Origin of the sequence: Lacrimispora sp. (assembly GCF_031982545.1) — a bacterium.
GTDB lineage: Bacteria > Bacillota > Clostridia > Lachnospirales > Lachnospiraceae > Lacrimispora.
The window spans coordinates 1-230686 of the sequence record NZ_DALYXB010000006.1 but is presented as its reverse complement, the minus strand read 5'-3'; the positions used below and the strand labels follow the sequence as shown (position 1 = coordinate 230686).

The following is a 230686-nucleotide window of genomic DNA, read 5'->3' as shown; positions in this document are numbered from 1 at the left end:
TAATAAGAAGTTCGAAACTGTTTTGATAGGAATTAACGTTCTTTACCTGAAAACTATAGCGGTTTTTCACCACGAAGCCTGACAGCTTCTGTTCCAGACCGGTTAAATACACTCCGCTCTTCATCTGAATTCTGGCTAACATCTCTTTTGCCGGATAAAGAAGATTCGTCTGCCCTGGAAGGAGATAACCATTTTCCAGACGGTGAATCATGCTTTCCCTGAATTCCATCTCAACAGTTTCTCCCTTTTCCTTTAACCGCTCTGGTTCATCTAAGAAAAAGACTGTATTTTCAGGAGAAAAATAATCAAGGAAAGATACGCTTCCTTTACAGAAGTACTGAATATAGCCATCAAGTCCGTGCTGCTTCCAGCCTTCCTTTAAGCCTTCTATCAGTTCTGATACAATGGACCGGATTCTGGCGGCTTCCTGAATCTTTGACTGAGCCCGCAGATCCTTTTCATATTTTTTCAGCTCCTTTTGAAGCTCCTCTACTCCGTCATTAATCTGTTGGGATGTAAGAACCATCTCTGTGGCAGGATAGATACAGATTTCATCAAGCTGGTCTATGGACCTCTGGCTTTCTAAGTCAAAGGTTCGTATGGAGTCCACCTCATTGTCCCAAAGTTCAATACGGACAGGAAGTTCTTCTGTTAAGGGGAAAATATCGATGATGCCGCCACGGATGGAAAACTGCCCCATTCCATCTACCTGACCCATCCGTTCATATCCCAGCTGGGTAAGCTGCTTTTTCCACAATTCTACATCAATAATCTGACCGTTCTCAACGGAAAGTGCCTGTTTCTTTAAATCAGCTAGAGGCATAAGGTGGTCCATCAAACCATCAAAGGTCGTCACCACCCACCCGGAGGACTGTTCCATTAAATGACGGAAGACCTCCATTCGCTGCTTGGTCAGCAGATTTCCATGGATATCTGCATTGAAAAACAGCAAGTCCCTTGCCGGATAAAGCCACGTATCGGAATCAAAAAAGCGAAGGTCTTCATAGATCTCTCTTGCCCTGGTATCATCATAGGTGATTACCAGTTTAAGACCTGCCTGTTTTGCCGCTTCATACATCAGATGAACTTTCTGGGAATCCATGCAGCCGCTTGCCATGACTGGTCCGGCCTTCTTTTTCAGATCAGAGCAAAGACCTTCAAAATCCTTTAGTTCCCTTAATGGTTTCTCAAATAGATCGTTCATGAAATCTCCTTATTTCTTCCTGTTGAAATAATTCATCGCCTTTTCGGCTCCGTCTTCCACCATCATAATTGCTGCCTCTGCTGACGCCAGGTAAGCATCCGCCATAACAGACTCCAGCTCCTTTGGAAAACGTCCAAGGACATAGTCTGCCAGATCCATTTCTTTAGGCTTCTCACCCACTCCAACTCTGATTCTTGGGAATTCCTGGGTTCCTAAGTGCTGTATGATGTTTTTCAATCCATTATGTCCTCCGGCACTTCCTTTCAGACGAATCCGAAGCTGTCCCTCCACAAGGTTGATGTCATCGCAGATCACAATAACATTTTCCGGCTCTACCTTATAAAAGTCAGCCATGGAGCGGATGCTCTCTCCGCTTAAATTCATATAAGTCTGGGGTTTTGAAAGAATGACCTTCTGATATCCTGCCATTCCCATACCATAGATTGCTTTATGCTTCTTTTCCGTCACGCGGATTCCCAGTTTGTCCGCCAGAACATCAATAGCCTCAAAACCCACGTTGTGTCTTGTTTTATCATATTCTCTAGTTGGATTACCTAATCCTGCGATGATGTACATGATGATTCTCCTTATTATTGTCTATATTAACAGCAGTTGCATTTCATGACTGATCATGGAGTTTTATGAACGCCCGAAAAGCGTTAGATTTCCCATGTGGGGGCACCTAACGCGATTCCTCTAATTTTAACAGTTTAAAAGAAGGATGTAAAGGCAGAATCACAGAATAATTTTATTCCATTGAAATCAACCTGACAGAAAGTTATAATGTAGGTATTTAAGAAAGGAACCTGACATGGAACAAACAAATAATACTTACCGCATGATTCTTTTAAGCTCATTAACTAAAGTATTTACTGATGAAGAGCCCTTATTTTATCCGGAATGCTGCCGCCTTACCGGTCTTTATGGGGAAACGGTTTCTTTTCAGACTGCCTGCGCCTTTTCCGGTGAAGAGAAGGAAGTGCTCCAGGTTTCCATCGATTCCCCTCTGGAAAAATACATACAGATCAGACAGGTAATTTCAGTCCCCTCCGCTTACCCTGCCCATGAAAAGCGGGACAGTAATTATCTCCGACACAGTCCCGGCCTTTATCCGGATCTTCTTAGGAATCTGGATCATGACAGTCTCATTCTGGTACCCGGCAAATGGCAAAGCCTGTGGGTGGAGGTTTCTCTCACCAGCGAAATTAACCCAGGTATCTTTCCAATTACAGTTTCACTGATCAATTCGGAGAAGTCAATTGCTGCATCCGTTACAGCCACACTGGAAATCATACCAGCCTCATTGCCCAGTCAGGAACTGATTCACACCCAGTGGTTTCATGGAGACTGCCTGGCTGATTATTATCATGTCCCCGTTTTTTCTGAGGAACATTGGACTATTCTGGAACATTTTATTTCTCTTTATGCAAAAAGAGGAATGAATATGATACTCACACCAATCTTCACTCCACCCCTTGATACGGCAAGAGGCGGAGAGCGGACAACCATTCAGCTGGTGGATATCATGGAAGAGAACGGTACTTACCAGTTTGATTTCACCAGGTTGCGTAGATGGGTGTCAATTTGCAGAGCATCTGGAATCAGATATTTTGAAATGGCTCATCTTTTTACTCAATGGGGCGCAGAATCTGCACCTAAAATTTTGGTCAAAACCAACGGGGAGGAAATCAAACGGTTTGGCTGGCACACCCCTGCCTTAGGGGACTACACCCTTTTCCTTAATCAGTTTCTTCCTGCACTGAAAAAGGAATTAAAGCTTCTTGATATCTTAGATGATACCTGGTTTCATATATCCGATGAGCCAAAACCCGCCAATTTTAACTCCTATGCTGCGGCCAGAGAATCCGTTACGGAACACTTAAAGGGCTGTAAACTGATCGATGCACTATCTGATTATTCTTTTTATGAATCCGGCCTGGTAGAAAGGCCTGCTTGTGCTACCGACCACATAGAACCATTTTTAAACCACAGTGTCCCTCATTTATGGAGCTACTATTGCACTGCTCAGTGTGTTGATGTTGCCAACCGCTTTATGGCAATGCCTTCAGAAAGGAACCGCATCTATGGGATTCAGGTATATAAATTTGGAATGGAAGGTATCCTGCACTGGGGCTTTAACTTTTATAATTCCGAATATTCCCTGGAGCACATCAACCCTTACCTGGTTACAGACAGCGGGGGAAGCTTCCCGTCCGGAGATGCATTTTTAGTTTATCCGGGAGCGGACAGACAGCCGGAAGAGTCCTTACGGCTGATGGTTTTATATGAAGCCATACAGGATCACAGAGCATTAAAGCTGCTGGAACAGTACATTGGCAGAGAAGCCGTAATCGATCTTTTAGAAGAGGACTTATCAGAACCAATCACATTTAAGACGTATCCGAAATCAGCAACCTATCTAATCTCAGTCAGAAATAAAATAAACCGTATGTTAAAACAATTCATTTAAAAAAGATGCTGCAGGTCAGACATGTCTCCTGCAGCATCTTCTATTTATTTACTTTCTGAAATCAATCATAACTTTAAGCATATTTCCCGGATTATTGGCAAAATCCTCAAATGCTTTGGGAGCGTCTTCGAAGGAGTATGTATCAGTAATAATCTGATCAAGAAGAATTTCACCTGATTTTACCAGATCGATCAGTTCTATAAAGTCTTTCTTTAATGCATTTCTGGAACCAAACACATTTAACTCTTTTTTCTGAATCAGCGTAAAATTAAAATCCAGATTCTTCTTTCCTACTCCGATTACTACCACTCTTCCTCCAAAACAGGCTGCATCAATGCAGTTCTGGAAAGTAGACGGCAGACCCACTGCTTCGATTGTGACATCAAAACCATTTCCATTTGTTATCCGCTCCACCTCGTTAACAAAATGCATGGGGGATGAGTTTAAAATTGTTCCATCAACACCAAACGACTGGGCAAGTTTCAGTTTCCCTTCGGATACATCCGAAATATATACTACGGCTCCTTTTGCTTTTGCTGCAATTGCCGCAAGAATACCAATGGTTCCGGCGCCTACAACCAGTACCTTTTCCATTGGCCGCACATCTGCTCTGCTGACACCATGATAGCTGATACAAAAGGGCTCTATGGCAGCCAGAACTTTCGGATCCAGACCATTTCCCTCATAAATCCGTTCCACCGGCATGGTTATGTATTCTGAAAATGCACCGTCCATCTGGCAGCCCATGGTATGATTGTCCTGGCATGCATTTACAATCCCCTGAGAGCAGGAATAGCAGGTTCCGCAATTGAAATATGGATTACAGGTTACTATCATGCCAGGTTTCAGACCTTGAGAATTTTCATCTATTTCTACAATTTCAGCAGAAAACTCATGCCCTGGAATTCTGGGATAATCAAAGTACGCAAAGGTTCCCTTATAAGAGCCAAGATCACTGCCGCAAATACCGCCGTATAAGACCTTTAAAAGAGCTTCGCCGCTTTTACGTACAGGCATCTGAGTCTCTTTCACCACTACTTCACCAGGTGCGTTTATATAAATTGCCTTCATTCCTGCAGCCTCCTAATATTTTCCATTCCAGATTTTCACTCTGGGATAATTGGTTGGTTCAACCGGTTTATTCTTTAAAAGCTGGAGCCATTCCCCGAATGCCATCATCATAACTCCCACACCCTTCTGCTCATCAGCTACAACTTCCTCTTTTAAATAATACTCAACACTTCCATCACGGAAAAGATTTTCTGCCGGACCCAGCCCGGCTCCTTTGCAGATACCGGTCAGCTGAATTTTTCCTTCATACTGTTGAAACATCCGTGTTTCCACTCCAATCAGTATTTCTTCTCCTATGCCCCGGTACTTTGCCTCCTCTAAAACGCCAAGGCGTACACCCTTTAAAATTCCATAAGCAAACATAATTGAGGAAGAGGTTTCAAGGTAATTTCCTTTTACATCTTTTAAGGCGGTCAGCTGATAGAATAATCCACTCTCTTTATCCTGATAAAGAAGCAGTCCGTCTACCGCCTCCTTTAAAAGTTCTCCCAGCCTGTTCCGGTGCTTTGACTCCTCCTCTGGCAGTATTTCATAACAATCAATGAGTGCCATCAGATACCAGCCCAGAGCCCTGGACCAGAAATTTTTTGACAATCCTGTTTCTTTATCTGCCCAGAAAATTTCTTTTGCCTCATCCCAGCCGTGGTAATAAAGCTTTTTCCCATCATCAAATAACGTATTTCTTGCATTATTAAACTGCATCATTACATCGTCATAAGCTGCTCTCGTTCCAAACATTTTTTCGTAAGTAAGATAATACGGCATTCCCATATAAAGGCCATCCAGCCAGATCTGATTGGGATAAATTTTTTTATGCCAGAAGCTTCCGCTTTTCGTCCTTGGATGATGTTCCAGCTGTAGCCTCAGGGCTTCTATTGCTTTCCGGTATTTGATTTCCCCGCTTTTTTCATATAATAAGAACAAGACAAGACCCGACGGAATTCTGTCAATATTATATTCTTCTCTTTCATACCCCTTAATATTGCCATCTTCATCAACATAGCGATCTACATAGTTCCTGATACAGTCATAATAAAATGACTCACCGGTCGCATGAAATAATTTCTCAGCTCCAATTAAAATGCAGCCATCCTCGTAGTTCCAAACCTCCCGGTCAAGATCATTGAACTCTTTTATGTAATTCTTGATATAGCGCTCAAATACCATTGTTATAGTCTCCTGTAATTTCATTACTTGGCATTTTATTAATATGGGCTGTCCTTTTAGCGGACAGCCCAGCATTTATTTATTTTGACAGATACTCCTTCTGCATCTTGGTCAAATCATTTGCCCAGGCATTGCAAACGTCTGCAGCCTGTTTTTCACCATGTAAAACCGCCTGGAAATCAGCAGTAATATTAGTTTTGGCATATTCATTGTAGCCATCCAGCCAAAACGGAAATTCGGCAAATTTAACGCCCTGTTCTGCAAACGTTGCATAAACCTGATAGTAAGGATTTTCTTTGTACCAGTCCTGTTCATAAATACCTTTGTTGACCGGAACTCTTCCCTCTGTTATATCTGCATAGCCTGCACCAACTGCTGAAGCAAGATATTCCACAAACAAAGCGGCTTCTTCCGGATGCTTTGTTGCTTTAAATGCCGCAGCTCCCATAAAAGAAGGTGCTTTACAAACTGCAATTCCGTCCTTGCCTGCCAGCGGTTTCACAACCATTACATTTTCTGCCCCTAAGTTCTTTTCATTTTCTGCTACAGAAGAGGAATTGTGCATCATATACTGAGCTGTACCAGAACCAAATTCTGCCACCATTTCTTTAAATCCATTGGAAATTGCATCAACAGAAACAAGACCATCTTTGTAAAGGTTTGCATAAACATCAAGGCCTTCTGCAATCTTTGCATCACTTAAATTACAAGTTCCGTCTTCCTGAAATAAAGAGGTAACGCCTGCATAGGACATCAGGAACATAAATAAATTTTCCGCTGATCCCGCACCTCCGCGAAGAGTGAAATAATATTCCCCTTTGCTCTTATCCGCATATTTCTTACTATATTCCACCAGCTGATCTATGGTTTGCGCCGGCTCAATTCCGTGCTCATCATGCCATTTTTTGTTATACCAGGAAGTTTCCTGAGTCATGCCGTAACCCAGCATATATAACTTGCCATCTCCGGAAAGGAAACGGGCAGAATCAAGAATCTCCGGAAGCATCTGGTCTTTCTCTTCCCACTGGCCAAATGACTCTTCTAAATCCAACAGGGCATCCTGTGCCACCAGTGTGTTAAGGTCCTTATTGGAAATGGTACAAACGTCCGGTGTTTCTCCCGTTACAATGGCGGTGTTGTATTTCGTCATATAAGAATCTGCTGCAAGGCCCGTATACTCCACGGTAATCCAGGGATATTTTTCTTCAAAATCTTTAATAATTACATCAAACATCGGGTTTGAGGTTGTATTTCCATCCCGGTGCCAGAATGTCAGAGTAACAGGTGCCTGATTCCCGCCTGAACTTTTATTTGTTTCTGCTGCGGTGCTTTCCCCTTCTTTCTTTCCTGCTTCCCCGCTGCTCTCAGACTGTTCCTTAGCAGGTGCTGTCTCCTCCTTTTTACCTGCACATCCGGTAAGTCCCACAATCATACTTAGTGCTAAAATAGCTGCTACTGCCTTTCTCATAAGTTCCTCCTTAAAAATTTATATTAACCTTTAACGGCACCGGCTGATAAACCGGAAACCAGGTATTTCTGAATATAAGCAAACAGTAGAATTACAGGGATCAGAGCCATGACACAGCCCGCTGCCAGACTACCATAAGCCACTGAAAACTCACCCTTCATAAGCTTTAATCCAATGGGAAGTGTAAAATACCGTTCGCTGCTTAAAAAACAAAATGCATATACGTACTCATTCCAGGAGCTTACAAAGGCAAATGCGCCTGCTGCCACCAGTCCGGGAGCGATGGTTGGTACTACAATCTTCGTAATTGCCCCCAAAACAGAACATCCGTCGATCTGAGCTGCCTCTTCCAGAGCAGGGGATACACCGGCAACGAATCCGCTGATCATAATCATGCAAAACGGGATCCGGACTGTGGTATAGGTTAAAATAAGGGAATATGGTGAATTCACAATCCCCATATTTTTAAAGATTTCAAACAGTGGAATCATTAAGACCACACCGGGAAACATCTGTGAAACAAGTAATATCAGATAAGTAAGTTTCTTTCCTTTATATGGATATCTGGCAATGGCATAGCCTCCAAAGAGGGAAACCACCGTACACACCACGGTACTGATTACTGTTACCATTACACTGTTCCAGAAGTAAACATCAAATCCCATGTTATTCCAGATATATTTATAATTATCAAATGTAATTGGACTGGGCCAATACTTTAAAGGCAGCTTCATTATTTGATTCTCAGGCTTTAACGAAGTTACAATTGTCCAGTACAGCGGGAAAATGGTAATAATAAACAGGACAACCAACGGTATATTAACATTAAAAATCCGGATTAATCTTTTCTTTGTTTTATTGCTCATAATGATTATAAGTCTCCCTCCTTGCCAAATCCTCCCGCCGCTACGTAGATACCGGCAAATACTGCCAGAATCAGCGCCATCACTGCTGCCATAGTACTGGAATATCCGATATCCAGACCTTCATTAAACTTTGTCATAAGATAATGGGGCAGTGTCATGGTGGAATTGTTGGGTCCGCCATCTGTCATACCAGCAATGATATCAACAATATTAAAAGTCCAGATCGTACGGAGAAGCGTAGTCAAAATCAATGTATTTTTTATCAGGGGCAGTGTAATTCTCCAGAACTGATAAATCTTATTGGCACCGTCCACGTCTGCTGCTTCGTAATAATCCCCAGGTATGGATTGAAGCGCGGCCAGAAAGGATACTGCAAAAAACGGTATTCCTCTCCAGGTTGTTGTAAAAATCAGAGTCCCTCTTGCAAGGCTGCCTGTGGAAAACCAGGAGATCCGTTCATGAATCAGACCGGATTTCATCAGCAAATCGTTAATCACACCCGTTTGTCCGGTAAACATATAGCTGAATATTAATGCTACCAGCATTCCACCAAATGCCCATGGTGAAAAAACGATCATACGGTAAAACTTCCGTCCCTTGAATTCTGTATTCATAAGAAGTGCTACCCAAAGTCCCAGAATACACTGAAAAAATACGTTAAAAAAGGTCCAGATTATAGTATTGTTTAATGACTTATAAAACAGCGGATCAGAAAACAGCTTTACGTAATTATCCAGTCCTACGAAACCATAATCTTTTGGTCTGGTTAAAATATAATGATGAAAGCTGTTATAGAATGTTTTAAAAATAGGGTAAAACATAAAAATGACAATGACTGATATTGAGGGCAGTACCATCAGATACGGTATGGTACGTATATTAATAAACCTCTTTTCTTTTTTTTGCTGCATGTTCTCCTTCCCTTCCCCATCGTGCTTGTAAGATATGTAAATTATATAAACATAAAAAAGAACGCACCATTGCCATATTGACTAATAAATGCGTTCTTCTCTCATCTTAATGGACATACATTTCATTTTATTGCGATTTTATTTCTAATTTAATTCTTGTCTTTCAAGTATGTCTTTCATTTTGAAATCTTTTAGTCTGTTATTCCATATTTTTTCATTTTTCGCCATAACGTAGTCGGGCTGATTCCCAGCTCCTTTGCGGTTGCATTGCGGTTTCCGGAGTTTTTTAACAAGATATTTCTCAAAAGAATTTCATAGGCATCCATGGATTCTTCTTTGACTGCCAGGTTTCCCTCTTCAAAAACTTCATCCGGGTACATTTCCTGCAAGAGGTCTTCCACGATATGTTTTTTAATGGTACGCTTCTCAATCGTAAGCACCATCCGTTCAATAAATCGTTCAATCTGCAGCGCACTTCCGCACCAGTTATACGTTTTTAGATATTCCATTGCTTCATCGGTTAAAACCTGGTATCTGGAATACCTCTGGTTATACCGTTTTAAATACAGGTTTACAAAGTTCACCACATCCTCCCTTCTCTCGGAAAGGGGCGGCAGCCTTAAAACCAGTCCGGAAAAAATATAGTAGAAGGTAAATGTAACCGTATCGTTTTTTCTCATTTGTAAAAGGGATTCTGTAGAAGTAACAATTAACCTTACATCCAACAGCTTTATTTCTCCGTTCCCCAGCTGTACTCCTGTATTTTCCCTGATAAAACGGCACAGGGCTGACTGTGTGCTGGCTGCGGCAAATCCGATTCCTGTGATAACCAGGGTTCCTCCGTTGGCCTTTTCAAGCGCACCAATAACTCTCTGGCTGTTCCGTCTTTCGTCCCCGCTTCCAAATAACAGCTCCATCTGCCTTTCCTGAGAAAGCCCTACCATACTGACCATCACATAAGGACCATTCTTACGGAGACTGTAATTATGAATCCCCTGACAAAGACTTTCCCTGTCGTCTCCAGTCTGCCCTTCTATCATCAGAGGCGTATTGGACTGGGAATAGAGCTTTGCCTGCTCAATGAGCCGGGACATCTTCTCAGAGGTATAGCAGATGTCTCCGAAGTTTCGGTAAGCTACAAATCCGCCTCTGCGTTCCGCCTCCTGAATCGCATAATCAATTTCATCATTCCGGCTTATTTTCTTTAATGATAAATAGGCACCGGTAATCTGATCATCCACCATAATCGGGGATAAAATCATAACCATGGCTCTGCCATTTACGTTGAGAAACGAAGAAAAGCTTTCTCTTGGACTGTTGAGTACCTGATGAATCAGATCCGTATTAATGTCCTTAATAATATCTTTTACATTTTTACCAAGTACCTCTTCCTGGCCTTTATTTATTATTCCTTCCGTAATCCGGTTCATCATTACAATCGTCCCGGTACTGTCAATTTGAATCAGCCCATTAAACATGCTGTCCAAAAGAGAATTCACCTTAGATTCATTGCGGCGTTTTATCTCATTGTTAGAGAAAAGGGTCTCTGCCTGACTAATGGCAATCCTGACGGATTCCTCTGTGGATTCCACCGGCAGGACAGGAATATTCAAATATCCAAACTGCCTTAAGATATCCTGAGCACCGATCAGCATATCCGCCCCCCATGTCTCCACTTCTTTAAACATACTTTCTTTTTCCTCTATAGAGGTGTAATAAAAAGTTTTAATTTTTGCATGAAATAAAGTTTCAAAATGGACTGTATCGCAAAACATGCTCTTCAATCCGATAATTCCAATGACAGGGCATGTATCCTGTATCATTTCCTTGGCTTTTAAAATAGTAAGCCCAATCTCCTGTGCAGTCCAGACGATATCCACAACCGGAATATCCACTGTATAGCGGATTCTCTCAGCCTGAGTCCCCCTGGCGACAATCACACTGGCCCCCATTTTTACTGCTTCTTTCGCATCTGCCTCAACATTCTCGTTTAATGTCCTTTTACAGATAATCACGTTAGAATGATCTTTACAAATCTCACCTGCTATCTGTAAAAGTTCAATATTGGGCAATAACATCGCTATCCCCGGCATTTTGTCTCCTCTCCTGTGTTGTTCCCCCCAGAATTTCATAAGTATCATAACATGCCTTACAGCCGCAAACAAATAAAATAGCAGACTTTCCCGTTATTAAAATTTTATACTCATGTCCCTTGTCATACCTCCTCCCATTATGTTAAAATAAAACCGTTGCGCTTATATAAGTTCAAAATTGGTTGAACGTTTCTACCAACTACCTCAATAGTTGACTATAAGGGTTAGAAGGAAAAAGGAGTGATGTTCATGAAGAAAGCTTCAAAAAATTACGATGTGATCATCATTGGTGCAGGCCCTTCCGGTATTTTCTGCGCTTATGAACTGATCGATAAAAAGCCGGATTTAAAGATCCTGATGATTGAAAAGGGCCGTCCGATTGAAAAACGTACCTGCCCCAAACGTACAACCAAAGTATGCGTAGGCTGCAAACCTTGCTCCATCACCACTGGCTTTGCAGGTGCAGGAGCATTTTCAGACGGTAAATTATCCTTATCTCCTGATGTAGGAGGTAATCTTCCCGAAATACTGGGATATGATAAAACCGTGGAACTGTTAAAAGAATCTGATAATATTTATTTAAAATTTGGCGCAGATACCAATGTATATGGTGTTGATAAGCAAAAGGAGATCCAGGAGATCCGCCGCAAAGCCATAAACGCCAATTTAAAACTAATAGAATGCCCCATCCGCCATCTCGGTACGGAGGAAGGCTATAAAATCTACACTCGTCTTCAGGAGCATCTACTGGAGCAGGGTGTGGAGATGGAATTTAATACCATGGTGAAAGACATCATTATCGAGGATAATCAGGCAAAGGGAATTATCACAGATAAGGATGAGATCTATGAGGCTCCTGAGATCGTTTCTGCCATCGGCCGCGAGGGATCTGACTGGTTCAGCCATATCTGCGGGAATCATGGAATTGAGACAAAGGTGGGAACCGTTGATATCGGAGTTCGTGTTGAAGTCAGAGATGAAGTTATGGAATTTTTAAATAAGAATCTCTATGAGGCGAAGCTTGTTTATTACACTCCAACCTTTGATGATAAGGTACGTACCTTCTGTACCAATCCTTCCGGAGAGGTAGCTACGGAATATTACGAGAACGGGCTGGCAGTTGTCAATGGACACGCTTACAAGTCCCAGGAATACAAAACCAATAACACCAATTTTGCAATCCTGGTATCCAAAAACTTTACCAAACCATTTAAAACACCCATTGAATACGGGAAACATATTTCACAGTTAAGCAACATGCTGTGCGACGGCAGGATTCTGGTACAGACCTTTGGAGATTTCCAGAGAGGAAGACGTACCACAGAAGAGCGCTTATGCCGTAACAATATTATTCCAACCTTAAAGGATGCGGTTCCAGGCGATTTATCCCTGGTATTCCCTCACAGAATTATGGTTGATATTAAGGAAATGCTGCTTGCTCTTGATAAGGTAACACCTGGTATTGCAAGTGATGAGACGCTACTTTATGGTGTGGAGGTTAAATTCTATTCCAATAAGGTAGTTGTTAACAGTGATTTCGAAACCAGCGTTCTGGGACTGCGTGCCATCGGAGATGGTGCTTCTGTAACACGGGGACTTCAGCAGGCCTCTGCCAATGGTATCAGCGTTGCCAGAAGTATTTTAAGCAAATTAAATTAAACAGCAAAAAAAACATGGGATCGTTATCCAATCCCATGTTTTTTAATGATTAATTTAGACAAGCCCAAGCTTTTTCATCGCGTAAGCCACTCCGTCATCTTCCACATTCTTTGTATAGAAGGTGGCATACGGCTCCAGCTCCACGCTATGGTGTCCCATTAAGATACAGTTCTTTGCATATTCAAACATGGATAAATCATTGGTGCTGTCACCGAATACGTATGTATCGGAAAGATCCACTCCGTAATGCCTGATAACTTCCTCAATGGCAGTCGCCTTGGAGTGTCCTGCCGGAACACATTCGTAAAATCCGCCGCCCCGGTTAATAATATCAAAATCCAGTCCCAGTTCTCTGGCAAAGCCCTTCATATCACTTTGTTCATCTTCCATAACGCAGAATTTATCAAAGTCATAACAGTCTTCATCCCAGCTGAGCGGAGAACAGTTGCCCTCCGAAGCTACATGCTCCTTCATGATTCTGACCTTATCGATCCGTGATTCCTCTTTATTAAAATAGCAGCTTTCCGTTCCCTCTAAGATCCCGTCAAGACCGTATTTCACTATCATTTTCTTAATTTTAATGCCCGTTTCATGAGGAATTGAGGCGGAGTAAATTACGTCTTCCCCCGCCACAATCCGTGTCCCGCAGCCGCAGCAATAGCCGTCTACCTCCAGGAGAGACCGAATGGGCTCGGTGAGGCAGTAGGTGCGCCCGGAATTAATAAATACCAGATGCCCTGCCTCTCTCGCCCGCTCTATGGCCTGCTTTGCGCTTTCCGGCACATTCCGGTTGATTTCCGAAAACAGCGTGCCGTCAATATCAAAAAACAGGGCTTTTCTCTTTCCTGTCATCGGTCACCTCGAAAACAGATGGTACCGGTGGCTTCATCCATACTTTCTATAATCGCAAGAGATTCTACCCGGATTCCTTCTGAACGAAGGTGATCTCCCCCAGGCTGAAATCCCTTTTCAATAACAATTCCTGCGCCTACCAGTTCAGCACCGGAATCTCTTACAATTTCTGCAAGTCCCTCCAGTGCTTTGCCGTTGGCTAAGAAATCATCAATGAGCAGAACCTTGTCGCCTGCGCCTATGAACTCCCTGGATACCATCACATCATAGGTTCTTCCATGGGTGAAGGATTCTACCTGAGTGGTATAAACATCTCCGGCGATATTCTTCGTCTTGGATTTCTTGGCAAATACGACTGGAACATCAAAATACTGAGCTACAATACAGGCGATACCGATACCGGAGGCCTCAATGGTCAGGATCTTGTTAACTTCTTCATCTGCAAATCGTCTCTTAAACTCTTTTCCGATCTCCACGAACAGCTTAATATCCATCTGGTGATTTAAAAAGCTGTCTACTTTCAGTACGTCACCGGACTTAATCTTTCCGTCCTTCCGTATTCTATCCTTTAAAAGCTGCATAAAGGTTCCCCCTATGGTATGTGATTTATTGCGTAATCTTAGCGTTTTCTTTTAAGAAATCCAGTACTTTATTGCTGATGATATAATCATCTACTTCATACTGTCCTGCTGCCTGAATCATACTGTCTACACTTTCGTAGCCCATCTTCTGTGCTACATCCGTGCGGTCATCATCACTCACTGTGATTCCCTCTTTTTCAGCAATGGCATTTAATACCAGTCTCTGCTTTACAATTCCCTCAGCCTGGGTTTCCACTGTGTTTCTGAAGTCTTCTTCCTTCATACCGGTAAATGCAGTGATAAAGGATGCGAAATCCATGCCATAAGCGGCTGCCTGATTGGTATATCTGGCTACCACGTTCTCAACATTGGCATCAATGGCTTCCTGATTGGCCTCAACTGTAGAGTTTGCTAAAACTGCATCGTAAATTTCGCTTTTTACAGTCTGGTCAGCCTGATCATTCTTATTCTGGAGAAGAGTGGTTTTCTTATCTTCCTTATATTCGTCAACAGTTTTAAACTTCGTGTTCTCCTGAACAAATGCATCATTTAATTCAGGGGTCTGCTTTTCTTTAATTGTATTGACGGTTACTTCGAATACAACAGGTTTTCCTGCCAGATCCGCATTGTTATATTCCTGAGGGAAGGTGAGGTCTAAAGAGAGCTTGTCTCCCTTTTTAGCGCCGATGATACCTTCTTCAAATCCAGGAATAAACTGATTGGCTCCGATGGTTAAATCATAGCCCTGCGCAGTGCCGCCGTCAAATGCAGTACCATCTTTCTTTCCAACAAAATCGATGTTTACAACATCACCGGACTGTACAGCACGATCTACATCAACGTCTTTCTCATGAGCTGCCAGATCGCTCTGGATTGCCTGCTGTACTTCTTCATCCGTCACTTCTACAGTGTCTCTTTTAACTTCTATGCCTTTGTAATTTCCCAGTGTAATGGTTCCGTTATCCACTTTTGATAAATCTACAGAGGGAACAGTTTCCTGTGCTGAGGATTCGGTAGCTTCTGTTGTTTCGGGTGCTGCTGTTGTCGTCTCAGCTGCCGGTTTTTTAGAGCAGCCGGTCATAATTGCGGCGGCAACAAGACCGCACATACATACATTTAAAAATTTTCTCATAATACAATCCTTTTTCCTTCTAAAATTATATATCATATTCGTACCGCTTCCTGTCAGTTATACCATATCAGGCACAGTAAAAAAAGCACTTTCCGGAAATTAACAAAAATTTCAATATTCCGTTATTATTTGTAAAATGCCCTGAATGCCTTATATGTATTATAAACATCCAATTTGGAAGAAAGCTCAAATGGGGAATGCATGGAAAGAATTGGCACTCCTAAATCCACCACATCCACATCCATGGCAGCTACATACTTGGCTATGGTTCCGCCGCCGCCCTGGTCAACTGCTCCCAGTTCACCGATCTGCCAGTAAACGCCATCCTTCTCCATCATGGCAATCACCTTAGCCATAAGCTCTGCGCTGGCATCATTGGATCCTGCTTTTCCCCTGACACCGGTGTACTTTGTCAGAACACAGCCTTTATTTAAATAGCAGGCATTGCGCTCTTCGTAAACAGAAGCAAAGGTAGGATCATAAGCCGCATTCACGTCAGAAGATAAACACATGGAATTGCGAAGAACCGTTCTGACATTTGCATGAGCCACTTCAGCCAGATCCTCAATAAAATGTAGAACAAAATGGGAATTTAATCCGGTATTCCCGTCAGAACCCACCTCTTCTTTGTCAGCCAGTACGGTAAGTGTGGTGTATTCCGGCTTCACTGCATCGATCTCCGCCATAAGAGCTGTATAAGCGCATACTCTGTCATCCTGTCCATATGCACCGATGATGCTACGATCCAGACCTACATCGCTGGCTTTCTGAGCTGGTACCATCTCAATCTCAGCCCGTAAGAAATCTGCTTCCGTAATACCAAAACGGTCGTTTAAAAGTTTGAGAGCCATCAGTTTTACCGGCTCTTTTATTTCAGCATCGTCATTAAAGGGCAGGGATCCGATTACTACATTCAATTCTTCTCCCTTTAGTCCGTCTCTTAACTTTCTCTCATTCTGGTCTGCTGCCAGATGGGGAAGTAAATCTGTAATGCAAAATACTGGGTCGCCTTCTTTTTCACCGATGTTGACTTCAATGATTTCTCCGCTTTTCTTAATAATTACACCATGCATGGATAAGGGAGTGGTGGCCCACTGATATTTGCGGATTCCGCCGTAATAGTGAGTTTTAAAATAGGCGAGATCGTTTTTCTCGTAAACAGGATTAGGTTTTAAATCAAGTCTGGGGGAATCAATATGGGCACCGTTAATGCGGATTCCTTTCTCAAGCCCCTGTGTTCCAAAGGTGGTAGCAAGAATTGCCTTTCCCCGGTTCACCTGGTATACCTTGTCTCCCGGGCGGTAGCTCTTTGATGAATCGAAGGGTACATAGCCCTGCATCTCCAGCATGGCAACGGCTTCTCTTACACACTCACGCTCTGTCTTACCGTTATCAAGGAATCTTTTATATCCCTGGCAAAACAGCTCTGCCTCTTCTGTCTGTTCCGGTGCTTCTTTTCCAATATGGGGAAATTTAAATGTTAATTCATCCTGAAGCTTTTGTCCAATTGTTTTATCCATGGTAAATAAACCTCCGTTGTTATTAGGGCTTAGCCCTGTTATTAAGCCATTGACGGACAAATCGTCTCACTGTCCAATACCAGCGTAAACGGTCCGTCGTTTAATAATGATACCTTCATGTCTGCACCGAAGCTGCCGGTTTGCACTCTTCTTACCAATTTGGTAAAACGGGAAGCTGTGTATTCATAAAGATGGTTCGCCAGCTGGGGAGAGCCTGCTTTATCAAAGCTGGGCCGGTTTCCTTTTTTGCAGTCTGCGTAAAGTGTAAACTGACTCACTAGCAGAATCTCTCCATCCACCTGGGATAAGGATAGATTCGTCTTCCCGTTTTCATCGGCGAAAACTCTGAGTTTGCATATTTTGTCCACCATCTTATCCGCAATCTCTTCTGTATCGATATCCGAAACTCCCAACAGAAGAAGAAAGCCTTCCCCTATTGAGCCGGTCTCCTGTCCATCTACAGTGACTGCAGCATGGGCGACCCGCTGTAATACAATCCTCATATGTGCTCTCCTGTCTATTTTAATACCAGCTGCAGATATTCCAGAAGACTTTCAGTGGCAGCTTCCCGGTAAATGATCTCCCGGGCAAGAATAGGGTAATCTGTAATAATGTTATCCACTCCCAGCATCTTCATGCGTTCCATCTCGCTTTTCCCGTTTACGGTCCAAGCATGAACTGCCTTACCTTTTTCATGGGCGGCCTCCACCAGCCGTTCATTGATGAAGCTGGATCGAAGGCTGATAAAATCGATGGAATCACTGGAATAAAAATCCCCATACGCCGCAGAAATAATATATCCAGTCCGGATCTGGGGATCCGCCTTTTTGATTCTGACCAGATAGGAGAACCGGGTAGATGTGACCACGCACTGCTCTTCCATCTGATATTCTTCAATCAGCTGCATCACTTTATCGGGCAGGTTGCTGTCCTCCCCCATGTTTTTAATCTCAATATTTAAATTGATCTTCCCTTTGCAGTATTCCATGACTTCCTTTAAAGTTGGAATACGTTCTTCTTTATATTCATCGGAAAACCAGGAACCTACATCCAGTTTCATCAGATCTTCATAATCATAAGAGCCTATGACGCGGTTCACACCGGCTACCCGGTTCAGCGTATAATCATGCCCCAGCACCACGATCCCGTCCCTTGTCTCCTGGACATCTATCTCTGCATAATCGGCCAGATCATTCACTGCCTTATGGAGGGCTGCCATGGTATTCTCCGGCGCTTCGTTGGAACTGCCACGGTGAGCCGTAATCTGGATCTCACTGAGCATATCTCCGGTAATAACCGAACCGTTTCTCAATACATAAAAGAGAGACATCAGGCAAAGCGCCGATGCTGCTGCCATGATAATACCTGCAGTCTTCCGGTTTCCAAAGGGCTTGCCCTCATAACCGATAGCTGCTGCCTTTCTCGTAATTCTGCTGTTAAAGCGGAAATACTGAACACTGACAGCCCCGTATTTGCCCACAGCCAGAAGCATACTGGAAAAGAATATAAGCACCAGCTCGATCCAGTCACAGGCTGCCGGCAGTACAGCAAGCGCCAGACGGTTATCTGTAAATAAGGTGACTGCAATGGCGGTAATCAGCACACAGAATCCGTAAAGCATCCAGAGTGCAAGAATGGCAAGCCCGTAGTAACAGAACATCAGAGGCAGAACCTCAGATATTCTTCGTCTCAAAAGCCACCAGCTTTTTAAATAACCGTCCCGAAACCGCTTTTGTTCCACCATACAGGCATGAAACGTATAAAGTCCCGGAAGCACAATCAGTAAAAGCATCAGGATCACTGCTGCCAGAACCATACGCCCCAATGGCTGTCTTAAAATTTCAGTAGTAACAAAATTAATGGGTTTTACATGGGTAAACACCCGGTAAATCAGATACACATTGGTAATAAAGTAATCTGCCAGAACCAGAAGCCCCAGCTGCCAGTTTTTCCGGCGCATCTCATCCAGAAGTTTTGATAAGCCCCCTGCCAGAATCTGCCATAAATTCAGCTTTCTGAAATAAAAAGCCCCCTGATACAATGTAATCAGACAGCCCGCTTCCAAAAGCAGCACTATGATTCCGATAATCAGAAGAGCTGCAATGGTCACTGCTGTCCATGGCTTTATCAGAAATAAACCGATGTTTGACACAGTTAAATAGCTGTAATCTGCCATTTTAAGTGCAAACTTCAGACCTGCATTAAGAGCAAGCAGATACAGAGGAGTTGTGATCAGACGAAACAGCAGCGTGAAGATAAAACCATTCCTCTGATTATATTTGAGAATTTTAAATGTATCTTTTGTTAATGTGCCCATAGAACAACCTTCTTTTTATGAAGTTAAAAAACAGCCTTAAGCGAGTGGAATCGTCAAGGCTGCACCCTTTTTTCATCATTCTTCCTCTGCCTTGCTGTCCCCGCCGTCCGGTATGGGCTTTTGTGCTTCACTCAATTCCAGAATGGCCTGATTCAAAGAAAACATCTTCTTATCAAGCATATTCACCACATCTGCACATGCTTTTAATTCCTGCTGCAGATATGCCGGCGCATTGCCTTCAAACTTGTAGTAAATCTTATGCTCCAGACTTGCCCAGAAATCCATGGCAACCGTTCTGATCTGAACCTCCACCTTGGTGTCAACCGGACCGTCCGTGAGATAGATGGGAATGGTGACTACCATGTGGTAGCTCTTATATCCATTGGGTTTTGGATTCTCAATATAATCCTTTACATAAAGGACTGTTACATCACTTTGCTTTGTTATCATCTCCGCAATCTGATAAATATCTGAAGTAAACGAGCAGATAATCCGTATTCCTGCAATATCGTTTAACTTTTCCACCATATTATCGATGGTCACATCGTATCCGTACCGTTTTAATTTTTTAACAATACTGTCCGGTGTCTTAAGCCTTGACTTGATGTGCTCAATGGGGTTGTAATTATAGATATGCACAAACTCATTATTGAGTATCTCTATTTTTGTATTAATTTCTCTTAATGCTGAGTCATACAAAAATATGACGGATTTCCACTGGTCAACCTGATCAAATGATTTGGGAATATTCATTCCACATTCCCCCTCTCCCTGGTAACCTGTCTGGGTCAGTGAGACAGGGGCAGCCCAATAGACAGCCCCTGCTACTTCTTTTACAGTATACCATAGAAACCCGATATTTTATATTGTTTTTCCCCAGTTTCTAAAATTTTAATCCTTTTAAAAGACCGGAAAGTCCGGTAAAGGCACTTCCTTCTTCTTTGTAATCAAAAATCTCTTGTGCCTCTTCCTCATCAGCTTCCACCGCTTTCATGCTTAGGCTGATCTTATTATCTGCAGTTGAGATAATTTTAACCTTCACAGTCTGTCCTTCTTTTAAAACTGCTCCCGGATGTTTGATTCTCTGATTGCTGATCTGGGAAATGTGAAGAAGACCGGAAAGACCGTTTTCCAGATTGATAAATGCGCCGTAATCCTTTATGGTATCAACCGTTCCTTCCATCACCACTCCGGCCTGGCATTTGGCTATTTTCTTGCTGGTTTCTTCTTTTTGTTTTAACAATGCAGGTTCTTTTCCAGACAGAACCAGCTTGCGGTTTTCCTCATCAGCAGTAATGACGGTAACATCGATGGTCTTCCCGCTGAATTCTTCCAGATTTTCCACATACTCCGCAGCAAGCTTGGACGCCGGGATAAATCCGCGGATTCCTTCCAGTTGAACCACCACTCCGCCTTTTACAACCTCTGCAACCTTAACCTTTATGATGGTGCGTTCTTCCATCATGGTCTTTAACTTCTCCCATGCTGCCTGATCGTTCTGAAGCTTTCTGGAAAGGAGAATATTTCCTTCCCCATCATCGGTTTTAATCACAGTTGCGGTGAATTCATCTCCCATATGAATTTCAAGAAGTGGGTTGAATTCAGGATCACTGCTTAAATCTTCTTTGTTTATAATTCCTTCTGCATAATATTTTAAATCCAGAAAGACCTGGTCTTCAGTGACACGGATTACTGTTCCTGTAATTGTATCGCCTTCTCTGACGCGTTTAAAGGAAGCCTCCAGCTCTGCAGCGTAATCATCCATGGTCTCCACATGCTCGTCTAAAACGGCATCTGTCTTCATCTCTTCTTCCATAACAATTCCTCCATTCATAAAATACCTTATTTCAGGCATAATCTAAGTATATATTTAACACATCCCGCCCGATATTTCTATAGTTTTATCAGGAAAAATATGTTATATTTTAAGAAATATACATACCTGCCGGAATCAGATGATCCGGCTTTGTAATAGAAAGGACAAACATGATGAAAGACATAATGGACCTGCATACACATACCGTGGCCAGCGGACACGCATACAGCACCTTGTATGAAATGGTAAGATCGGCCTCTGATAAAGGGCTTGCTCTCATGGGTTCCACCGACCACGCACCAAAAATGCCAGGAACATGCAACGAATTTTATTTTATTAATTTTAAAGTGATCCCGCGAACACTCTTTGGAATTCATATTCTTATGGGAGCAGAGCTAAATATACTGGATTATAAAGGCCGGATTGATTTAAGAGAAGGTCTTCTGGAAAATCTGGACTACACCATAGCAAGCCTACACGAACCCTGCTACAAAAACGGATCAATTGCCCAGAATACAAGTGCCTGCGTAGGCGCTATAGAGAACCCGTATGTAAAAATTTTAGGACACCCGGATGATAGCCGTTTTCCCGTCGATTACGATACACTCGTTGCCGCTGCAGTAGAAAACCACACTCTTTTGGAAGTCAACTCCAGTTCTCTTCACCCATTAAGTGCAAGAAAGAATGCCAGAGAAAACTATAAGGTGATGCTGGATTTATGTATCCGCTACGGAGCATCCGTTATTATAAACAGTGATGCACACATTGAGGCTGACGTAGGAAACCACGCCCGCGCACTGGAACTTCTTGAGGAGCTTTCATTTCCGGAGGAGCTGGTAGTAAACAGTTCCATTGACCGTCTGCTCCCTTATATTCCCAAGCTGGAGGCTTATTTATGATTAACTTCCTCAACCTGGAATATTTTCTGGCTGTTGCGGAAGAATTAAATATTACAAGGGCCGCCAAGCGGCTTTATATCTCCCAGCAGTCTTTAAGTAACCACATTTCCAATATGGAGAAAGAATTTGATGTTCAGCTCTTTAACCGCACCATGCCCCTGACACTGACCTACGCAGGCCGCGCCTTAAAGATCCGTGCCAAAGAGCTCCTGGATTTAAAAGATGAAACATACCGGCAGTTGGCAGACATTAAGGATTTCACCATTGGTCAGCTCTCCATTGGTGTATCTCATACCAGAGGACGCTTTCTTCTCCCCGTTATTCTTCCCGCTTTTCAGGAGAAGTTTCCCAATATTGAACTTCATCTGGTAGAGGGAAATTCTTTTGAATTAAGCAATGCTCTGATACATGGAGAGATTGATCTTATGATTGACCTTCTTCCATTTAAAGCAGAGAATGTAGAAACAGTTCCCATCTGCGAGGAGGAAATTCTTCTTGTTGTTCCGGATCAGATTTTAGACCGCTTTTTCCCGGGCAGACAGGAAGCTGTCAAAAAGGAACTGGAATCCAATGCAGATGTTACCCTGTTAAAGGATTGTCCTTATCTGCTCATTAATAAGGGAAACCGGGTACGCACCATAGCTGATGAAATATTTGAGGAAGCACAGCTTACCCCCAGCATTCTTTTGGAGACAGAAAATATTGAAACCGTTCTTGCCCTTGCTTCCAAAGGAATGGGAATCACCTTTTATCCGAAGATGTTTATGTCTGGAAACCAGGATGGCTCCGGTTCTGTTATGAAAAAAACCGGATTAAATTACTTTTCATTAAATTACATGCGAAGCCATGGCATCCTCGCTTTTGGATGCCACAAGGGCAGATACCTGTCCCAGGCTACAGAAGAATTTATCCGCATAGCCAGGGAAAATATATAGATTTTAACTGCAGATTGACAAACGGGGGATAATCCTATATTATTAAATAGTAACGATTATTACTATAATTATTGTTTATAGAAAAGGAGCGGCCATGAAAACATTAAAGTACAGCCGTCAACGGGAATCTATTAAGACCTGCTTAATGGCGAGACACGATCACCCCACTGCCGACGCCTTATACACATCGATTCGTGAAGAATTCCCCAATATCAGTCTTGGTACCGTTTATCGGAATTTAAACCTTCTGGTGGAACTGGGAGAAATTCAGAAGCTGACCTGTGGAGACGGTGCCGACCACTTTGATGCGGATACATCACCGCATTATCATTTTGTATGCAGGAATTGCGGGCAGGTGTATGATCTGCCTATGGAACCCATGGACAGTATTAATCAACTGGCTCAAAAACATGCGGAGGGCCAGGTAGACAGTCACAAGATTTATTTTTATGGCACTTGTAATGATTGTTTGGAAAATAATTGAGAAATTCTCTTGACATAAGACAAAACATGTGATAACTTAATATCAGTAATCATTATTGTTATTGATTGCCAAAATATAACAAAATTAAAAATTAAAATAAAAGGAGACATGAGATCATGAAAAAATGGGTTTGTACAGTATGCGGTTATGTTCACGAAGGAGACACAGCTCCTGAATTCTGTCCAGTATGTAAGGCTGGTTCTGAGAAATTTAAGTTACAGGACGGAGATATGTCCTGGGCCTGCGAGCATGAGATTGGTGTAGCTCAGGGTTCTCCAGAAGATATCATGAAAGATTTAAGAGCAAACTTCGAAGGGGAATGTACTGAAGTAGGTATGTACCTTGCTATGTCCAGAGCTGCTCACAGAGAAGGCTATCCTGAAATCGGCTTATATTATGAAAAAGCTGCTTTTGAAGAGGCTGAGCATGCTTCCAAGTTTGCTGAATTATTAGGCGAGTGTGTAACCGCCAGCACAAAGAAAAACCTGGAATTAAGAGTAGCAGCTGAAAATGGTGCAACAGCAGGCAAATTTGATCTTGCAAAACGTGCAAAAGCATTAAACTTAGATGCAATCCATGATACCGTACATGAGATGGCAAAAGATGAAGCACGTCACGGAAAAGCATTCAAGGGCTTACTGGAAAGATACTTCGGCTAAATCCATTTTCAAAAGGAGGGTTATACGATGTCTAAATATGCGGGTACAAAAACAGAACAGAACTTAAAAGATGCATTTGCAGGCGAGTCCATGGCAAGAAACAAGTATACGTTCTACGCGTCTGCTGCAAAAAAAGCCGGTTATGAGCAGATGGCTGCTTTATATCTGGAAACTGCTGACCAGGAGAAAGAGCATGCCAAGATGTGGTTTAAAGAACTCCATGGCATTGGCACTCCGGCAGAGAACCTTGCAGACGCTGCAGAGGGTGAAAACTATGAGTGGACCGATATGTATAAAAGAATGGCGGAAGAAGCCAGAGCAGAAGGATTCACGGAGCTTGCACTGAAGTTTGAATTCGTGGCCAAGGTAGAGGCGGCTCACGAAAAAAGATATTTAAAACTGTTGGATAGCTTAAAGAATGATAAAACCTTTAAGGGAGATGCTCCCCTTGGCTGGAAGTGCCGCAACTGCGGTTATATCCATGAAGGTGTAGATGCTCCTGAGATTTGTCCGGTATGTGCTCATCCAAAGGCCTATTTTGAAAGAAAATCTGAAAATTACTAAAGCACTGCCATAAACTCTCCGTTATGGCGGGAACGGGGCAGAAGCCAAATGAATTTAATTCGTTTGACTTCTGCCCCGTCTTTTATTTCTTATCTTCTAAAGCTTTCTCGTCCACCGCTTTACTGGAAAGCTCTTTATAAAACTTTGCCTGGGTCATATCTCCGGCTTGTTCATAACATCTGGCTAGTTTAAGAAGAGGGAGTTCCCTGGAATACCTGATATTCAGCTCGCATTCTGTTTCATAAGCGGCATTATAAAACCAGATCACAGCCTCATTAAAATCCCCTGCCTCCATAAAATATTCCCCAACGTCATAGCAGACCTCTGAGCTTGCCTTCCCACAGGCAACATTTTTTAAGGCATTTTTTAAGATCTGGGTTCCATCCTTTTTAATCCGGCCGCATCTGGTCAGAACGCACTGAATGATTTTTAACTCTTCTTCTGTCCTGTCCTCTGAAAGCAAACCATTAAAGTAATCTTCCGCTTCCAGAAAATCCTGATCTTCTCCGGAAATAAACAGTTCTCTGGCATACATGGAACGAAGCTTTTTCGAAAGAGGCATCCCTTTTCTGATCAGCTTATTAAATATATCAAAATCGCGTTTGGAATGATTTCCTTCGGGCCTATGTATGATTTCAATTTCACTGTCAAAAATAACCGGTTCTAATCGTATGGTTTCATGAACGGGGTCCAGCCATTCAAACCTGCGGTTTCTTTTAAATAATTTTGGCCGATACTCACAGTCAAAGTTATAGGTTGTATTAAACTGAAGCTGATTGGTGTATTTCATCTGTACAATTTCTATTTCCGGCAGAATACACTGTTTTAAATCCATAAACCGTTTTCTGTTTTCTTCGTCAATTACCTCGTCAGCATCTGCGGTGTAGATATAGTCCATCCCGGCCTTTTCAAAGGAAAAATTTCTTGCGGCGGCAAAATCATCCACCCAGGTAAAATCAAAGATTTTGCATCCGAACTGTGCTCCGATCTCTTTTGTAGCATCTGTGGATCCGGTATCCACAAGAATTATCTCATCAGCCAGATCCTTCAGACTTGAAAGACAGCGTGCCAATACATTTTCTTCATTCTTTACAATCAGACATGCGCTGACAGTAATCATCGTCTTTGTACCTCATCTCTTTCTTTTTCTTAAAAGCAGGATAGTATCAGTTCAAATGTAACACGGTACCCTTCTTTCAGACTTGCGATTTCAACCCATTCCTGCCGGGTATGGGCTCCCCCTCCCCTGACTGCGCCAAAACAGACACTGGGAATTCCCTGTGACAGAGGAATGTTGCAATCTGTAGAGCCGCATTCGTTTTTGGGCTCAGTACCTGTATGCTTTTTCAATATTTCTGTGACCTTGCTGGTGATACAATCCTGTTTTACCGGATCAACGCCACTGCTGCAGGGTCGTTCCCCTACCAGAATTGTATTTACCTCCACCTGCTTTAACCGGTAACTTTCTGCCACTGCCCGAAAATGCAGATCCATAAATTCCAGATCTTCTCTGCTGTCGGATCGGAACTCATAAAGCATCTTGGCCTGCTGGGCTATGGTATTGACTGAGGTTCCGCCCTGAATGGTTCCTACATTATAGGTGGTCTTTGTTTTTGTTTGGGGTACTTTTAATGTATATAGAGTATCAATCATGGATGCCAGATAGGCGATGGCATTGCGGTTTCCAAAATCTGAAAAGGAATGACCGCCTTCTGTCAAAACCTCCACCTCATACCGCCTGGAACCCACCGCATCTGTTGTAATATGGTCCATATATCCGTCTATGGAATAGAACTCTCTGATTCGCCCTTCATATTCCTTAACAATCTGCCTGGAGCCTTTTAAATTGCCCAGTCCTTCCTCTCCTGCATTGGCTACAAGTAGTAATCCGCAGTCTGATGGAGTAATCTTTTTACCCGCAATGTATTTGGCACACATAAGAAGTGCGCACAGATTAGCCGTATCGTCTCCGATTCCGGGAGCTTTTATTCTACCGTCCTCCACTTCAACAGGAAGAGGTGTCGTATCGGGGAAAACCACATCTGTATGAGCCATAAATACGACTACAGGGTTATCCCTGGTACAGCCAATTGGATAAACCACATTCAGTGCGGAATCAATATAGACATTTTCTGCACCCTGACCCACCAGCCAGTCCCGGCAAAACTCTGCTCGTTTTTCTTCCTGATTGGAAGGTGCAGGTATCGTTCCAAGGTTCAGTAAAAGTTCATATGTCTCGCTGCTGTGTTCCTCAATATATTCCAGTATTTCCAATGATAAGTGATCCATTGTTCATCCCTCCGTTTTTATATATTCTATCACGTTTATCCTCTTTGTACAGCATGATTGGACTTTTGAACACAGAAAAAAAGTGCACAACTGCAGAGAACAATTGTACACTTTCCCAAAAAATTATTCAGTTATATTACACGGTTTTTAATGGAACCAATCTTTTCTATGATACATTCCACCTCATCACCTGCAGACAGAAATGACGGAGGATTAAAGCCCAGGCCCACCCCTTTTGGAGTTCCGGTGGATATAATGGTTCCGGCCTTTAAGGTCATGCCTTTTGATAATTCACTGATAATGTGATCAATCTGGAATATCATCAGACCTGTATTACTGTCCTGCCTCAGTTCTCCGTTTACCTTTGACTGAATGGAAAGCTCAGGCGGATAGGAAATGGAATTGGCTGTGAGGATACAGGGACCCATAGGAGTGAATCCGTCCAGGCTTTTTCCAAAATACCATTGCTTGTGGGCTGTCTGAACATTACGTGCACTCACATCGTTGATGATAGTATAACCAAATATATAATCTTCTGCCTTTTCTTTAGGCACATCTTTTGCATCTTTTCCAATGATAACAGCTAATTCAGCTTCATAATCCAGGCTGTCCACCATATCACTATGACTTAATATATCACCATAGGGACCAACTGCCTCATTCACTCTCTTTGAGAAATAGACTGCATAGTTTCTTTCCCCGTCAAACGCTTCTTTTTTATAGCGCGCTGACTCCTCGGCATGTTCCATGTAATTAAGACCCAGACAGATAATATCCTGATCTGGTGTCAGAATTGGGGCCAGGAGGGTAACCTCTTTCATCATAGCTGCTCCAACGATGTTGCTGCTTTCAGGATCCAGCCCAGATGCATGTTCAAGCAAGTCCCGTTCTGACTGGCTCAGTCCCTTTACAACTTCCAGCATCTCTCTGTATTCCATACCAAAAGCCTTAAGAGGGAAAACCCACATCTCATCCCTGCTCACGACTCCGATATCTCTTCTACGGTCAACCTCGTAAGTAACTAATTTCATAAAATCCTCCTTTTACATGAACCATAACTCTTCCCTGGTAGTAGAGATCGCATCTGCTCCTGCATTAAAAGCAGCCATAATATCCTTCTTGTCCGATATGAGTCCACCGGCAATGATGGGAATATTGGTGTATCTGCGGATCTCTTCCAGTGCTTTGGGCATTACTCCGGGCATGATCTCAACCATATCCGGATGGAAGGTGTCAATCTGCTTTTTTGTCGTACTCATGGCAAGGGAATCGATAATAAACGTTCTCTGAATCCCGAACAATCCAAGTTCCACCGCGCGCTTTACAAGAAGCGGCTTCGTGCTGATGATACCATCAGCTAACGTATTCTCCTTGATGAAATCCACCACGATCTCTTTTGAATTGAGACCATGGGTTAGATCTGCATGTACCATTGCGTACTTTCCATGTTCTTTTATCTGCCGTACTATCGTTCCGATGTTTAAAATACTTCCGTACAGAACAAAAACGACCTGGCACTCTGATTCAAAACACCGTTTCAGCCCGCCTTCATCCTTTACTGCCGCAATCACCGGAGACGTCTCCAGCAGTTCTATTGCTTTCATTATTATCCCTCCGCACCCAAAATAACTATGGATCTTGTTCTACTTTATCAATCCTTACCACCACCGTCAAGAAAATTCTTCCTCTTTCTTTATTTTCTTTCAAAAGTAAAGTCCCTTTTCAGTCTTTTTCTACCGCTTACTGATTAAAATAAACCTGCGGCATTAGGTGCGTATTCATAAGGATACTTTGGGAGCAATTAAATTATGGCGAATGTCCAAAAGGGAAATCACCGCCCGGCTCCATATCTGGAGCGCGGCAGTGATTTCCCTTTTTGTACGGTCAACAGGATTTTTACTGGTGTACATCCGTCCAACTCCTGACAGGCACGGCAATGCGCGCAGGTGCATCAGGCGTCAGACATTTGGCATCCAGTTTTTTCTGCTCATAGTGGTACATTAGTCTTCCAGCAATACCGATTCAATGAAATCCATTTGCTTCATGACGGAATAAATATCCTGGGGAAAGAAATAGGGGAAGCTTGACATATAAACGTGCCCCTGCTTTACGGCGGCAATACTTTCCCAAACAGGGTTGTCGGTCAGGCCGATCTCGTCCAGGGAAACCTGATCCGAGAAAAACACATAATCCCCCACATATGCAGGCAAAACCTCCAGTGACACCTTCAGCCATTGATTCAGCCATTTTCCTTCAGCTGACAACTCCTCCTCTACTTTTGGGGACATTTGAAAGCCCAACAGGTTATAAAGCGGAATGGATCCTCGGCCGCTTGTGGTAATCCATACTTCGCCGCTGCCTGCGCCTTCCATAATCGTAACGGTTTTATCCGCCAGGCCTGCTTCTTCGAGCTTTTGGCGCAGTTCGGATATCCGTTTATCTAACGCTGCGATCAGTTCTTCCGCCTTGTCCTGCTGATTGAGCAATTCACCGATCATCCGTGTGCGTTCGTAGATATCCATTCCGCTGGCGTCGATCAGCAGCGTGGGCGCGATTTTTGAGAACTTTTCATATAATTCCGGGCTGTAAGTAATAATAACATCAGGCTCGGCCGCCATAACCGCTTCAATGTCTTCGGCATCGATACTTGAAAGCCCTACCAACGACTCATGAAATGGAGTTTTTTCATATTCAATTCCGACATCCATAATGGCCGCCGGTTCTACGCCAAACGCAATCAGATCCCCTTCCATCAGCGTTGCCAGAATGCGTTTTGGATCTTGCGGAATCTCCACATCACCCATCGCGGTGCTAATCGTCCTTGTTCCTTCTTCCGCGGATACTGTCGTCTCCGTTTCTGCCGTCTGTGTAGTCGCCGCCGTTGTCGGCGTGGTATCCGCACCGCTGCTGCTTGCAGTCGTGGTGCCGCAAGCGCTCATCATCAACAGTAGGGACAGCGCAGCCGCGATCACCACTTTGCTTCGCATTTGATTCGTCATAAAAGTTACTCCTTTTCCTTTGAGTTCGCCAACGCTAACCTGGCTTTCCTCATTATAAGGAAAAGAGATTACCTTTTCTATTGTGGAATCTCTCATGAGCGACTGTGATACCTCTCTATATAAGCCAGGTGATTGCCCCTCATTTTTCGTAAACAGGCGATAGAAGCTGGATTCGTCAATAAAACCGCACCGCTCGGCGATTTCCCGTACGGACGCATTGCTGTTTTGAAGATATGCCCGAGCAGCCCTTAGCCTTCTATGAATTAAGTATTCCTGCGGCGTCTTTTCTGTTTTTCGCTTAAACAGACGGTGGAAATGGCTGTAACTAACGCCCAGCATAGCACACAGTTCCTGAATGGCAAAATCTTTTTGAAAATTGGCCTCCAGATACCGTACCGCCATAGAAACAACATCCGGCTCAAGAATACGAACATTGCCTCGCTCCAGCTCTTCATACACCGCATAGACAAACGGATAAAAGCCCGCTTTTCCATAGAACAGATTCAGGGCTGTGGGCTCCTTCCAGCATTCAAACATCTTTTTGAGCTGATCGGCAAAAAACAGTGGGTTTTGGGGTTTAAATCCGTACTGCTGCCGGAACGGATTGCATTGCTCCAATAGCTTTGCATACTCCCGCTTGTGAACGGGCGGCTCTTCGGTTTTGTACAGCACCATATAGTACTCGAACCAGTGTTGGCGGGGCCGGATGGACAATTGTGTCCCCTTGCCGCCGTGAAACAGGTCAAACCGATCTGCGTGATACACGGTATCGTCCAGGGCTATCTCCCCTCTCCCGCTCGTATACAGAAACGCACTGGCGGGAAGACGGTAATTGCAGATGGCTTCCTTGGGGGAAATCAAGTTATGTCGAATATCCAAAAGGGAAACAGCCGCCCGGTTCCATACCTGAATCCCGGCGACGATTTCCCTTTGTGTGAAATTTAATGGATTGTTGTGTGTATACATACTGCACCTCTATGGCAAGACAGTTAGTTAGAATAAGCTAACTGAAATTATACCATAGAAACTCCACGCTGTACATGTAGGAATAAAGAACATGGCAATTACTTCACAGAGACCTCTCCAGTTATGATCTTTTTACATTTCTTGCGGCAACGATGGATACTCCGGTACCTGCGCAGTTTTCAATGATTACATCTCCAATGGCAATCGGGGCATGAACGGAGGCTTTCTGAATCTCTTTCATACAATCAAATATCTTACCTTTTGGGATATCTGTTTTGGTTTTTACGGGAACCATGGCAAATTCACCGTCAATTACTTTTACCGTGGAGGTCACAACCCTGGTTGGGCTTAACACTTCTTTTTCCCCGTATTCTGCACCTCTCGCGCAGGAATTACCAGTAACGGTCACCGCACCGTTGTCGATACGTACGGTCATAGGGCAGCCCAGGGGACAGCAGATACAGATCAGTTCACGTTCTTCCATTTCAATCCTCCTCTGTGCAGATTACGATTTCTGCCAAATCCGGATATTTTTCCAGACTTTCTTTCTTAATTGCTACCTGCTCCATCTCCCCAGGTGCGAGAACCTTTTTCTTCTTATGATAAACCCGTTCATCTCCATAATAAATACTGATATAACGGTCCCGGTATACATCGGAAACACGGAAACGGATCTTCCACTGATCAGCCTCAGACTCCCGGTTAACAAACTGGGGAACTGTATAGCGGACACCGTTCACAGCCCGGATTCTGATATTGGAAGAAGAAGGTTCCTCTTTCTGGGACCCGGCATAGGCTGCAGCACTTCTTCCAGCAAGAGCAGCCTCTTCGGAAACGTAATCCACCAGATCATGAACATGAAGTACATTTCCACAGGCAAATACGCCGCTTATGCTGGTTTCCAGGCAGTCGTTCACAACAGGTCCGCCGGTTATCTGGTCAAGATCTACTCCTGCGCTTTTTGACAGCTCGTTTTCCGGAATCAGACCGACTGACAGAAGAAGGGTATCACAGGAGTAATATTCTTCCGTTCCCGCAACTGGTCTGCGTTTCTCATCCACTGCAGCCAGAGTAACCCCTGTTACCCGTTCTTTCCCGTGAATCTCTACTACAGTATGGCTTAATTTTAAGGGAATTCCGTAATCATCCAGACACTGTACAATATTTCTTTTTAATCCGCCGGAATAGGGCATAAGCTCTGCCACAACTTTAACTTTAGCACCCTCTAAAGTCATACGTCTTGCCATAATGAGACCGATGTCTCCTGAACCCAGTATCACCACTTCTTTTCCTACTTCATAGCCGTCTAAATTCATAAGACGCTGAGCAGTACCTGCTGAATAAATACCTGCCGGACGATAACCTGGTATGTTAAGAGCTCCCCTTGGACGCTCCCTGCATCCCATGGCCAGGATTACAGCACCTGCTTTTATCTGAATCAGGCCTTCTTCCCGGTTGATAACGGTCAACACTCTGTCACTGCTGATAGAAAGAACCATGGTATTAAGCTTATAAGGGATCTGCTCTTTTTCAATCATATCAATGTAACGGGACGCATATTCCGGTCCTGTCAGCTCTTCTTTAAATGTGTGAAGACCAAAGCCGTTATGAATGCACTGATTTAAAATACCGCCTAAGTGACCTTCCCGCTCCAGGATCAGTATATCTTCTGTTCCCGCTTTCTTTGCAGCCACAGCGGCAGCCAGACCAGCAGGGCCTCCCCCGATAATAACGATATCATGCTCTGTCATGTCACTCTCCTCCTTGTCTTTTCCCTGTCAGTAAATTAGAACCGGATCTGTTTTTGCAGATATCCTCCATGTTTCTTCCTGTTTCCCTTGCCAGAATTTCCATTGTTTTCGGGATACAAAAGCCTGACTGGCAGCGTCCCATTCCTGCACGCACCCGGCGCTTAACTCCGTCTACGGAAACTGCACCCAGGGTTCTGGTCACTGCATCTGCAATCTCACCCTCACTGATGCCTTCACAGCGGCAGATGATGGTTCCGTATCTGGGATCCTTTTTGATCAGTTCTCCCCTCTCTTCCAGGGAAAGCTTCTGAGGATTAATAATACCTTTTCTGGTTTCGATGAAGTTTTCCTTCTTTTTTGCATTGGCTTTCTGGGCTATCTGCTCTGCTAAGTAAACTCCCACTGCAGGAGCGCTTGAGAGTCCCGGAGATTCCATGCCTGCTGCATCGAAGAATCCGTCCGCATCCTTTACTTCTCCCACAACGAAATCATCTCCCTCTTCATGGGCACGAAGACCGGAGAAAGATGTAATAACCTGACGGAAGGGAATATTGTTCACTCCCCAGGCTGCTTTTTCCACAATATCGGCAAGCTCCTGCGCTGTTGTAGAGGTCTCCTCTTTGTCGGTTACATTAATTGCCGTAGGTCCTGTCAGCAGATTACCGTGAACTGTAGGTGTTACCAAAACACCTTTTCCCATCTTTCCTGGAAGCTGGAATATGGTATGGCTCACCAGATTTCCCGCTTCTTTATCTAACAGGCAGTAATCTCCCTTTCGTGGTATAATGTGAAGCTTTGACCCACTGACCATGTTGTGGATCTGGTCTGAGTAAACGCCGGCTGCATTGACCACGTAGGCGGCATGAATAATTTTATCACTGGAGATTAAATCATAACCGAAATCCGTTTTGTTAATTGTCTCAATTTCTGTCTCAAATAAGAAATCAGTTCCATTATCACAGGCATTCTCTGCCAGAGCGATGGTCAGTCCAAAGGGGCAGACGATTCCTCCGGTTGGCGCATATAATGCTGCCACCACTGTTTCAGAAACACCTGGTTCCATGGCACGGACTTCATCCCCGGTCAGTATGGATAATTGGGGAACACCGTTTTTTAATCCTTTTTCATACAGCGCATTGAGAGACGGTCTGTCGTCTTCAGAAAAACAGAGAACCAGTGAACCGTTTCGGACAAAGGAAAAATCAAGAGCTTCCGAAAGATCTCCCATCATACGGTTTCCTTCTGTATTAAATCTTGCCTTTAATGAGCCTGGTTCCGCATCGTATCCTGCATGCACAATGGCACTGTTGGATTTAGATGTACCGGAGCAGACATCTTCCTCCCGCTCAATGACGCAGATGTTCAGCTGATAACGGGACAGCTCTCTGGCTATGGCACAGCCGGTAACGCCGCCGCCGATAATCGCCGCATCGTAATTTAATTCCTTCATAATCAATCTCCTCCAAATCCGTGATAATTCCCGGTTCGCCGGGACTATAGAAAAAAAGAGTAAGGAAAATAAACGGATAGCTCCGTATCATAATCCTTACTCTTTCGTCTCAAAGGTTATTTATTCAATTGTATTAATGCTAACATAATTTCATTCTGATTGTCAAGTGATTTATAGCCTGGCTTAATCCTCATCCTGAGACCAGTAAAGAGCACATTTGACTGCACGCTTCCAGCCCTTAATCCTCTTTTTACGGCATTCTTCTTCCATCTGGTTGTCGAAGGTTCTGGAGGCTTCCCAGTTCTGTCTGATCTCTTCCCTGTCTTTCCAGTACCCTACAGCCAGACCTGCCAGATAGGCAGCACCAAGAGCAGTTGTCTCAATGCATTTTGGTCTGACAATCCGTGTATCCAATACATCTGCCTGGAACTGCAAAAGGAAATTGTTGGCACAGGCTCCGCCATCTACCCTTAATTCCTTTAAATGGATCTGAGAGTCCTGTTCCATGGCCTCAATCAGATCAGATACCTGATATGCCATGGATTCCAGGGTGGCGCGGATAAACTGCTCCTTGCTGGTTCCTCTTGTCACTCCTACAATGGTACCTCTGGCATACTGATCCCAATAGGGAGCACCAAGACCTGCAAATGCCGGTACCACGTAAACGCCTCCGGTATCTTCCACCGCCTGGGCATACTCCTCTGTCTGGGAAGCGGACCGCACCATACGCATGGCATCCCGCAGCCATTGAATGGCAGCACCTGCCACAAATACGCTTCCTTCCAGTGCATACTGAATCCGTTCCTGATCGCTGGCTGCTATGGTGGTAAGCAGACCGTGCTCTGATTTTACTGCTTTCTCTCCGGTGTTCATAAGGAGAAAGCAACCGGTTCCGTATGTATTTTTAACTTCACCGGCTTCAAAGCAGCACTGTCCGAATAAAGCTGCCTGCTGATCTCCTGCTGCCCCTGCAATGGGGATTTTTCCGCCCATTACGTCAGAAGAGGTATAACCGTATACACAGCTGGAGGGTTTTACATCCGGAAGCATTGCCTTTGGTATATTAAAATAGTTAAGAATGTCTTCGTCCCAGCACTTTTTATGAATATCAAATAGCATGGTTCGGGAAGCATTGGTATAATCCGTTACGTGAATACAGCCCTTGGTCAGATTCCAGATCAGCCAGCTGTCCACAGTTCCAAAAAGCAGTTCTCCACGTTCTGCCCTTTCTCTGGCTCCCTCTACGTGATCCAGGATCCATTCAATCTTACTTCCGGAAAAGTACGCGTCCGGAATCAGACCGGTCCGGTCTGTGATAAGCCCTTCCAGCCCATCTTCTTTCAGGCGCTCAATGCGGTCAGCGGTCCTTCTGCACTGCCATACAATGGCATTGTAAACAGGCTCCCCTGTCTCCTTATCCCACACAACTGTGGTTTCTCTCTGATTTGTAATTCCGATTGCAGCAATGTCGCTGTAATGCGCCCCAATTTTCCCCATAGCTTCCATGGTCACTGATAGCTGTGATGACCATATTTCCATGGGATCATGCTCCACCCAGCCTGGTTTTGGAAAAATCTGCCTGAACTCTTTTTGTGCCTCGCTGCAGATGCCCCCTTTCTCATCAAACAGTATGCACCGGGAACTGGTAGTTCCCTGATCCATAGCGATCACATATTTTCCCATGATTCCTTCCCCTTCCATCTTCTCTCATTCGTTAATTTTTTACCAAACAATAAAGAAAGAGCCTTGGAAATGAACGGTTCCCCGCACTCATCACCTGGCTCTGTCATCTCTTAGGCTTTTTATTAAATAACACAAATTTATACTACCACGCAGGCAAAAATATGTCAAGTTCTACAACAAATACAAATTTTACCTGCAAAAAACCTTAATGCATACTCTCCCGGATGGTTTTCAGCGCCTGAATCACCAGTGTAGGAAGAATAGCAAATATAAATATTGTTATAAATTGTCTTCCTGTTAAATCTGCCACATAAAAAAGATCGTGAAGTGCCGGAATAAAAAGGACTGCTCCCAGTAAAACCGCTCCCGCCTCAAACGCCATGATACTCCATAAATTGCTCATAAAACCAATTTTCAAAATGGAATGACTGCTGCGGCAGTTAAATCCATGAAACAATCTGGCAAGGGTCAGTGTAGAGAATGCCATCGTACTGGCTGCAGCTTCACTGCCGGTTAACAGCCCGGTACTGTAGGAGGCCATGGTGCATACTGCAATCAGTGCCCCCTGAAAGAGAATCACAAGGATGAACCTCTTTGTTAAAATGCCTTCCTTGGGATTTCTGGGCTTCTGGGACAACAGGTCTGCTTCTGCCTGCTCCATTCCGATTGCAATGGCAGGAAGGGAGTCTGTCAGCAGGTTAATAAACAGCAGATGAACCGGTGCAAAAGGCATGGGGAGTGCCATAAGAGAGGTATAAAGCACACATAAAATTCCTGCCATGTTTCCTGAAAGCAGGAACTTAATGGCATTTCTTATATTCCGGTATACGTTGCGTCCATTGGCAACCGCTTTAATAATTGTAGCAAAATTGTCATCGGTCAGAATCATGGAAGAGGCTTCTTTAGAGACCTCTGTTCCCATCTGTCCCATGGCGACTCCGATATCCGCCTGCTTTAATGCAGGAGCATCATTGACACCATCTCCTGTCATGGCTACAATGTGCCCCTTCTTCTGCCATGCACGGACAATTCTAATTTTGTGTTCCGGAGATACCCGGGCATATACACTGATGGATTCCAGCCGGTGCCCCAGTTCATCTTCGGTCATATCATCAAGCTCCGGACCGCTGATTGCCAGATCATCTTCCTCCAAAATGCCAATCCGTTCCGCAATAGCTGCTGCCGTAATTTTATGATCTCCCGTAATCATCACCGGGAAGATTCCGGCTCTTCTGGCATTGGAAACGGCATTCCTGGATTCCGGCCGGGGAGGATCCATCATGGATACCATGCCCAGAAATGTATATCCACTTTCTGAATTTTCAGAAAGCTTCTCCTGGCCCTCCATCTCCCTGCATACAAAGGTAAGAACCCGAAGCCCCTGGGCGGAAAACATCATGTTCTGCTCCATAAGCATCTGTTTATCACCGTCTCTGAACGGACGGATTCCTTCAGAAGACCAGATCTGGGTTATCCTTGGAAGAATGATATCCACTGCTCCTTTTGTGAATAGAATGTTTTTTCCTTCCAGATAATGAAGCGTACTCATAAGCTTTCTTCTGGAATCAAAGGGAACCTCTCCTAATCTTGGGTGATAGGATCTTACTGCCTCATCATCGACTCCGGCACGCTCCGCCATCTGGATTAACGCGGTTTCAGTAGGTTCACCGTTAAGAACTCCATTTACATGGCTGGAGTCATTGTTTAAAACAGCATCGTAAAGCAAATATTTATGTACGGGAATCTCAGGCTTTAACATTTCCGGAAGATAAAGCCTGTTATTAACAAAAACCTGCTGAACCGTCATTCGGTTCTGGGTGAGGGTTCCTGTTTTATCGGAGCAGATAACGGATACACACCCAAGGCTTTCTACCGCTTTTAAATCCTTTATAATTGCATTTTCTCCCGCCATCTTCTGGGTTCCCATCGCCTGTACGATGGTAACGATAGAACTGAGGGCCTCCGGTATGGCGGCGACGGCCAGTGCTACTGCAAACATCAGGGAGTCCAGAATTGGCATTTTTCTGTAAATACTTAATCCAAAAACAATCGCACAGATAAAGAGGATCGCTACCGCAAGCCTGCTTCCAAACTGGTCAAGGCTCACCTGAAGAGGCGTCTTCTTTTCGCCCGTATCATTCATTAAAGAGGCAATTCTTCCAATTTCTGTATTCATGCCTGTTCCGGTGACCACTGCAATGGCTCTTCCCGCTGCAACCTGAGAGCCGGAAAAAACCATATTGGACTGTTCCGCCAGCGGAACCTTTTCCATACGCAGTCTTCCTGTATGCTTTTCTACATTGACTGATTCTCCGGTCAGAGAGCTTTCATTGACCAGAAGAGAATAATTTTCCAGGATACGGCCGTCTGCCGCCACCATATCTCCTGCCTCTAATAAAAGTATATCTCCTGGTACGATTTCTTCCGACAGGACTTCTTTATTTTTCCCATCTCTTCTCACCCACGCCACTGGCGCAGATAATGACATCAGGCTGTCTAAGGATTTTTCTGCTTTCTGATGCTGCACAGTTCCAAGAATTGCGTTAAGCAACAATACTGCAAAAATTACTCCGGTACTTTCCACGTCACCAGATACCATGGAAATTACCGCTGCTATAATCAGAATGATGACTAATAAGTCTTTAAACTGATCCAGAAATACTTGAAAGGCACTTTTTCGTTTTGCTTTTTTCAGCAGATTGGGACCATGTACCTGCCTGCGCCTGAGAATTTCTTCGGAATTCAGTCCATTCCTGTCAGCATGAAGCTGTTTTAAGACTTCATCCTCTGATAAACGAAACCATTCTTCCATTAATGACGCTCCTTCCCATTTCTCCTACTATGGTATGAAACAGGACGGGAGTTTCATGAATGATTTTCCCTACAGCTTACGCGTGACTGGTTTCATTATGCAAGATACGGCTGCATGCAATTGTTCCTATTGCATACAGCCGTTTTTTTTATTATAATCTGACTGAAGACAGCCAATTTACCAACGGCTTAACCACCTTTCAGAAAGGACCTGATCAATATGGAAAAAATTACAAGCTTTACGATCAATCACTTAAAGCTTCTTCCGGGTATCTACGTCTCCCGCAAAGACAAAGTGAACGAAACAACAGTTACTACGTTCGATATCCGCATGACCAGACCGAATTTTGAACCGGTCATGAATACGGCAGAGATACACACCATGGAGCACTTAGGTGCCACATTCTTAAGAAATCACCAATCATTTGCTTCCAAAGTTTTATACTTTGGTCCTATGGGATGCCGCACCGGCTTCTACCTTCTTTTGGCTGGAGATTACAAATCCAGGGATATCGTACCGCTCATTACCGACATGTTTGAATTTATGCGTGATTTTGAGGGAGAAATCCCCGGTGCCGCAGCCAGAGACTGCGGAAACTATCTGGATATGAACCCCGGTATGGCGAAATTTCTTGCCAGAAAGTTTTTAGATACTGTTCTTTACGGTATTGATGACGAACACCTCATTTATCCGGCGAATTAGCGGTTATTTCCATTCGGCATACTGCCCCTGCCCCCTTTACGGTCCGCGTTTGAGGTGACAATTGACTCAAGCGTCAGTTCGGCTTGTTCCGAACCTGCCGTGAGGGTGTAGGTGCTGCCAGTCTGCAGCTTGGGGCTGCTGATGACAACGGAAGAATACTTTTTCTCAGGAGTAAAGCTGATGAGCTCATTTCCCTCCTTGTCCTTAAGAGTAATTACAGTCCCGGCTTCCTGCTGTGCGGTTAAATTATGTAAGACCGAGCATTGGGTAGAGGAATCACCAAATCCCTGTGCCATACCAGAGCTGCCAACCGCTATTACAGTTCCTCCTGTAATAATCCCATCTCCATTATAATCGATTGCCCCATCTCCGTCGCTTACCGGACCGGTTACGTAAACCGTACCTCCTGATATCAAAAGACTTCCGTTGGAATCCAGTCCGTCTCCGCCTGCGTCTACGTACAGAGTGCCTCCCGTTATCTTAATATAAGCATTGGTATCATTCTCCATACTTCCGCCCATTTGTCCGCCACCCATTACACCTTTGCCACCTGGACCCCCGCCTCTTCTTTGCTGGCCTTCTTTTGGCAGATTTTCATCTGATTGGGTCTCAGACTGGTTTTCCTCCGACCTGGAAGAATTCCCTTTCCCCTGGCCATCTGGCGGCATTTCCGGCTTCTCTTTCCCACTATCACCCTGGCTGGTATCATCGCCCTCAGCAGACGCAGATTTTGGCTGTGCCGCATTGATTCCGTCATCGGAAGCCTGAATTGAGATTTCCCCTCCATTCACCGTTACCCGATAAGCTTCCAGTCCTTCATAGCAGCTGGTGACCGTTATTGTGCCATTATTGACCACTACATCCTGGTCTGCATGGAACGCATCATCTCCACTTTCTACGGTAAAGGTGCCTCCGTCAATTACGATCGTTCCGCTGGCATGGAAGGAGTCGTCTTTAGAATTGACAGTAAAGGTTCCGCCTGCCACGTAGATGTTTCCAAGAGATGTATCATCCTCATTACTTGATTTCACCGCTTTACCTGAAGTTGTCAGCAGAAATGTTCCATCCAGGATCTTCACTTCATCCTTACCTGTCAGACACTGGGAGACTGCATTAACAGAGATATTTCCTCCTGTAATTGCCAACGTATCCTTTGAAACAATTCCGTGTTTATAGTTGGCATTTACCTCCAGACTTCCACTGCCGTTTACAGTCAGATCATCTTTCGAGAATATAACCCCATCTACGGTATTGTCATCTGTATCTATGTACTCCGTTCCACCTGACAGCTTATTTGTTGTTCCTTCTGCCAGAGTAACAAAAACCTTATCAGCGGATTTGACATAGATTGCCGCACTGGTTTCACAATTAATTCCGGCATTTGCCAAAACAATCTGAACCTTGTCTGTATCTGCTGCATCAACAACAATCTGACCGTTGTCCAACGTTCCGCTTACCATATAAGTTCCTTCTTTACTTATGGTCACAGTGCTTCCAGATATACTGACGCCATCTCCCTCTGCCTCTGCTTTGTCTGAATTCAAATTTATTTTAATTGCACTGCTTTCATCAAAGCTCCCGTCTTTATCACGGTCTGTAAACTCCTTGTCAACAGCCGCTTCTGCCGTACTGCCGTCTGTAGTACCATTAGTGACAGAATCAGACTGTGCGCTTTGGGTAACAACTGTATTTTCCGTTGAAGTCTGGCTTTTACAGCCAGAAATACTTGTTGATGCCAACGCCATTATTAACAGCAGTGCGGCTGCTTTGCCTCTGAACAGCTTTCTTTTTACCATTACAGTTCCTCCTTATTGCCAAAAGGTCTTCCCAAAAATATTTCAAGATTCCCGTTTCTGCATCTTAAATCGTCAATCAGTTTCTTTTCTTCTCCATTATTTTTTAAAACCACTTCATAATCCAGTTTATAAAGACTTCCCATATTGGTTGTCTTCACCTGATTCAAATCCCAATTTTTCAGATACCGGGCAAATACTTCATCAAATACAGATGTATAGTCCAAAGATTCCGGAATTGTGATCTTAAGTACTTTTACACCTGTCTTCTGCTGTCCAAATTTAAGGGAAGCCAGCAATATATTTACCCCTCCCATGATGAGGACAAATAAAACTGCCATGCCAACGTAACCCATTCCCGTAGCCAGTCCGACCGCCATTGCCTGAAAAATGCTGCTGATCTCCTCTGCTTTTCCAGGAACTGACCGGAAGCGGACCAGGGAAAAGGCTCCCATTACTGCAACCCCGGTGCCAAGGTTTCCGTTTACCAGTAGAATAACCATCTGCACCATGGCGGGAAGCAATGCAATTGTCACCACAAATCCCCTTGAATACGAATTCCGGTACATGTGAATACCTGCAATGATCAGCCCAAGAACCAGGGAAGCGGTTAAGCATACAAGAAATGATCCTGGGGAAAATGCAACCTCTGATTCCTCTATTAAGATTGATTGAAACCATGTATTAAGCACAGCTGATTCCTCCTTTTTTCTCTGATGTTATTATTTGCTGCTTTTCATATGCCTGACCATATTTTGAAAAGGAAGCCGGATATAGTTTCAGCTCAGCCAGTATATGCCCAAGCCAGAGGGGCATGGACCCTGGAATTTTTATCTCCATAAGGTGCCAGCCGTCTTCTAAAAGAGGGGTTCCCCATGGACCATTTTCCAGTTTTAAGCAATCGGTTCTCCAAAGAATATTTCCGTCTAAAGTCAGCCGCAGGTTCTCATCCTCCAGTCCATACAGGGCAGTTCTTTCATAGGAAATATACATGGCGGGCATTATATCTTCGTAATACTGCAGAAACCAGTCAATCTCACGAAGTACCTGGGTTTGTCGTTCCGGCTTTATTCCCCGGTATAAATACGCCTCTGCATCTGCTAACTTAAGTGTTTCACGGCGTTTATAGACAATACCCTGGTATTTCTTTTTCAATTCCAGAAACACAGAACTGGTTTCTCCTGGCAGTCCATAACTGCGGAGTCTGAATTTTTCCTTATAAACCGGTTTTTCCAAAGAGCTTCTGATCAGCCTTGCATCCGGTGTATCAAAATAGACATTACATATTGTGGAATTACCGTATTGATCGGTTTCCATTTTTCCCATCAGTCTTTCCTTCAGCTTTAAGTATTGTACCGGATCTATCAGATATTTCATTTCTGTCCGCTCAAATGTCATTTGATATCCACTCATAAAAACCTCCTTATCCGCTTCTTTGTGTTACTTTACGCAGATTATACAGATCAAACCTGAAATCAACTTGAAAGAATGGCAGGTTCACAGATCTTTCACAGCTTGCCGGAATGCAAAAATCTTATTGATAAATCTTGACCAATTAGGTACAGTATGTTAATCTTATGACGTGGAGGTGCGATATGCTTATTACCAGAGAATGCGATTATGCCATAAGAATCATAAGAGCCTTATCATCGGGCGATATCATGAACGTTCCTACGATCTGTGAGAAAGAATCCCTGACTTCAGCCATCACCTACAAGATGGCACGAAAGCTGGAAAAAGCGGGATTAATCAAAAGCTATCGTGGAAGCGCGGGAGGCTATGCCTTAAACTGTGATCTGGAACGCACTAGTTTATATGATATTCTCACTGTGATTGATTCCAAGATGCTGCTGATCGAATGCATGCAGTCCGGCTATGACTGTCTCGTGAACCAGCCCAAGCAGCCTTGCCTGGCTCACAAGGAGTTCTTAAGAATTCAACTGAATCTTAATCGGGAACTAAAAGAATGTTCTTTGGCAAAGCTACTGCACGGATAATTTTTTTAATTTAATCTTTACTAAAATGGTATAGATTCAAAAGGAGGAAAAACAATGAATCAATGTTACGGGTGCAACACCTGTCAAAGCGCCGACAAACCTTTAGAAACGTTCATCTCTTCCCTGCCGATGGAGACTTCTCATCACAGAGTAGAAAAACAAAGCACCAAATGCGGATTTGGTCTCCAGGGAGTCTGCTGCAGACTCTGTGCCAACGGCCCATGCCGTATTACGCCGGATGCTCCCCGTGGAATATGCGGAGCGGATGCAGACACGATTGTTGCCAGAAACTTTTTAAGGGCGGTGGCTTCAGGAAGCGGCTGTTACATACACATTGTTGAAAATACAGCATTAAATTTAAAAAACACAGCAAAAATAAAAGGCGAATTAAAGGGATTAAAATCTCTTGACCACCTGGCAGACATCTTCGGAATTGTAGAATCCGATGTGTACAAAAAGGCGGAGAAGGTCGCTGATGCGGTAATTGCTGATATCTATAAACCGGAATATGTGGAAATGGAGCTGACGGAAAAAGTCGCTTACGCCCCAAGAGTTGCCCGCTGGAAAGAACTTGGAATCATGCCGGGAGGAGCGAAATCCGAAGTATTTAAGGGCGTGGTCAAATGTTCCACCAACTTAAACTCCGATCCCCTGGATATGCTGGTTGACTGTTTAAGACTGGGAGTCTCCACAGGTATCTATGGACTGACTCTTACAAACCTGTTAAATGATGTGCTTCTTGGACAGCCGGAACTTCGTATGGCTCCCGTAGGCCTTCGTGTTATTAACCCGGATTATATCAACATCATGATTACCGGACATCAGCATACTATTTTTGTTGATTTACAGGAACAGCTTATTTCCCCAGAGGCAGTTGCCAAGGCAAAGGCAGTTGGAGCCAAAGGCTTTAAACTGGTAGGCTGTACCTGCGTAGGTCAGGATCTGCAGTTACGAGGCGCTCATTACCAGGAGGTATTTGACGGACATGCAGGGAACAACTACACCAGCGAGGCGATCCTTGCTACTGGCGCCATCGATGCCGTTCTTTCTGAGTTTAACTGTACCCTTCCTGGTATTGAACCAATTTGTGAAGAGCTTAAGATCAAACAGATCTGTTTAGATGATGTGGCTAAAAAGTCAAATGCAGAACTTATGAAATTCGATTTTGACCACCGCAGAGAACAGAGCGAAAAGATCATTGATAAAGTGGTGAAATCCTATCAGGAACGCCGAGGCATGGTGCCCCTTAATCTTATGCCTGACCACGGATATGAGAACACCCTGACCGGTGTCAGCGAAGGTTCCTTAAAGAACTTCCTGGGCGGAAGCTGGAAGCCGCTTATTGATTTAATCGTATCCGGGGATATTAAAGGAATTGCAGGAGTGGTAGGCTGTTCCAACTTAACCGCAGGAGGGCACGATGTTCTTACTGTGGAACTGACAAAGGAACTGATTGCCAAAGATATCATCGTGCTGACTGCAGGCTGTTCTTCAGGCGGCATTGAAAACTGCGGACTTATGACACCGGAAGCTGCTGAATTTGCCGGTCCTAAATTAAGAGAAGTCTGCAAAAAACTGGGAATTCCGCCAGTTCTCAATTTCGGTCCCTGCCTTGCGATCGGACGTCTTGAGATTGTTGCTACTGAAATTGCACAGGAGCTTGGTGTGGATCTTCCCAAACTTCCACTTGTCCTGTCTGCAGCTCAGTGGCTGGAAGAACAGGCTCTTGCAGATGGCTGCTTTGGCCTTGCCCTTGGTCTTCCCCTTCATTTAGGACTTCCTCCTTTTGTAACAGGAAGCAAAGTTGCTGTTAAGGTTCTCACAGACGGTATGAAATCATTAACCGGCGGTCAGGTCATTATTAATGATGATGCTGTGGAAAGTGCCGACATACTGGAAAAGATCATTATGGAGAAGCGGACCGGTCTTAATATATAGGAGGAGGGCATATGAAACGGATATTCATTGATGAAGCCAAATGCGACGGGTGTAAGAACTGTGTTCTCGCCTGTATGCAGGCACATAGAAAAGATGGCGGAAGCATTTATGATCTGGATTTAACCAATCCGGAAAATGAATCCAGAAATCACATCGTCATGAAAGGGAACGGTCACTATGCTCCCATCTTCTGCCGCCACTGCGACCAGCCGGAATGTGTGATGTCCTGTATGAGCGGAGCTCTTGTAAAGGACGAAGAATCGGGTCACGTATATTACGACGAAAAAAAGTGCGGTTCCTGCTTCATGTGTGTGATGAACTGCCCATACGGTGTGTTAAAAGCGGACACAACCACGAAAACCAGTGTGATCAAATGCGATTTCTGCTTTGACCACGGCAGCGAGCCGAGCTGCGTAAAAGCATGTCCTACCAAGGCAATCTATGTTAAGGAGGTGGAATGATGACTCATGTAATTATCGGCGCTGGCGCAGCCGGCATCTCGGCTGCTAAAACAATCCGACAGCTGGAATCAAAAGCGGATATCATCATGGTGTCGGTTGACGACCAGGTTCATTCCCGTTGTATGCTCCATAAGTATTTAAGCCATGAACGGGATGAAGCAGCTCTTTCCTTTGTTCCGGAAGATTTTTTTGATGCACTTGGAATTAAATGGCTGAAGAACAAAGAAGCAGTACATATTGATCCCATCAAGCAGACTGTTTTACTTGCTGATGGCACAGAGCTTGACTTTGACCGCCTTCTGATCGCAACAGGTGCGCACAGCGTGATACCTCCCATTGTTAATTTAAGAGAAGCCAAAAATGTATTTGGCCTGCGGAATTTAAGTGACGCAAGACAAATCCGCAAATTTGCCCAGTCCGCAGATAAGATTCTGGTATTAGGCTCCGGGCTGGTAGGAATGGACGCCGCTTATGCATTTCTGGAGCAGAAAAAGGATGTAACGGTATTAGAGCTGGCGGACCGGATTCTTCCAAAGCAGCTGGATGAAAAGGCTGGTAAAGCCTATCAGAAATTATTTGCGCAGCATGGCTGCAAATTCGTTCTGGGAAGAAAAGTGGTTTTAACCACTATGCCGGAAAACGATCAGATCAACTCTGTTATGCTTGATGACGGGACTATTCTGGAATGTGATATGATTGTTGTCGCAGCCGGAGTTCGTCCGGCAACAGACTGCACAGAAAATTGTGAAATTGCCGTTGACCGCTTTATTAAGGTAAATGAATGCATGGAAACTTCCTGCAAAAACATTTACGCTGCAGGAGATGTGAACGGAATCGCTGCCATATGGCCCAATGCCATGAAGCAGGGATATACAGCTGCCTGCAATATGTGCGGAGTTTCAACCCCTTATGAAGATCCTTACGGCATGAAAAACACCATGAATTTTTATGAGCTTACAACCCTCTCTTTAGGAGATGGAATCGCAAGAGACGGAGATCAGATCCTGACACAGGAGGACTCCGGATGTTATAAAAGGGCAATCTTACGTAATGGACACCTGCAAAGCATTATGATTCAGGGTCCCATTGATTACACCGGTATCTATCAGTATCTGATCAAGAATCAGGTATCTCTTGATCCTGTTAAGACTGATATCTTCCATCTGTCTTTTGCAGACTTTTACGGAACAGATTCCCGAGGACAGTATCGTTATACAATGAATTAATAAATAAGCAACAGGGCAGCCAGATAAATAGAAGAAGATTTAAACATGTAAATATACGCGATTTCCTGATGTCTCAGCAATGGAATTGACTATTAACAATAAACAAATGCCCGACTTGGCTTCCTTACAAGACGGGCATTTATTTTACTGCTTAAAATTTTCTTGACAACTATATCACTCTGATATAGAATTCAAACTATATCACTCTGATATAGAATTCAAACTATATCAGAGTGATATAAGGAGGACACGGATGAATATTTTATTTGTAAATGCAAATCTGTATGGACATATTAATCCCACACTTGGACTGGTAAAGAAGCTTACAGAAAAAGGGCATAAAGTAGATTATTTCTGCTCAGTGGAGTTTTCGGAGCAGGTAACAAAATCAGGTGCAGACTGGATTGACTTTGGAAGCGGCCTGAATCTTTTTTTAAAAAATTACCGCCCCACAGACCGGCATCCGTTTTACATGCTGATGGAATATATTCTTTTATACGATGAAGTAATGCTGCCTCAGATTCTGGATATTTTAAAAGAACGCACCTATGACCTCATTTTTTGTGACTCCATCTTTGGGGGCGGATGCTTTCTAAAACAGCTTACTCATACACCGGTTATCGGTTCCCATTCTTCTTTTGCCATGAGCCATGCACCGGTACCACCGCGTATGCTCGTGCCCGGGACTCATCCTCAGCTGGATTACTGCTATCAGATATTGAACAGAATCTGTACTTGTTATAAAATTGAAGGACCCACACTGGAAGAGGTTTTTATAAGCAAAGCCGATCACAATATTGTATATACCACCAGGGAATTTAACGGAGATGATGCAGTAACCGAACCCCAATATTTATTTGCCGGACCTTCTATGGAGCGGGCAAAAAATACAGAGTCTGTAGACTTATCCGGGATTAGAAACAGAAAACTATTATATATTTCACTTGGCAGCCTGAACACGGATTTTATGGATTTCTATAAGATGTGCATTTGTGCTTTTGAAAATACTGACTATTATGTGTGTATGTCCATTGGAACCAAGTGCGAAGTTGATCAATTGGGGGAATTACCGGTCAACTTTCTGGTTAAAAATGTATTTCCCCAGCTTGAGATTTTAGATAAAGCGGATGCATTCATCACCCATGCAGGATTTAACAGTGTGAATGAGGCATTATATTTTGGTGTGCCCATGCTTGCCTTCCCTCTGGTCAATGATCAGCATATGACTGCCAAAAGGCTTGTATCCATGAATCTGGGTTTATCAGATAACATGAAGGAACTATCAGCAGAAAAACTAAAAGGTCAGATCCACCAGCTCCTCTCAGATGAGACAATAAAGGAAAACTGCCTTAGAGTTTCCCTTGAAATGAGAAGCTGTTCCAATTGGGAACTTACAGTTGAAAAACTGGAAGGTTACGTTAACAAATAAAAGAAAGGCACTTAAAATGGCGTTAAAAAACAAATCCCTATATGCAATATTAGGAATCTTAAATGTTTCACCAGGCACCGGCTATGACATTAAAAAATATTGCGATACCGTTTTATCCGGTTTTTGGAACGAAAACTTTGGGCATATATACCCAACACTGAAAAAAATGCTCATAGATGAACTGGTAGAGATTGTAGAAAGCGAAAAAAGCCAGAAAAAAATACAGTACCAGATTACTCCAAAGGGTCAGCTGGAGTTAGAAGCCTGGCTTATGGAAGACACAGAAATACAACCCATGCGCTCTGAATTTATGCTGAAATTGATATTCTCAAGCAATCAGCCAAAAGAGCATATTATTAAAATGCTGGAAGATTATAAACAAATCCATGTCAGAAAACTGGAAAAATACCTGGACATGCAGCACGATCTGGAACAGGGAATTGAGGAAATAACAAAAGAGCGCACCCGCTTTTTAAAGGCTATGCTTCGCAGAGGTATTTTGTCCTGCGAGGCCACCATTCGCTGGTGTGATGAGACCATCGATTCCGGACTATAACAGATTAGCTTGAAACCCTTTCAGGCCTGTGTTACTATCCATTTATAAGATTAGTGGCAATGCCTCCAGAAAGGAATCAAATATGTTTAAAGTGCTGATCCCAAGAACGATCTCTCATACTGGTACCGACTACTTAACAAAAAAAGGCTGTGAGCTTCTATTATCTGCTCCCAAATCAGCAGATGACCCTGTTTTTGAACAATGTCACGCCATACTTACGGGTCCTACCAGAAAATTCCGGTACGATAAACCATTACTGGACCGGTGCAAAAACTTAAAAGTAATATCAAGCTTCAGTGCAGGAGTTGACTATATTGATACAGTCTATGCAGAAAAACTGGGAATCCAGGTGACTAACTCTGGAAATGCCAACTCCAATGCGGTGGCAGAGCACACTATTTTTTTCATGCTTGCCTGTGCTAAAAACCATGAGATCATGTCTGAAGCTGTAAAGAAAAGCGATTTTTCAATCCGAAAGGATGTTTTTAACATGGAACTGTCTGGTCTCACCCTGGGACTGATAGGCTTTGGTAATATTGGAAAGCTGGTGGCTAAAAAAGCTTCTATGGGATTTGATATGAAGGTTATCGTCTATGATCATCATTTAACCCCTGACAATGCACCGGCTGGCGTTACTCCGGTGTCCTCACCGGAAGAGGTCTATCGGAATGCGGACTTCATTTCACTCCATGTCCCTTTTTCTGAAAAAAACCGGCACATGATAGCCAGAGAACAGCTGGATATGATGAAGCCATCTGCCGTCTTAATCAATGTCTCCAGGGGCGGATTAATACAGGAAGACAATTTAATACAGGCTGTAAAAGACAAAAAAATAAAAGGGGCTGCCCTGGATGTATTTGAAACGGAGCCCCTTCCTGCAGATAGTGCGCTGCTTAAATATAACAACATCATTGTTTCTCCCCATTGCGCCGCCAATACCAGGGAAGCCCTTGACCGTATGGAGCTTTTTGCTGCTATGGACATCTTTCGGGTCTTAAATGGAGAAAGACCGGAGTTTCCGGTCAATCATCCTTCTTTCCTATAAATACTACAATGGTTCTGGGAGGAACGGGAAAACTCTTTCCTTCCAGGACCGGTTCATTTCCTTCCTCATATTTCCCATTCTCTTCCTGCTTATCCGTATGAAACACCACATGCCACTGATGTTTTTTCGGAAGGTTTGGAAGATCAAACGAATGAGGTTCCCAGTGCAAGTTATATGCGGTATAAAAATGGTTATCTGCCGTCCCATCTGCTTTTCTGGCATAATCTCCCCAGTAAAGGATACCCAGCTGACGCCTGAAATTCTCATATTCCGGATACCATGGTTTCACCCCATGATAAGAAACATCGGGGACTCCGCAGGCAAGATAATCCATGTTCTTCGCTTCTTCTCTTCTGTGAAATACCGGATGGGCCTTTCTAAAAGCGATGACTGCTTTTACAAATTCAAAAAGATCCCTGTTTGTTTTTAAGAGGTTCCAGTTTAACCAGGAGATATCATTATCCTGGCAATAAGCATTGTTATTGCCCGACTGTGTATTGCCAAATTCATCCCCCGCCATAAAAAGAGGCGTACCCTGACTTAAGAGCAGCAGTAAAAAAGCGTTGCGAAGCTGTTTCTTTCTAAGCTCCACCACTTTTTTCTTCCTCGTTGGTCCTTCTGTCCCGCAATTCCACGAATAATTATAGGGATTGCCATCCAGATTGGATTCTCCATTGGCTTCATTATGTTTTGTATCGTAGGAAACCATATCCATCATAGTGAACCCATTGGTATTCGCCATATATTGAATCATGCCCCGGTCGGACGGATTGTTTCTGGTTCGGAAGACCAGATTTTTCATCTGCTCCTCGTCCCCTTTCAGTACTCTTCTCATATCCGTCTGATAGCTGTCATTATATTCTGCCAGATATTTAAATCCCTTTACAGGAATGTCACCCCAGGAATCAGCCCATAGCTTTAAGCCTTTTAAATAGGGGTCACGTCCGATTAAATCAAGAGGCGGAAACCCAACCAGATGAATTCCATCCAGGTGAAACTCTTCTGCCCAGAACCGTACCGCATCAAGAACAAAGGTTGGAGACTCCTTCCCTGAAAAATACAATTCTGTAATAAGTTCTATCCCTTCTTTATGAAGGGCCTTAACCAGATTTTTTAGTTCTAAAGCCGGTGTTTCCTTATTATCCGAGACATAAGACGCTTTGGGAGTGAAATAGAATCCCGAAGTATATCCCCAATAATTTATTTTTCCCGTAGGTTTATCCACACCGTAGGGACTTCCCTGCACAATTTCGGGGAGAATCACTTCCTGAAATTCATAAACAGGCATCAGCTCAACAGTTGTGATTCCCAGTTCTTTTAAGTATGGGATCTTTTCCTCAATCGCCCGAAAGGTTCCTTTATTCCTGGTTCCGGATGAAGAATGCATGGTAAATCCCCGGACATGAATCCGGTAGACCACAGAATCCTCATATGGTATCAGCGGACGCTTGTCCTGCCCCCAGTCAAAAGCTTTAAACGTAACCGGGCTTTTGGATAACACAGCTGCTCTCTCTAAGTCTCCCCAGCAATTCTTATCCGTAAAAGCTCTCCCATACGGATCAGAGAACCGTTTCCCATCAATCTCATAGCAATAGGAAATCCCGGTAAAGTCATCTCCAAGGATTGTAACAGAAAAAACTTCTCCCCGCTTTTCTTTTTCCGGAAAGAGAAAGGTGCAGAGAGGCTCCTTTTCATCGTTACGAAAAAAAAGTAGTTTTAATTCCGTTCCCTGAGCCGCAACGCTGAAATGAACCCCCTCCCCGGTCTTAGTCATTCCCATGGGATAATATCCTGTTTCTCTCCTGGCGATCCTGTACTGTTTCATCCCTCTTCTCCTCTGTGACAGTCCTGTTACTGGTTCTGAATCTGTTCTGCCAGATCATTTAAATACATCCAGCGTTCCATCTTCTCCTCTAATAATCCTTCTTTTTCTGCCTTTTCTTCCATCAGCTGATTCAATTTGCCATAGTCACTGGCAGCTTCTTCAATCTTTTTATCAAGCACTTCGATGGCTTCTTCCAAACCGGCAATGTCATCTTCAATGGTTTCCCATTCCCGCTGTTCTTTATAGGAAAACTTAAGCTTTCTCTCTAATTTGGGTCTTTCTTTCCCCTTCTTATCGCCTGCATCTTCCTTTTTGTAAGTTCCAGCAGCTTCCCCGAGAAGCCCGTCCGGATATTTTGCAGCGAAAGCCGCCTGATAATCCGTAAATCCGCCCTCATATTGAGTGACCTTTCCCTGGCCTTCCAATGCGAAAATTCTGCGCACCACCCGGTCGAGAAAATAGCGGTCATGAGATACAGTTACAACAATACCTGGAAAGCTGTCTAAGTAATCCTCAAGGATGGTAAGAGTCTGTATATCCAGATCATTGGTAGGCTCGTCAAGAAGAAGGACATTGGGTGCCTCCATCAGGATACGCAGCAGATACAGCCGCCGTTTTTCCCCTCCGGAAAGCTTTTCAACAGTCGTATACTGAACACTTGGCGGAAATAAAAACCGTTCCAGCATCTGGGAGGCACTGACACTTCCGTCTTTTGTTTTTACATACTCAGCCGCACTCCGGATATAATCGATGACCTTTAAGCTGCCATCCATATCTTCGCTCTCCTGGGAGAAATAACCCATCTTTACAGTCTGTCCCACTGTTAATGTTCCCTCATCCGGCTGAAGCCATCCGACTATAATTTTCATAAGCGTGGATTTACCGGACCCGTTTGGGCCAATAATTCCGATGCGGTCATTTTTCAGAAAAATATAGTTAAAATCTTTCATCAGAACCTTATCACCAAAAGCCTTTGAAATACCCTCCAGCTCAACGGTGGTACGTCCAAGGCGGCTCTCAATGGAATCCAGTTCCACGTTTTTATCAAACTCCAGTGCCTTCTGGTCACGAAGCGTCTCGTATCGCTCAATATGGGCCTTCTGCTTGGTGGAACGCGCCCTTGCCCCTCTTTGCATCCACTGCAGCTCGATACGGAGGATTGACTGGCGTTTCCGCTCAGAAGCCTGCTCCATATCCAGCCGGTCTGCCTTTAGCTTTAAATACCCTTCATAGTTCTCCTGATAGCTGTAAAGCTTTCCCTTATCAAGCTCCACAATCCGGTTTGTCACACTGTCTAAAAAATACCGGTCATGGGTAACCATCAAAAGAGCACCTTTAAACCGGCGCAGATAATCCTCCAGCCAGTCCGCCATACTGCTGTCTAAGTGGTTGGTCGGCTCATCCAGAACCAGTAAATCTGCAGTAGAAAGAAGAACGCTTACAAGCGCAACCCTTTTTCTCTGTCCGCCGGATAAGGTGTCCACTTTGGTATCAAATTCCGTAAAACCAAGTCTGGTGAGCATGTTCTTTGCCTGGCTTTCTAAATCCCATACATGTTCATGGCCCTCATTCTCCCGGATAATACTTTCCAGAATGGTTTCTCCTGCATCAAATCTGGGATTCTGGGAAAGAAACCGGATATCTAAGTTTCTTCCCTTTGCCACAGTTCCCTCATCTGGCACTTCAAGGCCTGCCACGATACGTAAAAGCGTAGACTTTCCTGTGCCATTAATACCAATCAGACCGATCTTTTCCCCTTCATTTATGCTGAAGCTGGTATCCTCAAAAAGAAGCCGTTCTGTATATGATTTTGTTAAATGCTCAATTGTTAATAAATTCATGTTTTTATTATTCTCCTGTGTAATACTCTGTCTGATCCGTTATTATTTAATTACAAGTTCCACCGGACAGTGGTCAGAGCCTGTCACCTGGGTATGAATGTCTGCACTTACCAGCCTGTCCTCCAGACTTTGTGATACACAGAAATAATCAATACGCCACCCTGCATTCTTCTCCCTCGCCTTAAAGCGGTAGGACCACCAGGAGTACATCTCTTCCTGCTGCGGATAGAAATACCGGTAGGTATCTATAAAGCCATTCTCTACAAGGATGGTAAACTTTTCCCTCTCCTCATCGGTAAACCCTGCATTTTTCCGGTTGGATTTGGGATTTTTCAAATCAATTTCCTTGTGAGCTACATTTAAGTCTCCGCAGAAAATAACAGGCTTATTCTCCTCCAACCCTTTTAGAAAGGCCAGAAATGCCTCCTCCCAGGTCAACCGGTAGGGAAGGCGCGCCAGTTCATTCTGGGAATTTGGAGTATAGCAGGTTACTACATAATAGTCCGGAAACTCAGCCGTAATAATCCGTCCCTCTTTATCATGCTCTTCTATCCCCAGCCCATAAGTAACTGATAATGGCTCCTCCCTGGTAAACAGGGCAGTACCTGAATATCCTTTCTTTTGTGCGTAATTCCAATATTGATAATAGCCTGGAAGAGAAAGGTCAATCTGTCCTTCCTGCAGCTTGCTTTCCTGAATACAGAATATATCCGCATCTACTTCATTAAAATAATCCAGAAAGCCTTTCTCCACACAGGCACGAAGTCCATTCACATTCCATGATATCATTTTTTTCATCGCATTCACCTCCGTCAAAAAGATAGTGTTAGTATACCATTTTAAACAGCATTCGAAAAGGGCGTGTTGCAAAACTAATAAGGAAAAAAGGGAGCTGCTGCTCAACTAACTTTTTCTTAGTTGAGCAGCAGCTCCCTGGTATTGTATTAACATGATTGCCTGCTTGTTTAGTAATCTTTATTTTTCAGTATAATATCATGGGCTCCGCCTTCCCGAATACTCATGGGAGAAACAAGGGTGATCCTTGCTTTTTTCTGAAATTCCTCGATGGAAGCCGCCCCGCAGCTGGACATTGTGGACTTTATCTTACTGATCGTGACAGACAAATTATCCTTCAGTGCACCTGCATAAGGGACATAACTGTCAACACCTTCTTCAAAATGAGTATCTTTGCTGGCTGACATGCTGTAGCGCTGCCAGTTCTTTGCCCGGTCTGATCCTTCTCCCCAATATTCCTTTACATATTCATTGCCTCTTTTCAGCTTCTTTCCAGGGCTTTCATCAAATCTTGCAAAATATCTTCCCATCATCACAAAATCCGCTCCCATGGCCAGGGCTATGGCAATGTGATTGTCATACACAATTCCTCCGTCAGAACAAATGGGGATGTAAATTCCTGTCTCCTCCATATATTTATCCCTGGCAGAAGCAACTTCCAGTATGGCAGTCGCCTGACCTCTGCCAATCCCCTTCTGCTCACGTGTAATACAAATAGACCCGCCGCCAATACCGACCTTTACAAAATCTGCCCCGGCATCCGCCAGATAACGGAAGCCTTCGGCATCAACCACGTTGCCAGCACCGATATATGCCTTGGGAAAATTTGACTTTATGTAGGTAATGGCGTCATATTGCCAGGTGGAATAACCATCGGAAGAATCCAGACACAAGATGTCAGCGCCTGCTTCCAGCAGTGCCGGAACCCGGTCCTGATAATCGTAAGTATTAATTCCGGCACCTGCAAGAAGGCTCTTCTTCTCATCAAGAAGCTCAAAAGGATTCTCTTTATGAGCTTCGTAATCCTTACGGAACACCATATGGACCAGCTGCTGTTTTTCGTTGACGATAGGAAGACAATTCAATTTATTTGCCCAAATCAGGTCATTGGCTTCATTCAGGGAAATCCCATCCCTTCCTGTAATAAGCGATTCAAAAGGAGTCATAATATCACAGACTTTTTTATCCAGGGGATCCCTGCTTATTCTGTAATCTCTGCTTGTAATAAGTCCGGTAAGAATACCATCCGATTTTCCGTTAGAGGTAACAGCTATGGTAGTGTGCCCGGTATCCTCCTTCAGCCTCAGTATCTCATTTAAAGTGTGTTCCGGCGAAAGATAGGAATCGCATACAACAAAGCCGGACTTGAACTTTTTGACTTTCCGTATCATTTCAGCCTGGGAATCAATCGTCTGGGCCCCATATATAAATGACAGCCCTCCGCACCGGGCCAAGGAAATGGCAAGTTTGTTATCCGACACAGCCTGCATAATGGCAGATACAAACGGTATGTTTAGCCTTACGTGTGCTTCCCCTGCTCTAAATCTTGTAATAGGAGTGGTCAGATCAATTTTTTCAGGCATGCACTGGGGAGTGGATAAATTAGGGATCAGCAGATATTCGTTAAAGGTTCTGGAAATTTCATTATATAGTTTAAACATTTGAGACCTCTTTTCCTTTTGCTGCTTAAAAGATGCTTTTCAATTCGGCGAAATTATTGATGATAAAGGTGGGGTTTTGCGCTTTCAGCTCTTCATAAGAATTGTTTCCATAGGTTACACCACAGGTGTGACAGCCTGCGCCACGTCCCATCTGAAGGTCAAATACCGTATCCCCTACCACCAATGCCTCTTCCGGTTCACATTTTTCCTTCTCCAATATTAATTGTGCCATGTCCGGTGCCGGCTTTTTATTTTTTACGTCCTGCTCGCCGTAAATGCGGGAAATGAAAGGACTTACCTGTAAATGATCAAGCAACAGATGAAGAGCGTCCTTGCCCTTACTTGAGGCAACTGTAATAACAATTCCCTTTTGCGACAGGTACTCTATGGTGCTCTTTACATCAGGAAACAATGTAACACTTTCCATGCAGATATCCTGGTATTTTCTGCGGTATAAATTAATGGCATGATCCATCTCGCTGTCCGGGACTTTTAATACGGAGGAAAAGGTATCCTTAAGCGGCAGCCCTATTTTTTCCTGTATGTCCTTCTCACTGGCAATTCCATAGCCCAGTTCTTTTCCCGTGGCCTGAATTGTGTTTACAATGCTGCTCTTTGTATCTGCTATTGTTCCGTCAAAATCTAATATTAAAAGCTTCATGTCTCATACCCTCGCATCCCTATAATTAATTACATTAATACTATCATTTATTTTGTTCTTTTTCACTGCCATAGGTCATAATCAATTACCTGGATCTCTTCCAATTCATTATTAAGCAGATGTCTCAGGTTTTTTTCTGGAATTTTCTTCTCCACACCAATCTCTCCCAGCTTATAAGAAATGTTTTCATCAAACTGGTTCACCAGATCCTGCTTTCTGAAATAACGTCGGTTTTCCTCTATATACTCTTTTAAATGACACTTTACAGAATCATTATAATATCCGTAGATCATGTTATTGAATTGCTCATGCACGATCTGATTATCAGAAATCAGGCGGTCCAGCTCAACCATAAGTCCAATACTTCCGAATGTTCGTCTCATTTCTTCAAATTCTGGTTTGTGAAGATGATTCTGAGATACGACAACATAAGAAATATTTCTGGTATTGTTTAAAACATCAAAAAATATTTTACTGTGTACCTGATTAATTTCCAGCTGGGCTGAAACAATCACACGGATATCTTTGCTGTATTCGTTGCAAAGCAGTTCAATAATATAGGGGTTTGATACCAGAATATATTTAAATCCGGTGTCAATCATGGATTCAATATCTTTGCAAATCTCCTGATACCCCTCTACGGTGAATTCTCTGTTTTCAAAATGAAACATATCATAGGCATAACATAACTGATACCTGCCGCTTATGCTCCTGGCTTCCTCCGGCGAGATTGCATAGTCCCTCGCTTCATGAAACAAAAAACAATCTTTCTGAAAATCCTGCTCAAATCTGGTCAAATAAATTCTGCCCTCTGACTCAGAGTCCATAAAGCTCTCATCCAAGTATAATGGTAGTAACATTTCACCCATTGGTACCTGCCCCCTTACTTATATTCTATACGCTGTACCTCACCAAGATTTAACTCTTTGATATACGGTAATTTTGTAATTCTGCTCTGCCACCTCCTGTTATTTTCAATATACTGTTCTCTCTTATCCTCCGGATAAATAAGGCCCTTGTCAGCAGCATGACGGCATAACGTGCAGTGCGTGCAATTGTCCGTGTGATCGGCAGAATACCAGAGTTTATTGTCCACATGAGATATTTCAGGTATCAGCTCCAGCTGGTCTCTTGGATAAAGAGCCTGCTCCAAAGGACCATCAGAGACGGCGGCATGAATGTTAGATTTAGAGCCATAGGTGCCTAATATTTCTTCCAGATGGGTTGTCCTGCTTTGCTCAATATATATTTCAATAGATTTCATGATCCATTCGGTCGTAGCCAGACGGTCCAGTAATTTAAAATTTTTATAACCAATTTCCATGTATTTGGGAATATCGGCCGGAGCAATCCATTTTCCGCTATATATTTCCTCTGGCCTTAAATTCCGGATATTAACACATTTATTTCTGTAATAGCTGAAGTATGGTGTTTTCGTTTCCTTATGTTTGCTGTGGGAACCCTGCATGCGAGTATGACCTTTTTGCCAGGGGCAATTTGATATGTACAAATCATTTGGAATGAGCTTTAATAATAGATCAGTTTTCGAACGAATCCGGATCAGCTCTGCAAAATTCTTGATTAAATCATAATGCAGCGTTGCTTCATCAATGCCTAATTGAATCAGATATTCAAGTTCTTCCCATGAACGGGTTTTTAAATTCACCGATGCTGATATTTTTAAAGCCGGCAGTTTCTGTTTTGTATATTTGATTAGATATGGATTGCTCAATGTGACCTTCCGTATTCCCAAATCAACTAATTTGTTGATAAATTTCAAATACCTTTCCTGATACTTTTCGGTAAACTCCTCGTTCATCAGGCCGTTATTATTGATGACATAATTAAAATCAATGCCAGCAGTGTTTAGCTTGTCAAGGATTGCTTTTAATTCATTTTCCTGTTTCACAATATTTTGAGTTTGGGCGCGTCCTCCGCCAAAATCATCAATTCCTAAATTACCAAAATAGCTTTCAATATAATTCCCGTACATATAAAGCGATTGATCAATGAAATCCATATCTCCATTGTATGGTAGTGCAAATTTCATCATGAGCCCCCCCTGGAAAGCGTTTGATATTTTAAGTGTCTGCTACTGCATATAATACGCAATATTATATCATTTGCTTTTTGTGAAAAATATGAGTTTTCTCACATAAATCTGGAATTTAGGGAAGTTTTATAGTAAGATAAATTATAAAAAAGAGTTGGAAAGAGATTTGTCTATGAATATGAAAAAGGCCAACGAAATAATTCCCTCCTTTGTCACTAATATCTTTTCCTTTGATATTACTCCATATGCCAAATGGAAAGAATTTCGAAAAAATGAATTAATATGCAGAGAAGGTGATGATTTATCTGATCTGGTATTTCTTATAAAAGGAAATGCTAAGCTTTTCCTGACTCATGAAAACGGAAAGGTTACCATCATTGATTTCTTTAAATCTCCAACCCTATTTGGGGAGATGGAATTTATGGGTGCGCAGAAATTTACCAATGGAGTCATTGCTTTGGATAAGTGCGTCTGTATCCTTCTGCCCCTGAGGGAAGTCAGCCATCTTTTAAGAAACGATACCAAATTTTTAAATTATCTGTGCCTGTTTTTATGCCGGAAGGCTATACGCAATACCTCAAATTATGCAACTAACCAGAATTATCCTCTGGTAAACCGTCTGGCTAATTTTATACTATTATCTGCAGATGGAGAAATCTATAATAGGAAGCACACAGAGGTTGCGGAATACTTAGGTGTCAGCTACCGTCACCTGCTTCATGTATTTTCGGTTCTATGTGAGGCGGATATATTGCAGCATATGGACAAAAAAAGATACAGAATTAAGGATTTTTCATCTCTTGCGACGATGGCTGTCAATGAGAACAGTTTATAACGATACAGAAAAAAGAGCCGATTCAGATAATGATATCTGAACCAGCTCTTCCTTTGTATCTGATAATTGAACCATTATAGCTGTTTATCCTGCCATTTTTTCCGTTCCACCAGTCTTCCCATAAAAAATGCGATGACTCCCACTCCGATTCCCGTCTGAAGGCAGAACAAAAGGCTTTCTATTTCTCCTGGAAGTTCTCCGCCTATGGCAGCTTCCAAAACAGGGGTAAACCATGGTTCATATTCCGTACCACGGATTTCTGTGATCATCTGGCTTCCTGCATCATCAGATCCCCCAAACTCCGCTCCCTTTAATGCAAACAAAGGAATGACAGCAATCAGACATACGAGAATCAGCAGCACCGCGATCGTCTGTTTTCTTTTCCTGCTCATATTATTTTACCTCCTTTGTAAATCCAATGGATTTTAACTCCGGAAGAGCATAAGTCTCAAGAGTCATAACGATGACTGTAGTGAGAATTCCCTCAATCACTGCAAGGGGCAGCTGGGTCGGTGCAAATACCCCAAGGAATTTAACAGCAGAAGCACCAACGCCTCCTATTTCAGAAGGATAGGCTATGGCAAGCTGTAAACTGGTTACACAGTATGTAAATAAATCGCCTAACGTTGCAGCAAGAAAAACCGCCACCATTTTGTTCACTTTTAATACCTTACAAAGTTTATATATTCCAAAAGACACGAAAGGACCTGCAATTGCCATGGAAAAGGTATTCGCACCCAGTGTGGTAAGACCTCCGTGGGCCAGCAGCACCGCCTGAAAAATCAAAACAATAATGCCCAGAATACTGACCGCCGACGGTCCAAACAAAATAGCGCCAAGGCCGGTTCCAGTCATATGAGAACAGCTTCCAGTCACAGACGGAATCTTTAATGAGGAAATCACAAACACAAATGCTCCTGACATGGCAAGAACTGTGATTGCCTTCCTGTTCTCACGGAGCGTCTTCTGAATAGAAAAGAAGCCCGCAATGAGAAATGGCACACAGACTGCCCCCCATGCGATACAATACCCTACTGGCAAATAGCCCTCCATAATATGCATTGCAAAGGCACTGGGAACGATTCCAAATGTCAGTGCAAATGCAGTTGCAAGTTTCATAATACTTTTTTCTTTCTTACTCATTTTCATTCTCCTTCCAATAAAATAAGCACCTCACATCCGATGGTTCCCACACATCAGACTGGTGCCCTATGGGTAAATCTTTGTACTACAAAAAGACTTCCCGGCACCGGCCATCACTCGTAACCGGATACTCCAAACAAAAAGGCAGGTCTTCTGACTCATGCATCAAACACAGCTGCTCCCTCTTCCCGGTTTCCCAGTGACTTATGGAGCCCTGCTCTGCATATACAGCGGCGGGACCGTAAGGGACTTTCACCCTTTTCCCTATTATCCTGCGGAGAATTTCACAGGCACCTTTTAGATAATACGCTTGTATTGTAACTGTAATACCAAATTCTGTCAACCGCCATACTGCCTGTTAAGCAGCTGGTTCAATTCTTGTGTATCCCTGAAATAAGGACTCATTTCCGGCAATATCCGGCATTTCACCAGACTGTCATAAACCTCCATTAAAACCGGCTTCTTTAAATTCCCCTGATTTAAGATAAGATCGGATGTCAGTATCTCTGTTACCGGACCATCGGCAATAATGGTTCCACCTGCAAAAACTATCGCCCGGTCTGCCCACTTATACGCGAAATCCACATCATGGGTTGAAATCAGAAGAGTTTTCCCCATTTTTGTCATTTCATCAAGAACCTGTGTGAGTATTTCCACATTAACCGGATCTAACGATGCGGTTGGTTCATCAAATATGATCACCTCCGGTTTCATGGCAATGATGTCAGCTATGCTTACCCGTTTCTTCTCTCCGCCGCTTAAGTAGTGAGGAGGGCGATCTTTCAGCATCATTAAATTCATGGAAATTAACGCCATTTCAACCCGCTGCTTCACTTCTTCTTTGGAAAGCCTTAAATTCATGGGTCCGAAGGATACCTCAGCAGAAACGGTAGATGCAATAATCTGATTGTCCGCATCCTGAAATACGATTCCCACTTCTCTTCGAAGCTCATTTAAGTCTTTTTTTCCAATTATCTTTCCCTTATACTTAATTGTTCCCGTATCCGGGGTCAAGACACCGTTCAGGTTTAAAAAGCAGGTGGATTTCCCGGCTCCATTGGAACCAAGAACTGCAATTTTCTCCCCTTTTCTCACAGACAGTGACACATCATGAAGTGCTTTACTTCCTGTGCCATAGGAATACGAAAGATTTTCTGCCTGTAAAAGTATTTCTTCCATCATCTGTTCCTCCTCATTTTTACACCAGCCATAAAAGCAAAAGTAATGCAAGATAGCCTGCCGCTGCCGCAGCCTCCTTTGCTCTCACCGGCCTTTTCTCCTCCAGAAACAGAAGTTCGCCCTCATAACATCTGGCAGTCATGGCATCATAATACATCCCCGCCTTCTTTAATGAAACGATAAACAGATTCGCTCCGATTCCCCCGAAGGACCTGCAGGACGTAAGGAAATTATGGTATCCCAGCCTGGATTCCGCCGCCTGCTTCATATGGACCTGGACATCCATCATAACAAAGATGAACCGGTATATGAGGTTCATCAGCTCCGATATCAGCTTTGGTACATGCAGTTTTCCAAGCAAATTAATAATCTCACTTGCCGGTGTGGAAAGTACAAGCATATACATAGCGCTTACGGCAGCCATTGCTTTTAAAATCAGCCGTGCAGCAAGAGCTGCTCCTCCATCTGACAAATAAAGATAAAAGCCTGGCATGGCTATATAAAAGCGTCCAGCCGGCACACGAGATACCCCAACCACAATGGCAGCAGTTCCAAGAATTAAAAAAGTTACTGGTATCTTTAATAGGGCAAGATACTTCCAAACGGAAAGCCCTCCCATAAAAACCGTAATAAGACCCATGGATAGAAACACCGTAACAGAAACCAAAACATCTCCAGTTCCAATACAAATTAATAATGCTGCCATTGCCACAACTGCTTTTAATCCTGGGTTTATTCCTTTTATGCGGGATTCATAAGCGTAGGAATCTATGGTATTAATCGTTCTCACCTCCTTTTAAGGCTGATTATAAGCGATTAAGAAATCATCTGCAAGCACAGGTTACATCGGCAGTTCAGATTCATTACCAAATTTATGAAAATATACCAGTTTTTGCGCGCTATTCAAGGAAAATCCATCATGTTATACTTGATTTTACAATAAGTTATGAAGGAGAACACGATGAAAAGAAGTACAAGAAAAGCAATCATGTGGACAATATCTGTTTTATTACTTTTTCTAATCAGCAACTACTGCACGAAAAATTCGTTTGCGGCAAAGCCTGACAAAAGCACTTCCACTGCTCCCCAAAATTTAAATGCTGCCGATATTACCAGTAACTCACTTACCCTGACCTGGTCTCCACCCGCAGGCGGTCTGGGCGTAAGAGAATACCAGATTTACAAAAACGATACTTATCTTTGCTCTACAACCTCAATTACATATGCCGTTAGTGGATTAACTCCGGCAACAGCTTACCAGTTTTATGTAAAAGCAAAAGATACCAGAAGAAATATATCTCCTGCCAGCAATACCGTTTCTGTCACCACTGCAGCACCCGTTTTACCTCCGGCAGAAACCCAGCCGCAATCCGGAAGAATCGTTGGCTACTATGCAGCCTGGGAAGCCTATAGCGGCGTCTGTCCGGATCAGATTGATGCCAGCAAGCTGACTCATATTAATTACGCCTTTGCTAATATTGGTCCGGATTTAAAAATCACTCTGGGATATCCGGATGTGGATTCCAATAATATAAGGCTTTTAAATTCATTAAAATTACAAAATCCAAATTTAAAAACATTGATTTCCGTTGGCGGCTGGAACTGGTCTGGAAAATTCTCAGATGCGGCTCTGACCGATGCTTCCAGAAATGCCTTTGCAGACAGTGCTGTGGATTTTATCACAAAATATGGATTTGACGGCATCGATCTGGACTGGGAATATCCGGTGAGCGGAGGTCTGACGACCAATACCAGACGGCCGGAGGATAAACAGAATTTCACCCTGCTTCTTCAAAAAATAAGAGAAAAACTGGATGCCCGCGGTTCGATGGACCAGAAACACTATCTTCTAACCATTGCCGGAGGAGCGGATGCTTCTTATGTAAAAAATGTAGAAATGGCTAAACTGGCTCAATATCTGGATTACGCAAATATTATGACTTATGATTTGCACGGAACCTGGGATCCCTATACGGATTTACTGGCTCCCCTTTATAATAACAACGATTACTCACCCCAATATAAAGCAAGCGTGGACTCGGGAGTCACTGCCTGGTTAAACGCTTCCTTCCCTGCCGATAAGCTGGTTATGGGCATCCCGTTTTATGGGTACCTGTACTCTTCCGTGACTAATTCCAATAACGGCTTATACCAGACCTACGGCGGTGCCAACTCCATCAGCTACAAGGACATCAAGGCAAATTATTTAAATAAAACCGGTTATACCAGATATTTTCACTCTCAGTCAATGGTTCCATGGTTATTTAACGGAACAATCTTCATCAGCTATGAAGACCCACAGTCCATCGCTTATAAAACAGATTATATTAAATCAAAGAAGTTAGGCGGTGCCATGGTATGGGAGCTTGGTCAGGATTCCAATGGAGAGCTTCTTGACACATTGTATAATGGATTAAGATAATTTCATGAATAGGAAAGCCGCTGCTATGCAGGTATCATAACCTGCAGCGCAGCGGCCTTTTTATTACTGATTTTCAGTCACCTGTTCTTCTGTCAAAGTAAATACCTGTCTCTTACGAGCCATTTCATCACTTTCCAGATACTCGTCATAAGTTGTAATCTTATCAATCAGCTGTCCGCCTACGATTTCCATAATGCGATTTGCTGTAGTTTCTACGATCTGATGGTCACGAGAGGAAAAGAGGAGCACTCCCTGAAATTTCACCAGTCCGTTGTTCAATGCTGTAATGGATTCCATATCCAGGTGGTCTGTAGGCTCGTCTAAAAGCAGCACGTTGGCACCGGTTATCATCAGCTTTGAAAGCATGCAGCGGACTTTCTCACCACCGGATAAAACACGGACTTTCTTCACGCCGTCTTCACCGGCAAACAGCATACGTCCAAGGAATCCGCGAACATAAGTTGCCTCTTTCTCAGGAGAGTACTGGGTCAGCCAGTCCACGATGGTATCATCGTTATCAAACTCTGCGGTGTTGTCTTTGGGGAAATAGCTCTGGGTAGTGGTAAGGCCCCATTTATATTCGCCCTCATCCGGTTCCATCTCTCCAGAAAGGATCTTAAACAGAACGGTTTTCGCAAGCTCATTAGGTCCTACAAAAGCCACCTTATCTTCTCTGGTGAGTGTAAAGGAAACGTGATCAAGAATCTTCATACCATCAATGGTTTTGGTTAAATCATTTACCGTAAGAACCTCATTACCGATCTCGCGTGCCGGACGGAAATCGATATAGGGATATTTACGGCTGGAAGGCTTAATATCATCCAGTTCAATTTTCTCTAACGCACGTTTTCTGGAAGTAGCCTGCTTGGATTTGGAAGCATTGGCTGAGAAGCGCTGAATAAAATCCTGCAGCTCCTTAATCTTTTCTTCTTTCTTCCTGTTGGCTTCCTTCATCTGCTTTACCATAAGCTGACTTGACTCATACCAGAAATCATAGTTACCGGCATACAGCTGGATCTTGCTGTAGTCAATATCCGCAATATGGGTACAAACCTTATTTAAGAAGTAACGGTCATGGGAAACCACGATTACCGTATTCTCAAAGTTAATTAAGAACTCTTCCAGCCAGGCAATAGCATCCAGATCCAAATGGTTGGTCGGCTCATCTAAAAGAAGGATATCAGGATTGCCAAAGAGTGCCTGTGAAAGAAGCACTTTCACCTTCTGGGCTCCGGTTAAATCCTTCATCAGTTTGTAGTGTAAGTCGGTCTCAATTCCAAGACCGTTTAATAAGTTTGCAGCATCGGATTCCGCTTCCCAACCATTCATGGTTGCGAATTCTCCCTCCAGATCTGCAGCCTTAATGCCATCCTCATCCGTGAAGTCCTCCTTCGCGTAGATCGCATCCTTTTCCTTCATAATCTCATATAATCTGACATTTCCCATGATGACTGTATCAAGAACCTGACACTCATCATATCTAAAATGATCCTGTTTTAAGAAAGAAAGTCTCTGACCCGGTGTGATCACAATATCACCGCCGGTAGGCTCCAGTTCACCGGAAAGAATTTTTAAGAACGTGGATTTTCCGGCACCATTGGCACCGATTAAGCCATAACAGTTGCCTTCCGTAAACTTAATATTTACATCTTCAAACAATGCTTTTTTTCCAAGTCTTAATGTTACGTTATGTGCACTAATCATCTTAATTCCCTTTCTGAAATCTGGTTTTATTCCATATCGTAAGCTCTGCTTCTGATTTCAGCAAAATCAGGGCCGAAATCATCAAAATAGGGGTCTTTTGGCCCCTTTTCTGTCATCTCTCTTATTGTACATGAAAATCCCGAATTTGCAAGCCTTTTATCAAAAAAGCCCTGCCAATCCGGGATTTATACCTGGTTTTACTTCGCCGCCTCCACCTTTAAGGGGAAGTTTGATTCACTGCCTGCATCATAGGTAACTGTAACATAGGTAACTTTTACCAAAGCTCCGCTTCCGTTGCTGTCATCGGTAGCATTTCCAAGTACGCCGGTATCCAGCCCTTCGCAGTTATCTTTGATAAATCCCATCTCTTTTGCGGAACCTGTATCAATGGTAAATGTACTCATAGCCTGATCCTTTACCGCTCCAGTCACTTCTTTTACTTCCATCTTATCCTGGGCATCAAGAACCAGAATTACCTTTGCATTGGTCGTGTCAGACCCGGAAATCTCACCTTTATAGATGATGGAAACATTCACATCCGGTTCCAGCGCATAGGAAGTTTCCACTGCTACATTATCCAGATGAAATACAGTTTTCGTCTCTCCATCTAAAACAGTCATGGATTCCATATTATCAGATACCTCGGTGACTTTACCGGTTAATATCTTAAATTCTGCTGTACTTCCGGGTGCCTGTGTACTTGCCGCCGGAGAAGTTTCACTTGAAGTTTCTGTCTGTGTAACAGTACCAGCTGCGTTTTGCGCCGGCTTTGATGATTTACCGCAAGCCGATAATATAACTGCCGTATAGACAGCTAATGCGATCATTAAGGTTCTTTTCATAAAGCATCCCTCTTTTCTATATTTGCCATTCCCTAATCTATCGCATTTAGTATATCATCCGTTTGTGAAAAGTTTTTATCTTTTTTCTTAATTTACTTTTATCTATTTTGACGGTGTAATGACTTAGGTGTTTTCAGTTTAAACTAGCCGGAATGGAATTCTTTAATTATCATAAAAAACGAGTTGTAAAGGCAAAACGAAGGGGAAAATAATCCTTTCTATATCGTTATAAATAATTTAGGTTAAATTATTATGAATTTTTCGTATAATTCAATAATTTCTTCTGTTTCTTCGAAAACAATTATTGATTATTCCTTATTTTGGTGATACAGTATATTTGCGTCAAAGGATTGTGATAAATGTGAAAATTCATATATAAAATGACAATTTTACATTTAAGAGATGTCGGAAACAAAAAAATTGCAGATTAAAACAGCTAATGGCTTTTTAATATAACTAAAGAAAAAGAGGGATATGGATATGAAAAAGATGAAACTATTGTTCGTAACAGCTATAATATCAGTCAGTGTTTGTTTACCTGCTTTTGCAGGGACGTGGACTCATACATATGATGACGGTTACCACATAGGTAACTACGATAGTTTATGGTTTTATGTAAAAGATGACGGCAGTTATGCGAAAGAAGAATGGGTACAGGATAGTGACGGAACATGGTATTGGATAGATAAATATAACCAGCTTCCTCAAATGGAGGGACTCTCAGCAGATGGTTATTTATTTAATAGTTCAGGGGCTTATGTGGATGTTGCTGATGGAACCAAGAAATACTTAACCCGGGAATTAAGCTCTCAGGTCGTAGATGGTATGACCTATGATCAGGTAATCAATATACTTGGAAAAGAGCATGATATATATAAAGAAAAGCGGACCGCTGACGGAGCACTTGAATTTCAGCACCTTAACTGGTATTCTAGCGATGCTAAGGCACGTCAAGATGTCATACTTAAAAATGGTAACGTAACTCATGCCTCTTCAAACTGGAAATAAATAAAAACAGAAACCGCTCCGATGGCAATCGGAACGGCATCACATATCGATTTACTCTTTCCGGCTATACCGGAAAGAGTAAATTATTCCAAAAAATTATATTATTTATCCAGCGCCCTGACAAAGGGCGTATTTTTATACCCCGGATTACCCCAGAATATCTCCATACCGCCCAAGAAAGCTCTGTGTCCTGACATTGTTAGACGCAAATACTTCCTCCGGAGTCCCTTCCTCAACAATCACACCCTCTGCCATAAAAATCACCCGGTCAGAGATATCTCTGGCAAATGCCATCTCATGGGTGACAATTACCATGGCAATATGCAGATCGGCCAGGGATTTAATAACCTTAAGCACTTCACCGGTCAGCTCCGGATCCAGCGCAGAGGTAGGCTCATCAAAAAAGAGAATCTTTGGGTTCAGAGCCAGTGCTCTGGCAATTGCCACCCTCTGACACTGCCCACCAGAAAGCTGGCAGGGATAGGCATCTGCTTTATCAGCAAGTCCCATTTTCTGAAGAAGCTCCGCAGCCTCTTTAATAACATCTTCTTTGCTCCGTTTCTGAACATGAATTGGTGCATCAATGATATTATTTAAAACGTTCATATGAGGAAACAAATTAAAATTCTGAAAAACAAGACCGTAATTCTTCTGGATTTCTTTTAGCTTTTCCTTCTTTGCATAGACAGACGTTCCATCGTTTCCGTTCCACGCCGCCTTTTCTCCCAGGTAAAACAGTTCTCCTTTATCCATCTGCTCCAGCATTGTGGCACATCGAAGGAGGGTGGACTTTCCGGAACCGGAAGGCCCGATGACAGAAAGAATCTCTCCTTCTTTTACAGACAGAGAGATGCCCCGAAGGACGTTCTGTTCATTAAATGATTTTTCCACATGGTTCATTTCCAGTACGTTCATTTCGATTCCTCCTATTGGTAATAATTCATCCGTTTTTCTATGTATTCCATCAGCATAGCCACTACCAGATTAAATACATAATAGAAAAGACCTGCTGCCACAAAGGGAATCAGGCTTGTCTGTGAGGACGCCAGCGCCTTGGCTACGGCAAACATCTCCAGCACGCTGATGGTAAACGCAAGGGAGGTATCCTTTACCAGAGTTATAACCTCGTTGGTGACTGACGGAAGAATCCGTTTTACTACCTGGGGAAAAATGATTCTAAAAAAGGTCTGGTTCTTTGAGTATCCTAAAAGCTTTGCTGCTTCATACTGTCCGGCAGGCATGGACTGAATGCCGCTTCTGTAGATTTCAGCAAAGTAAGCCGCATAGTTAATCACGAAACCGATAAATGCAGCCCAAAGGCGGTATCCGTTCCCCACCTTTACTCCAAAAAGGTAATAGGGACCGAAATAAACCACCATCAGCTGAAGCATCAGAGGGGTTCCTCTCATGACTGAAATATAGAATTTAACAATGGCCTCTATGACCCGGTTTTTTGACATCCTCCCAAAGGAGACCAAAAGTCCCAGAGGTAGAGAAAAGATGAGTGTTACCAGAAAGATCTGGATGCTGACCCACATTCCTCCTGCCAGTTGTGTAAGTATCTTTGTAAAAGCCATGATTGCCCCTCCGTCAGTATCAATTATTTTCCTATTGTTGTTACATCTTTACCAAACCATTTATCAGAAACGGTCTTTAAGGTTCCGTCTGCTGCCATTGCATCCAGCTGCTCCTGCACCTTGTCTCTTAATGCATCATTTCCCTTTTTAAAGCCAACTCCGTACTCCTCTGCTGCAAGTGCTTCATCAAGAATCACGAAATCTGACTTTCTCTGCTGAATCTGATAAGCAGCTACAATCTCATCCATCGCCACGCAGTTGACTGCTCCCATCTCCAGATCCATAAATGCAGTGTTGTAATCCGGTGTGGTCTGAAGTGTCTTAAATGTTTTGGCTAATGTATCATTATCCTTTAACGCAGCTTCCGCAGAAGAGTCAGCCTGTACCTCCACTACTTTTCCGGAAAGATCCGCTAGTGTCTTGATTCCGGAGTCCTTTGCCACAACAAAGACCTGTCTGTTTGCCATATAAGGCTTTGACCATGTATAACCGTCTTCTCTTCCAGTGATGGTAAATCCATTCCAGATACAGTCAATGTTGCCGCTTTCCAGCTCCATATCCTTTGCATCCCAGGCAATTGGCTGAGCTACAAATTTTTTACCCAGGCGGTCTGCCACCTCTTTTGCAAGATCTAAGTCAAATCCTGTATACTCTCCATTATCTCCCACAAATCCCATGGGAGGAAAATCCTGATCAAATCCCACAGTAAACGTATCTTTTTCAGAAGATGCCGAAGCGGTTTCCTGTGCTTTTGTTGTCTCTGCAGATGAAGACTCTGCCTTTGTTGTCTCTGCCGCCGCAGGTGCTTCCTTTTTTCCTGCACAGCCGCTTAATAAAGCTGCTGTTCCTAATATTGCTGCTGCCAGAATCACTATTTTTTTCATAACATAAATCCTCCTCTTGATTTTCATGTGTTACCATGGTAGCACAGTAAAGTTTTTCTGTAAAGAAGAAATTTATGTATAATGGTTCTAAAGCCAGATAAAAGAAAGGATTATAATTAGTATTACAAGGGCTGCTCCCCCACCAAGTAAAAAAGCGGGACTTATATTCCCATGGCTTTCCTCCCTGGAAGTATCCGGCTCCGCCAGCATCCCCCAGGGACTCAGCACCAGAACGCCCTGAGGGATATCCGAAGAATATCCGTTGTTTATATATTCCGTAAATCCGTTCCAATCCCGTTCTATCTGTTTCCTGCCTTCCTTAAAATCCTCTGAAGGTTCTTTCTTACCTTTTGTAAAAAAAGGTTCCGGCTCTCCCTTAATTTCCGAAACTTCTTTTTTCTTTAGAAACTGCTGATAGGCGTAGCGAATCCCTTTATTTGCCGTCTCATTCACATCTGCCTTGTTCTGGTAAAGATTCATCATGTGATAAAAGATCCGGTATACATCCTTTACTTCAAAAACCGGTTTTCTTCCACTGCTATATTTCAGAGAGGACTGATTCACCATCTCCTGAATCAATTCATCGGTCATCCGGTCACAGGCTTCTCTTAAATCCATGGCGATCCCTTTTTCCGCTCCCAGACCTGATACAAAGATCTGTGTTTTTATTGACATAAGAGCGGCTAAAAATCCCAAGAGCTCTTCGCTTTTACCAGACAGTCCTGATATCCTGAATAAATTTCCTTCCCGGTTCATATAGGATGCAAACCGTTGTGCGGCCTCCAGATCGCTTATCTCATATACCCTTCCCGTTTTCAGGGGGGAAATGGTTAAGCTGGCTCCCTGGGCTTTTCCGGCTATTTTCTTGAAAGGCCCGCCTTTTTCCAGAATCGTCAAAGAAATCTCATTCATCAGGTTCCTGGCATATCCGGGATTATTTTTAATCGTTCCTGAGGCTGTTGGCTGGTAAATAATTCCCATACCAGTTTCATTATCTACTGTGGTAACCGGGGTCCTGATTCCGCCATTATTAGAAGCAACTGCCTGCTTTCCCTCCACACCACTGCGTCCGAATATCTGATTCAGCTCTGCCTCCGTAAAATTTTTCCCCGTAACACTTCGGCAGATGGCTGCCCTCAATGCATTAATACTTACGGCAGATCCGTAATTACTTAACAGAAGCTCCAGATCTCCAAGCCGGGACATCAAAAGCTTTTGCAGCATCACAGACAATTCCTGATTGAGCTCCCCGGTTTCCTGGCCCTCTTGTGTTCCATGGGTGAGAATTGCCAAGAGAAGTTCCTCGTATATCCTTGCCAGCTCTTTTAATTCCTCCGAAAGGGGAAGGGTTTCAGATGGAGTCCAGTCCGTTATCTCATGAAGGGCCTCCCTCCATTCTTCCTCATCCCAAATCTCAGGAGAATCACTAACTGAAGCAGTATCTCTGACGGACCTGGATTTTTCAGTTTTTTCAGATTCCGATTTTGCCTCTTCCTTCATAGACTGAGTCTGAGCAGCCACCTGATTAAGTACAATTTCTCCTGCAATTAATTTCTCGTTTGTTTTTAATGCTTCGACAGACAGATTCAAGTCTGCTTTACCACTCACTTTACCCTCAGCTATCCCCTCTGTTTTCAATTCCCCCGGGACAACAGAGTCCTGCGCCCTGATTTCCATCTCTTATCCTTTTCTCATGTTGATCCAATTAATCCTGTTCATCCTGGTAGACAATTTTACCTTTGCAGATGGTATATTTCACTTTTCCAAAAAGCTTTTTCCCGGTAAATGGAGAATTGGATGATTTGGAGACATATTCACCCGCGGTCCATTCCTCGTTGGGATCAAATATTACCAGATCTGCAGCACCTCCGGTTCTCAGCATTCCACAGTCCAGTCGATATAATTTTGCCGGATTAATACTCATCTTTTCCAACAGCTGCATCATGGTTAAATGGCCCTGACGCACCAAAGTGGTTACTCCCAGCCCAAGTGCCGTTTCCAGCCCGATAATTCCACTGGGCGCCTCCAGCAAAGGCCTGGCTTTCTCTTCCGTACTATGAGGTGCGTGATCGGTGGCTATGATATCAATGCTTCCATTTTTAAGACCTTCTATTACAGCCATACGGTCTGCCTCTGTCCGAAGAGGGGGATTCATTTTAGCCAGACTTCCATAGGAAAGAACCGCCTCTTCTGTCAGTGTGAAATGGTGGGGTGTCACTTCTGCATAAACGTCCGCCCCTAAATCCTTTGCAAACTGTACCATACGTACCGACGCTGCAGAACTGATATGCTGAATATCTACGGCAGCCTTCGTGTGGAGAGCAAGCATACAGTCTCTTGCCACCAGACTGTCCTCCGCCTCTGAAGGGGAACCATAGATACCAAGTTGGTCGGATATCGCCCCATGATTGATTCCATTGTTCTCTATTAATGCAGGATCTTCTTCGTGAAAGCTTAAAGGGAGATTTAAACTGGCCGCTTTTTCCATGGCTGTTTTTACAAGCTCCGCATCCATCAGCGGTATCCCATCATCGGTAAAACCTGCCGCTCCATGGGCTGCCAGTGCCTCCATATCCGTCAGCTCACGGCCCTTCATCCCTTTGGATACAGCTGCTGCATGAAGGACATGGATTCCGGTTTTCTCCCCTTCTTTCTTTACATATTCTAACGTTTTAATATTATCAACAGGAGGCTTTGTATTGGCCATGCATACAACTGTTGTAAAACCACCTTTGGCAGCTGATCTTGCACCTGTCTGAATATCTTCCTTGTAAGTAAGTCCCGGATCCCGGAAATGAACATGTACGTCCACAAGTCCCGGTGCTGCTATAAGACCAGTACCATCAATCACCACATCATTTTTTGAAGTCCCTGCCCCGGGAGGATTTTGATCCGTTCCCATCCCGGCTATGATTCCATCTTCTATGCAGATATCCATATCCTGCTCTGTCCGGGTTGCCGGATCAATTACGTGAACATTTTTAATCCATATCATCGTTTCTTTCTCCCTTTCTCTTTTAATGCCCGTTTATCCTTCTTTGCCGCAAAGCGGAAGAAGCCCTGAGGCAGTTCAAAAACAAACACAATACCAAGCACAATCGCAACCGCCACTTTCAGAGCAAGAAACCCGGTTCGGGCAGCAAGTGCTATTTCGTCGGTAACAATATAGTAAGCAGTCCAATATACCAGCGCACCTGGAACTAACGGAAAAATACCGGAAATCAAAAAGATGGTTACCGGGCACTGTTTTCTGACCGCAAATATTCTGGAAAGAAGAATTACTGCAATGGTTGCAAACATTGCAGATGCCGGCTCTGAAAATCCCTGTGCCAGCATGCTATATACAAACCAGCCTGTTCCCCCAATTAAACCGCAATAAGGGTAGTATTTGGCAGGTACTCCAAACAGGAGGGCAAATGCAACCGTACCAAGGGCTGCAACTGCCATCTCACAGACAGCCGTCATAAAAATCCACCTCCTGTAAACCGGTGAAGAAGGCTGAATACCAGCCCTACTCCCATGGCAATGCAGAAGAATACCAGAAGAGCATCCATCATACGCACAGAACCAGCGATATAATCTCCGTCTGCAATATCACGAATCGCGTTGGTAAATGCAACTCCTGGAATCAAAGGCATAATTGAACCAATAATCATAAAGTTTAAATGTTCGCCCATACGAAGCCTGTACAAAAGAGTGCACAGCGCGGTGACCAGCGCTCCCCCTCCAATATTAGCCACCAGCTTGGTAAGATGAGGACCTGCCAGAAAAATGATATATCCATATAGCACCACTCCGGAGAAAAACGCAGCTGCCGCATCTTTTATATTACCTCCGAACAGATAACAAAAGCAGGCACTTCCCACTCCCGATGCCAGAATCTGCATCTTCTTTGACTTTCCAGGCATTCGCTGTATCTGATCCAGTCTTTCTCTTACTGCAAGAGGAGTTAAAGATCCTGCTTCAATCTCCCTGGAAAGCTGATTCACTGCAGCAACACGGTCTAAATGTGTGCCACTCACCGGAATGTGCTGCACCTTTGCAAATATCTCTTCTCTCTCATCTCCTGCCGTGGTAAAAATCCCATTGCTTAACACAAAGGAATTGCAGGATTTAATTCCATAATGACGGCAGATCCGGTCCATGGTTTCTTCCACCCGGAAAATCTCAGCACCATTTTCAAGCAGAATATGACCGGCCAGCATGGCCGCATCTAAGACCTCCCGCTCTTCCTCTTTCCGCTCATTCATGAATTTGAGGCTCCTGTTCCAAAACAAACGATTCTCCGTCTCTTTCCATTATAACAATCCGGTCCCGGTAAGGAATGGAAACTTCCATTGATTTTAAACGCCCTATTACGGAATAATCATCCCAGCAGTGCATGGGAAATGCATGCACTACTTCCGCCTTTCTCATAAATTCATCAAAACCCAGATAGAAGTTTTCCTCCTGTCTTGGATCCAGAGGTAGAAAAGCTGCATTAATTTTCTCTCCTGCCAGCTTGTCCACTTCTAATGAATAGTTCTTAGCCATATTCCGGTTCCATTCCTCTGGCTCGCCTTCCCATCTCCAGTTGTTTAGATCCCCGGCATGGTAAATCACGGTTCCATCCACTTTTATGAGAAATGCGACGCCCTCATCCGTGGATTTAAACGTAGTAATCTCCAATGCCAGATTACCTCCTGTACCATACGAAAGGGTAAGCGTTTCTCCAGGTTTAACAAATGAAATATGTCTTCTTTGTTCCTCACCAATCTTTTTCCTGGAAATATCGTCAGATAGAACATAATGAACTTCTCTGGGTCCGTTCCCCAAATCAAAAATTTTATCTGAATAATGATCTCCATGGCGATGACTGGCAAAGATAAAAAGTGGTTTATTGGTATCCAGGTCCGGAAGTACACCCTGGGTGTAATCAAATAGCAGAGCAGCAGACGACAAGTCTGCCAGGAATGCACTGTGATGAACGTAAGTAATTTTCATAAAAAGCGGCCTCCTTCAAATGACTGTTTGGAGAAATTATATCACATACTGATCCATTCTGCATAGCAGATGCGCGCAAAAAAGGCGGAGACATCTGTCCCCGCCTGCGGAAATTTTCATTCCATCTAAGCTGTTATTTCTATAATAATTAGTTAGCAGCCTTTGTAGTTTCTGTAGCTTCAGTAGTTGCTTCTACGCTGGAAGCTTCTTCAGAAGACTCTTTTGCAGATGCTTCTTCAGTTGTTTCTTCTACAGACTCAGAAGATTCTTCTGTTGTAGCTTCTTCTTTTGTAGCTGCTTCTGTTGTAACTGCTTCTGTTGTAGCTGCTTCTGTTGTAACTTCTGTTGCTGCTGTTGTTTCAGCAGTCTTTGTGCTTCCACATGCAGAAATTGCTGCCATTGTTAATACTGCTAATCCTGTAAGTACCAGTTTCTTTGTTGTTAATTTCATAATATTTCTCCTCCTTGCGGCTACCTGTGTTTATTGCCAAATATGTATGCCGCGGCTTTTTTTATTAATTTCTAAAGCCGAGACACAGTTTAACACCTTAAGAAAATAAAGTCAATGAATTCATTATGATTTTTTTCTTAATATAAAAGTGGTAAATTCTTAATTAAATTTACAAATGGGGATAATATGTCTAACAATAAATTATGGATTTATGCTCTTGAGTTTTTTTTATTCTATTTGTTTGTATTTTGTCCAGTCGAAAAACACACTAGTTTTAAGGGCTATAGCAGCTTTATTTTTGTGCTATATCACCAAATCCATTTCTTTTTTATTCGTTGCAGATCATTTTCATACCTGCTATACTTTATAAATAAATACTGATTGAATATAATAAAAGGAGGAATCTACTATGTTAAAGGATCTCGTTTCCAAATGCCGTACATACCGGCGCTTCTATCAGGAGTGCCAGATATCCAAAGAGGATCTACTGGAGCTCATTGATCTGGCGAGGCTTACTGCTTCCACAGCCAACTCACAGGCACTGAAATTTAAGATCAGCAATACACCACAGGAAAATGCCCTGATATTTGATACTTTAGGCTGGGCGGGAGCACTTCCTGACTGGGACGGGCCCGATGAAGGGGAGCGCCCATCTGCCTATATCATCATTCTCTGTGATCTGTCACTTGGTAAGAACAAGCTTACCGATGATGGCATCGTCGCTCAGACCATGATGCTTGGTGCAGTAGAGAAGGGTTATGGCGGCTGCATGCTTGGAAATGTACGGCGAAGCCAGCTGGCTGAAGCGCTTGGCATTGATCCCTCTCTTTATTCTGTAGATCTTGTTCTGGCTCTTGGAAAGCCGAAGGAAGAGGTGGTCATCGTTCCTGTTAAGGAAGACGGAAGTGTCAAGTATTACAGAGATGAAAATCAGATTCATTATGTTCCCAAGCGAGCATTAGAGGATATTATTATCTAATGTACAAAAACCGAAAAAACAGCCGTTCCGGAAATACTCCGGTTCGGCTGTTTTAAAATCTCTGTCCGCATTTGGGACAGTATTCAAAATCCTCTGTTGTTTCATACCCGCAGTGGGAGCATTGCCTCTTATTCCACTCTGCGCGTCTTTGTCCGGATTGAGCCAGGGTTAAATCCCGCTCCTCAATTTCAACCGACTCTCTTCTGCTTAGCCTCTTACCTTTTTCTCCATCCAGCTCATAAATGGTATCACAACAGGACATCTGTACATAATAATGTCTGTTCCATTTTATGATGGGTATAAAAAATACACTGAAATAGCTGTAGGTCATAAAGACCTGATATCTGCCATAGCCTCCGCATATGGAACAGATTACTGTCCTGGTGTAATCCAACAGCTTTTTTCCCTGACTCATTCCGCATATGAAAAACATGGTATCCTCCCGAACTCTTTCATTTGGATGCACGACAGACACAATCCTATCGGACAGCTTTTGTTATGTCATGAGTATACCACAGGCAGTTTTCCTTTACAAGTAAGGCAAGACACGGCAAAAAGGCTTATACTAATTTCGTATAAGCCTATTTTGCTCATAATCCAGCCGAAATGACTATGACTATTTTAATAACTGAAGAACTCCCTGAGGAACCTGATTAGCCTGTGCCAGCATAGACTGGGAAGCCTGTACAAGTATATTATTCTTTGTATAAGCCATCATTTCTTTCGCCATATCAACATCACGGACACGGCTTTCAGCAGCTGACATATTTTCACTTGTTACACTTAAGTTATTAATTGTATGGTCTAACCGGTTCTGAATTGCGCCAAGGTCACCACGGGTAGAGGAAACGGAATTAATTGCATTTTTTATCACTGCAATTGCTGCTGTCGCCCCGGAATCAGTGCTGATATCAACACCTGCAATTCCCAATGATTTTGCGCTGGTAGAAGCGATTTTTACAGACATTCTGTTAAAGTTGTCTGCCGTATCACCAATCTGGAGTGTAAGCCCTGCTCCCTGTGCAGATGCCGCTTTTGTCAAGTTTGACTCATTCAGTTTAACTGCTGCTCCCTGTGCACTGGCTCCGGTGATTCCATCTGCAGTTAATTGAGCTGCAAATTTAGCTGCCAGTTCGTCACTTGTATCATTAGCGGAATATACAATTTTTGTATCACCCTCTGCCACTTCTTCGTCAGCCTTATTAACAAAGGTATAATTCTTTCCTCCGGCAGAGATACTGGTGCCATTCACCATCTTGGAAGCATCAAAGGTCGCAAGTGTACCATTTCCTGTATCAGAACTTGCAGATACAAGCGTAAGCTGCTTGCTGGCAGCAATTCCTGATGCATTGGTTGCGGTTTTATCTGAGTCATCTCTTATTGAGGCACCCCTGGTGGTAGACTCTTTAATTGTGATCTTGCCGCCTGCATCGGAAGATGCAACAAACCCTCCGTTGTTATCAGTTCCGCTTTCTTCTGCAGTTATTGCAGCTGCCAGTTTGTCAGCTACTGCATCTGCATCGTCGCCGTCATTAACCGTTACGGTTGTATATTTATCTAACTCTGCGGTATCTGTGGGCATACCCTTCAATTCAGCATTGCTGCTCTGGATGACATAGGTTCTATCCCCCACTGTAATGGCCCTGTTGTGAGCGGACTTTCCTGCATTTGTGCTATCCAGATCCAAAGTCAGTTCTTTACTTGCTACCTGATAGGAAGCGGATTCTCCCTGGATGTATTCGGTTTCTTTACCTGCAAGTGTGCCGTATCCAATTGGATTTTCAGTTGTACCATTGTATTTCTCTTTTAATGTTGCTGTTGCTGTTGCCAGATCAGTCCCATCAATACCGCTTGTATCTACAGAAACAGATCCTAACTTAGAGCCATTCAAAATTTCACCGGTACCTGCCGCTGTCTTGTCGGCTTTGGCAGTAATTGTTATGATGTTTCCGTCGGTAGACACGTCGTAGAGATCAGTAAACTTGCCATCGGTTGCACCTGCAAATGCAGTTCCGGAATCCGCAGACGTCACATCTGCGGTATCAGTACCCTGAAGTGCACCAGCAATAGTAGCGGTTGTTGCAGATTTGCCGGCGGCAATTGATATAGTGACAGTCTGATCAGCACCGGCATTATCTTTATATTTAAATACAAGATCACTTGCCGCAGCCTGACTGTTTGTAATATTTCCAACGTAGAATTTTGCTGAATAATCTACTGCTGTTGTTGCAGCTTCTTTCTTACCAGATGTTACCTTATCAAAAGTCCCAAGAGCCTTTGTTGTCTCGGCCGGGTTTGTCTTTACAGTGATTGCTGCCGTCGTAATAGCTTTTGTCTGGTTAACGGAGCCATCTAACAAATTGATTCCGTTAAAATTTGTACTGTCTGAAATACGATTGATTTCTGCCTTTAAAGAAGTAACTTCTTTCTGAAGGTTCTCTCTGTCGACCTGATCCTGATAAGTAGCATTAGCGGACTGATCAGCAAGCTCTACCATACGGTTCAGCATAGAATGAACTTCCGTTAATGCACCTTCTGCTGTCTGTACCAGTGAGATACCATCATTTGCATTTTTCTGGGCTGTTTCAAGACCTGTAATCTGTGCTCTCATCTTTTCTGAAATAGCAAGACCCGCAGCATCATCACCAGCACGGTTGATCCGATATCCAGACGATAACTTTTCCAGATTCTTTGATACCGTATTATTGTTGTTTCCTAACTGCCTGTAGGCGTTTAATGCTGCAATATTGTGTTGAATTCTCATATGTATTACCTCCTTGAATTATGACAGGGACATCCATTTCCCTCATATTACTTTGACTTTTATTTCTAACTTTTCCTCGGGCCCTTGAGGAAAAAGCTGAAAGCGTAATAAACTGTTTTTACCACCGTAAGTGCTTTTCTCTTAGTTTTTTCAAACACATGGGAATTGGGTGGCCTTTTTCATAGATCTCTCCTCTTACAATGGAAATATCTTTTGGTGCATCAATGGCAAGTCTTAAATCTCCTTCCACGGACACCACCTGGATTACTATGTTTCCATTGATTACGAGATACTCACCTGGATTCCTTCCTAACGATAACATTCGCGTCACCTCCTTGTTTTGACGAAGCCTGCATTGTTATTTTCTTAACTACTTGACATATATTCCCAGAATGTGTATTACAACAACCTGATTTAATCCGTTTTTTCTTTTAAACTCGTAACCTTTAAAATTTTTTCAAAAAATCCTTATTAAAACTTATCTTTGTCCGATATACGTTTTAGTGAGTAATTCACACGTTTTTACAGGATATAATCAACTTTTGCCTGCGCGGCATATGTTCCTATAATACACATTATGGGAACATAAGAATTTACTCCCTGCATAACGATCAGCGCCTGAAAAAGGTCAATATAAAGCAAAAAAGAGCCTTAACCTGTCTGTTTTCAGACGAGTCAAGACTCTTTTTTATTTCTTCTAATTGGTAAATGCTTTCACCATGTAACAATTTTATCAATCAGGCTCTGCTGTTCCGTTGCCGTCCTTCTTAAATAAATCCTTGTGGTCTCAATGCTTTCATGACCCATAAGGTCAGCAAGAAATGAAATGTCGTTGTATTTTTCCAGAAAATTCTTTGCGTATCTATGTCGAAAGGAATGAGGATAGACCACATCGGGGTCAAGTCCGTATTTTATCGCATATCGTTTTAACTGCTGACCAACTCCCCTGGTTGAGATCCGTTCCCCATAGCGGTTTTTAAATAAGTAACCACTGGTTATCTGATTTTGATCCATCCATACCTTTGCTTCCTTCTTCAGCTTTTCGGGAATATAGACTCTGCGGAGCTTTCCACCTTTGGAATAGAGGTCCAGATATCCAAGTTCAACATGCTCTGCCTTTATCTGTACAAGTTCACTGACTCTGGCGCCGGTTGCTGCCAGGAACCATACGACAAAATACCATTCCATGTTTCCATCCTGCTTTAATTTCTTTTTTAAATATTGATAGTCTGCATTACTAATTACATTTTCAAGGAAATTTTTCTGCTGTATCTTAACATTTTTAAGCTGCAGTGGCTGCTGCTCTTTATAATAAAGATATTTATTCATGGCCTGAACCTTTAAATTTACGGTTTTTGGTTTATAGCTTTCCATGAGATAGCCTTTATAGGCCAATAAATTATCTTTGCTGATATCATTATATTGGGTGAAATAAGACCTTACTGCAGATATATAAGTTATGATAGTACTTTCAGATAAATTTTCCCTGCGAAGATATGATTCAAACTGCATTTGTGCCTGCGTTCTTTCCTGCAACTGTGCCTCCATTTGCTGTCCTCCGTACGCAAATATTCATGCATATCAATTTTTAATCGATTAATATAAGACAAAACCCACATAGATGAAGGGCATTGCTCCATAGCTAAATAATCTGCCATGCTGCAACGCCCCCGCTACCATCATCAACTATCTTTCCGTACTTGTTTCTGAATGACCATAAAAGGTAAGCAGATATAATCCGCAGATCCCTACGACGGCATACACGATCCTTGTCAGCCAGGTCATGCTGCCGAAAATAAATGACACCAGGTTGAAATTGAAGAAACCTACCAGCCCCCAGTTTACTGCACCGATGATGGCAATTGTCAGAGCTGTGTAATTTAATGCTTTATTTCCCATGGCACTACCTCCTTTTCCTTTATATTATGGAGTAGCTTCTTGGTTTTTATACATTATTTTCCCAAACTCGTGATTCTTGACCGGATTTCGTCCTCCCGGTCTTTAAATAAAAGACTTTTATTATATTGATAATAGCGTTCACACTCATACTCTTTTAAAAACTTCACACTGTAAAAACCAGTATTCAACTCTGTAATAAACAACACCATTTCCTGGCCGGCTGCAAAGGAGGCTTCCAGAAAATCAAATGCATGCTCAAGGGACTTTCCACTTTCTGCAAAAAACATATCGTATCGTTCTGATTCTTCCCGAAACATCTCTCTAATCTGCTTCCAGTCCTCTTCCATGTTATTTTTTGAAGATTTTTTAATCATTTCTTCTATATTAAGCAACAGTGCTTCTACATCACGAAATAGAAAATCTTCCCGTCTGTTTAAAAGTCCTGCTTCCCGTTTTTGTTTTACGGATTCACTCCACTGGCTTCTTACGTCTCGTAACCGTTCCGCCATGGAATTGTTTAAGTCCCCATCTGTTTCCGGATCAACTTTTTTCAGTTCTTCCATTAACAGACCTGTACGGTCTCCCTGATCAGCCACCTTCTTAAAATGCTGACTCAGCCTTGATAAAAGGAGTCCCATTACATTTAATTTCTCATCAAAGGGAGCACGGCTTAATTTGTTGCACAAACTTTCCCGGATTGTACCAGACAGTATTTCGTCAATCTGATAATCATCCCGGTATTTATAGTACAGCTCCAGATAATTGGCAAAATCCTTGGCTATCTTTGGATACTGAATGTACTCACCCACTACATCACGGTCTGGCTTCTTATCCAGACGTTCATAAATCTTAATGAAGCTGGATAAATCCTCCCAGCCTCTTGGAGTTGCAAAGAATTTTCCATCTACCGTAGTTTCAATCCGGCAGAAGTTTTCTGTTCTGGCATTCAGATAAGAAATAACTGCTGGATGAACTTCATGCTCATAGGCATAAGCCTTCCATACCTCATAATCCGGCTCCACATGAATCAGCTTTATACGGTCTAATGTAACCACGTCAAAATCACGGACTGATTTGTTATACTCCGGAGGATTTCCCGCAGTTACAATGATCCAGCCTTCTGGTATCCGGTGATTTCCAAAAGTCTTATATTGAAGGAATTGAAGCATGGTGGGCGCCAGTGTTTCAGAAACGCAGTTTATCTCATCAATAAAGAGAATTCCCTCCGACAATCCAGTGCTTTCTATCTTATTATAAACAGAGGCCACAATTTCACTCATGGTATATTCCGTCACACGGTATTGTTTTCCTCCATATTCCTTATCTGTAATAAAAGGAAGTCCCACCGCGCTCTGTCTTGTGTGATGGGTGATGGTATAAGCCACCAATCCGATCTGGCACTCTCTCGCAATCTGCTCCATAATCTGCGTTTTTCCCACCCCGGGCGGTCCCATTAAGAAAACCGGTCTCTGCCGCATTGCAGGAATTTCGTAGGTGCCGTAGTTATCTTTTAACAGATAAGCCTCTATGGTATTTTTAATTTCTTCTTTTGCCCGTTTTATATTCATTGTTTTTTGTTCTCCTGTTAATTTACTTCCAGATCTTCCCTGGTCAATATTACCTTCATTGCCCAGCCCGGCACTGATATGTCCTGATACTGATCTTCCATAAACACAAATGCAGTTTCGTAGGGAGGCATTTTTACTGGATAGATTCCTTTGCCATCTGTAAAATACAACACCCCGCGGAGTTTTTTAAAGGCTCCTTTATTAAGCAGACCATTTACATACTCAAAGGCAGGCCGAAAATCAGTTCCGCCAAATCCGGATAGAGTGAAATGATTCATATAATCTTCCATTTCTTCCCTGCTTGTGATTGTTGCATCGGAACGGATCTGTTCATCACACTGTATGATATGAATGTTTATTTTACGAAAATAGCTTTCCGATTCTCCAAGAACCTCATAGGTCTGCTCCAGAAAGCTTCGCACCAGCTCGCCTGAGACAGACATGGAAGTATCGATCACGATTACAAAATCTTCGATCTTAAAAACTTCTCTCGTCTCAAGAGGTTCAATCAAAGGCATGTTTTTATAGAGCGTCAGACCATACGTATAGAATATGGAATCATAAGAATCAGGATCTACCTCCGCCTCCTCTTTCAGAACTGCGAATTTTCTTAAAAACCGTTTATAATCATAGCGTTCCCGGTTTTCTATCTTTACCTGTTCCAAAAGCTGTCTGGAAGAATCATCCTCCTCTTCTCCAAAGGATTCCATCTCCGTTTCCATTTTATCCCTGATATCCTGCCATTTATTCTGACGCTCGATCTTCATACGGGGATCTTCTTCCTGTTCCCACTTTTCATGGCTGTCCACATAAAATTCTGCCTGCATACGGTGAAATGCTTCTTCTGGCAGATTCATTTCCACTAGAAAATGGTAAATTCCTTCCGCTGTAAATACAGGAAGCCTGCTTTTTATCTGTCCATAAATTTCTCGCCGATATGGTGACTGGTGCTGAAAAACTGATTTTACATAGAATCCATCCAGTATGGATTCAACCACTATATCACACGCCAGATCCCAGTATTGCTTATCACGGTTCCCCATAGAACCCAGATGCCAGAATAAACAGTGAAAAAGCATATGAAGATATGCCCGGTTAATTCGTATACGGCTGCCCCGGAACATGGAAAACAACAGCTCTGGCTGATAATAAATTACATAGCCGTCTGTACTGAGCCCGGAACCGGAGCGATCAGCTTCAAATCCAAAACTGCTTAATGCAACATCTAAATATCTGAAGTTCAGATAAAGTTCGTTTCTGGCATTACCAAGTATCTCATGTCCGAGTTCTACCTCGTTCAGTTCATCTAGCTGACGCTGTCTCACCGGATCAATCATTCTATTTACCTTCTTTCTATACTATCCTGAATACTGTAAAACCTAAATGTTATATATATCGCTAAATGAATCGACACTGACTTCGAATTTATATAACTTTATTCTAACAAAATTGATCCTGTTTTTCTATTGTTTTGGGCTTACTTTTAATTGAAAGTAAAGAAAGATAAAAATAATAAAGCAATTTTAATTCATATTAGTGCATTAAAGTAAACTAACAGTTCACAATTCTACACCCATTTATAATCTATGTCAATACCCATCAATAAGCATTTTATAAAAGGTGCATGAAACGAGCAATCTCCCATTTCATACACCTTTCTATATTAATGATAATATTAAAATCAGTTTATACTAAAGAGAAAATGTACGTTTTTTTACTGGGAAACGCAAATGCCTTAATTCCATTAGAGAACTTAACAGCTCCGTATTATTATTTTCCGATGCCAGATCGATCAACCGGTCAAAGTCTGTCTGTTCTTTGCAATACTCAGCTGCCAGCCAGAGAAATAATTCACTTTCCTTTTGTGCCGCTTCTGCGGCAGCCTGTAGATGTTCCCTTAAATAATTCTCATAAGTCTTTCTGTCTCTGGGAAGAAGATTAAGGGGCGTATACAGTCTTAAAAGAGCAAGCGCTGCAGTCAGGCGATCCGATTCCTGAACACGGACATGAGGAAATAATGCATCATATTTATGAAATTGAAATTCGGACTGGTCAAAGCAATATCGGTACAAATGACCGCATCCATGCATCTCCCGGAATATAATCCGAGCTGGCGTGTGTTCCACCGACTCCTCGTACATTTCAGGAAATATCAGCCTTGCAGTCATATCCTTTGTATGATAATTTACATAAAGTTCCTGCCTTAGCTCCGATACAATGCCCTGCATACAGGAGCGGCTCCCATCAGTAATATGAATGTCCAGATTTCTGATTCCAAGACATCCGGTAAACAAACCGGAGCCCAGATCCGCTATGGAGCTGTAACACTCTAAATGGCGAAATTTATAACAATTATAAAAAGCATAGTTTCCAATTTTTCTAATGGAAGGAGGTAGATACAGATCCTCTAAAAGATCGCCTTTCATTTCTGGTGGCAAATCCTTTTCCACATAGGAAGCGGGACTTCCCTCTTCATCGCACATTTGAATGCCATTTCCCATATGAGAGAGCATCTCATTCCTTCCCTCGCTGTTAGAAAATGCATACTCAGCCAACTCCGTCACTGGAAGATTCCCAATCTTCTCCGGAACACGCACAACACCCCCGTACCCTCTGCATGTCAAAATCCGTACATGATCATTTACTGTCTGATATAAAAACATTTTAGTACCTCTCCAATAGATTGTTTAACAAATCAATATAACAGAAAAGAGCATAAAAATCAACAGGTTCTTTCCATTTAAATTTCATCAATTAAAAAGGAGAACCTTCAGGAAAGATATTTTTCTCCTGTAGATTCTCCTTCTATTTATTCCTGATTCAACGTTAAGTTCATGCTCCCCATGCGGTAACCGTCTAAATCCAGTGTTACATAGGAAAAACCAATTCGATGAAACTCTGCCGTTATCACACTTTTTTTAGGTTCTGTAATAAGCTGGGCAATCTGATCCGGGAGCACTTCGATCCTGGCTATTGTACCATGGATGCGTACTCTCACCTGGGAAAACCCTAAGTCCAGTAAAAGCTGTTCCGCTTTGTCAACCATAGAGAGCTTTTCTTTGGAAATAGTCTCGCCATACACAAACCGGCTGGACAGGCAGGCGAACGATTGCTTATTCCATGTATTTAATCCCAGTCCCCTGGATAACTCCCTTATCTCCTCCTTATTCAGCTCCGCATAGCGAAGGGGACTGTGGACCCCCAGCTCTGCAACCGCTATGAGCCCTGGGCGGTAATCACCGTTATCATCCAGATTAGATCCTTCCGCTATCTGCTTTATCCCATGCTCTGCCGCAACTTCTGCCACTTTTTCAAACAACTCATGCTTGCATAAATAGCATCTGTTTTTGGGATTGCTGCTAAAACCTTCTATATCCAGTTCTTCACTGTCAACAATAAAATGCTGGATTCCTTCTCTCTCACAAAACTGAACTGCCTCATTCAGTTCTCGTTCCGGAAAGGAACAGGATTTGGCTGTCACTGCAATCACCCGGTCTCCAAGAACTTCATGTGCTGTTTTTAATAAAAATGTTGAATCCACCCCTGAAGAAAAAGCAACTGCCAGACTTTCCAGTTCTGAAATATAAGTCCTCAATTTCTGGTCTTTCTCTTGTATATTCATATAGTCTCCTTTTACCACACTTTATTAATATGTTTATAGGAATTATAGCAATCAGGAAGAGAAGTGTCAATTCTAACAACTCACTTTCACAAACTCTTCACAGAAGCATCATGATCTGGTCACATTTTTCCGGTATATTAGTAATTACAAAGAGGCTAATAACCCTTTCATATAAATACTTTTTCATACTTCAGCCGGTAGGATTCCGCCAATCTTACCGGCTCCTCCCTTTTTCGGGGATTATTGAACCTGCCAGTGTTCACAGAGGCGGCTCGACACATCTGATTGTAATCTGTTCCTTTTTCCTATATAATAAATTAAAACAGTTACAATAGGGGGATCATATGAAAAAGGTAAAAATTCTATTATTAACAGCATGTCTGTCATCTCTTTTCACCATACAATCGTTTGCCGGTTGGATACAACAGGATAATGGTCAGTGGATATACGATCAGAACGGAACATCAGTAGTCAGCCAGTGGATTGAAGATCAGGGTAACTGGTATTATTTTGATGAAAATGGTGTGATGTTAACAAATACCACACAAAACATCAATGGTGTAAATTACACCTTTGACGCTTCCGGAAAATGGCTTGATACAAATGCCGACAATAAAAAGACTTCCAATACATATAAAAATACAGAATATGGGTACTCTCTCGAGATTCCAACGGATGTGACCACAACCGCATTTGATGGCGAATCTCAAATATTCAGTATATCGAACGACAGAATGTTAATTACATTTTATAATGAAACATTTCCTGAACAATATGATCCGCAAATAAATGCCAATGCATTTGAAGTTGGTTTTATTAGTGCATTCACTGAAAAGGTGGCTTTCATTGATCGAATCAACTCTCAGCTAGGAGAATTGGCAACTATAAAATCCAGATATATCTACAGTGATGTCATTAACTTGGATTTTTATGCTTGTATCCGAGGAAATAAAACAATTTTTGTAATCTCCTCATATACGCCAGATAGCCAGGGCAAAACCCAGGAGATATTAAATACATTAAAACTGCTAAAATAAAAAAATACGAAAAGAAAGAAGTGAATATTATGTATTTTTGTGCTTCCTGTAAAGTTCATTCCTGTAGTTCAGGTAATTTTTCAAATGCACCAAAAGGCTGCCCAAGTCTTTCAAATGATATGGAGAATCTGTCAGCTTTGTATCAGGATGAGGAAAATTTAAAAATCTCCAGAGCTTCTGCAATTGTGGTAAGTGACAGATACGGAAGTAAAACCAGATTGGAAGAAACCATGGACTTTGCCAGAGAATGTGAATACAAAAATCTGGGGCTGGCATTTTGTATTGGACTTACAGACGAAGCAGAAGTATTGCGAAAGGTACTTGTAAGCAATGGTTTTCAGGTGGAATCCATATTATGTAAAACCGGTCATCTCTCCAGGGAGCTAATTGGAATTCATGATAATCCGGTGGCTATGTGTAATCCAATTGCACAGGCTCATTTTCTCAACGAAGCAAAAACGGATTTGAACATCGTACTTGGTCTTTGTGTCGGACATGATTCTCTGTTTATAAAGTATTCCGAGGCTCCTGTCACCGTATTTGCAGTCAAAGACCGTGTATTGTGCCATAATCCTTTGGGCGCCATTTATCAGGCTAATGCGTATTATCACGATAAGCTTTTCCCTTCAAAGGACTAAACTTGCCAATTGAAATAAAAGTTTGATGATAGATAGGAAGGCTGCTAACGCTCATGCTGGTCGTTAACAGCCTTCCTGTTTGTATTTATTGATTAAATGAGCCAATTTCGATCAAATTACCTTCCGGATCTGCAATATAACAGGTACGCTGCCCCCAAGGCTCTGTGTTCGGCTCCATAACCGGGGTTGCTCCCTTAGAAACAACATCCCGGAATGCCAAATCTACGGCATCATAATTTTCCACGCTTAATGCTATTTCATAATGCCCATTAATCGCCTTAGCATAATGAAATCCCCTGTTTGTCATATTCTCAAAATCACTTCTCCGATACAGCAAAAACAAGGTACCATCTTTCTCCAGGTAAACATTTGTTGTGTTTTCGTCTTCCTTTATATCAAATCCCAGAACATCACGATAAAACCGTACCATTACTGGCATATCCTCTACAAAAATGCCAAATCCATCTAATTTCATTTCTTAGTCATACCTCCTTTTTTTACTATCATACTATATATAACAGGACAACTGTCTGTCACCTATTAATTATGTCATCAGATAGATTTAATATCCGAGGATATGATACCGTAGTAATTAACATCACGGTAATTATCATCGTGCTTGTTAAAGTGTCTTAGAATACCTTCACATTTAAAACCACATTTTTCCATGACTCTGCATGATGCTTTGTTGTCTGAAAGCACTGAAGCTTCTACTCGTTCAAATTTCAGATCATTAATCGTATGTATTATTAGCTTTGCGGCAATCTCAGTCACAAATCCTCCCCTGTATTTCACAAACTCTTCACAGTTATAACAAACTCCTATCACAATTTCTCGATATAGTAGTAAATGTAAAGAGGCCAGTAACCTTTTAGAATATACTTTTTTTCATACTTTAGCCGGCAGGATCCCCCCCCTCTTGCCGGCTCCTTCCTTTTCTAAAATGCCCTATCCGTTATGTATTGATGCCACAGTCCGCATAAATTTAATGCACCCCGAAATCCCATAAATGGAAGTTCATAAGGGTTAATACTCTGAGACAGGATGCTGCGTCTGACTTCAATGGATAACATCCCGGGATTATTCCTAAGTTCTACGCCATCGGACATATGAATCCCACCCTGAGCAAATATAAATCCAATCTCGTCCATGGCAAATGTACTAATACCTCTGGCTAATTCATCTTCTCCGCTAATCCATATGTTTGCCTGCTCTTTATGAAGTCTGGTATAGAGCTGGCAGATATGTTTTGCATAGGCGACCTCTTCTTTCTCCTTTTTAATAAAAGTTTGTTCTGCCGTTTTACCAAGAAGAGTTTCCAGTTCCTTTACCCACTGAAGAGTTCCGGCAAACCCATAGGGTGCCAGATAAATGTAGGGAATACCGTACTGTCTATAAAGAAGCTTAGCTGCTTTAAGGCCTTCTTTTCGAATAACCAGCGTTATTTTTGCCTTCGTCATTTGGCAGATCTGATCCATACTGCAGGATGATCCCAATATTGCGGCCGGTTCCATGTCAAAGCCTTTCTTCATTATACGGCAGATCTCTGCTGCGTCCGCCTGAAAACGTGACCAGTCACAGGAGATTCCAAATAAATTGAAGGAATCCTTTTTTAATATATCCATTCCCCCATCGTCTTTTTCTGATAGGTAACGGACGAGTTTTTCATAGGCTTCCTCCATCCCCTGTTCTCTTGAAGCCTTAAAATTTCCTGCTTTAAATGAAATAATTGGGATGTCGGGATACGCCGCTGCCAGCTCTTCTCCAATGGATTCCAGATCGTTACCAATCATCTCGGGCACACTTGATGGGATTAAAAAGATCACTTTGGCACGACCGTGTTTTACCACTTCTTCTACACATTCTTCCAGCCTTTTTGTAATCCCCAGTGCAATATCCTTTTCTGACAAATGAGTAGATATCAGTTCCCCATATTTTATCAGTCCAGTCTGATTCATCCATTTTTGGGCGTACAGCATATGTCCCATGGAACCATATTCAATGACAGCGCTGTCATAGATCGGCGCCAGCGACCAGATTAATCCCATTCTTCCCGATGGCTCGGGTACGTTCTTATAAAGCGGCATAGGTATTCTCCTCTCCTGAAAGCCCGTCAAGAAGTTTAAGAAGGGCAAAGGTTCTCTCATATCCAATGAGCGGCGGCAAAAAGCTTCTTCCAGCTTTCAGACAACCAATCTCCTCTCCAATCTCTTTTCCAATGACAAATCGATAACTTCCCGGCTTCTCAAAACCAAGCTCCTTAAATCCGTCTTCTGCTATGCTATCTTCAACGAGAAAAGCAGTCAAAGGATTGGAACCGTAGGACAATATCTTTTTTTTCCATTCTTTCATCCACTGCTGATATTCTTCCAGATGAAGAAAACAGGGAATCATGGAAAGGGAACACAGATATTCGGTTAAAATCAGAGCATCCGGAATGTTTGCTGTAAGAAGAAAGCGGCTGCCCTCTAACCGTTCTCTCACCCTGGCTTCTAACTTAGCGGCCTCTTGGGAGTGGAAAAAGACTGGATTCTCTCTCAACAAAAGGGAGGTTCCGATTTTCTTATATGCCTCCTGAATGCCACCTCTTCCATAAGTTTCTCCCAAAAAAACATAAGGAATATCATAGACTGCTTCTACTTGCTTTGCCAGCGGAAGGAAATGGATATTCGTGACGATATTGAGGCAGGAACTGCTGATTTTAGTAAACTGACTTAATTCAAAGACATCTTCAATTGTAACGATGTCATAGGAAGAAGATCCTGTATGCAGCCAGTCACATAGCTCCCTTCCCTCTTGTGACTGGGCTCCGCCTAAAAGAAAGACCTTATTTTCCTTCTTTGATGCGTTACAAAATTCCGACAGTGCCAGATAACTTTCATAATAACCAGCCTCATAACCATTGCGCTTATAATGGGCCAGATCCATGGCAGCTGCTCTGGCCCTGTGCCCTGCACCAAAGCTTTCCGTAATTTCCTGAATGTCTTCTCCAATCAGTGCCGGGACACAAGTCATTATGACAGCAATTGCATCTGCTCCGTCTCGTTCCATCTCTTCCAGCGCTTTTAGTAATCCTTCCCGACATCCAAATACCACTTCATTGGCATCTAACACATACGTATAGTGAAGTTCCCCATTAGGACCTTTTGGTGTCTCCATTACATATCTGCTGTAAAATCCGCACTCCGGCATTCCCACAACAAGTGTAGAAACGCCGCTTACCCCCTGAAGTGTTGCCAGAGCCGTATGCATGGGACAATGATGTCCTACAGCCGGGGCTGCATGGGAAAAAGGGATTCCCTGATTACTTTCTATCTCAGATAACCGACAGGCCTTCTGCTGTTGACTCATAAAAATCTCCTTTTCAGTTTGTTGAATAACTGGCTTAATTAAAAATCAAATTGCCAAGTTTCTCATAGTTTTTTGCCATCTCACTATCCGGAAATGCACTGACCACGGTTTTTCCCAATGCTTCTGCCTGCTGGATTAGGGGATTTCTTGGTATCTGAAAGACCACCTGGGTCTCAATCTCCCTGGCTGCCTGTTCCACCAGTGCTTCTTCATTTTCAATGTTTTTGCTGTTTAAAATAATTCCCCGGAGAGAGGCATATTTTCGTTTTCCAAACATCTTAACGGCTGATGCAATGTTATTTGCTGCATACAAGGACATCATCTCACCGGAAGATACGATGTAGACTTCCTCTGCATAACCGCCCCGTATGGGCATGGCAAATCCGCCGCATACTACATCTCCCAGGACATCATAGATTACAATATCCGGCTGGTATACGGAAAATGCATCTAACTCCTCCAGCTTTTCAAATGCCGTAATAATTCCGCGACCAGCACATCCAACTCCAGGAACCGGACCTCCAGCTTCCACACATAGTACGCCTTCATCTCCCTCATGAACCAGATCCGTAAGCACCAGATTTTCTTTATCCCGCAAAAGCTCCAGTACCGTTGGAATTTTCTTTCCTCCCGTTAAGTTCCGGGTGGAATCTGCTTTGGGGTCACACCCGATCTGCATCACTTTATATCCTTTAGCAGACAGTGCTGCAGACAGATTGGATACTGTAGTGGATTTTCCAATGCCACCTTTTCCGTATATTGCTATTTTTTTCATATTTTGCTGACCTCCATTTTACTAAACCATTGCTGTTTTTATCACCGCTATGTCCTGTTCCTTGTGACGGCAAAGCCGACAGGATATACAAACCGGCTTTTTACTGTAATCTTCTATCATAATATCCGCCTCAATCTGATAGACCTCCTGAAGTAACTTCCTGGTAATCACCTGATGAGGGGTACCTTTCCCTATTACTTTTCCTTTTTTCAATGCAATGAGATAATCCGCATACCTGGAAGCCATATTGATGTCATGAAGCACCATTACAATGGTACACCCCTGGGTTTTATTGAGATTTTCTAATAGTTCCAATATCTCAAGCTGATAGGCCACATCCAGATAAGTGGTTGGCTCATCAAGTAAAATTATATCTGCCTGCTGTGCTAACGCCATGGCAATCCACACCCTCTGCCGTTGTCCTCCCGACATATGGTCGATACTTCTTTTGCCAAGTGCTGAAAGATTGGTAACCTCAAGCGCCCATCTGATTATCTCCCGGTCTTTTTCGCTTTGTTTCCCAAATCCCTTTTGATGAGCATATCGTCCATAAGATACCAGTTCTTCTGCTGTCAGACCTTCGGGTGCAAGAGGACTCTGAGGAAGAATTGCAAGTTTCCTGGCAAATTCTTTGCCGGATAACTCATAGATGTCTGTCCCATCCAGATACACCACTCCCTTTTTCGCCTTCATAAGCCTTCCGATGGTTTTTAACAGAGTGGATTTGCCGCATCCATTGGGACCTATAATGGTGGTGATTTTACCAGAAGGTATCTCTAAGCTTAAGTTCTCAATAATAACATTTTCCCCATAAGCGACTTTCACCTGTTCTGTCTTTAATTCTCTCATCCTGGTTCCTCCCAAATGTTTTATATTCCTGTGTACTCTTTTCTTCCAGCACGGCTGTTCGTAACCAAAAGAAAGAGGAAATAAGGTGCGCCTAAAATTGCAGCTACAATTCCTGCCGGAATCTCCGACGGCTCTATTATAATCCTGCCTATGGTGTCCGCTGCCAGTACCAGAATTGCGCCGGTCACCGCGCAAAAAGGAAGAAGTATCCTGTGTCTGGAGCCAACAATTCTTCTTGCCATATGTGGTCCTAAAAGTCCCACAAAATGCAGGCTTCCACTTACGGATACAGAAGCGGCCGCTAGTGCCACAGCCATAAATAGCAGTATTTTTTTCTCTTTTTGAACTGAAACTCCCACTCCGGCAGAAAGCTCATCGCCAACCATCAAAATATCCAGCTCCTTCGCTCTCGTACACAGGTATCCCATTGCAGTAAAAATCCAGGGAATAAGACTGACAACCATCTTCCAGTTGGAATTATGAATACTTCCCGCCTGCCAGACAGCCAGGGTATTGTACTGGGTGTCATCTAATTTTAGGACCAGTATGGTCATCAGTGCATTGATACCTGCCTGAATGGCAATTCCGTTGAGAATCAGCCGGGCAGTATTGAGCCCCCGCCCTTTTTGCACCGAGATGACATATAACAAACCACTGGTCAGCAGTGCTCCAAGCAGGGAGAGGAATGGAAGGCTTAAAACACTTCCCAAACTAAGAGTACCGGATAATGTCATAAAGATCAAAACAACGATTCCTGCCCCGGAGTTAATACCCAGAAGTCCCGGATCTGCCAACGGATTCCTTGTAATGCCCTGCAGCACGCAGCCTGACAGGGAAAATCCCATGCCCACCAATATTGCAGCCACGATACGAGGAAGACGAAAGTCAAATACAATCATGTTTTCTCCTCCATCTCCCCCACCGCTTAAAATGCGCAGCATATCTTTCATTCCAATGATAGTATAGCCGGCGTTAATACTTACAAAGAAAAGGACGCCTAAGAGCAGTACAGAAATTACCAGTAAGCGGATACAGCGGGACTGCTTCCATGGATTCTTCATCTAATCTCTCCCCCTTTCTTTGCTTGCATAATAAAGAAAGATCGGGACACCAATCACCCCGATTACGGCTCCCAGAGGAATCTCAGCCGGAGCATTAATTGTCTTTGAAAACACATCTGCCACCACCACCAAAACGGCTCCCTGTAAAGCACTGACAGGGATAATGAGACGATAATCCGGTCCCACAAGAAATCTAACAAAATGAGGAATCATCATTCCTACAAAAGTAATACTTCCGCAAAGAGCAAAAGAAGTTCCCGAAAGCAGTACCACTAGAATCGTTCCCAGTCTCCTGGTCTGTCCGGTGTTTACTCCTAACCCCCTTGCGGCCTCCTCTCCCATATTCAAGATAGAAATTCTCTTTGATAACCCAATTCCAGCCACAATGCTGGCGGCTATTACCGGGCCTCCGATCCTTAACTGGGACCAGGTGACTCCAGAGGCATTTCCCATGGTCCAGAACATAATACTTTGGGAGGCATTGGTGTAGATGGCTATGGCCTGGCTGATAGCAGAAAATAGTGTACTTACTGTAGCCCCTGCAAGCACCAGCTTCATGGATTCATTACCTCCCGGCACTAAAATGCTGATCAGATGTACGCTCCCTGCGCCAAAGGCGGCTCCAAGAAAGGTCATTCCAATAATTCCGGAATAACTCATTCCCTTTAAAAATATAAGGGAAACAGCTAAAAATAATCCTGCTCCTGCACTTAGTCCCATAAGACCGGAATCTGCCAGTGGATTTCTGGTCATTCCCTGCATCATTGCTCCTGCTACTGCAAGTGCAGCTCCGATTAAGGCACCGGAGATTGCTCTTGGTACTCTCATATCCCGAACCAGCAGATGATTTGAGTCGTCTGCATGAAACGAGAAAAATGAGTCACTCACAACTTGAAAAGTGAGATTAGCGGCACCCGTCATAATGGATATGAAAATCGCCACGCAAAGCACAAAGAGGCTGCCTGAAATCACGATTATAACCCGGCTCCTGTATTTCATTCTTACTCCTTCCCACTCAATCTGTTATTTGTAAGTGCATTCTGTTGTAATTCATATAACTTTTTATAAATCCCATTGCCTTCCATGAGTTCTTCGTGAGTTCCTTCCTGAATTATTCCGCCGGGCTCCACCACAATAATACGGCTGGCATCTTTTATGCTGGAAAAACGATGGGCAATTAAAAGTGTGGTTCTTCCTTTGGAAAGTTCTCGCAAGGAGCGGTGGATTTCCATCTCATTTTCTGCATCAAGAGCTGAGGTTGCCTCATCAAGAATCAGGATTGGAGGATTTTTTAGAAACATTCTTGCAATGGAAAGCCTTTGCTTTTGCCCACCGGAAAGCTTGATTCCCCGCTCCCCGATTATGGTTTTCATTCCTTGGGGCTGTTCTTTGATAAAATCATAAAGATTTGCCTGCTTTGCTGCTTTCCAAAGCTCTTCCTCACTTGCGTCTGGTTTTCCCACCCGGATATTTTCCTCTATTGTTCCTGAGAAAAGGAATACATCTTGCGCCACTACGCCGATATGCTGTCTCAAGGATTTTAAACGGATATCCTGAATATTCTTTCCTTCAATTTGAATGGAGCCTTTGCTGATTTCATAGAATCTTGGAATTAAACCGCAGATTGTACTTTTCCCTGAACCAGAGTTTCCTACAAAAGCCACCGTCTCTCCTTCCCTTATGGAAAGAGACAGATTGTCAAGAACTGGCTTTCCTTCTTCATAAGAAAAGTTTACATCCTTAAATACAATCTCGCCCTTTGTCTGTTCCAGTTCCACTGCATCCTCACGGTCCTTAATATCTGGCTCTATCTTCATGAGTTCCACGAAATTCTGAAATCCAGCGATTCCTTTTGGGTATCGTGCAGCAAAATTACTTAGCATCTCAACCGGCTTTAGCAGCAGATTGGTAAGCAGAATAAAACTAAAAAATTGTCCCTCACTGATTCTTCCATGGAGTGCCAGCCAGCCACCAGCCAGTATAATTAATACCGGAAGAAGTTTTGTCACAAAATAGGTAATTCCATTACAGGCTGCTATTCGAAGAAAACCCTCCTGCTGCCGTTTGCAGTAACGCTCCGTAGTTTTTCGGAATGTCTCTCTTTGATGTGCTTCACAGCAGTAAGCCTGTACCACACGAATTCCAGCAAAATTCTCTTCCAGTTCTGCTGATATCTCTCCCACATTGCCAAACAAGCTCCGTGAAATATTGACCATGACCTTTGTAAAATTAATATTAATCGCTAAAAGTAACACTACATTCATTACAATCAGGCAGGCAAGCAGCTTACTGATGGATAACATGATGACCACTGTGGTTACTAACATAGAACCGGCGACCAGAAACTGTTCCGGCGCATAATGAGCAACCGTTCCTATCTGATGCAGATCGTTGGAGACCTTTGCAACTAGCTGACCGGTTTTATTATTATCAAAGAACTGATAAGACATCTTCTGCAAGTGGGTAAATAGGTCATTACGGAGGTCATTTTCAATGTACATGCCTAGCTTTTCACCCCAATAATCAATAACCATATATAAAAAGGTATTAAAAAAATATGCAAGGACCAGCAAAAGACTGATTTTTACCATCTCATCCCATTTTCCCAGAGGAAGCAGATCGTCAACAATATGACTGATGGCATAAGGAAATAATAATTCGATTACTGCTACCGCCACTGCACAGAGTAAATCAATTAAAAATAGAACTTTATAGGGTTTATAATACTTCATTGCCTGTTTAAACATCGTTTCTCTCATTTCTAAAGAATGAAACAGACAGATACAATCGTAAAGACACCGTATCTGCCTGTTTGAAAATACCATTTTTCCTTAAGTTTCTGCAATTTAATCTGCCGTTAATTTATTAGTAATAAAATTTACGGTATATAAGGTTGCAAGTGGACTGGCTGCATGTCCGCTTCCATCAATCTGGTATATATGTTCATTCTTTACTGCCTTTAATGACTTCCACACGGTGTTATTTTCAAGTTCTTCCAATAACGGCTCATCTCCGTCAAATACATTGACAAAAATATAATCGGGGTTCATCTTAACAAGCGCTTCCATGGAAATCTGCTCATAAGTCTCTGACTGTGTAAAGTCTTCTGGAACATTTAATCCCAGTCCTTTCTCCTTATCATATAGATCGGGGCGGTATGCAACGTAATATTTATCTTTTCCCATCAGTGAAAACTGAACTACGGTCTGGTCTTTATATTTTTCTGCCAGCTTTTCTCTGTCCGCCTTCAGCTTCTCATCCAAATCTTTAATTACTTCTTCTGCCTTGTCCTGTTTATTCACAATTTTGGCAACTTCTCTTAGGCTAAGCCGCCAATTCATCTTGGTATCATTTCCAAATACAGCCACTGGTCCGATTTTCTCCAGATTTCCAATCTCCAGATTTTTCATATCATAGCTCTGGTTTAATATCATATCCGGCTTTAACTGAGCCAGCAATTCCAGGTTAAGTTCACTGGCGCCAAGATCCTTTACTCCGCTTACATCGTATCCCTCAAAGGCATCCCAAGTCTTTATGTAGTTGTCTGCACCAGATACAGCAATTGGTTTAACCCCCAGAAGAATCAAGGTTTCCCATAAAGGAAGATAATTTGTCACCACTGCTTGTGGTTCTTTCTCAATAGCAATGGTTCTTCCTGCTGCATCTGTGTATTCATATGGATCGGTTATTCCGGATTCAGTAACTGATTCCACAGCTGATTCAGTCATATCTGGTGAGTCCGTTATATCTGCAGTTGTCTTTTCCCTGTTGCTCTGACAGCCTGATAGCAATGACATAGATAATGCTGTAACGGCTACAATGGATAAAAATTTTTTCATATAATCTCCTTTTTACTTTATCTTTCCTTTATAAAGGAGAATATATCATAAGAAAATGGGAATATGAATGGACTTTTTCCAAAATTAATATGGATTTTTTCCAAAATGGCGATGAAACACACTGGGTGCTATGCCTGTGCTCCGCTTGAACATCCGGCTAAAATGAAGTGCATCCTCATAACCAATCCGTCTGGAAATCTCTGCAATACTTAAACTGCTTTCCGACAAGAGCTCTTTGGCTTTTTTGAGCTGGATTTCCATAATATATCTCTTTGGCGGGAGCCCTACCTTTTTCTGAAAGGAATAGGAAAATTGCTTCCCATTCATTTTAAAATGTTCTGCAATTTCGAATACAGATAAATTGTCTTCCAAATGTTCATGGATGTATAAAAGCACCTCCTCAATCCAATCCTCTGTTTTTTTTGCCAGACACTCTTCGGATAAGATAAAGAGTTTTTCAATTAGCTCATATAATAAAATCTTCGTGGATAACATATATCTCGTATCATATTGCTTCTGCTGGATCATGATGTAATCTGTAATTTTCATAATTTCCTCACACTGACTGGGAAATAGATTTATTGTATAATGCATATTTAAAAGAGAATCTATTCTTTTTTCCTCTTGCAGCACCCGGTAGTGAAGCAATATGAACTCCCACTCCTCCTCTCCGATTACTTCCTTACTTAAGTTCATGTCCGGACCTGCATGAAGGATGGTTCCTCTTTTCAGTTCATAGTTTTCATTACACACCTTAAATAAAGCCTTGCCGTGGATAGGAATTACAAATCCGCAGACCCCCTGCATGGTCGTCACAGCATCTACTCTGCTGCCGGGAGGAACGCATATATGGTATGCTTCGTCCATTTCTAAATTCGCTTTTGCATATTTCAACACTAAATTGTTTTGATTCATTTATCTTTCCTCTTTAATATGAAGCATTGCATCTATCAAGTTAGCTTTAGCTAACTGTTTTAGTATACTATAGCATAAGTTTCTGAAATAGGCAATTTGTTTGCCATTATCCTTTGACTGCTTTGCAACAATATTATAAAGGGTACCTAGTCTCATTTGTATAAACAACTATAAAAATGCAGGACAAAGGTTTTTTACTATTCCCCCATCCTGCATTCACTCTCTCTAATCCCCAACCTTCCTTGCCACAAACATCTGGCTCAGCACCAGCCAGTTAGCCCGGAAGAATTGCATAATCTGCCAATATCCTGCCCCCGTTAACCCATATTCTTTTATAAGATCAAATTTAGCCTTATAACTCCTCACATCTTCAAACCAGACTTCGTGTTCAACTCCATACTTCCAATAACGGAAAAATGGTGACATGGCCTCTTCATCAAACTGAATTTCCGCACCATTTTCAATTGCAATCTGAACCGCTTCCAGGTTGCTTACGGTTTCTGCCCTGGTAACTCCCCTTTCGTACGGGAGCGGCCAGTCATATCCGTAATTCGGGATTCCCAGACTGATCTTATATAATGGTATTTCTGTTATTGCATAGTCTACCACTTTTCTGACCATGTTAATTGGTGCAACTGCCATGGGTGGGCCGTATGTATACCCCCACTCATAAGTCATAAGCAAAACCCGATTCGCTGCTTCACCAAGAAGCCTGTAATCCACGCCCTCATATAAAAGCCCGCTCTGATCGGCCGATGTCTTGGGGGCAAGCGCTACCGTTACCTGGTAACCAAACTGATTCATAATCTGCGTGGTCCGTTTTACAAAGTCCGCATAAGCCTGACGGTCATCTGCCATAATGTACTCAAAGTCAATATCCAGACCGCCAAACCGTTTCTCCTGCATGGTTTTACCCAGATTCCATATCAGACGCTGCTGTATCTGGGGGTTGTGTACCATATTTGTGACGAGATTATTGTTAAACCGGCCGTCGGGTCCAAAGGGCGTTAGAGTCAGAATCGGGCGCACTCCGGCTTCCAATGCACGATCGATCATCCAGTCATCCGGGCTCTGAGGCGGAACTATATCTCCCTCTAACGTAAATCCATAGGAAAAAACGTAAAGATCTGTGAGAAATGGAAGAGTTTCATCCAGATTATCCGGATTAATGAAGGGATATGCATAGCCAAACACATAAAGTGGAATCCTGTCTTGGGGAGGACTGTCACCCCTGATATAAAGTGCCTGACCAACTGCCAGGCGGTATGGAGGATAAATCTGATTGTCATATGTCAAAGCTTCTACCGGAACGTTCTGGGACGCGGCAATGGAATCTACACTGTCTCCCGGCTGTACTACATATATGTTCATAGCAGCACCCTTTTACCTGAATTGGTAAAGCATATGAAAAATCAGATGGAAACATGATAGAAACTGCTTCATTTTCCTTCTCTTCATAAAAAAGTAATGTGCTTTTTTACTGCCTTCGTTGTATAATATTGAAAAAAGGAGGTTATCAAATGCAAAATATCTTAGTATGTGACGATGACAAGCAAATTGTTGAAGCGATTGATATATATCTGACCGGAGAAGGTTTCCATGTAATAAAAGCCTACGATGGCTTTGAAGCTCTGGAACTACTGGAAGAAAATGAAGTGGATCTCATGATTCTGGACGTAATGATGCCAGGTCTTGACGGAATCCGCACTACCTTAAAAGTACGGGAAACCAGCAGCATCCCCATCATCATTCTTTCAGCCAAATCAGAGGACACCGATAAGATTCTAGGTTTAAATATCGGAGCAGATGACTACATTACCAAGCCATTTAACCCGCTGGAACTTGTGGCAAGAGTCAAATCACAGATGCGCCGCTATACCCAGCTTGGTAATATGAATCAGCAGCCTGCCGGACAGATCTATAAATGCGGTGGACTTGCCATTAATGATGATAATAAAGAAGTTACAGTTGATGATGAAATCATAAAGCTGACCCCTATTGAATATAACATCCTTTTACTTCTTGTAAAAAACGAAGGAAAGGTCTTCTCCATTGATGAGATCTATGAGCAGATCTGGAATGAGGAGGCAATTGGCGCCGATAATACGGTTGCTGTTCATATCCGCCATATCCGGGAAAAAATAGAGATCAATCCCAGAGAGCCGCGATATTTAAAAGTGGTCTGGGGCGTTGGGTATAAGATCGAAAAGCAATAGGAGCCACTATGAAAAAAAGAAAAGAAAAGGCCATTCTGGCCCATCTCCTGTTCTCCCTTCTGGTAGTGATCGGTGTCTCTGTCATGTACAACAACACCCATTATGGAGAAGGTATTGGCTGGATTGCCAACGAAAGTTATGAAGATACACCTGAATTTTCAGGCCAGTTAAAATCTGATATCGATGATATTTTTAACTATGTAAAGTACAAGGAAGTATTTGAGACCAACGGAAAACTGGATTACTCCAAATTTATCATACGGGTTGCTGATGGGCCGGGAACTACGAAAGATTTCACACTAGATGAGATGATCCGCCATGCCAAGTCACAGGGTTATTATTTAAATGAACAGTTTAAAGTAAGCGGCGGTCACCCTAATAATAAAACAGGTGAAGATTTAAATTATCAGGTCGTTTACCGGGCCTACGAGCCGGACTTTAAGGCCGCTGAACCGGGTGACTCCTTTCAGTCCATTGATCAGCTCTCCTATGAGGTTCTCTCTCATTTGGGGAACTATTACCGGTTCTATTACCGGTTTATCCAGAATCCAGGGAATTTAAAGTTTGAAATCCAGTATCAGAATACAGACAAGGATTATAAACTCTATACCAATTTCCCAGGTAAAACCGTTGATGAGTTTAAATCGCTGGGGAAATATTTATACGTGACTGGTGAGGCACTCTATGTAGACTCCAACTTAACATCTGTTCCAAAGAACGTTTCGCCTGAGCTTGAAAAGATGAATCCCTATAACAATGGGAATTATCATATGTCTGTGGCTGTCAATACTTCCTATCCTTACAAAGACGCCTATTATCAGGCGGCTGAATCCTTTGATCAGATGCGCCTGTTTTTCATCGTTGGTATGATCTGCCTTGCTCTTGGAATCTTAGGATGTGCCGCAACACTTTATATGATGGTTCTGCTCACCGGCGCTCCGGAAGAACAAAATCCGTCTCCCCTCATGCAGAGAATGGATCGGCTTCCTGCGGAGATCCGTCTGGTTTTATACCTGGCTGCTTCCGGCATTGCACTATTGGTTTCACAGCTCATATTTTTTAAGATTATCCATCTGTTCCTTTCTACTGAGGATTGGTACTATGGCGAACTGGTTTTAAAAGTTCTCATCCTATATGCGACAGGAATTTCTGCAGTATTAAACCTCTTAAAACAGTATAAGTCCGGAGTTTTATGGAAGAACAGCCTGCTAAATAAAGGAGTCAGAACCCTTTTACTCTATTTTAAACATCACCGTTTTACAACCAGAATCATGATAACCTATTCTCTGTTTCTGATTTTTAATGTTGTGATGATTATGGCTTTTTCATTTTTACTCTTTACCTATAACGATTTAGAATCCCGAATTCTTATGGGAGCGGTAGCTGTGTTATTTCTTCTCCTGGATCTTTGGGTATTCCATCAGATGTATAAAAATGCCTGGCAGACGGATCAGATCAACCAGGCCCTGTTAAACATCTCCAACGGAAATACCACATATAAGATTGATACCAGACTATTTTATGGGAAAGAACGGGAGCTGGCAGAAAATATCAATCATATCAGTACAGGGCTTGAAACTGCGCTGCAGGAGAAGGTTCGCAGTGAGCGGCTGAAAGCTGATCTGATCACCAACGTATCCCACGACATAAAAACACCTCTTACGTCGATTATCAATTATGTGGATTTAATTAAAAGGGAGAAAATACAGGACCCACGAATTCAGGGTTACCTTGAGGTTCTGGAACAGAAATCCCAGAGACTGAAGACATTAACCGAAGACCTGGTAGAGGCTTCCAAAGCAAGCTCCGGTAACTTGAAATTAGATATGACAAGTATTGATTTTGTTGAACTGATCTACCAGACAAACGGGGAATTTGAAGAAAAGTTTGCACTGAGGCATTTAGAGCTGGTGTCTACACTTCCAGATGATGCCATGTTGATTGAGGCAGACGGAAGGTACCTGTGGAGAGTCCTTGAAAACCTTTACAACAATGCATTCAAATATGCAATGGAACACAGCCGTGTTTATGCAGACATTACGAAAGAAGAGGAGAATATCTTATTTACCATAAAAAATATTTCTGAGAATCCGTTAAACATCCGGCCGGACGAACTGACGGAGCGGTTCGTCCGCGGTGATGTTGCAAGAACTACCGAAGGAAGCGGTCTGGGAATCTCCATTGCGAAGAGCCTGACAGAGCTTCAGGGAGGGCAGTTCCAGCTTTATATTGACGGAGATCTGTTTAAAGCAACTGTTGCATTTCCCCTTAAGAAATAAGGTGAATTCGCTCCCACTTTCCGGTGAGATAGCGGATCAGTGATATGATGTAATTCGCGGTCCAGCCGATGGGTACTGCAAACCATACGGCCTGGACCCCGATTACAGGCGCAAGCAGAGCCGCTCCCGATACACGGATAGCCAGATTCACCAGATTGGCAGCCGTAAACACCACCACATCTCCTGCACCTCTTAAAAGCCCGTCTGTTATTGCCTTTAACCCAATAAAAATATAAAAGAAAGATATGAAATGAACATAGCTGATTCCAGTGGCAAACGCTTCACTTGCACTGCTTTCATTTAGAAAGCTTCTGATAAATATTTCTCCAAAGCCCTCCATTATGATGCAGATAATCACTGCGAATACTGCTGCCATCATACAGCAGACGCCATAGCCCTTCTTAATACGATCTGTTTTTTTAGCTCCCATATTCTGAGCGGTATACGTAGACATGGCATTTCCAAGTGCAAGCATTGGTACGATGCAGATGGATTCAATCCTGGTACCTGCTGCAAATCCTGCCATAACCGCAGATCCGAACCCATTGACAACCGACTGAACCAATAGCATCCCAATGTGTACAATGGACTGCTGAAGCGTGGAAGGAATGGCTACCCTCATCATGTGGGCTGTCATCTTCCAATCATAGATATGGAATAATTCTGTGGTTTCATAAGATTTAAGCCGCCTGATCAGAACGAAAAAAGATAGAACGGCTGACAGTCCCTGTGCAATTAAAGTGGCTACTGCGACACCAGAGACGCCTTTATGAAACTGTGTTACAAACACCAGGTCCAGCACAATATTTAACAACGAAGAAAAAAGCAGAAGATAAAGCGGTGTTTTAGAGTCTCCCAGAGACTGAAACACCGCTGCCTGCACGTTATACATAAACAGAAATGGCAGACCAATAAAATAAATACTTAAATATACCGCTGCCTGTTCAAAGACATTGGAGGGTGTATTCATAAGAAGTAGAATCCGGTCATTAAAAGCCAGACCAAGACCACCCAGAATCACACCAATCGTCAGGAAATTAATCAGTGTTGTGGAAATGGCTGTCTTCATATTCCCTGTCTGCTTTGCTCCAAGAAACTGTGACACCACGACGGAACTTCCGATTCCTCCGCCCACCGCTATGGCAATAAATACATTAGTAATGGAGAAAGATGCCCCCACGGAAGCAAGGGCTTCTTCCCCAACAAATCGTCCTACCACAACAGAATCAATAATATTATAAAACTGCTGAAATAAATTACCAAGGATCATGGGAAGTGCAAAAAGGAGAAGCGACCTTCCCGGATGATCCGTAATCATATTAATTTCTTTTCTCTGTTTTTTCATACCCATTATTCTAGACCGTTCCTATCCAAATATACGCCAGCCACAGATAAAGTTGTTGCTCCACCAGGAGCTTAAAGACCGTTCTACCACACGTCCGTTACTGGAAGAAGCATCAATTACTTTTCCGCCGCCGGCCACGATTCCCACATGACCGCTGACAACGATAATATCTCCTGCCTGCAGACTGCCAAAGCTTGATATCTTCGTATATTTTCCAACGCTCCTCCAACCGGAAGAGGTAATATAACTCTGACGGACACCCGCCTGATTTAATGACCAGTATACAAAACCGGAACAGTCAAAAGAGCCTGATCCTTTTGCGCCCCACACATAAGGGCTGCCCAGCTTGGATCTTGCAATGGAAAGAAGTCCGCTGACGCCAGAACCGCCCTTGACAGTTCCTCCCTTTCCGGTGGTATTGCCTCCTGATCCGCCGGAACTACTGGCAGACTTTACGCCGCTTCCGGTTAATTTGCTTAAGGTCATCTGACCCACAGCACCATCGGAAGATAGACCGTTTTTGTTTTGGAATTCTTTAACGGCTTTTTCTGTTGCTTCCCCGTAATAGCCGGTTACGTTGCCTTTTGCCAGATATCCATATTTATTTAAGAGCTGTTGAATTCTGGTTACAGAATCTCCCTGTTCTCCAAGTCCCATACCATTGGGCTGAGCCTCTGAGCTGTTTAAAGCAACTCTGGTTGAGGGTCCCAGGTAACCATCTACAACAAGGTCATTGCGTGATTGGAACTGCTTCACAGCAGTTACAGTATCACTTCCATAGGCGCCATCCGGTTCCGTCATCAAATATCCAAGTGCCTTTAAGCGCTGCTGGCAGGCAAGCACTACGTCACTCTTTTCTCCATAGGTCAGATAATTGGGACGGATCTCTTCACTGTAAAGCAGGTTGATCGTCTGGCGTCCAACCTTACCATCTACATTAAGACCGTTGACCTCCTGAAGTTTCTGAACCGCTACTTCCGTCTCATCACCGAAACTTCCGGAAACCTGTCCAGCGTTTGCCAGATACCCCAGTTCATAAAGACGGTTCTGAATCCTGGTGATATCATCTCCCTGAACCCCTTTGGCAACCGCATAATATTTTGCCGACGGTGACATAATCGAATTTAAGGTTTCCGGTCCCACAATCCCATCCTGAACCAGTCCATTTTGCCTTTGGTAAGTCTTTACTGCCGCCTCTGTCACGTTTCCGAAATATTTTGTAGGTTCATCGTTGTCCATAAATCCAAGATTCATCAGACGTTCCTGAAGGCTGGCCACAACCGGATGTTCCACACCGTTTCTCAAAAACTCCGGTATAGGATTGTCTTTCAGCACCGGAACGTTATCAATATCTGGAAGCAATAATCCTCCCGGTGTCAGAATGTTTACTGACTGCTCTTTCTTTGCTTCAGAGACGGTAGCTACGGAAGGTGTGGCAGCCGCTGTTCCCTTGTTAATTCCACTCTCACTATTGCATGCAGACAGGCAGGCTGCAGTCACTGCGGCCAGTAAAACCGGCCCTGCAAAACGTCTGTTCCAGTCTTTATCTATGTTCATCAATCAATTTCCTTTCGTATGTAAAATCAGGTCTATTTTAACACAATTTTGTCGTAAATGGAAAGGGAATTTATTTCATTGCCACATTTAATGGGTTATGGTATAGTAAATGTAAGAAATACAGGTTAGCATTTGCTAACTTTTTCTGATAGAAAGGAGGAATTTGATGACACCAATATTATGGGCTGCCGGAGGAACCGGCTTTACATTTCTGATGACAACACTGGGAGCTTCAGTTGTATTTTTCTTCCGTAAGGAAGTAAACCAATCAGTCCAGAGAGTCTTTCTTGGATTTGCGGCAGGCGTTATGATTGCAGCATCTGTCTGGTCTCTGCTCATACCTGCCATAGAAGAGGCGGAAGCAAAGGGCGGCATCGGATGGATTCCTGCTGCCGGCGGATTTTTACTGGGCGTACTGTTTTTAATTGTACTGGATTCCTATCTGCCTCATCTTCATCCAGATATGAGCTGTCCCGGAATGAATAAAGCGGAAGGCGTTTCGTCTTCCTGGAAACGTACCACACTGCTAGTCATGGCTGTTACCCTTCATAACATCCCGGAAGGTATGGCAGTCGGTCTGGCCTTTGCTCTTGCAGCGCAGCATGGAGGCGATCCCGCGCTTTATACCTCAGCCATGGCTCTCGCCATAGGAATTGGTATTCAGAACTTTCCGGAAGGTGCTGCCATCTCCCTTCCCCTGAGACAGGAAGGGTTGTCTGCAAAAAAGGCATTTATAAAAGGAAGTCTGTCCGGAATCGTGGAACCTGTTTTTGGAATTCTTACCGTTATTATTGCTGGAAGCATTGCACCACTAATGCCCTGGCTTTTGTCTTTTGCTGCAGGTGCCATGATGTATGTTGTAGTAGAAGAGCTGATTCCGGAGGCTCACTTAGGCGAGCATTCTAATGTAGGAACTCTGGGCGTTATGGCTGGATTTCTTGTTATGATGATTCTGGACGTTTCTTTAGGCTGAAAAACGGACCCTGGAAGGTATTTCTCCATCCAGGGTCCGTTTTATTAACACGATTGGTTTTCCGTTTCTTTTCTGTCGCAGTATAAGTGAAACCGTTCCACAAGCTGCTCTAAATATGCCGCCTGACTGGACATCTCCTCACTGGCAGCTGCACTCTCCTCTGCGGTAGCAGAATTGGTCTGTACCACTGCGGCAATCTGATTCACCCTGCCGGATACATTCTCAACTGACTCTGCCTGTTTTTCCGATGCCAGGGTGATGCGGTTAACCGTATCCACTACCTGATCCATGGTATCTCTCACCACATTCAGTGAACGGGAAGTCTGCTCTGCAATACCCATTCCCTTTTCCACTGTACTCACAGAGTTTTCAATTAAAACAGCCGTATTCTTGCTGGCTTCCGCACTCTTGCTTGCTAAGTTTCTCACTTCATCTGCTACCACTGCAAATCCTTTTCCTGCTTCACCTGCTCTTGCAGCTTCCACTGCAGCATTTAAAGCAAGAATATTGGTCTGAAATGCAATATCCTCAATTGCCTTCATTATCTTTCCTATCTCCTGGGATGACTGGCTGATCTCCCTCATGGCATCATTCATGGATACCATGTGATGATTGCTTTCTTCCACTTCTGCCTGCGCCTGTTCCGTAAGATTATTGGCCTTCTTTGCATGATCTGCATTGTCACGGATCTGCTCTGAAATATGAGAAATCGCCCCTGTCAGATCCTCTAATGCAGTTGCCTGTTCCGTGGATCCCTGTGACAGCAGCTGTGCCGCATCAGAAACCTGATCAGAACTGACATCAACCTGAGCACTGGCTTCATGAATATCTCCCAGTGTACTGTTAAAGCTCTTTAATATGGTAACAAAAGAGCTTTTAATTTCTGAAAAATCACCTACAAAATCAGTAATCTGATCTCGTGGCACCGTTAAATCTCCCTTGGACAGCCGTAAAAGAATGGAAGATATTTCTGAGATATAGGCATCCAGAGTCTTCATGGTAAGGCGGAGGTTATCTGCCAGACCACCCAGCTCATCACCGGATTGATATGTAATATAACGGACAGCCTTTAAATCTCCGTTTGCCATCTCCTTTGCCGCCAGATCCAGTTCTTTTAATGGCTTTAAAATAGATCTGGAGAAAAAGAACGCTGTCAGCCCACATAATATAATGGTCAATACCATCACTATAATCCCTACAGCCAGAAACAGGTTACTGGACTGGTTTGCTGCTCCTACGAACCCCTGCGCATCCTTTGCCACAAGATCACCCAGGTTCACAGCCTGAGTCCTGACCTCTTCAAACTTTGGTTCATATGCGCTTTTAACGAGACTTCTTGCTTCATCAAGTTTTCCGTCTGAAGTCAGGGTTAACACACTCTCTCTGATCTTTGATGTCTCTGCAATCCCAGCCTGTATCTTTGCCAGTATGTCCCTTTCCTCCTGAGTCTTTAACTTCTGACCTAGTTCTGCTACTGCTTTTTCGATCTCCTTACTATCCTGATCCATAACAGTTCTGGCTTCCTCAGTTGCTGAATTAAGTTCAGTCTTTTTTACACTGGTCAGACGGTAAAGGACCATCTGACTATCTAACAGACCTCGCCGGATCTCCCATGTGCCCTGGGCAGCCGAATACGGCTTGTCATATAAATCCTGGGCATTACCTGCTATCTTTTTCATGCCAAATAAAAGGCCGGAAAATGCAATTATACCAAATACAATAATGATACCAAAAGCAGCAAAAACCTTTGCTCTTATCTTTAGATTCCTAAACACTGCGACTCCTCCGTAATCTGTTTACCCTGTTATTTACAGGTTTTGCACTGTTTACTATAGCACCAATCAAATACACCGTCAACCGCAGTACTTCCAATAAAATCCATATTTTCGGATAATTTTTCATACAAAAAAAGATACCCTTCCAGCACGATCTGCCGTTTTCGGGTATCTTTCTTATCACTGTAATTTCCTATCGGATCTCATATTTATGCTTGGTTCGCAGTCTTGCCAGAGATCTGGCTAAGGATGCTTCAAAATGAGAATGCTCCTGAAGGCTCTTGCCTTGTCTTAACTGTTCCTCTGCTCTCTCCCTGGCTTCTTCCGCACGGCGTTCGTCAATATCCTGAGGAAGCTCTGCCGTATCCACCAGAAGAGTCACACGGTTGTTAACAATCTGAACAAATCCGTTTCCTACCACGGCGTGAATCCATTCTCCGTCTTCGTTCATCAGTCTCATCTCTCCGATGGCAACCGCAATTACCATATCTTCATGATGAGGAAGAACTGCTTTTTCACCATCTGCAAGAGGAATGATTAACTTTTGGCACGGTCCTTTGTAAAAAACCTTGTCACTGGCAAGCACCTGAAGGAAAAATGTACTTGTACTCACTGGCGGCACCTCCAAGTTAAGCCTGTAATGTCCTGGCCTTTTCTATAACTTCGTCAATAGTTCCCACATTAAAGAACGCAGATTCCGGATACTGATCCATCTCACCGTCGACGATTGCTTTAAATCCGCGGACAGTCTCCTTTAAAGGTACATACTTTCCTGTGATTCCGGTAAAGTTTTCTGCAACAGAGAAAGGCTGGGATAAGAATTTCTGAATCTTTCTTGCACGATAAACAGTGGTCTTATCATCATCACCCAGTTCTTCCATACCAAGAATTGCAATAATATCCTGAAGCTCTTTGTATTTCTGAAGAAGCTCCTGTACTTTTCGTGCTACTTCGTAATGCTCTTCACCAACTACATCAGGCTCTAAGATACGGGAGTTGGATTCCAGAGGATCAACCGCCGGATAAATACCCTGTTCTACTATCTTTCTGGATAAAACCGTAGTTGCATCCAGGTGGGCAAATGTAGTTGCCGGAGCGGGATCTGTAAGGTCATCAGCAGGAACATAAACAGCCTGTACAGAAGTGACAGAACCATTTCTTGTTGATGTGATTCTCTCCTGCAGCTCACCCATCTCAGTAGCCAGCGTCGGCTGATAACCAACCGCAGAAGGCATACGTCCAAGAAGCGCAGAAACCTCAGAACCAGCCTGTGTAAAACGGAAAATGTTATCAATGAATAAAAGCACGTTTTTATGCTCCTCATCACGGAAATATTCCGCCATGGTAAGTCCTGTCTCAGCAACACGCATACGTGCGCCCGGCGGCTCATTCATCTGTCCGAATACCAGGGCAGTCTTTGCAATAACTCCGGATTCTCCCATTTCAGTCCATAAGTCATTTCCTTCACGGGAACGCTCACCAACACCGGTAAAAATGGAATATCCGCCATGTTCTGTTGCGATGTTATGAATCAGCTCCTGAATTAAAACAGTCTTGCCAACACCAGCACCTCCGAACAAACCAACCTTACCACCCTTCGCGTATGGAGCAAGAAGATCGATTACCTTAATACCTGTCTCCAGGATTTCAGCTACCGGACTCTGCTCTTCAAATGGAGGGGGATCTCTGTGAATGACCCACTTAGGACCATCCTTTAACTCTTCTCCATTATCGATGGTATCACCAAGAACGTTAAATAAACGTCCTAAAGTCTGCTCGCCAACAGGAACTTTAATTCCTTCTCCCGTAGCGGTTACTTCCATATCCTTGCACAGACCTTCGCTGGAAGCCAGCATGATACAACGGACTGTACTGTTGCCCATATGCTGGGCAACTTCCATTACGCAGCGTTTCCCTTCATTATCCACCTCAAGGGCGTCTTTGATGCAGGGAAGGTCGCTGCCCTCTAAAAATTCCACATCTACTACAGGTCCTAAGACCTGAACTATTTTGCCTTTATTCATAATCTGTTACTCACAGTCGTGAGGACTCCTCCTCTCTCAATTTATGGAAAATACGATATAGCCTAAGCCTTTTTCTGTTTCTTCTTCTGTGCCTTTGCCCCGCTGATTACCTCGGTAATTTCCTGGGTAATTGCAGCCTGCCGCACCCGGTTATAGGTAATTGCCAGATCATCAAGCATTTCCTGAGCACTTTTTGTGGCTGCCTGCATTGCCATCATTCTGGAGTTCTGCTCACTGGAATAGGATTCCACCAAACCTCCATAAATAAATCCTGCAATATAGTTAGGCACAATCGCGTCAATTACTGCCTGGGGAGACGGCTTCATAGTGATTTCCTCTAAATGGACATTTAAAGGAACACTCTGTCCGGTGCGGTTCTTGGGAATCGGCAGAAGCTGCCGTATTTCGGCTTCCATTTTCATCGCATTGACCATTCTTGTATAGATCATATACACTTCATCAAGTTTCCCTGAAAGAAAATAATCAACAATCTTCTCTTCAATAATTCTTGCACGGCTCATATTGGGTTTCTGAACTGTGTAGCGGAAATCCTGTTCCACCGGTATTCCTTTTTTAGAAAAATACTGCTGTCCCAGATCGCCTACTACAAACAGGGTGGGATTTCCTCCCTTGTCGATCTGTTCCTGTGCCAGTTTAAAAACGTTGTGATTATAAGCACCTGCAAGACCCTTATCTGCTGTTACTACGATATATCCTATTTTACGGTCCTCTTTTTTGATCTCTGGCCGGGTATCTAAATACTGGTCATCAATGTCGGGCGTATGCCTTATGATTCGGTCAATGGTTCTTTGCAGCCCGTAAAAATAAGGCTCCGTATCAGTCAGGGCTTTTCTGGCCCTTTTTAACTTTGACGAGGAAATGGTATACATCGCATTGGTTATTTTCATGGTACTCTTGATACTGTTCATCCTGCTTTGTATTTCTCTCGCATTTGCCATATCTTACACCCGTTTCTGTTTAAATTCTGCAACCCCGTCGAGAATCTTCTGTTGCAGCTCATCAGACAAAGCCTTGGTTTCCTCAATCTCTTTGACAATTTCCGGATGTACGCTTTCAAAGAAATCAAGTAAGTTTCTCTGGAATTCTTTCATCTTCGGAACTTCTACATCCAGTAAAAGACGGTTATTTGCTGTTAAAAGACTGATTACCTGCTCATGAAGACTTAATGGGTGGCATAATGGCTGCTTTAACAGTTCCGTTAAGCCTCTGCCGAACTGAATCTGTTCCTTGGTAGCTGCATCAAGATCAGAACTGAACTGGGTAAATACCTCCATCTCACGGCACTGTGCCAGATCGATACGAATGCTTCCTGCTGCTTTTTTCATGGCTTTTGTCTGAGCTGCACCGCCTACACGGGATACAGAAAGACCAACGTTAACTGCAGGTCTCATACCGGAGAAAAAGAGGTCACTCTCTAAAAAGATCTGTCCATCTGTAATAGAAATAACGTTTGTCGGGATATAGGCAGATACGTCTCCAGCCTGTGTCTCAATAATGGGAAGCGCTGTAATGGAACCGCCTCCCAGTTCTTCCTTTAAGCGGCTGGAACGCTCCAACAGCCTGGAGTGAAGATAGAAAACATCACCTGGGTACGCTTCACGTCCTGGAGAACGCTCAAGAAGCAGAGATAATGCACGGTATGCTACCGCATGCTTGGAAAGATCATCATATACGATCAGTACATCTTTGCCTTTATACATGAAATGCTCAGCAAGTGCCGTTCCTGAGTAAGGTGCAATATACTGCAGGGGAGCTGGCTCACTTGCAGTAGAAGACACTACTATGGTGTAATCCATGGCGCCATAATGAGTCAGGGTATTTACTAGCTTGGCTACGGTAGATGCCTTCTGCCCAATTGCCACGTAAACACAGATTACATCTTTGCCTTTCTGGTTTAAGATAGCGTCTACTGCAATTGAAGTTTTACCTGTCTGACGGTCACCGATGATTAACTCTCTCTGACCACGTCCGATTGGGAACATGGAGTCAATGGCAAGAATTCCGGTTTCCATTGGTACGGATACACTCTTTCTGTCGATGATACCAGGTGCCTCATTTTCAATTGGACGGAAATCATCAGAAGGAATCTCTCCCTTTCCATCAATAGGTGCTCCCAGTGCATTTACTACTCTGCCGACAAACTGATCGCCAACCGGAATTCCGGCACGTCTTTTTGTCCTTGTAACCTTGCAGCCTTCCTTTATATCGCGGTCTGAACCAAAGAGAATGCAGCCGATATCTTCTCTTCTGATATCCTGAACCATTCCCTTAACACCGTTATCAAATATAACAATTTCACCGTACATTGCATGATCAATTCCGTATACCGTTGCAATGCCGTCTCCTACGCTTAAGACAGTTCCAACTTCCTGGTCTCTGGCATGAGCGTCATAATCCTTAATTTCACTTCTCAATATAGAAATAATTTCATCTGAATTGATGGAAGCCACGTTTTTCACCTCCGCATTATATTTTGTTCTAATTGTCTCAGACGTCCCTTTAAACTCCAGTCAGTCTCCACATCTCCCACACGGAGGATGAAGCCACCGATTAAACCGGGGTCTTCGATCATGCAGAGTCTTACTTCCTTTTTCTCATATTTCCTGCAAAGCATGGCCTTTATCTCACGGATCTGTTCTTCATCTGGTTCCGTTACATAATAAAGCGTTGCTTCTAAAATGCCCGCTTCTTTGCATACTCTGGAACGCCAGGCTTCAAATATTTCATCTGCAAGATCCATATCGCGGCGATCAACCAGCACCTTAAAAAAGATTCTGATCGATTCGTCAAATACCCGTTCGATAACCCGGTGTTTGCTGGTTTTGGAAACCACAGGGCTGTTTAAGACACGCGTAAGCTCCGGCACCGTTTTAAGCGCCAGAGCCGCATCCTCTATCACCTTCTCGGGAAGGGAGAGTTCATACAGCACCTGCCCGTAATTAATTGCTGCCTGCGTCATGGGAATCACCTGCTTCTGCTAAAAATGAATCATAAAGCGCCTGATTTGCTTTCGCGTTTGTTTCCTGGCCAACCACCTTGGCTGCTGCCGCAATCACCAGACCAGCAATCTGGGCTTTTGCTTCTCGCATCGCTTTTTCCTGATCGGCTTCTGTCTTTTTCTGTGCTTCGCTGATCACGCGTCCCGCATCTTCCTGTGCATCCTTTAAGATTCTGTCATACTGGGCTTTCGCCTGGATTTTCGCTTCCTCAATCAGTTTAGCGCCCTCTTCTCCGGAAGTGGCCAGTTTTTCTTCATACTGCTTTTTCAAAACTGCTGCCTGCCCTTCTGAAGACCTTGCATTGCTGATGCTCTGCTCAATCATCGTTTGCCGTTTATTAATGACATTCATAACCGGCTGAATCAGGAAATGCCTCAGCAGAAAATACAGGACGATGAGATTCACGATATTCCACACAAAGTTCATATCCAGTCTAAGCATCTGTATCGCCTGCCTTTCTAATATTTTTTTCCATGTACATCCTGTCGGTATAAATTATTTAAGGAATAAAATGATAAGAATGGCTACAACGAAACCATAAATAGCGGTTGCCTCTGCAAGTGCACAACCAAGTAACAGCATTTTGCTGATCTTGCCTTCTGCCTCAGGCTGTCTTGCAATTGCGTCTGTTGCTTTTGATGTTGCGATACCGATACCGATTCCTGCTCCTAAACCTGTAAATACTGCGATTCCTGCTCCAATTGCTGCAAACATAATTATTTCTCCTTTTTCATCAATAGTTTTATTCTAATGCTTCTTTCATAAATAGACCTGTTAAAAATACAAATACGTATGCCTGAATCAATCCGTCAAAAATGTCAAAATACATGGTGAACGGAATTGGTACGATGAAACCCGCCACCTGTTTGATCAGTTCCATTACTACGAATGATCCTAAAACATTACCGAATAATCGCATACACAGCGACAATGGTCTGATAAATAGTTCCATGACATTCATTGGGGTTAACAGCGGCATTGGCTCTGCAAATGCCTTTAGAAAACCTTTTCCCCCTTTTTTATGAAAACCGGAGTATTCGATCAGCACAATGCTCATTACCGCAAGTGCAGCAGTGGAATTTAAATCCTTGGTGGGAGGCTTAAATCCAATGATTCCGATTAAGTTCGCCACAGCTATATAAATTGCCACAGATATCAGATAAGGGATATAACGTTTCCCTTCCTCACCGATCAGACTTTCAAAGAAATTGTAAAGCCCGCCGATGGCCATCTCAAGCACCTGCTGTTTCTTTCCAGGGTTCTCAACCTGTAAATTTCTAACCAGGATGATGGAAAGGACAGTCAATGCCAACATGATAACCCATGTCACCACTACGGACTCAGCGATTGGAATGCCGCCGAATATCGGAATGGTAAAGACCGTTTCGCAGTTCAGTTCCTCTAATAACTTCTCTGCCAGCTCCTCCGTAATGCTCACTTCCTTTCTTAGAGACTGTTTTTTCTCCTTTATGGTTCCCGATCAACAATATTGTACGCGTAAATATACAATGTTGCTCAGGTATACCGTGTATCATACTTTCATCTGCAAAAATTGTCAACTTTTTGTCTGATTCATAACATCTTATTAATGCGCACAATTGTTTGAACATTTGGAACAATTTTAACTACCTAAAATCTAAAATTATTATTAATTTTTTAACCTAAAATGTAAACAAATTGTAAACTTAATCTCTTTAAAGAAATTTTTCTAGGTTATATGTAGAATTTTTTTCTAATATTTTGTGTAAATTGCCATGTATTTTTTTCGTTTTTTTTAATTCATCGTCATAAGTAACGAACGATCGTCCAAATACAGTAATTAAGATGGGTAAAAAACCAACTACCATTTTACCGTGCTAAAGTGCAGCTATCAAAACACACAAATGCTCCCACGTATAGAAATATAATTTTGATTCTCTCTCTTCTTATTAAAATGGAATAGAAATTGGAAGATACAGGAAAAATAAAATATAAAATGCTTTTTTCTTTCAGAAAGGAGCATCAGCCCTTAAGACAAGTATTACATAATCTTTACCGTAATATGCTTGTTTAAATTTAATTTATCCAATAATATGGATTCATCACAATGTGAACGGAATAAGGAGCATTGTTATGGACGACAAACAACAGCTATTAAACAGAATTTTAGAAGGCCGGCATTTGACACCGGTATTCCAGCCAATTGTTTCGCTTGTGGATGGAAAAACCTACGGATATGAAGCGTTAAGCCGTATTTCTCAAAAAGAACTGGAAATGAATATAGAGGAGATGTTTCTAACAGCATTTAAACATAATAAGTCCTGGGAACTGGAAACTCTGTGCAGGGTAAAAGCGCTTGAACATTCCATACACATGGAGCGGGGTAAAAAGCTTTTTCTCAATGTAAACTGTAATATTATTTATGATAACGCATTTCGAGAAGGCTTTACCAAAGCATACCTTCAAAAATTCGGTTTAAGTTCTAATGACATCATTTTTGAAATAACAGAACGCGTGTCTATATTGGATACCCATGCCTTTACATCTGCAGTTGAGCATTATCAAAAGCAGAATTACGGTATTGCAATTGATGATGTGGGCGCCGGTTACTCCGGACTTAATATAATTGCAAACGCCAGACCAGATTTAATAAAGCTTGACATGAATATGATCAGAGATGTACATAAGGACGAAACAAAGCAGTTGCTGATTAAGGCACTGTCTGAATTCGGAAAAAATGCAGGTATACTTGTAATTGCAGAAGGAATCGAAACGGAAGCAGAATTGGAAACACTGGTTGGTCTGGGTGTCGGTTATGGTCAGGGCTTCTTTTTGGGCTGCCCCGATCCGTATTTTAAGGACATTTCCAAAGATAAGGCTGATTTAATCAGAAACTGTCAGGCTAAAAATTACATCAGGAAAAATATAGCCTCACTTTATCCCATGGCTGGGTATCTGTCACGTTCAGGGCATACGTTTTTCCCACAGGAAAAGGCTCTGAGAATATATGAAGAACTTCAAAATGATCCCTCTATTACGGAATTTACAGTGACAGAAGGCGGCGCTGCCATTGGTTTTATGACCAGAACCTCCTTAATCGAGAAATTCGGAGGAAGATATGGTTTCAGCCTCAACTCCAAAAGAAGCATACAGCAGCTGACCAGCAAAAACTTCCTCAGTGTGAATTACGATATGCCCGTCAACCAGGTTTCCAAACTTGCCATGCAAAGGCATTATGATCAGCTTTATAACCCGATCGTTGTGGAAAAAGAAGGGATGTACTGGGGTATTGTGACCATCAAAGATCTTCTTGAAGCCTGTACAAAGGTAGAGGTCGATACCGCCATGCACTCAAATCCACTGACGGGATTGCCCGGCAACCTGTTAATTGACCAGGAGATTCTGTACAGGGTATTAAATGATTCTCCCTATTGTATTATATATTTTGATATTGATAACTTCAAATCTTATAATGATGCATACAGCTTTCAATCCGGAGATATGATGCTGATGCTTCTAGCAGATATTTTAAAAAAGCGGCTACCAAAAATGAGTTCATTGGTCATATCGGAGGGGATGATTTTATTGTAATCTGCGATTACCATGAAGCAGAAAACTATTGTGAAGAAGTAATTGAGCGCTTCTCTTACCGCGTTTCTTCCCTATACCATAAAGATGATATGGTTCGGGGTTATATCATATCGAAAAACAGGAGGGGAATCACAGAAGAATTTCCAATCGCCAGCCTGTCCGTCGCAGGAATCTCAAACCGGATCAAGACTTATAAGGATATGGAGGCTTTCTCGGCAGATAATGCTGAGCTTAAAAAGAAATGCAAAAGACAGAATGGAAGCTATTACGAAATAGAATAAATGTAAGACTTCTCCTTTCATACACCCTATGATAAGATAATTATGTATATAAACACTTAAGAGAAAGGATACAATACAGTTACAGGGAAGGAAAAATGAGAATGAATGTATTTAAAGAACTTTTTTTATCAATTTATGATTTTAAAATCTATAAGGAATTTATTAAAAACAAACGCAGGAAAGTATTCTTGGCAGGGTTTGTCCTTATGGTCTTGTATTTTTCACTGACCATGATAATTCCATTTTTTAGATTTCAGTTTAAAACAGGAGGATTTGTAAAAATTATAGAAGATTATATTCCTGATTTTAAATTGAGCGAAGGAACGCTTTGGGTTGAGAAGCCGGTTGAATATGAACAAGGCGGAATGTATATATACATAAACACCTCTCCGGATACCTCTTTTTATGATGCTGATGAGATCGGAGAATATATTTCAGACTATTATCAGGTAATCCTGATGGATGCACAAAAGATTATTGTAAAGAATAAAGGCGAAATTACTGGAAGATACTTTTCCGATTTTGATTTTACTTTCAGCAGGGAAAAGCTCCGGCAGTGGGTACCCAGGGCCTATCTGATTGTTATAGCTTTTATGATTCTGGCGTTTATATTCATGACGGTGTTGTTTTTCTTCGGTGTACTGGTGGTTGCCCTTATTGGAATGATAACCGCCTCCTGTTTGAATTACCGTCTTACCTTTGGACAGTTGTATCAGATGTCGGTTTATGCCAGAACGCTGCCTCTATTGCTTAAAGCAATTGTATCCTTCCTGCCGTTTTCCATACCGATGTTTGGCATCATTAATTTTGGAATTTCCGTGCTGTTCCTTGTACTTGCCATTCAGAAGATGAAAGAATCTGATCTGGAAAAACCCATAGAAATAGTTTCAGAACAAAGTGATTATTTTAGATAAAAGCGAAATAAGTAAAAATCCAGGGTGCCTGCCCTGGATTTTCTTGTTAGGAGTTATAAAAACTCAAATATATGTAGTCCTTCCCAAAGGACAAACAGATTCCCACCATTATTTCTACACAAAGGAAAAGCACCGACCCCGCAGCTCTCCGTCTGCAAAACCAGTACTTTTTTAGTGCGCCTTCAGGGACTCGAACCCTGGACAAATAGATTAAGAGGAATTTGTTTTTGTATCTCGTTTTGAGAGCTGCAGCCAGCGATCAGAGCGGGATTTGAGATACTAGAATTATTGACATACCATTCATTGGGGTATAGAATAACTATATCCTTTCCGTTGTACGGGTTGGGGATAAAAACAGCTAGGAAGGTTCAGGGCACATGTCCTGAACTTTCTTATTTTCGGTGTATCTCAATTCTGTTTCCGGATCCTGGCAGCTGCGGCATAATTGAGATACAAGTTTCACTTGACATCTTCATATGGATGGAATATGATAAAGATAGCCAAGAAACTTAATATGTGCATTACGCACAAAGCGAAACCCCGGAGAGGGCTAGTCTCCGGGGTTTCTTTTCGGTTAGTTGTCCATATTGTCTCGGTCTAACCATTTGCGTATGTAATAGCCAACTACATCTGCCATGACCGAAACTAAGAAACTTAATATAAACTGCATCACGCACACCCCCTTTCCGTTGCACGGTATAGGGTGGACAACAATTACATTATATTTCCTTTTTCGTTGTTCGTCTACAATTTTCGCAAAGAGGGGGGCTCTGTTTTCGTGAGCTCCCCTCTTTTGTATCTCAATTTTCCGCCCTGGTTGCCCGGAGCTGCTCCGATCAGGAATTGAGTTGAGATACAATCTATTTATGTTTTATCCTATCATTGAATCTGATGATTTCCCCGTCGAGTATTGTTCAGCCCTATCCTCCAAACGTCCTATTTCTCGATCTTTTATTTTTTGGGGCAGCATTCGAAAATACTTTAATAATTCTAGCTCATCTTCTGAAAGTTCCCTATGCTTTTCTTCTCCGGTCAGTAAATACTCCATACTTATCCCTAATCTTTGGGATATCTCGAATAATGTGATAGTATTAGGGATTTGATTGTTTTTATAATTACCTATTGCATTTTTAGATAGATTCAGTTCTTTAGTTAATCTCGCATTGCTATATCCAGATTTTATCATAGCTTGTTCTAATCTTTGACCAAATCCTAATTCATCAATCATATTTATCCTCTCAAATTTCCCATTTAGTTGGGATATATCAATTGACAATCCCATTATGTTGGGATATAATAAAAAACGTAAGGCGTGTTACCTTTTCACCCTTCACAGATACCGCCATATTATCATCTTTACAGATGTCTAATATGGAGCTCCAACACAGGAGCACCAAAAATGTTAAATAAAACGTCGCAGTCTTATTCTAACATTTTTGACCGCTCCTGTAAACATAGTAACTTATTAATGATGTGTTTGCGGCAGGCTCTTATACCCGCTGCGGATAGGAGGTCAAATGGGTTATAAGCTTAATCTAAACAAATCTAAGATGTATGCACTTATGAGTGCAGTCAACAACAATCTTCCCTTGGTGCACAAATGCGACTTTAGTCATCATCATTCCTGCTACTGGATGTCATATCAACACCCCGTTACTGGTGACTATATCCGTGTAACTGTTACACCCGTCTTAGGCGACACGATCATCTGCTTTCGAAACGAATCAGAAGGCACCGATTACCTGATTGAACATTTCAGCATTCAGTACCTTATGAAACATGGAATGCTCCGGGAGGTGTCGGCATGAGTGTTGCAAAAAGTGTAAGAATTCCGGAAGAGATTTACGATTACATAAACAGTTATTCAGGGGAAGGGTTCAACCAGAAGTTTGTTAATGTTATTCGGGATGCCAGAGATACCGAACCAGAAAGAAATGAAACGCTTGATCGGCTTAACAAGCAAATTTCCGAACGAGAAAAGTACCTTAAAGATACTGCGAAACGATTTGATGAATTAGCATCTGAATTGAGATCATTATCCTTTGATATAACATATATCCGCAGTCGCCATATCATTTAATTCTGTATCTCAAAACTGCTTCATTAGCCAGGCTGCAGCTGCGGTAAGTGAGATACATGGAAAGGGGGGGGATTCATTAATGGAACGGTACACGGAAGATTTAAAAATTTGGTTGCTCGCTCTGGCACATAGGGATTTAAGTGACAAAGATATTTTAAAAGGCTTTATCAAGTATTACGTATTGTTTGACTTTGGTATTGGTCAGGTTGTTAATGATATCGTTTTCCATACCATGTATGGGACGGCTGGTGTCATGAATGCCAAAGAAAGCATTACAAGGGTTTTAAACCAAACCATTCAAAAATGAAAATCCGGGCCAGGTTTTGGTTTAGGTCTGGCCCGAAACTGACCGGGCGAAATTCCCCGCCGTTCGGTCAGGCACCCGGCGCAGGCGCAGCCATTGCGCTGGGTGCTTACAACAGCTTACGCCAGTCAATACTCCAACCATCGCCAGGTTGATGCAATTCCCCTTATTTCCTTGATTACCGCCCCGCCTGGCTCTGTATCGGGTATCCGGTACGGCAGCTTGGCAATTTGGGGGCATCGCCGGGGGGCCCAAATTGCTCGGACAATACCTAAATATCAGTCAGGCCTTGACCGGGTTACTCTCCCCGATTTTGAACTTTGCAGTATATCAAATATGTCATATTAATTGCAGATAGCTTTTTAGAGCTGTCTTAGATGAAAGGAAGGTATATTTTTATGAAAATGCAGATTATTTTACTTTATGCTGGTCAGTATGATATGACCGACGATTCAGGAAAACGTGTTCAGGGAACATCTGTTAATTATTACTTTAACACGGATTTGGTTGCCGAAGACAATGTAAACGGCACCAAAGGAACCCGCCCGGCTAAGTCCTCTTGTGAATTTCAGGTAATGGGAAAAATCAAAAGGGCTCCTGCTCTCTATGATGCAGAATTTAGCATGTCCATTGGAAGTGATGGAAAGCCAGTCCTTAAAATAATTGATCTTGACTATATTTCCGATGTACAGATTACTCCGGTACCTGACAGCCAATTCAATACAAATCAGGAACCTGATCAAAAGCCTGACAAGAAGGTTAGCTGATGATTCTTTTTACATTATCGGAAGCTGATTTTGATTTGGAGGTTGATCAAGCGGAAGCATATACCCTTGAAGATGAAGAAGAGACCTCTTCCGCCGTTTACCCTGACCAAGATTTTGCAATTGTTCTTTTGTTGTTCTTAGGTGTTTTGATCGGTGTTTGTCTGATAAGCAGGAGGCCCTGGCATGATTGAAACATACATAGCGGTATGTTCCGGTGGTATTTGTATCGGTATCATATTAAAACTGATTGTTGAACTGATTTTCTATGTAATTAGCTCCCTACTGGGGTTAATGATAAAATCTTAAAGGAGGATATTTTATGACTAACAAAATTCAGGAAAATGCACGCAGGATTGGACTTGTTGCTCTCCCGGTTGCGGTATCAATGGCTTCTGCGGTTCCAGCTTATGCAGCGGAAGGTAGTGTTGATATTACCGGAATCATGACGACTGCATTTACCAGTGTGCAAGGTGACATGCTAGCTACGATTGCCGCAGCTCTCCCGATTGCTTTAGTTGTTGTGGGTGCTGGAATGGCGGTCAGATTCGGGATTAAATTTTTCCGGCAGATTGCGAAATAAAGACCAATGTCACGGCAGATCAGGAAGGGCAAGCCCTGCCCTTCCTTTTTTGTACAAATTTTTATTGTATCTCACTTCCTTTTCCGATCGCAACTGCTCCGGATCTCCTGAAGGAAAATTTGAGATACTTAGAAAGGAGCTTTTATGTCTATGATAAAAAGAGGATTCTGTTTGTGCCTTGCTGTTTTCATGCTGGTTTTTACTCCTGTCAGTGATTATCTTGGTGCCAGGTATGTCTATGGCTCCGGTGTTTTAACTGCTGTTGATTATGTATGGACGATTTTAATGTCCGCTGTTGGTGTTGATGTTTCCACGAAAAATCTAGGTTCCGTTATTTCTGATATTGGTGACTTTGTCAAAGTAGATACCAAATACCTTACTGCATATAAAGCTATGGCTGAATTCTCTTACGGGTCTGTTGTTAAATTGGGCCAGGAAACCATTGATATGGTTAAGGATTATTTTAAAAGCAAAAGTGGTTATGGAACCAATACCGGGATCAGTAAACTTCAAATCGGACTTGACAATTCATTTGAGAGTTCCTACTCCTACAACATGGGAGTTGACCTTTCAAAGTTTAATCCTGCTTTATCGGCAGATGATTTCTATTTTTCCTATGACCATTCAAGTGATACTCTTGTCCGCCATTCCGATATCTTTTTGCTGCAAAAGGAGAAACGTGTCGGGGGTGTGTTGTCTGGCTCCAAAACTCTTGAAATCTATTATATGAATGACGATGGTAAATTAGTTTCTCCGGTTTCCAGAGTTACCTATTCGAACAATTCCGGAACCAATACTTACTACCCTTACGAAAAGACAAACTTCTCTTATATGCTGATTTCCGGAACTGATTATACCGCAGAAACGATGTCAAATATTCCGTTTCCTGTTTACGGCTCTCTTGATGAATTAAAGACTTATCTTTCTTATGGAACCCTGGGGGATACCATCAATGAATATACTGGTGCTTATACCTGGGTGGATGTTAATTCCGATGTTGATACGCAGCAGCGTGATGTTACTTCCGATGTTGAGGTCACAATTCCAAAAGATTCTTATGTTGCAGAACAGCTTGTATCTGATGTGCAATCATCAATAACCGCTGCTGACCGGGCTCAGGTTCTGGCATCAACCATCAATGTTACATACGGCGAAAAAGCAGAGGAGGGCGAACATACAGGAACTTACCCCTGGATACCGGATATCACCAAGCCGCTGGGTGTAATAACGGATGTAGTCAAAGCAATATCCAGAGGGTTAACGGATATTAAAGACCGGATCATTGATATCCCGGGTTCTATTTCGGATGTTCTGGCTGGTATTAAGGCCCTTCCTGTTTCCCTTACTGAATCCATTGCGAAATCCCTTGCCGGGGAAGAGGATGCAAAGGCGAATAACTGGCAGATACAGTCAGATATAACCAAAAAGTTTCCCTTTTGTATTCCCTTTGATTTATTTGCCTGTATTAGTATCTTTGAGAGCGCTTCTACTGAACCCCGGTGGGAGCTGCCATTTACAATAGATAGCCTGAATATTCATGAAACCATTGTAATTGACTTGTCTACTGATGATTGGAAACCTATGGTCATGCTGGTTCGAATAACAACGCTGATTGGTTATTGTATCTGTCTGATCGTCATTACCAGAAATCTAGTAAAGGGGTGATTTTATGTTAGAACAAATCCGGTACATCTTAATAAAGCTTGCCAATGCCTGTGTTGTATTTCTTCCTAACAGTCCATTTCAATCATTTTTAAGTCAGCTTGATAAGATTCCCTTCTTAGGGTACTTAAACTATTTTGTTCCTGTGGCGCAGATTATCGCAGTTACCCAGCTTTGGGTTACGGCGGTTGGTCTGTTTTACCTGGTGCAGCTTGCCCTTCGTTGGGTAAAAATGATTGAATGATGTATCTCAAATAAATCACCGGTTGGCTCCGATCGGGCTCGGCCAGGAACAAAAATGAGATACAAGGAGGGTTTGTTTATGATTTATTTTTATTCTGGTACTCCCGGCTCTGGAAAGTCCTATCATGTTGCAAAGGACATTTACTTTCAGCTGAATCACGGAAAGAATGTGATAGCGAATTTTGATATCAATTACGATCTGATAAAAGCGAAGAAAAAAGGCTATTTCTTTTACAAGGATAATTTTGATCTAACGGTTGACTGGCTCCTGGACTTTTCCCGTTTATGTCATCGTCGGGACAAGAGGGGAAAGATTATTGAGGGTCAGACCTGGCTTGTCATAGATGAGTGCCAGCTTATTTTCAACTGCCGCTCCTGGAATGACCGGAGCCGCCAGCAATGGGCTAACTTTTTCACCCAACACCGGAAGTATGGTTATCATATTATACTGATCAGCCAGTTTGACCGCCTGGTAGATCGTCAAATCCGCAGCCTAATCGAATACGAATACCGTCACCGAAAGATAAACAACTTTGGTATGGTAGGGTTTTTCCTGGGGCTCTTTTCTCTTGGTCATCCCCTTTTTATTTCTGTTGAATATTGGTATGGGGTCAAGGAAAAATGCGGCACTTCATTTTTTTACGGACGCAAGAAGTACTATCGTATGTACGATTCATACAAGTTGTTTGACGAGGGCACCCAGGGCGGATAGGGGTGGCGTAGCCGGGGCCCCTGAACGCGCCGGGCGCCCTCGTCAACACCAAAAACCCCCTCACCACGTGCCTGTAAAACGTGGTCTGGAAATACATGGAAAATTCGTATTTTTTCTAGGAAATACAAGGGCTGGAAGGTGTTTTTAAAATTTGGGGAAAAGCCCTTCTCCCCAAAAACTTTAGTTAATTAAAGTGAGGTGTAAAATGATACAGACTAGAGAATTTTCAAAATCATCTATTTTTAATGAGATGGGTGAAAATGATAGAAAGTATTGGTTTGATTTTAAGAAGTCTAAGTTTCTACATAACATTGATACATTTTATTATTCTGTGAAATTTGTAAATGACTTTACCGCTGATTCTTTGGATATGAAAGTCATGGAGTTCCGAAAATACTTTGATGATGTGAACCGGAAGCTCTCAAAAAATGTAAACGTTGACTTCCTGCGTCTTGAGTTCGGGTCGGGATTCTTCTTAAATCTTAGACCGTTCAGTTTTGCAAAGATGTATAATGTCTGCCTGGAATATCCTGAATGGTTTGATATCTTCTTAGCTCCTGTGGTTCCTAAATCTTCCGATTCGGCGGTATCCGTCACTTGTGAATTGGTGGTACAGATCAGAAGTTATATGCTTTGGATATACGGGGTTAATGAATCATTTGAACGGTCTTATGATTATGTCCAGACATTAGCTGAACATTTCGGCTTACAGATCGCCTATGCCCAGGAAAACCGAATTGATTATTGCTGGCATAGCAACTACCTAAGTAATCCAGAACGCTTCTTTTCCCTTGAAAACTTTTACAAAATGCGTGTAGATCGGTTTAATGATGCTGTCACCCATACAGAGAAGAAAGGCAGTCAAGATTATGAAATTGATTATGTTGCACTGGGAAAGCGAACGGATAAAGTCTTTGTACGAATCTATATGAAAAGCAAAGAAGTTGTTGAAATGGGTTATAAGGGCTGGTTCTTTTACTTCTGGTTGTTCAATGGCCTGATTAACCGCTATGATCTACACGTTTATGAAGAATGTTATAAGCGCAGGAGCTGGCAGTACCTTAATATGGCCCGTGCTTCCTTCTACCTGGAACATGGTTCCGATGAAAGTGCAAAGTCAGTCTGCCGCAGGCTCTTGTCTGGGGAGCAGACCATGGAGGAAGATACCTTACAGAAATTTGTTGATGCTCTTACACCAAAAGTAAACCTGATTATGAATGTAGAATATCAGACACGCCGCCGCCATTCAAAGTCTTATGTACTACTTCCGCTTCGTGATAATAAGTCAAAGTTAACCGCTAAAAGGATTTATGATTACCTGGACAATCGGAAACTGATTATGGATTATCTGACAAACTATGTATTTCGTATGGTAGAACCGGAAGGGGATGTGAATAAATCTCGCCGTGAAATGTGTGGCTTCTGGAAGTCTCTGCGTAGTTGTAAACTGGTTGATACACACATTCCCCCGAAGCAGCTTAAGCTGGTACGGGAATATAGCCGCCATCTAAATGCTGATCTGGTGAAACGACGGGCGATCAATAGTATTGTAACGTTAGGATTTTATAATAAGGGTATGAATGAAGATGATATCATGCAGGACGTTGTAGATGCACTTTGTACGTTAAATGATAATGATGTTGAAAAGGCTTTACGGTATAAAACAAAAAAGGCCCAGCAGCTCAACACGGATGAACTGCCAGGCAACCTTACATATACTGCAAGGTCTGAACTCACGATCATAGATAAAACAACTGGTGAAGTCTATAATCATAATAGCATGAGCAAAAATGAATTTCAAGGAGATTTTACGAATGAATAAGATAACGGTTAAAAAAGCATTTGAAAAGTTTATGGGGTTAAAAGAATCTTATTGTGATAATAGTACTTGTAAATATTATGAGCAGAACTTAAGCTTTTTCTTTGAGTTTTTGGAATCGGAATTTAAAAAACCGATTGACCGTATTCCGGTGGATAGCCTGGCTCCTGACATCGTACAAAGCTATATAAAGCATCTTAGATTTAAGCCCAAATATGAAAAGCATCCGTTTAAGATCGGGGAAGAAAAGAAAGGAAACCTAAAAAATTCTACCATCAGAATCTATACCAGAGCTGTTAAGGTGTTCTTTAACTACATTCGTGATGATCTGGACTGTGAGGTTACATTTAAAAGGCCCCGGCTTCCAACCAATGATTCCCGGATACAGCTTCCTTTATATAGTCATGAGGTTCAGGCATTAGATCAGGTATTCTTAAACTCAACTGAAATGGGACTTAGAAACTTATGCATTGTTCATCTTATGCTTGATGGTGGTCTAAGAAGTGAGGAAGTCATTGGTTTAAAGGTAAAGGACATCTGCTTTGATAAAGATTACATATTAATAGAAGATTCAAAGAATCACAAATCCCGTATTGTTCCCCTGGCCTGGAATTTAAGGATATACTTACGCAGTTATTTAGATTATCGTGATTTTAAACCTATGGACGCACTGATTCTTAAAACAAATGGCTCAGGAGCTATCAACTATAATGTATTGAAGCAGCTCTTTTTCAGGATAAGGAAATGGACAGGTGTTGAAAGGCTGCATCCGCATTTATTAAGACATACGTTTGCTGTCTCCTATCTGGTCGGTGGTGGAAACCTGGAATTTCTTCGTGATATGCTGGGTCATAGTGATTACACTACTACCAGGGATTATGTAAAAATGGCAAACCAATACCGGATGATGGATGCAGATGTATATAAACTGGATGATATTTTCTTCCGTCAGATAAAATAAAAAAGTATCTCAATTAAGCTTCCCGATCGGCCAGGACTTCTCTGGCCGGGAACTTGATTGAGATACACTTTTTTACTTGTATAATTTTCCATTTAAAACTATAATTAAGATACTGAATTATTTATTTTTTTAAATAATGTGATTAAAGGAGGGATAAATAATGAGCCTTATAAATGGCCTCATTTCTAATATTAACAAAATTATACATTGCATTAGGGTAATAACACTAGATGAACTTGTTAAAAATGTTATTTTCTCCTTACTCGCTGCCTTTATTTTTTGGATTGTATTTAATTTTATTCCAGACTGGAAAAGGCAAAAAAGGATACGTCCAAAAGTCGAATTTGATATATATGAATTTTACCAAGATTTATTCTACTATATCCAAATACCATTCAAACTTAGTGAGCACATATCTCCAACTTCATTAATACAGTCCGAAATTTATGCTGGAAAAATTACAAAAGAAGATTTTGAGAAATGGTTGCAAAACAAATGTCTTAATGAAAGCTATCTATATGACGATATGGCAACTAAATATCTGTGCATTGGAGAGAGATTTGAAGAACTTTCTACTTCAATGTGCGAAAAAGCAAAAAACATTTATATGTTTACCAATTTTTTGTCAGCAAATGAAATTCTTTTAATTAAAAAGATAATTACAAAAATAAGAGTATATAGCTATGGGGGAGATAGTGGCATAATCATTGGTGGCGAAATATTTAAACCTGTAAACCCTAACCTTGCTTATATGGCAAACAATATGTTTGAAATTTACGAAATGTTTCTTAAGTTACAGCAAATTGTTCTGTCGTTTAAATATATTGATATCTCAATAAACACTAAAATAGCTTGGAATTATAAATGGAGGGATACATATAATGCCTATTATAGAGGCGAATATAAAAAATGCCTTAGAAGATTATGGTTGGCCGAGATACAAAAAAAATCTTCAGAACATACTTGGTCAATAAAATTCCAAAGTCTTTATCGACTTGGAAAAGTAACAGAAGCTTTAACCTTTTTGGAAACCCAGTTAAAAATAAACCCGTTGCAACTTATATCTATTCGAAATTCATTTGATGATTTCTATATGAATGAGGATGTTAAACGTATACTTGTTAAGGCACGTGGAGAAAAGGAATACATAGAAATGGTTGAGTGTTTGAAACAAGAGAAATCTGTTATAGATCAAATGATTAGCCAGTCCGAGATTATAAAACAGTATTATGCAAAAAAACAAAGCGCTTAACCTTTGCACTTCACATAATGTTTATAATGATTTCAATATTTTGATAAATAAAGAAGTACTGTCCCCGACGTTCCCACCCGTCAAAGACAGTACTTTTTTTACCCCTAAGTCCTTCCCAAAGGACAAATAGATTCCGACCATTATTTTTACACAAAGGAAAAGCACCGACCCCGCAGCTCTCCGTCTGCAAAACCAGTACTTTTTTAGTGCGCCTTCAGGGACTCGAACCCTGGACAAATAGATTAAGAGTCTACTGCTCTACCAACTGAGCTAAAGGCGCTTGTCTTTCGTTTTTTCGGTGTGCTCTTGTCTCAAGCACGTGTGTAATTATATAACCGTATTCTGCAAAAGTCAACACCTTTTTTACAAAATATTTACAACTTTTTCGAATTTATTTATTATTTGTACTTTTTTTATTATTTCCACCCAGTGTTTTGTTCACTTCCACAAAAGATTTGTTCCATGCGAGCATTTTCTTATTCAGCTCAGTTTTATCGCTGGTTGCCTGCAAAAGCTTATTTGTTACCTTATCTTTCATTCCCATGGTACGCTCACCTGCCTCACCTTTTGCTTTATTATATGCAAAACCGGTCTCCTGGTTATAGAAAGAAGACCGGTAATTATTTTTTAGGTTATCGACAGGCAATCAGCTTATAAATAGGATTTCCTTTTGATGAAAATTTTTCTTCATATTCCGTCATTACATTCCCGATTCCCATTTCGTCGTTGTGTAAATCATATGTGAAGTTTTTAATCTTCCACCCAGCTCTTGGAATGGCTTCCAGAGAATAATCAAACAATGCCCTGTTATCGGTTTTAAATTCTACGACTCCATCTGGTCTTAAAATCTGATTATATACTGCCATAAAATCTTCAGAAGTAAGCCTGCGCTTCTCATGACGATCCTTCGGCCATGGGTCCGAAAAATTGAGATAGATTGTTTCAACTTCTCCCGGCGCATAAATTTCAGCCAGATTCCTGGCATCAACACACATGAAGTAAATGTTATTCAGCTCCAGATCCGCCCGTTTTTGTAATCCCCGCAGTAAAACACTGGGATACCGTTCAATACCGACATAATTAATATTCGGATGTAGTGCAGCCAGTTCCATGATAAAACGGCCTTTTCCCATACCGATTTCTATTTCTATTGGGTTTTCATTACCAAATACATCCTTCCAGCATCCTTTTTTCCCAGACGGGTTCTGGATTACATAAGGACTCGCAGCAATTTCCTCTTCCGATCCGGGGATGTGACGTAGCCTCATATCTTTATTCCTCCAATTAATCATCTTTCCAATTCAATTCAATGCCTTAATGGCGTATGGCAGATAGATTGTATCATATAGGATATAAAATGCGCAAGTTACTCCTCCTATTTATAGGCGTCCCTCATATATTTTTTAATTTTCTCTTACAAATTCAAAAACAATAAAATAACAGGTGCGCAATTTACTATAATCTAGTATAATGTCTGTATATTAGGATACAACCGTTTTGCAAAGGAGGAAATACATGGGAACTACAGATAACAGTCTCTGGATCAAAATCCAGCAGGGTTTGAGGGAAACCGAATCACTTATGAACCAGAAGCAGTATAACATGGTCATGATCAAAGCTCGTCAGACTCTGGAATATATGATTCATTTTCTTGCCGAAAAGGCTTTGATTGTGGAAACCGATCTGGCAGACAGCATTGACCAGTTATATGAAGGACGATTTATTTCCCAAACGGTCAAAGATCACTACCATCGGATCCGGGTACTTGGTAATAAAGCAGTGCATGAAGGCAATGACAGTCCCTATGATGCGTCAGAAGCCTGTAAACTGATTTCTATTGAAGTTACTGCCTTTACAAATGCATTTCATAAAAGCAATCAGGGTTCACAAGCCCAGAAACCACGCACTGCAGGTGTACAGGCCGCTCCTGTCGCACCAAGAGTTGCATCCCAGAGAACTGCAGCTACAGCAGACGAGCCCAGAAGAACAGGAACGCCTCAAAGAGCCAATACCGGCTCTTCCCGCAGAGCTCCACAGAGTTCTGGTTCCAGATCAGGTCAAAGACCCCCCCAGGGCAATGCCCCAAGGAATGACAGACGCCCGGCTCCTCAAAACAGAAGCCGACGCCGAATCAAAAATAAACGTTCTGATTTGTCCGGTTTAATAAAGCCGCTTCTTATATTTTTAGTTCTTTTTGTTGTCGTGCTGATTATTGTAAAGCTGATACCAGGGAAAGATAAAAAGAATGAAACTGTGCCTACAGAGATCTCATCAGAAGTTACTTCAGAACCAATATCTACTACTGCAGAAGTTGTCACTGAGCCTGCGGAAACAGAAACAGAGCCTCCGAAAGTTTATACAACGAAAAGTAAACTGAATGTCCGGTCCAAACCTGCTTCCGACAGCACAAAGCTTGGAAGCCTTGCGTCTGGTACTGTTGTGGAGTATGTTGAAACCTATGATGATAAATGGACCGTTATCACATTTGAAGGGAAACAGGCCTACGTAGCAACGGAATTTTTGACCGTCACGGAAGGAACTGGTAAATCAGAATCAGAATCGGCTTCCGAAACCACGAAAGCCGCAAGTCAATAATATTATTAAGCGAAGAATCAAAAGCAGACTGCTTTTGATCTTCGCTTTTTTATGTATATAATGCATAAGTATAGTACGGTTGGCATACTTTATATTTATGTCAAAATTCAGACTTCTATATGTTTTTTCCAAATTACTATGGAAATTTTTTTTAATTGTAGTATTATTAATAATTAGAACCTTTTTATTTTAGTTCACTATTCACAAAAGGAGGGCAAAAAATGGATGTTGTGATTGATAAAATATCTGAGATCGAATCAGCTGCCACTTCCATCATGGAACATGCCAATGAACAGAAAAAAGCGTTTGCAAAAGAAATGGATGAACGCACTGCTGCATTTGATGCCCAGCTGGAACAAGAAACAGAAAAAGAAATAGAGAAACTGAGAGCAGGTATGGAAATCAAAATGAATCAACGCTTAAAGAAACAGAGGGATGAGTTGCAAGAAATCCTGAAGGCTATGGAAAAAAACTTTGAAGTCCATCATACCCAATATGCAGAGGAACTATTCAATAACATGATAAAGGAGTGATTCAATGGGAAATCTGTTATCCTACAGCGGTTTGACAACCAAGGTACGGGCGATGGAAAGCCATCTGATCTCCGACAGCCAGTTCCGTGATATGGCTGCTCTTGAAACAGTTTCCGATGCAGTGGAGTATTTAAGACATTTAAAAGCCTATGAGGGCTTGTTTTCCGATGTGGATGATGAAAAACTTCACCGGGGTGCGATTGAACAGCGGCTTATCCTGTCCCTGTACCAGGATTTTGCAAAGCTCTACCGTTTTTCCAACTTAACACAGCGTAAATTCCTTGACTTATATTTTATGCACTTTGAAATCGATATCCTGAAAAAATGTTTCCGTAACGCCATGGGACGAAACCAGCTGGATATCGATCTTTCTGTGTTCAGGGACTTTTTTTTCAAACATTCTTCACTGGATTTAATGAAGCTTTCCTCTTCCGCAAATTTACATGAATTTATTGCAAATCTGGAGGGCTCCATCTACTACGATCTTCTGATCCATTTAGAAGAGGGAACCGAAACGACACTGTTTGATTATGAAGTACATCTGGATCTGCTTTATTTTAAAACAATCTGGAAAGTAATGAGTAAATACTTAAACAAAAAGTCGCAGGAACTTTTAATCCAATGTTTTGGCAGTAAACTTGATTTGCTCAATATTCAGTGGATATACCGTTCCCTTAAATATTACCACTTACAATCCGCTGATATTTATGCACTTCTTATTCCGTTTCATTATCATTTAAAAAAGGATCAGACTGCGAAGTTGGTAGAATCCGGGACGATGGATGAATTTTTTGCTGTCCTTAAAACTACCTATTACGGTCAGAAGGCGGATATGGATGTAAGGGAGAAACCAGATTTAGAGCAGCTTACCAGTGAGGTTCTCGATAAAATATACCGTTCCACAAGCAGACAGAATCCATATTCCATCGCAACACTAAATTCCTATCTTTATTTAAAGGAGGAGGAAATTCAAAAAATAATAACACTCATAGAGAGTATCCGGTATCAGCTGAAGCCGGAAGAAATTATCTCCTATGTAGTTAAACAGTAAAGGGGGTAGCTTTTCCTGTGATTGAAAAAATGAAGTTTTTAAGTATTACCGGACCAAAAGAAGATATTGACCGGGTCATAGATACCTATCTGTCCAAATATGAGATTCATTTAGAGAATGCGTTGTCAGAGCTGAAAACGGTAAAAGATTTACGGCCTTATATCGAAACCAATCCATATAAGGACACATATCAGCGCGCCCAGGAGTTGTCCAGACTTCTTTCTGATAACATCACTGATACAGACTTAAAGGATGTATCAATTGAAGAAGCGGTCAGAACAGTTGAGGAAATTGGATCTCAGGTGGAAGAGCTGACCACAGCGCAGGCAGAATATCAGGAAAAAATCGATGCCTTAAACCAGTCTCTGGAAAAAATAATACCGTTTACGGGACTGAATTACGATTTAAGTTCCATATTGCATTTTAAGTACATCAAATTCCGTTTTGGACGAATTTTACACGAATACTATAACAAATTCGAAAGCTACGTTTATGACACAATAGACACAGTCCTTTATAAATGCCGGGAAGATTCAGAATACGTCTGGCTGGTTTACTTTGTCCCGGATACAATCTCTAATCAGATTGATGCGATTTATTCGTCCATGCATTTCGAACGATTCTTTGTGCCTGACGAGTATAAAGGAACTCCTTCCGATGCCATTCATAACCTGCAGGATAAAATAAAGGTACTTGAGACAGAACAGAATGCCGTTAAAAAGGATCTGGAGCAGATACTGGAGACAAGAAGGGTTGATCTGTTATCCGGACTAAACCGTCTGGAGACCTTTTCCACTAATTTTAATGTAAGAAAGCTTGCTGCCTGCACCAAGCAGAATATCAATACCTTTTACATTCTCTGCGGCTGGATGAGCTTCCGGGACGCCAGGGCATTCCAGAAAGAAATCTCCAATGACGAGAAGACTTTCTGCATCGTGGAAGATGACCACAGTAACATTATGAGCGATCCTCCCACAAAGCTGTTAAATCCCCGGTTATTTCAGCCATTTGAACTGTTTATAAAAATGTACGGTCTTCCGGCATATAATGAGATCGATCCTACGATTCTCATTGGAATTACTTATTCGTTCCTGTTTGGTTTTATGTTCGGGGATGTTGGTCAGGGACTTTGCCTCCTCTTTGGCGGATTTCTTCTTTTCCGTCTGAAAAAGGCCAGCCTGGCTGCCATCATATCCTGCTGCGGATTCTTTTCCACCATATTCGGATTCCTGTTTGGCAGCGTATTTGGATTTGAAGATGTGATACATGCCGTATGGCTGCGTCCAATGGAGCATATGACCAATCTGCCGTTTATCGGTAAACTGAATACCGTATTCATTGCTGCAATCTGCATCGGTATGGGAATTATACTTCTTACCATGATACTCAATATCATAAACAGCATCCGGTCACATGATCCGGAGCGAACGCTTTTTGATACCAACGGTGCCGCCGGACTTATTTTTTATGCAAGCCTTGTCCTTACCATCGTTCTTTATATGACAGGCAATCCAATACCGGCATCCGCAATTTTAATTTTAATGTTCGGACTTCCGCTTCTTCTTATATTCTTTAAAGAACCGCTAACCGCCCTGCTGGAGCGCAAAGCAGCGGTACTTCCGGAAGGCAGGGGCATGTTTGTAATACAGGGATTTTTCGAACTGTTTGAAGTTCTCTTAAGCTATTTTTCCAATACACTTTCCTTTGTCAGAGTGGGCGCTTTTGCAATCAGCCATGCTGCCATGATGGGAGTTGTATTAATGCTTTCCGGAGCAGAGGCCGGCACCCCCAACTGGATTGGCGTGATCTTAGGCAACTTATTTGTCTGCGGCATGGAAGGACTGATTGTAGGAATTCAGGTCCTTCGTCTGGAATATTATGAATTATTCAGCCGCTTTTACCGTGGAACCGGCCGTGCATTTAAACCTTACGGAAAGAAAAATTAATTATTTCAGGAGGAAACCAATATGTCAACATTAGTAAAAATTACATTAGCAGCTGCATTACTTTTAAGCATTGCAATCCCGTTCGGAGCTTTTGCCATGGGGGAGAAATCAAAAGGGCGTTATAAAAAAGCGCTGGGAATTAACTTACTTCTGTTTCTTGGCACCATTGCCGTATCCGGTATTTTTCTCTTTAACGGCCAGGCGCAGGCTGCAGAAGCTGCTGCAAATGCTTCTGCCGGCGTTGCAGGAATGGGATATCTGGCAGCCGCTCTTTCTACCGGTCTTGCCTGTATCGGCGGCGGAATTGCTGTTTCCGCAGCAGCAAGTGCAGCACTGGGCGCCATCAGCGAGGATGGCTCCATACTTGGTAAATCACTGATCTTCGTAGGTCTTGCCGAAGGTGTTTGTCTCTATGGCCTGATCATATCCTTTATGATCTTAGGTAAATTATAATTTATGAAAATGTATCTGATCAGCGACAATGTGGATACCTGGACAGGTATGAGACTGGCCGGCGTAGAAGGCGCTGTCGTTCATGAAAAAGCAGAATTGAAAAGCCAGCTTGATAAGGTTCTGGCCGACAAAGAGATCGGGATCATCCTCTTGACGGAAAAATTCGGGAAAGCATTTCCTGACATCATTAATGATGTCAAATTAAACCGCAAGCTGCCGTTAATTATCGAAATCCCTGACCGCCACGGTACTGGCCGCAAGCCCAACTTTATCACGGATTATGTCAACGAAGCAATCGGATTAAAACTATAAGAAAGAGGTGGTCATCTTGACAACTGAGGAAAAATTGCAGCACTTCCTTGAGTTTTGTATGGAAGATGCCAGGTCCCGCAGTGCAAAGATGCTTGATGAATATACCACTGCCTTAGAGCAGACCTTTTCAGAACATCAAGAGGATGCAAAACGCAGAGCCAAACAGCAGGCGGCATCAGAAAGCGAACAGATCGAACGGGAGATTAACAAACAGCTCTCCCTAGAGCAGATCGGCACAAAGCGTGAATTTGGAAAAAAACAAGATGAGTTAAAAGAAAAACTGTTTCAGGAGTTACAGGAGATGGTGAATCATTTCAGAAACACCCCCCAGTATACAGAACTGATTGAAAAAGAAATCAGGGAAGCAAAGGAACTGGCAGGAAAAGAATTTATTACCATCTACATTGATCCTGCTGACGAGGAAAAAATCAGGAGCCTGTCCTTACCGGAAAGCGCTGATATCCGGGTCAGTGAGTATTCATTCATGGGCGGAATAAGAGCCGTGATTCCTAACAGACACATTTTAATTGATAACTCCTTCCAGACAAAACTGGCGGAGGCAAAGCGGGATTTCAGGTTTAATATAAAAGATTTGATGGGAGGTACGGAAAATGACTAATACAGGCACCATTTCCGGCATCAACGGCCCCGTCATTTATTTAAAGGGCGATCCCGGATTCAGAATGAATGAAATGGTCCATGTGGGAAAAGATCATTTAGTCGGCGAGGTAATCGGACTTACGGACCGCCGCACCATTGTTCAGGTATACGAGGAGACCAGCGGCATAAAACCAGGGGAAACAGTCACTTCAACAGGGTATCCTGTTTCCGTAACTCTGGCACCCGGAATTCTTAATAATATTTTTGACGGTATCGAACGCCCCTTAAGCGAGATTGCAAAAACAGGAGGCGCTTATATTGACAGAGGAATCCACGTAGATTCCCTTGATACCGAAAAACTCTGGCAGACCCATATTACGGTTAAAAAAGGTGACCACTTACTTCCTGGCGCAATTATCGCAGAAGTACCGGAAACACCTGCCATCGTTCACAAGGTAATGATCCCCCCTGATGTGGAGGGAATCGTACTTGATGTGGCAGAAGACGGCGATTATACCATATCTGACCCAATCATTACGCTAACGCTTTCTGACGGATCAGAAAAACAGCTGACAATGACACAGAAGTGGCCCATCCGGGTTCCAAGACCTACATTAAAACGATATCCGGCAACCAAGCCGCTTATCACCGGTCAGAGAATTATTGACACTCTCTTCCCTCTTGCCAAGGGCGGTACTGCATGTATCCCGGGAGGCTTCGGAACTGGTAAAACCATGACTCAGCATCAGATTGCCAAATGGTCCGATGCTGATATCATTATCTATATCGGCTGCGGAGAGCGCGGCAATGAGATGACTCAGGTACTGGAGGAATTCTCTCAGTTAATCGACCCCCGTTCCGGCAACCCCCTAATGGACCGGACTACGCTGATCGCCAACACCTCCAATATGCCGGTAGCCGCCCGTGAGGCCAGCCTTTATTCCGGTCTTACACTGGCGGAATACTACCGTGATATGGGATATCACGTAGCCATAATGGCAGATTCCACCTCCAGGTGGGCAGAGGCTCTTCGTGAATTATCCGGCCGTCTGGAAGAGATGCCTGCAGAAGAAGGCTTTCCTGCTTACTTAGCCTCACGTTTATCCGCTTTCTACGAGCGTGCAGGAATGATGCAGAATATCAACGGAACAGAAGGCTCCGTTACGATTATCGGCGCGGTTTCTCCTCAGGGAGGCGATTTCTCAGAGCCCGTGACACAAAACACAAAACGTTTTGTCCGCTGCTTCTGGGGTCTTGACCGGAATCTGGCCAACGAGCGTCATTTCCCAGCAATTCACTGGCTTAGCAGCTATTCCGAGTATTTAACGGATCTGGCTCCCTGGTACCTGGAGAAGGTAGATAAAAAGTTTGTGGATTACAGAAACCGTATGGTATTTATCCTGACACAGGAAAGCAGTCTGATGGAGATTGTAAAGCTGATTGGCGGTGATATGCTCCCTGATGATCAAAAGCTGATTTTAGAGATTGCCAAGGTCATCCGAATCGGTTTTTTACAGCAGAATGCCTTCCATAAGGAAGACACCTGCGTTCCTATGGAAAAGCAGTTTAAGATGATGGACTTAATTCTCTATCTGTATAAAAAGTCCCGTTCCCTGGTTTCAATGGGAATGCCCATGTCTGTCCTGAAGGAAGATCCTGTCTTTGATAAGATTATATCTCTGAAATATGATGTGCCAAACGACAGACTGGATCTATTTGATGACTATAAAAAACAGATTGATAACTTTTATGATTCTGTCATAGAACGAAACGCATAGGAAGGAGGCAGACGATGGCAATTGAATATTTAGGCTTAAGTGCAATTAACGGACCCCTGGTTGTTTTAGAAGGCGTCCAGAATGCTGCCTTTGACGAGATCGTGGAAATGACAGTAGCTGGTAAAACACAGAAACTGGGACGTATTATTGAAGTTTATGAAGATAAAGCAATTATTCAGGTATTTGGAGGAACCGACGGACTGGCTCTTAGAAATGTCCATACCAGACTGACCGGGCACCCCATGGAGCTTGCCGTTTCCGAAGACATGCTGGGAAGAACGTTTAACGGGATCGGAGAACCAATTGACGGACTGGGTGATATTAACTCAGATATCTATCTTGATATTAATGGAAAGCCACTAAACCCCGTAACCAGAGAATATCCCAGAGATTATATCCGTACCGGAATCTCAGCTATTGACGGCCTGATGACCTTAATACGCGGTCAGAAGCTCCCCATATTCTCCGGTAATGGTCTTCCTCATGATGAGCTGGCTGCACAGATTGTACAGCAGGCATCCTTAGGTGATAATTCCGAATCCAGCGAAAAATTTGCTGTTGTATTCGCAGCCATGGGCGTAAAATACGACGTTGCAGATTTCTTCAGGCGTACCTTTGAAGAAAGCGGCGTTTCCGACCATGTGGCAATGTTTATTAACCTGGCCAATGATCCGGTGGTAGAACGTCTTATTACGCCAAAAGTGGCTCTTACGCTGGCAGAATACCTGGCTTTTGAAAAGGGGATGCATATCCTGGTTATTTTAACGGATATGACAGCTTACGCGGAGGCGCTTCGTGAGGTTTCTTCCTCCAAGGGAGAAATCCCCTCCAGAAAAGGTTATCCCGGCTATCTGTACAGCGAGCTGGCATCCATCTATGAGAGAGCAGGCATCGTAAAAGGGCGGCATGGATCTGTAACCCAGATTCCCATTTTAACCATGCCAAATGATGACATCACCCATCCAATCCCTGATCTTACCGGTTATATCACAGAGGGACAGATCGTTTTGGACCGGAACTTATACGGGCAGTCTGTTTATCCACCCATTAATGTGCTCCCGTCCCTAAGCCGTCTGATGAAGGATGGAATCGGAGAAGGCTTTACCAGGGCAGACCACCAGGGCGTGGCGAACCAGCTGTTTTCCTGTTACGCCAAGGTAGGTGACGCAAGAGCTCTGGCATCTGTAATTGGTGAAGATGAGCTTTCCCCCATTGATAAAAAGTATCTGGTATTTGGCAAAGCGTTCGAAGACCGCTTTGTCGGACAGGGAAACCACTCCAACAGAAATATTCTTGAGACATTAACCATCGGCTGGGAACTTCTCGGTCTGCTCCCAAGAGCGGAGCTGGATCGTGTCGATACCAAGGTATTAGACCAGTATTATAAGGAAACCACCGCTGAAGCTTCAGGCGAATAGGAGGGGTCAGAATGAATCCGAATACATTTCCAACCAAGGGTAATTTAATCCTTGCGAAGAACTCCCTGACATTAGCCAGACAGGGTTATGAGCTGATGGATAAAAAGAGGAACATCCTGATCAAAGAACTGATGAGCTTAATAGATGAGGCCAAGGGAATTCAGTCGGAAATTGACGTGACGTTTACTGCTGCGTACAAAGCACTTCAGAAGGCAAATATTGAACTGGGGATTAATTACGTGCAGGATATTGCCATGGCAGTACCCATCGATGACAGGGTGCGTATTAAGACACGAAGTATTATGGGTACTGAGATTCCGTTAGTGGAGCATGAGGAAATGCCTCTTAATTTAACCTATGCTTATTACAGCACGAGGGAATCTCTTGACGAAGCACGTTATCATTTTGAAAAGGTAAAATTGCTTTCCGTAAAACTTTCCATGGTGGAAAACTCAGCTTATCGTCTGGCTAACAGTATTAAAAGGACACAGAAACGGGCCAACGCATTAAAGAACATTACGATCCCCCGCTACGAAACTCTTACCAGAAATATTACAAATTCTCTGGAGGAAAAGGACCGGGAGGAATTTACAAGACTGAAAGTTATTAAGCGCACCAAGAAAAGCATGTAAAACAAGAGAGCTGAGATGCCTGATTTAACGACATTTCAGCTCTTGTTTATATTAAATCTATCGTTCTGATAATTGCTTCCACTTGACGCCAAGATCTGGGGAAGAATAATTCTTCATTTTTTCAATCAGACCCTGGGGCTGTGTATCCACCAGTAAAAGCCCCTTGTTGGAAGGATTCATAAATCCTTCCGCAATCGCTGCATCTATCATATTTAACAGAGGATCAAAAAAATGGGCTACATTTAATAATCCTACCGGTTTTTTATGAATACCAAGCTGTGACCAGCTGAGAACTTCAAACAGCTCCTCATAAGTTCCAACTCCACCAGGCAACGCAATAAAAGCATCTGCCAGATCAGCCATTGTTTTTTTTCTTTCATGCATATCATTTACTTCTATCAGAAGCGTCAGATCCTGATTGATAATCTGACCCGGAAACAGTCCTTTCGGTATGACGCCTGTCGCCTTACCCCCATTTTCCAGCACTTCCTGTGCCACTTCTCCCATTAACCCCACGTTGGAACCTCCGTAAATTAATTCCATACCATTTTCACTGAGAATCTTCCCCAGCATTCTGGCGCAATCTTTATATTCTTCTCTGTTTCCCAGATTAGAACCTGAATAAACACAGACTTTTTTCATGCGGTACCTCCCACTTGTTTTATAATCATTAATCCGTTGACGATGTGATCTGAAACTATTATAATCAGCTCATAGCCATAAGTAAAATAGAGATTAAATATGGGAGGTATATTAAAAATTTATATGTTAATTCCATTTGAACTTTACCGTGTCTTTTATACCACAGCCAGACTTGGAAGCATTTCAAAGGCTTCCAAAGAGCTTTTCACCTCTCAGCCAGCTGTCAGTTATTCCATAAAACAACTGGAGGAAAAACTGGGCGGCCAGTTATTTTTCAGAAACGCAAAAGGGGTGTCCCTGACTGCTGAGGGAGAGATATTGTACCAATATATTGAAAAGGGATGCGCTCTGATTCTCTCCGGCGAACGCAAATTTGGAGAATTGAAAGATATGACTTTGGGACAGCTGCGAATTGCTGTCTGCTCTGCCGTCTGTAAAAACGACCTGCTAAAGCCCATTACCCGTTATCATCAGCTGTATCCTGATATCCGCATCCACGTCAGAGATGAGTCCAGTCATGAAATCTCCAGGCTTCTTGATACAGGAGAAATTGATATTGGGATTATTAATTTCCATGAAAATACCAATAAACAGCTGCATATAGTCAAGCAAATAAATAAAGAGATGTGCTTTGTTGCAGGTGAGAAATATGAGGCTCTAAGCACGAATCCCATCTCACTTCGTGCACTGACAGAAGCTCACCCCTTAATTGCACTTCACAAAGGCGGCAGTACAAGGAAAGTTCTGGATCAATTTCTGCTCTCACATGGAATTAATAAAAATCCCCAGATCGAGTTAAGTACATTGGAGCTGATTGTTGAGTTCACCATTAACGGTTTGGGATTTGCCTGCGTAACAAAAGATTATGTGGCAAACGAACTGGCCTGTAAAAAGCTTTTTCTTATTTCCCTTATAGAGCCTCTTCCAGATATAAATCTGGCGGTTGTATTAAAAAAAGGCATGCCGGTCTCCACTGCATCAGAAAAATTCTTAGAACTGATTAAGCAATAAGCTGCCGATCTTTAATATCCCAGACTCTGATTTATAATAATCACTTTTATCCGGTCCTTTATAAACTGACCTGTTATGAGGACAAAGTCATTGCAGAATCTTTCTTTATGATTGCAGTCAATGCACCTGCCCAAAGCCGCGCAAGGAGTTGATTTACCCAGCCGCTTTGCATCCAGTGGTGCTGCAATCTGCCTGGTTCTTTTTATGGCTTCGTCCAGATTATCAGTGATTTTATTAACTCCTGCTACAACAATTACCTGACCAGGTCCATATAACATGGGAGCCACTCTGCTTCCATTTCCATCTATATTAAACAGCTCGCCTTTTTTTGTAATTGCATTCACTCCGGTAACAAATGTATCTGCCCGAAAATTCTGCAAATACAATTCCCTTTTATCTTTGCCAGTCAGAGAAGGCTGAAACTTATCCAGAAAATGAATATTACGAATTCTCAAATGATCGAAAACCCCAAGCTGATCCAGTGTTACGGAATCCCCGCAGCCTACGGTTTCTCCATCTTTGATCAACTCATCCAAAAGAGAAATCAACAGCCCCTGCTGATCCACATAATATCCTGCTATTTTATTTTTATTAAGATTCTCAATAACCTCTCCCACGTGCTCAGGAACATTCTTGTTATCAAAAAGCATCAATAAACTCCTTTCATTCTTACAGAATGTCATTCAGATTTTTAATTATTGTAAATCCCATAGGTCAAAAAAGCAATAAAAACTGCCGGAATTCTGGTAGCACACCAGATGCCCGGCAGTTTTTACTATGCTGTTTTGTTATTTATTTACTGAATCAAATTCCTTATAAATTTCAAGGTCAGGTTCGGGTGTTAAAAGCGATACGATAATGATTGCCCCGCATGCCACAGTAAAAGCCGGAAGAAGTTCATAGATGTTAAAAACTCCGCCCAATGGCCTCACCAAATACTTCCAAATAAACACCATTGCGCCACCAGATATCATTCCTGCAACAGCACCGTAAAAATTGCTTCTTTTCCAGAACAGTGCAAATAGCATTACAGGGCCAAAGGAGGCTCCAAAACCAGCCCAGGCAAAGGAAACGATGGCGAACACGGAACTATTGGGATCCCAAGCAAGGAACACCGCGATCAGCGCGACTCCGACTACAGTCAGCCTGGCCGCCAGCATGGAAGTTTTATGACTTACTTTAAGTTTAAAAAAATCCTGCATAAGATTCTGGGATACTCCTGATGCAGCTGTTAATAACTGGGAATCAGCTGTAGACATGGTACATGCAAGTATACCTGCAAGCACCACACCTGCCAGTACGGAATAAAGAAAACCATGACTTCCCAAAAGTCCTGCCAGCCGGATAATCACTGTTTCCGCTTCCGATCCGGAGGTAAATGCCGGAATATGGCCTGCCACAGAAACGCTGTAACCAATGATTCCGATAAGAATGGCTACAAACATGGAGATTACTACCCATGTGGATGCAATCCGCCTGGATGTTGTAAGTTTCTTCTCATCATTAATTGCCATAAAACGTAGAAGAATGTGAGGCATACCAAAATATCCCAATCCCCACGCCAATGTTGATACTATATTTAATATACCGTAAGGGGATGATGTCTGACCGGCCATATTATGGGTTCTGCTCATGCTTAGATAGCCTTCCAAAGCGCCTGCATTCTCTGTCACTCTGTCCCAGCCACCAGCTACTGAGATTCCATAGAATACGATAATAATAAGTGAAATGCTCATAACAATACTCTGAACAAGGTCGGTCGTGGAAACCGCCATGAACCCACCCATTACCGTGTATCCCACCACTACAATTGCACCAATAATCATAACAGTATGATAATCTATCTGATATAAACTATGAAACAGGGTACCTATTGCCTTAAAACCGGAAGCAGTGTAAGGAATAAAGAAAACAAGAATAATTACTGCAGAAATACACATTAAAATATTTTTCTCATCCCGATAGCGTCGGGAGAAAAAATCCGGAATGGTAATGGTATTGCAAACGACAGAATACCGGCGAAGTCGTCTTGCAACCAGAAGCCAGTTTAAGTATGTGCCCGCTGCCAGACCGATTGCTGTCCAGCCCGCGTCAGCGACACCAGTCATATAAGCTACACCCGGAAGTCCCATCAGCAGCCAGCTGCTCATGTCCGATGCCTCAGCACTCATGGCAGTTACTAACGGCCCCAGCTTTCTTCCTCCCAGATAGAATTCGTCAGCAGAGTCTCCCCCACCCTTCTTGCTGTAATAAAACCCGATATAGACCATTGCCACCAGATAAACCAGAATGGCAGATAATATGCCTATTTGACCTATACTCATAACGTTCCTCCTTGTTACTCATTATTTCTGCTGTCAGCCTTATAACCACAGCAATAATGGGTGTATTATAGCATCAACAAAAATAGAACGCAACGCAGAACGAAGTATAGACCAAATACCATACTTTTTTAATAAAAATATAATTTGATCTATATTTTATAAGGATTCTAAACTGTACTCCAGTTAATTATAATTCTAATACAAGTATGTGTAATTTATTTTTCCGGCAGAAATCCGCTTAGAAAGGATGGCAGTACCGATGCACTGTATTGTCTCAGAGAATACTCTCCTCCGCACAGACACCAGTCATATAAAAACGCCCGTTCACAGAGAGCATAAAGCTTCACCATTTCCGTGACGCTCATTTTGGTTCCAATCTGTCCGTCTTCCTGTCCCTGGGCAATAATCTTTCTTAACAGCTTATAATAGGTGCGGTTATGATCCAGTAAATGCTTCTCCCCATTTGTTATAAGCTGGGTGGACAATAATCTTGCCAGAAGATCAATGGAAATACTATTCTCTATCATTGTAAATAATTCACTGTTTAACCGCAGTAACTTTTCTACAGCCGAAAGTTCAGGATCAAGCTGAGTTTTCAGTTCCTCATATTTATCATCAAATAAAACACTAAGCGTACTAAGAAGTGCATCCTTCCCATCAAAATAATGATAGAACGACCCTTTTGACGTCTTTGAAAGTTCTATGATTTCCTCCACAGTCGTATCTTCATATCCCTGTTCATAAAACAGTTTCCAGGCTGCGCTTACGATTTTCCCCCTGGTATTGCGCACACTTTTCTTCGCCACGTAATAATTCCTCCTTAATTTTCATCCTGAGATGAAATTACATAATTCAGTATATCACAGGAGAGGAAAAAACGTCCATGAATTAAATTCAGATGCCGGATCTGTACTTGTAGTGACATGGCGAAATCACTGTGTTACAATAATAAAAAACTGGTAAACTGCACCTTAGAAAGGAACGGTGAACAATGAACAGCCTGACAAAAAACATTCAATCGGAAGAGACTCTTATCAGCCTTATTCATCACGCATTTCCACATGCAATCTGTACAGGTATTGAAGAACTGACAGAAGGTTATTTTAATGTGGCATATAAAATATCCCTGGAACATGCTCCCTCCTGCATATTAAAGATTGCACCTCCTAAGGATGCTCTTGTTATGTCATACGAGAAGAATATTATGATGAGCGAAGTCCTTGCTATGCGAACAGTAAAAGAACTATCTGATGTACCAGTTGCAAAAGTCTTATTTTATGATGACAGCTTAAGCCTGATTCATGCTCCATATTTTTTCATGGAGATACTGGAGGGCGACAGCTTTCACTCTATTCTTTCCAGTCTATCCCCTGTTGTACAGTCAGCTATACGAACGGAAGCGGGCAGTTTGAACAGAAAAATCAACTCGATTCAGGGAAACAAATTCGGCTATCTGGGACAGCCTTCTTTGCAGGGAAATGACTGGTATCATGTGTTTTCCACTATGACAGAGCTCGCTTTTTCAGATGGAGAACGTTTGTCTATTGACTTAAAGATATCCAGAAATCAGTTGTTTGAGGATTTAGAAACATGCAAAGAACTGTTTGATGAGGTTAAAACCCCCGTACTTGTCCACTGGGATCTGTGGGATGGGAATATCTTTGTGAAAGACAACCGGATTACCGGTTTGATAGACTGGGAGAGAAGCCTTTGGGCAGATCCCCTGATGGAAGTTGGATTTCGAACCTATAGTTCGAACACGGATTTTTTCAACGGGTACGGCATTGGCCACCTTACAGAAAAGGAATACTTACGAGCAATATGGTATGACGTTTACACCATGCTCCTTGTTATCCAGGAATGCGATTATCGCCAATACGACTCCCGGGATATGTATGAATGGGCTGCCGGCCATCTGACCGATAAATTTGCAGAACTTCACCAAATCATACATACCAGTTATTAAGTCAGCGTTTTATCTTCCACCTTACAGCCGTTACCGATGCCATCAGGGATACAATTGGAATTGTCATCACAACTCCCAAACTTCCTGAAATCCCCTGCATGATTTCAATTACCATGTTGTTGGAATTAATAATCTGCAGATAAGGCAGTTCATAGGCATAGTTTAACAACAGTGTACTGACTCCGCTTCCCACAAATGCCAGGATTAAGGTATTCACCATGGTTCCCATGGCATCTCTGCCTACATTCATGCCAGAACGAAACAGCTCTTTTGTGGTCAGTTCAGGACTATTGGTATGTATCTCAAATACAGTGGATGATATGGACATTCCCACGTCCATAACTGCGCCCAGAGCAGAAATCAGTAAACCGGAAAACAGAAGTTCCCCCACACGGATCCCTCGTATGTTTTCCAGTACTGTCAATGACTCAATATCAGATACATTGTAACCTGAGATATGAGATACTGCACCAAATAGATAGGCTGACACACCCGCAATGATAACTCCGCTCACAGTTCCCGCCACAGCACACAACGTTTTTCCAGACCAGCCTCCCAGTAAATACATTGTGACAAAGGTAGTGATTGATGCAACCAGGACTGCTGCAAAAAATGGAGAATATCCTTTATAAATCATTGGTATGTAAAGCCACACGATACAGACGAAGGTAAATATCAGTCCTACACAGGAATAAAAGCCTTTCCATCCTCCGATTACGCAGACAACCGCCAGAAATAACAGAACAAATCCAAGAACAGCCCACTCGCGATCTACGCTGTATACTGTATGGATAGCAATATCACCGGACACGCTTTGAATCACAATTACATTCATTCCCGGTTCACAGGCTGCTCCAAACAGATAACCATTATTGCTGGTTGCCTCAACCATTGTACCTTTCAGAGATCCGGAGCGAATTTCAACCAGAACATTCTGCTGACCGGCCCTGCTGCCGTCTTCCTGTAAATTGTCCGAAAGAACCTCTGTAACCCGGCCACGTTCAAACGTTCTTCCTTGTGTTGATATAAGGCTGGCTATATCTACCTGATTAAAACGGATTAAAAACAGAGTAAATGCTGCCATAACAGCTGCAAATACGATCCACTGAGGCCACCTCTTTTCCTGTGTTATCCATGTGGTTTTTCCCTGCTGCTCAAATTCCATATATGGCGGCTCCTTTCTCACCTCTTACTTTTTCCGGCTATACCCCGGGACATTCAGCCTCAGCCATATGCCCCGGAGTTCTTAAAAAAACATTTACCGTCTTGATGCGTTGGTCTTTTTTAACTCATAGGTATCATCAATTTTCTGAACCTTACCGCCCGCAATCTCATAGGTATCAATTGCAAAGGTATTGTTGTTTATACGGATTACGGAATAAGTAGGATTCCAGTTCTGGCTTCTAGCTGCTATATAATCCTGTTTGCTTGGAATCAATTCATAGAATTTGCTTCCCGTTGCGGAATTGGCTTCCATATAGAGTGTTCCGTCCCCATTTGTTACACCCCCGGCCATTGTATTCGCAATGGTGTAACAATTGTTCTGAGCCTGGTACGCTGGGTCTGTATAAGGAAATACATTACCTGCCTCATCCTTTACATTATCCCAGTCAAAAAAATTATAATTGGAATGAGTCTTAGAATCAGACTTTAATAAATAGCTTCTGGAATAGGTATGGTCATGCCCCTGAAGTACCACATCCACATCATATTTATCCATTAAAGGAGTAAGCTGGGTTCTTAAGACGATTCCATCAGAGTCAGAGTGATCAAGACCACTTCCGTAAATATCCTGATGAATCATTACAATTCTCCAGGTTGTTTTAGGATACGCTTCCACTGCCTGGCGAATGGCCTGTTCATGTTCCGCGCAATTATAATTATTCGTATTAAGCACAACATACAAAGCAGGCCCATACTTATAAAAATAATCTCCTCCTGCCGTTGTTTTTCCCAGCTGAGTATCATTAGGATTATTAAAGTGCAGACTATAGCTTTCATTGGTGGAGTCGTGGTTTCCAATGGTTGTAGAAACAGGAAGGGATTTCATCCAGTCCGCATTTAAAAATCCTGCATACTCCGTTTCATTTCCCAGATCTCTCCCCTCAACGTTTTTATTAATCTGGTCTCCTGCAGAAAGTATAAAGCTGATATCCGGATTTGCATTCACGGCGGTATTTAATGTCTTATTCCAGCTAAAAGCATCATTGCGTGCTGCTGTATTAATCTCTGACTTGTTTTCCAGTTTATCTCCTCTGGAAGTGGTCTGCCCCTTTGAAGCACCGATCTGAGGATCTCCAACATAGAGCATGGAATAACTGTTAAAATTATGAGTCTTAAAAGAAGCCGTTTTGGAAGGCTGACCGTTTTTAAAATACCGATAATAATATGTGGTATTTTCAGATAGAGACTCCACGGTTACCCGGTTGCTCTGATATCCCTCTACCGCCTGTACCGCATTCCCGTCGTATGTAACGGATTGACTTAAATCACTGTTTTTTGATAATTCAATCCTGGGAGTTGCTGCACCATCCGTTTTTGAATACCAGGCAAAATTTAATTTTGACTCATCTGCTCCAGGTGTAAGCGCTATTTTTTCGTAATCACGGCTCACCTCCCCTTCCCACTTCTGAGTCCACGCATCCCATGCCTGATCAGTCGTAGAATCAGAGAAGTGTTCCGTTGCCGCATATACGTATCCCCCCGCCAATGCTGCTGTTATGGCAGCTAAAATAAAAGCAGCCGCATAATTCTTTCTGCTCTTCATACTTAATTCCTCCTTATGCTTGACGTTATTATATTCCGTCTGGATGTTTTTCCAATGAAGGCGCGTCTCATTTTCTAAAGCATAAATCGGCAGGTTATAATATTCAAGATACTTTGCCAAAGCTTTACAAACTATATCTGAAATTTACATGTAAACGCCAAAATGCCCGCAAAAAAACAGGCTTTTCAGCCTGCTTTTCTAAGGATAATTATCTTAAATCAAGGGGATTATACTCTTCTTCCCTCATCACACTTACATAAGCCGGACGTATAATCTTATCCATGTTAATCAGCTCCTCAATCCGGTGAGCACTCCAGCCTACGATTCTGGCTATTGCAAAAATGGGAGTAAACAACTCATTGGGAATGTCTAACATAGAATAAACAAATCCGCTGTAAAAATCAACATTAGCACTGACGCCTTTGTAGATCCGGCGCTCTTCCCCGATTACCTTGGGAGCCAGCCTCTCTATGGACGAATAAAGGTTAAAATCTTCCAAACGTCCCTTTTCTTCCGAGAGCTGCTTTACAAAACCTTTGAATATTTCCGCACGGGGATCTGATTTGGAATAGACGGCATGTCCCATTCCGTAGATTAATCCCTTCCGGTCATATGCTTCCTTGTGAAGCAGCTTTCTTAAGTACTCCTCTATTTCTTCTTCATCTTTCCAGTCGTGTACCTCTTTCCTTAAGTCCTCCATCATCTCAACTACCTTGATGTTCGCACCGCCGTGCTTCGGTCCTTTTAATGATGCAAGAGCTGCAGCTACTACGCTGTAAGTATCCGTGCCGGAAGAGGTCACCACATGGGTTGTAAATGTGGAGTTATTACCGCCGCCGTGTTCCATGTGAAGAATAAGGGCCAGGTCAAGTACATGAGCTTCCACTTTTGAATACTTCATATCAGGTCTTAGAAGTCTTAAAATGTTTTCAGCTGTGGACAGTTTTTCATCGGGTCTGTGAATATACATGCTCCCGCCCCGCTCATAGTGATTAAAGGCATGGTACCCATAGACAGCCAGCATTGGCATGACGCTGATTAACATCAGACTCTGGCGAAGGACATTTGGCACCGAAATATCCCCAGCTTTTTCGTCATAGGCTGACAAGGTGAGAATACTCCTGGCAAGGGTTGACATCATGTCATGGCTTGGTGCTTTCATAACCACATCCCTGACAAAATTGGTAGGGAGAGTTCTACTGAAGCCTAATGTCTGTGAGAAACTATCCAGCTGTTCTTTATTGGGTAAATCTCCGAACAAAAGGAGATAGGCGATTTCTTCGAATCCGTATCTACCCTCTTTCACCACTCCGTTTACCAGGTCATAAATATTATATCCCCGGTAATAAAGTTCTCCTTCGCAAGGTACCTTCTCTCCGTCTACGGTTTTACTCGACAAGATCTTTGACACTTTGGTCAGACCGGCAACCACTCCGTTCCCGTTCCTATCTCTAAGCCCCCTCTTTACATCGTATTTGTCGTAGGATTCTAAGTCAATCCGTTCATCATTCAAACAGATTTCCGACCATTCCTGAACATTTTTTTCAAATTCTTTCTGATCAATCATGCAAACACCTCTTTCTGAAAACAGATCATCAAGTTCCACCGTCTTACCAAATGCCTACCCGCTCCTTTCCCTTTGTAAATATATTCCAACTGTTCACTTTTGAACTTTTTCATATAATATATAATTTCAATAAAAAAATCAAGATATATTTTGTGAACAGCTGTATTTCTCACAGTTTTTGTATATTGACAAACACTCTCACAGCTTTTATACTTGCCTTAATTTCCCTACTTGAAATAATCGGAGGATATCCATGAAAATAGAATTATCTTTGCTTTTTTTCGTAGAAGCAGTTGGTACCATTGCGTTTGCCTCTTCGGGGGCCATGGTAGCCATTAAAAAACAGCTTGATTTGCTGGGAGTCATTGTTCTGGGCGTTACAACAGCAGTAGGCGGCGGTATGCTGCGCGATATTATTATTGGAAATGTCCCTCCTGCGCTGTTTAAGGACCCGATTTACGTATTACTTGCCTTTATTACGGTTATGCTTCTATTTATTACAGTAAGGATGAATCAGAAATTTATTTCCGGCCGCCACATGGAAACCTTTGAAAAGGTCATGAATATCTTTGATGCAATCGGTCTTGGCGCATTTACAGTAGTTGGCATCGATACTGCTGTTTTGGCGGGTTATGGTGATTATCATTTTCTCATAGTTTTTCTAGGCGTTATCACTGGTGTGGGCGGAGGCATCCTGCGTGATATCATGGCAGGCCAGACCCCTTATGTTCTTAAAAAGCACATCTATGCCTGCGCTTCCATTGCAGGTGCCATTCTGTATGCCGGTTTGATGAATCACATTAATGAAGACATTGCCATGCTGGCAGGTGCTGCAGCTGTCATTGTAATTCGTCTTCTGGCTACCCGTTTTTGCTGGAATCTGCCCACAGCCGTTAAAAAATAATAGAATCAGGAGGTTACACATGAACCGTTTTCTGCAATATACGTTTGGTATCATTTTTTCCATCTGCCTTATGGTTGTACTGTTATTCACAGCAGTCGAGGCCGCCGTTTACTGGACTCCCGGGTATTTCGAAAAGGAATATAAAAAATATAATGTAACAGAATCAGTATCCATGAAAATGGATGATCTGATGGATGTCACAAACCAGATGATGGCATATTTAAAGGGTAACCGGACAGAACTTCAGGTAAATACCACAATGGGGGGAGTCCGCAGAGATTTTTTCAGTGCCAGAGAAATTGCTCATATGGAAGATGTTCAGGGACTGTTTTTAGGAGCTATGTCGATCCGTAGGGGCTGCCTTATGGTAATGGTACTATGCCTCATTATCCTTATGTTATTGAAAATAAGCTGGAACAATACATTTCCCCGGTCAGTTCTAATAGGAAGCGGATTATTTTTCCTTGGATCCGCTGTAATCGCAGGAATTATTTCTTCGGATTTTACAAAGTATTTTATCATGTTTCACCATATGTTTTTTACAAATGATTTTTGGATGCTTGATCCTTCTACTGACATGCTGATCAATATCGTTCCGGAAGGTTTTTTCAGGGACACTGTTTTTTATATTGGTTTTCTCTACTTTTTCTCGGTCGTGATACTATTAGCTTTATGTGTGTTTCTTATGCGTAAAAAGGGGAAAAATAGCAAATAAACTTTACTTGTTACTCAAAATCACCTATACTGTAAATTGATAAATTATCTGAAACTGAAACATAACTATGGAGAGATTATTGAGCATGACCCAATTGACTAAAAAAGTATTAAGTTTCTTTCTGTGTCTGTTTTTGTTCGCCTCTTCCTTTACAATAACCGGGAAGGCTGCTGTTGACTGGCCTGACAATATATCGGTACAGGCAGATGGAGCGATCCTGATGGATGGGGATACCGGAACAATTCTCTGGGGACAGAATATACACAACCAGTATTTTCCTGCAAGTATTACAAAGGTAATGACTGCATTACTGGTGATTGAGAACTGCAAACTGGATGACACTGTAACCTTTTCCCATGATGCTGTTTTTAATGTGGAATCCGGAAGCAGCAATGCCGGAATTAACGAAGGGGACCAGCTGTCTGTAAAAGACTGCCTTTATGCTCTTTTACTAAAATCTGCCAATGAATCTGCCAATGCGCTGGCAGAACATGTTGCAGGAAGCAGAGAAGCGTTTGCTGATATGATGAATGCAAGGGCAAAGGAACTTGGCTGCAAAAACACTCATTTTGCCAACCCCAGCGGTTTAAACAACCCGGAACATTATACATCCCCCTATGACATGGCACTCATTGCCAGAGCAGCCTTTAACAATCCCATCTTTGAAGAGATCGATTCCACCACCTATTATAAACTTCCACCTAATTCCATTAACAAAGAGGGACTGGCCATCTATCCGGGACATAAAATGATGAGAAAAGGTTCTCCATATTACTATCCTGAGATTGTGGGCGGAAAAACTGGTTATACCACACTTGCCGGCAATACATTGATTACGTGCGCCGAAAAAAACGAAATGAAGCTCATCACCGTTATATTAAAGGGTTCTACACCCCAATACTGGGCAGATACCAAAAATCTTCTGGAATTTGGTTTTAATAATTTTACGTCTTTAAAAGCGGCTGAATACGAAAAAACCTATAGTTCCATTACCAACGATTTAAACTTCAGCGGACTTTCCATTACAAAACCGGAAGCGCTGGTACTGGATCCTGACAGCCGCATTATATTGCCAAAGACTGCCGACTTTTATGATGCGCAGCCAGAGTTAAGTTATGACATATCAAACGATGATCCGGAAAATGCGATAGCCAAAATTAATTATCGTTACCAGGACAGAGTAGTTGGTTCTACCTTTCTGGAAATCAACGATTCCCTGGTCGCATCCGCAGTTAAATCAAAGCTTGAAGATGCACCTTCTACCAAAGCTTCTGAAACGTCCGAAGAGGCTGTAGACGCTTTAGCAGGAAGGGACGCAGCAAAGCTGAAAGCAGACCGGGCAGCACAGGATTATAGGGAAAAGGCATTAAGACCTTTTGAGATCCCAATGTCAGCCTGGCTTATCCTTGGATGCGTGGGAGCTGCCATTATAATCGGTAGCCTTATATTTTTTATGATTTACAGGAAGCACCAGGAAGAACAAAACTCCCTGATCCGGAGGGAGCAAAGACTGAAACGTCTGAAGGAATCAGGCGTCTCGGCAGATGAATTTGATTCACTTCTTCAACAGCGCCGTGGTATCTATACCTCCAGAAAAAAAGGCTGGAGAAAAGGAAAATTTAAATTCCGGTAATGGGAGGGATTATGAAAAAGTCCATGTCAAAAAAAGAACTGGTGTGGAACATTCTGGTTACCATCTTAGCTCTGACCGGTGCAACCATTGTTGCTTATCTGCTGGTCTTTGTCGGCGGACACACCGCAAATGTAAGTATTGTATATATGATGGCAGTTGTTCTGATCTCCCGTTTTTCAAATGGATATATACCGGGTGTCATAGCATCTTTCATCAGTGTAATCTGCGTAAATCTGGTATTTACATACCCTTTTATGCACTTAAATTTCACCATGGATGGATATCCCATTACCTTTATTGCTTTGATGGTCATATCCAGTATTACAAGTGCCACCACAACACATTTAAAATATCAGAATAAAATTATCCATGAACGGGAAAAGCTTTTAATGGAAGCAGAGAAAGAGACAATGCGTGCGAATCTGCTGAGAGCCATTTCACATGATCTCAGAACACCTTTAACCGGAATTATCGGTGCAAGCAACTCCTTTCTTGATGATCACGATTCCATGTCCGAAGAAGAAAAAGCAAATCTGGTAAACGGAATCCGTGAAGATGCCAACTGGCTTCTTAACATGGTAGAAAATTTACTGACAGTCACCAGAATCCGGGGGACCAAAACACAGATAGCAAAATCCCTGGAACCCTTGGAGGAGGTAGCGTCCGAAGCAGTCATGCGTTTTCATAAACGTTTTCCTGCTACCGAGGTAAAGGTAACTGTACCAGATGAACTGGTCATGGTTCCCATGGATGCTACACTGATTGAACAGGTGATTATCAATCTTCTGGAAAATGCAGTGTACCATTCAAATTCCAAAGATCCTGTCAGTTTAACCATCTCGGTTGAGGATGGGAACGCCCGCTTTGACATCCGTGATCACGGAGTTGGAATCGCACCAGAAAGACTTTCTACCATATTTGACGGATATACCCCTTCCCCAAACAGCAGTGGAGATTCTCATAAGGGTATGGGAATTGGTTTGTCGATCTGTAAGACAATCATAACCGCACATAACGGATCCATAACAGCGGGCAATGAATCACTTGGGGCAATCTTTACTTTTACATTACCATTGGGAGAGAATACTTGTGAATAAATTTACAATAGCAATTATTGAAGACGAAAAGAATATTTCGGGTTTTATTGAAAGCACCCTGCAAAGACATGATTATAAGGTCATCAGTGCAGTGAATGGAAAAGACGGGCTGGCTATGATCAGTTCCAACTGTCCTGACGTTATCCTTTTGGATCTGGGTCTGCCTGATATAGACGGATTGGATATCATCAAGAATGTAAGAAGCTGGTCAGCCATTCCTATCATTGTCATTTCTGCCAGAACCCAGGAACAGGAAAAGGTTACAGCGCTTGATTATGGCGCTGACGATTATATTACCAAGCCCTTTGGCACCAGCGAACTTCTGGCCAGAATCCGCACAGCGCTGCGGCACGGCAAGTCCACAGTAAGCACAGTTGATGGTTCTGTGGTACAGACTCCGTATCAATGCAAGGGGCTTGTAATTGACTTTGCCAAACGCCTGGTTACATTAAATGGGCATGTGATCCATTTAACTCAGATTGAATACAAGCTGGTATCACTTCTGGCAGAAAACTCTGGCAAGGTACTTACCTATGACTACATGATCAACCATATCTGGGGACCCTATGCAGACAGCAATAACCAGATTCTCAGAGTGAATATGGCACATATCCGGAGAAAAATCGAAATAAATCCCGGAGAACCAAATTATATTTTTACGGAAATAGGTGTTGGTTACCGAATGCGGGAAAGCGAATATTAAGAAGGGGGAATTGCCCCCTTCTTTTTGTTCAGCTTGCGGACCTTGGTTTTTTCCACCCGTTTTTTCTTTGCCTCGTCCTTTTTTTCATAGATTCCGCCAATTTCATCCTCACCAATCAGCTTCATGGTCTTTACCACATAAACCATTCCCTCATCATTTCGCCTCAGTCTGATTTTACCCTTTACATTACCATGAACAGGGCAGCACCCCAGAGCCGTATATACTTTCTGGTTTGCAGAAAACCACCGGATTTTCTTCTTCAGCATCCGGTTGCATTTACAGCAGATCAGATCAGTTACCGTCTTATCCTCAATGGCAGCCTGCTTTGATTCAAAGGGTCTTGAAATGTACTTGGAATATTTGGGGAAAACCAGATAGATCTCTTCCTCCTTATTAGCAGGAAGGCAGTAATAATCCGTGGACCAGTATGCCTCCACCTTTTTAAAGTCCATTTTACTCATAATCCGCCCCGTATAATGAGCATCATCAAGAGCTCTGTGAAACGGACGTTCTTCCATGACTCCCGATTCAAAAACTGCAACATCAAGAGACACCCGGTCTTTCCCATCCCCCTCCAGGAGACTGTAAAGTTTTTGGATGTCGTAGTAAAGAAGGGGTTTTTTAAAGGGATCAGGCAAACCATAGTAAGCGATGTTTCGCTGGAGCTCCGTTAGATCCATGGATCCCCATGTACAAAATACGGGATCGTCTCCACACCAGAGAAAAAACTCTTTCACAGCCTCCTCAAAGCAGATTCCCTCTTCCATCAGCGTCTGTTGATCCATATGGGTCACTTCCAGGATCTTTTCATGAAGCTCAGTATAGACTCTGGGCTTAATCAGTCTCCTGTATTCTCCCGTTTCTTCCATGGTCTCATTCAGCCTTACTGCTCCGATTTCAATAATCTCAAAGGGAAAATGGTCGACTGCTTCCTCCTTCCCTCCAGCGTTCTGGTTCCATTCCAGATCCAGTACAATGTAGTTTTTCATATTTTCAAATCCTTTATTTTATGAGTCTGTTCAGTTTCTCACGCATCTTCTGTCTGCGCCGGTTAGTTTCTTCTCCATCAAACTGGAACGCTCCGTTTATTTTAAACAAAACGTCTCCTTCTCTGGATCCTTTTGGGAGTTCCTTTAAAGGCAGCTTCACCATGGTTCCGCTTTCCTCTTCGCAGATTGCAATCTCCTGTTCGATCCGGTCTATGATATATTGCATGGTATTTCCCCCTTCATGCCGGTTCTTTATGGATTACAGCTTTTGCACGGCTCTAACCCTTGGTTAATCAGTTCTTCTCTGGTTCCATTATATCGCTTCCGGTTCTCCTTTTTTATGGATTCTGCAAGCTTGCAATCCGGAAGGTGAAATTTGCCCGTATTGGTATTTATAATATAATCCTTGTGGGTATCAGTCTCATTTTCCCTGGTTTCCCCGTCAAGACTCTCCTGCTGCTCATCCTGCCCGGGAATCCGAAGCCCGGTTCCGTCACTTTCAATTACGACTGTTCCAATCTGATCCGTCCGCAGAACTTTAATTCCCTGTTTCTTAAATAAATCCATTGTTTCTTTGTGAGGGTGTCCGTAATCATTATTCTTCCCGCATGAGATAACCGCATACCGCGGACTAACCGCTTTTATAAATTCCGGGGTTGACGAGGTACTGCTGCCATGATGGGATACTTTTAAAACATCTGCTTTTAGAGGAAATCCACTTAGCAGCATATCCTGTTCCGCTTCCTTTTCCGCATCCCCGCATAAAACAAAACTGGTTTTTCCGTATACCAGCCTCATGCCTATGGACCAGTTATTTAAATTATCCCCATAATCCCGGTTGGGCGAAATAATCTGAAAAGATGCATCACCCAGACGGTAGCTTTCACCTGCTTTTGGGATGGTAACCTTAATATTTTTATCTGCAATGGCATCAAGCATCCGCTCATAGATTTTTGTAGTATGCTCTTTTTCCGGAAGCATAACAGTCGTTACATCAAATTCCCGGATCACTCCCTCCAGACCGCCGATATGATCCGAGTGGGGATGTGTGCCGATCACATAATCAAGTTTTTTTACTCCCTGTGCCTTTAAATAATTAATGACTGTGTCCGTCTGATCTTTTTCTCCTGCATCAACAAGCATAAAGTGACCATTTGCTTCAATCAGGGTGCTGTCACCCTGACCTACATCAATAAAATGTGCAGCCAGTCCAAAGCCCGCTTTTTGACCATCAGTCTCATTTAGCACAGCAGTATTTAAATCATCTGATCCGGTTGCTTTATATACGCAGCCAGTCAGAAAAATCATACAAAGAACAGCTGCCAGTGCCAGAATCCTTTTTCCTTTGTTTCCAGCCATATTTGTTGTCATCTCCATCTGCTCCTTCGTGTTATTATATGATAGAATTCCTCATTCTACAAGTATTTTCCACGTCCTGCCACACGGCAATCCGTTTCCTTTGCATTAAAAACGGACTGCAATATGCAGCCCGTACAAATATGATCCATCTTTAAGGTAGCCGAGCTCCGTCAGAACCGACTTTGGCGCCGTCAGGAGTCGTACTGTCAGTAAGCATCTGCCCCGTCTGTGTGTCACAGTAATACTGTTTTCCATTCCAGTCAACCCAGCCCGTTGCCATATATCCCTGTTCATTAAAGAAATACCATTTTCCGCTGATATTCTGCCAGCTGTTTTTTGAGTAGCTGCCATCTCCATTTTCATACCACCGGCCTGTCTGATCCTGCTTCCAGCTGCCTGCATAGTTTATAAAATTGGACTTGGCCTGTTCCCCACTAACATAGTTTGAGGAAGATTCTACCCAAGCGCCTTTTTTCTCCGGATTCTTGGCATTTACGGTGCGAACCTGGAATGTGTAGTTTCCTTCTTTTGTCAGGAATCCTCCCAGCTCCATACTTGTCTGATCCGTTGTTTTTGCAGTTCCTACACCTTTTCCATCACGATAAAGCTTGACTTCATAGCTTCCTGCTCCCACGCTCTTTGACCAGTTTGCCACATGACCATCGGTCCAGTTTAAGGAGCTGACTGGCTGGGTAAATTCGCCTGCGGGAGGTAAATCTATGGTAACAATCACAGTCTGGTTATAATCTTCTTTTTTTTGCTTTACATAAGTCCCGCCCTCAATGGTATAACTTCCATCCTTAGTGTCAAAATAATAATCATCCTGACAATGCAAGGTCACTTCCAGTCTTGGTACATCATTTTCATACCATTGAAATCCGTCATTGACAAATTCACACTGATCAACTTCAATTTTATCGCCTTTTACCGTAACTTCAGCCTGCTGTTCAGAAATGTTTCCTCCCAACACAATATCCGCCGTTACCGTCATTTTTACTGTAGTGATCTTCTTCCTGGAAGCAGCTGATGCAGTGGTACAGTTTGCCCCTGTGACCAATGCCGCCGTTAGCATCAGTGCCATAATCTTCCTCATATTCATGCAGCGTCCCTCACCTTTCTATCTCTTATAATACAGTACAAAATTATGTATACGTGTACCCATTATACCTCATATAAGAGAATTTGTGAATGGTGATGAGCATTAATTCCCGTCAGATTTATTTCAGAGTATATCCAAAAAGCATAGAAAAACAGGACAACAGAAGAAAAGACCCCTTTCGTTTCTTCTAATTGCCCTGTTATATACGCTATCATAGTTACTTTGCAAACTCTGCCAATGCCTGATTAAAGTCATCCTTCTGATCATAGAACGCGCCATGTCCGCTGAATTCAAATGGCAGAAGCACTGAATTCTTAATATACTGATGCTGAATCTCCCCTAATGGGAAGGGTACTACTTTATCATGGATTCCATGAATAATCAGAGTTGGTACACAAATTTCTGTCAGATCCTGGAACAAAACCTCCTGAATCCATGTATTTGCAACTTTTGCAGTTGCCCAGCCGGCTGCCTGCAGTCCCACCTGGAAAAACCAATCCGAAAATGGTGCGGTTAAATGCTGGAAAAAGAATATATCTCCAAAGTTTCTTAGCATATTGGGCCGGTCTTCATAAGTTCCGTTTATAATATCCGTTACAGTCTGTACATCAACTCCATAGGGGAAATTCTGCCGTTTGACCAGACTCGGGGCGGCAGCGGCAAACAAAGCCAGTTTCGATACACCGTGCGCCTTATGCCGTGCCATATATCGAATTGCTATAGCTCCCCCGGTTGAATGACCCGCCAGGGTAATATTTTTTAATCCCAATGCATCAATGACTTCCCTTACATCATCCGCAAGTCTGTCATAGTCATACCCGCAAAAAGGCTTATCCGAATCTCCAAATCCCCGTGTATCAATCCCTATGCAGCGAAACCCCATGCCCGGAAGCACATCAAACTGATACTCAAACAGCTTACGGCTTCCCGGCCAGCCATGAAGAAACAGGATGGTATTTTCGCAGTCCGGATTTAAATCTTCCACATAAATGTTGACATTCCCATCAACAGTGACATAATAGCCCATAATCTCATTTCTCAATCTTTTTGATTTATACTATTCAGAAAAGGCCAGTCCGGTACAATATTTAATCAAATTATCCGATGAAAATCCGGCACCAGAGTTTCATATCAAAAAAAAGGTACCGAAAACCATTATGGCTTCGATACCTTATCCCGTTCCCGAGGTGATTTGAACACCCGGCCTACCGCTTAGGAGGCGGTCGCTCTATCCAGCTGAGCTACGGAAACATCTCTGTGCTGCAGGCAGCCTGCAGCACAGTCCAAAACTTATTATATTCAAATATAAAGAATTCGTCAAGTCATTCTTGGATTTATTCCTCTGATTCCTTGAATTTTACAGTTCCCTGCATCCAGACCTGCCCTTTAAATCTGCGTCCGACTTCCGGTGTTCCCGTTAAATCATTTTTCGCGATACAGACATGAAAAATCAAATCACTGCATTCAAGAGTAAAATCGTATACCTCTTCTTCTGTAATATGGTTCTTCATCTCATCAATTTTAATAATTTCACCAATTACAGAATACTGATCGCATTCTACACCGCACGGCATAAAGCACGAATCAATAATCGAATACAAATCTTCCTTCATAACCCGTCTTGACGCCTGGGAATAGAGATCAATGTCTTCGATGGTTAATGTCTCCATCGCATCTTCATCGCCGTTCTTTGCCGCCTCTAACAGATTATTGCGGTCCTTTGCAGCTACTTTTGCTTTTTCCCTTTGCTTATCTGACTTCTGAATGGGAAGAAGAACTTTTCCGCTGACTGCAAGACCCGTAAGGCATGAATAACTGGTATCCATGGAATGATGGTCTATGATCCGTTCTCTGCATTCAAAGGAATTGTCTATATAAAAAATCAGAGAAATTCCAACTTTATATTCGTCTAAAAGCCCGGCATAGGTTTCCCGTTCTGTGTGACGCTGTATGGAGCATGATACTTCTGAAGTTATATCACTGCTTTTTAAATATGGGTAATAGTACATTCTTTGAAACTTTCCATCCCGGTCCATCTCTCCATAGATGGCAATCCCCATTCCGGGCGCCACTTCTCTTCGGATTTCGCACAGATTGGACTCTTCGTCAATCTGTATCCTTTTCACATCGGACAGATCTTCACAGAGCTTATCTAACAGCTTATCAATTTCCCTGTCTTTTTCATAAAGACTGAAACCAATGGTTCTTAAGAATTTATGCATAGAATCATCACCTGCTTTCTGTTTTTCTAAGATAATTTTCAGGAAAACAATAAGGCGAAGAATACTCCGCCTCAAGCCTTACGGTTTATTATATACTAAAACATTTGAGAATTCCAGTAAAATTTTTGATGTTAATAAATTCAGGTCCGTACCTTCCAAAAAAAGGTACGGACCCGGTCTTATACGATACCCTGTGCCATCATGGCTTCTACTACTTTTTCAAAGCCGGCAATATTGGCACCTGCCACATAATTTCCTTTTACACCATAGCGCTTTGCAGCTTTTGCAGTCTTCTCATAGATTCCTACCATGATGTCATGAAGCTTCTTGTCCACTTCATCAAAGGTCCAGGAAAGTCTTAAGCTGTTCTGGCTCATCTCCAGTGCAGATGTAGCCACACCGCCTGCATTGGCTGCCTTACCAGGCATAAACAGCATACCATTCTCAAGGAAGAAATCAGTTGCCTCTCTGGTGGAAGGCATATTGGCACCCTCTGCAACAGCAAAACAGCCATTGGCCTTCAGTGCCTTCGCATCCTCTAAATTTAACTCATTCTGAGTTGCACAGGGAAGGGCGATATCACATGGTATAGTCCAGATTCCTTTTCCTTCTGTATATACAGCAGAAGCAACTTCATCGGCATATTCCTTAATACGGCCTCTGCGTACTTCCTTAATTTCCTTTATTACTTCAAGACGAATGCCGTTCTTGTCATAGATATATCCGTTGGAATCACTTAAAGCCACAACCCTGGCTCCCAGCTGGATTGCTTTTTCAGATGCATAAATTGCAACATTACCTGATCCAGAAATTACCACACTCTTTCCTTCTAATTCCCTGCCATTATGTCTGAGCATCTCATCAAGGATATAAATGAGTCCGTAGCCGGTTGCCTGGGTACGCACCAGAGAACCTCCGTAGGTAAGTCCTTTTCCTGTAAGAACACCCTCATAAAGCCCGGTCATACGTTTATATTGTCCGTATAAAAAGCCGATCTCTCTTGCGCCTACGCCAATGTCTCCGGCCGGTACATCCTGATCTGCACCAATATATTTGGATAATTCGGTCATAAAACTCTGGCAGAACGCCATGACCTCTCTGTCTGATTTGCCCTTGGGATCAAAATCTGATCCGCCTTTTCCTCCGCCGATGGGAAGACCAGTTAAAGAATTTTTAAATGTCTGCTCAAATCCTAAAAACTTTAAAATACCCTGATTTACAGAAGGATGAAGTCTCAAGCCTCCTTTATATGGACCAATAGCACTGTTAAACTGAACCCGAAATCCCTTATTAACTCTTACCTGTCCGTTGTCGTCTACCCACGGCACACGAAATGAGATGATACGCTCAGGCTCTACCAGGCGCTCTAAAAGTGCGGCTTTTCTGAATTTCTCTTCATTTGCTTCAATGACAATGCGCAGAGAATCAAGAACTTCTTTTACTGCCTGATGAAATTCTACTTCTCCTGGGTTCTGCTTTACGACTCTGTCATAAACTTCATCCACGTAAGACATAATTTTCTTTCCTCCTAAGATTATAAATAATACCGTATTATTAATAAAATAAAGTTATTCCAAATGTTAAAATAAGGCCGGAACCCCTTAAAGTTCCGGCCTTATCTCCCCGCCATAACTTTTTAAAATTATAGCAAGTTAATTTAGTAAAGTCAATAAACCATTTCCTATTATTTACTTATCTGGCTTCTTTTTTTTGTTAACAGCCGCATAGAGTGCCAGCATGAAGCCCGACAGTGCCACCATCACCTTTCCAGCATTGGACTTTCGTTCCCCTGTCTTTGGTAATTTTGCCAGAGGCACATTCCCATCATCAATTGTAACGAAATCAATCTGGCTGTCTCCCGGCATATTTGCCAGCGGCACCGGATCCGGTATCAAGGTTACTGTACTTTGAGGAGTTCCTGGACCAGGACCATCATCATCTCCTCCATCCCCTCGGATTCTTTCATCCTGTATGGTAATTGTAAAGCTATTGACGCCGTCAAGAGTCAGAGGTGTAATACTGGAGTTAATCTGATATCCGTATGGTGCTCTCGTCTCCACAATTGTATACGTGTCTGCAGGCAGACGTTTGATTGAATATTGTCCGCTGCTGTCTGTTTCAAATCTGGTAGCTTCTTTTTCATTGGCTGTATATCCGGCAAAGGAACCATTATTCAGTTTCACATAACCGTTTTTAGAGGCCTTCACAATAAACTCTGCCCCACCCAGTCGGATATCTGCAAACACCGCATTGGTCTTAACTACAATCACCTTAGATGGCTGATTTTCAACTGCCCCCTTGGTTTTTTCAAATAAAGTAGGTTTCACATAAAGCTCACTGGTTTCAGACTGGCTTAAGGTAAATTCTCTGCTCCATGGCTGAGTCCCCAGTAAATATCCACTGGGCGCTTTCGTCTCTGTGATCCGGTACATTCCATAAGGCAGATTTGTAATTACTGCCTTTCCTGAAAGGGTAAAGACAATGGAACTGCCCGTTACATTCTCTGGCGTCCAGGATGCTCCGTCAGAAGCTGCCAGTTTTCGGTAACTGTCCCATGCTCCCGGTACCATGGTAGATACATTGGTCAGCGTAAATTCCGCCCCAGCCAGTCTTTTATTTGTATCTTCACTGTCTACTTTTTCCAGGCTCATGCTTCCTGTACTGATCTGATTTGTTACGGTTAAGCTTACCTCAGATCCGTTGTCTACCGCAACTGCCTTGCTGTTATCCTTTAAAATGCTTACCTTTCCTCTTTCATCCACTCTGATATAGAACGGTTCAATGGAATCATAGCGGTCAGTGGCAGCCTCTCTGATCTGGTAATCTCCGTGTTTTAAACCAAGACTCAAAGTACCATCCTCGCCTGTAACAAAGGTTCCGCTTCCGGCATCCGGCAATGTGTGGAACCGGCTGGCTCCAAACACGGATAATATTCCGTCATCTTCATAGCTACCAGGTCCCAGGATATTAAAGCTGATTCCGCTAATGCTTCTTTGCAGATTATCTGTTTTCTTCAGCTTAATAACAAACTGTGCGCGGTCATTGACTACCTGATTATCTTCGTTAAGCTTAGCATTCTTCTGGTCTGCAGAGAGAGTAAATTCAAATTCTGCTTTCCCGTTTAAGCTTAAATAGCCCTCCGGTGCTTTTTCCTCTTTCAGCGTGTAGGTGCCATAAGGTATACTGCCAATATCAACGTGGCCGTTAAACGCTGTAAAGCGAATGCTGGCTCCGTCTTTTTGTACATCCCTGATTCCCATGACTTCCAGCTCTTGAGCACTCATTTTAAGCAACTTATCAGCGAAATCTTCATACGTTCCTTCTACCTGAGTGGTTTTCTCCGTTAAAGAGAATTCCGCTGACGGAAGAAGTTTTTCTGTCACACCATCCACCTTGTCAAAGATCAGGTTTCCGGTTCCATAATCATTGAAGACAAGTTCACTTCCATCTGTTGTTACGGTGCTGCTTTCACTGTCTGCCTTTAAGGTTACTTCATAGACCCTGCTGCCGGCTTCATATCCCGCCGGTGAAATCTTCTCTTTCACATAATAAGTTCCAAGAGGAAGCATCTGTGACTCACCCAATCCGTCAATCCCAGTTGTGATGGTACCTGCCAATGCCGTTAATCCCTGATCAGAGTAAATATCAAATACTGCTCCGGAAAGATGCATTTCATGGTTATGGGATGCAGCCTTGTTGATACGTATCTTAGCCCGCTCTCTTGCATCAAATACCTGGATCCTGTCTGTATTACCAGTTTCCAGTACGGAAACTTCTGTATCCGCAGATACACTGTAGTTATCCGGGGCTTTTATTTCTTTTAAAACATAGTTTCCTGCAGGCAGACGTTTTACCGTTACCGTACCGCTGCTGCCAGTTGTAAAGGAAGATCCCTCCTCTTTTTTGTCTGTCAGACCGGTAAAGGAGTTATTGCCATCAAGGCTTACATACTTTCCTTCTGGTGTCATTAAAATGAATTCAGCATTGGAAAGCAGAGCATTTGTTGACTTATCCCGTTTCTCAATTGTCAGTTCATGAGGTGTATTGATAACTGCCTCATTCCCTGTCAGACTGATTCCTTCCGGTTCTTTCAGCTCAAACTCTTTTGTAAACTTATAATCGCCGCCGAAGAGATATCCACTTGGTGCCTGAGTCTCCTTAAGTGTATAGGTTCCGTATGGGATCTGGGTCAAAATTCCCTGTTTGGAATCTCCCAGGCCGTCTACCCGGAATGTTACAGAGAGGACATCCCCATCGGTTTTGGTTGTAACGGAAGAAACACCGGATCCTGTCACATTACTTAAATATTTTTTAAATGCTCCATCAACCAGTGACGTACCGCTGAGTTCAAACCACGCTCCCGTAATAAGACTCTTACTTTCCCCATCTATTTTCTCAATTACAATGGGGGCAGTCAGCACGTTGTTTGTAACAACCACATTAATTTCTTTCTGTTCCTGACTATCTAGAACAATATCCGGCCTGTCTTTTGCGTTTAACAGTGATACCACTCCATCCTGGCCGATTCTGACATAAAACGGCTTTATTGCCTGATATCCAGGAGCTGGAAGTTCTGTAATCTCATAATCGCCGTACGGAAGATTCCAGGTTACTACACCTTCCTCACCGGTCTGTTTCACTTCATAACCGGTATTCTCCGGATCATTTACTTTAAACTGGTTTCTGCTAAATGGGTTCCAGGTATTGCTTACATACTTCCCTGGCCCTGAGATGGAAAATGAGATACCCTTTACTGCTTGATTTCCGGCGTTATCCGCCTTTCTGATGCTTAAACTGTATTCTGTTCTGGTATTCTCAATAACATTTTCTTTTATGTTGTTTAATTGTGCCTGCTGCCCTTCCGAACTGATATCAAATGCAGTTTCTTCCAGTTTCTTTGAGATATCATATCCGTCAGGAACCTGGATTTCTGAAAGAGTATAGCTTCCAAGGGGTATTCCCGTAATGTGAACCGATCCGTCAGTAACTTTAAAACTAACGCCCTGACTGTTCTCTTTCACATCAGTTATTCCCATGGTTGCAAAATCTTTCTTCATTGATGCAATCATAGCATCCCATGCATCTTTCACCACATCGCTCTTTTTATTAATCTGGAATGAAGCACCGGCAAGTTTCTCTTTGGTAATCCCGTCAATCTTTGTAAAATCAAGTGAACCGGCTATATAAGAATCCTCTACTGTAACCGTACTTGGAATGGGATCAGCTTCTGTCTTAAATTCTTTACTCTTAAGAATCCATGCCTTTTGTCCCTGTACCTGATAGGAATCCATTGCTTCCATATCACTGGAGACAGCATCAGAAAGCTGGTAACCTGCGGGAGCGCCATCTTCAACAATGATATAGTTCATGTAATACAGAAGCTCTCCTGCATTCCATACTGCTTCACCGTCTGTAAGCGTTGTTTTACCTTCCGAAGCCGGAGTCTTCAGCACGTTTGTATTAGTAATCTTTGTATTACGTAAGGAATCCATTTCCTGGTTTGTAAAAGGACCATATACCGTAAAATGAGCTCCTTCAACCGGGTTTTGAGCTTTGTTTGTTTTCTTTACTGTTACACTTCTGTAAGGTACAAAGCCTATGTCCTTGGTTGTATCGTATTCCCCTGCTGTTGACCATAAGAAGAAATCTTCTGAGGAATATCCGTTTTTCGTTTCATTAAAGTTGCTGTCACGACTTTCGTCGTAATTGACTCCACCCTCCAGCAAGGTCTTCGGAACTCTGGATCTGCCAGCTTTTTTATTTTCTCCATCCGGCAGCATATTTGGCTTTGCAAGCTTTAATATCAGATCTTCAAAGCCTTTCGGCATAGTTCCTTCGCTCACTTCAATTTGATAATGAGCCGGATCATCTCCCTTTAAGCTGTTTAATTTCAGGGATGTACCGCTGTACCATTTATCCTGTATACTCTCCGTGATCTCTGAGTCGGGGAGATCGTAAGGCTTAGCCGGAGTCAGGCTGTCAAATAAGAATCTGGCATCTCCGGTTCCCGGTACCATGGAGGTCTGATCATCGCCATTTTTACTGAACTTCGACAGGCTGACCTTAAAGTATCCACTCTGTAGCAGTGGGAACAGGTCGGTAAGCAGATGATCCTTGTTAACGCTTTCATTCTGTATTCCGTTGTTGTCATCATCAATCCAGATACGTCCCGATACCTTTACTTTTCCAGGAACCAGAAGTACCTGAACGGAATTGCTGGTCTGCACCTGTGAGAATGGCTTTTCTATACTCTCAAGACTTGCTTCTTTATAACTATAGGCTGTTGCAAAATCATTGACCGCATATCCGTAAGCAACATCCTCCAGCTCTTTTGCCGTACTGTAAGGCACCACTGTCTTGTAGGTAACAACCAGATTTTCTCCTGGTGCCAGATAAAATTCAGGATCTGTGATCTTAATGCGGATGGCGGTAGGATCACTGGAACTTCCCGACCAGAATCCGGAAGAATTGTTATTTAGCATTGCATTCTTTCCGGCACTTGCCGTATCCCGATTGTCAAATGTTTTATTGGAATACGAAATCTCATAGTCAAATCCCTGAACTTTTCTTCCTGAACTTCCGGTATCTTTTCTGTTTTCAATTTCAATGGACTGAATGCTGTCATATTTCAAACGGAAATCACTGAATCTTTCAAAATTACCTGTACTGTAATCTCCTTTTACCGGCAGAATATCCATAAGCTGCAGTTGGCTGACATAGTCCTGAGCCGATGCATTGTTTACCATAAGCCGGTATAATACGGTTCCATCATACTGAGTAAGTTCAGTATCCTCTGCCGACTTCGCTACCTTACCTGTGGTGGTTCCGGAAACATATCTGGTATCCAGATTACCTTTTACTTCTTTATAAAGCTGGATACCCGTTCCGGTGCTCATGGTATTCTCTGCGGAATCGGATGCATAACCATAGCCACGGTATTTTTCATCCGGCAACAGCGCACCAGACGGTAAATCACTGCTGGGCCACTTGGTACCTGAGCTGGTATTAATCATAAAGGATGCACCGGTATGGTTCAGTGAAAATGCCGGCTGCAGCACATCGCTTGTTACAAACAGGGTGTTTAAAATGTTCTTACCATAATTAATAATATTTCCTGCAACTTTTGCTGTTACCGATACTGTAACAGACTCCCCTTTTTGCAGATTCCCATTCAGACGTATAAACAGTGTCTCACGCCCTGTTTCAGGGTCCACTTTCCGGACTGTCTTATCAATCGTTACACCAACAGGTGCCCGATCCAGTGCGACCGCTGTCAGCAGTCGTTCCTCTCCGGAAGTTTCTCCGGAAACTGATATTCCTAAAGGAACCAGATCAACAAGAACCGGCTTCTGGATAGGTGCAATTCCAGTATCACTGCTGGTGGTTGCGTTGGTTACTGTAAGCGTATAGGTAAGTATATCACCTGGCTGTACTCCCTTAACAGGATTTACATTTTTACTTACTGACAGGATTGGAGCCTGGCTTTGAACTACGGAAATATCACATAAAGTCTCTGCCTTGCTGGCATCCTGACCGGGATTTAAGGTTCCATTTACATCCCACTTCCGGTATTTCATAGATACATCTGCTTTGTTACGGATATACTTAATATCCTTTTTGTAGCTTCCGTCAGCAAGAGTTGCATCCTGACGATTCAGTTTTGCTGTAACAGCAATCGTTCCAGGTACAAAATCCTGACCCAGTGTATACGCGTTTTTGGTAGATTCCTTTAACGTCTCATCCCGGTAACTGATTTTAAATGATTTGACTTTCCTGCTGCCAACAGGTTTTATCTCACCAATTTCACCATCTCCGGATACACTTACGGTCTGCACCGTTCCAATCTGGCTTCCGTCAAATCCATAGAAGGTAACATCTGCCATAATGGTTCCTGTTCTTCCTTCCTTCAGCCGGTTTACCTGAGCAGCCTTTCCTGGCTTAACAGAAAGAATTGTATACTTTTCATTGCTGTATTCTTTTTCATCAAGAACATTTTTACCTGAATCAAGCATCGTCAGTCCCTGGTCGGTGACTTCGTACTGATCAAGAGGAATGGTGTTAACCGCTCCTGGTGTAAGGGTGTAGGTAACCACCTGACCATCATTCCACCACAAATCTTTTAAAGAAGTAATCTGAGTGGACTTTTCAAGATTTACTCCTGTCTTCTGCTTCACATTGGTAAATTCCAAGGGCGACGGAATATTTCCTTTTTCAATGGTTACTTCCTTTTTATAAACGGTTCTGTTGTCATCCGGATTAATTACATATCCATCTGTATTTGGCGTAATAGATGTCTCTTCTATCTCATAGGTTCCGGGAAGCAGCATAACTGTGGTTCCGCTTTCACCATAAGGTACTGAAACAATATCTCCCGCCTGTTTTCCGGATTCTTTATTTGTTATCTTTACAGATGCGTTTATGGCAGAGGACGGATTATCCTGTTTATTTACATCATTCTTAAACAGTTTTAATGGTAGCGCTTCCTGATTATGAACTGTAAACTGATATACTCCCGGAGCTTTGGTGTTACTATCAGAAAGCACGTATAAATCAAGGTTCTGTATGGTCTCGCCGTTCTTATTTAAATCTGCGGTTACGGGAAGAATGGTTCCATTTCCCCCATCAAAAGCCTCCAGCCGGAAGGTATCAAATCCATGATCCTTTACAGGCACTTCATATAGCCCGTAAGAATATCCTGATTCCTGTTTCAGACCCCGGAATGAAAGTTTACCCTGGGCGTCGGTGGTTCCCTCTGTTACATAGTTCCAGGTATCGCCGGCCTCTTTTTTATAAAGCTCAAAGGTGATTCCAGCTTTTTCGGCTTCTGTTTTACCGTCTCCACTGTATTTGGTAATCTGGAAATCAATGCCGCCCTGATTTTCTACGGTAATTTCCGTAGTCTTTCCAGTCTCAGCTGTCAGTCCCTGTTCCGGAACTGCTGTCCCAATGGTTAAATATCCCAGAGGGGCATTTGTCTCTTTCACATAATAAGTTCCCGGATTGAATTTCTTTGTAGATAATAAAAACTCATAAACACCGCTTGTTCCGATTTCTTTAAAATCACCTACATAGGTCGTCAGTGCCTGATCGGAATATAAGCTGAATCCAGCACCCGTCAGCTTCTTTGAAGAATCTGCAGCGTCAACTTTTATTATGTGTATTTTTGCTTTTGCATACTGATTTTCAATCCCTATGGCAACCGGAGTCTTGGTTGTAAAATCTGAACTCGTTCCCGCCTGGATATAACCATCAGACCATAGTTTTCCATTGGTCACACCTGTTTCTCCAGTCAGCATCCAGTCTGGGTTTTCCCGCTCTTTTACATAATAGGCTCCGCCTTCTGGATTCTGTGCCAGCCAAATCTTACCCTCTGCGGTATAATAGCCGTCTGCTGCCGCAAAGTTATGAATCGTTACGGTAACTGGCTGGTTATTCTCATCATATACCGGCTTGTAGGCCTTTTGGGCATCAGAGTAGGTATAAACATCAAACACAACCTGAGATGGAAGTTTATCTTTAATATCCTGATCATTTATAAACCCATCTCCAAAAATAAGTTTCTTTGTTATTGTCAGGGTAACCTTTTGCCGGTTCTCAAAGGTTACTTCCGTATTTTGATAGGATCCTGTCATATCACCGGTCACAGCCACTACCAACGGTGCGGTATCAACGGTATATCCCTCGGGTGCTTTTGTTTCTGTAATGCGATACCAGCCTGGCTGACCGTTCTTAAGAGTATAGGAACCATTTCCCTGATCTTCCAGAGTTTTTGTCAAAGCGGTAAAGCCATCCCCTGGTTTGTCGTAAGCAGGATCTTCTACATTCCGAAGAACGCCTCCGTCTAAATCCGTACCAGGACGGAACTTCATGTATTCCAGACGGAACTCTGCTCCTTTCATGGAATCACCGCTTTGCTTATCCTCACCGTCTGTCTTATGTAATGTAAGCTGTGCAAGTCTTGGGTTTCTAACGGTCAATGCAGCCAGAGGGCCTGTTATGCCATCAGCAACCGGAACCAGAGTGACTTTATTACCTTCTGCCACCGGCTTATAACCAACGGATACGGAATGTTGTTCAAAATAATAATCCGTAGACGTATTTTCTGCGCTGCTTCCCAGTATCTCACTGAGCACAGTATAGGTGCCGCTGTCAAGTCCGTTTAATACAGCAAGATATCTTCCGTCTCCCTGCTTTTGTGTGACAGCTGTAACCGGATTGCCTGAAGGAGTCATTAATGTAAATGTAATACCAGAAAGTCCTTCTGGACGCTCTCCGTTCCATGCTGTTTTTTCAATTTCAAGCATAGGCTTTTGGGGATTGTAAACAGGTACTGTCAGTGACGTACTGGCTACGGTAAAATACCTCCAAAGCCCGTTGTTACCGGTATACATGGTAATATATTGTTTGTTCTGTTCCGTAGTCAGCGTTTCCTTCATTTTATAGAGACCGGAAGGAAGTCCGCCGGGTATTAAAATCTTGCCGGTACTGTCTGTTGTATAAGTGCCGTATTTCTTGTAATCATATCCAGATGCATTCCACTGATATTGCCAGACTTCAAACGCAACCCCTGAAAGAGGTGTTTTCTGAATATTCATCCCGTCTAGTTCGTCATCTGTTTTCCGGAATGTGCCTGTATCCGGAGTATAGCCGTATTTCTTAAGAGTTACCGGATATTCTTTAGAGACCTTGTTAATCAGCCTGAATTCAGGTGCTTTCCCCGAATCCCAGAAATACTGCTCATCAATATAATCCTTACTAATTGGTACTGTCACATTTAAAACATGAAGCGTTGCATCCATCGTAACCTTAGATGGTGCATAAATCTCTTCCAGTCCCAGAACCAGCTTAACCGGATCTCCTTCTGTATTGTATTGAAGGATATCTTTTGGATTCTTACCCAGTTCAGTAAGTTTATTGCTTACTTCATCAAGCCTGATTGTTTTTGAAAGTGCATAACCAGTTTTATGAGTGCCATCAGATTCCAATCCGGTTTCCACCACATCAATCGGCAGAAGTTTTTCATTGTTTTCCGGATTGAGCAGCCATATCTGGAATTTTGCTCCGCCAAGCAGGCTATATTGCTTTTCTGCGGTTTCCAGCCATTTATTTAAGGCAACCTGAAAATGATAATTTTCAAGTCCCGTACCTCCGCCAGAATGCTGATTAGTAATGACTGCTATCTTTTCATTTCTTCCGCTCTGATAAGAGTGACGGATTTCATCATATCCGCTATATTCCGAATGATCCGGTACAAATACGGCAGCGATTTTTCCGCCTTCTTCCAGAAGATATCCCGGTGCAGCCTGGTCCTCAACCAGCCAGTATACATATCCGTCATCCAGAATTGTGGTATCAAACTGTCCATCCTGACGTTTACCTGTCTGGGGATCAATCCGAGTGCCACTCTCATACTGGCCTTCTGTCTCAAATCTGCTTCCATCTGCTAAATCCTTCATTTGGATGGAGGCTAAATTCTTGGTGCCATCAAGCATTTTATAGAGTGTAAATCTTGCACCGTTTACCATGTGGCGCTCTTCATGGGTTCCACCCCCAACCGTTATCCCATCACAGGTTTTCCATACGTTAAACTGAACCCAGGATTTATAATTGAAAATTGGATCCGTATATCTGACCAGTGAATCTACATTAGCAGGAAGGTCTTTACCACTAAATACAACTGCATTATACCGGTTCTGCAAATCTACCACAGACAAGCTCTTTGCAGGCTGACCATTCTCAAGTGGAAGCGGTTCTTTATTGCCCATATTTAATTCAAAAGGCAACGTGGATTCACTCTTTGTGGGAACCCGTACTTCTGCCACATAATACGTATCTTTACGGTCAATATCGTTGAATGTGGCAATACCATCAAATTCATTTGTTACCTGTGCCTGCACAAAATCTGCAATGCCTGGCTGATCCCGGTTCACTTTATAAAGAGCCAGGTTTACATTTCCTAACGCCCTGTTCACCTCATAGAACTGATCATTCCAGCCATCACGCCAATATTTCTGGGTACGAATAGTCAATTTTGGCTCATCTTCAATAATAAGAGGTGCGCCTATCGTCTCTCCGTTTACAGTGGCAATGGTTTTTCCTTCTGTTAATGTGGTGGTTAGCACATCATAAGATGGAAGGTACCCTGAAGGTGGCGTAATTTCAGCAATTACATAAGGGATCCTGATTCCGCTGTCATCAAAAATACGCAGTTTACTGCTATCGAAAATTGCCTGACCGTTAGCCCCGGATGTCTTTGTCTGAATGGGGTTTTTAATACTGTTTGCCCAGTCAGCTTCATGGAACTGAGATCTTAAGTAGATTCCAAAAACAGCACCATTTACTGGTGTTTTTCTTAAAGCATCCCGTTTGGTAACCATTACTCTGCCATAATTCTGATAATTTTCCAGAGACTTGGTTCCATTTAAATAAATATTTGTATTTTTCTCAGCTGTCGTCTCTGCCGCTGTTACAGTCGCCGGCCCGTAGTAAACCGCCCCATTCTGTATCATGTAACCATCATACGATCCATCTGCCTTGTTTTTTAACAGAAACAGTTGATTAATAATATCCGACCCCAGAATTTCTTTAAAGTAATAGGTTCCCGGTGCCATCACCGTATCAGTATTGGATACGATTGTATTTTTGTTATCTGGAAGCGTAACAGCTGTAAAATGATCTCCATCTTTCTGATACACTTCAAATGTGATCTTTACATTGTTATCGGCACTTCCGGTTGAATTATATTTTACCTTTTTTAAATTAACGGTTTTATAAGGCTTATTATAAAATTTTAAATGAGTGGTTGTGGCCTCTTTCGGATACCAGAACCATTCTTTCAGCTGTTCTCTGTTTATAGGGCCATTGGGAGTTGTAAATTCACTGATTGCTGATGCAACATAATAATCCGGCGCCTTTACTTCTTCTACCCGGTATTTCGTTCCGGGATCCAGAGAGATAAAAGTACCATCCAGAGTAACGTCTCCCTTAAATACTTCCACACCATCTGTAACCCTGGTAATTCGAAATGTTGCTGTTATTTTTTTACTGTTATCCGTTATATCATATTTTTGAAGCCAGTAGGGCACTTTCTGAGGTATGTTGTATGCCTTTACATTTGCATCTGACTCCCTGCTGACAGTATAGGGACCAATGAGAGGTGTTTTTATGCCATTAACCACTGCGTTATCAATATTTTTTCCTGTCTCATCTGCCTCCAGGCGATCTGCACTTCCTGATTCACTCCAGTAATAATCTTTGGTAATATCCAGATTACCAGCAGTAATGATACCATTCTGATCAGTTGTATAGATTTTTCCAGGAGTTACTTCGCTGTAATTACTCTGATTCTTATCAGCCGCATAAAGCTTAAACTGGTAACCTGCATTAGAATTACCTGTATTAATCCAGCCAGATGCCCACTGGTTTCCAAAGGACCAGGTTTCCTTCTGAAGCTTAAGAATCGCCTGTCTGTTATTTTTTATTTCTACTGAAGTAGTTTTTAATGGTACCAGTGTAAATTCTTTACAGAGATAAGTTTTGCTGTTTTTTGTTTCAGTAGTAAAACCGCTTCCTGCAGGATTTCCATCCGAATAACCCTCCGGAAGTTCTTCCACTACCCGGTAACGGATCAAGCGGTTACCATTGTCATAAACAGGAAGGACTGCTTCAAAACCACTGTTACCATCCAGTGAATAGGTTTCCTTTGAATTTGCGGAAACTCTGGTCCAGCTACTGCCATCAGCAGTCGTTTCAAACCAGAAATGGTTATCAAAATTCCCTTTATACTGCTGTGGAACGGACTGATAAGTCCCATCATCCTTTTGGAGCAGCTTTGTTACCTGAACCTTTGCCTGATTTAAAGTATTAACCAGATAATTGTTGCCTTCCTTTAAAACAGATGTTTCCCCTCTTTTTACAGTAACCGGATACTCCCTGGTATCAATAATATACCCGTTGGCACTCTTTTCTTTAATTACATATTCTCCGGGAGTAACGGGCTTAAAACGTACCAGACCATTTTCATCTGACTGAACTGTTGTTACCTCAGTTAATGTACCGTTATCCTTTGTATAAAGTGTAAATTGTGCACCGCTTAAGGCATTTAATTCATTTTCTATTGCGTCTGCGCTGTTCCAGATACGTGCCTTCTTATAAAATTCAATTGCACCTTTTCCTACAACGTTATTAACGACTTTAACTTCTTTATTCTCTCCAGCCTTAATGGTAAATTGAATCTCCTGGCTGTCTTTAAATGTCTTAGAATCCACAACTGCATAACTGTATTCTGTTCCTGCAGGCTTCTTTCCTTCTTTCACCACATAGGTACCCGGATCAGCCTGAATCTGAATATATCCTCTGTCTCCGGTTGTATATGAGATAGTTTCACCTGATTCACTGGTTGGATTAACAGCTATCGTTCCTTTTTGAATACTTTTACCGTTTGGATCCAACACAGTATAGTTGTCATAAGGTGTCTGGTTTCCTTGAGAATCAACAGTATAAATCTCAAATTCAGCAGATCCGGGATATTCCTTTTCCATTGACAGATCATACGGTTTTAAAACTCCAATTCCTTCATCCAGCATTTTTGTTATCTGAATGACTGCTGGTTTATTAACCTCATGAACTGCCACAGAAGCTTCAGAATTATCTTCCATAATCTGGCTGGTTCCCAGCTTTACATATTCCAGATGAGCCTGGTTTAAAACAGTAAATACAGTAGAATCATTGACACGAGGATCATTGTATTTTAAAACGAAGGGTTCAAATGGATACCTGGCTGTAACCAGATAGGAACTGTAGGTAGGTGCCAGATCCGATACATAAATATGATCAGCCCCATTTTGCCCCTGTGTCTTATAACTGTTTATTACAATAGAACCATCTTCCTTTTGATTTACAGGAATGCTGATTCCATCGCCCCATTTTGCTATGACAGAAATGGGCTTCATCTCTTCAGGAGCATTGGGTGTTGTTATAGAAAGTTTATCCGTAATATGAAAGGAACCTTCTTTAAATCCGGTACGTCCATAGGTCTGATAAACAGTGCCATCAGGCTGTCTTGATATCTCCCCCTGGTTTCCATACATTCCCACTTCTATCATATAAGTAATATCCACGTATTGAGGATTCCCCTGATTATCATTAATGATATCGTAAGACTGATCCGTAGGATAAACTCTTTTTTTAATATGCCACTGATCATCAGATATCAATTGAAGCTGAGACTGGGATGGCTGTGTGGCATAAGTAACTGTTGAAATATTACCTGGATAAGTAACTTTATCTTTATCGGTTTTATCCGCGACTTTAACATCAGCATGAAATGCAACGCTGTTGTCTGGAAGGGTAAAGTTTTCTCCCACCGCTCTTTTACCATTTCCGTCTATGTATGCGTTTATTATGATATTATCTGATTTACCAGGACGTATGGAATGATTTTCGTCGCCTGCCTGAATTTTATAAACGCTTTTCTCGCTGTCTGAAGTATCAAGTTCCACTTTACCTTTCTGCTCCTCCAGGGTGATTCCAGCAGGAACAGTAAAATAAATGACAGCATTTTCATATGTATCAAACAAAGACAGTTTCCCGCCTGCTGCATATTCGTAGAGTGGCGCAGCCTGCATGGTATACGTAATGGTATACGTAAATAGTTTCCCTGCCTTGATTTCTCCGGTCATACTCTGGTCAAGGTTAATTTCTACCGTTTCTTTTTTATCTGTGGCATCTTCTCCATAATAGCTTAATGCTGTCTCATAGGGTGAAAGCTTCGCCTCATCGCTTACTTCCATATTCAATAATGTGATACCATAGCTTGGAACTACCATAGAGAACGAAGGTTGAACAAATAAGGAGGTCAGGCTAAAGCCATTGTCTTCTTCACTGTTAACTCCCATTAAGGCAGATTTTTCATCCCCCGATAATACTTTGCCATCACCAATAGACACAATATCTGCACTGTCAAATTGTTCCGGCTCAGAAACTGCTTCTGAAGGAGTGGCAACCGTCTCCTGTGCCTCTGAAAGCACTGGAACCTGGTGCCTGGAGATAGAAAGCTGCTGACTTCTTACTTCATTTTTGCTAACAGTCAGCTCATCACCAGATACGGAATCACCGGAATCTTTACTACCTTCCTCCGGTTCAGCTATATCTGTTTTTACCTCTTCCTTTTTCACATCCTCTGTCTTTTCTTCTCCAGTCTCACCTGAGATGGATTCCTGAGATTCATCTTTACCTGCCTGTGTCTCTGCAGCCTCCGATTCATTCTCAGTTGATGAAGCAGCACTGGTTTCTGAATTTCCAGTATTGCTGTCATCCTTAGTACCTGAAGTCGTTTCCGTGACCTTCGTTTCAGCAACTGTTTCTTCTATTGTCTCTGCCTTTGTTCCTGCTGCCGCTGCTCCTCCTGTAGAACCTCCGGTTGTATTATTTCCACCATTCTGTAATGTGGCTTCCTCTGAATTCTCTCCCACAACCGCATACTCATCCATCTGGGCATCTGTGACAACAAAATTATCACTTACTATCCTGAGACGGAATTCGCATTCCCGATCTTTATAACCATTCACACCAATAATCTGAACGCTCTGAAGAATAGATTCCTGTTTAATACGGTCCGATTCATCAGTCTCAGAAAAAGGCTCATCACCAAGAACATCGGAAACAACCACAAGGTACATGGCCTTACCTTCTTTTTTCTGAAGAATTAAGGTTTTGCCTTCCAGCTCCTCATACAATTTTTCCGTGACCAGATCTTTTTGTTCTCCTTTAAACGGAATCAAATCTTTTTTTAATTCAGGTCTTCTGTCAGCATCCTTTTTGAGGACTTTTTCTATGGCAGACTGGGTGACTTTGACATCAATAACCTGTTTTGCCTGTGATGGCGTTGCTTCCGACGGAGATGCCTTGGACGCGTTAGATGGACTAGCCGTATTTCGTTCTGTATACTCTCCCGCATAAACCGTAATTGCGGTAAGCTGTGATACATTTCCCGAGACAATGGCAATTGTTAACAACCAGGCAAGAACCCGCTTAAAGCGATGTATTTTCTTCATTGCTCCCTTCATTTTCACACCCTCCTATATATTTTTTACTCTTTCTAAATTCGTCTTCTATTTTTAAGCCATGAGATGGCAATATTTCCCTCTTTCTTAGTATACAGGAGACCGGTTACAAGCCAGTTATTTTTGGTTACATAATCATTTTTAACCAATTATTTTTTATGCTTGTTTTCTCACTACTTTGTATGCTTTTTCCCTTAATTCAAGTACTTTTTTCATTACTTTTTAACACAAAATTATAACTTGATTCTAACTGTTAACTTAACATATATTCGTTGTTTACATTTATTGTTCTGTGTGATAAAAATAACGTATATAAGTTCTTTTAGTTTGGTAATCACCAAACACGGGGATATAAAAAGGAGAGGTCATGACTGTTGAAGAAAAAATGAGAATTGCTATTAAAGAAGGCGCAAAATCATTACAAAATGGCGAATTACCAGTGGGCGCTGTAATTTTTAGTGGCGATGATATTGTGGGAAAGGCTCACTCGTCTGGTGAAAGTAATAGAATTTATTTACGACATGCGGAAATGAAAGTCCTTTGGGAAGTTGATGAAAAAGGTTATACTGTGAAAGAAAGAAAAAATATGCAGCTCTTTGTTACATTAGAACCTTGCATGATGTGTCTTGGTGCCGCCATGGGCTTTTTTATTGGAGAGGTATACTTTTCTATGGAATCACCTGTAGACGGAGCCGTTTCACTATTAAATAACAAATGGGATTCAAATTATGATGTTTTAAAATCATACACACTCCCCAAGTGTTATGGAGGGATTTTACGTGAAGAGGGAAAACTTCTATTAAGGAAATACATTGAAATAAAAAAAGAAGGCGCTTTAACTGATTTTTGTAAAACCTTAATTAATTTAGGATAATATTTACTAATTCTGAAGCCATCTTGACAGAACGCCTGATTAATTCTAAAATAGATCCAACTGACTAATTTCTAATTACAAAAAAGAAGGTCTTAAACATATGATACAAGATATTTTCCCCCACGTATTTCATAACGAATTTGAAGTAAAATCACCTGCTGAAGACAGCTGTTTTTTCTATTTTTCAGAAGGGAGCATCTGTCTGACAGAAGGCAAATCCAATACAATTCCACGATTCTCTACATTAGAAGATGAGGTTCGAAGCCAATTCATGTCCCATTGTGATTATTTATTTTCCATCGATCAGATGGATTTTTTTCTGGTAGACGAAACCAGTGTATCACTAGCGGATACCCCTGGTATCAGTCTTTTCAAAAATAGCATATTGCGGGAATTAACACCCATGTGGGTATCTTTTTCAGCTGTGTGTGCCTCCCAGCTTCACCGCTTCTACTCATCTAACCGCTACTGTGGCTGCTGCGGATCAGAGATGATTAAAAGCAAAAAAGAACGGTCTATGGTTTGTTCCTCCTGCGGTAACACCGTCTATCCAAAGATTGCACCCGCAGTCATTGTTGGCATCATCCACGAGGGAAAGCTGCTGCTTACGAAATATGCAGGCAGGGAATACACACGCTATGCACTTCTGGCTGGTTACACAGAGTTTGGTGAGACCTTAGAGGATACGGTAAACCGGGAAGTCATGGAGGAAGTTGGTCTGCGCGTAAAAAATATACGGTACTATAAAAACCAGCCATGGGGCTTTTCAGATTCCATTTTGATGGGCTATTGGGCCGAGCTGGATGGTTCTCCACAAGTCACGCTGGATGAAACAGAATTATCCACAGCTGTCTGGATGGCTCCTGAGGATATCCCCGATGATTTTACCAATATCAGCCTGACTCATGAAATGATTCTGTTGTTTAAAAATGGTAAAATAAACGAAACCCAGGGGGGAAACGCCTGATCAGGCTTTCCTTCCTGGGTTTCTGTAAAAGGTTGCAAATCCGTTTGCAATAAGAATTCCATCTTTAGGAACCTGTGAAAGAATTAATATTACATTTAACACATCAACACACGCGCCTCCAGCATTAAATACACTTAAAAAAATGAGATAACCACTTAATCGACCGAAAACAGCTAAAAGAATCGGTACTGCAAATGAGAGAATAAAAAGCGGCATAAGTGATATGACCACCATTCTTTTTCTGGTAAGGATTTCTTGGGTAAATACAAAACCAAACAGTCCATTAAATCCCCAATAAGTCTTATCTGACTTTCTTATTCCCGGTATAAATGCCGCATGAATCAACTCATGAATGAAAAGATATAAAATCATTCCTAAAAGATAATATAAAATCTCGATGCCTATGGTAATTTCCAGGGAAAACCCCTGCTGTCCGGAAAGCAGATTCTTAAATGGCGGATATAAAAAATAACACCATACCGCTGCGGATAACATCAGGATCAGACTGATTGGCATAGACCATAATATTGCTCCCGATACAGACCTTGGTTCTTTTAAACGAAACCAGCCTTGCTCTTTCAGTTTTCTGGTTGTGTCTTCATTCTCCAGTGGTATTTTCTTAATAAATTTCATAGTTTATCACCTCAATTATTGCATAATAGTTCTTATAGATTATATATCGCATTGCGACAATATTAAACAGTGATATTCCCGAATTTTTCCGACGTATATAATTTCAATAGCAAAGGAGTTTTTTTATGAAATTAACTGTTTTAGTTGATAATAATACTTTAATTGATCAATACCTTTTAGGAGAGCCTGCTGTCAGTTATTATATGGAAGATGAAGATGAAAAAATATTGTTTGACACTGGATATTCTGACGTGTTTATCCATAATGCGAAAAAACTGCATATTGATTTAGCTGATATCACAAAAATCGCTTTTTCCCATGGTCATAATGATCACACTGGTGGGTTTCATTTCTTAAGAGATCAATATGATTTATCCCATGTAGAACTTTTTGCCCATCCGGATGTTTTTAAGCCAAAGATAGCGTCTGGTGAAAATGTCGGTTTTAATCTTACAGAAAATACGGTAGACAAAATCAGTCATTTATCTGTCACAAAACATCCTGTTTCTATCAGCAATAATATTGTTTTCTTAGGAGAGATACCCATTACTCACTCGTTCGAGGCAAGAACTCCCATCGGGGAGAAAGAAATATCCCATAGTTGTTATCTCGATGATTACGTGATGGACGATTCTGCCCTTGTTTATAGATGCAGCAAGGGCCTGTTTATTATTACAGGATGCTCTCACAGCGGTATCTGTAATATTATCGAATACGCTAAAATCGTTTGTAAAAACGAAACTGTCTTAGGAGTAATTGGAGGTTTTCATCTTTTTCAAACAGGCGCAAGGCTTGAGCAGACAATTCAGTATTTTCTCGATAATAACATTAAGGAATTATACCCTTGCCATTGCGTCTCTTTCAAGGTTAAAGCCGAAATAAACAGCCGCATCCCCATCCATGAAGTAGGTGCCGGACTGACAATCACGATTTAAATTGACTCACGACAGCGCTGCGGCCCACTTTGCCGCGCTGTCAATGCTCTCGGGATTTTTCTTAGGTTCCACAAATGCAATCTCACCTACAAATTTATTCTCCGGCAATGCCTCCTTTAGCTTTGCAAAACACTTTGCTGCTCCTCCCCCGCCATGGCTTGCAAATATTGCAATCTTTTTATTAACAATCTTATAATCGTTAATAAAACTTCTGATAGGTGGAGCAAATGATCCCGCCCAAACCGGTGTTCCAATAATAATTGTATCATAACGGCTCAGATCAATGCTTTCGTTTGTCAACGTCGGCTTATCTCCAAAAACAACACTTTTTCCGCCCCAAAAAAACTTTCCAATTCCCTCAGTCGGATACTTCTTACTTGTCTTTAACTCAATAACATCCGCATTTAATGTCTCCCCAATTTTTTCCGCTATCAATTTCGTATTACCTTCAAATGAAAAATATACAACTAAAGCACTCTTCATTATGATTCCCCTTTCTCAATTATAATTTTCTTTGCTTCTACAGCCCAATCCTTCATTGCAGAATAAACATGTACCCCACACAGCGCAGTCAGATGGCTATAAGTACAATCAATCCCCTCACCCGTTAACTTGCTAAGATTCTCCATACAGTCTTTCATTTCTTTTACCAGTTCTTCATTTCTCCTGATAAAGTCATCCAGGTGACCGATTAACACTTCCGATTCAGTATTCTCTCCAAAAGAGATTTTAAGCAGTATTTCATAACGAAGCTTTTCAATCTCCGGTTTCTCGCGCAGCCATTCCGAAAGTTCTTTTCTGCCCGCTTCGGTAATGCTGTATACGATTTGTCCCCGTCCGTTACCATGTTCTCCCTTGTCGGAGCAGACAGCCAATCCCTGCGCAACCAGTACCTTTAAAGTGGGATATATCTGTCCATAGCTTTCCTGCCAAAAATGACTGTATTCATTTTCCAGCCATTTTTTAATTGTGTAACCGGTCAGCGGCATACGGGCAAGCATTCCCAGTATGACAAATTTTGACTTTCCAGTGTTTTCCCTCATTCGTATACCTCCAAGTTTTATATAGCATTATGATATATCATATTGATATATAAATCAAGTATAAATTCAACAAATTATAATTCTTCTATTTATGCTGACTTAAAAAACAAATACCATTTGTTTATGGAATAAAGAGAATGGTAATAGACCAGTACCTATGATATAATATCCACCAAAAGACAGTAAATTAAATACGCAAATACAAAAAAGTTTTTAAGGTGGCCACAAATTGACAAATAATAATAATAATAATAATAATAATAATAATAATAATAATAAAAACAAATACGCTGATTACGCGTTAAAACTAAAAATAGATTGCAAAAATTGCAGCGGTTTATGCTGTGTTTCTTTATACTGCACAAAGACAGATGGATTTCCTGCAAACAAAGAGGCTGGAATACCATGCGCCTATCTCGACTCCGATTATGGATGTAACATACATTCCAAACTAAGTGAAAAGAATTACAAAGGGTGTATCGCTTATGACTGTTTTGGCGCGGGCCAAAGAGCCACTCAACTCTGTCTGACTAATGGCACCTGGAAAACAAATCCCAAACAGGCAGACATGATATTCGAATCGTTTATGATTGTATTTCAGCTTCATCAGATGCTATGGTATTTGGTAGAAGCATTTCAGTTAACATCTGATAACAAATTAAAATCAACCATAGATGAACTGATACAGGAAAATGAACAGATTGCAGAAATGCTTCCAGAAAACTGTTTAAAGACAGACCTTTCAACATACCGGTTAAAAGTAAATACCATTTTAAAACAAATAAGCAGCATAATTTCAATCAGTACATCTACAAGCAGGCATTCAGACATGATGTATCTGGGCAAAAATTTTAAAAAGGCAAATCTGGACGGAAAAGATTTCAGTATGTCACTTATGATTGCCGCCAATTTTACAGGCTGCAGTTTGAAGAAAACCAATTTTTTAGGTGCCGACATCCGTGATGCCAACGTTAAAGATACGGATTTAAGTGAGAGTATATTTTTAACACAGATGCAGATCAACTCCGCAATTGGAAATAAAAATACCAGGCTGCCGGACAATCTAAGCCGTCCGGCAGCCTGGTTCTAACAAAGTTAAATAGTATGTTCTAATATCTTTCAAGTACAATTAACCCGTCACCTTTAAAATCATGCATGGACACAGAGGTTTCTCCGGCCTCAGGCGTCAGCCTGACTCTGGCGGTTCTTCCAGTAGCCAGATCCACCGCTTTGCCGTAATATCCTTTCAGTTCCTTTCCAATCACAAGCTTTGTCGTATAAGGAACATAGATAAGATACCGCTCATCATTGGTTACAGCCATCCGAATCTGCTCTGATTTCCCAAGTAAGAGCTCCTGTACAGGAATCAACTCTTCAATACCATTCACTTCCAGAAAGTTAGCAATAAACCCGTAATCCCAGGCACCTGGAAAATGAATTGCCTCCCACACAGGAAACGCCTCATCAAATCCTTCACCCAATACAGGATTGGCTTTCTTTCCTGTTTTTTTCCAGTTCCAGATTCCATGGGCACCATACGTAACCCCTGCACATGCGCCAGACAAAATTCCGCTCCACGCTGCCTTACGTAAGTCATATGGCTGAAAACGGCCGTACATCTTCCGGCTGTATCCCATCTGCTCATAGCAGGGTTCTGCGTTTACAATCGGTTTTACCGGATAATCCCTGTAGAATTTTTCAGCAAGGAGATAAGCCATATCCTGTCCTTCCGCAAAATGTCCTGACTGGTACATATAAAAATCCAGGCGGTCTAAAAACTGTTCCGGTATATAATCATATCCCCTCTTAATATGCATGGTTTTTAATGATTGGGGAGATTTCTCACATACCGTTTTAAGTGCCGCTTCATAATAGGAAACTGCCTCTTCCGTATCAAAATCCGTATCTCCGCTGACAACATAGATGGGATCAAACTCATCAAATACTTCCACTATTTTTTCTGTATAAGTACTGATAAACTCCTCCGGCATCACATTTAAATCTACCAGTCTGCTTCCCCAGGTTCCCGGAACATAATTAAGCCACAATACCACCAGTGCCAGCTGAAATCCTTTATCAACAGCCATGCGGCACATCTGTCGTGCTCGTTCATAATACGCATCATCCCACTTGGTAAAATCAAATTTCTGACCATCCTCTGTGTAAAACGGATATAACCCCACATCGGACATACATCTGTCCCATTGCGGCAGTGTATTAATCTGCAGCACATTGAATCCCTGAACCCAGCGTCTTTCCAGATAATCTTCCCACTCCTCCAAAGTGATTGAAGTAAATGCGCTCCAAACCGTATCTGCCAGGTAAAAGAAATTCCGGCCCTCCAGTGTAAAACCCCTCTTGTTTTCATGTATCTTAAGTCTGCTCATGGAAAACCTCCAAATCTTTCATTACCTGGGAATACAACGAATCATACAATTTCCTGCCACAGCCTTTTTTTCCTCTGTAGTTAAAATATCTGCATAATCACTGCTGTTTGTTACCAAAACCATGGTAGTTACATCATAACCTTCCTGCCTGATCCTGTTTAAGTCCGCCTTAATAAGAAGATCACCTTTCTTAACCCTGTCACCAGTTTTTACGAAAAGCTCAAAAAATTTACCTTCCAGTTTCACCGTGTCTAAACCAACATGAATAAAAACCTCAGCCCCCTGATCCGTCATCATCCCCACTGCGTGATGATATGCAGTTTCAACTGTTCCATCACAAGGAGCATAAAATGTGCCGTCATCCGGCAAAATTGCACTGCCTTTCCCTAATCCGCCTCCTGCAAATACAGGATCCTTTACTTCAGATAATGACAGGATCGTTCCGTTTACAGGTGCTGCTAACTCTTCTTCCTGTTTAACCACATCGGCTGAAGTCTCTGTTGTTGTATCTTCAAGAAGCATATCATCACTGAATCCAAACAGATACGTACAAATGGCAGAGCCAAAATAGGCAATGGCGCATGCCGCACAGAATCCTGCAAATCCCACTCCGATATAACCGGTTAAGGTAAGAAGGCTGGTTCCTAAAACGGTAGGAGCACCTGCACCAACTGCTGCAGTGATTGCTCCTGCAATACCGGAAAAAAATGCCCCAATAAAGAACGGCTTTTTGTATTTTAATGTTACTCCATAAATGGCTGGTTCTGTAATACCGGCAAGCACTGCTGAAAGCGCTGCAGGTCCGGCAATATCTTTTACTTTTTTATTCTTAGTCTTTAGAAATACTCCCAGCGCAGCTCCCGCCTGAGCAAAATTGTTAGGACCTGTTATCGTAAACAGAGTATCTCTTCCATACTGTGAAATGTTATTGATGACAATGGGAATAAATCCCCAATGAAGTCCAAACATAACCGCAGCCGGCCATACAAGTCCAAGAATAAAGCCTGCAATAACCGGATTGACAGAAACCAGAGCTGTATAACCTCCTGCCAGAATTTTTCCCGCAAAATCAGAAACCGGCCCAATTACCAGGAAGGTAGAAGGAACCATAATGACAAGCGATAATAGAGGTGTGAAAATATTCTTAACTATATCCGGAAGAATACTTCTAAGTCCTCTTTCCAGCTTAGAAAGTACATAAACGGAAAGAATAATTGGAATTACAGATGAAGTATAGCTTACAAGAACCACCGGAATATTTAAAAATGTCAAAGACTCCTTTGCTGCAAACGCTGCAGTTATGTTGGGATACATCAGTGCAGAAGCAATTGCCACTGACACAAACGGATCTGCCTTAAATCTTTTTGCTGATGTATAGGCAAGGAAAACCGGAAGAAATGTAAATACCCCATCTGCCGCTGCAAATAAAATACGGTAGGTTCCCATCTCCGTTGACAGCCATCCCATTGTTGTAAACAGAATCAGGAGTCCCTTTAATAAACCGGCTCCCGACATTGCTCCCAGTATTGGCGCAAAAATTCCGGAAACCGTACTCATGAACATGTTAATAATATTTTTATCACTGCTCTTTTTATCATCCGTATCCATATCCCCGGCCCTAATGGATGACGTTGCTAATATAGCATCATACACATCCCCTACTGCATTTCCGATCACCACCTGCAGCTGACCACCCGCTTCCACCACCGTTATGACTTTTTCCGTCTGGCTCAGCCTTTTTTTATCAACTTTAGCTGAATCTTTAATCTGAAAGCGCAGTCTGGTTGCACAGTGTATCAGGGAATTAACATTACCCGCTCCCCCTACGCTGGCCACAATCTGTTTTGCCAGCTCATCGTAATTTTTCTTAGCCATGATTATCCCTCCTGAGATTGAGTCATACCTTTCATACCTTCTTTGTATCAAGTATTGTAAACTCATACTATCACCCGTTTTTTTCTCAATCAATCCCCCTCGGACATTTCTCCGTATCAATCAAAACACCATAGAAAACCGCCACGTTTTTCCATATTTTTTATGCATTTATTATAAATTTTTAAATTAAATTTAAAAAATATTATTTGTAAATGTACTTGTTTTTATCAAATACGCTTTCTCCCTCCAGCAGTCTGGTTTTGTAATAAACCCGGACCATCTCCCCTTCTTCATTTTCAATATGCCTGATCAAATGACTCATGGCTGCTTTATGCCTCATTGTATGGGTCCCTTTTATCAGGGTAAGATTTATTCCAGGTATACTAAGATTTGGAAGTGCGTCAAACCCGATTAAGGAGATTTCTCTTGGCACACGGATATTCCGTTCCAAAAGGGCTTTGCTTACTCCCAGGGATACCACGGAGCTTTCCAGAACAAATGCGGTGGTTTTTCTGAGACCTCCATCCAGATACCGGTTCATAGCTTCATATACTTCATCAATCTGGTTTCCTAAGCGGATAATGCGGCTGCTTCCGTCTCCACAGTGCCGTTTTTCCATTTCCTCTACAAATGCTTCTCTCCGCTCTGTAAAATTAAAGATATCAACCTTTTCTGCAAGATAGGTAATATAACTGTGCCCTTTATCAACCAGATAATCTACCGCTCTGCAGATTCCTTCTTTATTATCAATGAGAAAGCTGTCCATCCCCTGTTCATAGAACAGATTGTCTCCCACCACTACAGGAATTTTAAGCTGTCCAAAAGGATAAATATCACTGTAATTCATTTCCGCTGCCATCATGTAGATTCCCTTTATAGTTCCGCTCCTGCATTTATTCAGCAATTTCTCCAGACTTCCTGTCTTTTCGTAAAACTCCTGGTAATCAAACCTGTATCCCGCTTTATTACAGATGTATTCAAAATCATCAAAAAGCAGAGGGTTCCGTTTATTTTCCCTCTGCTTTAAAATAATTCCATGCTTAATATAGTTAAGCATCAGCACAGTTCCCTTACTTTCGGTATACTCTGCCCTTAACCTGCTGTTATTCTTTTCTTCTTCCATCAGAATATAATTCTGAATCCGCTTTCTGGTTGAGGGTTTAACCCCGGGCTTATTATTTAACGCCAGAGAGACGGTCGCCGGTGAAATTCCCAAAGCCGCCGCAATATCCTTTGCTTTCAGCCTCATAGCCGTATCCTTTCTTTTATGATCGTTTAGCCACCGGCATTTAGGCAGACCAGATTAATTCCCTCCTTCCAGCGGTTTTTTCTCTCATTTCTGCTATCCTTGTCCATGTGACTGTTATAAATTTCATAATCTATATTGGTAAATATTTTGCTCCTGTCATAAACCCCAGCAGCGATTCCTGCCATGTATGCTGCTCCGATGGCAGAAAGCTCTTCCTGTTTTGATACCCGCATACGAATATCTGATATATCAGACTGAAACTGCATTAAATAGCGGTTTCCAGCAGGCCCACCATCTGCACACAACTCTTTTAGGACTTTATTACTGTCCTTTTCCATGGCAGTCAGTATGTCCGCTACCTGGAAGGCAATGCTCTCAACTGCTGCTTTTACCAGCTCTGCTTTTCCTGTCGTCCGGCTCATACCTAAAATCATGGCTCTGGTATTTTCCATCCAGTAAGGCGCAGAAAGTCCGGAAAATGCCGGAATTAATACAGCGGTATCCTTTTGATTTGCATTATGAACCAGTACTTCCGCTTCTTCCTCCGAGCAAATAAGACCCATCTCGTTTTTCAGCCAGGAAATAACTGCTCCTGCATAATTAATATTCCCCTCTAAAACATATTCTACACGGCCTCCCATTCCCCAGGCAAGAGATGTGGCAAGACCTGTACTGCTTTTTACAAATGAATCCCCGGCATTCATCATAATAGAGGATCCCGTTCCATAGGTTGCCTTTGCCTGTCCCGGCATATGGCATCCCTGCCCAAACAAAGCGGCGTGAGAATCTCCCATTACTCCATATATAGGTACCGGCTCATCAAGATACCCCTCAAAATCAGTATAACCAAAGCAGGCATCACTGGAACATACTTCAGGCAGTGCCTTTATTGGTATTCCAAACATCTGGCACAGATCTTCATCCCATTTCAGGGTATGGAGGTTAAATAACTGGGTTCTGGATGCATTGGAGTAATCTGTAAAAAAACTGCATCCCTTTGTAAGCCTGTAGACCAGATAACTGTCCATTGTTCCCAGACAATAAGATTCCTTTAAAGAGACATTTTCTAAAAGCCATGTCATTTTAGCCGCCGAAAAATAGGGTGAAAGAGGAAGCCCTGTCTTCTCATAAATATCATCACTGCAGTTTTTAAAACGGTCAGCGATCCGTGCTGCCCGGTTACACTGCCAGACAACGGAATTGGCAAACGGCTCCCCGCTCCGGCTCCATATGGCAGTTGATTCTCTCTGATTACTGATTCCTATTGCTGCCACGCTCTCTTTTCCTATGTCGGAACAATCCAGTACTTCCCTTACAACTAAAATTGTATTTTCATAAATTTCTTTTAAATCGTGGGAGATCCAACCCTTTTCATTGACAATCTGCTTATGCTTTCGGTCTGCCCTGCCAATTAATTTACCCTTATCATCGAAAAGCACTGCCTTTGTTCCCTGTGTGCTCTGATCAATAGCAACTACACATCTCATTTTACCAGCCCCTGACTCAATCCCGCTATAACAGCCCTTTTTATTCCCTGATCGTCCAGTCCATAATATTGAAATATTTCATGATTTGTACCTGCAATAATATGTCCGTCAGGGAGCGCAAGGTTCACCACCTTTTTGGGACAGCTGGCGGATACAATCTGTGCCACCATGCTCCCAAGTCCCCCGTAAGGAGAATGCTCCTCTGCTGTCACAATCAAATCAGCCTTTTCTGCCGCATTAATCACAGCGTTCTCATCCATTGGCTTTAAACAATACATATCAATGACTCCAACACGATACCCCTCACGTTCCAGCTCCTTTGCTGCTTTTACAGCATAAGGAACCAATTCTCCGCAGGATATAATGACGGCATCTGTTCCCTCCTTAATCACATTGGCTCGATTCAGTTTAAAATCCATATTCTCTTCATATACATCCTCAGTGGCAGAACGGCTGACTCTTACGTAAGCAGGCTTTTCATCCTCAAGAAGTGACTCAATCAGCTTTCTTGTCTGAAAGCGATCGCAAGGCAGATAAACCCGCATATCAGGCAGACTTGCCATGGCAGCTATGTCCTGACAGGAATGATGAGTCATACCCAGTGCTCCGTAGCTGACACCTCCGCTGATTCCGATTAACGTTACATTGGTCTTTGAGTAAGCCACATCAACCTTTACCTGTTCGTAGCTTCTGGTAGACAAAAAGCTTGCTGGCGATGCCGCAAAAACCTTTTTATTGCAGGAAGCTAAGCCCGCAGATACAGATACCAGATTCTGCTCCGCAATTCCTACTTCAACAAACTGCTTCGGGTACTGTTCTGCAAACGGTGCCAGGGACGCGGAACCCCTGGAATCAGAACATACCACCACAATATCCCGGTCTTTTTTTGCTGCATCCAAAAGAGTATCACAAATTACCTGACGGTTTGTTACCTGACTCATGCCAACACCCCCTCTAATTCTTCTACTGCCTTTCTGTATTGCTCCTCTGTCATGACACCATGATGCCATTTCTTCTGGTTTTCCATAAATGACACCCCTTTTCCTTTTGTGGTATGGGCAAGAATGACTGAAGGCTGACCTTTTTTCGCCTCAGCTTCCTGGTAAGCGGCAAGAAGCTGCTTACAATTATTTCCATCTTCCACTTCTATAACATACCAGCCAAACGCCTTGAATTTTTCACCCAGATCATCACTTTTCATGGTCTCCCCAGTCGTCCCGCTGATTTGAAGACCATTTAAATCGACGGTTGCACACAACTGGTCCAAACCGTAATGTCCGGCTGCCATCATTGCTTCATAATTTGATCCCTCAGCCATTTCACCATCTCCCAAAACAACATAGGTTCTATATGACCGTCCATCCATTCTGGCTGCCAGTGCCATCCCTGCTCCTAAAGAAAGTCCGTGTCCTAATGATCCGGAATTCATCTCAATTCCAGGCACATCTGTGTTGGGATGTCCAATAAAAATAGAACCAAAGCTGCTAAAAGTGTCTATGGCCTTCTGCTTATCAAAAAATCCCAGTTCACCCAGAGTTATGTAAAGTGCATCCGTACAGTGTCCCTTGCTAAGCAAAAAGCGGTCTCTGTCATCAGACTTCCAGTTTTTGGGATTCACATTCATCACTTCAAAATAAAGCACGGTTAAGATGTCAATCACACTTAAATCCCCGCCAATATGACCGGCTTTCGACCGATATACTTCCTCTATTATATCCCTTCGAAGTTCATAAGCCTTCCTAGTGAGTCTGTCCATGTTCCTTCACATCCTTTCTTATTCTCCCCGAATCCAAGCTTTTACTTCTTCGTCATTGTTATCATAAAGATCCGGTGAAATACCAATATACTTACATGCCTCATACAGAACCGGCACCACGTTTTTATGAATACCCACGCAGTGATGGATATAAGGCCCTTCTACAATTTTAGCTTCCAGCCGCTTTAAATTTTCAACCTCCACCCATACATAAGTTCCCTTGGTGTAAGGTCCCTCGATTCCTTTCGCATTGCCAAGAAGCAGACTGTACTCTCCGTTATCACCATCAAAGCGGCAAAGGGTCATCTCTCCCAGTTTTGCCTGAGCTTCCACGGCTCCCGGATGGCTGAAAGCAAGAGGATATCCAATTGACGGTTTACAGGATGCGCAGGAAAGAGGCCAGGGACCGCAGTGCTGCAGAAGTTCTCCATTCTCATTATCAGGATGCCTGACAGTCCAGTCAGCAAAAAATGTCCTTGCTTTCCCAAGTCCTGCCGCCTCACACATAATCGCTGTAATTGCACCATGAATATCAGTCTCACATACAACAGGAAGTCCCTCTTCATTTAACAGACTGTTTGCCGCACAGGGCATAATTCCGATTTCTTCCTGAAGTGCATTCCAGCACTGCAAGGCAATCCCATTGCATCCATAACGGTCTGCCAGAGCTCTCATAGCCGCTTTTAGCGCTGCCACAGTCTTAAGGTCCTCATCCTTTATGTTTACTTCAAAATTTTTCTTACAGTAACTTACGATCTCCTGAATCTTATTCTCATCTTCTCTTACCCGCTTCATTTCTTTCGTCAGCTCCGGCATGGGGATGGGCGCCAGCTGAATATTAAAATTCTCAAGAAGTTCCCCTTCATTACACATAGTGGACCAGAAATCAAATGGCCTTGGTCCAATTTGAAGGATCCGGGTCTTTTTAAAAGCCTTTACCACATTACATACAGCCAGGAAATTAGTGACACCTCTGTAAAAAGCCTCATCCTCCAGACGGCAATTACATAAATAAGTGAATGGAATCTTAAATCTTCGCAGAACCTTTCCTGTTGCAAAAAGCCCGCACTGACTATCCCTGAGACGGATTCCGTTTTCATCCGGCCGCTCATCTCTCGGTCCCCAAAGCAGTACTGGTACGCCGCATTCCCTGCTGAGTCTTGCTACCTCATACTCTGTACCAAAGTTACCGTGGGGAATAAACAGACCGTCAATTTTTTCTGCCTTGAATTTCTCTGCAATTTTTATTCTGTCATTTTCACTGTGCAGCAAACCATCCTCTGAGATATCTGTAATATCTACGAAAGTAACTCCCATTTCCTCCAGTTTTTTTCTGGTCAAATCTGCATACTTAACTGCATCCGGCGCAGAGAAAATACTCCTTCTCGTCGGTGCGAATCCCAATACTACATTTGTCATACACATGTCTCCTTTTTTTAACTGCTATCCATATTATTTACTGGAGCCAACTTAATTACAATTAATAGTTAAGTGAAATAAAGTATTTTCTTGACTTAATTCACTTAATCTGTTACGTTGGTAATTAAGAAGTCTGTCAGTAAGAAAGGAGCCCATTTTGATGTCCATAACAGCAAAGGAACTTGCTAAACTGCTTAATCTGTCAGAAGCTGCTGTCTCCATGGCTCTTAACCATAAACCAGGAGTCAGCACTCAGACAAGAAAGAAGGTCATAGAGGCTGCAAAAGAACATAATTTTGATTTTTCAAAAATAAAAGATACCTCTCAGAGCACCAGCCCTCACGGCATAATACAATTTATCATATATCGGAAAAATGGCGCTGTTGTTTCAGATACCCCCTTCTTTTCCCAGTTATCAGAAGGAATCGATGCCGGTTGCAAAGAGGCCTGTTATTATCTGAACATCTCTTATCTTTATGAAGAAGATGATATTCCAGCCAAGGTTTCCGAAATGGTACGGTTAGGCTGCCGGGGAATTCTGCTTCTTGGAACAGAGATGGGGGAAGAAGACTTTAAACCATTTTTAAATCTTCCCGTACCCGTTGTGGTAGTAGATACCTGCTTTGAAAACCGGAGCGCCGACTGTGTCATAATTGATAATGTGCAGGGTGCATTTTTTGCAGCAAACTATCTGATCAGAAAAAGGAAAAAGCAGCCCGGATATCTAAAGTCCTCCTACCCCATCAAGAATTTCGAGCAAAGATCTGACGGCTTCTACCAGGCAGTCAGAAAGAACGGCATGTCCGTTTCCAATTCAAAAGTCCACAAACTATCTCCGTCCATGGATGGCTCCTATGCTGACATGGCGGCTGTTTTAAAACAGGGAGAAACACCGGCAGACTGTTATTTTGCAGACAATGATCTCATTGCAGCCGGAGCCATTAAAGCACTGAAGGAATATGGTTACGGGGTTCCACAGGATGTGGCCGTAATTGGTTTTGATAATATGCCTTTATGTACGTTCCTTGACCCACCCCTCACAACCATCCATGTTCCCAAACAGTATATGGGAATGATGGCAGCAAAGCGTATGGCAGAACTTATCAATACGAAATCTTCATACCCTGTAAAAATTGAAATCGGCACCACTCTGGTTTTAAGAAAATCTACTTAATATTTTGTGGCATAAAAAAAGAGAACAGATTTGAAAAACTCCAAATCCATTCTCTTTTATTGTCCTGTCAAAAGATCCTGTTATGATCTCTTTCCCGGTTTATATTTATTTACCGTAGTAAGCCTTTAAATACATTTCCTTAATTTCACTGAACAGCGGATATCTTGGGTTTGCACCGGTACACTGATCATCAAATGCATTTTCAACCATCTCGTCCAGTGTATCTAAGAAATACTTCTCATCTACGCCGTAATCTTTAATAGTTGCCTTAATGCCTACTGCCTTCTTTAATTCCTCAACCTTAACAAGGAATTTTTTGAATACTTCTCCATCATCCTTGCCTTCCACTCCGCAGAAGCGTGCGCATTCTGCATATCTGGCCAGTGTATGGGGATACTGATACTGAGGGAATGTTCCCATTTTGGTCGGTACTTCAGAAGCATTAAACTCCATAACCAGTGTGATTAACAGTGCATTTGCCACACCATGAGGAATATGGTGGTAAGCTCCTAATTTATGAGCCATAGAGTGGCAGACTCCTAAGAATGCATTGTTAAATGCCATACCAGCCATACAGGAAGCATCAGCCATCTTGCATCTTGCCTCAACATTGGTTCCATCATTATAAGCAGTTGGCAGGTATTCAAATACATTTTTCATAGACTTCAGTGCAAGACCGTCCGTATAGTCAGAAGCCATGACTGAAGCGTATGCTTCCAGTCCATGAGTCAGTACATCAATACCAGAAGCGCTGGTCAGCCCCTTAGGCTGGCTCATCATATTGTCTGCATCAACGATAGACATATTCGGCATTAACTGATAATCTGCAAGCGGATATTTTACTCCAGTGTTCTGATCTGTAATAACAGCGAAAGAAGTTACTTCAGAACCAGTACCGGAAGAAGTTGGGATTGCTACAAAATAAGCTTTCTCGCCCATCTTCGGGAATGTGTAAACTCTCTTACGGATATCCATAAAGCGCATTGCCATATCCTGGAAATCCACTTCCGGATGCTCATACATAACCCACATGATCTTCGCAGCATCCATAGCGGAACCGCCGCCCAGAGCAATGATTGTATCTGGCTGGAATGCCTTCATGGCTGCAGCACCGGCCTCAGCATTTGCAAGAGTCGGATCAGGCTGAACATCTGAGAATACAGTATAAACGATACCCATTTCATTGAGTTTGTCGGTAATTGCCTTGGTATAACCATTCATATAAAGGAAAGAGTCTGTTACTACAAATGCTCTCTTTTTGTTATAAACATCTTTTAACTCACTAAGCGCAACTGGCATACAGCCTTTTTTGAAATAAACTTTCTCCGGATTTCTGAACCACAGCATGTTCTCTCTCCTCTCAGCAACGGTTTTAATATTCAGCAGATGCTTCACACCTACATTTTCAGAAACAGAGTTTCCTCCCCAGGAACCGCAGCCCAGAGTCAGAGATGGCTGTAACTTAAAGTTATAGATATCACCGATACCGCCATGAGAAGATGGTGTATTAACCAGAATACGGCAGGTTTTCATTGCAGCTGCATGTTTTGCCATCTTTTCAGTTTCATTCACATTCACATACAGAGAAGCTGTATGACCATAACCACCGTCTGCAACCAGCTGTTCTGCCTTTTCAATTGCCTCATCAAAGGTTTTAGCCTTATACATTGCCAGAACTGGAGACAGCTTTTCATGTGCAAATTCTTCCTCAAGATGTACGCTTTCCACTTCACCAATTAAGATCTTAGCTGATTCCGGAACTTCAACACCAGCAAGTTTGGCAATGGTATGAGCTTTCTGACCAACAATCTTGGCATTTAACGCACCATTGATAATAATGGTTTTACGTACTTTCTCAATCTCATCGCCTTTTAAGAAGTAGCAACCCCTTGCTGCAAATTCCTTCTTAACCGCATCATAAACCTTTTCAAGAACAGTAACAGACTGCTCAGAAGCACAAATCATACCGTTATCAAATGTTTTGGAATGAATGATGGAGTTGACTGCCATCTTAACATCTGCTGTATCATCAATAATCACCGGTGTATTACCTGCGCCAACGCCCAGAGCCGGCTTGCCAGAGGAATAAGCTGCTTTTACCATTCCAGGTCCGCCTGTTGCAAGAATGATATCTGCACTTCTCATAACCTCGTTGGTTAATTCAAGAGACGGTACATCAATCCATCCAATAATACCTTCTGGAGCTCCTGCTTTGACAGCCGCATCAAGAACTACCTTAGCAGCTGCTATTGTACAGTTCTTTGCTCTTGGGTGTGGGGAAATGATAATTGCATTTCTTGTCTTTAAGCTGATTAAGGTTTTGAAAATAGCAGTTGAAGTCGGGTTTGTAGTCGGAATAACAGCTGCTACCAGTCCGATTGGTTCTGCAATTTTCTTTATTCCAAATGCTTTATCTTCTTCAATCACACCGCAGGTTTTTGTATCTTTATAAGAATTATAGATATATTCAGCTGCATAATTGTTCTTAATTACTTTATCCTCTGCAACGCCCATCCCTGTCTCCTGGACAGCCATCTTTGCAAGAGGGATTCTTAATTTATTTGCAGCACTGGCTGCTTCATAAAAGATTTTATCAACCTGCTCCTGAGTGAAGGTTGCGAATACTCTCTGAGCTTCTCTCATTGCCTCCATTTTTGCGATCAGGGTATCTACACTATCAATTATCTGGGGAACCTTAATCAGTTCTTCTTTTTTTGCCATCTTGAATTTCCTCCATTTTATAAGTATCAATCCCATTGGTTACTTGATCGATATTTTTTTAACGATCTTTATGATCTTATTATATTCTATCGTTATTTTTTTGTCAATGTGAGAACTCACAAAAATATACACCAATCGATATATTTTTTATCTAATTTTTATAAATATTTTTTTACTTATATAAGAATTGGTCTGAATCTTATAACTCTTATAAAACAAGGGTTTATAAGAGTTATTAATGATACAGAATAATCAACAAACCGCTATATCCTGTTTTTCTTCTATTTTTATCTCATATAAAATAAAGAAATCACATGATTCTGGCCTGCTTCTATGAACACATTTAAGAACTTGGCATTTACCTATAAATATGGTATAGTTAGCCTTACTACCTGCTATAAAAAGGTCCGGGCAGGTTAATTAGATAAGGTGATTTAAGGGGACATATATGAAAATAACCATTGGAATTGATCTTGGAGGAAGTACAACGAAGATTGTAGGATTTCAGGATCATAAATTGAAAATACCCACATTTGTAAAAGCAGATAATCCTATTGCTTCTCTATTTGGTGCTCTGGGTAAATTTATTTATGATAACAATATTCAGTTAAATGAAATAGAAAAAATTATGATTACAGGGGTAGGAAGTGCATATGTAGAGCAGCCTCTTTATGGTATTCCAACTTTTAAGGTGAATGAATTTACCTGCAATGGATTAGGTGGTCAGTATTTTACCGGATTAAAGGATTTAATCGTGGTAAGCATGGGTACCGGTACTTCACTGGTACAGGTGAATGGAGATTCCATTGTTCATACCGGAGGTATTGGAATCGGTGGAGGAACCATCCTGGGACTTTCAAGCCTTTTATTAAAAACTCAGGATATCTCCCATATCATGGATCTGGCCAGCAGAGGAACTTTAAGTAATATCGACTTACAGATTCAGGATATTTCAAGAACTCCTCTTCCAGGGCTGCCATTATCTGCGACAGCATCAAATTTTGGAAAAGTCAGGGGTTTTGTATCAGATGAAGATATTGCAATCGGTATCATTCATATGGTGCTCCAGGTAATAGGAAAATCCGCCATTCTTTCTTCATTAAACAGCAATATTAATGACTTTGTTATGACAGGGAATCTTTCTAAGTTTCCTCAGTGCAGGGAGATCTTTCAATCCCTGGAGACCATGTTTGATGTTCACTTTATTATACCTGAACAGGCCGAATACGGGACTGCCATCGGTGCTGCTCTCACAGAAGAACATCATTTAGAGATGACAGAGATCCATTAATTAAAATGAAAATTCTTTTATTTCACTGGTAAGGGACTGGATTACAGCTTTGGCATTTTGTAAATAGAATACTTCCATTAAGTTATCGTCAACTGAATACATTCTGCTTAAAGCTGATCCATACTCTTCCAGCATTGCTATTCTCGCTTCTCTTCTGGAATCTAAAACAGCTTCACACTGAAGCCGGATCCAGGTCCCGTGGTTCATTCCGCTGATCTCAATTTTAGGGTTTTTCATCATTTGATCAAATACCGGTTTTTTATTGTTGGTAATAATATAAATCTTCCCTTCAAACAGGCATACTGCTCCAAACGGGCGTACTCTTGCCTGATCTCCATCACAGGTAGCCAGATAGAACGTTTTGCATTCCTTTAAATACTGAAGTACTTCTTCCATATTAATTTCTCCTCTTCCAATTATAATGATTCATATAACATATATATAAAAAACACGGTAAAAACCGTGTTTTTTATGAATGATATCCCAATGCCCGTTCCAGAGCTTCTTTTTCTTCACTTCCAAGAAGTACTTCTGTTTCTCCTCTTTCTACTTCTTTAATGTATACATAACATCCTTCTCTGCTATGAACTGAGTTCAGTACAAATCCGCTGTTTGTATAATCCAATAATGACATAGCGAAGCTTAAATTACCTCCCATGCCTTTAAATGCGTTATATTTTACAAGACCAAACTTCTGGAATGCACTTCTATAGTTTTTATTCGTATTTCTCAGAGAGTCTTTATTCGCACGATCCTCTGATTTTAACTGGGCAATATCTTCCATCTGTTCCATAATAATGCCCTCAAGTGTCTCTGCGTCTTTGCCTCTCATAAAAAAATCATATCTGCGATACAATTTTTTCATTTGTATCATACAAATAATTACGACAATTAGTAATATTAGTGTAAGCGCGGATAATCCAATGATCAAAAAGGCTGGATCAATCGGCAGCTGATTTAATATACTGTTATCCATTCTTTCGTCCTCACTTCCATGATGTTATCTTATGGATTCTAATAACTCTACTATTCTTTCCAATTCTGCCTCAGAATAGTACTCAATTTCAACTCTTCCTTTATTTTTATCTTTTCGGTTAATGCTGACTTTGGTACCCATGGCAGTTTTCATTCGATCTTCCAACTCCCGGAATATTAGTGAAATGCTTTCATCCTCTTCTTTACCTTCTTTTGGTTCTTTCTTTTTTGATAAGGATTTTACAAGTTTTTCTACTTCTCGGACACTCATATTTTCAGCCACAATTTTACCGGCAAGCTGATATTGCAAATCTCCATCTTCCACTGCCAGTAATGCTCTTGCGTGACCGCTGCTGATCTGATCCTGTATTAACATCTCCTGAATTCGTTCATCCAGCTTTAATAATCGCATACTATTAGTTATGGTAACCCTATTCTTAGCTACACGAGCTGCTATTTCTTCCTGCTTCAAACCAAATTCCTGCATCAAAATAGAATAAGCTCTGGCTTCTTCAATGGGATTTAAATCTTCCCTTTGAACATTTTCAATCAATGCTATTTCCATAGATTGCTGCTTTGTATATTCCCGGATTACTACGGGTACTTCTTTTAAGCCAGCCAGTTTCGCTGCCCGCCATCTACGTTCACCAGCGATAATTTCATAGTATTCGCCTCTTTTTTGAACCAAAAGTGGTTGTAATACACCATACTCCTTCATGGATTCAGCCAATTCTACTAACGCTTCTTCCCGAAATTCCTTTCTTGGCTGATTATGGTTAGGCTCAACCAGTGAAATTTTTAAAAACATTCCTTTTCCAATTTCCGAATCAGCTTTCTCTTTTTCAGATATTAGAGAGGTATGTTCTGTCTCTTTATGATTCCTCATTTCCTGTTCTTCTGCTGCAGATTCCATTACTTCATCTCCAAAAATTGCGCCAAGGCCTTTCCCTAAACCTGTTCTCTTTGCCATATCTAGATCTCTTCTCCTCTGCTGATAACTTCTGCCGCCAGTAACCGGTAGCTTTCTGCCCCCGCTGATCTGGAATCATATAAATTGATCGGCATTCCATGGCTGGGAGCCTCTGCCAGTCTGACATTTCTGGGTATGATTGTTTTATATATATTTTGATTTAAATTATTTTTTACACTTTCAACAACTTCCAATGAAAGATTTGTTCTTGCATCATACATGGTAAATACAACTCCCTCCATTTCAAGAGAAGGATTCAATTTCTTTTTTACTAAATTTACTGTTTTTAAAACCTGACTAAGGCCTTCCAAAGCATAATATTCACACTGGATGGGTACTAGAACGGTGTTAGCTGCTGTTAAGGCATTAATTGTCAATAGACTCAATGACGGAGGACAATCTATAATAATAAAATCATAGTTTTTCTTGACTTTTTCAAGATATGACTTAAGGAGTATCTCCTTATTTTCAATTTCCAGCAGCTCTATTTCAGCTCCTGCCAGATCCACGTTTGATGGCAATAAATCCAGATTTTCCTGAACGTTAGGTATCAAACATTCTTCTATCTCACATTCTCCAACCAAAAGATCATATACAGTACGCTCAATCGTTGACTTTTCCATACCAAGTCCGCTGGTTTCGTTTCCCTGTGGATCAAAATCCACAGCTAATACCCGTTGTCCTGACTCTGCAAGACAAGCTGATAGGTTGATTGCGGTCGTTGTTTTACCAACTCCGCCCTTCTGGTTTGCTATCGCAATGATTCTTCCCATTTTTAATTTTCTCCTGTTACAACGTCCGGAAATGCAGTTCAAATTAGAGTATAGCATACTTTATTTTTTTTTCCTATGGTTTCAAGTAAAATAAATACAGAAATTACAAAAAATGTTTCACGTGAAACATTCTTCCAAGTTTAAGAATAAATTAATATGTTTGACGTTGTAAGTCCATATCGATTATATTATAATAAGAAGAGATTATCAGCACTCAGGAGGTATATAATGAAAACTAAGAGTAAATTACTGACTCTGCTCATCCTTTCAGCAAGTACAGCTGCCGCAACTGCAGTTATTAATAAATTTGTTAAACTCTCTGCATCTTCAAAAAATATCTTATCAGATGCAAAGTCCTTATGCTACAAATGGAGATTTGGTAATATCCATTATACGAAATCTGGCACAGGGAAACCACTTCTTTTAATTCATGATCTGACCGCATACTCTAATGGTTATGAGTGGAACAGCATGATCTCCTTGTTAAAAGAACAGTATACCGTATACACCATTGATCTTCTGGGATGCGGTCGTTCAGAGAAACCCGATCTTACCTATACTAATTATCTTTATGTACAGATGCTCTCCGATTTTATTAAATCTGAAATTGGACACCGAACCAATGTAATCGCTACGGGTGCTTCATCAGCGCTGGCTCTTATGGCATGTAATAACGCTCCGGAACTATTTGACCAGATTATGCTCATTAATCCGGAAAGTCTAATGACATGTAGCCAGATACCCAATAATCACTCAAAAGTATATAAATTCATACTGGATCTGCCCATATTAGGTACTCTTCTATATCATATATCAGTGAGCAAGCAATCTATAACCGAAGAATTTGGAAGAAATTACTATTTCAACCCTTATTCCGTAAAGAGTTCAATTATAGATGCATATTATGAATCCGCTCATTTAGGAGAATCACCAAAATCACTGTATGCCAGTGTAAAGTGTAATTATACAAAATGTAATGTAACTAATGCACTGAAAAAAATCAACAATAGTATCTACATTACTGGTGGTGAGGAAATGGATCGAATCAACGAAGTTATTTCCGAATATCAAAAGTATAATCCAGCTATTGAAAGTTCTCTAGTAGCGAAGAGTAAATATCTTCCACAATTGGAGAATCCTAACAGTCTATACCAAATAATTCAAATGTACTTTCTATAAAAAAATGTTTCACGTGAAACATTCCTAAAGAGATATGATTCTCTACTGGATGTTTCACGTGAAACATTTTACTTTAACGGCTCTTTTGATGGTAACCCTGCTTTTCGTGGATACTTTTTAGAAATACCGTTTACTTTATTAATTTTAATCAATGATCTCTCTGCCTCTGTACCTGGTAGTAAAAACCGTTCTGTATCTTCTATTTTTCCACCTAAAAGAAAAATCGCATGTTTTGCTTCTCCCAACTCCTCTTCTATCTTGCCAGATTTGTATGGTATAAAACAACCACCTACTTTCACGAAGGGCATGCAATATTCTGATAAAGTGCTTAAATTTGCTACTGCTCTGGAAACACAAAAATCATATCGTTCCCTATGATTAATATCACGTCCTAAGTCTTCTGCTCTCCCATGAATTGCACAGATATCATTTAAACTCAAATTATTAATTACTTCATTAAGAAAATTTATTCTTTTATTCAAAGAATCCATTAATGTAATTTTGAGTTGTGGATATGCTATTTTTAAAGGAATCCCAGGAAAACCAGCCCCTGTACCAACATCAATTATGCTATAAACCTCAGTACCCAGATCATCCAAAATCTTAACAAGAGATAAGCTGTCAACAAAATGTTTTGATATAACTTCTTCCATCTCTGTAATTGTAGTAAGGTTCATTACTTTGTTCCATTCAACTAATATCTCATAATATTTATAAAATTGCTCCAATTGATTTTTTTCTAAATTAATAGATAATAGACTCAATTCGTTTTGGAACTTCTCACAAAAAACATCTGTCATTTTTCCTACCTCACTCCTTCTGATCTGTATTTTTATGAAACTTCATCTGTTCTAAATAAACCAGAAGAACGGAGATGTCTGCTGGAGAAACACCTGATATTCTGGATGCCTGTCCAATGGACAAAGGCTTATATAAATTCAGTTTCTGGATGGCTTCTCTTCTCAACCCTTTTACTTCTGCATAATCGAATTCAGCCTGCAGCTTTCTGTTTTCCAGTTTTTTATATTGTGAGACCTGTTGCTTCTGTCTGCGTATATATCCTTCATACTTAATATTGATATCTACCTGCTCCATTACATCATTTTGGAGTGGCAACCGGTTGGTATCTATATTAGTTAACATAATATAATCAAGTTCTGGTCTGCGCACCAATTCCGCCAAAGTTGTTCCTGTTTTTAAGGGCGTGCTCCCATGCTTCTCCAAAAACTCCTGCACTTTACTGGATGCTCCCATATTGGTTGATTCCAAACGTTTTATTTCTAATTCAATTGCTTCTTCCTTTTTTAATAATTCTTTATATCTTTCCTCACTGATCAGACCAATCTCATGTCCAATTCCCATTAAACGCAGATCTGCATTGTCCTGACGAAGAAGAAGCCTGTACTCTGCTCTTGATGTCATCATACGGTAAGGTTCCAGATTCTCCTTGGTAACCAGATCATCAATTAAAACACCGATATATGCCTGTGAACGATCTAATACGACTGGCTCTCTTTTAAGAATTTTCATGGCGGCATTTACTCCAGCCATAAAACCCTGAACAGCTGCTTCCTCATAACCTGAACTTCCATTAAACTGTCCACCGCTGAATAATCCGCTGACTGCTTTAAATTCCAAAGTGGCATACAGCTGTCTGGAATTAATACAGTCATACTCAATGGCGTATGCATTTCTCACGATCTTAACATTTTCCAGCCCCGGAACGGTTCTGTACATGGCATACTGAACATCCTCAGGAAGGGAACTTGACATTCCTCCCAGATACATTTCATTGGTGTAAAGGCCTTCCGGTTCCACAAATACCTGGTGGCGGTCTTTATCCGGGAACTTTACCACTTTATCCTCGATGGATGGGCAGTATCTTGGTCCTGTGCCTTCAATTGCGCCGGAATATAAAGGAGAACGATCCAGATTATTCCTGATAATCTCGTGTGTGCTGCTATTTGTATAAGTCAGCCAGCAGGATATCTGTTCCTTCTGAATGGATTCCGGATCCGTTGAAAAGGAAAATGGCACTACTCTCTCATCGCCCAGCTGCTCCTCCATTTTAGAAAAGTCAATGCTTCTTTTATCCACTCTGGCGGGAGTACCTGTTTTAAAGCGCCTCATTTCGATTCCATTGGCCTTTAAGGAATCAGTCAAGTGATTGGCTGCCTGTAACCCATTGGGGCCTGTATAATTGCTTACATCACCGTAAATGCACCTTGCTCTTAAATAGGTCCCTGTGGCTAATACAGCGGCCTTACAGTGGTATACAGCACCAGAATAAGTTTTAACCCCAGCCAGAATCCCATTTTCTGTTATGATTTCAGATACTTCTGCCTGCCGTATGGTCAGATGATCTGTATTCTCTAAGATTTTCCTCATAGATCTTGAATAGTCCTGTTTGTCGGCCTGAGCTCTTAATGAATGTACAGCCGGACCCTTGGACTGGTTAAGCATCTTTGACTGAATAAAAGTCTTGTCAATGTTTTTTCCCATCTCTCCGCCTAAGGCATCCAGCTCTCTCACCAGATGGCCTTTTGAGCTACCACCAATATTAGGATTACAAGGCATCAGCGCAATACTGTCTACACTGACAGTAAACATAATTGTCTCAAGGCCCAGCCTGGCGCATGCCAGGGCAGCCTCACAGCCAGCGTGACCAGCGCCGACTACTACTACGTCATAAGACTCCTCTAAATACTGCATTTTTATCTCCTCTTTTCTGATCCTTACTTACCCATACAGAATTTACTGAATATTTCATTGACCAGATCATCTTCTATTGATTCTCCCAGTATAATTCCAAGCTGCTCATACGCATCCATTAAGTCAATGGAATAGAAGTCCTCAGCCATCCTGTCATGTATGCTTTGCTCCACCATAGAAAGACTTTTCAACGCTTCTTCCAGTGCATTCTTCTGCCTTACATTAGTGATATAAACCTGATCATTAAAATCAATTTCACCCTCATAGAACATGGTCTTAATCTCATGCTCCAGATCCTCTATGCCAGAACGGTTTCTGGCAGAAATTGTAATGACTTTATGGCTGGTTCTTTTATTTAATAAATCCGGTGTGACAACCATGGATAAATCTGATTTATTTAAAACTATAACTGCTTTTCTGCCTTCAATAAAAGATAATATGTCTTCATCGTTTTCATCAAGCGGGCAGGAACCATCCACCACATAGATAATTAAATCAGCACCCTCAGCCGCCTGCCTTGCTTTTTCAACCCCTATTTTTTCAACTACATCCTCCGTATCACGGATTCCAGCCGTATCTATCATATTCAGGCTTAAATCTTCCAGCATGATCTGCTCCTTTAATGTATCACGGGTAGTTCCGGCAATATCTGTAACAATTGCCCGATCCTCACCCACAAGAACATTAAGAAGAGAGGATTTACCAGCATTGGGTTTCCCCATAATGACAGTCTCAATCCCTTCCGAAAGCACTCTTCCATTCTCTGAAGAACGGATCAGCCGCTTCAGTTCTTCCTTTATGGGGATAATCCCCTGAAGCAGAGTTTCCTGATAACCATCCAGAGAGATATGTTCCGGATCATCAAGTGCCGATTCAATAAAGGCAATATGATAAATAATCGTCTCTCGTAGTGCACGGACACGCTTGGAAACAGCGCCATCCAGCTGACTGACGGAAGACTTTAAAGCATATTGATTTTTCGCATTAATCACATCAATGACTGCCTCAGCCTGAGTTAAATCAATTCTTCCGCTTAAAAATGCCCGTTTGGTAAATTCCCCAGGTTCAGCCGGTCTGGCTCCGTACTTTAACACAGTCTCCAGTATCTTTTTAGTAACCAGAACGCCTCCATGACAGTCAATCTCAACGGTATCTTCTCCCGTATAACTGCCCGGTCCTCTCATGAGCAGAACCAGAACCTCATCAATCAGTTCCTCTCCATCATAAATAAATCCGTAGTGAATCGTATGAGATTTCTCATCAGAGAGCTTTTTAGTACGTTTCCCTTTTCCTTTAAAAATCCTGTCTATAATCTGAAATGACTCCTCGCCGCTGATCCTTACAATTCCGATTCCGGAACTGGACATCGCTGTGGCAATCGCCGCTATTGTATTCATCTTCATATTCTATCACCTGTTTTACACCAGTCAATATACTGGCGTGAGAAAAGGGTTGAGGGTGCCTTCCGACAGCCCCAACCCTCATTGTTGTTTGACTATTTATCTCGATCCTGATACCGTTCTTTTTTTATATGTTCCTTTTTCAAGGATATTACCACATGTCTGAATGGTTCTTCCCCATCACTTCTGGTAACAACAAATTTGTCATTCTGAAGTGCGGAATGAATAATTCTTCTTTCATACGGATTCATAGGCTCCAGAGATACCGGTCTTCTGGTACGCTTTACTTTGTAAGCAATATTCTTAGCCAGCGTTTCCAGAGTCTCTTTTCTGCGCTCTCTGTAATTTTCCGTATCCAGTTTCACGCGAATATAATCTTCGCTTTCCTTATTAACAACAAGACTTACCAGATACTGCAAAGAATCCAGAGTCTGTCCTCTTTTTCCAATCAGAATTCCCATGTCATCGCCAGACATATTGATGGAAAGCTCACGCTCTCCCTGATCAAATGCGGCTTCCATAGAAACTCCTAAATTCATTGCACCAAATACATCGGAAAGAAAGGTCATTGCCATGTCCTCCAAGGTTTCTTTCTTCCTTGCGCGGATGACAGCAGGCTTTGAACCGATAAATCCCAGAATACCATTACTACCTTTATCAACAATCTCATACTCCAGTTTATCACTGGTTGTTCCCAGTTGGATTAATGCTTTTGTAATCGCCTCATCAACGGTTTTTGCTGAAACTGTAATCATATCCATAGGTCACCCCTCCTATTTGCTGTGCTTTTCATTGTACTTCGAAACCATACGTGCCTTGGCAGAAATGCTGTTGGAATCTGAAGTTGTGCTTTGATAGTAATCGTTAGAAGCCTTTACCTGCTCCTTTGCTTTTTCTATTTTAGCATTCAGTTCCTGCTCTGCTTTCTCATTGTTAGCCTGAAGATTCTTTAGGTTTGCAGTAGCATTTTGAGAAACACGCTGAGGTGGAAGACCTTTTTTCGCACGCTTTTTATTTGCTTTATCCAGATTCTTCTTAATCATCTCATCCATATCAATGCGGTTTAAATGACGGTTGATTAAAACCTGCTGAATGATCTGGAATACACTGGAAGCAATCCAGTAAATACCAATACCAGATGCAAATGTAAAACAGAAGAATACGGACATTAAAGGCATTACTGTATTCATGCTCTTCATAGATTGTGCCATAGCATTACTCTCATCCGCTCCGCTCTGAGGCTGATTCACTGTCATAAGCTTTGTACTGAACCACTGGCTGGCACCAGCAAGAATAGGAATCAGGAGTGCAAGGCTTAAATGAAAACCGCCACCAGTTGGGAAAATAACACTGGCTGGTGTTGATGCCAGGTTAATACCAAGGAAGGAATTCATATGCTCAATCTGAGCAGCATTGGTAGTAATGGTATCCTGGATGGTTGGATAAAGAGCCTTTAAAGCATTCCACTGATCCGGATTTAACTGGTATAAGAAATCTACCATTCCATTACTGGTATTTAAATCTCCGATTCTTGATAATGTGACCTTATGATCAGCTGCAAACTGTGTCAGCTGCGCAACATGATCACCACCAAGAGAAGTAATTGCAGTCACTACATTAACAAAAACAGCCTTAACACTCTGTACGTAAGCAGGAATATGATAAATTACCTGATAAAGAGCGAACAGAATTGGCATCTGGATTACCAGCTGAACACAGCCTCCAGTCATGGATGTTCCGTATTTCTCATAAACTGCCTGCATTTCCACGTTCTGTCTTCTCATGGATTCCTGGTCAGTTTTACCTTTATACTTTGCCTGAACGGCGGAAATTTCCGGCTGCATAACGCTCATCAGTTTTGATGATTTCTGCTGTTTTAATGTCAGCGGAAACATTAAAAGCTTTGTCACAAGAGTAAACAAAATAATACATAAACCAATATTCTGAATTCCAACTGCAGATGTCATCTGAAAAAGCAAATCCATGATCACACCCAGAAAAGTTGCAAATGGTCCCAGAAAACCTCCTACCTTAGTGAGTACTAAGAATTCCAATGAACTACCTCCTCATCATTTACGGAACTGGATCATAACCGCCTTTTGCAAAAGGATTACAACGAATAATTCTTATGCAAGCCAAAAACGTACCTTTTAACACACCATACTTTTGCAGTGCCTCAATGGCGTATTGAGAACACGTAGGTGTGTATATACAGTGAGTTCTTATCTTCAGAGGAGACAAATATTTCTGATATCCTCTGATCATCAATATCATGATTTTTTTTACCATAAGATCACTTCGATTCTTTTTTTAAAATGTTATGAAGTCCGCACAAGTGCAGATATGCACTTTCGATTGTCTTGTATTTTTCTTCTTTTGCCGATGTTCTCACAACGACCACGATGTCTAACCCTGTCTCAATCATATCTTCATGAAGCCTGAAGCTTTCTCTGATTAATCTGGTTATATGATGCCTGATAACACTGTTTCCTACCTTCTTGCTCACCGAGATACCGATTCTTGTATCCGGCCTGTCCGTCTTTAAAACGTACATGACAAGAAGTCTGTTAGCAAGGGATTTTCCACTCTGATATACTTCCCTGAAATCCCTGTTTTTTTTAATCGAATTAAAATGTTTCATTCAACTCTTTCCTTTTCCGTTTTCCTGGAATTTGAGAAAAGAAAAGGCCACAATTACTTGCGGCCTGGTCCATTAAGCTGATAATTTTGCTCTTCCTTTTGCTCTTCTGGCTGCTAAAACTTTTCTTCCGCCGGGAGTGCTCATTCTGGCTCTGAAACCATGAACTTTTGATCTTTGTCTCTTTTTTGGCTGGAACGTCATTTTCATAATATACGGACACCTCCTCTTGTTACAATAGCTTATCATAGGCAATATGATGAAACATATTGAGACTATTTTAATTAAACATCAAACCAATTATATAGAAGAAACCATGGTTAGTCAAGGGAAAAATATAAGTTTTCATCATACTTCTAATATTTTCCACATTATTGGATTATGCAGTATAATAAATAAAACTATTTAATTTCCCAATGGGGATTCTAGGAAGAATAAAAAAGGATGGGTTAATACAATGAAAAGTGAGCAAATCAATATCAGAGATCCTTACGTACTGCTGTCTGACGGAATCTATTATATGTACGGAACCAGAGCAGAAACCTGCTGGATGGCCGCCACAGGCTTTGATTGTTATACCAGTACTGACTTAATTGAGTGGGATGGCCCCCATGAAGTTTTTCACAAGCCAGAGAACTTTTTTGCAGACCGAAACTGCTGGGCCCCTGAAGTTCACTGCTATCAAGATTCCTATTATATGTTTGCTACATTTAAAGATACTAAAAATCATGGCGGGACTGCCATTTTAAAAGCAGACCATCCACTGGGGCCATTCACCTTATACAGCCAGAAACAAATAACTCCCCCTGATTGGGAGTGCATTGACGGAACCTTTTATGTAAGTTCTGATGGAACTCCTTATATGGTTTTTGTTCATGAATGGGTTCAGATATCGGATGGTTCCATCTGTGCAGTAAAGTTAAGCAGCGATTTAAGCCATTCCGTATCGGAGCCTGAACTTTTGTTTCATGCATCGGAAGCTAAAAGCTGGGTTGTAACAATTGAAAATAAAAACAGACCTGGAAAACATTATGTTACGGATGGTCCATTCCTTTACCGGACAACAAACGGACGCCTTCTTATGCTGTGGTCAAGTTTTGGAAAAGAAGGTTATACCCAGGCCATTGCCTATTCTGATAATGGAGATATTACTGGTAACTGGATACAGCAGGATCAATTGCTTTTTGAAAAAGATGGAGGCCACGGCATGATCTTTAAAGATAAAAAAGGAACGCTCATTCTTACCCTCCACACACCCAATGAGCACAAAAAAGAGCACCCCGTTTTTTATCGGCTGGAAGAACAGAATAATACCCTGACTGTTAAAGGATTACATTAATGAAAGAAGTCATTTTTGCAGGAAAATGTCAGGGCATTGGAATTAGCCATGTGTCCAGAGACTGTGATCTGGCTGAAACCATCGGATTTTATAAAAATGAATATCAGATTTACTACATCTTAAATGGAGAGCGTTTTTTTTATTATGGCAACCAAAGCTACCGGATGGGTAAAGGCACGCTGACCTTTATTGACAAGAAACTAATCCCTTTTACCAATGTAATCGGCGGAAATTATCATGAACGGATTCTGATTGAACTGGAAGAGTCCTGGCTTCGTCTTGCAGGCAACGCTATGGAACTTAACCTTTTAGAATTTTTTCAAAATAATCACGGTGTTCTGCAGCTGGACGAAAAGCAGCAAAACATTGTGGAAAAAAAACTGATCCGTATAGAATCTGCATTGAGAAACCAGAAAACATACGGTGCGTCAGAGGTTAAAAATCAGCTGCTGTCTTTATTTCTCATGATACTAAATGGAGCCGGTGTTAAACCAGAGGTCTATTATATGCCAAAGAGAAAAATGGTACGCTACGTAAAAGTCGCGGAAATCATACAGTACATTATGATTCATTATTCAGAAATCTTTGGTTTAGAAGATCTGGCCAACATATTTTATTTAGATAAAAGCTATTTAAGCCGTATATTCAAAGAAGTTACTAATTTTACTGTAAATGAATTTATCAACTGTCAGAGAATTGAACAAGCCAGAATTCTCCTTCTTGACGAGAAACTTACCATGGAAGACATCTCGCAGAAACTGGGTTATGAGCGGTTGTCTTACTTTGACCGTGTTTTTAAAAAATATACGGGTTTATCCCCTCTCCAATACAGAAAATCCAAGAAATATAATGATGTTTAGTCAATTTAGTGCAAATTAAAGGTTTTTTTTGATGTATTGGGGCATTCTTCCAAATGTATTGTGATTATATTTAATTAATAGTAAAATGTAACCATACAAAAACAAATCCGGATTTTATAATTGGTACATTTACACAATACTTTATAAAGCAATCACAATTAGGAGGAACTATGAAAATCAAAAAGCTTACTGCACTGTTTTTATCTGGCCTGATGACTTTATCTCTTGCTGGCTGTTCCGGAAGCAAACCTGCCGCTTCTGCAGAGACCGTTTCTAAGGATACAGGAAAACAGATAACTTTACGAATGGCCTGGTGGGGTTCCCAAACCAGACATGATGCCACGAACAAGGTTATTGAACTCTACGAATCACAAAACCCCAATGTGAATATTGAAGCAGAATTTTACGATTTTGACAGTTACTTTACCAAGCTGGATACTTTGGTAGCTGCTGACGATGTGTGGGATATCTTTCAACTGGGAGGAAATTTTCCAAAATACATCAAAAATATAGAACCACTGGATGGTTACATAAAAAACGGAATTATTAATACCAGTGATACCACCGAAAATTTTCTGGCAACAACAAGGGACAACAACGGTTCTCAGATTGGTATATCCATTGGCACAAACACCTATGGAATTGCATACGATCCGGAGTTATTTCAAAAGGCCGGCTTAGCCGAACCTGAAAATGACTGGACATGGGATGACTGGAAAAAGGACTGTATTTCCATAAAAGATAAACTTGGTATCTACGGAAGTTCAAAGATCGACCATTTTATAGCAGGTGTAACCATGCGCGCCTCACAGACAAAAAAAGATGCAAATTTCTTTAAGAAAACCAATGATGGCATTGAATCAGAAGATCCGGTACCCTTTGCCGATTACTTAAAAATGATCAAAGAACTGACAGATGACGGCGCCTATCCCGATGCCGGGGCTATAAAAGAAATTAAGGACATAGAAGGGGATTATCTGGTTACCGGGGATGCAGCAATGACCTGGGTTTCCTCCAATCAGGTTTCTTCCATTGTTCATGCCTCTGGCAGAAATATTAAAATTGCACCAGTGCCAAGATTAACGAAAAATGGGCCTTATGGAATGGGAGTTCAGTCTTCCCAGCAGCTTTGTATCTCCAGTAATTCCAAAGCAAAGGAAGAAGCCGCTAAATTCATTAACTTTTTTGTCAATGACATAGAAGCTAATAAAATATTAAACGGAGAACGGGGAGTTCCTATTATGTCAAAGGTAAGAGAAGCTGTCGTTTCCCAGGCAGATGACTCCGGTAAAATTATTTATGATTTTGTTGATAAAATAGGAAATTTTCCAAAAGAAAACAGTAATGTTATAAGCCCTGATCCAAAAGCTGAAATTGAAGATCAATATAAGCTTCTGATTGAAAAAGTACAATATGGTGATGTAACACCAGAAGATGCTGCAAAACAATTGCTGGATTTTTCCAAGTCAAAATTTCAGAATTAAGGATCATTAAGAGGCAGGTAAGGATTCTCTTTGCCTGCCTTTCCTATGGAAAAAAGGAGGTTATAAGCAATGAACGAATTAAAAACTAACTGGAAAAAAATCCTCTATCATAACAATACCGTAGGTTATATTTTTTCCTTCCCCTTTCTATTTGGATTTTTCGCATTTACATTGATTCCAGTTCTGGTATCCGTATATTATTCCATGACCAATTATAAACTGGGTCAAAGTCCGGTATTTATAGGGCTGGAAAACTATAAAAACCTATTCTCAGATGACCGTTTCTTAAATTCAGTAAAAGTCACCCTTATTTATGTCATCACCTCCGTTCCATCCAAACTGATATTTGCCCTTTTTATTGCATATCTTCTAACGCAGAAACACAGTGGTGTAACATTTTACCGGTCTCTTTATTATGTTCCTTCCCTGATTGGAGGAAGCATTGCCGTAGCACTTGTCTGGAAAACCATTTTTTCAAGAAAAGGACTGGCAAATACCATTCTTGCCTCTTTTGGTGTTCCAAAACTATCCTGGCTGGGGGAACCCCATCTGGCAATGGGAATACTTGTCCTCATGTCCGTCTGGCAATTCGGATCATCTATGATTATTTTTGCTGCCGGATTAAAAGAAATATCTCCAACTTATTACGAAGCTGCTGAAATTGATGGTGCAAACAAATGGCAGCGCTTTACAGCAATTACGCTCCCCTGCCTCTCTCCCATAATTTTATATAATCTGATTATGCAAACCATAACTGCCTTCATGGCATTTACCCAGGCTTTCGTCATCACACAGGGCGGCCCCAACGATTCCACTAATTTCTATGCCCTTTACGTTTACAATCATGCCTTTAAATGGTCCAATATGGGATACGCCAGTGCCATGTCCTGGGTCATGCTGGCTTTAATAAGCATTATTACATTCCTGCTTTTTAAGACATCAAAATTCTGGGTATTTACAGAAGCAGACCAATAAGGAGGATCATAACATGACAAACAAACATAAAATACAGGCTTCTGTCTATCATTTATTCGTCTGTGTTCTTGGATTGATGATGATTTATCCGGTTCTCTGGATGGTCAGCGGTTCACTTAAAAATAATGCAGAGATCTTAAATGGAGGTATGAACTTAATTCCACCCCAATGGAGATTTTCAAATTTTTCTACTGGCTATCAGGGTTTTGGCGGCATTACCTTTCAAACCTTTTTTTCCAATTCATTTTTTGTTGCATCTGTCTCAACGCTTGCAACGGTTCTGTCTTCATCCTGTGTTGCCTATGCCTTTTCCAGGGTGAGTTTTAAAGGTCGAAACATCTGGTTTATGTCTATGATCTGCACCATGATGCTCCCATCCCAGATAATTCTGGTGCCCCAATATATTATTTATAACAAACTTGGTCTTGTAGGAACTTATCTCCCACTCATACTGCCCCATTTTTTCGGTCAGGCTTTTTTCATCTATCAGATGATGCAATTTGGTGCCGTAATTCCAAAAGACCTGGATGAAGCTGCAATTATAGATGGGTGCAGTAAATATTCAATATTTACCAGAATTTTTTTACCTCTTCTGAAACCATCCATCGTAACCACCGTCATCATTCAGTTTTACTGGAAATGGGATGATTTCATGTCTCCCATGATTTATTTAAGCAAACCCCGGATGTATACCGCATCTGTGGCAATAAAAAATTTTGCAGATTCCACCTCCACAACTGATTATGGAGCAATGTTTGCCATGTCCACACTTTCATTAATACCAGTGTTTTTGATCTTTTTATTTTTTAACCGTTATCTGGTAGAAGGGATCAGCGGAAGTGGGATCAAAGGTTAATATACATACAGAGAGGAAAAAACGTGAATATCCAAACCAGTGTATCATTTCAGACTTCTAACGAACTTTTGCAAAAACTAATGGATTCAGCACATAGGAAAACGTTAAACAACTTAAAAATGTTTGAGAACCGGCTCGTTCTGATAGAAGGAGGCGGATACGAAAAAATATGGCTGGAAACCCAGCCTATGGGCGGAGAAATGTATGCCAAACGCAACATGGAGGCCGGACTTAATAATCAACTCCTTTTTATGGAACATCAAAGAGCGGATGGCCGCATGCCTGGTAGCATTGCCTTAATTAACAACCGGATTACTCCCCAGTTTGATAAATTCCAAGGATTTTGCTTCCCATCTTCAGCCCTTAACATGTATTACTTAATGGGAAAAGATAAAGAATATCTAACGCTTCTTTACCTTACTCTGGAAAAATTTGATTCCTATTTATGGAAAACCAGAGATTCAGACGGTGATGGGTGTCTGGAAAGCTGGTGCAAGTATGATACAGGGGAGGATCATGCACTTCGATACCAGGATGCTCCCGACTCCTGGAGTAAAGAAACTCCTCCCACAAATTGCAAAGCAGTTCCCATGGCATCTCTGGATATTATGAGTTTTTCCTACTCTGCCAGAGAGACCCTGTCCGTTATCAGCTCTATACAAGGCAATGAAGACCGTAAAAACCAGTGGAAACAAAAGGCATTGGCCATCCAGAAAACCATAAAAGATTATCTCTGGATCGAATCAAAAAATGCCTGCTTTGACCGGGATAAAGACCATAAAACTATTAATGTTTTATTTCACAATAATTTAAGAGCAATGTACTGGAACAGTTTTACAAAGCCCATGGCAGAACGTTTTGTAAAAGAACACTTATTAAACCAAGAAGAATTCTGGACGTATATGCCCCTCCCCTCCGTTGCGGTAAATGATCCTCTTTTCCGTAACATAAAGACAAATAACTGGAGCGGACAATGTGAAGCCCTCACCTACCAGAGAGCCATACGGGCTCTTGAAAATTATGATTATGATGATCTGATTCCTAAACTGGGAAAAAAACTGTTTCATGCCATTGGAGATTCCTGCGTATTTGTGCAGCAATATGATCCTTTTACAGGCTCACCATCCTTGATATCTCTGGATGGTCTTCAGGATTCCTATGGCCCCGCCATGTTATCTGTTATGGAATACACCTCCCGTATGTTGGGAATCCATATAGAGCAGGATCACATTTATTGGGGAACATGCAAAGGATATGAAAGTGACTATGAACAGATCTGGGGAAATCATTCATTTAAAATTATAAATAATGAGAAAACAGCTCAGGCCTTTGTTGACGGAAAAAAAGTTTTTGAATCAGGAAAAGACTTAAAAATTATAACGGATCTTTCCGGCAATCTTCTTTATATTAAGCAATTTGCTGCTGACGCTGATATCAGCAGCATAAAAACATTCAAAATATCTCCTTAAAATAACAAAGTCTCCGGCATAATACAATTACCGGAGACTTTTATATTCATATAATATGAAGCATACGAACGTACTCTATTTAATTTCTCATAACCTTAAAAAGTGCCTGAGTGATGGCAACCGTTAAAATTCCTGCTACAATCGCCTCTGGAATCCCATTCATACAGATGATACCAATAATTACGGAATAGATTCCCTCCGTCAGCCCCTTAGCCGCCTGACCGTACTCTTTGCCAAAAAGAAAATAAATCAGATTCATTACCAGCAATGTGTTGGTTAATGATCCGGCAACGCCTGCCGCTGCAAGTGCCACAGTCGTCTTTATCTTACTTCCCTTAAAGGCTTTTAATACTCCCCTGAATACGTAATATGCCACGATTCCAATGAGAATTCTTGGCACCATACAGATAATCAGGCTTCCTAAATTGCCTCCGTACTCTCCCACTTTTACAAATGGTGAGAAAACAAACGAGGTTGGATTGGGCATGTTGGTGTTTTTCCACAGACTTGTCAGCCCAAAAATCATTCCCAGAAATCCGCCATATTTTGGTCCAAGTATAATGGCTCCAATAATGACCGGAACGTGAATGATGGTGGCGTTCATAAATCCCAACGGAATATATCCAAAGGGAGTAAACGCCATGATGATGATAAGGGCAACAAAGATAGCTGCCAGTACCATGTCGCGTGTTTTGTTTCCAGTATTCATATTTTTCCTCCTGTGCTACTGTTCTTTTATAAGATACAATGCATCTGGTTACAACTGCATTATACATAACTGAACTTTATCCGTCAATCCTGTCTATTAAATCGACATTTCTTTGTTAATTTACATAAAGTTATCAACATTATGGGGATAACTTGGGGATAACTCTCTGGATATTACCTTGATAACCTTTTTTTGTACACATGCCTGTCCTGAAGATTTTGATAAAATCAATATTTCCCGGATGTGAATAAATAGAGTTTTAAAATCAGGTTTTTTGTGGACAACTTTACCTCTGGATGCTTATCAACAATCCATACACAGCTAATTAACAGCCCTTTCACACACTTATCCACAATTTTTTACTATTATCATTGAAAATTATTACAAAATAGTATAGAATGAACAGTAGATTGGGCTAATGCGCATATTTGCATTTTAATAGATGTAGGAGACATACAATGTTAGAAAAGTTAAAAGAAAAATGGGACGAAATCTTATTGAATTTAAAAGAAGAGCACGAAATTACCGATGTATCTTTCAAAACCTGGCTTCTCCCGCTTAAAGTTCATGCCGTTGACGGAGAAAAGGTAATCGTCACGGTACCGGATGTAGAATTTTTAGGATACATCCGCAAAAAATACGGGTTTCTTCTAAAAATCACCATAGAAGAAGTGACTGGCTTTGAATGCAGCGTTGATTTTGTTGTGGAAAATCAGATTCAAAAAGAAGCAGCTCCCGCTCCTGCAGGAAATACACTGATAACCAATACGGTAAATTCGGTCAGTCAGTCCGCAATCATAACCGCTAATTTAAATCCGAAGTACATCTTTGATACCTTTGTAGTAGGTGCCAATAATAATCTGGCACACGCGGCATCCCTGGCTGTTGCAGAATCTCCCGGCGAAATTTACAACCCTCTTTTCATCTATGGAGGCGTGGGACTGGGGAAAACTCACTTAATGCATTCCATCGGTCATTTCATATTAAAGAATAATCCGAAAGCAAAGGTTCTCTACGTGACCAGTGAGAAGTTCACCAACGAGCTGATCGATGCGATCCGAAACAAGAACAACTTCTCTCCTACTGAATTCAGGGAAAAGTACAGAAATAACGATGTTCTTTTAATCGATGATATCCAGTTTATCATTGGTAAAGAAAGTACACAGGAAGAATTCTTCCATACATTTAACGCATTATATGAAGCGAAAAAGCAGATTATTATTTCATCTGATAAACCGCCAAAAGAAATCGAGACATTGGAAGAACGTCTCCGATCCCGTTTCGAGTGGGGTTTAACAGTGGACATACAGTCTCCCGATTACGAAACCAGAATGGCCATCCTTCGCAAAAAAGAAGAAATGGAAGGCTACAATATCGACAACGAAGTTATTAAATACATAGCTACCAACATCAAATCCAACATCCGGGAGCTGGAAGGCGCCCTGACAAAAATCGTTGCACTCTCACGCCTTGATAATAAGGAAATCACCGTTGAGCTGGCTGAAGAAGCCTTAAAAGATATTATATCACCCAATGATAAACGGGAAGTAACCCCAGAACTGGTGATTCAGGTAGTTGCTGATCATTATGGTCTGACACCTCTTGACATCTGTTCTCAAAAGCGTAACAAGGAAATCGTATATCCACGCCAGATTGTGATGTACCTTTGCCGTGATATGGTTGGAACTCCACTGCAGATGATTGGAAAATTCCTTGGCGGAAGAGATCATACCACCATTATTCATGGTATTGAGAAGATCTCAGCAGAGACTAATAAAAACGAAACCTTAAGCAATACTATCGAGATCTTAAAAAAGAAGATTAATCCACAATAGGATGTGAATCACATGTTAATTTCATGTGGATAATCAGGTGTCTCAGAAGGGGTCTCATTGTTCTGTGGATAACCTTCCATTTTTCCTCGAGTTTTGTGGACGTTATTCACATTGTTATGAACAGGACAACTTTAGGCTTTATAACGGTTATCAGGGCTTTTACACAAACCCACAGCCCCTACTACTAATACGACGAAATTAATCTATATTATTTATCTATTTATTGTTATTTTGAGAGCAAAGGAGTTATCAACAATTATGAAACTGACATTTAAGCAGGATGCCATTTTAAATGGTATTAATATTGTATTAAAAGCAGTTCCCAGCAAAACAACCATGTCCATCCTGGAGTGCATCTTTATCGATGCCAGTGGCTCTGAAATTAAACTCACTGCCAATGATATGGAGCTTGGTATTGAAACAAAGGTGGAAGGAACCATCCTGGAGCGGGGAAAGATTGCCTTAGAAGCCAAACTACTTTCAGAAATTGTAAGAAAGCTGTCCTCTTCCGGTGATTCCATGGTGACAATTGAAAGTGATGAAAAATTTACAACAACAATTTCCTGTGACAACTCTATTTTCCATATACAGGGACGGGATGGGGAAGAATTTGCATACTTACCTTATATTGAGCGTGATCACTATATCTGCTTATCCCAGTTTTCCTTAAAAGAAGTCATCAGGCAGACCATTTTTTCCATCGCACCTAATGACAGCAATAAGATGATGACAGGAGAACTTTTTCAGGTTACAGGAAACCAGTTAAAAGTGGTTTCTCTGGATGGTCACAGAATTTCCATCCGAAATATTGAATTAAAAGATACCTATCGTGATATAAAAGTCATTGTTCCTGGCAAGACTCTAAATGAAATCAGCAAGATACTTGGCGGTGATAACGAAAAAGAGGTTCTTATTTTCTTCAGCACAAACCACATCCTCTTTGAATTTGATCATACAATCGTTGTATCACGTCTGATTGAAGGAGATTATTTCCGTATTGACCAGATGCTCTCCAGTGATTACGAAACAAAAGTCAGTGTAAACAAAAAAGAGCTTTTAGACTGTCTTGACCGGGCAACCATCCTGGTAAGAGAAAATGACAAAAAACCTCTGATCATCAATATTGAAGATCAGGAGATGGAACTTCGTATGAATTCCAGTTTTGGATCTATGAATGCCCAGGTTCCAACCCATAAAACCGGAAGTGACATTATGATTGGATTTAATCCCAAATTCCTCATTGATGCATTAAGGATTATTGATGACGAAGAAGTGACAATTTATATGTTAAACCCCAAATCCCCCTGCTTTATCCGGGATGAGGAAGGAAAATACATTTATTTGATTCTTCCTGTAAACTTTAACGCGGCATCTGTTTAAACTAACTGCAGGAGCGTCCTGTGGACATACCTTTATGTCCAGAAGGCGTGGACAAGAAAGAGGAAACTATGGAGACAATAAAATTAAGGGATGAGTATATTAAGTTAGGCCAGGCTTTAAAAGCTGCCGGCCTGGTAGGATCCGGTGTTGATGCCAAGTTTGTTATCGAGGATGGTCTTGTTTCCGTAAATGGTCAGCCTGAGTATCAAAGAGGGAAGAAATTAAGAAGCGGAGATATGGTTACATTCGATGGTAAGAGCATTAAAATTGAGTGATAAGAAACAGCCATACCTTCATGTCCAGAAAGCATGGACAATAGAGAGGAACGCCCTGTGGGCATACCTTCATGTCCAGAAAGCATGGACAATAGAGAGGAAATCACAACATCCATGATCATTGAATCGATAGAGCTTAAGAATTATCGCAACTATGATGAATTACATATGGATTTTAGTCAGGGAACCAATATACTCTATGGGGACAATGCCCAGGGGAAAACTAATGTCTTAGAAGCAATCTATGTCTGTGCTACGACAAAATCCCACAGAGGCAGCAAGGACAAGGAAATCATACAGTTTGACAGGGATGAGTCGCATATCAAGCTAAACGTCAGAAAGAATGACATTCCATACCGGATTGACATGCATTTGAAAAAAAATAAAGCCAAAGGCGTAGCGGTAAATGGTGTGCCCATCCGCAAAGCCAGCGAATTATTTGGAATTGTCAACGTTGTATTTTTTTCACCGGAAGACTTAAATCTCATAAAAAACGGGCCGGCAGAAAGACGTCGGTTCGTTGACATGGAATTATGTCAACTTAATAAGTTGTATGTACACTCATTAGTCCAGTATAACCGAATTGTAACACAACGTAATAAATTATTAAAAGATCTTGCATTTCGACCGGACTATGGGGAAACACTGGATATCTGGGATATGCAGCTGGTGCAGTATGGGAAAGAAATCATTCTGTACAGAAAAGAGTTTGTAGAGAGACTTGGAATGATTATTGAACCCATCCACCGTAATTTATCCGGGGATAAAGAATCCTTGCGTATTCTTTATGAACCGGATGTGGAGGCAGATTCTTTTGAAGAAACTTTAAGACGAAGCAGAAGTCAGGATCTGAAGCAGAGAACCACTTTGACAGGCCCCCATCGGGACGATTTAAGTTTCATGGTGAATGGCATTGATATCAGGCGGTTTGGTTCTCAGGGGCAACAACGGACTGCAGCTTTATCTTTAAAACTGGCAGAAATAGAACTGGTAGAAAACATTGTGCATGATTACCCCATTCTTTTGCTGGATGATGTACTGTCTGAACTGGATAACAGCAGGCAGAATCAATTACTGGCAGGAATTAATCATATACAGACTGTAATTACCTGTACGGGACTGGAGGATTTTGTAAATGACCGGTTCCATATTGATAAAATATTTAAGGTAATAAACGGTACCGTAGACAATGAAAATTAACGATTCAGGAGGAAGCGTACGAATATGAGTCAAGAATATGGTGCAGATCAAATCCAGATATTAGAGGGGCTTGAGGCAGTAAGAAAGAGACCCGGTATGTATATCGGCAGTACATCCATCAGAGGACTTCATCATCTGGTATACGAAATCGTGGATAATGCGGTGGATGAAGCTCTTGCAGGATACTGTGACAGCATAGAAGTAGTCATTCATAGTGACAACTCCATAACGGTAGTGGATGATGGGCGCGGAATCCCCGTAGGTATTCAAAAGAAAGCAGGAATTCCTGCAGTTGAGGTAGCATTTACCATCCTCCATGCAGGTGGAAAATTCGGCGGAGGAGGATACAAGGTATCCGGCGGACTTCATGGAGTTGGAGCATCGGTTGTAAATGCTCTTTCCCAGTGGCTGGAAGTAGAGATCCGTACAGAAGGAAAGATCTATAAGCAGCGTTATGAGAAGGGTAAAACCATGTACCCTTTAAAAACAATCGGTGATTGTGATCCGGAAGATCATGGAACCACGGTTACATTTCTTCCTGATAAGGACATTTTTGAGGAAACAATCTTTGATTATGATACACTGAAAATACGTTTAAGAGAAACTGCCTTCCTTACCAAGAATTTAAGGATCGTTCTTCGTGATGAGAGGGAGGATTCCCATGAGCATGTATTCCACTATGAAGGCGGAATTAAAGAATTTGTCACCTATTTAAACAAAGGGAAAACTCCGCTTTATGATCAGGTATTTTACTGTGAAGGAACAAAAGACGGTGTATATGTGGAAGTGGCTTTGCAGCACAATGATTCCTATACAGAAAATATTTACAGCTTTGTAAATAACATCAATACGCCGGAAGGCGGAACCCATCTGATCGGATTTAAGAATGCACTGACAACCACGTTAAACGATTATGCAAGAAAAAATAAGCTGTTAAGGGAAAGCGAAACCAATTTGACCGGTGAAGATATCCGGGAAGGTATGACAGCCATTATCAGTGTAAAGATTGAAGAACCGCAGTTTGAAGGACAGACCAAGCAGAAACTGGGGAACAGTGAGGCAAGAGGTGCGGTAGACGGTCTTCTCAGAGAACAGCTTACCTATTACCTGGAGCAGAATCCTGGAATCTCAAAAACCATCTGTGATAAATCCATTCTGGCTCAGAGAGCAAGAGCGGCTGCAAGAAAGGCAAGAGATTTAACCAGAAGAAAAACGGCTCTTGAAGGAATGGCACTTCCTGGAAAACTTGCGGATTGTTCTGATAAGAATCCGGAAAACTGTGAGATTTATATCGTAGAGGGAGACAGTGCCGGCGGTTCTGCAAAGACAGCCCGCTCCAGAAATACCCAGGCAATTCTTCCTTTGCGCGGTAAGATATTAAACGTGGAAAAAGCTAGACTTGATAAAATATATGCCAACGCGGAAATCAGAGCCATGATTACAGCGTTCGGAACCGGCATTCATGATGATTTCGATTTATCCAAGTTAAGATACCATAAAATCATTATTATGACCGATGCCGATGTTGATGGTGCCCATATCAGCACCCTGCTTTTAACATTCTTATACCGGTTTATGCCGGGACTGATCAAAAATGGTTATGTATATCTGGCACAGCCGCCATTATATAAAATTGAGAAAAATAAAAGAGTATGGTATGCTTACAGCGATGAAGAACTTAATTCCATCTTAAAAGAGGTTGGACGAGATAACAATAATAAGATCCAGCGCTACAAAGGTCTGGGAGAGATGGATGCGGAACAGCTTTGGGAGACTACTATGGATCCTGAAAGAAGAGTTCTTTTAAGAATTAACATGGACGAAGATTCCCAGTCGGAAATGGATTTGACATTTTCAACCCTGATGGGTGACCAGGTAGAACCAAGACGTGAATTTATCGATGCGAATGCCAAATACGTACAGAATCTTGATATTTAATTGGAGGAAATAAAATGGAACCAAATATCTTTGATAAAGTTCATGACGTGGACTTAAAAAAGACCATGGAAAAATCGTATATCGATTATGCCATGAGCGTCATTGCTTCCAGGGCACTGCCGGATGTCCGAGACGGATTAAAACCGGTTCAGAGAAGAGTCCTGTATTCCATGATAGAGCTCAACAACGGTCCGGATAAGCCACATCGTAAATGTGCCCGTATCGTTGGTGATACCATGGGTAAGTATCACCCTCATGGTGACAGCTCTATTTACGGAGCCCTGGTAAATTTAGCACAGGAATGGTCCACCAGATATCCTCTGGTAGACGGGCACGGAAACTTCGGTTCTGTGGATGGAGACGGCGCAGCTGCCATGAGGTATACAGAAGCCCGTTTAAGCAAGATCTCCATGGAAATGCTTGCAGATATTAATAAAGATACCGTTGATTTCAGTCCGAACTTTGATGAGACAGAGAGGGAGCCCGATGTGCTTCCAGCCCGTTATCCCAATCTTCTGGTTAATGGTACGTCTGGCATTGCAGTAGGTATGGCAACAAATATTCCTCCTCATAACTTAAGAGAAGTCATTGGAGCCGTTCTGAAGATCATAGATAATCAGGTTGATGAAGATAGAGAAACTACCATGGAAGAAATTCTGGAAATTATAAAAGGACCAGATTTTCCTACAGGTGCAACCATACTGGGAAAACGTGGCATAGAAGAAGCTTACCGTACAGGAAGAGGCAAGATCCGTGTAAGAGCAGTCAGTGATATTGAGGCCATGCCTAATGGAAAGAGCCGTATTATAGTTACGGAGCTTCCTTACATGGTTAATAAAGCCCGCCTGATTGAAAAAATTGCAGAACTGGTAAAAGATAAAAAAATCGACGGTATTACGGACCTGCGGGATGAATCAGACCGTACCGGTATGAGAATCTGTATTGAACTTCGCCGCGATGCCAATGCCAACGTAATTTTAAACCAACTGCTTAAACATACCCAGCTCCAGGATACTTTTGGTGTTATTATGATAGCACTTGTTAAGAATCAGTCTGGCGTTCTGGAACCCAAAGTGTTAAATCTGCTCCAGATGTTAAACTATTACCTGGAGCACCAGAAAGAGGTTGTAACCAGAAGAACCCGTTACGATTTGAACAAGGCAGAGGAACGGGCTCATATCTTGGAAGGATTGCTCATTGCTCTGGATAATATTGATGAAGTGATTCACATTATCAGAGCATCCCAAAATGTTCAGATTGCAAAAGCAGAACTTATGAGCCGGTTCGGTTTAAGTGATCCTCAATCCCAGGCGATCGTTGATATGCGTTTAAGAGCTCTTACCGGTCTGGAAAGAGAGAAGCTGGAAAACGAATACAAAGAACTGGAAATCAGAATTGCAGAATTAAAGGCCATTCTTGCAGATGAAAAGAAGCTTCTTGGAGTAATCAAAGAGGAAATCAGTATCATTTCTGCAAAATTTGGAGATGATAGAAGAACTTCCATTGGATTTGATGAGTTTGATATGTCAATGGAAGACTTAATTCCTGATGAAAGTACTATCGTTGCCATGACAAAGCTTGGTTATATCAAGAGAATGTCCGTGGACAATTTCAAGAACCAGAATCGTGGTGGTAGAGGAATCAAGGGAATGCAGACCATTGATCAGGACTATATTGAAGATCTGATGATGACTACGACCCACCACTATCTCATGTTCTTCACCAATACAGGACGTGTTTACCGGTTAAAGACTTATATGATACCGGAAGGAAGCCGGACCTCCAGGGGTACTGCGATTGTAAATCTTCTGCAGATGCTTCCAGGTGAAAACATTACAGCCATTATTCCAATGAAAGAATATGATGATGACAAGTTCTTATTTATGGCAACCAAAAACGGTATGGTTAAGAAAACACCGATGATGGAATATGCCAATGTGAGAAAGAACGGTCTTCAGGCAATTGTTCTGCGTGAAAGTGATGAACTGATTGAAGTAAAAGCTACCGATGACACCAATGATATATTCCTGGTGACAAAGAAAGGACAGTGTATCCGTTTCCATGAAAAGGACGTACGTGTTACAGGCCGTGTCTCCATCGGTGTAATTGGTATGAAGTTAAATGAGGATGATCAGGTAGTAGGAATGCAGATGGATTCTCAGGGACCCAAGCTTTTGATCGTTTCTGAAAACGGAATGGGTAAAAGAACTCCTATTGAAGAATTCACACCTCAAAGAAGAGGCGGTAAAGGTGTTCTGTGTTATAAGATCACAGAAAAAACCGGTGATATAGTAGGAGCCAAGCTGGTTCAGGATGATCATGATCTTCTTCTTATCACAACAGAAGGAATTATAATCAGAATTTCCGTTAATGATATCTCCGTTATTGGAAGAAATACTTCTGGTGTAAAATTAATGAACATTGATCAGGATTCCGATATCATGGTTGCAAGTATTGCTAAAGTTCGGGATGATGGAAGCAAATCTGAAGGAGAAGGTTTGGATGAACTGGATCTTGAGGATGTAGAAGAACCTGTTCAAACGGAAGATGCTCCGGAGACGGAAGATATAACAGAGACCGAAGAATAAATCTTAACACAAACGATATAGCAAAATATTGTTCTTTATTTTATAATACCAATCAACAATAAAGGACAGTGAAAAGGCTCAGGCTGCAGCAATTTTTATTTTACTGCTTCCTGAGACTTTTTCTTTGATCCATATTAAAGGAGGAAATTAAGCTTGGAAACTGACCCAGGCGCGGCGCAGATATCCGCACAGATTTTATTGCTTATAGCCCTTACCATAATGAACGCATTTTTTTCAGGGGCAGAAATGGCTGTTGTATCAGTTAATAAAAACAGGATCCGCATGTTAGCAGACAGCGGAAACAAAAAGGCAATTTTGATTCAAAAGCTTTCAGAAGACTCTACGGGGTTTTTATCAACCATCCAGGTAGCAATTACATTTGCAGGATTCTTTTCAAGTGCTTCAGCGGCAACTGGAATTTCTCAGGTTCTGGGAGCGAAGCTTTACTTACTTGGAGTTCCTTATAGTAAAAGTTTAGCTATGGTGGTAGTAACCATCCTTCTCTCTTATTTTAATCTGGTCTTTGGTGAATTGGTTCCCAAGCGGATTGCTTTGCAAAAGGCGGAAAAATTCAGTCTGTTTGCAGTCAGTTCCATTTATGCGATTTCAAAAGTGCTGGGTCCATTTATCAAACTTCTATCTGTGTCCACAAACGGTGTATTAAAGTTACTTGGTATGAAGACGGAAAATCTGGAAGAAGAGGTTTCCGAGGAAGAAATAAGAACCATGCTGCAGACCGGTAGGGAAAGTGGCGTATTTAATAAAATAGAGGAGGAAATGATCAAGTCTATTTTCCTCTTTGATGATAAAAGAGCAAGAGAGATAATGACTCCAAGACAGGACATGGTAACCATCGATATTGAGCAGCCTGTAGAACAGGTCCTGAGTGATATTCTAAATACGAGACATTCCAGAATTCCTGTTTATGAGGGTGATATAGATAATATAATCGGAATATTATCCATGAAGGATTTTTCAATCGAAATGAGCAAGATGGAACCTGATGCCATTGATATTAGAGCGATCCTTCAAAAACCATATTATATACCGGAAAATAAAAAAACGGATAATCTGTTTTTAGAGATGCAGAAAAATAAGCTGAAGATGGCAATTTTAATTGATGAATACGGAGGGGTTTCCGGACTGATCACTCTGGAAGATCTGATTGAAGAGATTGTGGGAGATATTCATGATGAATATGAAGAATCTGAGCCGTTGCTTACAGAACTGGAACCTTTTGTGTTTCGGGCTTCAGGAGGAATTTCTCTCTACGATCTTGATGAGGTTCTTCATGAAAAAATAGACAGTTCCTGTGATACATTGTCCGGATATTTAATTGAAGTGCTTGGCTTTATTCCAATGAAATCCCAGATTCCCATGGAGCTTGAGGATGATGCAAATCACTATTCCATTCTGGAAGTAGAAGACAGGGTAATAAAAAAAGTAATAATCCGTATAAAAGATAAGAATGAATAGGTCTTTATTTCCCCTTCATGCCCTTGACATTCAGCATACAAATTGGTAAGATACAAACTGAAACAACAATTATTACAGATGATGATGCAAGATTTAGCAGAATGGGGGATTAGCATGACAAGTGAATTTGCAGTTGCCGTTCACGGACTGGTATATCTGGATCAAAGAAAGATTACTACATCCAGCGAAGAATTGGCTTCCAATGTCTGCACCAATCCTGCCCGCGTTAGAAAAGTTATGGCGAAGTTAAAAAAGGCAGGTATTATTGCGACAAAAGAAGGTCTGGAGGGAGGCTATCATCTGATTGGTGATCCGGACACAATAAGTCTGAAACAAATAAGCGATGCACTTGATGTGGCATTTGTATCATCTTCCTGGAAATCAGGAGATGAAAACAATCCCTGCATGGTTGCTTCCGGCATGGCGGGAGTGATGGATGAAATTTACGGTGAACTGAATGAATTATGCAGAGAGAGAATGGAGCAGATAACGATAAAGGATATTCGTGAAAAATTAATTCTAAGCCGGCTTATTATATAGTGAAAGAAAGTTAGTGGGAGTGGTGAATGCCATTCCCCTTTTTTTATCTTGATTTCATCATTTGATTCGTATATGATTAAGTAAGGAAAGGTAGTAACCGTTTATCTGGAGGAGATCATGATCAGAACCATAAGAGCAGAAGAAATAACAGAGAATATTAAGGAAATGTGTATAGAAGCGAATCATATCCTGTCAAAGGACATGGAAGAAGTATTTTTACGATCAGCAGAAAATGAAAAATCGGCATTGGGAAAACAAATTCTTTGTCAGCTGAAGGAGAACTTAGACATAGCCAGAGAAGATTTGATTCCCATTTGTCAGGATACGGGAATGGCGGTCATATTTTTAAAAATAGGACAGGATGTACATATAGAAGGAGCCGGATTGTCTGATGCAGTGAATCAGGGAGTGAGGGAAGGCTATACGGAAGGATATTTAAGAAAATCCGTAGTTGAACCAATTGAACGAATTAATACAAAAGATAATACGCCTGCAATCATCCATTATGAGATTGTGCCGGGAGATCAGATTGATATAACTGTAGCACCAAAAGGATTTGGAAGCGAAAATATGAGCCGCATATTTATGTTAAAGCCTGCAGACGGACTGGATGGGGTAAAAGAATCTATTTTAACCGCTGTAAAGGATGCAGGCCCCAATGCATGTCCGCCCATGGTTGTAGGCGTTGGTATTGGAGGTACGTTTGAAAAATGTGCCCAGATGGCAAAGCATGCACTTACCAGAGACTTAAATGAAGAACCATCCATTCCATATGTAAGAGAACTGGAAAAAGAGATGCTTGATAAAGTTAATAAACTGGGAATCGGACCGGGAGGATTAGGAGGAACCGTTACTGCACTAGCAGTCAATATTGAAACCTATCCTACTCACATAGCTGGTCTTCCAGTTGCAGTTAACATTTGTTGCCATGTAAACCGGCATGCTCACCGAATCATATAGGATCATATAAGGGAGAAAACCATGGAATATCATATAAATGCACCAGTCAGTAAGGAAGACGCACAGAAATTAGAAGCAGGGGATTACGTTTATCTTACTGGTACCATCTATACAGCCAGAGATGCTGCACATAAAAGAATGAAGGAAACCCTTGATAAGAAAGAAAATCTTCCTTTCAATATAAAGGGAAATGTAATTTACTATATGGGACCATCTCCGGCAAGAGAGGGGCGCCCCATCGGTTCAGCAGGTCCTACAACAGCCAGCAGGATGGATCGATACACTCCTCAGCTACTGGATCTGGGACTTGGAGCCATGATCGGAAAAGGAAAAAGGAGTAAAGAAGTAATTGATGCAATTATAAAAAACCAGTCTGTTTATTTTGCTGCAATAGGGGGGGCAGGTGCTCTTCTTTCCAAATGTATTGTTTCATCCAATGTAATTGCTTATGAAGATCTGGGAACAGAGGCAATCAGATGTCTGGAAATTAAAGATTTCCCCGTAATCGTAGTAATTGACAGCGAAGGCAATAATCTATATGAAACTGCACTTACCCAATACAGAGAGGAATAGACCAGTCCATGAACCGAATTTTCTATATGGTAGTAAGAAATTTTTTACGTGTGCCCTTATGGTTTTATAAGATAAGGAAGATGGGGATTAAGGAAGAATATTACCCTCACAAAGAACGTTATGAATATATTCGTAATGTAGTGAAGAAAGTGAATAAATCAGGACGTGTGGAAGTCATCGTCCACGGTGTTGAGAACATACCATCTGAGAACGGTTTTATACTCTTTCCAAATCATCAGGGATTATTTGATATGCTGGCAATCATGGAAGCTTGTCCGAAACCATTAAGCGTGGTAGTTAAAAAAGAGGCAGCCAATCTGATTTTGGTTAAGGAAGTGGTGAAAGCTCTGGATGGTTTCTATATAGACCGCCAGGATATTAAAGCTTCCTTAGAGATTATATCCAGTATGACAGCAGGTGTAAAAGAGAATAAGAACTATGTAATCTTTCCAGAGGGGACCCGCAGCAGGGAAGGGAACCGATTACTGCCATTTAAAGGAGGTACTTTTAAAAGTGCGGTAAATGCCCGCTGTCCGATTGTGCCCGTTGCATTAATTGACAGCTTTAAACCCTTTGATGAGAATTCCTCCAGAAAACAGAAGGTGGAAGTCTGCTTTCTAAAACCCTTGTATTACGAGGATTATCAGAAGTTAAAGACCACTCAGATTGCAGAATTGGTGCATGATAAAATACAGGAAGAAATAAATCAAAAAATGGGTTGACAAGTCGAATTATATTTTGTATAATTGTCAATGCGTCTGGAAAAGATATACTTGATAGACGAATCATATGGAGATTAAGAACTACGGAGAAATACTCAAGAGGCCGAAGAGGCGCCCCTGCTAAGGGTGTAGGTCGGGTGACCGGCGCGAGGGTTCAAATCCCTCTTTCTCCGCTCAAATCCAAATGATTATTTTTTTCTCTTGGACAGTGAAAAAAGTGGTTGACAGATAAAAGAAACCATGGTACTATATACCAGCTGTCGAAAAACAGTGAAAGAAATCAAAAAAAGAAAATAAAAAAAGTTGTTGACAAGACAGAGATGACATGATATACTAAACGGGTTGCTGTTGAGAAAGATAACAACAAAAAGCACTTTGAAAACAGAAGATTGAACAGTATGTAAAACCCT

At 41.9% G+C, this 230686-nt stretch carries 207 protein-coding genes, 3 tRNA genes and 2 riboswitches (1 of these 212 cut by a window edge); of the genes, 82 read left to right on the top strand and 128 right to left on the bottom strand.

Going from position 1 to position 230686, the window contains the following annotated elements:
* Window positions 1-1204, bottom strand: partial view of a transcription-repair coupling factor gene (gene mfd / locus ABS301_RS12080; protein WP_349672460.1) — the beginning only. The gene continues 2333 nt to the left of window position 1, outside the view; the window shows 1204 of its 3537 coding nt (coding positions 1-1204); it begins with the start codon at window positions 1202-1204; its stop codon lies off the left edge, out of view.
* A gap of 9 nt (window positions 1205-1213) precedes the next feature.
* The gene (pth, locus tag ABS301_RS12075; protein WP_349672459.1) at window positions 1214-1780 is read right to left on the bottom strand and encodes an aminoacyl-tRNA hydrolase; all 567 of its coding nucleotides are present in this window, start codon (window positions 1778-1780) and stop codon (window positions 1214-1216) included.
* 235 nt (window positions 1781-2015) lie between these two features.
* Between pth and ABS301_RS12070 the strand changes: the two genes are divergently transcribed.
* A complete protein-coding gene (locus ABS301_RS12070) occupies window positions 2016-3674 on the top strand; it encodes a DUF4091 domain-containing protein (protein WP_349672458.1) in 1659 nt (552 codons plus the stop codon).
* Between the two features lie 48 nt (window positions 3675-3722).
* Here ABS301_RS12070 and ABS301_RS12065 read toward each other — a convergent pair whose 3' ends face one another.
* From ABS301_RS12065 to ABS301_RS12040, 6 genes are all read right to left on the bottom strand, one after another.
* Window positions 3723-4745 carry a zinc-binding alcohol dehydrogenase family protein gene (locus tag ABS301_RS12065; protein WP_349672457.1) on the bottom strand — a complete coding sequence of 341 codons (1023 nt, stop codon included), beginning with the start codon at window positions 4743-4745 and terminating at the stop codon, window positions 3723-3725.
* Window positions 4746-4757: 12 nt separating this feature from the next.
* A complete protein-coding gene (locus tag ABS301_RS12060) occupies window positions 4758-5912 on the bottom strand; it encodes a glycoside hydrolase family 88/105 protein (RefSeq protein WP_349672456.1) in 1155 nt (384 codons plus the stop codon).
* Between the two features lie 79 nt (window positions 5913-5991).
* The gene (locus ABS301_RS12055) at window positions 5992-7380 is read right to left on the bottom strand and encodes an ABC transporter substrate-binding protein (RefSeq protein ID WP_349672455.1); all 1389 of its coding nucleotides are present in this window, start codon (window positions 7378-7380) and stop codon (window positions 5992-5994) included.
* A gap of 23 nt (window positions 7381-7403) precedes the next feature.
* Complete coding sequence (locus ABS301_RS12050) at window positions 7404-8246, bottom strand: carbohydrate ABC transporter permease (protein ID WP_349672454.1); 843 nt, start codon at window positions 8244-8246, stop codon at window positions 7404-7406.
* Window positions 8247-8251: 5 nt separating this feature from the next.
* A complete protein-coding gene (locus ABS301_RS12045) occupies window positions 8252-9157 on the bottom strand; it encodes a carbohydrate ABC transporter permease (RefSeq protein WP_349672453.1) in 906 nt (301 codons plus the stop codon).
* Between the two features lie 191 nt (window positions 9158-9348).
* A complete protein-coding gene (locus tag ABS301_RS12040) occupies window positions 9349-11250 on the bottom strand; it encodes a sigma 54-interacting transcriptional regulator (protein WP_349672452.1) in 1902 nt (633 codons plus the stop codon).
* A gap of 142 nt (window positions 11251-11392) precedes the next feature.
* A riboswitch (purine riboswitch) is annotated at window positions 11393-11488 on the top strand.
* A gap of 11 nt (window positions 11489-11499) precedes the next feature.
* Between ABS301_RS12040 and ABS301_RS12035 the strand changes: the two genes are divergently transcribed.
* Window positions 11500-12909, top strand: coding sequence for an NAD(P)/FAD-dependent oxidoreductase (locus tag ABS301_RS12035; RefSeq protein WP_349672451.1), 1410 nt, complete (start codon window positions 11500-11502; stop codon window positions 12907-12909).
* A gap of 54 nt (window positions 12910-12963) precedes the next feature.
* Here ABS301_RS12035 and ABS301_RS12030 read toward each other — a convergent pair whose 3' ends face one another.
* The 8 genes from ABS301_RS12030 to ABS301_RS11995 form a co-directional block, all read right to left on the bottom strand.
* The gene (locus tag ABS301_RS12030; protein ID WP_349672450.1) at window positions 12964-13761 is read right to left on the bottom strand and encodes an HAD family hydrolase; all 798 of its coding nucleotides are present in this window, start codon (window positions 13759-13761) and stop codon (window positions 12964-12966) included.
* Window positions 13758-14342, bottom strand: a complete 585-nt coding sequence (locus ABS301_RS12025; RefSeq protein ID WP_349672449.1) for a xanthine phosphoribosyltransferase — start codon at window positions 14340-14342, stop codon at window positions 13758-13760. The genes ABS301_RS12030 and ABS301_RS12025 overlap by 4 nt, the downstream gene beginning before the upstream one ends.
* A 25-nt stretch (window positions 14343-14367) precedes the next feature.
* Entirely contained in the window at window positions 14368-15474 is a 1107-nt protein-coding gene (tig, locus tag ABS301_RS12020; protein WP_349672448.1) for a trigger factor, read from the bottom strand.
* A 125-nt stretch (window positions 15475-15599) separates the two neighbouring features.
* Entirely contained in the window at window positions 15600-16994 is a 1395-nt protein-coding gene (locus ABS301_RS12015; protein ID WP_349672447.1) for an aminopeptidase, read from the bottom strand.
* Window positions 16995-17035: 41 nt separating this feature from the next.
* Window positions 17036-17497 (bottom strand): D-aminoacyl-tRNA deacylase, encoded by a 462-nt coding sequence (dtd, locus tag ABS301_RS12010; protein WP_349672446.1) that lies wholly within the window; start codon window positions 17495-17497, stop codon window positions 17036-17038.
* 14 nt (window positions 17498-17511) lie between these two features.
* A complete protein-coding gene (locus ABS301_RS12005; protein ID WP_349672445.1) occupies window positions 17512-19311 on the bottom strand; it encodes a glycerophosphodiester phosphodiesterase in 1800 nt (599 codons plus the stop codon).
* A 75-nt stretch (window positions 19312-19386) separates the two neighbouring features.
* Window positions 19387-20064 carry a GTP pyrophosphokinase gene (locus ABS301_RS12000; RefSeq protein ID WP_104433499.1) on the bottom strand — a complete coding sequence of 226 codons (678 nt, stop codon included), beginning with the start codon at window positions 20062-20064 and terminating at the stop codon, window positions 19387-19389.
* 130 nt (window positions 20065-20194) lie between these two features.
* Complete coding sequence (locus ABS301_RS11995; RefSeq protein WP_349672444.1) at window positions 20195-21127, bottom strand: S1 RNA-binding domain-containing protein; 933 nt, start codon at window positions 21125-21127, stop codon at window positions 20195-20197.
* Between the two features lie 173 nt (window positions 21128-21300).
* Between ABS301_RS11995 and ABS301_RS11990 the strand changes: the two genes are divergently transcribed.
* The 5 genes from ABS301_RS11990 to rbr all read left to right on the top strand — a co-directional run bounded on the left by ABS301_RS11990 (window position 21301) and on the right by rbr (window position 24668).
* On the top strand, window positions 21301-22026 hold the full coding sequence (locus ABS301_RS11990; RefSeq protein ID WP_349672553.1) for a phosphatase: 726 nt from the start codon (window positions 21301-21303) through the stop codon (window positions 22024-22026).
* The gene (locus tag ABS301_RS11985) at window positions 22023-22961 is read left to right on the top strand and encodes a LysR family transcriptional regulator (RefSeq protein WP_349672443.1); all 939 of its coding nucleotides are present in this window, start codon (window positions 22023-22025) and stop codon (window positions 22959-22961) included. Before ABS301_RS11990 ends, ABS301_RS11985 begins: the two co-directional genes overlap by 4 nt.
* Before the next feature lie 94 nt (window positions 22962-23055).
* Complete coding sequence (locus tag ABS301_RS11980) at window positions 23056-23445, top strand: Fur family transcriptional regulator (RefSeq protein WP_349672442.1); 390 nt, start codon at window positions 23056-23058, stop codon at window positions 23443-23445.
* 116 nt (window positions 23446-23561) lie between these two features.
* Entirely contained in the window at window positions 23562-24104 is a 543-nt protein-coding gene (locus ABS301_RS11975; protein ID WP_277409625.1) for an NADH peroxidase, read from the top strand.
* 27 nt (window positions 24105-24131) lie between these two features.
* Window positions 24132-24668, top strand: coding sequence for a rubrerythrin (gene rbr / locus ABS301_RS11970; RefSeq protein ID WP_349672441.1), 537 nt, complete (start codon window positions 24132-24134; stop codon window positions 24666-24668).
* Between the two features lie 82 nt (window positions 24669-24750).
* On the opposite strand, the gene ABS301_RS11965 is transcribed toward rbr, so the two are convergent.
* The 11 genes from ABS301_RS11965 to ABS301_RS11915 all read right to left on the bottom strand — a co-directional run bounded on the left by ABS301_RS11965 (window position 24751) and on the right by ABS301_RS11915 (window position 38618).
* Complete coding sequence (locus tag ABS301_RS11965) at window positions 24751-25788, bottom strand: glycosyltransferase family 2 protein (protein WP_349672440.1); 1038 nt, start codon at window positions 25786-25788, stop codon at window positions 24751-24753.
* Window positions 25789-25817: 29 nt separating this feature from the next.
* Complete coding sequence (locus tag ABS301_RS11960) at window positions 25818-26957, bottom strand: M20/M25/M40 family metallo-hydrolase (protein ID WP_349672439.1); 1140 nt, start codon at window positions 26955-26957, stop codon at window positions 25818-25820.
* A gap of 131 nt (window positions 26958-27088) precedes the next feature.
* The gene (locus tag ABS301_RS11955; RefSeq protein ID WP_349672438.1) at window positions 27089-27988 is read right to left on the bottom strand and encodes a fumarylacetoacetate hydrolase family protein; all 900 of its coding nucleotides are present in this window, start codon (window positions 27986-27988) and stop codon (window positions 27089-27091) included.
* A gap of 12 nt (window positions 27989-28000) precedes the next feature.
* A complete protein-coding gene (locus ABS301_RS11950) occupies window positions 28001-28561 on the bottom strand; it encodes a glycerol-3-phosphate responsive antiterminator (protein WP_104433481.1) in 561 nt (186 codons plus the stop codon).
* Between the two features lie 174 nt (window positions 28562-28735).
* Entirely contained in the window at window positions 28736-28867 is a 132-nt protein-coding gene (locus ABS301_RS11945) for a hypothetical protein (protein WP_349672437.1), read from the bottom strand.
* Window positions 28868-28957: 90 nt separating this feature from the next.
* A complete protein-coding gene (locus ABS301_RS11940; RefSeq protein ID WP_349672436.1) occupies window positions 28958-30922 on the bottom strand; it encodes an ABC transporter substrate-binding protein in 1965 nt (654 codons plus the stop codon).
* Between the two features lie 121 nt (window positions 30923-31043).
* The gene (locus tag ABS301_RS11935) at window positions 31044-31406 is read right to left on the bottom strand and encodes a DUF1667 domain-containing protein (RefSeq protein WP_349672435.1); all 363 of its coding nucleotides are present in this window, start codon (window positions 31404-31406) and stop codon (window positions 31044-31046) included.
* A 1-nt stretch (window position 31407) separates the two neighbouring features.
* Window positions 31408-32673, bottom strand: coding sequence for an NAD(P)/FAD-dependent oxidoreductase (locus ABS301_RS11930; RefSeq protein WP_349672434.1), 1266 nt, complete (start codon window positions 32671-32673; stop codon window positions 31408-31410).
* A gap of 1 nt (window position 32674) precedes the next feature.
* Window positions 32675-34123, bottom strand: a complete 1449-nt coding sequence (locus tag ABS301_RS11925) for an NAD(P)/FAD-dependent oxidoreductase (protein ID WP_349672433.1) — start codon at window positions 34121-34123, stop codon at window positions 32675-32677.
* Between the two features lie 183 nt (window positions 34124-34306).
* Window positions 34307-35806, bottom strand: a complete 1500-nt coding sequence (glpK, locus tag ABS301_RS11920) for a glycerol kinase GlpK (RefSeq protein ID WP_349672432.1) — start codon at window positions 35804-35806, stop codon at window positions 34307-34309.
* 205 nt (window positions 35807-36011) lie between these two features.
* The gene (locus tag ABS301_RS11915; RefSeq protein WP_349672431.1) at window positions 36012-38618 is read right to left on the bottom strand and encodes a cation-translocating P-type ATPase; all 2607 of its coding nucleotides are present in this window, start codon (window positions 38616-38618) and stop codon (window positions 36012-36014) included.
* A 219-nt stretch (window positions 38619-38837) separates the two neighbouring features.
* On the opposite strand from ABS301_RS11915, the gene ABS301_RS11910 reads away from it, so the two are divergent.
* Window positions 38838-39320: an S-ribosylhomocysteine lyase gene (locus ABS301_RS11910; protein ID WP_349672430.1), complete on the top strand. Its 483-nt coding sequence runs from the start codon at window positions 38838-38840 to the stop codon at window positions 39318-39320.
* On the opposite strand, the gene ABS301_RS11905 is transcribed toward ABS301_RS11910, so the two are convergent.
* The 3 genes from ABS301_RS11905 to ABS301_RS11895 are packed head-to-tail and all read right to left on the bottom strand — an operon-like array spanning window position 39317 to window position 42526.
* Entirely contained in the window at window positions 39317-41116 is a 1800-nt protein-coding gene (locus tag ABS301_RS11905) for a carbohydrate-binding domain-containing protein (protein ID WP_349672429.1), read from the bottom strand. The two genes, ABS301_RS11910 and ABS301_RS11905, sit on opposite strands and share 4 nt — an antisense overlap.
* Window positions 41116-41805, bottom strand: coding sequence for a DUF4956 domain-containing protein (locus ABS301_RS11900; RefSeq protein ID WP_349672428.1), 690 nt, complete (start codon window positions 41803-41805; stop codon window positions 41116-41118). The genes ABS301_RS11905 and ABS301_RS11900 overlap by 1 nt, the downstream gene beginning before the upstream one ends.
* Window positions 41798-42526, bottom strand: coding sequence for a polyphosphate polymerase domain-containing protein (locus ABS301_RS11895; RefSeq protein ID WP_349672427.1), 729 nt, complete (start codon window positions 42524-42526; stop codon window positions 41798-41800). Before ABS301_RS11895 ends, ABS301_RS11900 begins: the two co-directional genes overlap by 8 nt.
* 182 nt (window positions 42527-42708) lie before the next feature.
* Here ABS301_RS11895 and ABS301_RS11890 point away from each other — a divergent pair, with 182 nt between their 5' ends.
* From ABS301_RS11890 to ABS301_RS11860, 7 genes are all read left to right on the top strand, one after another.
* Window positions 42709-43110 (top strand): RrF2 family transcriptional regulator, encoded by a 402-nt coding sequence (locus ABS301_RS11890; protein ID WP_277409638.1) that lies wholly within the window; start codon window positions 42709-42711, stop codon window positions 43108-43110.
* Between the two features lie 54 nt (window positions 43111-43164).
* Window positions 43165-45048: an anaerobic carbon-monoxide dehydrogenase catalytic subunit gene (cooS, locus tag ABS301_RS11885; protein WP_349672426.1), complete on the top strand. Its 1884-nt coding sequence runs from the start codon at window positions 43165-43167 to the stop codon at window positions 45046-45048.
* 11 nt (window positions 45049-45059) lie between these two features.
* Window positions 45060-45509, top strand: a complete 450-nt coding sequence (locus ABS301_RS11880; protein ID WP_349667338.1) for a 4Fe-4S dicluster domain-containing protein — start codon at window positions 45060-45062, stop codon at window positions 45507-45509.
* On the top strand, window positions 45509-46735 hold the full coding sequence (locus ABS301_RS11875) for an NAD(P)/FAD-dependent oxidoreductase (RefSeq protein ID WP_349672552.1): 1227 nt from the start codon (window positions 45509-45511) through the stop codon (window positions 46733-46735). Before ABS301_RS11880 ends, ABS301_RS11875 begins: the two co-directional genes overlap by 1 nt.
* Before the next feature lie 253 nt (window positions 46736-46988).
* Entirely contained in the window at window positions 46989-48164 is a 1176-nt protein-coding gene (locus ABS301_RS11870; RefSeq protein WP_349672425.1) for a macrolide family glycosyltransferase, read from the top strand.
* Between the two features lie 16 nt (window positions 48165-48180).
* Window positions 48181-48720 carry a PadR family transcriptional regulator gene (locus ABS301_RS11865; RefSeq protein WP_349672424.1) on the top strand — a complete coding sequence of 180 codons (540 nt, stop codon included), beginning with the start codon at window positions 48181-48183 and terminating at the stop codon, window positions 48718-48720.
* Window positions 48721-48802: 82 nt separating this feature from the next.
* Entirely contained in the window at window positions 48803-49765 is a 963-nt protein-coding gene (locus tag ABS301_RS11860) for a hydroxyacid dehydrogenase (RefSeq protein WP_349672423.1), read from the top strand.
* Here ABS301_RS11860 and ABS301_RS11855 read toward each other — a convergent pair.
* The 7 genes from ABS301_RS11855 to ABS301_RS11825 all read right to left on the bottom strand — a co-directional run bounded on the left by ABS301_RS11855 (window position 49743) and on the right by ABS301_RS11825 (window position 58601).
* Window positions 49743-51590 (bottom strand): alpha-amylase, encoded by a 1848-nt coding sequence (locus ABS301_RS11855; RefSeq protein WP_349672422.1) that lies wholly within the window; start codon window positions 51588-51590, stop codon window positions 49743-49745. The genes ABS301_RS11860 and ABS301_RS11855 overlap by 23 nt on opposite strands.
* 26 nt (window positions 51591-51616) lie before the next feature.
* The gene (locus ABS301_RS11850; RefSeq protein WP_349672421.1) at window positions 51617-53431 is read right to left on the bottom strand and encodes an ABC-F family ATP-binding cassette domain-containing protein; all 1815 of its coding nucleotides are present in this window, start codon (window positions 53429-53431) and stop codon (window positions 51617-51619) included.
* Window positions 53432-53473: 42 nt separating this feature from the next.
* On the bottom strand, window positions 53474-54229 hold the full coding sequence (locus ABS301_RS11845) for an exodeoxyribonuclease III (RefSeq protein WP_349672420.1): 756 nt from the start codon (window positions 54227-54229) through the stop codon (window positions 53474-53476).
* A gap of 167 nt (window positions 54230-54396) precedes the next feature.
* Window positions 54397-55887 (bottom strand): IMP dehydrogenase, encoded by a 1491-nt coding sequence (locus ABS301_RS11840; protein WP_349672419.1) that lies wholly within the window; start codon window positions 55885-55887, stop codon window positions 54397-54399.
* 25 nt (window positions 55888-55912) lie between these two features.
* Window positions 55913-56548 (bottom strand): HAD family hydrolase, encoded by a 636-nt coding sequence (locus ABS301_RS11835; RefSeq protein WP_349672418.1) that lies wholly within the window; start codon window positions 56546-56548, stop codon window positions 55913-55915.
* Window positions 56549-56610: 62 nt separating this feature from the next.
* Window positions 56611-57417: a hypothetical protein gene (locus tag ABS301_RS11830; RefSeq protein ID WP_349672417.1), complete on the bottom strand. Its 807-nt coding sequence runs from the start codon at window positions 57415-57417 to the stop codon at window positions 56611-56613.
* Window positions 57418-57431: 14 nt separating this feature from the next.
* Window positions 57432-58601: a U32 family peptidase gene (locus ABS301_RS11825; protein ID WP_349672416.1), complete on the bottom strand. Its 1170-nt coding sequence runs from the start codon at window positions 58599-58601 to the stop codon at window positions 57432-57434.
* A 172-nt stretch (window positions 58602-58773) separates the two neighbouring features.
* Between ABS301_RS11825 and yeiL the strand changes: the two genes are divergently transcribed.
* Entirely contained in the window at window positions 58774-59436 is a 663-nt protein-coding gene (gene yeiL, locus ABS301_RS11820) for a transcriptional regulator YeiL (protein ID WP_349672415.1), read from the top strand.
* Between the two features lie 74 nt (window positions 59437-59510).
* Here the strand turns inward: yeiL and ABS301_RS11815 are convergent, their stop codons facing one another.
* The 4 genes from ABS301_RS11815 to cbiQ all read right to left on the bottom strand — a co-directional run bounded on the left by ABS301_RS11815 (window position 59511) and on the right by cbiQ (window position 62548).
* A complete protein-coding gene (locus tag ABS301_RS11815; protein WP_349672414.1) occupies window positions 59511-59828 on the bottom strand; it encodes an energy-coupling factor ABC transporter substrate-binding protein in 318 nt (105 codons plus the stop codon).
* A gap of 1 nt (window position 59829) precedes the next feature.
* Window positions 59830-60579 (bottom strand): energy-coupling factor ABC transporter permease, encoded by a 750-nt coding sequence (locus tag ABS301_RS11810; RefSeq protein ID WP_349672413.1) that lies wholly within the window; start codon window positions 60577-60579, stop codon window positions 59830-59832.
* 126 nt (window positions 60580-60705) lie between these two features.
* A riboswitch (cobalamin riboswitch) is annotated at window positions 60706-60892 on the bottom strand.
* A gap of 26 nt (window positions 60893-60918) precedes the next feature.
* Entirely contained in the window at window positions 60919-61758 is an 840-nt protein-coding gene (locus ABS301_RS11805) for an energy-coupling factor ABC transporter ATP-binding protein (protein ID WP_502877964.1), read from the bottom strand.
* Window positions 61759-61777: 19 nt separating this feature from the next.
* Complete coding sequence (cbiQ, locus tag ABS301_RS11800) at window positions 61778-62548, bottom strand: cobalt ECF transporter T component CbiQ (protein ID WP_349672411.1); 771 nt, start codon at window positions 62546-62548, stop codon at window positions 61778-61780.
* A gap of 171 nt (window positions 62549-62719) precedes the next feature.
* On the opposite strand from cbiQ, the gene ABS301_RS11795 reads away from it, so the two are divergent.
* Complete coding sequence (locus tag ABS301_RS11795; RefSeq protein WP_349672410.1) at window positions 62720-64180, top strand: glycosyl hydrolase family 18 protein; 1461 nt, start codon at window positions 62720-62722, stop codon at window positions 64178-64180.
* 63 nt (window positions 64181-64243) lie between these two features.
* On the opposite strand, the gene ABS301_RS11790 is transcribed toward ABS301_RS11795, so the two are convergent.
* Both ABS301_RS11790 and ABS301_RS11785 read right to left on the bottom strand, forming a co-directional pair.
* Window positions 64244-65884, bottom strand: coding sequence for an ABC-F family ATP-binding cassette domain-containing protein (locus ABS301_RS11790; RefSeq protein WP_349672409.1), 1641 nt, complete (start codon window positions 65882-65884; stop codon window positions 64244-64246).
* A 197-nt stretch (window positions 65885-66081) separates the two neighbouring features.
* Window positions 66082-66726, bottom strand: a complete 645-nt coding sequence (locus tag ABS301_RS11785) for a hypothetical protein (RefSeq protein ID WP_349672408.1) — start codon at window positions 66724-66726, stop codon at window positions 66082-66084.
* Window positions 66727-67206: 480 nt separating this feature from the next.
* Here ABS301_RS11785 and ABS301_RS11780 point away from each other — a divergent pair, with 480 nt between their 5' ends.
* Window positions 67207-67734 carry a hypothetical protein gene (locus tag ABS301_RS11780; RefSeq protein ID WP_349672407.1) on the top strand — a complete coding sequence of 176 codons (528 nt, stop codon included), beginning with the start codon at window positions 67207-67209 and terminating at the stop codon, window positions 67732-67734.
* A gap of 147 nt (window positions 67735-67881) precedes the next feature.
* Here ABS301_RS11780 and ABS301_RS11775 read toward each other — a convergent pair whose 3' ends face one another.
* The 9 genes from ABS301_RS11775 to ABS301_RS11735 form a co-directional block, all read right to left on the bottom strand.
* Entirely contained in the window at window positions 67882-68649 is a 768-nt protein-coding gene (locus ABS301_RS11775) for an amino acid ABC transporter ATP-binding protein (RefSeq protein ID WP_349672406.1), read from the bottom strand.
* 11 nt (window positions 68650-68660) lie between these two features.
* Complete coding sequence (locus ABS301_RS11770; protein ID WP_104433404.1) at window positions 68661-69311, bottom strand: amino acid ABC transporter permease; 651 nt, start codon at window positions 69309-69311, stop codon at window positions 68661-68663.
* Window positions 69312-69334: 23 nt separating this feature from the next.
* Complete coding sequence (locus tag ABS301_RS11765) at window positions 69335-70195, bottom strand: transporter substrate-binding domain-containing protein (RefSeq protein ID WP_349672405.1); 861 nt, start codon at window positions 70193-70195, stop codon at window positions 69335-69337.
* Window positions 70196-70282: 87 nt separating this feature from the next.
* On the bottom strand, window positions 70283-71872 hold the full coding sequence (locus ABS301_RS11760) for a hypothetical protein (protein ID WP_349672404.1): 1590 nt from the start codon (window positions 71870-71872) through the stop codon (window positions 70283-70285).
* A gap of 28 nt (window positions 71873-71900) precedes the next feature.
* The gene (locus tag ABS301_RS11755) at window positions 71901-73190 is read right to left on the bottom strand and encodes a dihydroorotase (protein WP_349672403.1); all 1290 of its coding nucleotides are present in this window, start codon (window positions 73188-73190) and stop codon (window positions 71901-71903) included.
* Window positions 73187-73660 carry a threonine/serine exporter family protein gene (locus ABS301_RS11750; protein ID WP_349672402.1) on the bottom strand — a complete coding sequence of 158 codons (474 nt, stop codon included), beginning with the start codon at window positions 73658-73660 and terminating at the stop codon, window positions 73187-73189. The genes ABS301_RS11755 and ABS301_RS11750 overlap by 4 nt, the downstream gene beginning before the upstream one ends.
* Window positions 73657-74445 (bottom strand): threonine/serine exporter family protein, encoded by a 789-nt coding sequence (locus ABS301_RS11745; RefSeq protein ID WP_349672401.1) that lies wholly within the window; start codon window positions 74443-74445, stop codon window positions 73657-73659. Before ABS301_RS11745 ends, ABS301_RS11750 begins: the two co-directional genes overlap by 4 nt.
* Window positions 74438-75178 (bottom strand): MBL fold metallo-hydrolase, encoded by a 741-nt coding sequence (locus ABS301_RS11740; RefSeq protein WP_349672400.1) that lies wholly within the window; start codon window positions 75176-75178, stop codon window positions 74438-74440. Before ABS301_RS11740 ends, ABS301_RS11745 begins: the two co-directional genes overlap by 8 nt.
* 148 nt (window positions 75179-75326) lie before the next feature.
* Window positions 75327-75629, bottom strand: a complete 303-nt coding sequence (locus tag ABS301_RS11735) for a hypothetical protein (protein WP_349672399.1) — start codon at window positions 75627-75629, stop codon at window positions 75327-75329.
* Between the two features lie 409 nt (window positions 75630-76038).
* Between ABS301_RS11735 and ABS301_RS11730 the strand changes: the two genes are divergently transcribed.
* Entirely contained in the window at window positions 76039-76608 is a 570-nt protein-coding gene (locus ABS301_RS11730; protein ID WP_349672398.1) for a nitroreductase family protein, read from the top strand.
* Between the two features lie 52 nt (window positions 76609-76660).
* On the opposite strand, the gene ABS301_RS11725 is transcribed toward ABS301_RS11730, so the two are convergent.
* The 9 genes from ABS301_RS11725 to larE all read right to left on the bottom strand — a co-directional run bounded on the left by ABS301_RS11725 (window position 76661) and on the right by larE (window position 86461).
* Complete coding sequence (locus ABS301_RS11725) at window positions 76661-77041, bottom strand: zinc ribbon domain-containing protein (protein ID WP_349672397.1); 381 nt, start codon at window positions 77039-77041, stop codon at window positions 76661-76663.
* A gap of 183 nt (window positions 77042-77224) precedes the next feature.
* Window positions 77225-79372 carry a flagellin N-terminal helical domain-containing protein gene (locus ABS301_RS11720; RefSeq protein ID WP_349672396.1) on the bottom strand — a complete coding sequence of 716 codons (2148 nt, stop codon included), beginning with the start codon at window positions 79370-79372 and terminating at the stop codon, window positions 77225-77227.
* A 118-nt stretch (window positions 79373-79490) separates the two neighbouring features.
* The gene (locus tag ABS301_RS11715) at window positions 79491-79694 is read right to left on the bottom strand and encodes a carbon storage regulator (protein ID WP_349672395.1); all 204 of its coding nucleotides are present in this window, start codon (window positions 79692-79694) and stop codon (window positions 79491-79493) included.
* Window positions 79695-80086: 392 nt separating this feature from the next.
* Window positions 80087-80920: a tyrosine-type recombinase/integrase gene (locus ABS301_RS11710; protein ID WP_349672394.1), complete on the bottom strand. Its 834-nt coding sequence runs from the start codon at window positions 80918-80920 to the stop codon at window positions 80087-80089.
* Window positions 80921-81058: 138 nt separating this feature from the next.
* Entirely contained in the window at window positions 81059-81271 is a 213-nt protein-coding gene (locus tag ABS301_RS11705; RefSeq protein WP_104433382.1) for a DUF378 domain-containing protein, read from the bottom strand.
* 53 nt (window positions 81272-81324) lie between these two features.
* Window positions 81325-82839: an ATP-binding protein gene (locus tag ABS301_RS11700; protein ID WP_349672393.1), complete on the bottom strand. Its 1515-nt coding sequence runs from the start codon at window positions 82837-82839 to the stop codon at window positions 81325-81327.
* A gap of 17 nt (window positions 82840-82856) precedes the next feature.
* Entirely contained in the window at window positions 82857-84176 is a 1320-nt protein-coding gene (locus ABS301_RS11695) for a vWA domain-containing protein (RefSeq protein ID WP_349672392.1), read from the bottom strand.
* 354 nt (window positions 84177-84530) lie between these two features.
* Window positions 84531-85502 carry a leucine-rich repeat protein gene (locus ABS301_RS11690; protein WP_349672391.1) on the bottom strand — a complete coding sequence of 324 codons (972 nt, stop codon included), beginning with the start codon at window positions 85500-85502 and terminating at the stop codon, window positions 84531-84533.
* A 146-nt stretch (window positions 85503-85648) separates the two neighbouring features.
* Complete coding sequence (larE, locus tag ABS301_RS11685; protein WP_349672390.1) at window positions 85649-86461, bottom strand: ATP-dependent sacrificial sulfur transferase LarE; 813 nt, start codon at window positions 86459-86461, stop codon at window positions 85649-85651.
* Between the two features lie 344 nt (window positions 86462-86805).
* Here larE and ABS301_RS11680 point away from each other — a divergent pair, with 344 nt between their 5' ends.
* Both ABS301_RS11680 and ABS301_RS11675 read left to right on the top strand, forming a co-directional pair.
* On the top strand, window positions 86806-87498 hold the full coding sequence (locus ABS301_RS11680; RefSeq protein WP_349672389.1) for a hypothetical protein: 693 nt from the start codon (window positions 86806-86808) through the stop codon (window positions 87496-87498).
* A gap of 29 nt (window positions 87499-87527) precedes the next feature.
* Window positions 87528-88136, top strand: coding sequence for a DUF1847 domain-containing protein (locus ABS301_RS11675; RefSeq protein WP_349672388.1), 609 nt, complete (start codon window positions 87528-87530; stop codon window positions 88134-88136).
* Between the two features lie 85 nt (window positions 88137-88221).
* Here ABS301_RS11675 and ABS301_RS11670 read toward each other — a convergent pair whose 3' ends face one another.
* From ABS301_RS11670 to ABS301_RS11615, 12 genes are all read right to left on the bottom strand, one after another.
* Window positions 88222-88611, bottom strand: coding sequence for a VOC family protein (locus ABS301_RS11670; protein WP_349672387.1), 390 nt, complete (start codon window positions 88609-88611; stop codon window positions 88222-88224).
* A 77-nt stretch (window positions 88612-88688) separates the two neighbouring features.
* On the bottom strand, window positions 88689-88910 hold the full coding sequence (locus ABS301_RS11665) for a GNAT family N-acetyltransferase (protein WP_349672386.1): 222 nt from the start codon (window positions 88908-88910) through the stop codon (window positions 88689-88691).
* Window positions 88911-89074: 164 nt separating this feature from the next.
* Window positions 89075-90223 (bottom strand): nitrogenase component 1, encoded by a 1149-nt coding sequence (locus tag ABS301_RS11660; RefSeq protein WP_349672385.1) that lies wholly within the window; start codon window positions 90221-90223, stop codon window positions 89075-89077.
* Window positions 90210-91487, bottom strand: a complete 1278-nt coding sequence (locus tag ABS301_RS11655; protein WP_349672384.1) for a nitrogenase component 1 — start codon at window positions 91485-91487, stop codon at window positions 90210-90212. The genes ABS301_RS11660 and ABS301_RS11655 overlap by 14 nt, the downstream gene beginning before the upstream one ends.
* Window positions 91488-91521: 34 nt before the next feature.
* Window positions 91522-92262 carry a nucleotide-binding protein gene (locus tag ABS301_RS11650; protein WP_349672383.1) on the bottom strand — a complete coding sequence of 247 codons (741 nt, stop codon included), beginning with the start codon at window positions 92260-92262 and terminating at the stop codon, window positions 91522-91524.
* A 21-nt stretch (window positions 92263-92283) separates the two neighbouring features.
* A complete protein-coding gene (locus ABS301_RS11645; RefSeq protein ID WP_349672382.1) occupies window positions 92284-93111 on the bottom strand; it encodes an ABC transporter ATP-binding protein in 828 nt (275 codons plus the stop codon).
* A 20-nt stretch (window positions 93112-93131) separates the two neighbouring features.
* Window positions 93132-94172 carry a FecCD family ABC transporter permease gene (locus tag ABS301_RS11640; protein WP_349672381.1) on the bottom strand — a complete coding sequence of 347 codons (1041 nt, stop codon included), beginning with the start codon at window positions 94170-94172 and terminating at the stop codon, window positions 93132-93134.
* Complete coding sequence (locus ABS301_RS11635) at window positions 94173-95171, bottom strand: FecCD family ABC transporter permease (RefSeq protein ID WP_349672380.1); 999 nt, start codon at window positions 95169-95171, stop codon at window positions 94173-94175. It lies immediately after the preceding gene.
* A gap of 2 nt (window positions 95172-95173) precedes the next feature.
* Window positions 95174-96919 (bottom strand): ABC transporter ATP-binding protein, encoded by a 1746-nt coding sequence (locus ABS301_RS11630; protein WP_349672379.1) that lies wholly within the window; start codon window positions 96917-96919, stop codon window positions 95174-95176.
* Between the two features lie 99 nt (window positions 96920-97018).
* On the bottom strand, window positions 97019-98011 hold the full coding sequence (locus ABS301_RS11625) for an ABC transporter substrate-binding protein (protein ID WP_349672378.1): 993 nt from the start codon (window positions 98009-98011) through the stop codon (window positions 97019-97021).
* 84 nt (window positions 98012-98095) lie between these two features.
* Window positions 98096-98926: a helix-turn-helix domain-containing protein gene (locus ABS301_RS11620; protein WP_349672377.1), complete on the bottom strand. Its 831-nt coding sequence runs from the start codon at window positions 98924-98926 to the stop codon at window positions 98096-98098.
* 225 nt (window positions 98927-99151) lie between these two features.
* Window positions 99152-100297, bottom strand: coding sequence for a glycosyl hydrolase family 18 protein (locus ABS301_RS11615; protein WP_349672376.1), 1146 nt, complete (start codon window positions 100295-100297; stop codon window positions 99152-99154).
* Window positions 100298-100446: 149 nt separating this feature from the next.
* On the opposite strand from ABS301_RS11615, the gene ABS301_RS11610 reads away from it, so the two are divergent.
* Together ABS301_RS11610 and ABS301_RS11605 are read left to right on the top strand one after the other, a co-directional pair.
* Entirely contained in the window at window positions 100447-101142 is a 696-nt protein-coding gene (locus ABS301_RS11610) for a response regulator transcription factor (protein ID WP_104433342.1), read from the top strand.
* An 8-nt stretch (window positions 101143-101150) separates the two neighbouring features.
* Window positions 101151-103421 carry a sensor histidine kinase gene (locus tag ABS301_RS11605; protein ID WP_349672375.1) on the top strand — a complete coding sequence of 757 codons (2271 nt, stop codon included), beginning with the start codon at window positions 101151-101153 and terminating at the stop codon, window positions 103419-103421.
* Here the strand turns inward: ABS301_RS11605 and ABS301_RS11600 are convergent.
* Entirely contained in the window at window positions 103411-104772 is a 1362-nt protein-coding gene (locus tag ABS301_RS11600) for an MATE family efflux transporter (RefSeq protein ID WP_349672374.1), read from the bottom strand. The two genes, ABS301_RS11605 and ABS301_RS11600, sit on opposite strands and share 11 nt — an antisense overlap.
* 15 nt (window positions 104773-104787) lie before the next feature.
* Window positions 104788-106323, bottom strand: a complete 1536-nt coding sequence (locus tag ABS301_RS11595) for a C40 family peptidase (RefSeq protein ID WP_349672373.1) — start codon at window positions 106321-106323, stop codon at window positions 104788-104790.
* 166 nt (window positions 106324-106489) lie between these two features.
* Here ABS301_RS11595 and ABS301_RS11590 point away from each other — a divergent pair, with 166 nt between their 5' ends.
* Window positions 106490-107296 carry a ZIP family metal transporter gene (locus ABS301_RS11590; RefSeq protein WP_349672372.1) on the top strand — a complete coding sequence of 269 codons (807 nt, stop codon included), beginning with the start codon at window positions 106490-106492 and terminating at the stop codon, window positions 107294-107296.
* 44 nt (window positions 107297-107340) lie between these two features.
* Here the strand turns inward: ABS301_RS11590 and ABS301_RS11585 are convergent, their stop codons facing one another.
* The 9 genes from ABS301_RS11585 to ABS301_RS11545 form a co-directional block, all read right to left on the bottom strand.
* Complete coding sequence (locus ABS301_RS11585; protein ID WP_349672371.1) at window positions 107341-109071, bottom strand: methyl-accepting chemotaxis protein; 1731 nt, start codon at window positions 109069-109071, stop codon at window positions 107341-107343.
* Between the two features lie 193 nt (window positions 109072-109264).
* Window positions 109265-109684, bottom strand: a complete 420-nt coding sequence (atpC, locus tag ABS301_RS11580) for an ATP synthase F1 subunit epsilon (protein WP_277409690.1) — start codon at window positions 109682-109684, stop codon at window positions 109265-109267.
* Window positions 109685-109700: 16 nt separating this feature from the next.
* Window positions 109701-111095, bottom strand: a complete 1395-nt coding sequence (atpD, locus tag ABS301_RS11575) for a F0F1 ATP synthase subunit beta (RefSeq protein WP_349672370.1) — start codon at window positions 111093-111095, stop codon at window positions 109701-109703.
* A 62-nt stretch (window positions 111096-111157) separates the two neighbouring features.
* Window positions 111158-112054: an ATP synthase F1 subunit gamma gene (gene atpG, locus ABS301_RS11570; protein ID WP_277409691.1), complete on the bottom strand. Its 897-nt coding sequence runs from the start codon at window positions 112052-112054 to the stop codon at window positions 111158-111160.
* 3 nt (window positions 112055-112057) lie between these two features.
* Window positions 112058-113566, bottom strand: coding sequence for a F0F1 ATP synthase subunit alpha (atpA, locus tag ABS301_RS11565; protein ID WP_349672369.1), 1509 nt, complete (start codon window positions 113564-113566; stop codon window positions 112058-112060).
* A 5-nt stretch (window positions 113567-113571) separates the two neighbouring features.
* A complete protein-coding gene (atpH, locus tag ABS301_RS11560; protein ID WP_349672368.1) occupies window positions 113572-114075 on the bottom strand; it encodes an ATP synthase F1 subunit delta in 504 nt (167 codons plus the stop codon).
* A complete protein-coding gene (gene atpF / locus ABS301_RS11555) occupies window positions 114056-114556 on the bottom strand; it encodes a F0F1 ATP synthase subunit B (RefSeq protein ID WP_349672367.1) in 501 nt (166 codons plus the stop codon). The genes atpH and atpF overlap by 20 nt, the downstream gene beginning before the upstream one ends.
* Window positions 114557-114610: 54 nt before the next feature.
* Complete coding sequence (gene atpE, locus ABS301_RS11550; RefSeq protein WP_097005478.1) at window positions 114611-114829, bottom strand: ATP synthase F0 subunit C; 219 nt, start codon at window positions 114827-114829, stop codon at window positions 114611-114613.
* Window positions 114830-114857: 28 nt separating this feature from the next.
* Window positions 114858-115553: a F0F1 ATP synthase subunit A gene (locus ABS301_RS11545; RefSeq protein ID WP_349672366.1), complete on the bottom strand. Its 696-nt coding sequence runs from the start codon at window positions 115551-115553 to the stop codon at window positions 114858-114860.
* A gap of 674 nt (window positions 115554-116227) precedes the next feature.
* Between ABS301_RS11545 and ABS301_RS11540 the strand changes: the two genes are divergently transcribed.
* The 3 genes from ABS301_RS11540 (at window position 116228) to ABS301_RS11530 (ending at window position 118880) form a co-directional block, all read left to right on the top strand.
* Complete coding sequence (locus tag ABS301_RS11540) at window positions 116228-117685, top strand: GGDEF domain-containing protein (protein ID WP_349672365.1); 1458 nt, start codon at window positions 116228-116230, stop codon at window positions 117683-117685.
* 89 nt (window positions 117686-117774) lie between these two features.
* The gene (locus tag ABS301_RS11535) at window positions 117775-117966 is read left to right on the top strand and encodes a hypothetical protein (RefSeq protein ID WP_349672364.1); all 192 of its coding nucleotides are present in this window, start codon (window positions 117775-117777) and stop codon (window positions 117964-117966) included.
* A 101-nt stretch (window positions 117967-118067) separates the two neighbouring features.
* Entirely contained in the window at window positions 118068-118880 is an 813-nt protein-coding gene (locus tag ABS301_RS11530) for a DUF1189 domain-containing protein (protein WP_349672363.1), read from the top strand.
* An 871-nt stretch (window positions 118881-119751) separates the two neighbouring features.
* On the opposite strand, the gene ABS301_RS11525 is transcribed toward ABS301_RS11530, so the two are convergent.
* Window positions 119752-120108 (bottom strand): helix-turn-helix domain-containing protein, encoded by a 357-nt coding sequence (locus ABS301_RS11525; protein WP_170072113.1) that lies wholly within the window; start codon window positions 120106-120108, stop codon window positions 119752-119754.
* A 289-nt stretch (window positions 120109-120397) separates the two neighbouring features.
* On the opposite strand from ABS301_RS11525, the gene ABS301_RS11520 reads away from it, so the two are divergent.
* The 13 genes from ABS301_RS11520 (at window position 120398) to ABS301_RS11460 (ending at window position 129260) form a co-directional block, all read left to right on the top strand.
* A complete protein-coding gene (locus ABS301_RS11520; protein ID WP_349672362.1) occupies window positions 120398-120688 on the top strand; it encodes a hypothetical protein in 291 nt (96 codons plus the stop codon).
* Window positions 120685-120960: a hypothetical protein gene (locus tag ABS301_RS11515; protein ID WP_349672361.1), complete on the top strand. Its 276-nt coding sequence runs from the start codon at window positions 120685-120687 to the stop codon at window positions 120958-120960. Before ABS301_RS11520 ends, ABS301_RS11515 begins: the two co-directional genes overlap by 4 nt.
* A 79-nt stretch (window positions 120961-121039) precedes the next feature.
* Window positions 121040-121267: a hypothetical protein gene (locus ABS301_RS11510; RefSeq protein ID WP_104433306.1), complete on the top strand. Its 228-nt coding sequence runs from the start codon at window positions 121040-121042 to the stop codon at window positions 121265-121267.
* 395 nt (window positions 121268-121662) lie between these two features.
* Complete coding sequence (locus tag ABS301_RS11505; RefSeq protein ID WP_349672360.1) at window positions 121663-122031, top strand: hypothetical protein; 369 nt, start codon at window positions 121663-121665, stop codon at window positions 122029-122031.
* Window positions 122031-122222 (top strand): hypothetical protein, encoded by a 192-nt coding sequence (locus tag ABS301_RS11500; RefSeq protein ID WP_349672359.1) that lies wholly within the window; start codon window positions 122031-122033, stop codon window positions 122220-122222. The genes ABS301_RS11505 and ABS301_RS11500 overlap by 1 nt, the downstream gene beginning before the upstream one ends.
* Window positions 122215-122337 (top strand): hypothetical protein, encoded by a 123-nt coding sequence (locus ABS301_RS11495; protein ID WP_278321370.1) that lies wholly within the window; start codon window positions 122215-122217, stop codon window positions 122335-122337. The genes ABS301_RS11500 and ABS301_RS11495 overlap by 8 nt, the downstream gene beginning before the upstream one ends.
* Window positions 122338-122350: 13 nt before the next feature.
* Complete coding sequence (locus ABS301_RS11490) at window positions 122351-122611, top strand: hypothetical protein (protein ID WP_349672358.1); 261 nt, start codon at window positions 122351-122353, stop codon at window positions 122609-122611.
* Window positions 122612-122761: 150 nt separating this feature from the next.
* Window positions 122762-124276 carry a hypothetical protein gene (locus ABS301_RS11485; protein WP_349672357.1) on the top strand — a complete coding sequence of 505 codons (1515 nt, stop codon included), beginning with the start codon at window positions 122762-122764 and terminating at the stop codon, window positions 124274-124276.
* 4 nt (window positions 124277-124280) lie between these two features.
* On the top strand, window positions 124281-124517 hold the full coding sequence (locus tag ABS301_RS11480) for a hypothetical protein (protein ID WP_349672356.1): 237 nt from the start codon (window positions 124281-124283) through the stop codon (window positions 124515-124517).
* Between the two features lie 78 nt (window positions 124518-124595).
* Window positions 124596-125228, top strand: a complete 633-nt coding sequence (locus ABS301_RS11475) for a zonular occludens toxin domain-containing protein (protein ID WP_349672355.1) — start codon at window positions 124596-124598, stop codon at window positions 125226-125228.
* Between the two features lie 205 nt (window positions 125229-125433).
* Complete coding sequence (locus ABS301_RS11470) at window positions 125434-127050, top strand: hypothetical protein (RefSeq protein ID WP_349672354.1); 1617 nt, start codon at window positions 125434-125436, stop codon at window positions 127048-127050.
* Entirely contained in the window at window positions 127043-128008 is a 966-nt protein-coding gene (locus ABS301_RS11465; RefSeq protein WP_349672353.1) for a tyrosine-type recombinase/integrase, read from the top strand. Before ABS301_RS11470 ends, ABS301_RS11465 begins: the two co-directional genes overlap by 8 nt.
* 160 nt (window positions 128009-128168) lie before the next feature.
* Window positions 128169-129260 carry a hypothetical protein gene (locus ABS301_RS11460; protein ID WP_349672352.1) on the top strand — a complete coding sequence of 364 codons (1092 nt, stop codon included), beginning with the start codon at window positions 128169-128171 and terminating at the stop codon, window positions 129258-129260.
* A gap of 207 nt (window positions 129261-129467) precedes the next feature.
* On the opposite strand, the gene ABS301_RS11455 is transcribed toward ABS301_RS11460, so the two are convergent.
* The 3 genes from ABS301_RS11455 to trmB form a co-directional block, all read right to left on the bottom strand.
* Window positions 129468-129540: transfer RNA gene (locus ABS301_RS11455), tRNA-Lys, on the bottom strand.
* A gap of 111 nt (window positions 129541-129651) precedes the next feature.
* Window positions 129652-129804, bottom strand: coding sequence for a hypothetical protein (locus tag ABS301_RS11450; protein WP_277409718.1), 153 nt, complete (start codon window positions 129802-129804; stop codon window positions 129652-129654).
* Between the two features lie 88 nt (window positions 129805-129892).
* Window positions 129893-130528, bottom strand: a complete 636-nt coding sequence (gene trmB, locus ABS301_RS11445) for a tRNA (guanosine(46)-N7)-methyltransferase TrmB (RefSeq protein ID WP_349672351.1) — start codon at window positions 130526-130528, stop codon at window positions 129893-129895.
* Between the two features lie 247 nt (window positions 130529-130775).
* Between trmB and ABS301_RS11440 the strand changes: the two genes are divergently transcribed.
* The 10 genes from ABS301_RS11440 (at window position 130776) to ABS301_RS11395 (ending at window position 140578) form a co-directional block, all read left to right on the top strand.
* Window positions 130776-131855, top strand: coding sequence for an SH3 domain-containing protein (locus tag ABS301_RS11440; protein ID WP_349672350.1), 1080 nt, complete (start codon window positions 130776-130778; stop codon window positions 131853-131855).
* 221 nt (window positions 131856-132076) lie between these two features.
* A complete protein-coding gene (locus ABS301_RS11435) occupies window positions 132077-132388 on the top strand; it encodes an ATPase (RefSeq protein WP_277409720.1) in 312 nt (103 codons plus the stop codon).
* 4 nt (window positions 132389-132392) lie between these two features.
* Window positions 132393-133439 carry a V0D/AC39 family V-type ATPase subunit gene (locus tag ABS301_RS11430; RefSeq protein WP_349672349.1) on the top strand — a complete coding sequence of 349 codons (1047 nt, stop codon included), beginning with the start codon at window positions 132393-132395 and terminating at the stop codon, window positions 133437-133439.
* A 17-nt stretch (window positions 133440-133456) separates the two neighbouring features.
* On the top strand, window positions 133457-135385 hold the full coding sequence (locus ABS301_RS11425) for a V-type ATP synthase subunit I (protein WP_349672348.1): 1929 nt from the start codon (window positions 133457-133459) through the stop codon (window positions 135383-135385).
* Between the two features lie 21 nt (window positions 135386-135406).
* Window positions 135407-135838, top strand: a complete 432-nt coding sequence (locus ABS301_RS11420) for an ATP synthase subunit C (protein WP_104439579.1) — start codon at window positions 135407-135409, stop codon at window positions 135836-135838.
* Window positions 135839-135841: 3 nt separating this feature from the next.
* On the top strand, window positions 135842-136150 hold the full coding sequence (locus tag ABS301_RS11415; RefSeq protein ID WP_104439578.1) for a V-type ATP synthase subunit F: 309 nt from the start codon (window positions 135842-135844) through the stop codon (window positions 136148-136150).
* A 16-nt stretch (window positions 136151-136166) separates the two neighbouring features.
* Window positions 136167-136769 carry a V-type ATP synthase subunit E gene (locus tag ABS301_RS11410; protein ID WP_502877961.1) on the top strand — a complete coding sequence of 201 codons (603 nt, stop codon included), beginning with the start codon at window positions 136167-136169 and terminating at the stop codon, window positions 136767-136769.
* The gene (locus tag ABS301_RS11405; protein ID WP_349672346.1) at window positions 136762-138528 is read left to right on the top strand and encodes a V-type ATP synthase subunit A; all 1767 of its coding nucleotides are present in this window, start codon (window positions 136762-136764) and stop codon (window positions 138526-138528) included. The genes ABS301_RS11410 and ABS301_RS11405 overlap by 8 nt, the downstream gene beginning before the upstream one ends.
* Before the next feature lie 14 nt (window positions 138529-138542).
* On the top strand, window positions 138543-139946 hold the full coding sequence (locus tag ABS301_RS11400) for a V-type ATP synthase subunit B (protein WP_349672345.1): 1404 nt from the start codon (window positions 138543-138545) through the stop codon (window positions 139944-139946).
* Window positions 139947-139957: 11 nt separating this feature from the next.
* A complete protein-coding gene (locus ABS301_RS11395; RefSeq protein ID WP_104439574.1) occupies window positions 139958-140578 on the top strand; it encodes a V-type ATP synthase subunit D in 621 nt (206 codons plus the stop codon).
* A 57-nt stretch (window positions 140579-140635) separates the two neighbouring features.
* On the opposite strand, the gene ABS301_RS11390 is transcribed toward ABS301_RS11395, so the two are convergent.
* Entirely contained in the window at window positions 140636-141220 is a 585-nt protein-coding gene (locus tag ABS301_RS11390; RefSeq protein ID WP_349672344.1) for an LOG family protein, read from the bottom strand.
* A 99-nt stretch (window positions 141221-141319) separates the two neighbouring features.
* Here ABS301_RS11390 and ABS301_RS11385 point away from each other — a divergent pair, with 99 nt between their 5' ends.
* Window positions 141320-142231 (top strand): LysR family transcriptional regulator, encoded by a 912-nt coding sequence (locus tag ABS301_RS11385; RefSeq protein WP_349672343.1) that lies wholly within the window; start codon window positions 141320-141322, stop codon window positions 142229-142231.
* A gap of 11 nt (window positions 142232-142242) precedes the next feature.
* Here ABS301_RS11385 and ABS301_RS11380 read toward each other — a convergent pair whose 3' ends face one another.
* From ABS301_RS11380 to ABS301_RS11370, 3 genes are all read right to left on the bottom strand, one after another.
* Window positions 142243-142881: a lactate utilization protein gene (locus ABS301_RS11380; protein WP_349672342.1), complete on the bottom strand. Its 639-nt coding sequence runs from the start codon at window positions 142879-142881 to the stop codon at window positions 142243-142245.
* A gap of 138 nt (window positions 142882-143019) precedes the next feature.
* On the bottom strand, window positions 143020-144555 hold the full coding sequence (locus tag ABS301_RS11375) for a sodium/proline symporter (RefSeq protein ID WP_349672341.1): 1536 nt from the start codon (window positions 144553-144555) through the stop codon (window positions 143020-143022).
* Between the two features lie 215 nt (window positions 144556-144770).
* Window positions 144771-145361 carry a TetR/AcrR family transcriptional regulator gene (locus ABS301_RS11370; RefSeq protein WP_349672340.1) on the bottom strand — a complete coding sequence of 197 codons (591 nt, stop codon included), beginning with the start codon at window positions 145359-145361 and terminating at the stop codon, window positions 144771-144773.
* A 185-nt stretch (window positions 145362-145546) separates the two neighbouring features.
* Between ABS301_RS11370 and ABS301_RS11365 the strand changes: the two genes are divergently transcribed.
* Window positions 145547-146521 carry a phosphotransferase family protein gene (locus tag ABS301_RS11365; protein ID WP_349672339.1) on the top strand — a complete coding sequence of 325 codons (975 nt, stop codon included), beginning with the start codon at window positions 145547-145549 and terminating at the stop codon, window positions 146519-146521.
* Between the two features lies 1 nt (window position 146522).
* On the opposite strand, the gene ABS301_RS11360 is transcribed toward ABS301_RS11365, so the two are convergent.
* The 3 genes from ABS301_RS11360 to ABS301_RS11350 all read right to left on the bottom strand — a co-directional run bounded on the left by ABS301_RS11360 (window position 146523) and on the right by ABS301_RS11350 (window position 150855).
* Window positions 146523-147686, bottom strand: coding sequence for a YibE/F family protein (locus ABS301_RS11360; protein WP_349672338.1), 1164 nt, complete (start codon window positions 147684-147686; stop codon window positions 146523-146525).
* 93 nt (window positions 147687-147779) lie between these two features.
* On the bottom strand, window positions 147780-149288 hold the full coding sequence (locus ABS301_RS11355; RefSeq protein WP_349672337.1) for a purple acid phosphatase family protein: 1509 nt from the start codon (window positions 149286-149288) through the stop codon (window positions 147780-147782).
* Between the two features lie 208 nt (window positions 149289-149496).
* Window positions 149497-150855 carry a citrate/2-methylcitrate synthase gene (locus ABS301_RS11350; protein ID WP_349672336.1) on the bottom strand — a complete coding sequence of 453 codons (1359 nt, stop codon included), beginning with the start codon at window positions 150853-150855 and terminating at the stop codon, window positions 149497-149499.
* Between the two features lie 253 nt (window positions 150856-151108).
* Here ABS301_RS11350 and ABS301_RS11345 point away from each other — a divergent pair, with 253 nt between their 5' ends.
* From ABS301_RS11345 to ABS301_RS11325, 5 genes are all read left to right on the top strand, one after another.
* Window positions 151109-151759 carry a trimeric intracellular cation channel family protein gene (locus ABS301_RS11345; RefSeq protein ID WP_349672335.1) on the top strand — a complete coding sequence of 217 codons (651 nt, stop codon included), beginning with the start codon at window positions 151109-151111 and terminating at the stop codon, window positions 151757-151759.
* Between the two features lie 19 nt (window positions 151760-151778).
* On the top strand, window positions 151779-152474 hold the full coding sequence (locus ABS301_RS11340) for a TIGR01906 family membrane protein (protein WP_349672334.1): 696 nt from the start codon (window positions 151779-151781) through the stop codon (window positions 152472-152474).
* Between the two features lie 85 nt (window positions 152475-152559).
* Entirely contained in the window at window positions 152560-154107 is a 1548-nt protein-coding gene (locus tag ABS301_RS11335; protein WP_349672333.1) for a D-alanyl-D-alanine carboxypeptidase family protein, read from the top strand.
* An 11-nt stretch (window positions 154108-154118) separates the two neighbouring features.
* Window positions 154119-155204: a sensor histidine kinase gene (locus ABS301_RS11330; RefSeq protein ID WP_349672332.1), complete on the top strand. Its 1086-nt coding sequence runs from the start codon at window positions 154119-154121 to the stop codon at window positions 155202-155204.
* Window positions 155197-155907 carry a response regulator gene (locus ABS301_RS11325; protein ID WP_104439563.1) on the top strand — a complete coding sequence of 237 codons (711 nt, stop codon included), beginning with the start codon at window positions 155197-155199 and terminating at the stop codon, window positions 155905-155907. The genes ABS301_RS11330 and ABS301_RS11325 overlap by 8 nt, the downstream gene beginning before the upstream one ends.
* On the opposite strand, the gene ABS301_RS11320 is transcribed toward ABS301_RS11325, so the two are convergent.
* The 9 genes from ABS301_RS11320 to ABS301_RS11280 form a co-directional block, all read right to left on the bottom strand.
* Window positions 155904-156896 (bottom strand): 3'-5' exonuclease, encoded by a 993-nt coding sequence (locus ABS301_RS11320; protein WP_349672331.1) that lies wholly within the window; start codon window positions 156894-156896, stop codon window positions 155904-155906. The genes ABS301_RS11325 and ABS301_RS11320 overlap by 4 nt on opposite strands.
* Before the next feature lie 13 nt (window positions 156897-156909).
* Complete coding sequence (locus ABS301_RS11315) at window positions 156910-157122, bottom strand: DUF3006 domain-containing protein (RefSeq protein ID WP_349670163.1); 213 nt, start codon at window positions 157120-157122, stop codon at window positions 156910-156912.
* A gap of 26 nt (window positions 157123-157148) precedes the next feature.
* Window positions 157149-158255 carry a ComEC/Rec2 family competence protein gene (locus ABS301_RS11310; RefSeq protein ID WP_502877963.1) on the bottom strand — a complete coding sequence of 369 codons (1107 nt, stop codon included), beginning with the start codon at window positions 158253-158255 and terminating at the stop codon, window positions 157149-157151.
* A 151-nt stretch (window positions 158256-158406) separates the two neighbouring features.
* Window positions 158407-159354 carry a cell wall-binding protein gene (locus tag ABS301_RS11305; protein WP_349672329.1) on the bottom strand — a complete coding sequence of 316 codons (948 nt, stop codon included), beginning with the start codon at window positions 159352-159354 and terminating at the stop codon, window positions 158407-158409.
* 217 nt (window positions 159355-159571) lie between these two features.
* Window positions 159572-160381: an alpha/beta fold hydrolase gene (locus ABS301_RS11300; RefSeq protein ID WP_349672328.1), complete on the bottom strand. Its 810-nt coding sequence runs from the start codon at window positions 160379-160381 to the stop codon at window positions 159572-159574.
* A gap of 150 nt (window positions 160382-160531) precedes the next feature.
* Window positions 160532-160605, bottom strand: a tRNA-Arg gene (locus ABS301_RS11295).
* Between the two features lie 83 nt (window positions 160606-160688).
* A complete protein-coding gene (locus ABS301_RS11290; protein WP_349672327.1) occupies window positions 160689-161576 on the bottom strand; it encodes a DUF3881 family protein in 888 nt (295 codons plus the stop codon).
* A 179-nt stretch (window positions 161577-161755) separates the two neighbouring features.
* Window positions 161756-163090 (bottom strand): NADP-specific glutamate dehydrogenase, encoded by a 1335-nt coding sequence (gdhA, locus tag ABS301_RS11285; RefSeq protein ID WP_349672326.1) that lies wholly within the window; start codon window positions 163088-163090, stop codon window positions 161756-161758.
* A gap of 174 nt (window positions 163091-163264) precedes the next feature.
* Entirely contained in the window at window positions 163265-178642 is a 15378-nt protein-coding gene (locus ABS301_RS11280) for a doubled motif LPXTG anchor domain-containing protein (RefSeq protein WP_349672325.1), read from the bottom strand.
* Between the two features lie 364 nt (window positions 178643-179006).
* On the opposite strand from ABS301_RS11280, the gene ABS301_RS11275 reads away from it, so the two are divergent.
* Window positions 179007-179513, top strand: coding sequence for a nucleoside deaminase (locus ABS301_RS11275; protein WP_349672324.1), 507 nt, complete (start codon window positions 179007-179009; stop codon window positions 179511-179513).
* 100 nt (window positions 179514-179613) lie between these two features.
* Window positions 179614-180480, top strand: coding sequence for an NAD(+) diphosphatase (gene nudC, locus ABS301_RS11270; protein WP_349672323.1), 867 nt, complete (start codon window positions 179614-179616; stop codon window positions 180478-180480).
* Here the strand turns inward: nudC and ABS301_RS11265 are convergent, their stop codons facing one another.
* Window positions 180481-181113: a DUF3267 domain-containing protein gene (locus tag ABS301_RS11265; RefSeq protein WP_349672322.1), complete on the bottom strand. Its 633-nt coding sequence runs from the start codon at window positions 181111-181113 to the stop codon at window positions 180481-180483.
* 125 nt (window positions 181114-181238) lie between these two features.
* Here ABS301_RS11265 and ABS301_RS11260 point away from each other — a divergent pair, with 125 nt between their 5' ends.
* Entirely contained in the window at window positions 181239-182048 is an 810-nt protein-coding gene (locus ABS301_RS11260) for an MBL fold metallo-hydrolase (RefSeq protein WP_349672321.1), read from the top strand.
* A gap of 6 nt (window positions 182049-182054) precedes the next feature.
* On the opposite strand, the gene ABS301_RS11255 is transcribed toward ABS301_RS11260, so the two are convergent.
* A complete protein-coding gene (locus tag ABS301_RS11255) occupies window positions 182055-182531 on the bottom strand; it encodes a flavodoxin family protein (protein ID WP_349672320.1) in 477 nt (158 codons plus the stop codon).
* Window positions 182531-183091: a PadR family transcriptional regulator gene (locus ABS301_RS11250; RefSeq protein WP_349672319.1), complete on the bottom strand. Its 561-nt coding sequence runs from the start codon at window positions 183089-183091 to the stop codon at window positions 182531-182533. The genes ABS301_RS11255 and ABS301_RS11250 overlap by 1 nt, the downstream gene beginning before the upstream one ends.
* A 229-nt stretch (window positions 183092-183320) precedes the next feature.
* Between ABS301_RS11250 and ABS301_RS11245 the strand changes: the two genes are divergently transcribed.
* Window positions 183321-184181: a pentapeptide repeat-containing protein gene (locus ABS301_RS11245; RefSeq protein WP_349672318.1), complete on the top strand. Its 861-nt coding sequence runs from the start codon at window positions 183321-183323 to the stop codon at window positions 184179-184181.
* A gap of 19 nt (window positions 184182-184200) precedes the next feature.
* Here the strand turns inward: ABS301_RS11245 and ABS301_RS11240 are convergent, their stop codons facing one another.
* The 7 genes from ABS301_RS11240 to ABS301_RS11210 form a co-directional block, all read right to left on the bottom strand.
* Window positions 184201-185478, bottom strand: coding sequence for a glycoside hydrolase family 140 protein (locus tag ABS301_RS11240; protein WP_349672317.1), 1278 nt, complete (start codon window positions 185476-185478; stop codon window positions 184201-184203).
* A gap of 21 nt (window positions 185479-185499) precedes the next feature.
* Entirely contained in the window at window positions 185500-187353 is a 1854-nt protein-coding gene (locus ABS301_RS11235) for a beta-glucoside-specific PTS transporter subunit IIABC (RefSeq protein ID WP_349672316.1), read from the bottom strand.
* Between the two features lie 202 nt (window positions 187354-187555).
* A complete protein-coding gene (locus ABS301_RS11230) occupies window positions 187556-188602 on the bottom strand; it encodes a LacI family DNA-binding transcriptional regulator (protein ID WP_349672315.1) in 1047 nt (348 codons plus the stop codon).
* A 26-nt stretch (window positions 188603-188628) separates the two neighbouring features.
* Complete coding sequence (locus tag ABS301_RS11225) at window positions 188629-190089, bottom strand: FGGY-family carbohydrate kinase (RefSeq protein WP_349672314.1); 1461 nt, start codon at window positions 190087-190089, stop codon at window positions 188629-188631.
* A complete protein-coding gene (locus tag ABS301_RS11220; protein WP_349672313.1) occupies window positions 190086-191030 on the bottom strand; it encodes a transketolase family protein in 945 nt (314 codons plus the stop codon). Before ABS301_RS11220 ends, ABS301_RS11225 begins: the two co-directional genes overlap by 4 nt.
* Window positions 191027-191845 carry a transketolase gene (locus ABS301_RS11215; RefSeq protein ID WP_349672312.1) on the bottom strand — a complete coding sequence of 273 codons (819 nt, stop codon included), beginning with the start codon at window positions 191843-191845 and terminating at the stop codon, window positions 191027-191029. Before ABS301_RS11215 ends, ABS301_RS11220 begins: the two co-directional genes overlap by 4 nt.
* An 18-nt stretch (window positions 191846-191863) precedes the next feature.
* Entirely contained in the window at window positions 191864-193264 is a 1401-nt protein-coding gene (locus tag ABS301_RS11210) for an L-fucose/L-arabinose isomerase family protein (protein ID WP_349672311.1), read from the bottom strand.
* Window positions 193265-193424: 160 nt separating this feature from the next.
* On the opposite strand from ABS301_RS11210, the gene ABS301_RS11205 reads away from it, so the two are divergent.
* Window positions 193425-194438 (top strand): LacI family DNA-binding transcriptional regulator, encoded by a 1014-nt coding sequence (locus tag ABS301_RS11205; protein ID WP_349672310.1) that lies wholly within the window; start codon window positions 193425-193427, stop codon window positions 194436-194438.
* A gap of 105 nt (window positions 194439-194543) precedes the next feature.
* Here ABS301_RS11205 and adhE read toward each other — a convergent pair whose 3' ends face one another.
* A complete protein-coding gene (adhE, locus tag ABS301_RS11200; protein ID WP_349672309.1) occupies window positions 194544-197159 on the bottom strand; it encodes a bifunctional acetaldehyde-CoA/alcohol dehydrogenase in 2616 nt (871 codons plus the stop codon).
* Between the two features lie 448 nt (window positions 197160-197607).
* Between adhE and coaW the strand changes: the two genes are divergently transcribed.
* Window positions 197608-198450, top strand: coding sequence for a type II pantothenate kinase (coaW, locus tag ABS301_RS11195; RefSeq protein ID WP_349672308.1), 843 nt, complete (start codon window positions 197608-197610; stop codon window positions 198448-198450).
* Here the strand turns inward: coaW and ABS301_RS11190 are convergent, their stop codons facing one another.
* The 4 genes from ABS301_RS11190 to ABS301_RS11175 form a co-directional block, all read right to left on the bottom strand.
* Window positions 198451-198846 carry a pyridoxamine 5'-phosphate oxidase family protein gene (locus tag ABS301_RS11190; protein WP_349672307.1) on the bottom strand — a complete coding sequence of 132 codons (396 nt, stop codon included), beginning with the start codon at window positions 198844-198846 and terminating at the stop codon, window positions 198451-198453.
* A gap of 73 nt (window positions 198847-198919) precedes the next feature.
* A complete protein-coding gene (locus ABS301_RS11185; protein WP_104439534.1) occupies window positions 198920-199426 on the bottom strand; it encodes a DUF4446 family protein in 507 nt (168 codons plus the stop codon).
* Between the two features lie 24 nt (window positions 199427-199450).
* Window positions 199451-200395: a ParB/RepB/Spo0J family partition protein gene (locus tag ABS301_RS11180; protein ID WP_349672306.1), complete on the bottom strand. Its 945-nt coding sequence runs from the start codon at window positions 200393-200395 to the stop codon at window positions 199451-199453.
* 2 nt (window positions 200396-200397) lie between these two features.
* A complete protein-coding gene (locus tag ABS301_RS11175) occupies window positions 200398-201168 on the bottom strand; it encodes a ParA family protein (protein WP_104439532.1) in 771 nt (256 codons plus the stop codon).
* Between the two features lie 228 nt (window positions 201169-201396).
* Here ABS301_RS11175 and ABS301_RS11170 point away from each other — a divergent pair, with 228 nt between their 5' ends.
* On the top strand, window positions 201397-202347 hold the full coding sequence (locus tag ABS301_RS11170; RefSeq protein ID WP_349672305.1) for an alpha/beta fold hydrolase: 951 nt from the start codon (window positions 201397-201399) through the stop codon (window positions 202345-202347).
* 68 nt (window positions 202348-202415) lie between these two features.
* On the opposite strand, the gene rsmG is transcribed toward ABS301_RS11170, so the two are convergent.
* The 8 genes from rsmG to rpmH all read right to left on the bottom strand — a co-directional run bounded on the left by rsmG (window position 202416) and on the right by rpmH (window position 209307).
* The gene (gene rsmG / locus ABS301_RS11165; RefSeq protein WP_349672304.1) at window positions 202416-203147 is read right to left on the bottom strand and encodes a 16S rRNA (guanine(527)-N(7))-methyltransferase RsmG; all 732 of its coding nucleotides are present in this window, start codon (window positions 203145-203147) and stop codon (window positions 202416-202418) included.
* A gap of 10 nt (window positions 203148-203157) precedes the next feature.
* Entirely contained in the window at window positions 203158-205059 is a 1902-nt protein-coding gene (gene mnmG / locus ABS301_RS11160; protein ID WP_349672303.1) for a tRNA uridine-5-carboxymethylaminomethyl(34) synthesis enzyme MnmG, read from the bottom strand.
* A 23-nt stretch (window positions 205060-205082) separates the two neighbouring features.
* The gene (gene mnmE / locus ABS301_RS11155) at window positions 205083-206462 is read right to left on the bottom strand and encodes a tRNA uridine-5-carboxymethylaminomethyl(34) synthesis GTPase MnmE (protein ID WP_349672302.1); all 1380 of its coding nucleotides are present in this window, start codon (window positions 206460-206462) and stop codon (window positions 205083-205085) included.
* 92 nt (window positions 206463-206554) lie between these two features.
* On the bottom strand, window positions 206555-207220 hold the full coding sequence (gene jag / locus ABS301_RS11150; protein WP_349672301.1) for an RNA-binding cell elongation regulator Jag/EloR: 666 nt from the start codon (window positions 207218-207220) through the stop codon (window positions 206555-206557).
* Between the two features lie 12 nt (window positions 207221-207232).
* Window positions 207233-208513, bottom strand: coding sequence for a YidC/Oxa1 family membrane protein insertase (locus tag ABS301_RS11145; protein ID WP_349672300.1), 1281 nt, complete (start codon window positions 208511-208513; stop codon window positions 207233-207235).
* A 19-nt stretch (window positions 208514-208532) separates the two neighbouring features.
* Window positions 208533-208748, bottom strand: coding sequence for a membrane protein insertion efficiency factor YidD (gene yidD / locus ABS301_RS11140; RefSeq protein ID WP_170820227.1), 216 nt, complete (start codon window positions 208746-208748; stop codon window positions 208533-208535).
* 4 nt (window positions 208749-208752) lie between these two features.
* Entirely contained in the window at window positions 208753-209100 is a 348-nt protein-coding gene (rnpA, locus tag ABS301_RS11135) for a ribonuclease P protein component (protein ID WP_277405341.1), read from the bottom strand.
* Between the two features lie 72 nt (window positions 209101-209172).
* A complete protein-coding gene (gene rpmH / locus ABS301_RS11130) occupies window positions 209173-209307 on the bottom strand; it encodes a 50S ribosomal protein L34 (RefSeq protein WP_013274848.1) in 135 nt (44 codons plus the stop codon).
* Between the two features lie 247 nt (window positions 209308-209554).
* Here rpmH and ABS301_RS11125 point away from each other — a divergent pair, with 247 nt between their 5' ends.
* The 6 genes from ABS301_RS11125 to ABS301_RS11100 all read left to right on the top strand — a co-directional run bounded on the left by ABS301_RS11125 (window position 209555) and on the right by ABS301_RS11100 (window position 216080).
* A complete protein-coding gene (locus tag ABS301_RS11125; protein WP_349672299.1) occupies window positions 209555-210436 on the top strand; it encodes a glycoside hydrolase family 43 protein in 882 nt (293 codons plus the stop codon).
* Entirely contained in the window at window positions 210436-211296 is an 861-nt protein-coding gene (locus ABS301_RS11120) for a helix-turn-helix domain-containing protein (protein ID WP_349672298.1), read from the top strand. The genes ABS301_RS11125 and ABS301_RS11120 overlap by 1 nt, the downstream gene beginning before the upstream one ends.
* Window positions 211297-211466: 170 nt before the next feature.
* A complete protein-coding gene (locus ABS301_RS11115) occupies window positions 211467-212780 on the top strand; it encodes an ABC transporter substrate-binding protein (protein WP_349672297.1) in 1314 nt (437 codons plus the stop codon).
* Between the two features lie 69 nt (window positions 212781-212849).
* Window positions 212850-213755, top strand: coding sequence for a carbohydrate ABC transporter permease (locus tag ABS301_RS11110; protein WP_349672296.1), 906 nt, complete (start codon window positions 212850-212852; stop codon window positions 213753-213755).
* 13 nt (window positions 213756-213768) lie between these two features.
* Entirely contained in the window at window positions 213769-214611 is an 843-nt protein-coding gene (locus ABS301_RS11105; RefSeq protein ID WP_349672295.1) for a carbohydrate ABC transporter permease, read from the top strand.
* A gap of 23 nt (window positions 214612-214634) precedes the next feature.
* Window positions 214635-216080, top strand: coding sequence for an MGH1-like glycoside hydrolase domain-containing protein (locus ABS301_RS11100; protein WP_349672294.1), 1446 nt, complete (start codon window positions 214635-214637; stop codon window positions 216078-216080).
* A gap of 79 nt (window positions 216081-216159) precedes the next feature.
* Here ABS301_RS11100 and ABS301_RS11095 read toward each other — a convergent pair whose 3' ends face one another.
* Window positions 216160-216789: an ECF transporter S component gene (locus ABS301_RS11095; protein WP_349672293.1), complete on the bottom strand. Its 630-nt coding sequence runs from the start codon at window positions 216787-216789 to the stop codon at window positions 216160-216162.
* 458 nt (window positions 216790-217247) lie between these two features.
* Between ABS301_RS11095 and dnaA the strand changes: the two genes are divergently transcribed.
* From dnaA to ABS301_RS11035, 12 genes are all read left to right on the top strand, one after another.
* Window positions 217248-218624 carry a chromosomal replication initiator protein DnaA gene (gene dnaA, locus ABS301_RS11090; RefSeq protein WP_349672292.1) on the top strand — a complete coding sequence of 459 codons (1377 nt, stop codon included), beginning with the start codon at window positions 217248-217250 and terminating at the stop codon, window positions 218622-218624.
* 258 nt (window positions 218625-218882) lie between these two features.
* Window positions 218883-220004: a DNA polymerase III subunit beta gene (dnaN, locus tag ABS301_RS11085; protein ID WP_104439515.1), complete on the top strand. Its 1122-nt coding sequence runs from the start codon at window positions 218883-218885 to the stop codon at window positions 220002-220004.
* Window positions 220005-220072: 68 nt separating this feature from the next.
* Complete coding sequence (locus ABS301_RS11080; RefSeq protein ID WP_104439514.1) at window positions 220073-220279, top strand: RNA-binding S4 domain-containing protein; 207 nt, start codon at window positions 220073-220075, stop codon at window positions 220277-220279.
* A gap of 114 nt (window positions 220280-220393) precedes the next feature.
* The gene (gene recF / locus ABS301_RS11075; protein ID WP_349672551.1) at window positions 220394-221479 is read left to right on the top strand and encodes a DNA replication/repair protein RecF; all 1086 of its coding nucleotides are present in this window, start codon (window positions 220394-220396) and stop codon (window positions 221477-221479) included.
* A 24-nt stretch (window positions 221480-221503) separates the two neighbouring features.
* Entirely contained in the window at window positions 221504-223417 is a 1914-nt protein-coding gene (gene gyrB, locus ABS301_RS11070) for a DNA topoisomerase (ATP-hydrolyzing) subunit B (protein ID WP_349672291.1), read from the top strand.
* A 14-nt stretch (window positions 223418-223431) separates the two neighbouring features.
* Entirely contained in the window at window positions 223432-226005 is a 2574-nt protein-coding gene (gene gyrA, locus ABS301_RS11065) for a DNA gyrase subunit A (RefSeq protein WP_349672290.1), read from the top strand.
* Window positions 226006-226158: 153 nt separating this feature from the next.
* Window positions 226159-227481 (top strand): hemolysin family protein, encoded by a 1323-nt coding sequence (locus ABS301_RS11060; protein WP_349672289.1) that lies wholly within the window; start codon window positions 226159-226161, stop codon window positions 227479-227481.
* 114 nt (window positions 227482-227595) lie between these two features.
* Window positions 227596-228021, top strand: a complete 426-nt coding sequence (locus ABS301_RS11055) for an RrF2 family transcriptional regulator (RefSeq protein WP_349672288.1) — start codon at window positions 227596-227598, stop codon at window positions 228019-228021.
* 117 nt (window positions 228022-228138) lie between these two features.
* Window positions 228139-228981: a fumarate hydratase gene (locus tag ABS301_RS11050; protein WP_349672287.1), complete on the top strand. Its 843-nt coding sequence runs from the start codon at window positions 228139-228141 to the stop codon at window positions 228979-228981.
* Between the two features lie 21 nt (window positions 228982-229002).
* The gene (locus ABS301_RS11045; protein WP_349672286.1) at window positions 229003-229554 is read left to right on the top strand and encodes a Fe-S-containing hydro-lyase; all 552 of its coding nucleotides are present in this window, start codon (window positions 229003-229005) and stop codon (window positions 229552-229554) included.
* 8 nt (window positions 229555-229562) lie between these two features.
* On the top strand, window positions 229563-230276 hold the full coding sequence (locus ABS301_RS11040; protein WP_349672285.1) for a lysophospholipid acyltransferase family protein: 714 nt from the start codon (window positions 229563-229565) through the stop codon (window positions 230274-230276).
* Window positions 230277-230361: 85 nt separating this feature from the next.
* Window positions 230362-230449, top strand: a tRNA-Ser gene (locus ABS301_RS11035).
* The last annotated feature ends 237 nt before the right edge of the window (window positions 230450-230686 follow it).

Excerpts from the sequence above, each read along its gene's own strand:
- pth (WP_349672459.1), bottom strand. The coding sequence starts at position 1,780 with ATGTACATCATCGCAGGATTAGGTAATCCAACTAGAGAATATGATAAA.
- ABS301_RS12070 (WP_349672458.1), top strand. The coding sequence starts at position 2,016 with ATGGAACAAACAAATAATACTTACCGCATGATTCTTTTAAGCTCATTA.
- ABS301_RS12065 (WP_349672457.1), bottom strand. The coding sequence starts at position 4,745 with ATGAAGGCAATTTATATAAACGCACCTGGTGAAGTAGTGGTGAAAGAG.
- ABS301_RS12060 (WP_349672456.1), bottom strand. The coding sequence starts at position 5,912 with ATGGTATTTGAGCGCTATATCAAGAATTACATAAAAGAGTTCAATGAT.
- ABS301_RS12055 (WP_349672455.1), bottom strand. The coding sequence starts at position 7,380 with ATGAGAAAGGCAGTAGCAGCTATTTTAGCACTAAGTATGATTGTGGGA.
- ABS301_RS12050 (WP_349672454.1), bottom strand. The coding sequence starts at position 8,246 with ATGAGCAATAAAACAAAGAAAAGATTAATCCGGATTTTTAATGTTAAT.
- ABS301_RS12045 (WP_349672453.1), bottom strand. The coding sequence starts at position 9,157 with ATGCAGCAAAAAAAAGAAAAGAGGTTTATTAATATACGTACCATACCG.
- ABS301_RS12040 (WP_349672452.1), bottom strand. The coding sequence starts at position 11,250 with ATGCCGGGGATAGCGATGTTATTGCCCAATATTGAACTTTTACAGATA.
- ABS301_RS12035 (WP_349672451.1), top strand. The coding sequence starts at position 11,500 with ATGAAGAAAGCTTCAAAAAATTACGATGTGATCATCATTGGTGCAGGC.
- ABS301_RS12030 (WP_349672450.1), bottom strand. The coding sequence starts at position 13,761 with ATGACAGGAAAGAGAAAAGCCCTGTTTTTTGATATTGACGGCACGCTG.
- ABS301_RS12025 (WP_349672449.1), bottom strand. The coding sequence starts at position 14,342 with ATGCAGCTTTTAAAGGATAGAATACGGAAGGACGGAAAGATTAAGTCC.
- tig (WP_349672448.1), bottom strand. The coding sequence starts at position 15,474 with ATGAGAAAATTTTTAAATGTATGTATGTGCGGTCTTGTTGCCGCCGCA.
- ABS301_RS12015 (WP_349672447.1), bottom strand. The coding sequence starts at position 16,994 with ATGGATAAAACAATTGGACAAAAGCTTCAGGATGAATTAACATTTAAA.
- dtd (WP_349672446.1), bottom strand. The coding sequence starts at position 17,497 with ATGAGGATTGTATTACAGCGGGTCGCCCATGCTGCAGTCACTGTAGAT.
- ABS301_RS12005 (WP_349672445.1), bottom strand. The coding sequence starts at position 19,311 with ATGGGCACATTAACAAAAGATACATTTAAAATTCTCAAATATAATCAG.
- ABS301_RS12000 (WP_104433499.1), bottom strand. The coding sequence starts at position 20,064 with ATGAATATTCCCAAATCATTTGATCAGGTTGACCAGTGGAAATCCGTC.
- ABS301_RS11995 (WP_349672444.1), bottom strand. The coding sequence starts at position 21,127 with ATGGAAGAAGAGATGAAGACAGATGCCGTTTTAGACGAGCATGTGGAG.
- ABS301_RS11990 (WP_349672553.1), top strand. The coding sequence starts at position 21,301 with ATGAAAGACATAATGGACCTGCATACACATACCGTGGCCAGCGGACAC.
- ABS301_RS11985 (WP_349672443.1), top strand. The coding sequence starts at position 22,023 with ATGATTAACTTCCTCAACCTGGAATATTTTCTGGCTGTTGCGGAAGAA.
- ABS301_RS11980 (WP_349672442.1), top strand. The coding sequence starts at position 23,056 with ATGAAAACATTAAAGTACAGCCGTCAACGGGAATCTATTAAGACCTGC.
- ABS301_RS11975 (WP_277409625.1), top strand. The coding sequence starts at position 23,562 with ATGAAAAAATGGGTTTGTACAGTATGCGGTTATGTTCACGAAGGAGAC.
- rbr (WP_349672441.1), top strand. The coding sequence starts at position 24,132 with ATGTCTAAATATGCGGGTACAAAAACAGAACAGAACTTAAAAGATGCA.
- ABS301_RS11965 (WP_349672440.1), bottom strand. The coding sequence starts at position 25,788 with ATGATTACTGTCAGCGCATGTCTGATTGTAAAGAATGAAGAAAATGTA.
- ABS301_RS11960 (WP_349672439.1), bottom strand. The coding sequence starts at position 26,957 with ATGGATCACTTATCATTGGAAATACTGGAATATATTGAGGAACACAGC.
- ABS301_RS11955 (WP_349672438.1), bottom strand. The coding sequence starts at position 27,988 with ATGAAATTAGTTACTTACGAGGTTGACCGTAGAAGAGATATCGGAGTC.
- ABS301_RS11950 (WP_104433481.1), bottom strand. The coding sequence starts at position 28,561 with ATGAAAGCAATAGAACTGCTGGAGACGTCTCCGGTGATTGCGGCAGTA.
- ABS301_RS11945 (WP_349672437.1), bottom strand. The coding sequence starts at position 28,867 with ATGTACACCAGTAAAAATCCTGTTGACCGTACAAAAAGGGAAATCACT.
- ABS301_RS11940 (WP_349672436.1), bottom strand. The coding sequence starts at position 30,922 with ATGTATACACACAACAATCCATTAAATTTCACACAAAGGGAAATCGTC.
- ABS301_RS11935 (WP_349672435.1), bottom strand. The coding sequence starts at position 31,406 with ATGGAAGAACGTGAACTGATCTGTATCTGCTGTCCCCTGGGCTGCCCT.
- ABS301_RS11930 (WP_349672434.1), bottom strand. The coding sequence starts at position 32,673 with ATGACAGAGCATGATATCGTTATTATCGGGGGAGGCCCTGCTGGTCTG.
- ABS301_RS11925 (WP_349672433.1), bottom strand. The coding sequence starts at position 34,123 with ATGAAGGAATTAAATTACGATGCGGCGATTATCGGCGGCGGCGTTACC.
- glpK (WP_349672432.1), bottom strand. The coding sequence starts at position 35,806 with ATGGGAAAATATGTGATCGCTATGGATCAGGGAACTACCAGTTCCCGG.
- ABS301_RS11915 (WP_349672431.1), bottom strand. The coding sequence starts at position 38,618 with ATGGAAGAATGGTTTCGTTTATCAGAGGATGAAGTCTTAAAACAGCTT.
- ABS301_RS11910 (WP_349672430.1), top strand. The coding sequence starts at position 38,838 with ATGGAAAAAATTACAAGCTTTACGATCAATCACTTAAAGCTTCTTCCG.
- ABS301_RS11905 (WP_349672429.1), bottom strand. The coding sequence starts at position 41,116 with ATGGTAAAAAGAAAGCTGTTCAGAGGCAAAGCAGCCGCACTGCTGTTA.
- ABS301_RS11895 (WP_349672427.1), bottom strand. The coding sequence starts at position 42,526 with ATGAGTGGATATCAAATGACATTTGAGCGGACAGAAATGAAATATCTG.
- ABS301_RS11890 (WP_277409638.1), top strand. The coding sequence starts at position 42,709 with ATGCTTATTACCAGAGAATGCGATTATGCCATAAGAATCATAAGAGCC.
- cooS (WP_349672426.1), top strand. The coding sequence starts at position 43,165 with ATGAATCAATGTTACGGGTGCAACACCTGTCAAAGCGCCGACAAACCT.
- ABS301_RS11880 (WP_349667338.1), top strand. The coding sequence starts at position 45,060 with ATGAAACGGATATTCATTGATGAAGCCAAATGCGACGGGTGTAAGAAC.
- ABS301_RS11875 (WP_349672552.1), top strand. The coding sequence starts at position 45,509 with ATGACTCATGTAATTATCGGCGCTGGCGCAGCCGGCATCTCGGCTGCT.
- ABS301_RS11870 (WP_349672425.1), top strand. The coding sequence starts at position 46,989 with ATGAATATTTTATTTGTAAATGCAAATCTGTATGGACATATTAATCCC.
- ABS301_RS11865 (WP_349672424.1), top strand. The coding sequence starts at position 48,181 with ATGGCGTTAAAAAACAAATCCCTATATGCAATATTAGGAATCTTAAAT.
- ABS301_RS11860 (WP_349672423.1), top strand. The coding sequence starts at position 48,803 with ATGTTTAAAGTGCTGATCCCAAGAACGATCTCTCATACTGGTACCGAC.
- ABS301_RS11855 (WP_349672422.1), bottom strand. The coding sequence starts at position 51,590 with ATGAAACAGTACAGGATCGCCAGGAGAGAAACAGGATATTATCCCATG.
- ABS301_RS11850 (WP_349672421.1), bottom strand. The coding sequence starts at position 53,431 with ATGAATTTATTAACAATTGAGCATTTAACAAAATCATATACAGAACGG.
- ABS301_RS11845 (WP_349672420.1), bottom strand. The coding sequence starts at position 54,229 with ATGAAAAAAATGATATCATGGAATGTGAATGGACTTCGTGCCTGTGTG.
- ABS301_RS11840 (WP_349672419.1), bottom strand. The coding sequence starts at position 55,887 with ATGTTTAAACTATATAATGAAATTTCCAGAACCTTTAACGAATATCTG.
- ABS301_RS11835 (WP_349672418.1), bottom strand. The coding sequence starts at position 56,548 with ATGAAGCTTTTAATATTAGATTTTGACGGAACAATAGCAGATACAAAG.
- ABS301_RS11830 (WP_349672417.1), bottom strand. The coding sequence starts at position 57,417 with ATGGGTGAAATGTTACTACCATTATACTTGGATGAGAGCTTTATGGAC.
- ABS301_RS11825 (WP_349672416.1), bottom strand. The coding sequence starts at position 58,601 with ATGATGAAATTTGCACTACCATACAATGGAGATATGGATTTCATTGAT.
- yeiL (WP_349672415.1), top strand. The coding sequence starts at position 58,774 with ATGAATATGAAAAAGGCCAACGAAATAATTCCCTCCTTTGTCACTAAT.
- ABS301_RS11815 (WP_349672414.1), bottom strand. The coding sequence starts at position 59,828 with ATGAGCAGGAAAAGAAAACAGACGATCGCGGTGCTGCTGATTCTCGTA.
- ABS301_RS11810 (WP_349672413.1), bottom strand. The coding sequence starts at position 60,579 with ATGAGTAAGAAAGAAAAAAGTATTATGAAACTTGCAACTGCATTTGCA.
- ABS301_RS11805 (WP_502877964.1), bottom strand. The coding sequence starts at position 61,758 with ATGGAAGAAATACTTTTACAGGCAGAAAATCTTTCGTATTCCTATGGC.
- ABS301_RS11795 (WP_349672410.1), top strand. The coding sequence starts at position 62,720 with ATGAAAAGAAGTACAAGAAAAGCAATCATGTGGACAATATCTGTTTTA.
- ABS301_RS11790 (WP_349672409.1), bottom strand. The coding sequence starts at position 65,884 with ATGATTAGTGCACATAACGTAACATTAAGACTTGGAAAAAAAGCATTG.
- ABS301_RS11785 (WP_349672408.1), bottom strand. The coding sequence starts at position 66,726 with ATGAAAAGAACCTTAATGATCGCATTAGCTGTCTATACGGCAGTTATA.
- ABS301_RS11780 (WP_349672407.1), top strand. The coding sequence starts at position 67,207 with ATGAAAAAGATGAAACTATTGTTCGTAACAGCTATAATATCAGTCAGT.
- ABS301_RS11775 (WP_349672406.1), bottom strand. The coding sequence starts at position 68,649 with ATGAACGTACTGGAAATGAACCATGTGGAAAAATCATTTAATGAACAG.
- ABS301_RS11770 (WP_104433404.1), bottom strand. The coding sequence starts at position 69,311 with ATGGCTTTTACAAAGATACTTACACAACTGGCAGGAGGAATGTGGGTC.
- ABS301_RS11765 (WP_349672405.1), bottom strand. The coding sequence starts at position 70,195 with ATGAAAAAAATAGTGATTCTGGCAGCAGCAATATTAGGAACAGCAGCT.
- ABS301_RS11760 (WP_349672404.1), bottom strand. The coding sequence starts at position 71,872 with ATGGAAATCAGGGCGCAGGACTCTGTTGTCCCGGGGGAATTGAAAACA.
- ABS301_RS11755 (WP_349672403.1), bottom strand. The coding sequence starts at position 73,190 with ATGATATGGATTAAAAATGTTCACGTAATTGATCCGGCAACCCGGACA.
- ABS301_RS11750 (WP_349672402.1), bottom strand. The coding sequence starts at position 73,660 with ATGACGGCTGTCTGTGAGATGGCAGTTGCAGCCCTTGGTACGGTTGCA.
- ABS301_RS11745 (WP_349672401.1), bottom strand. The coding sequence starts at position 74,445 with ATGAATGAGCGGAAAGAGGAAGAGCGGGAGGTCTTAGATGCGGCCATG.
- ABS301_RS11740 (WP_349672400.1), bottom strand. The coding sequence starts at position 75,178 with ATGAAAATTACTTACGTTCATCACAGTGCATTCCTGGCAGACTTGTCG.
- ABS301_RS11735 (WP_349672399.1), bottom strand. The coding sequence starts at position 75,629 with ATGAAATTAACAACAAAGAAACTGGTACTTACAGGATTAGCAGTATTA.
- ABS301_RS11730 (WP_349672398.1), top strand. The coding sequence starts at position 76,039 with ATGTTAAAGGATCTCGTTTCCAAATGCCGTACATACCGGCGCTTCTAT.
- ABS301_RS11725 (WP_349672397.1), bottom strand. The coding sequence starts at position 77,041 with ATGTTTTTCATATGCGGAATGAGTCAGGGAAAAAAGCTGTTGGATTAC.
- ABS301_RS11720 (WP_349672396.1), bottom strand. The coding sequence starts at position 79,372 with ATGAGAATTCAACACAATATTGCAGCATTAAACGCCTACAGGCAGTTA.
- ABS301_RS11715 (WP_349672395.1), bottom strand. The coding sequence starts at position 79,694 with ATGTTATCGTTAGGAAGGAATCCAGGTGAGTATCTCGTAATCAATGGA.
- ABS301_RS11710 (WP_349672394.1), bottom strand. The coding sequence starts at position 80,920 with ATGGAGGCACAGTTGCAGGAAAGAACGCAGGCACAAATGCAGTTTGAA.
- ABS301_RS11705 (WP_104433382.1), bottom strand. The coding sequence starts at position 81,271 with ATGGGAAATAAAGCATTAAATTACACAGCTCTGACAATTGCCATCATC.
- ABS301_RS11700 (WP_349672393.1), bottom strand. The coding sequence starts at position 82,839 with ATGAATATAAAACGGGCAAAAGAAGAAATTAAAAATACCATAGAGGCT.
- ABS301_RS11695 (WP_349672392.1), bottom strand. The coding sequence starts at position 84,176 with ATGATTGATCCGGTGAGACAGCGTCAGCTAGATGAACTGAACGAGGTA.
- ABS301_RS11690 (WP_349672391.1), bottom strand. The coding sequence starts at position 85,502 with ATGTTTTTATATCAGACAGTAAATGATCATGTACGGATTTTGACATGC.
- larE (WP_349672390.1), bottom strand. The coding sequence starts at position 86,461 with ATGAATATACAAGAGAAAGACCAGAAATTGAGGACTTATATTTCAGAA.
- ABS301_RS11680 (WP_349672389.1), top strand. The coding sequence starts at position 86,806 with ATGAAAAAGGTAAAAATTCTATTATTAACAGCATGTCTGTCATCTCTT.
- ABS301_RS11675 (WP_349672388.1), top strand. The coding sequence starts at position 87,528 with ATGTATTTTTGTGCTTCCTGTAAAGTTCATTCCTGTAGTTCAGGTAAT.
- ABS301_RS11670 (WP_349672387.1), bottom strand. The coding sequence starts at position 88,611 with ATGAAATTAGATGGATTTGGCATTTTTGTAGAGGATATGCCAGTAATG.
- ABS301_RS11660 (WP_349672385.1), bottom strand. The coding sequence starts at position 90,223 with ATGCCGCTTTATAAGAACGTACCCGAGCCATCGGGAAGAATGGGATTA.
- ABS301_RS11655 (WP_349672384.1), bottom strand. The coding sequence starts at position 91,487 with ATGAGTCAACAGCAGAAGGCCTGTCGGTTATCTGAGATAGAAAGTAAT.
- ABS301_RS11650 (WP_349672383.1), bottom strand. The coding sequence starts at position 92,262 with ATGAAAAAAATAGCAATATACGGAAAAGGTGGCATTGGAAAATCCACT.
- ABS301_RS11645 (WP_349672382.1), bottom strand. The coding sequence starts at position 93,111 with ATGAGAGAATTAAAGACAGAACAGGTGAAAGTCGCTTATGGGGAAAAT.
- ABS301_RS11640 (WP_349672381.1), bottom strand. The coding sequence starts at position 94,172 with ATGAAGAATCCATGGAAGCAGTCCCGCTGTATCCGCTTACTGGTAATT.
- ABS301_RS11635 (WP_349672380.1), bottom strand. The coding sequence starts at position 95,171 with ATGAAATACAGGAGCCGGGTTATAATCGTGATTTCAGGCAGCCTCTTT.
- ABS301_RS11630 (WP_349672379.1), bottom strand. The coding sequence starts at position 96,919 with ATGTTTAAACAGGCAATGAAGTATTATAAACCCTATAAAGTTCTATTT.
- ABS301_RS11625 (WP_349672378.1), bottom strand. The coding sequence starts at position 98,011 with ATGAAAAAATTTTTATCCATTGTAGCCGTTACAGCATTATCTATGTCA.
- ABS301_RS11620 (WP_349672377.1), bottom strand. The coding sequence starts at position 98,926 with ATGAATCAAAACAATTTAGTGTTGAAATATGCAAAAGCGAATTTAGAA.
- ABS301_RS11615 (WP_349672376.1), bottom strand. The coding sequence starts at position 100,297 with ATGAACATATATGTAGTACAGCCGGGAGACAGTGTAGATTCCATTGCC.
- ABS301_RS11610 (WP_104433342.1), top strand. The coding sequence starts at position 100,447 with ATGCAAAATATCTTAGTATGTGACGATGACAAGCAAATTGTTGAAGCG.
- ABS301_RS11605 (WP_349672375.1), top strand. The coding sequence starts at position 101,151 with ATGAAAAAAAGAAAAGAAAAGGCCATTCTGGCCCATCTCCTGTTCTCC.
- ABS301_RS11600 (WP_349672374.1), bottom strand. The coding sequence starts at position 104,772 with ATGGGTATGAAAAAACAGAGAAAAGAAATTAATATGATTACGGATCAT.
- ABS301_RS11595 (WP_349672373.1), bottom strand. The coding sequence starts at position 106,323 with ATGAACATAGATAAAGACTGGAACAGACGTTTTGCAGGGCCGGTTTTA.
- ABS301_RS11590 (WP_349672372.1), top strand. The coding sequence starts at position 106,490 with ATGACACCAATATTATGGGCTGCCGGAGGAACCGGCTTTACATTTCTG.
- atpD (WP_349672370.1), bottom strand. The coding sequence starts at position 111,095 with ATGAATAAAGGCAAAATAGTTCAGGTCTTAGGACCTGTAGTAGATGTG.
- atpG (WP_277409691.1), bottom strand. The coding sequence starts at position 112,054 with ATGGCAAATGCGAGAGAAATACAAAGCAGGATGAACAGTATCAAGAGT.
- atpH (WP_349672368.1), bottom strand. The coding sequence starts at position 114,075 with ATGACGCAGGCAGCAATTAATTACGGGCAGGTGCTGTATGAACTCTCC.
- atpF (WP_349672367.1), bottom strand. The coding sequence starts at position 114,556 with ATGCTTAGACTGGATATGAACTTTGTGTGGAATATCGTGAATCTCATC.
- atpE (WP_097005478.1), bottom strand. The coding sequence starts at position 114,829 with ATGTTTGCAGCAATTGGAGCAGGAATCGCAGTATTTACAGGTTTAGGA.
- ABS301_RS11540 (WP_349672365.1), top strand. The coding sequence starts at position 116,228 with ATGGACGACAAACAACAGCTATTAAACAGAATTTTAGAAGGCCGGCAT.
- ABS301_RS11535 (WP_349672364.1), top strand. The coding sequence starts at position 117,775 with ATGGTTCGGGGTTATATCATATCGAAAAACAGGAGGGGAATCACAGAA.
- ABS301_RS11530 (WP_349672363.1), top strand. The coding sequence starts at position 118,068 with ATGAATGTATTTAAAGAACTTTTTTTATCAATTTATGATTTTAAAATC.
- ABS301_RS11525 (WP_170072113.1), bottom strand. The coding sequence starts at position 120,108 with ATGATTGATGAATTAGGATTTGGTCAAAGATTAGAACAAGCTATGATA.
- ABS301_RS11520 (WP_349672362.1), top strand. The coding sequence starts at position 120,398 with ATGGGTTATAAGCTTAATCTAAACAAATCTAAGATGTATGCACTTATG.
- ABS301_RS11515 (WP_349672361.1), top strand. The coding sequence starts at position 120,685 with ATGAGTGTTGCAAAAAGTGTAAGAATTCCGGAAGAGATTTACGATTAC.
- ABS301_RS11510 (WP_104433306.1), top strand. The coding sequence starts at position 121,040 with ATGGAACGGTACACGGAAGATTTAAAAATTTGGTTGCTCGCTCTGGCA.
- ABS301_RS11505 (WP_349672360.1), top strand. The coding sequence starts at position 121,663 with ATGAAAATGCAGATTATTTTACTTTATGCTGGTCAGTATGATATGACC.
- ABS301_RS11500 (WP_349672359.1), top strand. The coding sequence starts at position 122,031 with ATGATTCTTTTTACATTATCGGAAGCTGATTTTGATTTGGAGGTTGAT.
- ABS301_RS11495 (WP_278321370.1), top strand. The coding sequence starts at position 122,215 with ATGATTGAAACATACATAGCGGTATGTTCCGGTGGTATTTGTATCGGT.
- ABS301_RS11490 (WP_349672358.1), top strand. The coding sequence starts at position 122,351 with ATGACTAACAAAATTCAGGAAAATGCACGCAGGATTGGACTTGTTGCT.
- ABS301_RS11485 (WP_349672357.1), top strand. The coding sequence starts at position 122,762 with ATGATAAAAAGAGGATTCTGTTTGTGCCTTGCTGTTTTCATGCTGGTT.
- ABS301_RS11480 (WP_349672356.1), top strand. The coding sequence starts at position 124,281 with ATGTTAGAACAAATCCGGTACATCTTAATAAAGCTTGCCAATGCCTGT.
- ABS301_RS11475 (WP_349672355.1), top strand. The coding sequence starts at position 124,596 with ATGATTTATTTTTATTCTGGTACTCCCGGCTCTGGAAAGTCCTATCAT.
- ABS301_RS11470 (WP_349672354.1), top strand. The coding sequence starts at position 125,434 with ATGATACAGACTAGAGAATTTTCAAAATCATCTATTTTTAATGAGATG.
- ABS301_RS11465 (WP_349672353.1), top strand. The coding sequence starts at position 127,043 with ATGAATAAGATAACGGTTAAAAAAGCATTTGAAAAGTTTATGGGGTTA.
- ABS301_RS11460 (WP_349672352.1), top strand. The coding sequence starts at position 128,169 with ATGAGCCTTATAAATGGCCTCATTTCTAATATTAACAAAATTATACAT.
- ABS301_RS11450 (WP_277409718.1), bottom strand. The coding sequence starts at position 129,804 with ATGGGAATGAAAGATAAGGTAACAAATAAGCTTTTGCAGGCAACCAGC.
- trmB (WP_349672351.1), bottom strand. The coding sequence starts at position 130,528 with ATGAGGCTACGTCACATCCCCGGATCGGAAGAGGAAATTGCTGCGAGT.
- ABS301_RS11440 (WP_349672350.1), top strand. The coding sequence starts at position 130,776 with ATGGGAACTACAGATAACAGTCTCTGGATCAAAATCCAGCAGGGTTTG.
- ABS301_RS11435 (WP_277409720.1), top strand. The coding sequence starts at position 132,077 with ATGGATGTTGTGATTGATAAAATATCTGAGATCGAATCAGCTGCCACT.
- ABS301_RS11430 (WP_349672349.1), top strand. The coding sequence starts at position 132,393 with ATGGGAAATCTGTTATCCTACAGCGGTTTGACAACCAAGGTACGGGCG.
- ABS301_RS11420 (WP_104439579.1), top strand. The coding sequence starts at position 135,407 with ATGTCAACATTAGTAAAAATTACATTAGCAGCTGCATTACTTTTAAGC.
- ABS301_RS11415 (WP_104439578.1), top strand. The coding sequence starts at position 135,842 with ATGAAAATGTATCTGATCAGCGACAATGTGGATACCTGGACAGGTATG.
- ABS301_RS11405 (WP_349672346.1), top strand. The coding sequence starts at position 136,762 with ATGACTAATACAGGCACCATTTCCGGCATCAACGGCCCCGTCATTTAT.
- ABS301_RS11400 (WP_349672345.1), top strand. The coding sequence starts at position 138,543 with ATGGCAATTGAATATTTAGGCTTAAGTGCAATTAACGGACCCCTGGTT.
- ABS301_RS11395 (WP_104439574.1), top strand. The coding sequence starts at position 139,958 with ATGAATCCGAATACATTTCCAACCAAGGGTAATTTAATCCTTGCGAAG.
- ABS301_RS11390 (WP_349672344.1), bottom strand. The coding sequence starts at position 141,220 with ATGAAAAAAGTCTGTGTTTATTCAGGTTCTAATCTGGGAAACAGAGAA.
- ABS301_RS11385 (WP_349672343.1), top strand. The coding sequence starts at position 141,320 with ATGGGAGGTATATTAAAAATTTATATGTTAATTCCATTTGAACTTTAC.
- ABS301_RS11380 (WP_349672342.1), bottom strand. The coding sequence starts at position 142,881 with ATGCTTTTTGATAACAAGAATGTTCCTGAGCACGTGGGAGAGGTTATT.
- ABS301_RS11375 (WP_349672341.1), bottom strand. The coding sequence starts at position 144,555 with ATGAGTATAGGTCAAATAGGCATATTATCTGCCATTCTGGTTTATCTG.
- ABS301_RS11365 (WP_349672339.1), top strand. The coding sequence starts at position 145,547 with ATGAACAGCCTGACAAAAAACATTCAATCGGAAGAGACTCTTATCAGC.
- ABS301_RS11360 (WP_349672338.1), bottom strand. The coding sequence starts at position 147,686 with ATGGAATTTGAGCAGCAGGGAAAAACCACATGGATAACACAGGAAAAG.
- ABS301_RS11355 (WP_349672337.1), bottom strand. The coding sequence starts at position 149,288 with ATGAAGAGCAGAAAGAATTATGCGGCTGCTTTTATTTTAGCTGCCATA.
- ABS301_RS11350 (WP_349672336.1), bottom strand. The coding sequence starts at position 150,855 with ATGATTGATCAGAAAGAATTTGAAAAAAATGTTCAGGAATGGTCGGAA.
- ABS301_RS11345 (WP_349672335.1), top strand. The coding sequence starts at position 151,109 with ATGAAAATAGAATTATCTTTGCTTTTTTTCGTAGAAGCAGTTGGTACC.
- ABS301_RS11340 (WP_349672334.1), top strand. The coding sequence starts at position 151,779 with ATGAACCGTTTTCTGCAATATACGTTTGGTATCATTTTTTCCATCTGC.
- ABS301_RS11335 (WP_349672333.1), top strand. The coding sequence starts at position 152,560 with ATGACCCAATTGACTAAAAAAGTATTAAGTTTCTTTCTGTGTCTGTTT.
- ABS301_RS11330 (WP_349672332.1), top strand. The coding sequence starts at position 154,119 with ATGAAAAAGTCCATGTCAAAAAAAGAACTGGTGTGGAACATTCTGGTT.
- ABS301_RS11320 (WP_349672331.1), bottom strand. The coding sequence starts at position 156,896 with ATGAAAAACTACATTGTACTGGATCTGGAATGGAACCAGAACGCTGGA.
- ABS301_RS11315 (WP_349670163.1), bottom strand. The coding sequence starts at position 157,122 with ATGCAATATATCATAGACCGGATCGAACAGGAGATTGCAATCTGCGAA.
- ABS301_RS11310 (WP_502877963.1), bottom strand. The coding sequence starts at position 158,255 with ATGGCTGGAAACAAAGGAAAAAGGATTCTGGCACTGGCAGCTGTTCTT.
- ABS301_RS11305 (WP_349672329.1), bottom strand. The coding sequence starts at position 159,354 with ATGAATATGAGGAAGATTATGGCACTGATGCTAACGGCGGCATTGGTC.
- ABS301_RS11300 (WP_349672328.1), bottom strand. The coding sequence starts at position 160,381 with ATGGGCTATTATGTCACTGTTGATGGGAATGTCAACATTTATGTGGAA.
- ABS301_RS11290 (WP_349672327.1), bottom strand. The coding sequence starts at position 161,576 with ATGCATAAATTCTTAAGAACCATTGGTTTCAGTCTTTATGAAAAAGAC.
- gdhA (WP_349672326.1), bottom strand. The coding sequence starts at position 163,090 with ATGTCTTACGTGGATGAAGTTTATGACAGAGTCGTAAAGCAGAACCCA.
- ABS301_RS11280 (WP_349672325.1), bottom strand. The coding sequence starts at position 178,642 with ATGAAGGGAGCAATGAAGAAAATACATCGCTTTAAGCGGGTTCTTGCC.
- ABS301_RS11275 (WP_349672324.1), top strand. The coding sequence starts at position 179,007 with ATGACTGTTGAAGAAAAAATGAGAATTGCTATTAAAGAAGGCGCAAAA.
- nudC (WP_349672323.1), top strand. The coding sequence starts at position 179,614 with ATGATACAAGATATTTTCCCCCACGTATTTCATAACGAATTTGAAGTA.
- ABS301_RS11265 (WP_349672322.1), bottom strand. The coding sequence starts at position 181,113 with ATGAAATTTATTAAGAAAATACCACTGGAGAATGAAGACACAACCAGA.
- ABS301_RS11260 (WP_349672321.1), top strand. The coding sequence starts at position 181,239 with ATGAAATTAACTGTTTTAGTTGATAATAATACTTTAATTGATCAATAC.
- ABS301_RS11255 (WP_349672320.1), bottom strand. The coding sequence starts at position 182,531 with ATGAAGAGTGCTTTAGTTGTATATTTTTCATTTGAAGGTAATACGAAA.
- ABS301_RS11250 (WP_349672319.1), bottom strand. The coding sequence starts at position 183,091 with ATGAGGGAAAACACTGGAAAGTCAAAATTTGTCATACTGGGAATGCTT.
- ABS301_RS11240 (WP_349672317.1), bottom strand. The coding sequence starts at position 185,478 with ATGAGCAGACTTAAGATACATGAAAACAAGAGGGGTTTTACACTGGAG.
- ABS301_RS11235 (WP_349672316.1), bottom strand. The coding sequence starts at position 187,353 with ATGGCTAAGAAAAATTACGATGAGCTGGCAAAACAGATTGTGGCCAGC.
- ABS301_RS11230 (WP_349672315.1), bottom strand. The coding sequence starts at position 188,602 with ATGAGGCTGAAAGCAAAGGATATTGCGGCGGCTTTGGGAATTTCACCG.
- ABS301_RS11225 (WP_349672314.1), bottom strand. The coding sequence starts at position 190,089 with ATGAGATGTGTAGTTGCTATTGATCAGAGCACACAGGGAACAAAGGCA.
- ABS301_RS11220 (WP_349672313.1), bottom strand. The coding sequence starts at position 191,030 with ATGAGTCAGGTAACAAACCGTCAGGTAATTTGTGATACTCTTTTGGAT.
- ABS301_RS11215 (WP_349672312.1), bottom strand. The coding sequence starts at position 191,845 with ATGGACAGACTCACTAGGAAGGCTTATGAACTTCGAAGGGATATAATA.
- ABS301_RS11210 (WP_349672311.1), bottom strand. The coding sequence starts at position 193,264 with ATGACAAATGTAGTATTGGGATTCGCACCGACGAGAAGGAGTATTTTC.
- ABS301_RS11205 (WP_349672310.1), top strand. The coding sequence starts at position 193,425 with ATGTCCATAACAGCAAAGGAACTTGCTAAACTGCTTAATCTGTCAGAA.
- adhE (WP_349672309.1), bottom strand. The coding sequence starts at position 197,159 with ATGGCAAAAAAAGAAGAACTGATTAAGGTTCCCCAGATAATTGATAGT.
- coaW (WP_349672308.1), top strand. The coding sequence starts at position 197,608 with ATGAAAATAACCATTGGAATTGATCTTGGAGGAAGTACAACGAAGATT.
- ABS301_RS11190 (WP_349672307.1), bottom strand. The coding sequence starts at position 198,846 with ATGGAAGAAGTACTTCAGTATTTAAAGGAATGCAAAACGTTCTATCTG.
- ABS301_RS11185 (WP_104439534.1), bottom strand. The coding sequence starts at position 199,426 with ATGGATAACAGTATATTAAATCAGCTGCCGATTGATCCAGCCTTTTTG.
- ABS301_RS11180 (WP_349672306.1), bottom strand. The coding sequence starts at position 200,395 with ATGGCAAAGAGAACAGGTTTAGGGAAAGGCCTTGGCGCAATTTTTGGA.
- ABS301_RS11175 (WP_104439532.1), bottom strand. The coding sequence starts at position 201,168 with ATGGGAAGAATCATTGCGATAGCAAACCAGAAGGGCGGAGTTGGTAAA.
- ABS301_RS11170 (WP_349672305.1), top strand. The coding sequence starts at position 201,397 with ATGAAAACTAAGAGTAAATTACTGACTCTGCTCATCCTTTCAGCAAGT.
- rsmG (WP_349672304.1), bottom strand. The coding sequence starts at position 203,147 with ATGACAGATGTTTTTTGTGAGAAGTTCCAAAACGAATTGAGTCTATTA.
- mnmG (WP_349672303.1), bottom strand. The coding sequence starts at position 205,059 with ATGCAGTATTTAGAGGAGTCTTATGACGTAGTAGTAGTCGGCGCTGGT.
- mnmE (WP_349672302.1), bottom strand. The coding sequence starts at position 206,462 with ATGAAGATGAATACAATAGCGGCGATTGCCACAGCGATGTCCAGTTCC.
- jag (WP_349672301.1), bottom strand. The coding sequence starts at position 207,220 with ATGGATATGATTACAGTTTCAGCAAAAACCGTTGATGAGGCGATTACA.
- yidD (WP_170820227.1), bottom strand. The coding sequence starts at position 208,748 with ATGGTAAAAAAAATCATGATATTGATGATCAGAGGATATCAGAAATAT.
- rnpA (WP_277405341.1), bottom strand. The coding sequence starts at position 209,100 with ATGAAACATTTTAATTCGATTAAAAAAAACAGGGATTTCAGGGAAGTA.
- rpmH (WP_013274848.1), bottom strand. The coding sequence starts at position 209,307 with ATGAAAATGACGTTCCAGCCAAAAAAGAGACAAAGATCAAAAGTTCAT.
- ABS301_RS11125 (WP_349672299.1), top strand. The coding sequence starts at position 209,555 with ATGAAAAGTGAGCAAATCAATATCAGAGATCCTTACGTACTGCTGTCT.
- ABS301_RS11120 (WP_349672298.1), top strand. The coding sequence starts at position 210,436 with ATGAAAGAAGTCATTTTTGCAGGAAAATGTCAGGGCATTGGAATTAGC.
- ABS301_RS11115 (WP_349672297.1), top strand. The coding sequence starts at position 211,467 with ATGAAAATCAAAAAGCTTACTGCACTGTTTTTATCTGGCCTGATGACT.
- ABS301_RS11110 (WP_349672296.1), top strand. The coding sequence starts at position 212,850 with ATGAACGAATTAAAAACTAACTGGAAAAAAATCCTCTATCATAACAAT.
- ABS301_RS11105 (WP_349672295.1), top strand. The coding sequence starts at position 213,769 with ATGACAAACAAACATAAAATACAGGCTTCTGTCTATCATTTATTCGTC.
- ABS301_RS11095 (WP_349672293.1), bottom strand. The coding sequence starts at position 216,789 with ATGAATACTGGAAACAAAACACGCGACATGGTACTGGCAGCTATCTTT.
- dnaA (WP_349672292.1), top strand. The coding sequence starts at position 217,248 with ATGTTAGAAAAGTTAAAAGAAAAATGGGACGAAATCTTATTGAATTTA.
- dnaN (WP_104439515.1), top strand. The coding sequence starts at position 218,883 with ATGAAACTGACATTTAAGCAGGATGCCATTTTAAATGGTATTAATATT.
- ABS301_RS11080 (WP_104439514.1), top strand. The coding sequence starts at position 220,073 with ATGGAGACAATAAAATTAAGGGATGAGTATATTAAGTTAGGCCAGGCT.
- recF (WP_349672551.1), top strand. The coding sequence starts at position 220,394 with ATGATCATTGAATCGATAGAGCTTAAGAATTATCGCAACTATGATGAA.
- gyrB (WP_349672291.1), top strand. The coding sequence starts at position 221,504 with ATGAGTCAAGAATATGGTGCAGATCAAATCCAGATATTAGAGGGGCTT.
- gyrA (WP_349672290.1), top strand. The coding sequence starts at position 223,432 with ATGGAACCAAATATCTTTGATAAAGTTCATGACGTGGACTTAAAAAAG.
- ABS301_RS11055 (WP_349672288.1), top strand. The coding sequence starts at position 227,596 with ATGACAAGTGAATTTGCAGTTGCCGTTCACGGACTGGTATATCTGGAT.
- ABS301_RS11050 (WP_349672287.1), top strand. The coding sequence starts at position 228,139 with ATGATCAGAACCATAAGAGCAGAAGAAATAACAGAGAATATTAAGGAA.
- ABS301_RS11045 (WP_349672286.1), top strand. The coding sequence starts at position 229,003 with ATGGAATATCATATAAATGCACCAGTCAGTAAGGAAGACGCACAGAAA.
- ABS301_RS11040 (WP_349672285.1), top strand. The coding sequence starts at position 229,563 with ATGAACCGAATTTTCTATATGGTAGTAAGAAATTTTTTACGTGTGCCC.